The organism is Fibrobacter sp. UWR3 (assembly GCF_900143055.1).
Classification (GTDB): Bacteria; Fibrobacterota; Fibrobacteria; order Fibrobacterales; family Fibrobacteraceae; genus Fibrobacter.
This window is the reverse complement of record NZ_FRCW01000008.1, coordinates 1-191,804: the sequence shown is the minus strand read 5'-3', so window position 1 is coordinate 191,804 and position 191,804 is coordinate 1. Positions and strand designations below refer to the sequence as shown.

Genomic DNA, 191,804 nt, shown 5'->3' with positions numbered 1-191,804 from the left:
CCAAGTAGATAAAGGCTTGCGGACGATTTCAGGTACCCAAATGTCATATAATCAAAAAGTACCTGTTTTTCAGGTACCTTTTTGTCATATAGACCTGATTTTGAAAAGAAATGGTTCGTGCAAGCCGCTCTGACCACTACTAATTCTTTTTTTTATTTAAGAAAATGGTAATTAGAAATACACGCCGTAGTTGGGGCGCGATTTCAGGCTGCGGCCCTTTATGTCATATGTGCGAGTGCGATCCAACTTGAACGGAATCGGGGCGCATGCGCCGCGTGTCTGGCGGATTCTTCCAGATGGTTTCCGAAAGCGCCTGCCCCACCTGTAACGGTATGGGCGAAGTCATCGCGAATCCGTGTAGCCATTGCCGCGGCGAGGTCGTGTGCAGGAAACGGAAGAAATCTCCATCAAGATTCCAAGGTGCCGGTCCACAAGCTGGTGCTTGGCGGAACGCAGCGAATCCCGACGCTGGACGGTAGCGAAGTGCAGATCAAGATTGCGGCCGGCACTCAGGCCGGGAGCATCTTGCGCCTGCGCGAACAGGGCCTGTACCCGCTGAACAAGCGCGGCGACCGTGGAAGCCTCTACGTGAACATCGGCGTGGAAATCCCGAAGGACTTGAGCCGCGAAGAGAAGGAACTCTACCAGAAACTCGCGGAACTCAGGCACGACAAGGAAACCGCGCAGGAAGAAAGCTTCCTCGAGAAGATGAAGAATCTTTTCAAGTAGGAAGTAGACAGTAGGAAGTGACGGGGCGTCGCCCCGAAATCCCCAAAAAAGATTCTCCCGGACAGCAATGCCTGGGATTTTTTGCTTTTAAGTGACATTTTCTAGATTCTGGGGTGTTTAACAGGGGAAAGTTTTATAGAAGAACGTTTCTTTTGGATGGAGACACAATGAGAAAAGTGGTCATTTTGAACGCGAGTCCGCGCAAAGACGGAAACATCAGCCAGATGCTGAATATCATAGGTGATACCCTGTTTGAAAAAGGCACCGAAGTAACAATCATTGATGTCTGCAAGCTGGAATTTCGCCCGTGTATCGGCTGCATGAAATGTCGCAGCACTCACGATTGCGTGATGCCGGAAGACGATGCGAAACGGATTCTGCGCCTGGTGCAAGAATGCGACGCTCTTGTAGTCGGTTCGCCATGCTACTGGGGCAACATGACCGGGCAACTCAAAATGCTTTTCGACCGTTGGGTTTACGGCATGATGGACCACAGCGAACGCGATTACCCGATTCCACTGTTAAAAGGAAAGAAAGCTGTCATTGTGACGACATGCACTACCCAATGGCCATTTAACCTGATTTTCAAGCAGTCGGCGGGCACTGTCCGCGCCCTCAAGGAAATCCTTTGCTGGAGCGGATTCAAGATTGCAGGTGTGATTCAAAAAGGCGGAACCCACAAGAGTAAAGGCCTTACGCCCAAAGAAATTGCCAAATGCAAGAAGATTGCCTTGTCACTTGGTTCGCATTAAAATAATCGGAAAGCCTTCGCGATATTCCTTGATAATGTACGGGTGCGTCTTGGCGTATTCGAAAATTTTATCGCCGAGACCGTTTTTTACGAGATTGACGAGAGCCTGACTTGGAACTGCGCCGACGCTCGGGCAGGTGGGCGTGAGCGCGATGACGAGTTTTCCGTCTTTATTCATGATGCGCAGCGGCCAGATGCTACAGTCGAAGGGCTTGTCTTCGGGCTTCAGGATGCAGCCTTTGTGCGGGTCGAGGAAGGAGCAGGGAACTTCTTCTTCGGGGTCGGCGGTTTTGTATCCGCCAAGAACAATTTGACCGTCGCGAAACTCCCCCACCACGCCGTATTCGTTAGGCTTGCTGAGTTTTTCAACGACTTCGGGCGGGAACAGCGGCGTTTCCCAGAGGCTCTGCCTGCGGAAAGAGCAGCAGAACTTGCAGGCGGCGCAGGATTGTTTGGAGAGGATGGAGGATAGCATTTGTCTTTAAATGTTATGGATTCTATCGGGGTTTCACCCCTCCAGAATGACGATGTGGGACTTGTCTAATATAGTCTGCGGGTAGTACGAGAGTTTTGCCTTGCGGAGGCCTTCGATGTTGATGTCTTCTTCGCGGTTGATAAGGCGGGCACCTGCAGCCACGAGGCGCTCGGCAAATAGTTTGTTAATAATCGCATAACCGCCATTTTCGGCATATTCGTCGATAACCTTTTCAAAATGCGTGTCCCAGACGCCGGGCAAAATTTCTGAAGCCATCGTCATGCCAGCGGGAACTCCGCCAATATAGAGCACCGCCCCTTTCATGCCGAGAGCATCAAAGTGTTCAAGAGCCTCACGGATGGCGCAGTATTCCGAGAGTCTGGATTTCTCATCTTCGGAGCGTTCCGCCCAGGCAGCTTCGCGACATTCGCAGGTGCATTCGCAATCGGTATCGCTGGATTCGCCCAAGGTTTCGATATTGAGCCAACTCTTTTCGACCGTGAGCGCGTCTGCAAAATTCTCCGGCGTAAGCGGGCGGATTTCGTAGTCCGAGTAAGTCCTGTTAAATCGGGAAACGTGGTTGCGCTTTTTCTTGTACTGGTTTCCGGCCAAGGTGGCAAGGCTTTCGGCAGAATAGATGTAGTCGCTGTCGCCGCGGTTTTCTTCGAAATGGAGGGGCGGTTCTGCGCCGTTCGCCCCAGCCGTCTTAAAATATTCCCGCAAAATTTGTGCTCGCGGCTCATCCACCAGGCAGAATTCCAGCGGGCGGCCCGATTCGCGGGCATCATCGACAATAAGTGCGAGAGCTGCTTGCGGCTCCCCCGACCCGAGCGGAAAAGCATAGCCCCGGCGACTCCCCAGTCCGTTGTAGTAGCGGAACAGGAACCCGTCTTGCAACGCAATCTGCGTGCCGTACTTTTGTCGTAACAGGAAAATGTTCGCGAAGCTTGCGTCACTGCCGATATAGCCCGAATCGACCACGGCATTTGCCGCTGCCGCCCGGTCTGAAAGTTCTGGAGCCTTAAAGTTTATCATCTTCTAGAAAATACAATTTTTTACGGCTTAAGGTGTGGATTTAAGCTTCCTGCTGGAGTTGCGGAATAATTTCGGCAGACCAGTCCTCGAAATCGCCCGCCTCGATGTGGTCACGAGCCTGTTGCATCAGGTGAAGGTAGAAATGCAGGTTATGCAACGTCGATAGCGTCCAGCCGAGGGGTTCCTTGGTCTTGAACAGGTGGCGCACGTAGGCGCGGGTGTAGTTCCGGCAGCAATGGCAGCCGCATTCCAGATCGAGCGGGCGGTCGTCATCGGCGAACTTGGCGTTCTTGTAGCGGAGCACACCCCTGCTGGTGTACACAAGGCCGTCCTGCGCGTTCTTAGCAGGCAGAATGCAGTCGAACATGTCGACACCGCGCTTGATAAGTTCTAGCAGATTCCAGGGCGTGCCCACCCCCATCACGTAGCGGGCACGGTCGGTAGGAAGCAAATTCGTGCAGAAATCGGCGATTTCGTACATGGTTTCTACAGGTTCGCCTACGGAAAGGCCGCCCATCGCGTAGCCGTCGGGAGCGATTTCCTTGAGGGCATCGATGGATTTTTGTCGGAGTTCCTTGTGCATGCCGCCCTGCACAATTCCGAAGAAATACTGCGGGTAATCGTGGACAGGTGGGTTTTCGCGTAGCCAATCCATCGCGCGCTTTGTCCAGGCCAGCGTGTAGTCGAGCGATTGAGACGCCTCTTCGACGGTGCTCGGGTAAGGCGTGCATTCGTCAAAGGCCATGATGATATCGGCCCCGATTTCGCGCTGGGCCTTCATCACCGATTCCGGAGTGAACATCTGGCGCGAGCCGTCCAGATGGCTATGGAATTCCACGCCATCTTCGGTAATGTGGCGAAAATTCTTGAGGCTCCAGACCTGGAATCCGCCGCTGTCGGTGAGCATCGGGCCGTTCCAGCCCATGAACTTCTGCACGCCGCCCATCTTGGCCACGAGTTCCGTGCCCGGGCGCAGGTACAGGTGGTACGTGTTCGCGAGGATAATCTGCGCTTGCATTTCGCGCAGGTCCCGCGAAGAAAGCCCCTTCACGCTCGCAAGAGTGCCCACCGGCATAAAAATCGGTGTTTCCACGACGCCATGCGCCGTGTGGAGCCGACCACGGCGGGCCTTGCTGCGGTCGCTCTTTTTCAGAAGTTCAAAAGGGTTTTCGTTCAATGATATACCTTTTTTAAAGAATCTTGAAAATCATCGCGTTACATTCCGCTCGATTGCGGATTCAATAGCATTCTGAACAAAATTTTCAGGGGAAATTTCTTCGTCAGAATCTTCCATAATGCCGGCAAGTGCATCTGGATCAAACAACCAACGCATATTGGTATTTTCTGGTACTTTCTGAGTATCGGTCGAATCAGATGAACTGGATAAAGAAACGGTAGAATCTTGCGTGATCGTGTTTGTTGAATCCGTCGGGGGCGCAGGAATAACAGCATCGCTACCCTGAGGCTCCGCCGGAACGGACAATGCCGCAGAAAGCCCCAAAAGGGCGACGAGCCTCGCCTTGGTTCTGGGGTTAAACTCGCCCACACATTCGACTTTTCTGCGTTCGATTTTCATCGTATCAACCGTTACTTTATAAACTACAAATTTTTACATATTATGTAGCGATTTTTTAACACGATAAACAATCCTAAATATGGTTCTTTGGCGTCGGCCTCGTACCGGCGTTTTACTATAATTAAAGCATATAATTCACAAAGAGGTTTTTATGTCCCGCTTACGCGTATTGGTCCTGATGGGTGGTCCGTCCACCGAGCACGATGTTTCTGTAGTGAGTGGCACCGGTGTTGTCCGCGCCATGAACCCGGAACGCTACAATATCCACCCCGTTTTGATTGACAAGGACGGCACCTGGCACTGGTCCGCCCGCGAACTTTCCCCCTACCAGAAGGACAATTTCTCGGTCAACTACTTCCGTAGCCTCGAAGGCACGGCCGCCTGCACCAAGAAGTCCCCTGCCCTCTCCGAACTCCCGGCTGCCGACATCGCGTTTTTGGCACTGCACGGCAAGTGGGGCGAAGATGGTCACATCCAGGCCCTGCTCGAGAACTGGGGCATCCCGTACACGGGTTGCGGGCTCCTTGCCTCGGCACTTGCGATGGACAAGATCAAGTCCAAGGAAATCTACCGCGCGAACGGCATCCCGACCCCGCCGTACCGCGTCATCTGGAAGCACGACTTTACGGGCGATACGCTCGTGAGCGTCGCCGACGAACTCGGGTTCCCGCTTGTCATCAAGGATCCGCTGGGCGGCTCCTCCATCGGCATTGGCATTGCCAAGAATCTCGATGAAGCGGGCAAGATTGCGCAGGACTTGTTCAAGGATTCCAACCGCCTGCTTTGCGAGAAGTTTATTGCCGGCGGCGAAGCGAGCTGCGGCTACATTGAAGGCGAAAAGCCGCTCCCGCCCACCGAGATGCGCATGACGACCCGTGAATACTTCGACTTCGAGGCGAAGTACAACGGTGAATGTCAGGAAGTGACTCCCGCGGAATTCCCTGCCGAACTCACGGCCCGCATCCAGGAACTCGCCAAGAACGCTCACTTCGCGCTCGGCGGTGCAGGCTACAGCCGCACGGACGTGCGCATCGCGAAGGATGGCCAGATTTACGCCATCGAGACGAACACGCTCCCGGGCATGACTCCCACGTCGATTCTCCCGGCTCAGGCGGCCTGCAACGGCATTACCTACAGCCAGCTCATTGACATGATTATCGACAAGAGCCTCGCAATCAAGCGGTAGATCCTTCGACGGAGTTTACCCTGAGCTTGTCGAAGGGCCTCAGGATGACGATTCTAATAACCAATGACCATTGACCAATGACTATTGACTTATACGTAGATACTTCCCGGAAGGGCATCTCGATGGCGGTTGCGACCAGCGGCCAGCCTATGAATGCGCGAACTACGGATGCAAGCGCTCGCGTTTACGAGGAAATCGTGAACACGGAGGCCCGCGGGGAAATTCTCGGGGAATCGCTCGACACGCTGCTCACGCGCGTGGGCGCGACTCTCGATGACGTGAAGCGCGTGATGGTGACGCTCGGGCCCGGCTCTTTCAGCGGGCTCAGGACCGGAGTGGCATTCTGCCAGGGGCTTTGCTTCAGCGGGAAGCGCGAACTCTACGGGGTCACGACCCTGCAGGCGCTCGCATGTTTTGCGCACGATGCCGCGGACAATAAGCCTGCGTGTACCGATGCCGCGGGCAATAAGCCTGCTGGTACTGTCGCGGGCAAGGAATGCGCCGAGACTGCGGTCGTTATCCGCGCTCGCACCGGGTTCTGGTACATGAGGCTGAACGGCGAGGAATTCTTCATCGAGACGCCCGAGGTTATCGAACGCATCAAGAACGCGAAAGTTAAGGCGATTGTCGCGGACGCCCCCGCACAGGAAGACGAAGCGCTCAAGGCCGTCTTTGCAGAGATTGGCGCAAGTGTTTCGCCCGATACGGGCAAGCCTCTCGACATGTGGGCCCCGCTGTTCAGTACCGTAAAGCCGTCGCTCATTCAGGAAGCGAACTACATTCAGCCGTCCTATTTCGAAAAGTTGAAATCATAGCCCGCGGGCTTGCGGAAGGTTTGCCGATGCCCGTTCGCGAAATGAAAATAGATGACTTGCCGCAGGTCCTTCAAATCCAGAAGGCGCTTGCCTTCCAGGACTGGAACGAGCGGCAGTTTATTGCAGAAATCACGGCGAACTATGCCCTGTGCGTCGTTTACGAGGAAGCGCAGTTTAACGAAGATCCCCGTGATTCTATCGGGGCTTCGCCCCTCCAGAATGACAGCAAGGATATATTGGGTTATGCCGTCTTCCATCTGATGGGCCCGGACAGCGAACTTCTGAGTATCGCCGCAAACGCGTCGCACCAGCGCGCAGGAATCGGCACGGCGCTATTGAACGCGGGCCTTGCGCATCTCGATTTCGCAAAAGGCGATAAAATGTTCCTCGAGGTCCGCGAAGGCAATACAAAAGCCCGCCGCTTCTACGAGAAGCATGGTTTCGAGCCATACGCAGAGCGCAAGAAGTACTATGCCGACGGTGAAAACGCAATACTTTATCAGAAATCAAAATAAAGGATGTACTCGTGACTAAGATTCTGATGCAGGACAAGAATACGCGCAAAAGGAGCCGCAAGGTTCTGGGTGCGATTATAGTCGTGGTATTTTGCTTGTTGGCCGCCATCTATGTCGTTGTGGAAAAGAGCGGCAAGTGGCTCGTGGTCAATGACGAGTTCGAACACGCCACCTGGGCAGTGATTCTTGACGGGCAATCCGCGAACATGGAAAGGAATGACTACGTGGCAGACCTGAAGGCTCAAGGGAAAGTCGATTCCGTGCTTATCCTCGGGCGGCGCGTCTACCGCGACAAGAGCAACGTGGACTTTTACGCCGAAGACTTCATGCGCCTCGGCAAGTTCAACCCCGCCACAATTTTCCTTGTCCGGCACGACGACCCTTCCACGCTGAGCGAGGCGTGCACGATTATTCCCTGGCTCAAGAAACACAAGGCGGATACGGTCCTTCTGGTTACGGCGGCTCCGGCCACCCGCAGGGCGAAGCGCATTTTCGAGACGCTTTCGGGTGATAGTCCCGTGTACGTTACCGCAGATATTGGTTACAAGCAGCAGTATATCGCCGATGCCTGGATTTTCAACCGCGAGTCGCGCAAGAGCTGGCTGCGCGAATGGTTTGCCCTGGCCCATTCTTATCTGGACTTGGCCGGTGCATATCCCTTGTCGGAAAGCGATTCAACGTATTTCTCAAAAATTCGTTCCATCGCCGAAGAGGAGAAGGATGAACCCGTCATTGACCTCTTTAACCTGCAAAAGAGCGAGGAAAAACCTGAAAAGGAACTCCCCCGCGACACTGTTGCGGTACCTGCCCCTGCGGGCGATTCCGCCCAGGCTACTTCTAGTTCCCAGGCAAACACGAACAACTTAAAATAACTTTGTTAAATTGGTTATTATGAAAAAGGCACTCAAGATAACAGGCATCGTAATTGCGGCTCTACTCATTCTCGTGATTGCCGCGCTCAAGTTCGCTCCTGGAATTGTAAGGGGCTATATCGTCAACAACTCCGAGGACCTCATCGGGCGCAAGGTCGCTATCGAGAGCATCTCGCTCGATCCGTTCTCGTTTACGCTGAGCATCGACAGCCTTGCTGTGTTCGAGAAGGATGGCGAGACGCCGTTTGTCGCATTCGAGAAGTTCCGCGTGAATGTGGACCCGTTCGATATGCTTACGGGTACGGCCTCGGTGAGCGAAATCTACCTGAAGGGCCTGTACGCGCGAGTGCTCCAGCACGAGGACCGCTTCAATTTTACCGACATCATTGAGTTCCTTGCGAAGGGCGATTCTACGGCGCTCGATTCCGCTGCTGGCGTGGCTGCGGCCGATTCCGCTACTGCGAAGGCCGATACGGCAAGCGTGGATTCTGCGGGCATGGTGAATGCGGCCGAGATTGCGGAAGGCCTCCCCTTCAACATTTCCGTAAAGAACATCGTGTTCGAGAAGGGCAACATCATTTACCAGGATACGAAGGTCGGTTCCAAGATTCATCTGCAGGACTTTTCGCTCAATATCCCTGCGGTGTACCTGAGCAACAAGCAGACCGACGTGGGTTTAAGCCTCAAGTTTGCCGACGGTGGTGACCTGAATGTGAAGGTGGAAGCGAACGCGGCGACAAACGACTTTAAGCTTGACGTGAACCTCAAGGACTTCGCGCTCGCCTGCGGAAAGCCGTACCTGAACGACTTTATCAACTACAAGGACTTTACAGGCACGCTCTCTGTGGCCGTGAACATGGCGGGCAACCTGAACGACATTCTCTCTTCGGATATCAAGGGCACCGTATCGCTCGATAGCGTCGTGCTTACCGAAACGAGCGGGCGTACGCTCGGTGTGAACCACGTGGGCGTGGGTATTGGCAAGGCGAACATCAACGAGAACAACTACGTGGTGGATTCTGTGGTGGTAGACGGAGCCTTTGCGCACATTGACCTGTACAAGAACGGTAAGACGAATATCGACGTGTTGTTGAAGAAGGGTTCCGCCGATGAGCCGGATAGCGCGCAGCTTGCTGCCGACCAGCAACTGGTGCTTGGCGATGCACCCGATTCTACCGCCACCGAAGTGAAGGAAGAGCCTGCGCCTGCCGAAAAGTCCAAGCCGCTCAAGGCAAAGATCAACAAACTTCTTTTGCAGAACACGAAGGTGAGCGCGACCGACCATTCCATCACCAGGCCGTTTAACTACACGGTGAGCGGAATTACGGTGCTCGGCTCGAACATCAACTACGATACACCCTGTTCCATCAACGTGAAGGCGGCATTCCCCGACGGCGGAAGCCTGAACGTGAAATACAAGGGAGCGCTCAGCAATATCGGCACGATGGATGCCTATGTGAGCGTGAAGAACCTCGCCCTGAAGCACTTCAGCAACTACAGCCACCATTACACGGGATACCCGCTTAGCGCCGGCACGCTTGCCTTTGCGAGCGAGAACAAGATAAAGAATTTTGAACTCGACAGCAAGAACACCATCGACATATACAACATCGATGTCGCGGACAAGGACCCGAATTCGAACCCGGAATTTATGGTGCCCATGAAGGTGGGCCTGTACATCTTGAAGGACAAGGACGACAAGATTCAGTTCGATATTCCGGTACACGGCAACCTGAAGGACCCGCAGTTCTCCGTGGGCAAGATTATCTGGAAGACGGTGATGAACCTGCTTATCAAGGTGGCCCTCTCCCCGCTCAAGATTGTGGGTAACCTCGCCTCTACCGGCGCAGGAGCCATCGGGCTTGACCTCGGCAAGAACGACGAAATCATCATCGACGCGACGGCCAAGACATTCACGAGCGAGCAGTACGCGAAGGCGTCCAAGATGACGGAAGCGCTCTCGAAGGACAAGAACCTGAAGCTCGTGTTCACGCAACTCTACAACGTGCGCAAGACTACGGAAGCCTACCGCACCGTAAAGCTCAAGACGGAATACTACAAGAAGACGCACGGCAAGGAAAAACTGACCGAACTCGACGAGCGGGCCATTGCCGAAATGAGCGACAGCGACGAGGGCTTTGTTGCCTACGTGAAGGAAAACGGCGACAAGCTCGACGCGAAGGCGCTCCGCAAGGAACTTTCCACCCTCGCCGAGGGCAGGAACCAGGACTTGCTGAAGGTCCTCTCGCAGCAGAGCGGCGTGACCAAGAAGAACATCAAGGTGATTACTGCCCCGGCGAACCAGCTTTCGAGCCATCGCGGGAAGGCGATGTACAAGGTTTCCGTCGATGTGCAGTAATTTTACAAACCTCATTTTTTCTACATTTGCCACGCTATGAGTGAAGAATTGTGCGCGAACCTCTCCAGCAAGGTTCAAGAGATTGCAAAGGCCCCCAAGTACCGCGGGGCAATTTTCCAGATTGAAGCCGACGAGAAGGGGCTTGCCCTTGTTGACGCGAAGGAATCGAGCCTGAAGGTCTACCTGATGGTTGACCCCGAATGCGACAAGATTCTGGAAACGCGCTTCTTCACATACGGCGGCCCCATATTTACCGCCCTCGCCGATACATTCTGCAAGAAAATCCAGATGGTGACTATCGAGGAAGCGTGCGCGATTACCGCCGAGAGCCTGGAACAAGAACTCCGCGATAACCCCGACTCCCCCGCCATTCCGGCAAATGCGCCCGAGATTGGCCAGATGAACACGCTTATCAAGAAGGTCCTGGAAGCCTACCCCGAAAAGAAGGCGACCGCCATCTTGGTGCGCGAGAAGATGGAGCGTATCAAGTACCGCACGCAGACCGCCGAAGGCCGCGCCGAAGCCGACGCCGAATGGAATGCGCTCGCGAAGCACGAGAAAATCGAGAAGATCGAGGCCTGGCTCCACCAGTCCGTGCGCGGCATGCTGCAGGGCGACGGCGGAGACGTGGAAATACTCGACCTCACGGAAGACAACCGCCTCAAGATTCGTTACCAGGGGGCGTGTGCGGGCTGCGGTTCTGCAATGGGTGGCACGCTGTTCTACATCGAGGACGAACTCAAGAACAACGTGTACTACAACCTGATTGTGGAACCCGAGGACCCGCTCGACAACATCCAGCCGAACCCGAACCTCCCCGGCCTCGACGACAACAATCCTCCTGCAAGCCTTTTCTAGCCTAAATCGTGTAAAATAATATTATCCAAAGCGGTCAAAAACCGCGTTTTTTGCGTGTTTTACAAATATTACATGCATTTTTACCATATAAAGTTATTTTTAGGCCGGGATGGTGTAAACCAAAAAAACAGAGGATGTCAAATGAAAAAGATTCTTGCAATTCTCGGCATGGCTGCAGTATCTGCCATGGCCATCAGTGCAAGCCGTGTTGGCCCCGTCAGCACGTACGGTGAACTCAAGGCTAACGGCGGTAAGCTCTCCGGCACTTGCCCGCAATACCAGAATTCTGCCGTGCAGGTGAAGGGCATGAGCCTTTTCTGGAGCTCGGGTGCCGATAGTTCCACGGTGTTCTATTCTGAAAAGGCCGTCAACGCGATGGTGAAGCAGATGAACATCGAAGTCATCCGCTTTGCAATGGGCGTCACCAAGGAAAAATTCGAGGACCAGGGTCGCGGATACCTGAGCAGTGAACAGGGAGCCATCTTGCAAAAGGGCTACCTCAAGAACGTGGTAAACGCAGCCATCGACAACGACATCTACGTGATTATCGACTGGCACATCGAAAGTGCTAATGGCAATACCAGCGAAGCCGCCAAGTTTTTCGAATATGCCGCTAAGGAATATGGTTCCTACAACAACGTGATTTTCGAAGTGTGGAACGAACCTGTTGGTGCCGACATGGGTACAGTCGCTTCTCACGCGAACACCGTGATTGCCGCTATCCGTAAGTACTCCGATAACCTCGTGCTCGTGGGTAGCCCGGAATGGTCCAGCCATCCGGAACAGTGCGCTACGGCAGGCATTCAGGATAGCAAGAAAAACTTCGGTTGCACGCTCCACTTCTATGCAGCAACGCACCAGACGGATAACGGCGGCTACAATGACCGTGCCGCTCAGGCTATGTCTAATGGCGTTCCCGTGTTCGCTACGGAATGGGGTACGGTCAGCGCCGACGGTAACGGCTCTCCGAACCAGAGTGCGAGCCAGGCATGGATTAACTGGATGAACCAGAACAATGTTTCTTGGGCGAACTGGTCTGCTTCCGCCATCAAGGAACAGTCCGCTGCATTCCAGAACCTTGCAATCGACAACGGCCTTACCTTTACGAATTCCGGCAACATGGTCAAGGGCTGGATGAACGGTGCGAATGGTTACAAGGATTGCGGTCTCCAGAATGGTAACGGCAGCGAAAGCAGCGGTTTTTCGACCGGTGTTGCAAACGGAGCCAAGACCGATATCATTGACGACCTCGAAGACGGTGACCGCTTTGCCTACACGGGTGGATGGTGGTCCGCATTCGCCGATTCCGACGATGACACGGACGGACGCGGCAAGACGAGCATTACCAATGGCAAGTGGGAAAATGACTTCGGCAAGCAGGTCTACGATGTGTTGATGCCGTCTAGCGGCGGCAAGAATACCTCCAAGTACATGGTCGGCATCGAAGGAATCAAGCTTTCTCAGGGTCAGTACAAGTACGCCCCCTATGTTGCAATTGGCCTGAACCTCAAGCGCGATACGACAGAAATTGACCTTTCTGCCTGCAAGTCCATTAGCTACAAGTTTAAGGGTGCAAGCCACAACTTCCGCGTTGAAACTTCCCTTGTAAGGAACTGGAACTTCCACCACGTGAACAAGGACGGTTCTGCGGAATGGAAGGAAGTCGAACTCACTTGGGACCAGTTCACTCAGGAAAGCTGGGGCGATGACGCTCAGCACTTCAGCCTGGACAAGGGCATGAACAAGGTGCAGCGCTTCGCCTGGGAAGTCAAGGGCGCTCTCGATGTTCCTGATGAAGCGAACCAGCCGAAGTACAACTACCTCTATGTCGATGACGTGCGCTGCAACGGCGTGAGCGTCACGGCTATCTCCGACAATAACGGTGGTAATGACAATCCGACATCTTCCTCTTCTTCTGCAAAGTCCAGTTCCAGCAAGGGTGGTAAGTCTAGCTCCAGTGGCATTGCTCCTGCCAGCTCTTCTTCCATCTATGTTCCGCCGGTATCCTCTTCTGTCGTGGTTGCCGAACTCGTCATTATCGACGATGTTGAAGATGGTGACGAAGTTGCCGCAACGACTGGAACCTGGTATGCCTACACTGATAAGGAACCGGGCGGACAATCCTCCATTACTAACGTTTATGACCCGGCCCTCCCCGGCTACGTCGTTAACCTTTCCGCAACAGTTGACCCGACCAACGGAACTGCAGGCTTTGTAGGCCTTCAGGGCATCGTGTGGAACCAGGCCGATTACGAAGAAGCTCCGTTTGTGGCTCTCGGATTGAACCTGATGGCCGATACTTCGCTCGGTGCCAACCTTTCTGGCTGCAACGCCCTTTCTTACCGTTACAAGGGTGCTCAGCACGTGATTAAGGTGCAGGACGGCTCCGTGACGGACTACGCCTACCACCAGCTCAAGATGGATTCCTCGTCTGTTTGGACGGAAGCGATTGTTCCGTTCGAAAAGCTTGAACAGCCGAGCTGGACAAAGGATCCCAAGGACATGAACTTTGCCTCAGTGAAGAAGATTGCCTGGGAAGTTGTCGGTTACAAGAACTTCGACATGCAGCCGGCAATTCCCTTCCTCTACGTGGATGACCTGAAGTGCGTGAATGCGACTGTCGGCATCAAGTCCATCGCTCGCGCTTCTGCACAGGGCCTCAAGCTTGCCGCTCAGGGTTCTTCGCTCAATATCTCTATTGCGAAGTCCGGCGTCGTGAAGGTCCAGGTGTTCGACATGACCGGCCACGCCGTCAAGAGCGTCTCCGAGAACATGCAGGCTGGTGCCCACGCGGTTTCTCTCGAGAACCTGACGGCTGGCAGCTATATCGTCCGCGTGCAGGCTGGCAGCGCAGTCAAGTCCGCCCGCATTACGATCAAGTAATTCCGAACCAGAATCATTGAATTTTATTCAGTGATTCTAGTAACCACAAAAAAAAGCCTCTGGCCCCGCTGCCAGGGGTTTTCTTGTAAAAAATGGATTAAACGGGCGGTGTTTTTCTATATTTTTCTTTAGAAAAAGGATTTACTCAAAGGAAAATATATGTCCGAAGAACTCGTTTTGAAATTCGTTGACCCCGTGCCGATGCGCTACGGTGAAAACTCCCACCAGTCCGCAGTGTTCTACCGCGACCCGACCTGCACCGAAGCAAGCCTCGCCACCGCAAAGCAGCTCTGGGGTAAGGAACTTTCTTACAACAACATCGTGGATGCCGACGCCGCCCTGGAAATGGCCCGCGAATTCAGCGACGACAATGCGGTCGTTATCGTGAAGCACATGAACCCGTGCGGACTCGCTACCGGCAAGACGCTGCGCAACGCCATGGAAGCCGCCTGGGAAGGCGACCCGGTGTCGGCCTTCGGTTCCGTGATTGCCGTAACCAAGAAGGTGGACCTGAAAACCGCCGAATTCCTGAAGGGCAAGTTCGTTGAAATCCTTCTCGCCCCGGCATTCGACAAGGACGCTCTGGAATTTTTGAAGAACAAGTCCAAGGACATTCGTCTCCTTGAAGTTGGCAAGATCAAGAAGGCAACCCGCTGCAAGGTCTATAAGCACGTGATCGGTGGCATGCTGGTTCAGGACCGCGACGTGGACGTTTACGAAAAGTTCGAATGCGTCACCAAGAAGAAGTTCGCAAAGAACAAGGAAGCACTCGCCCGCTTTACCTGGATCGTGACCAAGCACACCAAGTCAAACGCCATCGTCATGGGTTATGAATACGCCCGCGGCTACTTCCAGGTCATCGGCCTTGGCCCCGGCCAGCCGAACCGCATCGACTCTAACCTCCGCCTCTGCCAGCCCCGCGTCCGTGACAACGTCGCCCGCATGAAGGCAGCCCAGAAGTTCTTCAACGAAAAGGGCAAGTGCATCGACAAGGCCGGTCTCAAGGCTCTGGAAAAGAAGGTGTTCAGCGAAGTCGTGATGGGCTCCGACGCCTTCTTCCCGTTCCCGGACAACGTGGAAGCCGCTGCCAAGGCTGGCGTCCAGTACATCGTGCAACCGGGTGGTTCCAAGAAGGACAACCTCTCCATCGAAGCTTGCGACAAGCTTGGCGTGGCCATGGTGTTCACCGGCATGAGGCACTTCCGCCACTAAGGGTTTGCGTATGCCTCCCGTGTCGCAGAAAGAAACGAACCAGAAGGAAAAGGACCTCTACTACGCGGTCCTCTCCTTCTTGAAGTCTGTCCGCAAGGCAGGCCGCACGACCGATGTCGAGTGGCGCGAATACAAGGAAAAGCTCCTGAAGATTGCGCCTACGCCCGACATGGGAAAGGCCGCCGATATGTGGACGATGGACAACCTCGACCAGTTCAGCCCCGACAACAAGCAGTTGCCGCCGCTCAACGACATGGACTACGTGGCGAACATTTCCCCGAAGTTCGCGTCGCAACTGATGGAAGCGATGTACTACGGGATGCTCAACCTGACGCAGGCGAACCTGATTTCGGACGAAATCCAGGATGCCGACCCGGAATGCGTGTCAACCGCCTCGCTCGAGGAACTGCTCGTGAAGCTCTGGATAGGCAACGCGAAAAGCTACCGGAAAGTGGTGGCTAACTAGACGAAAGAACGGACCTACGGTCCTACAGACGAAAGACGAAAGGATTTAGTAGGAAGAATGACCTATAAAGTTCGTGTCATAGGTGGTGGTCTTGCAGGTTGCGAGGCGGCTTTGCAGTTGGCGAGCCGTGGTTTCAAGGTAGACCTGTACGAGATGCGCCCGGTCAAGAACACTCCCGCCCACAAGGACGGCCACCTGGCGCAGTTAGTTTGTTCCAACAGCTTTAAGGCGCTGGGCGTCACGAGCGCACACGGGCTTTTAAAACAGGAACTCACGATGCTCGGGAGCTTTCTGCTGGATAGCGCCCGTGAGGCGGCCGTACCCGCAGGCGATTCCTTGACCGTGAACCGCGATATCTTCAGCGAATCTGTGGAAAAAAAGATTGCGGAAAGCCCGAATATCACGCTCCACCGCGAAGAAGTCACGAGCCTTGAAGGCGACAGCCCTACCCTCGTTGCGGCGGGGCCGCTGGCCAGCGACGCGCTCGCCGACGATATCTTCAAGCGCCTGGGGAGCGAGCGCCTCCATTTCTTCGACGCCATCGCCCCTGTGGTAGAGACCGACAGTATCGACTTTGACCACGCCTTCTACATGAACCGCTGGGAAAAGGGCGAAACGGCGGACTTTATCAACTGCCCGCTGGACAAGGAAACCTACGCCGAGTTTGTACGCAAGCTGTGCGAAGCCGAAGCCGTGGAGCCGCGCCCCTTCGAGAAGAACGAACTGTTCGAGGGCTGCCTGCCCGTCGAAGAAATGGCCCGCCGCGGTTACGAGACGCTCCGTCACGGCCCCATGCGCCCCATCGGGCTTGGCTTGGGCAATAACGGTCACCTGTGGTACGCGGTAATCCAGCTCCGCGCCGAAAACAAGCAGAAGACGCTCTTTAACATGGTGGGTTTCCAGACGCGCCTCAAGTGGGGCACGCAAAAGGAAATCTTCACGATGGTTCCCGCCCTCCGGAACGCCCGTTTTGCCCGCCTCGGCTGCATGCACCGCAACACGTTTATCGAATCGCCCAAGTTCCTGGACGCGACCTTGCGCTTGCGCCCAGACCTCCCCTGCGCCCAGGGAATCCCACCCACATGGTTTGCGGGCCAGATTACCGGCAGTGAAGGCTATACCGAGGCGGTCGCCACCGGCTGGTACGCCGCCTGGAACATGGCGCAGACAATCCTGCACGGGCATGCCGACCCGCTCCCGAACGAGAGCTGCATCGCATCGCTCATGAACCGCCTTGTGGAAGAAAACGAGGATTTCCAGCCCATGAACTTCAATTTCGGGCTCCTCCCCAACCACGAAGGCCTCAAGAAAAAGAACAAGAAAGAAATCCTCGCTGCACGAGCCGAGCAGGCCGTCCGCCAGTGGATTGCCGAACGCAAGTTTTAAAAAGCACAAAAAAGACCTCTCCGCTAGGAGAGGTCTTCGTGGATGATGCAGGGGTCGAACCTGCGACCCGCTGATTAAGAGTCAGCTGCTCTACCAACTGAGCTAATCATCCATTGTCGCTTGGACGGGGTCAATTATAGAATATAATTTGCCGACTGTCAAGAGGTTTTGCGCCGTTTTTTCAAAAAAAATGCTAAATTCCGGTATATGAGCCTCAATTCGAACCGTGTAGATGCTTATCTGGCGTTTTTGGGGGTGGAACGGAACCTTTCGCCGGCCACCATCCAGAGCTATCAGGAGGATTTGCGGCATTTTGTGGGCTGGCTCGACGAAATCGGGCTCGATTTGAAGGCCCTGACCCCCGAAAAGCTGGACGAATTCCTGACGCTCACCGCCGGGCAGGTGGAATACTCCCCCACGTCCATCGCGAGGCATTTTTCGAGCCTGCGCGGGTTCCTCAAGTACATGCAGAAGGAGGGCGAGTACGACTACAGCACCGAATCGATGCTCGAACGCCCGAAACTCGGGCACTACCTCCCCCAGTACCTCACCCGCGAGGAGGTCAACAGCGTGTTCGAGAGTGCGGCAAACGGCAAGAACCCGCTGAGGGATACGGCGCTTTTCGAACTCATGTACAGCGCGGGGCTACGCATCTCGGAGACCCTCGGAATAAAACTATCGCAGCTGGACCTGGAAAACGAATGGCTTACTCCCATCGGGAAAGGCAACAAGCAACGTCTGGTGCCCCTCGGGAGCAAGGCGAAAGAAAACCTGAAAGCCTGGATTGAGGATGGCCGCCCCCTCACCCACCCGACTACGGACAACGTTATATTGAATTCCCGCGGCAAGCCCATGACCCGTATGGGGGCTTGGAAAATCGTGCAACAGCACACGGCCCACCTGAGCAAGCAGGTTTCGCCGCACACCTTCCGGCACAGCTTTGCCACGCACTGCCTGGAGGCGGGCATGGACCTGCGCGTGCTGCAGGAACTGCTAGGCCACGCCGACATCAGTACGACGCAAATTTATACGCACATCGATAAGGAATTCATCAAGCAGGAACACCGTGCGCATCATCCGCGTGAAAATGGCTCCATTACCTCTGGATAAAAAAACTATAATTGACTTTGTATGGGAAAATAAAGGAGTCAATTATGAGGAAAGCCTTTTTCTCTTTTTTCCTTGTGGCCGTTGTCGGAGCCGCAATGTCATTTATAGCCTGCGGTGACGATGATTCATCCGGTCGCGAGGTTATAACGGAAGTCAACTCAATTTTCGAACTCGGAACATGTGGCGAGGATAACGAGGGCGATACAGTATACGCCAAGGAACAGGATGCGGAGTACTACTGCCACGAAGCGAAATGGTCGCCTGTTGCCACCCCCGTCTCATCCAGTTCCGCAAAATCCTCTAGCAGTGTTGCGAGTTCCTCGTCCATGACCAAGGCGGAACTTGATAAATTTACGGAACTGTGTAAGGCTTCCGGCGGTACCGCGAAAGATGGGGCCTGTGTCTGCAAGAGCGAACTCTGCGATATCGGTGCTGTCTGTAACACCATCACGGGCGTCTGCGGCAACCAGAGCAAACCCTCCGACATATCGTCGGATTCCAAGGCGAGTTCCTCCTCGACCGCAACTACATTCGCCGACTTGTGCAAGGCTTCTGGCGGTACGGCGAAAGACGGCGCCTGTGTCTGCGACGAAGTTTCCTGCGACGAAGGCGTTCTCTGCAATACGAAGACCAAGGAATGCGCGAACAAGGACGCCGTCGAAATTGAGTGCGACGACAGTTACAAGAATACCTGTTCTAACAGTCTTTTGGGCGTCGGGATTGTCAAGGAATGCGTGAAGGGCGTTGTCGTGAACCGCTCGTGCACAGCAGTCTCTTGTAACGAAGAGGCCACGGACTGCGGCGAATGCCTTGATGACGTACAGACTTGTACCGAGGACAAGAACTTCAAGGCGACCGTCACCCGCTGCGAAAAGGGCAAGAAGGTGACCGAGAGCTGTAACGGGAAATCCTGCGACCCGCGCGACAACAGTTGCGGCGAGTGCACGAACTACGAACACACCTGCACCAACGATGACGAAGGAAAGGGAACCGTCTACGAGTGTGTTGCAGGCGAAGCCAAGAAGGCCGTTTCCATATGCGGCAACAAGTCGTGCCGTACCGACAAGGCCATCTGCGGCGAATGCCTGAACGGCGAATTGAGGTGCGACAACGACATCAACAACAACGCCATCATGTACAGGTGCGTCGACGGGCAATGGGAAAGGCTCCATAACAAGTTCGACCCGCTCGACAAGGAGTATTACAAATGTCCCGTCGCTTGTAGAGAAGGCTACCCTATAGATAAGATGATAGACCAATGCGACATAGACCAATGTTCTAATTGCGATCCTTGCTGGGGTGAGAAAATGGAGGGAGCACCCTCCAATCCAAATCCCTGTTACGACGAAGAACGTTGCAAACAAATTCTTAAGGACGAAGACCCCGACTACCCGCCGTTCAGAAGTTTCGAGACGAAACAGAAATGGAAGGACCTGATTCCTAGTAAAAAAATGGCAGCGAAAGAAGTTCACGGCTACAACTGGACGAATCACAAACCAGTCTCCGCTCCTGAAGAACGCGTGGAAGATTTTGAATTCGACCTTACTAACGAGACGCGCCGCGTATCGTGCAACGCCCTGGGAACCTACTTCGGCTTATGCCACAACACCCTGCAGACCTGCATCAACAATGTTTACCATGGTGAGGGATTTATGGTGGTCTGCGCTAGCGGCGAACTTGTTGACGCTGATGGCAATAACGACGGTATTGCTTGCGAATGCGAAAAAACAGCTAGCAACGCCAACGGATGTTGCTACACCAGAAGCGCCTGCTTCAAGCAGACCAACTGGTCGAGAGACCGCTGCGCTAAGCCCTCGGGCAACGAAAACGACGATTAATTTCATCGACATTTCAGGCAGAAAGGAACCGCAAGGTTCCTTTTTACGTTTGACAAGATGCTCCGCTCCGTTAGGAACGGCACCGAAAAACAAGTGCGGATTGCACGATAAAATTATGGCACGTTTCTCACAAATGTTCCATCTTTCTTATAGATGGACAATCCGTCATGCCTTATCACATCACTTCCCAATACATCCTGACATGAATAACTCAAATTTTCTAAATCAAAGCGACATGTACCTAGAGAATACGTATCAATCTGCCAATTCTTTATGTTCCAACGAACTAAAGCGATTAACTCCGAGCAATGAATTCCATCTTTAGAATAACATTGATGTTTGCGGGAAACGCTCCCTGCAAAGAATTGTTCCGCGCTCCAACTTCCATACTGATAAGTAAAAGAAACCAAAGTATCTAGTCTTTCTTCTATAACTTTATGAACATATTCCACGACAGCAGAGTCCATGACGCAAGGTTCTGCAAATCCGTCCTTGTAACACATATCAAAGGCTATTAAGGAATCTCGCACACTTTCCTTCACATAGATTTCTTTTTCATACACCGAATCAAGCAATGCAGAAAGTTCATCTTTTGCACCAAAATCTTCGCCAATCAAGAAATCATATTTCCTTGGCCAATATTTAGCAGATGGCTTCATCTTTTTAGAGACAACAACATTTGCATACAAAAAATCGCACTTCACGCTATCTTTAGAAGCACAAATTGCATCATAGGATCCATCTTCATTCTGATAAAGATGAGAAAAGCCTGCAGCACCAGAGTTAAGCACCATATTTGCATATGAAATATGATTCACCCTTGTTTCCAAATCTTTTACAGAATCACGAGAATTAAAAATTTTAAGAATTCGAACAAGTAATGAGGTGTCTAAATCGCAGGGATACCACAGGTTCTCTCCTTCTACACTCGTCGAACACGCCTTGTACAGTAACGCTTTACGGGGTATAGTGTCAATAAAATCGGCTCTATTAGAGTGCGAATTAATCCAAGAAGAGCAATATTCCAAACTGTTGTGATACTGTTGTTCCGAGATTCCGGGACTCACTTCATTAGGGCACCATCCTGAAGGAGAGCACTTTGGCTTTGGGTGACACCCTGCCAAAACCGCCAAAATCAAAAGAATCAGAACTCTATAAAGCATACAACACCCGCAAAAAAGTGCCCTTCACCCATAATTTTACTAAATTTGAGCCGTTCAAATTATAAACCAAGGATTAACAATGAGCAAGAATTACAAGATTGCAGTGCTTCCGGGCGACGGTATCGGCCCTGAAGTCATGAAAGAAGCTGTCCGCGTGCTGGACGTGGTTTCCAAGAAGTTCGGTTTCGACGTGAACGCCGAATGGGCAAACGTCGGTGGTGCCGCCTACGACGAAAGCGGTTCTCCGCTTCCGGAAAGCACCCTCAAGCTGGGCGAAGCTTCTGACTGTATTCTTTTCGGTTCCGTGGGTGGCCCGAAGTGGGAACACCTCCCCCCGAACCTGCAGCCGGAACGCGGTGCACTTCTGCCGCTCCGTAAGCACTTCAAGCTTTTCTGCAACCTCCGCCCGGCCCGTGTGTACAAGGAACTCGCAGGCGCTTGCCCGCTCCGTGCCGACATCGTGGGCGACGGTTTCAACATCCTCACGGTCCGCGAACTGACGGGTGACGTTTACTTTGGCCAGCCGAAGGGCCGCGAAGGCGTTTCGGGCTCCAAGGAAGAAATCGGTTTCGACACCATGAAGTACAGCCGCTACGAAGTCGAACGCATTGCCCGCTTCGCCTTTGACGCCGCCATGCTCCGCAACAAGAAGGTTGCCAGCATCGACAAGGCCAACGTGCTCACCACCAGCGTGCTCTGGCGCGAAGTCGTGAACGAAGTCATCAAGGACTATCCGGAACTGACTCTCGAACACCTCTACGTGGACAACGCTGCCATGCAGCTCCTGAAGCGCCCGCGTGAATTCGACGTGCTGCTCTGCCCGAACCTCTTCGGCGACATCCTCACCGACGAATGCGCAATGCTCACCGGTTCCATGGGCCTCCTCCCGTCCGCTTCTATCGCCGAAGGGAGCTTCGGTCTGTACGAACCGGCCGGTGGTTCCGCTCCGGACATCGCTGGCAAGGGTATCGCAAACCCGCTGGCCCAGATCCTCTCCGTGGCATTGATGCTCCGCTACACCTTCAAGGAAGAAGAAGCGGCCAAGGCTATCGAAGCCGCTTGCGAAAAGGTCATCGCTCAGGGCTTCCGCACTGGCGACATCTACCAGGAAGGCTGCACCAAGGTCGGTACCACTGGTATGGGTGATGCGATTATCAAGGCGCTCGCTTAACCAGCATTGTCATTCCCGGCTACGGCCGGGAATCTTCTTTGCGTACAGAAATGGCCCCCGAAAGGGGGCTTTTCTTGTAAGATCCTCGCCTTGCTTCGGCAACGCTCAGCACAAGTCGCGAGGATGACGTTGAAGCGCGAACGGTCCGTGAACGGAAAAGGCTCGTATTAACGAGCCTTTGGAGTGAGAGCGAGCGCTTGCCGGAGTAATTTAATTCCTGAGCGAAGCGCGAACGGTCTCATTAGTTACAGCCGGTGCCGAGCGTGCCTTCGAGTACGGATTCACACTGAGCTGTCAGTCCAGCGGCTTCTTCGCTTCCGACAGGGAATTCAAGGCATTCACCCATGACACCCGGGATGTCGCAGGAGACCATGTCGCCCGCAGGAGTCGTGACACTGCTCGAAGAAACGGTTCCCTCGCTAGACGAAGAGGTTTCACCGCCTTCTGCGGAACTGGAACTTTCCGGTTCAACTTCAGCAGGAACCTTTTCCTTGCAGTAGTTCTGCTCGCTCTTGAAGACATCTTCCCTCGGCTTGGAGAGCGTGCCCGAAGAAGAAGCGTTGACATAGCCTTCCATGGTGCAGAAGTTGGTCGTACCGATATTCGAGAACTTCTTGGTCATGCATTCCACATAAGGCATCGGCTGGATTTCGTACTTGTGGCTCATGATTTCGCCTTCCGCAGAATCGTACGCCACGACATACTTCACGATGACGCTGTCAGTACCGCGCCAGTTCTCGTCGAGGTAGGAGTAAATCCATTCAGGGTCATCGACAGAGAAGTTGCAGTTGGACTTCGTTTCGAGCGGGAACACTTCGAAAGCAGTGCCGTTCACGGCAGCCTGGCAGGCCTTCAGCACGGATGCGTGCACGGCCTCGCGGGCGTTGCTTGCGAAGTAACCCTTCTCCGTACGGGTAGAAACGAGCACTGCAGTGCTTCCGCCTTCGCAGGTCTCTTCGCCGGCAAGCTTTCCGTCCATGGACTTGGGGTGCGTCGCGGTAGAGTCGTTCATGCTCATCAGGCGGCAGTAGATATTTGCCGTCTGGCCCGTAAAGCGTACGGAGTCACGAATGATAAGGTCTTCGCCCTGGATTTCAAACACGGTACGGATGCTCGCGCTGTTGTCGCCATCGTTCCCCTTGTAAGAAACAGCCCATGCATTGTCCGTTGCGGCAAACGTGCAGGGTTCCGCCTCTTCGACAGAAGAACTGGACTCTGCAGAACTAGAAGAGCCGCCTTTGTTGGAACTGGAAGAAGTTCCTTTATCTTCGCTGGAGTCCGGAGCGCCGGTACCTTCGCTGCTGGAAGAGAGCGTCGTATCCGGGTCGTCGTTCGATGCAGGCGAAAAACTGCTGGAATCGTCACCACAGGCGACAAGACCGATAGCGGTAGCAAGAGAAAGACCAAAACCAAATTTCGAGATATTCATATTTTCTCCTTTTAAAAGAAGGACGGGTAAAATGTAAAAAAAATCCGGAGAAACAGTGCCTCCGGAGGTAAAATTCCGTTGTATGTAAGGACAACGTATTAGTCGCGGTCGTCGAATGCCTGGGCTTCTTCGGGCTCCTCGACGGTCCATTCGCGAATGTGGTCCGCAAGTGCCTTCAGGCCGTCCTTCTCGAGTTCGTCGGAGATGCCTTTCAGGATTTCTGCATCCTGTGCGGGCAAGTCCTTCTCGTACATGTCGATGTACTGCTCGAGAATGCCGTAACGCTTCATTCTGGCCAGGAGCTGCATGAATTCCATGTCGATGTTCCCGCCGCTGCGGAAACTGGAATGTTCCCTGAGGAGCGTATCGGCCTGCTTCTCGTCGACCTGCTGGCAGAGGCGCGCGAGGTTGATGACCTTCGGGTAGCTTTCGTACAGTCGCGTCGCAATCTTGATGCAGTCGGACTTACGGCCTTCCTTGTCGGCAATTGCCGCCATGAGGTCGAGGTAGGCTTCCTCGTCTTCGGAACCGGGGTCGCGCACGTCGCCGAGCCACTGCTTGGCAAGCTCGATGTTGCCCGCGACAAAGCACTCGTTCGCGATATCGATAAGCGTCGCGTTGCTCTTGTCCGGGTCCTTCAGGAGGGCAGCCTTCGTATAGCGTTCGTAGTCGCCGAGAGCATCTGCCATGTCAGTCAGGGCGTCGAGAACGTCCTCGCGGTTCTGCATTTCCACTTCTGAGACCGTCGCGATAAGCTCGTCAACAAGAGCCTTAGCGCGTTCGTCGGGCAAAACCTCGTTGAGCGAGAGGAATAGGACCGAGCGGCCTTCCCCACCCACGTGACGGAGCGCCAGGTCGTGAATCAGGTCGGCAATGTAGTCCTTGTCATCGTACTGGCTTGCAAGTTCCACGAAGAAGGTTCCCGCGTCGTAGAAGAGGCTTTCCCAGTCGTCACGTTCCTCGTCGTCGGCCTTGAACGAGAGAAAGTCCGTACGGAGCGTCCACGCGAGCAGTTCTAGCTGCAGGCGAACACCCTTGAAATCCTCGATATCGTCAATAGTCTGCGCGATAAATTCATAGAGTTCGTCCGGGCGGTGCAACAGGCGGCTCTGCCCGCTAATAATCTGCGTGAGCGTCTCGCGAATGCGGTCTTCCTTACCGCGGAATGCGGCAGCCCCGCTATTCGATTTCCAAACTTTTTTCTTCTTAGCCATGATTACAAATGTAGAAACATTTACCGCATGCGGGCCTTCGCGAGCTTAGCACGCTTTTGTTTTCGGCGGAGCCTGCGGCGTTCGCGGCGTGCACTACGGCGCCGCTCATCCATCAACTTCACCTGCTGCAGAACATCCATGAAGCGTTCGACAGCGAAAGCCTTATTGAGCCTCTTGCGTGTCACGTAATCGAGCAGGCACACACACAGCAGAAGCGAACCCACAAAAAAGGCAAGAGCCACAGGCCATACAATCACTGAAAAATGGCTCGCAACAAACCCGAATGCTGGCGGCATCATGATGGAACCCAGATACGAACCCGCCATCTGTATGCTGATGGCACGCCCCGAAAGTTCTTCACCGAACCGCGCAGGAGTGGCATGGATAAGCGACGGGTAAACGGGAGCGCACCCGAAACCAAGCAGGCAGATGCAAACCGGCGTGACCCACGGCGGGAGCGGGAATACGAGGACAAGGCAGCCGACAACGACAATCGCGATACCCGCATGCACAAGGCGCATGTCGGTAAACCGGATGGCGAAAATACCGCTGAGGATGCGCCCTACCATTACGGAAGCGAACATGAGCGAAACGGCGAGCGCGCCCACCTCGGGTTCGAAACCGCGGGCTACCAGGTACGTACCGCACCAGAGGCTCGTCGATATCTCAAGCGAAGAATAGAAGAAGAACGTCAGGAACGAGAGTTTCATTCCTGGGACGCGCAAGGCGGCCCGCAATGAGATATCGGGAATACTGGATGTTTGTTGCAGGCGGGAATCGCCTCGCTCCCTCCGCTTCCAAAGCGGGAGCGAAACAAGCATCATGACCGCGATGACGCCGAGCAACAATGCCACCAGTTCGTAAGCGCCGCGCCAGCCGAACCCGAAGAAGGCAGAACCCGCAAGCAGCGCGGGGCCAAGGCACGCGCCGATTCCCCAGCTCGCATGCAGCCAGTTCGTGTGTTTCGATTCCAGATGGATTGCCGCAAAGTTGTTCATCGCGACGTCGATTGCCCCCGCACCGATTCCCATCGGGATTGCAAACAGGCACATCATCCAGAACGCAGGCGAAAAGCCGTACCCTGCGGATGCGACAGCCGTCAGCGCGATACTCACGAAGACGAGTTTGCCCGTACCGAACTGGCGCAGGAGTTTTGGCGTGAGGAGGCTAGAAACAATCGTACCCGCGCTCACGATAATTGAGAGGAGGCCCGCAGCCGAAAGCGGTGCATGCAGGTCGCGCTGCATCAGCGGCCAGGCCGCCCCTAAAACCGTATCCGGAAGCCCGAGGCCGATAAAGGCCACATATATGACAATCAGGAGAAACAAGCGCTACACCACGAAACCATTCTACTTCTTTTCCCGAATCCGCTTGTACAGGCTTTCGGCCTTCTCGGTATCGCCCGCGTTCGAGAACACGTGGCCCACGTTCTCGGCACCGATGCGGCCCTGTGAACTGCCCGCAAGCCAGGCCTTCATGTAGCATTCGAACGCTTCGTCGTAGCGCTTCTGGTTAAAGTAAATCTGCCCCAAATCCAAATTGAGGTCGCCCTTGCCCTTGTTGTGCCGCAGGCCTTCTTCCAGCGTGAAGATTGCCATCCACGGGGAATTGTTCTGCACGTACATCTGCGCGAGGTAGCGGCGGGCCGAAACGTTCTCGGGGTCCATCAGCAGGCCGTTCTCCATCTCGTTCAGGGACTGGCGCGTGGAATCCATGCTGCGGTAATAATACGCCATCGTGAAATGCACGTCGGCACCCGCGGTAGCCGTCATCTGGAGCGCATTCTGGAGCGTCTTGATGGCATACTCGTAGTCGCCCAGCTTCTCGTAGACTTCGGCAAGCCCGTACCAGGCATCCATGCGGTCGGGGTTCAGCTGCAGCGCCCGCTCGAAGTTCTTCTGCGCAAGCGTCCAGTCGCGGCCCTTCAGGTAACATTCGGCAAGCGCAAAGTGCACGTGGTCCGATTCCACCCCGAGTTCTATGGCGCGCCGGTATGCCGCAATCGCATCGCCTGGAGAATCTGCGAGGTAGTAGAGGTCACCGAGCAACATCCAGGCCTTCTCGAAATTCGGCAGGAGTTCTACGGTGCGCTTGTAGGCGACCATCGCGACCTGCTTGCGGTCGAGTTGCACCAGCGCGTTGCCCAAGTTGAACCATGCGAAAGGCTCGTAACGGCCCTCGTCAATCGCCGCGCGGTAGAGCGGCACCGCTTCCTTGTACTTCCCTTGGTCGTAAAGCTCGTTCGCCTTGAAGAAATAATCCTCCGCCGCGAAACTATAAGCAACAAAAATAAAGAAGAATAAAACCAGAGATAAACATCTCTTACCCGTCTGCGCGTCGGCCAAGGATGGGGAGGGTGCAGGGAGGGGCCCGTGCGGCCTTCGCAACTCTGAGCTGGGGCCCCGCCCGCGTGCAGTTCGCACCCGAGTTATAAGGCTCAGCAATTTGTAATTAAAACTATTTGACAAAGCGGAACTCCTTTGTGGCCTTCTGTGCCACGGGATATCCGCCTAGCTGTGCGGGGCTGAACTTCCACTGGCGAACTGCCTTCAGGGCCTCGTTCTCGAAGCCGTAACCCGGCGGGTCGAGGCTCATCACGTTCGCCTGCGCCACGTCGCCATACACGTCGATGACAACCATTACCTTCACGTAGCCCGAAATGCCGAGTTTTTTTGCGCGTTCGGGGAACTTCGGCTGAACTTCCTTAAGAACCTGGGCCTGTTCGTCCACCTCGCCCGCTTCGTACACGACGTTTTCCATCGAGCCCGTACCCACGGCGACTCCGTCGCCTGCTGCACCGCGCGCAAGCGAAAGGTCCATCTGGAAATTCTGGCTGCGGCTTACACCCATGTTCGAGGAAATCTTGAACGGGTTCGGGTTCACGATAGTGCGTATAACCTTCTGCTTCACCTCGGGCTTTTTCTCGCTCACGAGCACCTCGACTTCCGTCACGGTGTCGAGTTCCTTCTCCGTCTTTACGCCCCTGTCGAAGAACAGCGCGTTCAGCACCGGCACGGCAAGGAAGAACACCGCGCTCACCGCAAAGGAGAGCACGAATGCCACCGGGAACCGGAAATATTTAGCGAGAAAGTCGAGCACTATTCCTCTTTGTTCGCGGAAATGGAAACCTTGCGGACTTTAGCCAAATTGCATTCATCAAGAATGTCCACCACCACGCCGTTGGGGGCGTCGCGGTCGCTCACGATAATCACGGGGCGGTCGGGCGCTTCGGCCATCATCTGGCGCAATACTGTATTCAGGGTAGAGAGGTTCACCTGTGTCTCGTTGATGTGGATTGTCCCCTGGCGCGTCACGCCAATCAATATGCTTTCCTTCGCGAGTTCCTTCGCGGAGCTTGCCTTCGGCTTCGTCACGTCCACGCCGGTTTCGCGCGTGAAGGTCGACGTCACCACGAAGAAGATGAGCAAGATGAACACGATGTCGAGCATCGGGGAAATGTCTATCTTGCCGGAATCGCTAGAACGTTTACGTATGAAACTCATTTTTCCTCCCCTGCAATTTCATTTGAAGCGGGATTTTCAAACACAAAGGATTCGTACTTGAGCGCTTCGCTCCACGCCTGCTTTTCGACCTTCTCAACGCAACCCGAGAGGAAGTTGTAGGCAAGCATCAGTGGGAACGCCACGAGCAGGCCCGCCTGCGTGGTAAGCATGGCCTCGGAGATGCCGTCGGCCAGGAGTGTCGGGTTTCCGAACCCGAAAAGCTTGATGGTATCGAATGTATGCGCCATGCCCGAAACCGTACCGAGCAGGCCGAGCATCGGGGCCAGTGCCGCGCATGTAGAAATCGTCTTGAGCGAGCGCGAGAGGTTCACGGATATGCGGTGGCGCGTCTCTTCCATCGCGTTACGCACGGCAACGGGGCCTTCTGCACGGTGGTCGCGCACGTCGCATGCAAGCGCGTAAAAGTAGCCGTAGGGCCTGCGGGCAAGCTTCGCGAACGCGACATCCTCGCCCTTCTTTTTCAGGTTGTTCCAGAACCCGCCGAACACGCCGTTCACGCTGCCGCCCTTGAGCATGAAGTAATAGCCGTAGCGTTCGAGCATCAGGAACCAGCCGAACCACCCGATAACGAATATGGGCGCAAGCACCCATCCTCCGCGGAAGAGCACGGCCATGGCGGCTTCGATTACAGATATTTCGCTTACGGTTTCCACAGGGATTCCCGCTTACTTTTCCTTGATCCAGAGCGCATTCAGCACGGCGAGCCCGGCACTTTCCATACGGCTGCGAACGGCGTCGGCGCGGTTCACGAGGAAGGTGTGAATCAGTTGCAAGGGAATCGCCACAATCAGGCCCGCTTCCGTGGTCACGAGGGCGATGGAAATGCCCCCCGCCAAAAGCTTCGGGTCGGATGTACCGTGCATCGTAATCACGTCGAAGAGTTCAATCATGCCCATCACGGTACCCAGGAGCCCGAGCAGCGGGGCGGTCGCCGCAATCACGGAAATCCAAGTGAGTCCGGATTCCAGTTTCGGGACATCGGCGGAGAAGAGTTCCTCGAGCGCCTTCTCGGCACCTTCGCGGCCGGCGTAGTTCTTGGAAAGCACGGTACGCAGCACCTTCCCCACTTCGCCGTGCGTCTTTGCCGCAAGCGAACGTGCCGTATCGATGTCGCCCGCCTTGAGTGCCTTCAGCACGCGCCTGTTCGCGATACCGCCGAAGCCCCTCACCACGAGCCATACAAAGCGCCAGAGGGCGATGAGCAGGCCGATGGCAAACAGCGCAACAATCGGGTACATGATAATGCCGCCGTCCTTGAAGAACTGCCTGAGCTTGTCCTTCCAGGTGGTTTCCTGGTGGTTCGCGAGTTCAGACGAAAGTTCCGTACTCAGGAGCACGTCGACCGGCACCATCACGAACGCGGAATCGTTCACGTTCGCAAACACGGTCGCGATATTCTTCTTCGCTTCGGGAGCGAGGTTTTCTTGCCAACTGTAGGCGCGCTTCTTTTCGCCCGCAACGGGGAGCATCATTGCCGCCGCGTGCAGGCCGTGAATGTCGGCGACGTTCGCCATCTGCACGGCATACAGCCCGCCGAGGCGCATGCGGTCGCCCTGCGCGACGGCAGAGCCAAACACGAGTTCTGCCTTCTCAACGCTTGTCTCGCGGGTAAAGGCCATCTCGGCGCGGGCCGCGTCGAGCACGCCCTTCGCAATGCGGAGCGGGTCGTCCTTGTAGAGGCCCATCTCTTTCTTCACCTTGTTCTGCACTTCCACGCGTTCCGCCATCTTGAAAGGCACGCCCTGTTCCTGGAACTTCGCGAGCGTCTCAAGGCGTTCCGGACCGGCAGCCAAGGACAGGAATTCGGCACGAGCCTTTTCGGCCTGAAGCTTCACCTGGGCCAAGTCCTCGCGGGCCACGCGCACGTCCTCGAACAGGCGGGCACGTTCCGACATCAGGGCATCGACCTTCTCCTTGCTTTCCTGGTACTTGTCGTTGAACATCTCGCGTTCCTGGTTTGCCGTCTCGCGGTCCTTCCAGCGGGCGGCAACTGCCATGTCGCGCTTTTTGCGGGCTTCTTCCAGGTCGGCCTTCGCGCTGTTGAGTTCTGCGCGCTTTTTCACCGCGTCGATGTCGGAAGGCTGCTGGGCATTGGCTGCAGGAGCGAGAATTGCGAATGCTGCTACAACAAGAGGTATGAAGAAACGTGCACTGGATCCTTCGACTCCGCGCTTCGCGCTTCGCTCAGGATGACGATTGAGGCCAATTCCTAATTCCGAATTCCGAATTCCGAATTTCATCATTCACCCTCCTTCGGGAAGGCGACTGGTATGGTCACGAGCCTCGGAGCGGTCTTCCCTTCGGCGACCTTCATCACGTCCTTCAGTACGGTACGCATCGCGAGGTCGTCGGACACGTTCTTCCAGGCGTAACCGCCATCGGGAGTCCTCGAAAGCCAAAGCACGTCGTTGCCGTCGTTGCTCACGAATACGGAGGCAACGGCACCGTAACGCAGGTACGTTCCCGGTACGCTGCGGGCATCCACCTGCAAAAAGCCCTTGTAGACCTCGGTCGTGTAGCCCAGGCGGATGCGGTCGTAAAACACCTCAAGCGTGCGGTTCAATGCGTCGTCCGCCTCGATAACACCCTTGTGGAGCTGTTCGGCAATTTCCCTGACACTCTTTACCGTTTCCTCGTTCCTGTAGGGGAAGTCCGACTCGAAAACGGGTACCAGGGAATCGATAACCTTCGCGAAGGATTCGTTGTACTTCGCCTTGCGGCTTTCGTACCAGCGGATGGTACCCATCGTCTTCTGGCGTACCTCGGCAATGTGCCCGAGTTCCGCCTTCAGGGAATCGATTTCGGCCTTGAGCGTCTTGTTCTGGCTCGAGAGCGCCTGCACCTTCTTGCGCCCGACTTCGACAAATTCCGCATGGCGCTTCTTTTCGGCGTCGTGCATGTTCTTTTCGCGGGCGGTTTCTGCCTCGACCGCCTTTATCTGGCGGCGTACGCTTTCCACCGTTTCTTGGGCGCCAGCCATTACGGCGACAAGCCCGATACATACGAGTAGTTTCGAGAATCTAAAATTCATAAGCGAAAAATACAAAAATGTGCCCCTAAAAAACAAAGATCCCCGCATAATGGCGGGGATGAGAAAACGGATTAGGAACCGTGTCACAGATTACTTCTTGGAATCCTTGAAGTACTGAGCGGTGTTCTTTGCGCCGGCCTTCTTCAGGGCCTTGATCAGGCGGGTGTAGCCTTCGTTCGTGGCCCAGTCGAGCACGGAGTAGCCCTGGTCGCACTTGGCGTTCACGTCCACTTTCTTGTCGATGAGGAACATCATGGCGTCGTAGTTGCCGTTCTTCACGGTCCAGTGAATCGGGAGGTAGCCATCCGGGCCACGGTTCTCGAGCGGAGCGCCTGCATCGGCGAGCACCTGGAGCATGTCTACCTTGCCGGTCTTGGCGGCGATAAGCACTGCAGTGCCGAGGCTTGCCGGGTCTGCGCCTTCCTTCTTGAGCTGGTCAATGAGAAGCTTCACCACATCGGCGTTGCCCATCATCACGGCGTTGTCGAGCACGGCTTCACCGTTGCTGTTCTTGACGTTCGCCTTTGCGCCGTTGTTGAAGAGGTAGTTCAGCACCATCATGTTGCCCTTGTTTGCGGCAATGGCCACGGCGTTGTTACCGTTGTCGGCAATGGCGTCGATTTCGAAGGAGGCCTTCAGGAACACGGTCATCATGAGCGTATCGCTGTTGAATGCGTAATTGATGAAGTTGTTTGCATTGAAAGCGATGTGGTTGTTTTCGAGAGCCTTGCGGACGCCCTGGGGGTCGGCTTTGGCGAGGAAGGCCTGCACGGAGGCCGGATCCTTAAAGTTTACGTCGTCACCGCAGGCGACAAGGGAAAATGCAAGACCGAGACCGCAGAGTCCAAGAAGGGTTTTCTTCATTTTTTTACTCCAAAAAAGGTGTTTTTGTTCTTATACCTCTAAAATTACACTTTTTTTAGCCAATTTATTCACAAAAAAAAATTTTTTTCCAAATTTTTTTAAATTTCCACTCATGAGTAAATTTTTCTTTGCCTTAGCACTCGGCGCAGCCGCGATTTGCAACGCCGACACCGTCTTTATCGACAATTCCATGGCCGCCGACAACAAGAGCGACATCAACGAATACGAGGAACGCTTCGCTATCGGCCCCTACATCGAATTCACGAACATCAAGATGGACAACGTGAACTGGGACTACACGGTTTACGGCCGCAAGTACAATATCGAGGTCAACAACACGTTCACCTTCGGCGGTACGGGTATCCTCCCCTTCAACAACTACGTCGGCATCTATGCCATTCTCGCCTACCAGTTCCTGGGTGTTTCTTACAAGGACAGGAACCTCAAGGAAGCCTACGCGGTACAGGAAGCGATGGAAATCGAATATGACGGCTGGAACGTGCCCGTCGAGAAGGATGATATCGAGGGCCATCACAAGATTCACATCGCGCTCGCGCAGATTGGCGTGGATTTCGGCGTTCCGCTGTACAGCAGCTACAACTACCAGTTCATGTGCAAGCTCTACGGTTTCGTGGGCGGCATTACCGGCAAGACGTTCTTCCAGAACGATTCCAAGTACCTCGCTCCCGCTATTTGGGGCTACACCTACGGTGCGGGCCTGCGCGTCGCGTTCCATGCCTTCACGCTCGCCGGCGGCATCCGCAATACGCACGAATACTTCCACACCTACTACGAGCAGCCCATTTCGGACAAGAAGGAAAACGAGGAGTTCATGCTTGACTTCGACGCCTTCCTCCAGCCTTACGTAAGCGCGACAATAGATTTGTTCTAAATAATTTAAGGCGCCGTTTAGGCGCCCACGCAAATTTAAGGCTTTTTAATCTTGAGTTTATCGCCGGGCTTGATCTTTGTGTCCTTGAGCCCGTTCCACTTCATTATGTCTTCCTTGGTCGTCTTGTAGCTCTTGGCTATGTCGAACAAGGAATCGCCCTGCTTCACCGTGTAGGTGATGAATTTTTCGGCCTGTGCGCCGGAATTCTCCTTCGAGGCAGGTTTTGCAGCCCCCTTCGCGCCACGAACCACGAGCGTATCGCCCGGATGGATATTCGAGTTGGTTAGCCCGTTCCAAGCCATCAGGTCATCGACCGTGCAGGAGAACTTCTTCGAGATGTAGTAGAGGTTGTCGCCCGATTCCACCACGTAGGTATTGCCCTTCGTGGGAGCGACCTTCTCGGATGTCTTCTTCGCCTTTTCCGCCTTCTCGTTAGCCTTCTTGCTATCGGCCTTCGGTTCGGGCTTTGCGGGCTTCTTGGGCGGCGTGTAGGCCGGAATTACGAGTGAATCTCCGATGGTAAGCCTGCGGATAAACCCGCTGTTCGCTTCCATCAAAAGGCGCGTCGGTATGGAGAGCGCCTCGGCAATGTTCGCGTAGGTATCACCCGCCCCCACCACGTAGTGTTCCCCCTTCTTGAGGGTAATCTTCTTCACTTCGTCTGCGGGCTTGAGCTCGGGCTTAGACACGAAAATCGTATCGCCTGGCTTTACAACCGCGCTCGGTTCCATCTGGTTCCATATACGCAGGGATTCCTGCGAGACGCCGAACTGGCGGGCGATAGACGCGAGGTTGTCGCTCAGTTCCACCACGTAGGTGCGTACCTTCATGGGCTTTTTGCCCGATGACTTCTTCGGGCTCACCTTGATAGGAATCAGGAGAGTCTTGCCCTGGCGCACGCGGTCGTTCTTGAGGTTGTTCGCGAGCTTGAGTTCCGTGACGGTAATGCCGTACTGCTTGGCAATCGCCCCCAGGTTCTCGCCCTTCTTGACCCTGTGGTTGTGCCAGCTGGAGAACGAGTTCTTCTGCATGCGGTCATAGCCCTCGACAAACGTAGCGCGGGTGCCGAACGGCAGGCGCAGCAGGTAAGAATCCACGTTGGGCGGTGTACACCACATCACGAGTTCCATGTTGAGCGTGCGGAGCGTATCTTCGGGGACCTTCAGGAGTTTCGCCACTTCTTCGAGCGAGAAGGAGTCGAACACCGTCACGGTATCGAACTGCGGGCGGAACGTCTGCTTCACGTTGATATCGTACTGTTCCGGGTAATGACCGATGACCATCGCCGCGAGGATACGCGGAACGTAGTGCATCGTCTCCTTCGGGAGTTCCAAATCCCAGTAGGTCACGGCCTGCGTGGTATCGTGCGTGGAGTCTGCCTTCCATTCGCGGATTTCGCGACGGATACGGCCTTCACCGCAGTTGTAGGCAGCCATGGCCAAAAGCCAGTCCCCAAATTCATTGTACAGGTAAGAGAGATAGTTGAGCGCGGCCTCGGTAGCAAGTTCCGGGTTGCGGCGCATGTCCACCCAGTAGTCGACGCTCAGGCCGTAGCGCTTGCCCGTCTCGGGGATAAACTGCCACAGACCCGAAGCCTTCGCGCGGCTGTAGGCCTTCACCTTGAAGCCGGATTCCACGAGGGAAAGGAATATGAGGTCGCGGGGCATGTTGTGCTCGGCGAGCTTCGCGTAGACAAGCGAATCGTAGGCGGTCTTGCGGCTAAGCGACCCTTCGGTAAAGCTCTTTGCCTTCGAGGTGAGGTAGAATACCTCCTGCAGCACGCGCTCGTTGAACTTGATGGGGAGCGTAAACTCGTTCACGTCGAGGGAATCGAGCTGGTACTCGAGGCTCGTGAGGGAGGCACTGTCGGCAAGGACACTTTCGTCCTGGAATATGCCATCGAGCGGGCCTTCGTCGGCACGCGTCACCTCGTTGGGGTAAACTTCGTCGAGCGCACGCACCAATAGCACGGACATCTTGAGCCTGTAGAGGGAATCCTCCTTAGGGCTCACGTTCGCGTAGGTAGAATCGAAATGTTCAGTAACAAGATTGCGGAGAGAGCGGTTCAGGTAACGGCGAGCCTGGTTCCATTCCTGGTTGTCCATCGCCTGCAATGCGTACTGGTAGTTTTCCCACGAGGGGCGCATGGCAAGCGAATCGGAAACCTTGAACCGGAGCGACCATTCGGCAAAAGACAACGTATCGCTCACAGGCGCTTCTTGCACCTGCACGTCGGCCAAACCGCTATCGGCCTGGTTTGGAGCACAGGCTAACAGGACGGATGTAGCGAATACGGCTAAAAGATAGCCAACGGGCCTGCACCAGCGGATCACTGGTCGTAGTCCAGGTCTTCGGCGTAATCGGACCAGATCTGGTCGCGCTTGAAGGAAGGCTGGTCGAAGTCCACTTCCTCGTCGACTTCTTCCTCTTCCTCGATTTCTTCCTCTTCTTCTTCGTTGGAGAAGGGCATCGGGGCATCAAAACCATCACCTTTAGGGCGGCGACCACAATGATAGGCGAACTGTAACATAATACCTCTTGTTTCAGTTTAACACGCGCGCCATGCCATACAGGATAACCCCGCACATCACAAGGGCGGCAACCATCTGGAGAATGATTATCACGCGGTTCACGCGATAAGCCTTCTGTGCCTTCCTATGCCACGCGGGAAGATTCTGTTTTTGTCTGGACGCGAGACTCACGGAGGCAAATATATACATAAACTTGAAAAAGCAACAAGAAAAATCAAAAAAAAGTTAAATTTTTTGAGGATTATGAAGAAAATCCTGCTCTCACTGCTGTTTATAGCCCAAATCCTGTACGCCCAAATTGGCATCGGGCAGGATATGGAGGGCGTCCGCGTGCCTACCGCGAACACCTTGAGCCAGGGTTATTTCTTTATTTCAGGCAGTTACGAGGCTATAAGCGACGGGCATGCGCTCGCCATGAACGGCTACACAATCGACGACGGCTCCGACATTACCCCGCTCGACAAGAACACGCCCTCCTCGGGCGGCTCGCTTACGCTCGGGTTCGGTGCGACTGACAACCTGGAACTCTCGCTCATGCTCCCCCTCTACTACGAGGGCACCATCGACGGTACGGAACTTGACGGTTTCGGCGCAGGCGACCTGTATGCGGGAATCAAGTATTCTTACCCCATTCCGGGCGTTCCGGTCAATCTCGCGTTCGTAAGCGCCCTCACGCTCCCCACGGGCGCTAAATCCATCGGGTTTCGGCCCAGGCACCAGTGGTTCATATACGACAACCGCAATTCGTACGCCTACACGACAGGCAAGTGGGGCTTGTTCATAGAAGGAATCGTTTCGGTAAACATCTTCGACTACGTCTACTGGAACAGCTATGCGGGCTACTTCCACGTGCTGAATGCAAAGAACTACACCGTGGTCTGGGGTTCCGGGTTCGAGATATTCCCGAAGAAGATGGTTTCGGGCGTGCTCGAGATGACTGCAGAAACATCGCTGTTCCGCGACAATCCCGTCAAGGAACTCATGAACGACGTGTTCCGCGTGACGCCCGCGGTGAAGATTCATTTGCCCGATATGCTCAACCTGATGCTCGGCATGGACGTTGGTTTCGATTTCGTGCGCAAGGCGAACCTCGACAACAGCATAGAGGTAAACCGGCGGTACGAAGACAAGACGCTCAAGTACAACATTCGCGGTACGCCCGAGTTCGCGATGGTCCTCGCCGTCACCAAGACGCTTGACTTTAGCCGCAAGGATGCCGACAATGACGGTGTGATTGACCGCCATGACCTGTGCCCGAACACCGAACTGGGGGTCGCGGTCAACAGCAGGGGTTGCCCCGTGGATAACGACCAGGATGGCGTGCTCAACATATTCGACAACTGCCCCGAGACCCCGCGCGGCGTAACCGTAGACTATTTCGGATGCCCCGTAGATAATGATGGTGACGGCGTACCGGACTATCTGGACCAGTGCCAGGCGACGCCCAAGGGTACGGCTGTCGATAGCACAGGATGTATGCGCGATAGCGATGGCGACGGCGTGGACGACAACCATGACAAGTGCCCGAACTCGCTTTCGAGGGACAAGGTGGACGAGGACGGCTGCCCGCTTGACGATGACCACGATGGCGTATTGAACGACCGCGACGAGTGCCCGCATACCCCGCGCGGATACTCAGTCGACCTTCGTGGATGCCCGCTCGATTTTGACCATGACGGCGTTCCCAACGATATCGACATGTGCCCGAACAGCGTCGAGGGCGAAACTGTGGACGAGGACGGCTGCCCCGCCGACAACGACCGCGACGGCGTCGCTGACAGCAGGGACAAGTGCCTCGACACCCCTAGAGGATTCCCGGTAGACGAGAACGGATGCCCGCGCGACCACGACGAGGACGGCGTGCCCGACGCGCTCGACAAGTGCCCGAACTCGCCCGCACACGCTCCCGTGGATTCTGTCGGATGCCCGATTGACTCGGACAACGATGAGGTGTACGACTACATGGACAAATGCCCGGGAACGTTCCCGAACGTGATTGTCGGGCGTGACGGATGCCCGCTGAACTCAAAGAACAACCTGAACTCCATCGCCGCGCTCGTGAAGTTCAAGAACAATTCCGAAACACTGCTGAACTCGAGCTACACCGCACTGAACGATGTTATCTACCTGATGCGCAAGTTCGTGTTCGACCTCGAAATACAGTGCAGCACCCCCGCGGGAGAAGAGGTCTCGAACCTGCAGGCGCAGGCGATTGCCGATTACCTCATCGAGAAGGGAATCGACAAGAAGCGCATCCATGCGCAAGGGTTCGGCACGAAACTCCCGCAAGGCGAAGAATTCAAGAACTGGAACAGGAGCGGCGTGCGGCTCATCCCCATAATGTACGCCGAAGAAGAAAAGAAATGATAAACACGACCCTCTGCTATATTGAGCAAGACGGCAAGTACCTGCTGCTCCACCGCATCAAGAAGAAGAACGATATCAACAAGGACAAGTGGATTGGAATCGGCGGCAAGTTCGAGGAAAAGGAATCGCCCGAGGACTGCATCCGACGCGAGGTCATGGAAGAGACAGGCCTCACGCTTGTGCACCCGCGCTACCGCGGTATAGTGACATTCATCAGCGACGGCATGCAGGAAACGGAATTCATGCACCTGTTCACCGCAACCGAATTTGCGGGTACAATCAAGGAATGCGACGAGGGGACTCTCGAGTGGGTGCCCAAGGAAGACGTGATTCGCCTCCCCCACTGGGACGGCGACCTCATATTCCTCGCCCTGCTGGAACGGGGCGAGCCGTTCTTCTCGTTAAAATTGACGTATGCGGGATCGACACTTACCGAGGCCCTGTTGAACGAGAAACCCGTATTCGTCAAGGATTTTATTTAACCAGTTTATAATGTTTGCTTCAAGGGGCACTTCGCACGCTCACACAATCACTTCGTTCCAGTGTTCGCTTTGCAAAGTGCCCCTCTACGCAAAGACTACGATATTTGTTCCGGACGGAAATAGTTTATGTTAGTCCCTTCGGGATTCTACGAAAATCAATTCTGATATTAAACTGCGGGAAGGAGTTCCCACACGCTCACACAATCACTTCGTGCGAGTATTTGCTTTTGTATTTATAAGAAGCGAGCACTACCACTTCGCGAGGGCGTTCGCGATAATCAGGTCCTGCAGCTTCTCGATGGCGCGGGCCTGGCCGTGCCTTTCTTCGGATTCGTTCTTCTGGATATCGTACACGCCGTCGGCAGAGAGCGACTTGTTCTCGTAGATAATGCGTTCCTTCACGTTGTCGTAGAACTTCACGCTCACGCGGATAGTAACGCGGTAGGTTTCCACATCGCTGTTGCTGTTGTAGTTCTCGGGCTTGTTCGCGTAACTCAGGAGCGTAATCTCGAAATCGGCATTTGCGTCCTCGTTCACGAGACGTATACCGCCGGCGTTCTTCTTGAACATGTCGACGACTGCCGTGTGGAGGTCGTTTGCAAGCACCGGGTCGAGGGCCTTGTCTTCGACATCGTGAATCTGCACCGTCTTGATGTGGCTCGGGAGCGTACTTGCCGTAAAGCTATAGCAGCCCGAAAATGCAAGCGTAAGCAGGCACAGGCTAACACATGCAAGCAACCGGGTAAAGACCTTTCCGTTGAACAAGAACATATTGCAAATGTAGCATATTTTGCAGGCAAAAACATTTTTATATTAAAAAGAAAAGGCTTCACTGAAAATGGCATGTTATTCATACAAGGTCGCAGGGCACGTTTTCACTCTGGAATCCGGGCTCGAAATTGCCCCGCTGCTCGACAACTACGCGCCGTTCGCCTATGCAGGCGACGAATCCGCGCTGTTTTCCCTGAAAATCGAGAAGGGCGACTCCCCCGCATTTACCGAAGAGACCAGGCAGGACGAGGAAGGCCAGCAGATTATCTGCGGGCACACGCAGGGCAACGACGCCGTATTTGAATTCAGGCTGCAGAACAGGATTTGCGGGACGCTTGTTTGCGAAGGAGAATACCGGCGGGGAACGCTCTACCTCACCGAATTCGCCCAGAAATTTTCGATAAACAACTCGCTGATGGTTTTCTACGCTCTTGCGACGGCCCGCCACAAGACGGCTCTATTCCATTCGGCCGTAATAAAGCATGAAGGCTACGGGTACATGTTCCTCGGCAAGAGCGGCACGGGAAAGAGCACGCACGCGCGGCTCTGGCTCGAGAACATCGAGGGTACGGAACTCCTGAACGACGACAACCCGGTGGTGCGCGTCTTCGATAACGAAATCCGCGTGTTCGGTTCGCCCTGGAGCGGCAAGACGCCCTGCTATAAGAACGATTCTTGCGCCCTCGGGGGCATCGTGCTCTTGATCCAGGCTCCCTACAACAAGATTGAGCGGTTACGCGGGATAGAGGCTTATGCAGCCCTCGTGCCGAGCATCTCCGGCAAGCGCTGGGACAAGCAAATCGCCGACGGGCTTCACGAAACCGAAAATGCACTTGCGATGAGGGTGCCTACCTGGTACCTGGAATGCCTTCCCGACGCGGATGCGGCCAATACCAGCTACAACGCCATAAGGGTACAGGAAGCATGAACGTTTCGGACGACGAAATTCTCGCGGAAGCTATCCGGCTTGTAGCGGAAGGAATCCCGGTCACCTTCCCCGTGAACGGCAGGAGCATGCTCCCGTTTATCGTGGGTGGCCGTGAAAGCGTCGTCCTGGAAAAGGCGATTGCCCCGCAGGTCGGCGATATCGTGCTTGCGTTTGTCGAAGGCAACCGCTACGTCATACACCGCATATTGAAAATCGACGGCGAAAGCGTGATTCTCATGGGCGACGGAAACCTCTACGGGGTTGAACATTGCAAGGTTACGGATATCAAGGCGCAGGCCACTTATGCCGTGAACAGCAAGGGTAAACGCCGCTCGCTCGTTTCAAGGCAATCGAGGCGACGCGCATCGCTCTGGTGCAAGCTCAGGCCCGCGCGGAAATGGCTACTATTGTGCTATAGAGTTTTAGAAAAGGTAAAAGCATTATGAAACTGAAAAGCGGATTCGTGCTGCGCGACGTGTGCGGCGAACAGGTGATTATGGGCGAAGGTATCGGCGCTCTCGATTTCGGGCGGCTCCTGTGCCTCAACGAGACGGCAGTATTCCTTTGGAAAAAGGCAGACGCCGCGGGCGAATTCAGCGTCGATTCTCTTGTCGAGGCCCTTTGCGAAGAATACGACGTGAGCGCGGAACAGGCCAAGACGGATGTCGCCGCCATCGTCGAAGAATGGAAGAAGGTCGGCGTCGTAGAATGAAATACGCGGCCTGGCTATGGCGCAACACGCGCGGTACACGGCTAAACGCCCTGGTACGCATCGGGATCGGTTCGGTCCAGGTGGTGCTCGGGCTTTTGATGGTATGGCTCTCCAAGAAGTTTATCGACGAGACCATACGCACGGGAACATCGCGCGAAATCGCATGGATGATTGCATTCCTCGTGCTTACCGTCGTGGGGCGAATCCTGCTCCGCCAGGTCTACTACTACATGACGACGGTCACCGTCACGCGCAAGTCTAACGCGCTCCGGCTAGACCTCTTCGGCAGGTATTTCTCGAAGCACCTCTTTAGCGAGCACGACTTCCATTCCGGCGACATAACCTCGCGCCTCACGAAGGACATCGATTCCGTAGCGACGGTCATTGCCGACACGCTCCCGCAGATGGTCGTTACGGGCCTGCAGTTGCTAGGCGCGTTCCTGCTGATGCGGTTCTTCGATGCGCGACTCGCCTGGGCGCTCGTGATATTCACGCCGTTCGCGATTATCATCGGCAAGTTTATCGCCCACCGCCTCAAGAACATGACGCACGATATCCGCGAGAAGGAAAGCAATATCCAGATGCATGTGCAGGAAGGCGTGGAACACAATGCGGTACTGCGCTCTCTCGGGAGCGAACAGTGGATGACGGAGCGCCTCGGCACCATGCAGAGCGAACTCGAGAGTGGCGTGCAGCGCAGGACAAAGTTCTCGACCGTCACGCGGTTCATGCTCGGGTGCGCCTTCGGCATCGGCTACCTGATGGCATTCGTGTGGGGCGGTATCGGGCTCAGGAACGGCGTAATCACGTTCGGCGTCATGACATCGTTCCTGCAGCTGGTGGGGCAAATCCAGCAGCCGATTCTCACGCTACTCAACATGACCCCGCAGGTCGTGCACTCCACCGCAAGTATCGACAGGCTCGAGGAAATCCGTACAGGCGACGATGTTGCTGGCAACGCGCTTGCGGTAAGCGACGCGCCTGCGGCGAACGGCGAGGAATCAAACGGTGCTGTATCAAACGGTTCTCTGTTAAACGGCGCGGTATTAAACGGCGCGGTATTAAACGGCGCGGCCGGGGTGCGGTTCGAGGATGCCACGTTCAAGTACGCGAAGGGTGACCGCGAAATAGTATCGCACTTTACGCACGATTTTAAACCGGGTACAAAGACAGCCCTCCTGGGCGAAACCGGCGCCGGGAAGACGACCCTCTTCAGGCTCATGCTCGGGTTTATCGAACCTACCGGCGGGCACGTCTCGGTATATGCGGCGCAGTCTAACTCGGGCGACAAGCCTACAGCGGCCCCTGCAGGCAACAACGAGTTCCCCGCAGGCAAGGCGACGCGGGCGAATTTCGTATATGTCCCCCAAGGCAATACGCTCATGAGCGGTTCCATCCGGTACAACCTGCTCCTTGCAAAGCCTAGCGCAAGCGACGAGGAACTCAGGGCGGCTTTGCATACCGCCTGTGCAGACTTCGTGCTAGATTTCCCCTGCGGGCTCGATACCGAAATCGGCGAGCGGGGCGCGGGCCTCAGCGAGGGCCAGGCACAGCGTATCGCGATTGCCCGCGGGTTACTTCGCCCGGGCAGCATCCTCTTGCTCGACGAAATCAGCGCGTCGCTCGACGAAGAAACCGAACGCGAGCTGTACACGCGCCTCTTTGCCGCCTCCCCCGAAAAGACGATGATCTTCATCACTCACCGCACCGCCATCTGCGAGCTGTGCGACGAGATTGTACGGGTTTGATACAGCCGCGACTCTCGCCTTACGCAAAAGTTGCTAAATTTACCCCCGTAAAATTTTTATCATCCGAGGCATAAAATGCTTGACATCAAGAAAATCCGCGAAAATCCGGAATACTACATTGCTGAAACCGAAAAGAAGTACACCACAGTGAGCCTGAAGGACGTGCTCGCCATCGACAACGAACGCCGCCCGCTCCTCACCGAAGTGGAACGCCTCAAGAGCGAACGCAACGCCGAATCCAAGAAGATTGGCGACCTCAAGAAGAAGGGCGAGAACGCCGACGAGGCCGTGGCCGCCATGCGCGCACTCGGCGACAAGATTGACGAACTTGACAAGAAGCTCAAGGATTTGGACTACAAGCAGACCGAAATGCTCATGCACGTGCCGAACATCGCCCCGCGTTCCCCGGAAGGCAAGGACAGCTCGGACAACGTGGTCGAGAAGGACGGCCCGATTCCGTTTGACTACTACACCAAGAACGATGACTTTGCCCGCGTGGACCACAAGACCCTCGGCGAACGCCTCGGCATTTTCGACTTCGAACGCGGCGCAAAGATTTCCGGTAGCGGCTTCCCGGTCTACCGCGGTCTCGGTTCCCGCCTGGAACGCGCCCTCATCCAGTTCTTCCTCGACGAACACATGAAGAACGGCTTCGAAGAATTCACGCCTCCGTACCTCGTGACCCGCAACACCATGCGCGGCACGGGCCAGCTCCCGAAGTTCGAAGAAGACATGTACCGCTGCGACAAGGACGACGACCTGTTCCTCATCCCCACAGCAGAAGTGCCTCTGACCAACCTTTACGCCGGCGAAGTGATTCCGGAATCTGAACTCCCGAAGCGCATCTGCGCCTACTCCGCCTGCTTCCGCCGTGAAGCTGGCAGCTACGGCAAGGACACCCGCGGTCTGTTGCGCCTGCACCAGTTCAACAAGGTGGAAATGGTCTACTTTGCCCATCCGGAACACAGCTACGAGGACCACGAGGAACTCACCCGCTTCGGTGAAAAGCTCCTGGAAAAGCTCGGCCTCCCCTACCACCGTCTGGCCCTCTGCAAGGGTGACCTCGGTTTCGGTGCCGCCAAGTGCTACGACCTGGAAGTCTACGCCCCGGTGGAAAAGAAGTGGCTCGAAGTCAGCTCCTGCAGTAACTTCGAAGACTACCAGGCACGCCGCGCCAACATCAAGACGAAGATTAACGGCAAGAACACCTTCGTGCACACGCTGAACGGTTCCGGCCTCGCCACTCCGCGCGTGATGGTCGGCATCTGCGACAACTACCAGCAGAAGGACGGCTCGCTCTTGATTCCTGAAGTGCTGAGGCCGTATATGGGTGGTCTCGAGAAGATCGAGCCGAAGAAGTAATGAGACTTGGGAGGGCAAGCCTTCCCGCAATAAAATTTCCCCGCCTCTCATGAAGCGGGGTTCTTTTTTACTCTTAACTATTCTGCCGTGGAATCTTCCGGGGCTTTTTCTGCTTCCGGGTTCGGTTCTGTATGCGGCTTGTCGTCAGCAGCCTTGTTCTTGAGGCAGCGCACCGAGTAGGCGTACGTTTTCTTCTTGCTGTAGTCGCCCAGGAACTCGTCGTTATCGTAATAGAGGTTCCAGTACGGCGCGTGCGAAGGATTGTTGCTTTCTTCTGCAACCCAGAAGTCGGCGTCGTGCCCGAGTTCCCTGAACACGCCCTGCGCATTGCGGAAACCGGATGCCATCGCGCCAAAGCCGAAGCGGTCCGTGCCTGCAGGCCATTCCTCGCTGTACTTCCAGGAGAACGCCATCTTCAGTGCTGTTCCGCTCCTTTCATTGGGGAAGCGGTTGTTGTTCTTCATGTAAGAGACAAGCGTGTTGAAGTCGGCATCCTTAGGCATGTGGAAACCTTCCGGGCATGCTCCCCTGTGTTCCTTTTCTATCACGCCTGCTGCAGACGCCGTCGCGTAAGACTTGTCGAGCGCCATCGCGGAAGTCCAGGTGTAGAGCCTTCCGAACACCTTGCAGTTCTCGTGCTTGTCTTCGTAGCAGTAACTGCCGTGCGTGGCGTAGTTCAGGTTCTGGCCCATCCATATTTGGTTCCCGATGTGCACCAGCCTGTAGAGATGTCCATCACGCTTGTCGCAAAGCATTTCTTCGGGAGCGTTCTCGCAAAACACCGGCGCAGGCGGAGCAGACGACGAGGACGATTCGACAAGCGGGGAATTTTTCACCACGACCTTCTCGCTCGAAGAAGATTCGATGGACGAGGAAGTCGCGACCGTTTCCGAAGACTCCGGAACAACCAAACTATCCTGACTTGCAGCAGCGGTATCTGCCAGTGCAGGATGGAACGCAGATTCGTCGCGATATACGAGCGGAACCGGAGAAGGAATCTCCCGCTTAACAAGCTTTTTTTCTGTCTTGTTTTCGGTAGCAGCCGTTTGCGATTGCGCTACAGACTGCTTTGCAGGCTCGTTTTGCTCACAGGAAACCATACCCCCGGCAATGGCGAGGAGCGATCCTAACAAAACTATTCTTTTTATTTCCTGCACACGAAAAATATACCAATTTTCGTGACGTAGCGCACACTTAAAAAGTAAAAAAAAAGCGCAAATCGGGGTGCTTTTTTGACTAGGAATTGGAATATTCGGGTAAAGAATTCACGCTTTTAAAAGTCTTGCCCACGGGGTCTAGAACAAAATAACGTGTAGCGTCGCCCAGCGCAAGCATCACGTATTTCGGCGTAAGAATCTTCAGGTAGCGGTTCAACTGCACCTGCAGCTCGGGCCAGGTGTATTCGCCCGGAGCCTTGCATTCCACCATGAGCCACGGCCTGTCGATGGACGCACCCTCGCGGAAATTGCTGACCACGATATCGGCTCGCTCGTCGGATTTAGGGTCTACAAGCCCTAGCGGGAACTCGACAGTGATGGCGTGCTCGGGAACCTTGACCACATCGAGCAAGAAGCGTATAGTTGCCTGCCGCACGTGTTCTTCGGGAGTCGCGGGTACATCCTTCTTGCGTATCGGGTCATAGAGCGTTTCTTGCATGGCTATAAATATAAATAAGGGAGAGCGCAAGCGCTCTCCCAAAGTTCCTGTCTGTGAAGCAAGAATTACTTCTTTTCTTCAGCAGCGGCCGGAGCGGCAGCAGCGGCGGCAGCAGGAGCTGCGGCAGCGGCATCAGCGGCATCGTCCTTCTTCTTGGACTTGGACGTAATCGTGAAGATCACGGTGCGCGGGAGGCTGGCGAGTTCGCAGCCTTCCGGGAGCTTGAAGGACTTGGCGTAGAACGTAACGTTCGTCTCGAATTCGGAGATATCCATTTCGAGAACGGTCGGGATGCAACCCGGCTTGGCGGAGAGCATGAGGTAGCGGGATTCCTGAGAGAACACGCCACCCTGAGTCTTGACACCGACCGGAAGACCGGTGAGCTTCACCGGAACGCGGACCTTGATCTTGGAGTCGTCGCTGATCTTGATGAAGTCGATGTGGGTAATCGCCTGCGTGATGGCATCCTTCTGGTAGTTGTAGATGACTGCGGGATTGCCGGCCTTGCCGTCGATCTCGAGGTCGAGAAGGGTGTAACGCTTGCCCGGGGCGAGAACCTTGCGAACATCAATAGCGCTGACGCTGATATTCACAGACTCCTGACCCTTACCATAATAGACGGCCGGAATCTGGCCAGCCTTACGAAGGCGGGCGTTGTCGCGGCTCTTGCCTAGCACTCTCGAGGTTGCTGCGAGTTTTGTGAGTTCCATTTTTTACTCCAATTTGAGTTTGAATGTTAAAAAGTTCATTGGGGTAGCTGGATTCGAACCAACGAATAACGGAATCAAAATCCGTTGTCTTACCACTTGACGATACCCCAATGGTGGCGCAAATATAAAAAATTTCGCGAAATTTTTAAAGGGAATAGGCTTTTTTAGGGTATATAATTCTTTTTTAGGGGTAAGAACTGCTGCGGGAGGGGCCCCCGCGAGCCCACTACGTGTGCCAGAATTTGGTGAGGGCGATGTAGCGGGAGTATGCCTTGAGGGTTTCGGCGGCGGTTTCGGCGGTGGTCCTGTCGGCAAATATTCCGAAGACCGATGCGCCGGAGCCGCTCATGAGGGCGACCCTCGCCCCGAGGTCCAAGAACTTGTCCTTCATCGCACCCACCAGCGGGTGCTTCGGGAATACGGAAACCTCGAACGCATTGAAGAACGCACCTGAATCGAGCAGCGGCCCGCCGAAAGAACGTTCCGCATCGGAAGCCGTTTCCCATGCGAGCTTGTAGCCTTCCCAGCGGTCAGGCCCGGACTTGGGGACACCCGCATAGGCATCCTTGGTGGGGACGCTGTCGTGCGGGGTCGCGATAAGCAACACCTCGCCCGCAGGCAGGTCTAACGGGGAGATAAACGACAAACGTTCGCCGATGCCCTCGGCGAAAGCCGTGCCGCCTCTGACCAGGAAGGGAACGTCGGCCCCGAGCTTTGCCCCGATGCGTTCCAGTTCCGCAGGCGGCAAGCGCAACTCCCAGAGGCGGTTCAGCGCGCGGAGCGCCGCTGCTGCATCGGCGGAACCACCGCCAAGGCCTGCACCGAGCGGCATTATCTTGTCCAAAAAGATATCCGCACCCAGGTCGTTGTTGCCCACATGCGAACGCAGTGCGACCGCCGCCTTGTACACGAGGTCCGATTCCACGGGGTATTCCTGCGGGTTGCTGTACTCCAGGTGGATTTCTCCGTCGTCGCGGGCGCTGAATTCAAGCGTATCGCCGACATCTACCGTCTGGAAAACCGTTCCCAGGTCGTGATAGCCGTCCTCACGCTTGCGGATGACATCGAGAAAAAGATTGATTTTAGCGGGAGCAAATTCTTTCATAGTCATTGGTCAATAGTCATTAGTCAATAGTTGCTACCTAAACGCGCCGGAGCGTTCGAGTTGCATGAGTTCGTCCATGCCGATGAGCATCGCGCGGGGCTTGGAATTGCCTGTACTGCGGGCGCACAGGCCCATACCGTAAAGCTGGTCCACAATCTTGCCCGCACGGCTGTAACCCACGCTGAAGTGGCGCTGCACGGCAGAAGTAGAAAGACCGTTCCCGCATTCAATGGCCCACTTGGCCACTTCGAACAGGAGCTTGTCCTTCTTCTCGTTCATGGCGGCATTGCCTTCTTCGTCATCGCCTTCCCCGCCCGCTTCCTCGACCTCGAAGGTCTCGAGCTGCGGGTAACAGACGTTCTGGTTGCTACAGGCATCGGCAAGTTTTTCCGCTTCCTCGTCGCTCAGGAATGCACCGTGTACGCGCACCGGGTCGGGTGCATTCACCGCCTTGAACAGCATATCGCCGCGGCCAAGCAGTTTCTCGGCACCGGCGTGGTCCATCACGGTACGCGCATCCACCTGGGAGGCCACCTTGAAGCTGATACGCGTCGGCAGGTTCGCCTTGATGTTACCGGTAATCACCTTCACCGACGGGCGCTGGGTTGCAAGCACCAAGTGGATACCCACGGCGCGCGCCTTTGCGGCAAGGCGGCTCACGTTCTTCTCGATTTCCTTCCCGGCGACCATCATGAGGTCTGCCATTTCGTCGATAATCACGACGATAAACGCCATGCGGTGGCCGCGGTCCGTATCGGGCACGTCTTCGGGGAGCAGGCCCGCATCGAACTTCTCGTTAAAGCCGTTGAGGTTACGCACCTTCGCCTTCGCGAGCACTTCGGTACGGCGGTCCATCTCGTAGCAAAGCCATTGCAGCGCCTGGATAGCGACTTCGGGCTTGGTAATCACGGGAGCGAGCAGGTGCGGAATGTTCTCGTACATCTTGAGTTCCACCGCCTTCGGGTCCACGAGAATCATGCGGAGTTCATCGGGAGTCTTGCTCAAAAGCATGCTCGCCATGAGGGCGTTAATGCACACGGATTTACCGGAACCGGTCTGGCCCGCAATCATCAGGTGCGGGGCCTTCGCCAGGTCCATCGTAAACGGCTCGCCGGAGATATCCTTACCGAGGGCCATGATAATCTTGTCCGGCGTGGGCTTGAAGGCCTCGCTCTCGAAGATGTCGCGCCCGAAGATGGTTTGCATCTTGCGGTTCGGGATTTCAATGCCCACGGCTCCCTTTCCAGGAATCGGCGCGAGGATGCGGATAGAGACCGCCTTCAGGGCCATCGCGAGGTCATCTTGCAGCGCGCTGAACTGGCTTACCTTCACGCCCGGGCCCGGTTCCACCTCGAAGCGCGTAATCACGGGGCCGGTCTCGCAGCCGACCACCTTCCCCTTCACCTTGAAGTTCTCGAGCTTTTCCTCGAGCATGCGGCCAATCGCATTGAGTTCTTCCACGGTGTAGTCCGCAGGCTGCGGGTCGTGCGCGTCGAGAATCTCGTCCACCGTCGGAATGCGGTACGGGTCGTAATGCACCGTCGGGTCAGGCTGCGGAATCCCGTTCGCGGCACCGCCCACGGTCGTATTGCCCGAAGAAGATGTACCAATCTGGTTCGGGGCCACGTAGCTCGGGTCCTGCCCCATGGTCGGGTCGCGTTCCACATCGTCGCTCGTGACAATCTCGGGCATAAACGTGTCATCGTCCGCAGATTCGCCCTCCGTGCTTCCCGATGCCGTAGAATCAAAGCCACCCGCAGTCGCATCTTCATCCGGGGATTCACTACCCGGGAACCCGCCGATAGTTCCATTCGCCTGGGTCGTCCTGGCTCCCGCGACAAGCGTCGGTTCGGAGGCTGCGCCCGCGGCAACAGTAGCGTCTTCCGGAGCGGCAGCCGGGCGGCCTGCAGGCTCATCGCCGGGCTGTCCGCGCACGGCACCCTTCACCACGAGGTTGCCCTTGCGCTCGTTTTCCCACTTGATTTCTTCGCGGGCACGGCGGATTTCCGCAATCTTGTCCTTGATATCCTTGATTTCCAGTGCGCTCATGTTGCGGTAGTTATCGCGCAGTTGCTGTTCCAAGCGCAAGATTTCGGGATCCTCGCCCGACAGGTCCGGCGCGGCCGTTTCTGCCGGAGCCATGGTCCTTGCGGGTGCAGCCGGCATCGTAGCATTCATCATCGGTGCAATTGTCGTTTCGCCCGAACCGGCCTCGTCCCCGCGATCCATCAAGGGAGAATCCATCCAGTTCTTGCGTGCGCTAAAGGGCTTCAGTTCACCGCGGCGCTTGATCTTGTAGCCGTCGGGTTCACGGAAGAGCGTGTCGTCGTCTATCAGTGAAATTCCGCGGCGCAGAGGCTTCGAGGGTTCCACGTCGGTTTCTTCCGGCTCGTCGCCATCCTCGCTTTCTTCCTGCTTTTTGCGGAACAGGCCCACAAACCAGCGCGTCCCGCTTGCGATAAACGCAAAGTGGCGCGGACGAAGCCCGAACGAGAGCACAAGAATGAGCACGAGCACCGTAAGGAGCAGCAGGAGCGGCGCTACGAACGAGACCTTCCCGAACACGGGGATAGCGATGTTCTGGCAGAAGAACTGACCCACGATGCCACCGTTCATCATCATCACATCGCGGCCGACTTGAGCCAGGCCGTAGGTCTTGAGCGCCATGAGGCACGAAAGGTCGAGCGTAAGCAGGGTGCAGCCAATCGCGAAACTCAGTATATGCGGGCGCACGGAACGGATGGCGACGAAGAGTCCCCAAAGCACAAGGCCTGCAATAAAGGCTACAACCGGGAGCTTGCCGAAAACGAAACAGAAAAAGTCGGGAATCAGCTTGCCGAGATAAGGGCCAAGCCAGTTCCCGTCCGAGCCGCTATACACCGAACTGACGCACCCGAGCAAGAGGATTACGCCAAAAGCAACCAAGAACCAGCCCGCAAGCAGGGCGATAAACGGGGTTTCGGGTTCAACAGGGGACTTTCCCTTCGATTTAGTACTTGTTTTTTTAGAGGATTTCTTTTTTTGTGCAGCCAAAATGCGCTCCTGGGGCAATACCTTCGGAAATATACATTTTATTCTTTTGTTATACTTGATTACATGAATAAAAAAATATTGAAAAAGATTAAGAAGATTCTCGTCGGTACGGCGATTACAAGTATACTTGTCTTTCTCATACTCCTCCTCGGAAATTCGCAGGACCCCTACATCGACGTCACGAAGACGGCGGCGCAGGACATGGAGAACATTTTCTACGACCAGTTCTTCAAGATAAAGACCGGCAAGACATTCGAAAAGCTGGAAAAGGATGGCAAGGTCTCGATGAGCCACAGCTTCGAGCCCAACATCATGATTGTCGATATCGACGAGAACGCGCTTACGAAACTGGGCAACTACAACGAGTGGGACCGTTCCATCCATGCAAACGTCATCAAGAACCTGAGCGAGGGCGGAGCGTCGGCAATCGGCTTCGATATTCTGTTCAAGAGCGCGGACTTCGGGCAAAAAAAAGCCGAGCAGACGATTGGCATCTTGAACTCTCTCGATTCCACAAAGCCCTGGGACACGCTGTTTTCGGACATCCGTTCGCACTACAACTTCGACTCCCTCATGATCAAGGACATCAAGGAGAGCGGGAACGCCATCGTGTGCTTCATGATGGACGACTCGACCTCGTTCAGCCACAAGTCCGTATGGGAAAAGCTTGCCACCTATGAGCGCGCCGAGGAACTCGGGTTCAGTTCCACGTTCGACAACTCGCAGGTTGATTCCATCACCCACGTTGAACCCAAGACGCTCCTCGACAACATCTATCCCGAACTTGCCCGGGCCGGCGCCCGCATGGGTTCCGTGAACGCCTACCCCGACGATGACGGCGTGGTGCGTCACGTGTCGATGCTCTACCGCTTCCCGAACCCCTACGCCTATCCCGATGTCCCGAGCCGCGTGTACTCCACCATGTCGCTCATGACGGTGATGCACCTGTTCCACCTCGACCCAAAAGACGTTAAAATCAAGATGGGGCAATACATCGAGCTCGGCAAGCCCTTCGGCATCTACCGCGATTCCACGGGCATATTCCACACGACTTTCCCGCAGTTCAGTTACCCGATGTTCACCGAACTGCGCAAGTTCCTCAAGAACAAGGACGCCCAGCAGATTGCGACAGACGAAATCATCGATATATCCAAGAAACTTATCGCGAAAAAGAACAGCGACGGGAAAATCCAGATTTCGCTCTTTGACGGGCAGGCGCTCGACGAGGATGTTTCTGAACTGCTTTTGAATATTGCCGACAAGATTGACGGGGATTCCCTCCTCGCCATTCCGGAAGGCGAAACGCTCGAAGTGTTCGAAGGGGTTTCCATTACCCACGAGGAAGATGCAGAAATCAACAATCTGTTCCTCGTGACCGACGCAAAAAGCGAGGAGGAATTCAACATAGTCCCCTCCACGCTCAACACGCTGCGGTTCTTCAGGGATTCTCTCAAGGTTCTCCCCGAAAACGAACCCAAGCACCTTTCCATCGACATGGACGTGCGCTACGACAAGGCCGAAAAAAAATGGAAATCTAGCCTCGTCATCTTGACCGACAAGGTCATCCGCGATATTATGAACGCCCCGAACGAGAAGGTGGATAACCTGAAGTCCGGCGAAGAATTCCGCTTTGGCCCCGTAAAGCGCGTGCCTATCGACAACTACGGCCGCTACCTCGTGAACTACATCGGGCGTTTCAATACCGACAAGGAAAGCCGCCCGTTCCAGCACCTCTCCTACTACGACGTGACCATGAACCGTCACGACCAGGCGATGTTCCAGGGCAAGGTTTTCATCCTCGGTTCTGCCGCTCCTGCCCTGTTCGACTTTGTGCCGGGTCCTCACGAAGAAAACAACCCGGCGGTGCTCATACACGCGACTATCATCCAGAATATCCTGAACGACAACTATATTGTGAACCTCGCCGAAAAACACCAGCAGGTCATTGTAATCCTGCTCGCCATCCTCTGCATGTTGCTCGGCCTCTTCATCAAGAGCTACATATCGATTGCAATTTCGATGATTCTCATGGGCCTGTATGCATTCATCGCGTTCCGCTACTTCCAGGACGGCCTCTACATCGGCGTTTCCAAGCAACTGCTCGCCATGCTGCTCACGAACATCGCCGCATTGATTGTGCAGTTCTACTACGAAAACAAGGAAAAGCGATTCCTCGACAACGCGTTCAAGCAGTATATTTCGCCTGAACTGATCGACGAAATGGTGAACAACGAGATTATGCCGACCCTCGGTGGCGAAAAATCGAACATCACCGCATACTTTACCGATATCGCAAGCTTCTCCACGTTCTCCGAAAAGATTGGCGACCCGAGCCGACTCGTGGACCTGTTGAACGAATACCTGACGGCAATGACCGACACGCTACTGAGCAACAAGGGTACGCTAGACAAGTACGAAGGTGACGCCATCATTGCATTCTTCGGTGCACCGATGCCCCTCGAGAACCACGCCCAGAGCGCCTGTAGCGCCGCCTGCGACATGCAGAGCAAACTCATGAAGCTCCGTAAAAAGTGGGCCAGCGAAGGCGACAAGTGGCCGAAGGTGGTGCACGATATGCACATGCGCATCGGTATCAACTCGGGCGACATAGTGACGGGTAACATGGGTTCTACCATGCGCAAGAACTACACCATGATGGGCGACGCCGTGAACCTCGCCGCACGACTCGAGAGTGCGGCCAAGCAGTACGGCGCGTACATACAAATTAGTGAAGACACGCAGAAGCACCTGGAACCGGGCCTGTTTATTTACCGCTCGCTCGACACTATCCGCGTGGTGGGTAAGAGCCAGCCTGTCAAGACATTCGAACTGCTCTCCAAGACCGGCTGCGAGAACGAGGAAACTCTCCTCAAACTCGTGGAAATCTGGGAACAGGCACGTGCGGCATACCTCGCCATGGAATGGGACAAGGCCATCGAACTGTTTACGCAGTGCCTGGATTACGAGCCGCACCTGCCCGAACGCGACCCGGGAAGCAAGAGCTGCCCGAGCCTCGTGTATATCGAGCGCTGCAAGACGTACAGGGAAAACCCGCCTGTCAAGCCTGGCGAGGAATGGGACGGTGTGTTTACCGCGACAAGTAAATAGTTAGTTTGCTTCAAGGATTACTTCGCACGCTCACACAATCACTTCGTTCCAGTGTTCGCTTTGCGAAGCAATCCTCTACGCAAAAAAACAATAGATTGCTCTGGCAGAAAATAGTTTGTAGCAGTAAACTACAGAATTCGGGCGCTGACGAAGGCCGTGAGTCACAAGCACCTCGTATTAACGAGGTGTGGTGGCGACCTTTGGACACTTGGCAACTTGTTGCCTTAGTGTACATGGCCACCTTTAGGTGGGAGTGAGCGTTATACTGAGTATAAAAACCAAAGTGTAACGCGAACGGTCGCTTACCACTGTTAGTCCCTGCGGCCTTCGACGAGAAGCAGGTTAAAAATTAAACCGCTTCTAGCGTGTTTGTGCGTGGGCACCTAGCGGTGCTTATAAAAACGTCATACCGAAGTGCCGAAGGCACAAGGGTATCCATTTAGCGCAACAAAAACAAAGTATCCATATTATATGGATACTCTTGCCTTGCTACGCAATGCTTCGGTATGACACTGCGTGTCAGTTGAATTCAATGTTATCGATGAGTCGTGTCTTGCCGAAGAAGGCGGCGACGAGCACGACGACCTTGTCGGTCGGCTTGAGCACGCCCGAATACTTCTGCAAGTCATTCTGGTTCACGATTTCCACGAACTGCACCTGGCCGCGGCTCAGCACAATCGACTTCACCACGATATCGCGGAGTTTCGACACTCCCCTTTCGCCGGCAAGGTAGGCTTCCTTCGCCTCGTTCAGGCCGCGCGAAATGGCGAGTGCCTGCTTGCGTTCGTCAACAGAAAGGTACTCGTTACGGCTAGACATCGCAAGGCCTGTAGATTCACGCACGATAGGCACGCGGTGAATCTCGATATCGAAGTTCAGGTCCTTCACCATGCGCTCGATAAGGAAGAGCTGCTGGTAGTCCTTCTCGCCGAAATAGGCGTGATTCGCCTTGCTGATCAAGAAAAGCTTGGAAACGACGGTCAACACGCCGCGGAAATGCCCGGGCCTGTAGGCACCGCAGTAAAGGCATTCGAGCGACTCGTTGCGGACAAGCGTGAGCGGGTCACCGTTCGGGTACATCTCGGCTACACTCGGTGCAAAAACATAATCCGCCCCGAGCGAGGCAGCGAAATTCGCGTCGGCCTCGAGCCTCTTGGGGTACTTGTCCAAATCCTCATTCCTGCCGAACTGAATCGGGTTCAAAAACACGCTGACAACCGTAATGTCGCAATCTTTCACGGAAGCCTTGATAAGGGCACCGTGGCCATCGTGTAGCGCCCCCATGGTAGGGACAAGACCGACTTTCTTTCCCTCCTTCTGAAACGGCTTGAGTGTTTCGCGCAGAGATTCAATTGACTTGATGATTTGCATATAACCTTCTTAATTTCCTTCTGGGACAAAGTAAGTCGTCTGCTGTGGGCAGGCTGCGATAGCATCTAAAACAAGCTTCAGATGGTTCTCGTTGTGGACAAAGTCTATGTGGTCGGTGTTAATGATAAGCACCGGCGCGTACGGGTAATGCCAGAAATGCAGGTCGAACCTGCTCTGGAGATCTTTCAAGTAGTTGCCCTCGATGTTCCTTTCCATCGGGCGACCGCGCATCTTGATACGGTTTAACAGCGTGGGGATGCTCGCCTGCAGGTAAACCACCAGGTCGGGCCTCGGCACGTCGCGGTCGAGCGTCCTGGATATCTGCTCGTACATCGCGAACTCGCTGTCCGAAAGGTTCTGGGCCGCAAATATGGCGTCCTTGTCGTAGGTGTAGTCGCTCACGATAAGGTCGTGGAACAGGTCGCTCTGCATGGCGTAGTTCTGCAACTGCTTGTGGCGGTCGAGCAAGAAGAACAGCTGGGTCTGGAACGCGTAGGGCTCCGGATTCTCGTAGAACTTCTCGAGGAACGGGTTCTCGTCGAAGTTTTCCTCGATGCAGAGTCCGTTCCAGCGTTCGGCGATAATCCGCGCGAGGGAGGTCTTCCCTGCCCCGATGACGCCTTCTATGGCGAGAAAATGTACACCTTTTTCGGTCAGCATTAGGGTTCCTCCGCGGTTATGGTCCGGAACGGAATCTTCGATTCCTTTTCCAAAAGCTGCGCAAGCAAGTCCTTCACGGTAACGTTGCTCAACGGGTCCACCCAGTCGGGTGCGATGTCGTTCAACGGTACAAGCACAAACTGTCTATTGGGGATTTCTACATGCGGGATGGTCGGTCGGCCAGCCATGACCCTGTTCCCGAAATAGAGCAGGTCCAAATCGATTTCGCGTGAATTCCAGTGCCCGCGGGGTTTACGCCCGAGCACGAGTTCCGCACCCTTCAAGTAATGGAGCAGGCGCTTCGGTTCACCGTCGTACCAGAAACTCACCACCTGGTTAAAGTACGGGCCCTGGCCTTCTGGGCCTACAGGCGGAGTTTCGTATATAGGACTTTCGAGCCAGCCTCCCGAGGAAATACGGGACAGCATATCGCGCCCCTCGGCAAGTCTTGCATACCGGGGAGCGAGATTTGAACCCAAAGCAATAAATACGCGGTTTAATGAATCCACGACCCCAATATAGTTTTTTCAAGGTGTCAATTTACTGACATTCTGGAGCAAAAAATGTGTTTTTTATGGAATTTCTTGAAAACTTGACGATTTTACAAAAAAAATACCGCACAGAAGGCAATTTTTTTGACAGACTTTTCAATTTTTTATATTTTATACGTGATTCCTGAGGGAATCGAATATTCCCATAAATATTTCAGCAAAGGGATTTTTATCTCCCTTTTTTCTCGTTAAACAGTTTATCATTTCACAATTTCCCATAAAAACAACTAGACAAAGGAACGTAGAGTGCCTAGAACAAAGAAGGTTCAAGACGAACCGAAATTACTTTCCGATACCATCGACCTGGACAAATCTATCGACTATGAAAAACTTGGCGACCTCGCTGCACCCATTCCGGGCGTAGACGCGGCAGAAGGTGCCCCCAAGCGCCGTGGACGCCCCGCCAAGAAGGCCAAGGGAGACGATGCCCCGAACGTGGCTGCCGAAGCCCCCGCACAGGAAGCGGCTCCGGTAAAAAAAGAACGTACGGAAAAGAACGATAATCCGGTCCAGGCAGAAACAAAGGCTCAGGCCGAACCGTCTAGTGAAAACGCCCCGCAGAACAATGCGCCCGCAGCCCCGGCAGATGCCCCGCAGAACGGCGAAAACAAGCAGGCCCAGCAGCAGGGCGGCCAGAACAACCCGCAGAACAATGGCCAGAATAACGGTCAGAATAATGGCCAAAACAACGGACAGAACGGCGGGAAGTTCAACAATAACGGGAACTACAATAACAACGGCAAGTTCAACAACAATGGCAAGTTCAACAAGTTCAACAAGAACAAGAACCGCCACAACAGGAACCTCCCGCAAGACGACTTTATCGACGAGAGCATCCAGCTGCCCCCGCCGCCTCCCGAAGTAGTGGCGGCCGCAAAGGCTAAGTGGCGCGAACTCCGCGGGCTTCCGATGTTCGAACTGCAGCAGCGCGCCGAAGAACTCGGCATCGAAGACTGCAAGAAGATGCGCAAGCAGGCGCTCGTGTACAGCATCCTTTCTTCTACCGGTGGCGAGGAGACCCCCATCTACACGGAAGGCGTACTCGAGATTATTCCGGAAGGCGGCCACGGGTTCCTGCGTAACCCCGACCACAACTACCTCGCCGGCCCCGACGACATCTACATCAGCAGGAACATCATCCGCCGTTACGACCTCAAGATGGGCGACACCATCACGGGCCAGGTGCGCCAGCCGCGCGAAGGCGAGAAGTACTTTGCCCTGATGCGCATCGACACGGTGAACTTCGAACCGCCCGAGAAGACGAAGCGCCGCGTCGCATTCGAATACCTCACCCCCATCCACCCGATCGAAAAACTCAATCTGGAATGGAAGAAGGACGAATTCAGCACGCGCATCATGAACCTCTTTACCCCCATCGGCAAGGGCCAGCGCAGCATTATCCTCGCTCCCCCGCGCACCGGTAAGACGGTTTTGCTCCAGAACGTGACGCAGGCGCTCACCGTGAACCACCCCGAGGTGAAGCTCATGGTGCTCCTGATTGACGAACGTCCCGAAGAAGTGACCGAAATGAGGAAGCTCATCGACCGTCTCAAGATCGATGCGGCAAACGCCGGCAAGAACATCCAGGCCGAAGTGCTCGCCTCTACGTTCGACGAACCGCCCGAGCGCCACATCAAGGTGGCCGACATGGTCCTCGAGAAGGCAAAGCGCCTCGTGGAACACGGCAACGACGTGGTGATTTTGCTCGACTCCATCACGCGCTTCGCCCGCGCGAACAACGTCGTGATTCCGCATTCCGGCAAGATTCTCTCCGGCGGTGTGGACGCGAACGCCATGCAGCGCCCCAAGCGCTTCTTCGGTGCTGCCCGCAAGATCGAGAACGGCGGCTCCCTCACCATCATCGGTACGGCCCTCATCGAGACCGGCAGCCGCATGGACGAAGTGATTTTCGAAGAATTCAAGGGTACGGGCAACATGGAACTCGTGCTCGACCGCCGCATCGCCGAAAAGCGCATCTGGCCGGCCATCGATATCTTCAAGTCCGGAACCCGCAAGGAAGAACTGCTGCTTAGCGACGAGGAACTGCGCCGCGTCTGGGTGCTGCGCCGCTACCTGCAGGATATGACTACCGTCGAAATCATGGAATTCATGCGCGACAAGCTCAAGATGTTCGAGACGAACCGCGACTTCCTCACGTCCATGAATGGATGATAATTAATTGATAATTGATAATTGATGATTGATAATTTTTAAAGGATTATTGATATGAACCAGAAAATTTTCTTTGCGGGCACGGGCAACATGGGCGGCGCAATCCTGCGCGGGCTCCTGAATGCGAAAGTTGACCCCAAGTCCATCTTCTTCTTTGACCCGAGCGATGCTGCCGCGGCTGCGGTAAGCGCACTCGGCTGCGTCCGCGTGAAGAACTTCGCGGAAGGCGTCAAGAAGGCAGACATTACCTTCCTCTGCGTTAAGCCGCAGATTTTCAAGCTCGTCGCACCGGAATGGAAGAACGCCGTCAAGGCCATCAAGGGCGTCAAGACTTTCGTGAGCATCATGGCGGGTGTCGCCCGCAAGAACCTCACCGAAGTTCTCGGCGCAAAGAACCAGGTGCTCCGCGTGATGCCGAACCTGCCGCTCACTGTCGGCAAGGGCACCGTCGCGCTCGCGACGGACGGCGTCAACGAGGCGACCCTCAAGGCTGCCGAAGAAATCTTCGGGAACATCGGGGTCACCTGCCGCGTCGCCGAAAGCCTCATGGACGCCGTCACCGGACTTTCCGGTAGTGCCCCCGCCTACGTATTTGAGTTTATCGAAGGCCTTACCCGCGGTGGCGTAAAAGCCGGTTTAACCCGCGATGTGGCCCTCAAGCTCGCCCTCGGGACCATCGAAGGCAGCGTCGAACTCGTGAAGCAGTCGGGCAAGAGCCCGAGCGACCTCTGCGCGATGGTCTGCTCGCCCGCCGGCACGACAATTGCAGGCGTGGATGCCCTCGAAGAGGGTGCCTTCCGCTCTAGCCTCATCAAGGCCGTAGTCGCCGGTACCGAACGCAGTAAGGAACTGGGAAAATAATTAGTTGTTAGTCATTGGTCATTAGTTATTAGTTGGCGTAGCCGCGATTATGAAAAAGCCAATGACCATTGACCAATGACTAGTGACCTGATCCATTACCCATGTCCTCGATTGACCTTTTCTCGCAAGATACAGCAACGTCCTCGTTCATACAGGACGTTCTTTCTTCCGTAGACTACTCGGTAGAGACTCACTCCGAAACTTCCATTCCGGCGCGGCTCTCCCCTATCGTCATCTGGGACATGGATTCCTTCGGGGGCGAAAGTACCGCGGCGCTTACCCGCATACGCACGACTAGCCCCGATACCATGATTCTCGCCTACGCCGAAAACCCGGAAGAATACGGCGGCATTCCCGGCAACCTCTACGACATTTTTCTCTCGGTGGAATCGCTCCGGCTTCACCTGATGAGCAAGATTGCCCGCCTCAAGGAAATCCAGAAGGCACGTCAAATCTTCAACGAGCGCATGAGCCACCTCGTGGGCAAGAGCGAATCGATGCAGGCCCTCCGCAAGACGGTCGAACGCGCCATCCTGAGTTCGGGCCCGGTGCTCATCCAGGGCGAATCCGGCGTCGGCAAGGACCTGGTGGCAAAGGCCATCGCCTGCATGTACGACAAGTTCGTGGTGGTGAACTGCAGCGCCATTCCCGAGACGCTATTCGAGAGCGAGCTCTTCGGGCATACGCGGGGCGCGTTTACCGGAGCGCAGAACGAACGCATCGGGCTCTTTGAAGACGCGAACGGCGGTGCCATATTCCTGGACGAAATCGGCGACATGCCCCTGCACGCCCAGGTGAAACTGCTGCGCGTTATCCAGAACAAGGAAATTCGCCCGATTGGCGCAAACAAGACCCGCCATATCGACGTGCGCATAATCGCGGCAACGAACCGCGACCTGCGCGAAGAAATATTCGAGAAACGTTTCCGCGAAGACCTGTTCTATCGCCTGAACGTGATTCCCGTGCATATCTCCCCCCTGCGCGAACGCAAGGAAGACGTAGAAGATATCGCGAAGTATTTCATAAAGCAGTACGCCCCCGCAGGTGAGCCCTACACGCTCTCGCCCGATGCTATCGAAAAACTGCGGAACCACGACTGGCCCGGAAACATACGCGAGCTCGAAAACGTTATCCAACGCACGCTCTGCTTTACCAATCCGGGAATCATTACGGCAGACGACCTGCAAATCGAGGAAATGGCCTCGCACCCGCAATACCAAAGCCAGGGCATCGCCACTACGGGCATCAAGAGCTACGATGCGTTCCAGCAAATGCAGCAACAGCAAGAAATCGCCTTCCTGAAATCAAAGATTCACGAATGCGGCGGGTCGGTCAGCCTTGCGGCCGAAAAGCTCGGGATGTTGCGCACCACGCTCTACAACAGGCTTTCCCGCCTCGGCGTAAACATCAAGGAACTGCGCTAGTCCGCGCGGGCCCAGTCCAGAAGGCCGCTCTGTTCGGCAGAACCTGCTGCGGCGACCTTCACTTCCCCACCATCGATTACCATGATGCGGTCGGCATACCGGAGCGCATATTCCACCGAATGCGTCGAGACCACAATTCCCATCCCGCGCGAGGCGGCAAGGGAACGCAACGTACGGAACAGCGCGTGGCTGCGGGGAATATCCAAAAACGCATTCGGCTCGTCGAGCAGGAGCACGTTCACGCTCTGCGCAATCGCCTCGGCAAGGTACACGCGGGTGCGCTCGCCATCGCTCAGTTCGCAGACCGCACGGCCCGCAAAGCGCTTCACGTCGAGCGATTCCATGGATTGCTCGATAATCGATTCATCTTCGGCGGAACGCCCGTCGAACACGCCCGCATAGGGGGTACGCCCGAGGCTCACGAATTCCTGCACCGTCATGCGGTCGGGTGGTGCCATGTTCATGCGCATGAGCGTCACCTGCTTCGAGAGTTCCTGCAGGGTGTAGCCCTTCTCGCGGTCATGAACGTCGCGGCCCTGTATCGCGACACTGCCTGCAAGCGGCGCGAGCATCCCCGCAAATGTCTTGAGCAGCGTGCTCTTTCCGCAACCGTTCTCGCCCATCAGGGCAACGACCTCGCCCGCATCGAGCGCGAAGTCAAAAGCACGCGAAAACGGCTGGCCCGCCGCATACCCGAACTGTAGGGCCTTGGCCTCGAGAATCACGCTCATAGCGCACCTCCGCGGTTACTGCCTTTCAGGAGTACATACAAAATAACAGGAACGCCCACGATGCTCAGCACCGCATTGAGCGGGATAGATACCGGGAACAGGCCCGCGAGCAGCGCGAGGAACGCACCGCACAGCGAAACACCCGGCAAAAGAATGCGGTGGTTCGTGGTGCGGAAAACCATGAAGGCCAGGTGCGGGACGGCGATACCGATAAACGCCACGGGGCCGCAGTAGGCGGTAGTTGCACCCGCGAGGATGCTCGACCCGAGCAGCACCAATATGCGGGAACGGCGCACGGCAACGCCCAGCCCGCGTGCAAAGTCGTCGCCCATGCGGACCACATTCAGGTACCGCATCGAGACAAGCACGAGCGCAAGCCCCACCGCACTCGCGGCAATGAACCCGGGAACAGCCGGGAGCGTAAGGCGCGTAAACCCGCCAAGCCCCCACGACACGTAAGCCTGCAGGCTTTCCGCATCGGCGCCTGCCACGAGCACGTTCACAAGCGCGTTCACGAAGTAGCCGACCATGAGCCCCGCCACAAGGAGCACCGACGCATTCTTGAACCTCGAGGCGAGGACCAATACCACCTGCGTCACGAGTATTGCCCCGAGCGATGCCGCCCCGAGCACGCCGAACGCGCCGAACCCGAAACCGGCAAGGAGGGCAAGCGCCACCCCGAGACTCGCCCCGCTGCTGATGCCGAGCACGTAGGGGCCGCACAGCGGGTTACGGAAAACGGTCTGCAGGCAGAGGCCCGAAACGGAGAGCGACGCACCCGCAAGTACGGCTGCGAGCGCACGCGGGAACCGCAGTTCCCACAGGATTTTCGCATGGAAGGGTTCCGCCCTGTCGGGGCTAAGCAGCGCAACGGCAAGGTCGGAAAGGGAAACGTCGACCGGACCGGACACCAAGGTCCAAGCAAAAAGAACCAGAACGCCAATAAATAGCGTTCCGAAACAAATCAGGTTACGCCGCATGAGCGGTCCTTATTTCTTGGATTTGGCGCTAGCCTGGTCCTGCTTCTTGAGCTTTTCGGTTTCCTTCTGGTCGCGAATGTAGTTCTCGGGAGGAACATTCTCGAAGCCCTGGAGAGCATTGAGCCAGTTGTCGTTCAGGTCGCGGAACTCGAGCTTTTTCAGGTTGTGCTTGAGCGTATCGCCCGCAATCTTGAAGGTCACGTAGTCCCAGCGGATGACCTGACGGTCGCGGAAGACTTCGCGGGTCACCATGGAAGAATCGTTGTCGAAGCGGTAACGGGCCTTGTAAGCGTAGTCACCCGTCTTCTGGTAGCGGTCGGCGGACGCATAGGTGCGTGTGGCACCCGTAAGCGTATCGTTCATGTTGAACTGGAGTTCGGCATCGCGGAAGGCATGGCCGTGGGCAACGATAGGAGTACGCCACACGCCGTTGACCTGGTCCTTGACCTTCTTCTGGAAAAGCGTATCGACCTTCCAGTGGTCGAAGTTACTCTTGTCGTACTTGGCACGCTGGACATACTTGCCCGCCTGGATCATCTTGCGCACGCTGTCGGCCTTCGCCTTCGCAAGGCTATCGGTATTGGCCTTCGGGGCGCTGGACTGGTTAGCGGAGTTCAAGGAATCCAGCTTGTGCTGAATCATTTCGTCGAGGGTCGCCTGCGCCCCACGGGATGCGACGACGGAATCGACAGGTTGTTGAGCAAAAGACACCCCAGCAAAAGCAAGGGATACGAACGCTGCGAAAAAGCACTTATGTATAGACAAAATCATCGCTTTAAATTTAGTTAAAGGTTTGGAAAAATGACCACCAAAATCACAAAAAAACGGCATAAAAAAGCATACTACACAAAATAAGGCAACAATTTTATATTTGTGGCATGCTCGATTACACCCAAGTACCCAGCCCCTGCTTCGTCCTGGACGAAAAAAGACTCGTAAAAAACATGGAAATTCTGGACGATATCCAGAAAAAGACCGGAGTCCACATCATCTGCGCCCTCAAGGGGTACAGTTTCTGGCGGTCATTCCCCCTCATCGGGAAGTACCTTGCCGGAGCCACGGCTTCGAGCCTGAACGAGGCGCGCCTCGCCCGCGAGGAAATGAACAAGCAGGTGCACGTGTTTGCGCCGGTGTATTCCGACGACGAAATCGACGAGATTCTCTCGCTTGCCGACCACATCAGCTTCAACAGTTTTAGCCAGTGGGCGCGGTTCAAGGAAAAGACCCTCAGGGCGGGCGTCAGCGCGGGCATACGCGTAAACCCGGAATTTTCCACAGTCGAGACCGATATCTACAACCCGTGCGGCAAGCACTCGAGGCTCGGGGTAACCGAAGCCGAATTCAAGCCCGAACTGCTGGACGGGATCGAGGGGCTGCACTTCCATGCCCTGTGCGAGCAGGACGCCGACGCGCTCGAAGGCGTGCTCGCTGCTTTCGAGAAGCACTTCGGCAAGTACATCGACCGCATGAAGTGGGTGAACTTCGGCGGCGGCCACCACATTACCCGCAAGGATTACCACAGGGACGAACTCGTGCGCATCCTCAAGGGGTTCATGGAACGCCATCCGGGAGTCGAGGTTATCATGGAACCGGGGGAAGCGGTCGGCTGGCAGACCGGCGAACTGGTGACGACGGTCGAGGATATCGTGCACAACGAAGTCGACATCGCCATCCTGAACGTGTCCATCAGCGCGCACATGCCGGACTGCCTCGAGATGCCCTACAGGCCCGCCGTTACGGGCTCCGGGATGCCCGGCGAGAAGGCGTTTACATACAAGTTAACCGGATGTTCGTGCCTTGCGGGCGACCAGCTCGGGGATTTCTCCTTCGACAAGCCGCTCCAGGTGGGCGACAAACTCATCTTCGAAGACATGATCCACTACACCATGGTGAAGACTACGTTCTTCAACGGGGTAAGGCACCCGAGCATCGGCAAGTTCGATATGGATGGCAAGTTCCACCTGCTGCACAAGTTCACGTACGAACAGTTTAAAGACAAGCTGTAGTTGGTCATTAGTCATTAGTCATTAGTCATTAGTTATTGGTTATTAGTGTTGCGGGTTGCGAGATGTTTATTGCGGGGTGCGGGATGTTTATTGCGGGAAGGATGTAATGATTTTTAACAGCGAAGAAGAGACGTACAACTGGGCCGTGGAATTCGGGAAGTCGCTCAAGGCGGGTGACATGGTCGCGCTGTACGGGAACCTCGGCGCGGGCAAGACAGTGATGAGCCGCGGGATATGCAAGGGCCTCGGGTTCGAAGGCTCGGTCTGCTCCCCCACCTACACCATTCTGCACGAATACCCGAACGACCCGCCACTCTTCCACTTCGACCTTTACCGCCTGGAACCGGGTGCGGAACTGTACGAGGTCGGGTTCGACCACGACTACCTTTCCAGGGGCGTCACGCTAATCGAATGGCCGGAAAGGCTTGACGGGCAGACGTACGATGTCACGTATAAGATTAACATCGAGATTGTCTCGGAAAACGTCCGCGAAGTGACCGTCGAAAAATGGGAATCGTAGAAAACATAGTTATCGCCATCGTCGAGGCCATGGACTGCTTTGCCGTCGCCATTGCCACCGGGCTTTCCAAGTCGGGCATCCGCTATAGCCGAGCGCTGCTCCAGGCGGTTAGTTTCGGCGTATTCCAGGGCGTCATGACTCTCCTCGGGTACTTTCTCGGGAGCTTCGCCGAACGCTGGTTCAGTTCCGTAGGCACGCCCATCGCCTGCACCATCCTCTGCATTCTGGGAGGCCGCATGATATGGGGCGCAATCCGCGGGGACAGCGGCGAAGAAGAAGGCGAAAAGATTGCAGCGAAGAACCTCACCATAGCAAACATATTGCTCCTTTCGGTAGCGACAAGCATCGACGCCTTTGCCGTAGGGATTTCCTTCGCGTTCATAAATGCGAACATGGCGCTTGCCACCTCCGCAATCGCACTGGCAAGTTTTGCCATGGGCGTCATCGGGTACGAGATAGGCAGGCACGCCGCCAAGCGCTTCAAAACAAAAATCCCCGAGATTATCGCGGGGATTATTCTGATTGCAATCGGCGTGAAGATGCTGTTCTAGCTTACGCCTGCTCGTAGGTCCACTTCACGTGGTCCATCATAAAATCGTGCGCATCGAAGGCAAGGCCAAACTGGTCCTTAATCTTGCTCACGTCAAAGAGCATCGGGTCGTCGCCCCAGCCGAGGTCCTTCTCCACAATCTTCGACTTGCAGCCGGGCTTCAGGGAAATCATCATCTCTGCGATTTCCTTCCAGCTCATCCAGACCTCGCCCAGGCCGAGGAAGATTTCTTCGTTCTTGTCGCTCTCGAGGACCTTCATGTAGAGTTCTGCCTGCTGGCTCGCGTGTATGAACTGCGTGCCGTCGTTCTTGACAATCTCGATATCGCGGTCATCCTTCACGGCGCGGGCCATGTCGAAGAAGCGGCGGTCGGGCTGGGAACAGCCGTCGGGGAAAGCGGGGTTACCGAAGGTGTAGCCCGGGCGGATGATGTTCCTCTGCATGGTGACATGCGGGAAGTTCTTGCCGTAGCCCTGGCGGAAACCGAGCACGTAGGCCTCGCCCGCCGCCTTGGTGGCACCGTACAGGTCCATCGGAAGGTTGCTCGTAACTTCGCGCATCACCGGGCGCATGCGGCCCATCGCGGCGGTGCTGCTCGTCTGGATGAACTTCTTGCAACCGGCCTTTGCCGCCATTTCCAAAAGCATTACTGTCGCGCGCGTGTCGTTCATGAGCATGGTGCTCGGGGTTTCGCCCCAGCCAAGCGCAATGTGGATGCAGGCGTCACAGCCCTTGAGGCCTTCGCCCATCTTGTCGAAATCGGTAAGTGAGGCCTCGACAAAGCTCACGTTGGGTTTTGCCGCAAGCGAGGGCACCTTGTTCGGGTGGCGGGTCGCGATAACGACATCGTGCCCCCGTTCGAGAAGCGCCTTTACAACGTAGTGACCGATAAAACCTGTTCCGCCGGTAACGAAAACACGCATAGAAAACCTCACTATTTAAACCCGTACGTTCAACCCGCACGAACTCCCCTAAAAATAGTATGATTTTATAGAAAGGAACTATACAATAAGTGAAAAAGTCACGTAGTTGTGCGGGCAGTTTCGCCCGACTTCCCCCTGCGGACTGACTTACACGGAGTGCGGTGGACGCTCGGGCGCTTATCGCCCGGATGTAACGGCATAACCTTCGCCGTTGCCGAAAGCGTGTGGTCCAACCTGTTCTCCTCCAGCGAGGAGCACTGTCCTGTCAAAAGTCTGCTGTCAATTGCCATAAATCGTACCTGTGAAAAGCGAAAATGGATAAGAGGGGTGTCTATTCAAGATAATTTATTTTTTTGATTTGTCAACCATTCTTTTTTTAAGGTATATTTGGTGCGTTAAAAATTCAAAAAAAGGAATTAGTATGAGAAATTCGCTCAAGCTTGATGGTCCGGTCAAGACTTACCTCGACGAAAACGAACTCCCGAAGGCATGGTACAACGTCCGTGCCGACATGAAGAAGAAGCCCGCGCCGCTCCTGAACCCGAGTACCGGCAAGCCGGTGACCTTCGAAGACCTGCAGCCCGTGTTCTGCGACGAACTTATCAAACAGGAACTCGACAACGATACCGCCTACTTCGAAATTCCCGAAGATATTCTCACTTTCTACAAGATGTACCGCCCCTCCCCGCTCGTCCGCGCCTACTTCCTGGAACAGGCGCTCGGCACTCCGGCGCACATCTACTACAAGTTCGAAGGCAACAACACCAGCGGTAGCCACAAGCTTAACTCCGCCATCGCGCAGGCCTACTACGCCAAGAAGCAGGGCCTCAAGGGCGTGACCACCGAAACGGGTGCTGGCCAGTGGGGCACGGCACTTTCCATGTCCACCGCCTTCTTCGGACTGGACTGCCAGGTCTACATGGTGAAGGTCTCCTACGAGCAGAAGCCGTTCCGCCGCGAAGTGATGCGCACCTACGGTGCAAGCGTCACCCCGTCGCCTTCCATGACCACCGAAATCGGCAAGAAGATCAACGCCGAATTCCCGGGCACCACGGGTAGCCTCGGCTGCGCCATTTCCGAAGCTGTTGAAGCCGCCGTGAAGCAGCCGGGTTACCGCTACGTTCTCGGTTCCGTGCTGAACCAGGTGCTGCTGCACCAGTCCGTGATCGGTCTCGAAACCAAGGCTGCCCTCGACAAGCTGGGCGTGAAGGCCGACCTCATCATCGGTTGCGCCGGCGGTGGTTCCAACCTCGGTGGCCTTATCAGCCCGTTCGTCGGCGAAAAGCTCCGTGGCGAAGCCGACTACGACATTCTCGCCGTGGAACCGGCAAGCTGCCCGAGTTTCACCCGCGGCAAGTACGCCTACGACTTCTGCGATACCGGCAAGGTCTGCCCGCTCGCCAAGATGTACACGCTGGGCTCCAGCTTCATCCCGTCTGCCAACCACGCCGGTGGCCTGCGCTACCACGGCATGAGCACCATCCTCTCCGAGCTCTACGACCAGAAGGTGATTCGCGCAACGTCCGTCGAGCAGACGAAGGTGTTCGAAGCCGCCAAGCTCTTCGCCCAGACCGAAGGCATTCTCCCGGCTCCGGAATCCAGCCACGCCATCCGCGCGACAATCGACGAAGCGCTCAAGTGCAAGGAAAACGGCCAGGCGAAGAACATCGTGTTCGGCCTCACCGGCACGGGCTACTTCGACATGGTCGCCTACCAGAAGTTCAACGACGGCGAAATGAGCGACTACATCCCGACGGATGAAGACATCGCGAAGAGCCTCGCCCAGCTCCCGAAGGTTCAGGGTTAATCCCTAATTTGTCATCCCCGCCTCCGAGCGGGGATCTTTCAGAAATTTAAAAGGCCCCGGATAGAATCCGGGGCTTATCATATTGTCATCCTGAGAGCAAAGCACGAAGGATCCAGGAGCGTTTTTTATAAACCGTGAGCCGCCTTCATGTCGTCATTTTCTTTTTTTTTCTTTAACTGATTTTACTTTGGGGCTGTTATCATATTTTTTTAATTTCCGATGCAAAAAGAAAGACCCTATTTCCAAAATTGTCACCATGAAAAATAGGAGACTTAGAACAAATATTTCAAATGGCCTTAACGGAAAAAGTAAAAAAAGAAGAGTATAAAGAACAACAATAAGAAGAAATTGCACAGTCCGATTCGCTTTTTTTGTTGAAATGTTTTGTACGGTTGTTGATAAATGAATTTGTCCATTGTTGGATTGTTGAAAATATATAAAAACCAGCCGCTATATAACGGCTGGTTTTGCATTTTTTTAACAAACTCTTACAAGCAGTGAGCCCTTAATTCTTCATCACTCAGAGTGCTGAGGTATGCAGGCGGCACGTCGAGAACGGTCTTGCAACCGGTCACTCCGTTAGCCTTCATACGCAGAGCCGCGCGGGCGTAAGCCACGAGAACGCTGGTCGTGAATTCCGGGTTGGAATCGAGCTTGAGGCTGTATTCAATCACGTGGGTGTGTTCCAAGTTCATGCCGGTCTTGCCGGTACGAATCACGAAACCGCCGTGAGCGAGCCCGCTGTGGTTCTTGTTGAATTCTTCTTCGCTGATGAAGTTCACCGTGGTGTCGTATTCATCGAAGTAGTTCGGCATCGTCTTGATGGCGTTTTCGATGTAGGCCTTGTCGGCACCTTCTTCGGCCACCACGTAAACCAGGCGCGTGTGCTTCTGGCGGCTGGTGAGTTCCGGCATGGAACCGCTACGCACGGCTTCGAGAGCCGCTTCCACCGGGCAGGTGTACTGCTTCGCGTTCTTCACGCCCTTGATGCGGCGGACGGCGTCGCTGTGGCCCTGGCTAACGCCCTTGCCCCAGAACGTGTAGTCCTTGCCTTCCGGAAGGATGGACTGGGCGTACACGCGGTTCAGGCTGAACATGCCCGGGTCCCAACCCACAGAAATCATCGCGATGTTGCCGGCAGACTTGGCGGCAGCGTCGACGGCGGCGAAGTGCTGCGGAATCTTGGCGTGCGTGTCGAAGGAATCGATCACGTTGAACATGGCGGCATACTTCGGGGTGAGCACCGGCAGGTCGGTCGCGGAACCGCCACAGATGATGAGCAGGTCCACCTTGCCTTTCCAGGCTTCCATTTCAGAGACGTTCAGCACCGGAACGCCCGCCGTCTGGATCTTGACCGTAGCGGGGTCGCGACGGGTGAAAACAGCGACGAGTTCCATATCCGGAGCCTGCTTCACGGCGCATTCCACACCGCGGCCCAGGTTACCGTAACCGAGAATAGCAATCTTTGCCATAACAATATCCTTGTTAAAAATTTTTGCGTAGAAAATATAGGAAAAGTAGGACGAAGTCCGTTAGTGGTTAGTGGTTGGTGGTTAGGGATGAGAGAGAAATTCATATCAAATTGGTAGGGGGAAGGCTCCCCCTCGGCGGCACTGCGTTGCCACCAACCCCCTCGAGCGGGCGCTCGCCGCCCCGCAACGCCCCGGCTTTTAAAAGTGATGTATAATGGATGATTGATGATGAAGAAAGTCTTCGTTGTGGTTATTTTTCGACCATCACACAACGGACGGAATAGCCAAAGGCTTTCCGACTTCCCTTATCTTTATCAGTTTCACCTCCGGCAGAAGCTGTCACATACGCAGAATGCACCACCGTAGCCATATCATAATCATGCTCCTGTGGATACGCCCAATGGATTGCAGTTTTTACATCATCAAACACGCCCGCCGCCCTTCTCAAACCACCCCCCGTAAGGGAGAATCCACTCGCATTCGTTCCGCTAAAGCCCCATGACGAACATAATCCTTTGATACCGTCATCGTATTCATCCTTATAACCTCGGACAATCACATAATCATCGTACGTGAACAATCGCCAGCCTTCGGGACAAATTCCCCGATGATTTTCCTTGATAAGATCGGCACAACTTTCCGTGTTGCAGCGGCTAGGCAGTTGCATCATCTCTGCCCACTGGTAAAGGCCTCCAAACTCGTCACACTTAGTGGTATCGTTTTTGTAACAGTAACGTTCTATTTCGTTGTCATTGTTCTGATCATCGGCTCCTGGAACCATTTTGCCAATGTTCAGGTTTTCGGCCATGACAGTGACAGATTTCCCGCTGTAATCCGACGTGATTGTAATGTAATAGTAGCTACGGCCATTGCGCGTGTCAGTAAACTGCTTGTATGCATTTTCGCCGACCTTGTAAGCACCGGCCAACGTTTGCGAGTGGTCGAACGGCACATATTCGCTACTGCTGGATTGCGCAGAACTGCTGCTTGATTTTGCGGAGCTGCTAGACACCGACGAAGAAGACTTCGCCGAGCTGCTACTGGACTTTGCTGAACTGCTACTCGACTTCGGCGTGACACTCGACGAGGACTTCGCTGAACTACTGGACACACTTGTCTCGCTGCTGCTCGACTGCGGTGTGACGCTCGACGAGGATTTCGCAGAGCTGCTGCTGGCATCGTCGCAGTCTTCGCAAATGGACGAAGATGAATCCTCGTCACGCGGGGCAAAACTGCTGTCGTCATCGCCGCAAGCATTGCCAAGCAACGCCGCCACCACAACCATACTCCCCAGAACAAACTTCTTCAGCATAAAAAACCTCACCCCTAAATATAACCTATACCCCGCCCCAAAACAACCACCCCGTGACCAAACACTCCGCATAGGCCCAATTTTGTCATAATATGACATAGCAATTAAATTATATTTACTCGCAGACAATTGTCTATGAAGTTTTCATGTCATACGATAAGCAAAATCGCATGTTTGCTCTCAAAGAGTCGGACGAAGTCTTTTACGCTAGGATGAAAAAGGGCATAGACGACGTGCACAACGGTCGAATCACGCCCCTGGACGATGTTTGCGCCGAACTCTCCAAAGCCATCTCCGAAATCAAAAACGGAGCAAAAGCCGCAGATGCCGAAAAATTCATCAAAGGAATGATGAATTCATAGCAAAAATCCATCATAGGGGAGGCATCCCCCTTTACTTGCTAAAATCAAAGAATGCTGCAGGATCCGTTCCGAAGATTTCGCCGAGCTTTACCGCCATCTTGCGGGATACCGCCCTACGTCCGTTTTCCATGGCGCAGAGGTTCTGGACCTGAATTCCAAGTTTCTCGGCGAGAGTGACCTGCGACCAGTTGCGCAAATCGCGGTTCGCGACAATCATTTCGCCGGGGGTGGAATCCAGGTTCTTGAACCAGTCTGACTCCTCGAAGGGAATCGAATCCTCGTTTTTGCAGACCGCCACGTTTTCAGGTTTGTAGGTGTCCTTCAAAAACCTGACAAGCGGAGCAGGGATGTGCTTCGCGCGGATTTCAATACGGGGCTTTTTCACGACTGCCAACATAGTATACCTCAATATTTATCGACCCATTTTCGCATGTCCAGCAAGCAACCCAATTCAAGGCGATGTGACAATGATACCTGTTATCGCCTAGTTTTGAGTAATGCCAGAAAAGTGGTTGTATAGGTCCCGAAGCCTTTAGTGATTGCAGTAGAGCCTTCAGCTTGTTCTGCACCGCTCTAGGCATCGTTTTTGCCGAACGTTCCGCCTTTTTGGTTATGGTTACATTGTACATAGTTGAATATAATCAATTTTTGATTATCCGTCAATAGAGTTGAACATTAACAAACAAAAAAAGCCGGCTTTTGATATATAAAACTCCCAATATTCATTGGGGATATAATCAAAAAGCCGACTTTATTGTCGAACGTGGCTTGTAGGCGGAAATCCGCTACCAGTGCCTGTCAGGGAATAATATACAAAAATAGCAGAAAGAAAACAGAAATACGAGATTTAGACGCAATCCTTCTAGATTCCCGTGCTGCCGAAGCCGCCGCGGTCGGCGCCTTCAAGCGGGCCTTCCTCGAAGGTGAGCGTCGGTTGCTGCTCCATGATGCGGAACTGAGCGATGCGGCTCCCCTTCTCGATGGTCACGTCGCGGGTGGCGTACACGGGCATTTTCCACCAGTCGTTCGCGCCGCAGTAGCTGGAATCCACCACGCCCACGGAATTCGCCTGCAGAATACCGAAATTCTTGAACGTGGAACTGCGCGGGGCGATATGCGCCTCGAACCCCTCGGGCAACTTCATCGCGACCCCCAGGTGAACAAGCCTGAACTCCCCCGCCTTGAGCGTCACGGTCTCCGCCGCCGCAAGGTCAATCCAGTCGGACTTGCCACCCACATACGTGAGGCGCGTGATAGAATCGTCGAGATATTGAATTTTAATCGTCTGTGAGGCCATGGTGCAAATATACAATTTTTATCTTTGACTATATGAATTCGAGTACGAGGCCATCTCCGGAACTTCTCTTGCCCGTGGGTACGCGCGAGATGCTCGAGGCCGCCGTCGCAAACGGCGCCGATGCCGTTTATTTCGGGGTTCCGCACTGGAACGCGCGCGGGCGCACTGAGGACTTTTCGCTCGAAGACGTCGGCGAGATGATCCGGTATGCGAGGGTGCGCGGCGTGCGCACGTTCCTCGCGATGAACGTGCTGGTATTCGAACGCGAACTGCGGGAGTTGCCGGAATTCCTCGCGAAGGTGATTTCGCTGGAACCGGACGCATTCATTATCCAGGATATCGGGCTTGCGCGCCTGATACGCGCCATCGCGCCCACGCAGGAAATTCACGCAAGCACGCAGATGACGCTCGCTAGCGCCGAAAGCGTGAACCTGGCGGCAAAACTCGGGTTCAACCGCGCCGTGCTCGCCCGCGAACTCTCGCTCAAGGAAATCGCACGCATCAAGGAAGCGACCCCGCTCGAGCTCGAAGTGTTCATTCACGGCGCGCTATGCGTGAGCTATTCGGGGCAGTGCCTCACCAGCGAGAACTTTGGCGGCCGGAGCGCAAACCGAGGGCAATGCGCCCAGAGTTGCAGGCTCCCCTACCGCATATTCGTGGACGGCAAGGAATTCCGCGATACGGATGCGCAATACCTGTTCAGTCCGCACGACCTATGCGCACTCCCGCGACTCGATAAACTTGAAGAAATCGGCGTAAACTCGCTGAAGGTGGAAGGCCGCCTCAAGAGCCCGGAATACGTGGCGGCGGTCGCGCGTGCCTACCGCAAGGCGCTAGACCGCATTCCGCTCGAAGGCAAGGACATGGAACCGCTCGAAGTGCTGTTCAGCCGCGGGTTACGCACGGGCTGGCTTGACGGGGACAACCACCAGGAACTCGTGGACGGCACGTTCAGCAACCATCACGGGATGTTCCTCGGGACGGTCGTGCGCGTGGAACGCGGGTGTGTCGTGGTGGAACTGGATGAATGTTTGGAGATCCCCGCCTGCGCGGGGATGACAAAACAGGACAAGGGATGCGCCGATGGCCTTGTCGCAGGTATGATGCCGCGGCCGGGTGACGGGATCCTCTTCGAGGAACCGAGATTCGCGCAAAGCGCCGGTGCGAGACTCTACGCCTCGCAAGTCGTGCACGAGCACAAGGGCAAGCCATCTACGCGCGGGTGCGGCCCGCAACTCCTGAAGATGGAATTCGGGCGCGATTTCGACACGCGGCAGGTCGCCCGCGGGATGAAGGTGTACAGGAACGACTCCCCCGCGCTGGAAAAGGAACTGCGCAAGACGTTTACCGACCGCGAGCAGGCGAAGCGCATTCCCGTGAAGATGCTGCTGGAAGGTTGCATTGGCACGCCCCTGTCGCTTACCGTGCAGGACTATAGCGGGCATTCCGTGACGGCGCAGGGCGACACTCCCATCGAAGAAGCCCGGAACAGCAGTGCGGTCGCGGGCAAAAACGACGCGGGTAAATGCGATGCGGGTAACAAACTGCGCGACCTCGCACAGAAGGAACTTTCGGCTCTCGGCTCGACGGTTTACACGCTGGACAATCTCTCGGTCAGCGTCGCGCCAAACGCGTTTATCGCCGGAAAGATGCTCCGCACGCTCCGCCAGAAGGCGATAGAACTGCTCGACAACGCGCGCTGCGAATGGAAGGAACTGAACCCGAGTGCCAATGCGGGAAGAGCACTGCTCAACAGCGTGAAGTTTGGCACGAAAGTTGCGCCCACTGCCGCTCGACCGATCATTTCGGTGCTCGTCCGCAGCCCCGAACAAATCCCTGCGCTCGAAGGACTCGACATAGACAACGTTGTCATGGATTTCGACTGGGGCGTAAAATACGACGAACCGCTTGAACAAATCCGCGAACTCGGTTTCAGGGCAGGTATGGCCACGCTCCGCATCCACAAGCCGGGCGAAAGCCACTACCTCAAGAACATCCTGCGGCTCTGCCCCGACTTTGCGCTGGTCCGTAACCTCGGTGCACTTTCCATCCTCAAGGAAAGCGGCATTCCGCTCGCGGGCGACTACAGCCTGAACGCCGCAAACTGCCTGAGCTACGACTGGCTCCTGTCACAAGGATTGCAAACGCTCCACCCCTCGTGGGACCTGAACTCCACGCAGCTTTTCGACCTGCTGGGCGATATCGACGGGAGCCGCATGGAACTCACGCTCCACCAGTACATGCCCGCCTTCCATTCCGAATACTGCGCGTTTGCCCGCGCGCTCACTACCGGCAGGCGGTTCCCCGAATGCGGCAAGATTTGCACCCAGCACAAGGTCGAAATTCTTGACCACAAGGGGGAGCGACACTTTCTGCAGAGCGACGCGGAATGTCGCAACACGCTATTCGTTGGCAAGCCGCAATCGGCCCTGAAATTATTGCCGGATTTACGCGCCGCCGGAGTGAACCACTTCCGCCTCGAAATGCTCCAGGAAGACGCTGCAACAGTGCGCAAGAAGGCGCTCATCTACACGCAGGCCATCCGCGGGAAGATTTCCATCGAGGAAGCTATCCGCATGGCGGGCGTCGAGGAGAAATACGGCCTGAGCGAGGGCCAGCTCTTCAACGAAAGCGTGTGGCACGACCGCAAAAAAAATGACGCCGGCAAATAAGCCGACGCCATAATTAAGCCATAATTACGCGAACTAATCAGCGCAGTACATGCTGTACATCTCATCCTTGGTGAGATTCTTGAACGTATCGGCATCTTCCATAACTAAGAATTTACCATCGCAAGAACCGCTTGTGTCACTGGGATCAAGATCAAGCAACATCTGGCAAGACTCGGCATCGCCCAAATCAGTCTTGGTAACAGCGACAGCCTTGCCGGTGCCCCACTTAACAATCATCTCGCCACCACCTTCGCCCTTAGCGATGGACCAGGTGTCATCAGACTTTTCGAAGTTGCAGGTAATGTCAGATGCCTGACCACCTTCATCTCCATCCTCGTCATCGGAGCCTGTCGAACCTTCATCATCATCGACGTCAGAAGAACCGCCGTCGTCGCCAACAGAGCCTTCATCGTCGGTATCCGTACCGGTGTCGTCGTCATCGTCAAGCGATTCCGTTATGAATTTATCCGTGGATTCTTCACACTTAAATTTTACAGTGAGAATCACAGCGTCCTTTTCTACACCCTTAAGCGTGGTTGAATCTGTTCCTACGAGAATATGTTCCTCACAGGTATAAACCATGTCTGTTTCTGTTTCTATTTCTTTTCTTCTTTCACGTTCATATTCACAACCATCCTTTGAGCTCACATTTGTCCTGTACTGCACAACAACCCCGTCATCAGTCCAGATATATGTTTCTTGAACAGGATGCGTGTTAACGACCCACTTGTCATCGCTTTTCTTGATGTCGCATACGGATGTCTTGATGGATTCGATGCCCGAATCATACCCACCCGATGTTCCGTTACTATCATCGTCGCCACAGGCGGTCAGGCAAGCCATGGTGGTCAGGGCGAGGGCGCCGGTCCAAAGCAATTTCTTCATATTTACTCCTTGAATCTGGTGTTTAAGAAGAATATAAACAAAAAAGAAGAAGTATGCACAAGTTTTCACAACATACTTCACTTTTCGTGCAAAAATTTGTCTTTTATCACGTTGCAAACCGCTTTTTTCTATATTTAGCCTACTTTTTTACCCCCTCACACAAAGGAACATCATGAAAATCGCCGACAAGACCGTAGTCCAGATGCACTACACCCTCACCTCCGACGAAGGAGCCGTCATCGATTCCTCCGAAGGCCGCGAACCGCTCCAGTACATCCAGGGCGCACACATGATCGTCGTGGGGCTCGAAAACGCGATGGTCGGCCACGAAGTCGGCGACAAGTTCGATGTGAAGGTCATCCCCGCTGAAGGTTACGGCGAATATGACGAGCGCATGACGCAGGAAGTCCCGATGGACGCTTTCCAAGGTGTCGAGAAGGTCGAGGCCGGCATGATGTTCTACGCGCAGACGCCCATGGGCCCGATGCCCATCCGCGTGAAGTCCGTCGCGGGCGACAAGGCCATCATCGACGCGAACCACGAACTCGCGGGCAAAAACCTGAACTTCGCCATCGAGGTCGTGAGCGTGCGCGAGGCCACCGAAGAGGAACTCAACCCGCAAGGCCACCACTGCTGCTGCGGCGGCAAGGGCGATGGCGAATGCAAGTGTGGCGAGGAAGGCCATGAATGCGAATGCGGCGGCGAAGGCCACGGCCACCACGGACACAAGGAAAACTGCGACGGCAAGGGCGGCTGCGGCTGCCCCAACCACGACAAGCATCACGGCAACGGGTAAGCGTTAAGCTGCTGTTGTAAACCGCCGCGGGTATTAAATTGCCGCGGGCGCTATGTTGCCGCGGGCACTATGCTACCGCGGTTAGCTTGCGAGCCAGCCGCCGAAATGCAAAAAATTGCAAAATTGGGTACCAAACTGCATTAAATTGCACTGTTTGGTACCCAAAATTTTAGTTTGTCCACAATAATATTGGCAAAATTGCCGCCACGATGGGTACCAAACCACAGAAAAAAAGTATTTTGGTACCCAACCGAAGCATTTTTTAGCGTTTATTAGACACTAATCGCCCGAAATTCAGTTACTTTGTTCTAAAAAATGGGTGCCAAAATAGGCAAAACAACCCTGTTTGGTACCCAATTTGGGCAAAAATCCAGCATGAGCGCCGGCTAGAAGCAGAACCCCACGACAATACCGGCGGCTCCGATGATGGACAAGGCAATCCCGATGCCGAGTTTTGTGCCATTGCCGTTATCAACGGTTTTCTCCTCAAATGTCTCGTAATCATATTCGGTCGTGGTGTCTGTGCTCCCCATAGCGGCAAGCACTATACCCGTCGTGAGCAAAACGCTTCCGCCACCAATAAGCCCCCAACGGATCCATACCCTGTTCTGGGTGTTCTTAACCGCAGGGACTTCGTTGATGGGCTTGTTCGACCTGGGCATGTCATCGTCATCATCGTCAAACTGCACATCCTTAGCGGGAGTGACTGCGAGCTTATCCGCATCTTCCTCCGCATCTTCATTTGCATCGGGGTCAACGCTGCTGGCCTCGCCGATACCGCCGGAACCTGCATTCCTGTTGGATTTCACCTTGCCGAAGAATTCCGGAGCGTTCTCCTTGATAACCTTCAGTAGAGCCTCCACATTCTTGCCGTTCCCGTTGAAACTCGCCACGAGTTTGTTGCCCGCAGTCTCGTAGATTTCTGCCGAGAGGGCAAGTTTCGAGCCGAAGCTGCTCACGCGCGCCTGGCACACGAAATCGGCAGAAATGTTCCGGCCCGTCTCCGCAAGGCAACTACCCTCGCAGTCCTCGATGGCCTTCCCCGGCGGGAGCATCGCAGAGATGTTGTCACGCGTCATGATGGTGTAGCCGTCTTCTGCGGGGAGTTGCTTGACGGCTTCCTCGCGCAATACGTTCGTGAGGTACTGCCTGTCGGAGAGCGTCACCTTCTTCTTTACCGCAGGGGCTACGCCCGTCTCGAGCACGGCGACATGCGTCGCGAATGCACCCGAAGCGCATACGAGCAAAAGAAAGATCGTTGCCAGAAGTCGCATTTGTGGCTCCTTACTTTGTACGCATAACGCGAAGTTTATTCCGAGAAGACGAACGGGATTGTCACCGTGGTGTTGCCGGCACCGGCCTCGCCAAAGTTCCATTCACTGACTTTCTTCTTGATTTCCTCGTCAAACTTGGCGTTGTTTGTCGTAGATGACTTAATGGACATAGAAACGACCTTGCCATCCGGGCCAATCGTAAACTTCAGGACGACTCTGCCCTCGAAACTCGGGTCGTTTTCCCTGTACTTGTTGTAGATGCTTCTGAGCGCCGGAGTGCGATTCTTCACGACCTTCATGATGTCGGCAGCCGAGCGGGGGCCCTTGGCCTTGACTTCATTCTCCTGCGCAGTCGCGTGGCCGCCCACATTCGCGTCACCGATACCCCCGCTGCCGTTTTTCGCGGAACCGCCGAGCTTATCGCCGTCGCCCTTGACCCGACGTCCACCTTTTTTGCCGGAATCGCCAGCAGTGTCCGAGAAATCGAACGGGACAATCAGAGTCTTGTTGTTGCTCCCCGGGATCTCGCCAAAGTCCCATTTGCTGACGGCCTCCTTGATTTGCTGGTCAAATTCAAGTTCGCCTGTCGTCGTGCCCTCGATAGAAATGTCGATGATGTTCCCGCTTGCCGCGATGGTGAACTTCAGCATGACACGGCCCTCGAACTTCTTTTTCGTGTCTTTTTTGTACTGCTTGTAGATGTCGTCGAGTTCCTGGTAGTGCTGGTTTATGACCGCATCGAGATCCTTGCTGGAGCGGATGGCGTCGTCTTCGTCTTCTTCGAAGTTGCTCTCGAAACCTCCGAACAGGGGCGCCCAGTAATAGTTGTAAATCTGGTCGACATCCACATAGGGAACTTCGTTGTCGCCCTTCCAGGCCTTATACTTGGTGACCTTGATGGTGCACCTCTTCTTGTCGCCCGTCACGTCGATGTAATAACGGTGCGATATCGTGCCGACCATCCCGTACCCGGCGTAGAGCATGGCGAGGTGCCTTTCCGTCACGATTCGGCCCGCCATCGGGTCGGCCTTGGTAAGCTCGACTCCCCTGCCCACAAAGGTCCTGATGACTGCGTTGTAGCACACATGGTGAGGCTGGTTGTAAGTCCTGGTGAGGTACTGGTCGTAGAGCGCAGGATCGTTCAGTTGCATGGTCTTTGCGCAGCCCGAAAGAAGGGCGACAGAAGCGACGAGTAATGCAAGAAGGGGCTTTTTCATACTTTCTCCTTTTTGTTGTCGGGCCATGTGAGAGACAAGACGTATGGCGGGTCTCATAAGGCGGGCCTGATATCGGGTTTGGTATCAGGTCACGCTGGAGAATGTAAAAAAAAAGGCACATACAGTCGGCTGAGAGTTTTGAAAAACAGGACGATTTGGAGGCTCTCGGGTTGTCTGGAGCGCAGTTTGGAAGCGTTTGGGCGCGGTTTGGGGCTTAGGATGCGCGAGAAAGCGCGGGAAAACGCGGGAAAGGCGCTTTTAGAGGTGTAAATTGCATTTGTGGCGGTGAAATCGGGAATTTTTTGCTGTTTTCACCGCCACTTTGTTATGTTGTATGTAGTTTCATGGCAAAAAATGTAGGTCCGTGGCGGTGAAAAAGGAGATTTTCAGGCAATTTCACCGCCGGAATGAGGGAAACCGGCAAAAAATCGAGCGAATTTTTGAGCGTTCCGCGTCTTTTACTACACACAAAGTAATTTTTGGCGGTGAAATGAGAGATTTTTTACGGTTTTCACCGCCACTTTCGCGATTTCGGGGTGCGAATGTTGTTGAAACGAAGGTTGCGAGATGCGCGCGAAATGAGCCTTACCGCATGCAAATGCGGCGAGCAATTTGCCGCAAGACGCGCAGGCCGTAGGTAACGACGTTCAGGTTGGATTTTTCGCCGGCATAGCGCGTGGGTATCGGGAGTTCGGCCAGTCGCCACCCGCGGGCGTCGGCGATGGAGATTATTTCCAAATCGATGTCGAAGCTCGGGCTGAGTTTCGCGAGGTCAAGCGTCTTCAAAAATTCCGCATTGTAGACGATGAAACCGCTGTGGCGGTCTGTAAGTTTTTGCCGGAAAGCGATGTTTTCGAGCGCCGTAAGGAACGCGCCGCCGATGCGCTTGTGGAGGGGCATGTTGCCGGCACGGGCTGCCCCCGGGACGAGGCGGCGCGAGCCTTGCACCAGAGCGATTGCGGGAGAATTGCCTGCTGGCGCACCTACCTCGGGTTGGCCGCACGGGTCAAATTCGGGTGCGGTATTTTCGGGTGCGGCATTTTCGGGCGGGTTGCCCGCGGTTTCAAGATGCGCGAAGAATTCGCCAAGTTGTTCTGCAGGGTACTGCCCGTCGCCATGCAGGCAAGCGATGTATTTTGCACCGGATCGCAGCCCTTCGGATATTCCGCGCTTCACCACGGCTCCGTAACCCAAGTTCCTCTCGAAACGCATGTACTGCAGGTGGTCCGCGCATGCCAAACCTGGAGCGGCGCGGTTATCTCCCGTGCAGTCACTGTCCGTGCATGCCAAACTTGGAGCGGCGCGGCTATTACCAGCAACTCCATTGCCAACACAGTTGGTACCCGCGATTGCATTACCCGCGACTTCACTGTCCGCGGCACTTGCCTCCCCCGCGACACCCGCCGATTTAGCGACAAACGTTTCATAAACCCCGCGCGTATCGTCCTTCGAGCCGTCGTCAATCACGAGCACCTGCGCGCGTTCCATGACCGCGGGAGGAATGCGCCCCAGCACGCCGGCGAGAGTCGCGGCGACATTGTATGCAGGGACAAAGATGAAGTAGTCGGGAATCATTGTTAAACGGAATAATGCATCACGAACCAGGAGAGCGATTCTTCCAGAGCCGTGTCGAGCGGGATGCGCGCCCTGAACCCGAGCAGGCGCTCGGCCTTCGCAATCGAGGGCATGCGACGCATCGAATCGTCATAACCCGCGCCGTAGTATTCCTCGCCCGAAACGCTTTGCGGTTCCGGCAACGTAGAGACATCGACCCCGCGCACCTTCGCGAAAATCGCGCGCATTTTCTGCGCCAGTTCCGCAATCGAAACCTCGTTCTCAGCATTCCCCACATTGAACGCCTGCGAGAATACACCAGCGTCCGGCGCGGCACCTACCTTCAATTCGCTAGCACCAGGCGCAGAACCTACCTTCAATTCGCTAGCATTCGGCGCGGCACCTACCTTCGATACACCCACGGCATCTCGACCCGAGTGACCAGCGCCCGCCGCGGTTTTACAACCAGCATCCGGCGAATCACCGACACCAAAACTCAACGCGCATCCAAGTCCAGCATCGAACAGCGCAAACAAGAAATCAATCGCGTCGTGCACGCTCGTAAAGCAGCGCTTCGCCTTCCCGCCGTTCACGAGCTTCAGGGGTTCGCCCCGCAAAAGCGCCGTCGAAAAGTTCGCGAGTACCCGCGGGATTCCCTCGCCGTCCACGCCCGGCATAAAGTCCATGTACGGCCCGACAAAATTGAACGGGCGCACCACCGTCCAGCGCAGGCCGGGCAGACCCGCGATAAACCGTTCCGCCAGGAGCTTCGCCGTCGCATAGCTCCAGCGGCTCGCGGTAACGGGCCCGAACACGGCAGGCGTCGAATCTTCCACCAACTCGCCCGAATCGGCAGCAGTCTTCCCGTAAATCTCAGACGTGGAAAAATGCACGAGCCAGGCCCCGCTCTTCGCGCACGCCTCGGCCAAGGCCGCCGGATGGTCGTAGTTGCTCCGGATAACCTCGCACGCCTCCCCCATGTAGCGGCTCGGCGTACAGATGGCCGCGAGGTTCACCACCAGCGGAAACTGCGCGATGCGCTCCACGACAGCGGGGTCGGCCAAATCCGCACACAGGAACTCGCACCGCTCATGGTTCAAGCGGTGTTGCAGCCTGTAGAAATCGAGATCCACGCCAAAAACGCGCCAGCGGGTACGTTCCAGCACGGCGTCGAGCAAATGGCTACCGATAAAACCACCGCAGCCCACGATGGCCACGGTGAAACTACTGTCGTCGAAGCGGGGGGTCATTACTCCTTGACCTTGAAGGTCCCGGACTTGCCCGCCTTGGACTGCTTGGAATACGGGTAGACGTAGATGTAGGCGTCGTCTGCCGCAACAATGCCCTCGGCATCCAGCTTGATGCTGTACTCGTTGCAGGTCTTGCCATCGATTACAGCGTCGTCGATGCTTTCTTCGAGCAGGTTCACCTTCTTCGCGCCCTCGTCGAAGCGGAGCTCAACACCGAAGCCGCCAAAATCCATGTCGGAGCCGAACACGACCTTGATGGTCTCGCCCACCTTGAATTCCTCGCCGCCCTTCGGGGAAACGACCTTCACACCGTCGGTCACGGAGCAGTCCGCAGTATCGTTGTTGCTCGGACCGGTGGAGGATTCATCGTCACCGCAAGCGAAAAATGCGAGCGAACTTGCAAGAATCAAAGCATGAGTAAACTTCATAAATTCCTCGTTTGTTGTTTATGTGAACAATATACAAAAACGCCTAGCGGGCCACGACCTGCTTGCGGATTTTTTCGGACAAATCGCGCCCGCCCAGCTGCGCGATGCACTCGAACGCGAATTCCTCGGCGGTTCCGGCCCCGCGGCTCGTGACGATATTGCCGTCCACCACCACGCGGTCTTCCACAAACTTGCTGCAGACAAGTTCAACTTCGCAACCCGGGAAGCATGTCGCCGTGCGGTCCACAAGAAGCCCGGCCTTGCTCAGCACGAGCGGGGCCGCGCAGATGGCGAAAATCCACTTGTTCTTGTCGTTGAAGTCGCAAACGACGCGTTCCACGTCGGCAGATGCCTTGAGGCGCTGCACGCCCGGACCGCCACCCGGCAGGAGAACGGCATCGAACTTTGATGTGTCGGCACCCGAAAGTGCAAAATCTGCCGCAATCTTGAGCCCGTGGGCACCCGTCACGAACGAATCGCCCGAAACGCACGCAAGCGCTACCTCGAAACCCGCCCGCTGCAGGTAGTCGAACGGTGTGACGAATTCGGTTTCCTCGAAACCATCGGCCATAAGAAAAAGAATCTGCATATTGAACCTCTTTTTGAGGAAAATAATAAATTCAAAGACTATTCATCTTAGACCGACTTCGCTATTCGTTCCGCAATCGCCCCTATTTTTTCATACGATATCAAATGGCAGAGCATATCGGTAAACTTTCCATACTTCCGGTATAAAAGATTAAATGTAAAGTAGGCTGCTCTTATGCCCTTAGACTCCGGACGACGTCTCCATATATTTTTCAAGCTATATATTTCTTTATAAATCCAATGATACCCTTGATACAATTCCTGCCTAGTCATTCCTCTTGGTTGATAAACCACATGAGCCGTATTGTAAAGGGTCAAGTCATCGGTAAGGATTCTTCCTTCCGATTTCATCCTGTCATAGAGAGCCGTTCCCGGATAAGGCGTCAGAATATGGGATGTGACCGTTTCAATCTTATTTTTCACAATCCAATCTAGAGTCGACTTAAAGACTTCTGGCGTATCGCCATCCAGCCCAAAGACGAAACTAGCGTTAATCATGATACCCCTTTCATGAATAGCCCTTATCGCTTTCTCATATTCCTGCGTGTGGTTCTGAACTTTGTGAACCCCGCTTACAGAATCCGGATTGATACTTTCAAAACCGATAAACAGACTTTGACATCCTGATTTTTTCATCAAGTCAAGCAATTCATCATCGAATGCCGCATTGATGGACACGGCCGCCCTCCACTTTAATCGCAACGGCATAATTTCTTTCAGGAACTGTTTTGTCCATATTGGGTTCCCCGCAAAATTATCATCGATAAACATGATGTGTCTCGAATGAACCGCCCTAATATCCGCCAAGACATCCTGAATATTGCGATTTAGGTATTGATGCGCTTTAGCGCTGTTATAGCAAAAATCACACCTAAAAGGACAACCCCTGCTTGTGTGAACGACATGACAGTATAAGTATTCGCCTTTCTTGAAGAAATCGTATGCAGGAGAAACTACAAGGTTTCCATCTTGCAGTTTTGGGCAGCGATAGACAGGCTTCAGATTGTTGTCCAGAAAATCCTTTATAATCTCCGGCCAAGTGCCTTCTGCAGCGCCAATGCAAAGCACATCAAAAGCATTTGCCGGGATCGTATCAAAGGCGGTCGTCACATGAATTCCCCCAGCAACAACAATGGAGCCTTTTTCACGAAAATGTCGCGCTATCTCGATGGCCCTCGGCAAGGTGTCAACCGTAACCGATATTCCAACAATATCAGGCGCATCATCATAATGAATTTGCTGAATATTTTCATTTTCCAGTTGCACCCTGTGCTCTTTCCTGACCAGATTCACAATCGTGAGCAGGCCCAAAGGAGGTGCCATGTGCAACTTTATGTCCGTATCCATTGGACGACGATGCATCTTGGGTTGAATCAATTTGATAAATAGCTGTTTTTCCACTGGTACAATTATAACAACACATACCACTCTACTTCCCTCGGGCTATATTTTTTACTACATTTGTGCCTATGAATTTCAAGGACCGCATTATCCGCGCCACGGGCAAAAAGACGCCCTTCCGCCTGATTGTCGTCGACTTGACCGCGACGATGAACGAAATCGGCAAGCAGCATAACGCACAGGGGTTCGCCCTCAAGCTTTTGGCCGAAAACTCCATCGCAAGCATTTTCCTGAGCGCAAGCCTCAAGTACGCGGGCACGGTCTCGCTGACTACGCGCTTTGGCGGCGAAATCACGAAGGTTTCTTCCGACACGACGCCGATGGGGCTTGTGCGCGCAATGATCCCGCAGGCCGAACTCCAGGCCGTGGGCGGTAACGAACCCGCGCTCATCCCGCAGAGCGTGCAGGTCGTGAAACTGAACGAGCAGGGCAAGCGTGTCCACGAGAGCATCATCGAGGCGCCCGCCGTTTCGATGGGCCAGAACCTCGCCACCTACCTGCTGCAGTCCGAGCAGATCCGCTCCGCCGTGGGCATCGAGGCGGCATTCAACCGCGAAGACCCGAGCAAGCTCGACTACGCCGCGGGGTTCTATATCGAGGCTTTCCCCGACCTCGAGGACAAGGATATCAACCTCATCGAAGTCATCGTGCAGAACCTGCCGAAGTTCAAGGACATGAACACGCCCGAGGGTTTTGACCTGGACGAGCTGCTGGACCAGCTGCGCGGGCCGTACGAAATCGACATCGTGAAGGAAATCGACCCGAAGGCCTACTGCCCCTGCAGCCGCGAACGCATGGTGGCGACGCTTGCAACGCTCCCGCTCAAGGACCTGCAGGAACTCGAAGCCGAAGGCAAGGAGCTGGAAGTCATCTGCGACTTCTGCCGCACGCCGTACCAGATTACGGTCGCAGACTTGCGCGAGATTATAAACGAGAGACGAAAGACGAGAGACGAGAGAAAATAACTATTCGGCTACGTGTCATCCTGAGCAAGCGAAGCGCGTCGAAGGATTTTAATAAAAGCAAACTACTAGATTCTTCGACTTCGAACCTACGGTTCACCGCTCAGAATGACACAACAACTACTAACCACTGATTACTGATTATGTTTACGAAGCAATGTGTCGTTACCCTGGACCTTGAAGGTGTCCTCGCCCCCGAAATCTGGATTGCCGTCGCCGAGAAGACGGGTATCGCGGACCTGCGACTCACCACGCGCGACATCCCCGACTACGACGTGCTCATGAAGGGCCGCATCGCCATCCTCGACCGCGAGGGCATCAAGCTCTCGGACATCCAGAACGTCATCGCGAACCTCGGGCTTCTGGACGGCGCGCGCGACTTCATGGACAAACTCCGCGACGAGACGCAGGTGATTATCCTTTCGGACACGTTCCAGGAATTCGCCTACCCCATCATGAAGAACCTCGGATTCCCGACCATTTTCTGCCACAATCTCGTGGTGGAAAACGACCGCATCAGGGGCTACCACCTGCGCATGAGCGACCAGAAGACGAAGGTCGTGAAGCACCTGCAGGAGCTGAACTTCAAGGTGTTCGCTTCGGGCGACTCCTTCAACGACACGGGCATGCTCAAGCAGGCGGACAAGGGGTGCTTCTTCTGCGCGCCGGACTCCATCGTGGCGCAGTTCCCGCAGCTCGAAGCCACAAAGACTTACGCCGAGTTGCTCGAGAAGTTCCACCAGTTCCAAGAAATGTTATAAAACCGCTCGTTCGACGTTTCGGGTGTCGAGACCTCCGGTTCCTCACTCACTTTCGCAACCGCCCCTGTTTAAGAACAGGGGCTTTGTTGCTCACGGAAGCGCTTCCCCAAAGAGGATAACTCTACTAAGGTGCTAAAGCACCAAGTATCGTATAAAAGCGCTAAGTGGTCAAAGTGCTTTCGGGTCGCATTTTTGCATTTTGGCAGACCAAATGGCAGCAAAACACTCATTTAGTCTGCCATTTTACGCACAAAGTAACTAAAAGAAGCCCTTTTTTCTTGAAAATCGGTGAAATCCGGCGCATTCGACGCAAATTTTGCGAAGAAAACATCGAAACCGCCCGCTTCAACTACAAACAAAGTAATTTTCAGCAGACTAAATCCAACAAAACAATGCGTTTGGTCTGCCATTTCAAGCATTTTACTATTTGGGTAAGCGATCAAAAAAATGCGGGGCCCGCGTTCACGGGTCCCGCTCTGGAGTTAACCAGGAGTTAGGAAATTACTTGAGGGTCGGCGTATCCCAGTCAATCCACTCGGACTTGTTCCACTTAGCGATGCTGCTGAAGGATTCTACCTTGCCCTTTGTCGTTCCGCTCTCGTTCAAGAAGGCGTTGACATAGGCTTTCACCTCATCGTAATGGTCTTGCGGCAGGTCGCAGTGGTTATGACCACCCTTCTGAGCATAGGTGTAATTGTCTTCGATGCCGAGGGCCTTGAACACTTCAAGTGAAGCATTGCCGCAGTAGTTCGACGGGACCTCGCCAAGCCAGTCAAAGGACTGGTTGTCAAGCAGGAGGAGTGCACGCGGTGCCACCATGGCCGTCAGCATGTGCTGGTCGAACGGGAGGGTGGTTTCCTTGCCATCGTAATTCTTGAAGCTGCTTTTCATCCAACGGCCTTCAGTACCTGCACTGGCAAGGCCCTGCACGAACTGCGTGCCCTTCTGCTTGTTCACCTGGGCGATAGAACGCCAGAGAGACGCGCCACCGGAACCGGATTCCTGCGGAATCACGAGTGCAATGCGTTCATCAAACGCACCAGCAATCAGGGAACCCTTGCCATGGCGCGAACACCCGGTAACACCCAGATGGTGCACATCAATGCCCGCCTCGGGGGTCTTTTCAAGAGCGTCGATTACACGGCTAATACCCCATGCCCAAGCAATGGCGGTACCTGCATCGGAGCCATTATAGAGCTGGAAGAAGGAGCCACCGCCGTTTTCGGGAGCGACGTCATCCGGATTGAACGAAATCATGGCAACGCCAAGACCGTTCGTAGAGGCACCCAGGCTTCCGCAACCGCCAAAGCTCGCAAAGCCGATGATGCCGGGTTTCGGTTTATCCTTGGTTCCGCCTCCAGAAATGCTGACAGAGAAAGAGATGGATTTGCCCTTGTCGGTCACGGATACCTTGAGTTTGTTACCAGAGAAGGAGCCTTCGACCTTTTCGGGGTTACGCGGCTTTTGGCCGAACATAATCTTTTCGTACATCGCGCCGATTTCTTCGCGGCGGCACTTCCATTCATCCTTCGTGGAAATGCGCTTGCCGTCGAGGCCCATGAACGGGTCGGGCAGCTTCGCGTTGTTCACGCTCGTCGGGATGTTGCCAATCTGGCATTCGCTGCGGTGGTCTTCCACGAAGTCGTTTGCGGGTGTCGGCGGCACAACCACGACGCTCGAGCTGGAAACAGGCGGCAAATCGACGGAACTGCTGGAACTGTGATGGTGACGATGCGAGCTGCTGGACGGTTCCGGCAAAATAAGACTACTGCTGGATACGCAAGCCCACGGCGTTTGCGGGCCACACGCAACCTCTGCTTCGCTACTGCTCGATTCACCCAGTTCTAACTCTTCACCCGCTTCGTTTGGATCAGGGCGTTCAGCAGAATACACCGTCCAGGACGAAGAACTGCTCCCCCCCTGTGCAGCAAGGATGGAATCTTCCAGGGCCTTGTTTGCGGAGTCCGCGTTGAATTCCCCATATTGATCGATGAGGCACTGTTCGGTGACACATGCTGTGGTAGAATTGTTGTCTTCTCCACAAGCCCACAACCCGAAGGCAGCGACTGCCAACGGAAATATATATTTCCTTTTATTCATAACCAACCCCATGTTCAAGGCCGGGAATTCGACCTTTCCGGGTATTTCTAAAGTATAAAAAAGAGGAACTAAAAGTACCGATTTCGGTAGAAAAACGTTGTTTGCACTTACAACGTTGCCAAAATGTAAATAAATGCCCTTTACAAGCAAAAAAAAGACGTTATAAGGCCGAGCGCCATGACTCTAAAATTTTACGTTGTAATAAATTAGAACAAAAATGTTCATTTTTAACATATAGAACGCTGAGTGTGCTATATAGAACGCTTTTTTCTTTTTTTCAAAAAAAAACACTCTTTATTGTGCAATTATGCCAGCCAGACCAAACAAATAAAATATATATTGCAATCATAAAAGGAGGAAACATGTTCTACAAGCATTGGAAAAAGATTGCACTTACGTTGACCGCCCTGTTCTGGGCAGGTTGCGAAGACTCGGCCTCATCGGAAGTCGTTCTTTATGGCTGTCCCGACGATATTTGTGCGCCTGCACCCGAAAGCAGCAGCGACGCAAATGATGCACAGTCCAGTTCCAGTGAAACCACCAAGACAAGCTCCAGCAGTATCGAAGAATCAAGTTCCAGCAGCGAATTCGTCGCCGGCCTTCTTTATGGTGTAGAGCCTCCCGATTCCATTGACGTCAAATGTTTCCCGATGGATTCCAGTGTATCGTATTTCCCCAACGATTACAGTGCAGACAATGCCAAATTCTGGAAAGAGGAAGCGGCCAAGCACGATGCCGCAGACAAGATCGACTCCATCAAGCAGACCTTGACAGAAACGCCTACGTGCCTTGAAAACCTGCGTATGGAACTCGACCAATTCGTGGCGCTTTACGGCGCTCCGACCATCATTAGAAATGCGGTAGAAAAATGCATTGACGGCACCATCAGGCCTAGCGAAGAATACGCCAAGTTCCTGAAGATGCAGGAAGAGTGGGAAGCGAACAAGCCCGCCCTGGACGAAGAACTCCAGAAGGTCTACGAAGACAAGATGAAGGAAATCCAGGAACGGATTAACAAGTGCCTGGAGAAATAGACGAAAGAACGGCTCTATGAGCCTATAGACGAAAGATATGATAAAGAAACATTGGAAAAAATTTCTATTAAGCCTGTGCGCTCTTTTCTGGAGCGGCTGCAGCGACGATTCCTCTAGCGACAGCAAGGAGTTGATTGCCTGCGAATTGGAACAGATGTGCCCCGAATACGGCATTATGTACGATTGCGAAAACGAGGAAGATGCGATTGCCGGGAACTTCGAGAATTGCACCATGTCGTACCCGGCGTGCACGGACACGTACTATTGTGAAGACGACGTCACCTGTTTCCAATCGACCGACGACGAAACGAAAACATTCGACTGTCGCGATGAAAAGGATAACAAGACACTCTACACCGAAGACGAATTCAAGTCAAAATACTATGTTGAAAATGAACGTATCCATTAGACAATAATTATACCTATGTTTTACAAGCACTGGAAAAAAATTGCTCTTGCCCTGACCGGCTTTTTCTGGGCCAGCTGCGGAGACGACAGCTCTAGCGATGAAGTTTCTATGATTGCTCCCGATTATGGCGTTCAGGTAATGCCATCCGACTCTATAGGGGGTGCAGTTTGCCTTTATGGCGTAGAGGCCCCTGTCATTGTTGAAGTAAACAATCTTTGCTACAACGACACCGCCGTGAACGAGTCGGGCAAGGTATTCAAGATTATCGACTGCACCGACGGCAACAAGTACCTGAGGGACCCCTCTGCTGCGGGTGCGGAAGGCGTCGAGCTCCCCGAAGGAGTCCAGGTATTCGCCCCGAAGGCCGGCAGCGGAAAAGCCCCGAACTGCACAGAAAATGGTGACGTCTGCATCGAACGGAACCCGTATATTTCCGAAGAACTGGATTCACTGGCCGGCTGCCACCCCATCATTGATTGCCCGGAGAAACCCTAATCACACTCCACATTTCACACCCCACATTTTTATGCAACTCTCTCTTAAAAAGAAACTCGCTCTCGAAGCATACCGCCTTTACCGCCACAACGAAATCAAGGCGCATCCGCTCACGTACTTTTTCTGGGAATGCACGCTGCGCTGCAACTTGCACTGCCTGCACTGCGGTAGCGACTGCGTGAAGGACGCCATCCCCGACATGCCCCGCGAAGATTTTATGGGCGTGCTGGATAAACTCGCCCCGCATATTGACCCGAAGCATTTTATCGTGGTGATTACCGGCGGCGAACCCTTGATGCGCCAGGACCTCGAAGAATGCGGGCAAGAAATCAAGAAGCGCGGTTACCCCTGGGGAATGGTCAGCAACGGACTTGCGATGACTCCCGAACGCTACACCAAGCTGCTGAATGCAGGCCTCCGTTCGCTCACGATTAGCCTGGACGGCCTCAAGGAAAGCCACAACCATTTCCGCGGTGCCCCCACGAGTTTCGATAACGCACTCCGTGCCATCGACATGGCCGCCCACACGCAGGGCCTCACCTTCGACGTGATGACCTGCGTAAACCGCCAGAACTTGAAGGAACTCCCGAAGATTCTCGACATCCTCCTGAAAATCGGCGTGAAGCGTTGGCGCATCGCGACGGTGTTCCCGAAGGGCCGCGCGAAGGACAATCCGCTGTTCCAGCTCACGAACCAGGAATTCCGCCAGGTGTTCGACTTCATCCGCGAAGTCAAGAAACTGAACGTCATCAACGTGAATTACGGCTGCGAAGGGTTCCTCGGCAGCTACGAGAAGGATGCCCGCAACTACCCGTTCTTCTGCCGTGCCGGCGTGAATGTATCTTCCGTGCTTTGCGATGGGAGCATTTCGGCATGCCCGAGCCTCCGCGGCGACTATATCCAGGGCAACATCTACAAGGACGACCTCTGGGACGTGTGGCAGAACCGCTACCAGGTGATGCGCGACCGCAGCTGGGCAAAAATCGGCGACTGCAAGACCTGCAAGTACTGGCGCTACTGCGAAGGCTCGAGCCTCCACCTGCGCGACGAGAAAACGAAAGAGTTGGCCTACTGCCATGTAAAACGCTTGGAAGCCGCCGGGGCATAAACAAGGCCTAAAGCCTGCCGAACAGGGCCAAAATACGCTTTTTTCCTAAAAAAACAGCACTGTACGCCCAGTGTATGTAAAAAAAAAGATTATTGACCGCAATCAACGCCCGAAAGTGATTTTTTTTGCGTTTTTTCTAAAAAAAACGCCTTTTCCATCGAAAAGAAATAATAAATTATAGTTGATGGACAAGGCAATTTTCACACCGAATGAAGAGCACATCATCAAGGTGCTCCTCAAGAAAAACGAGAAGCTCGATGAAGGGATTCTCCGCAAGGCTATTGCCTTCATTGCCGATGCCCACGACGGTCAGTACCGCAAGAGCGGCATGCCCTACACCGAGCACCCCTTTGAGGTGGCCAAGATTCTCGCCGAACTCCAGCAGGACCAGGCGACCGTACTCGCGGGCCTATTGCACGACGTGGTAGAAGACACCCCGCACACGCTTGCCGAAATCGCGACCGAATTCGGGGAAGACACCGCATTCATGGTCGATGCCGTCACCAAGATTACCGCCGCGCAGGAACAGAACAAGGCGGCGCAGAAGGCGGAGACCTACCGCAAGCTTATCACCGCGATGGCAAAGGACCCGCGGGTCATCATGATTAAAATCGCAGACCGCATCCACAACATGCGGACGATGCGCTACATGAAGCCCGAGAAGCGCAGGGCCATTGCGCAAGAGACCTTGGACATATACGTGCCCCTCACCCACAGGTTCGGCCTTTACAAGCTCAAGACCGAACTCGAGGACCTGAGTTTCAAGTACGTAAACCCGGACGAATACCAGAAAATCGTCGACGCGCTTATCGAGAACAAGGAAAAGCGCGAAAAGTACGTGCAGTCCGTGATTGGCCCGCTCCAAATCAAGATGGCGCTCGAAGACTTCGACTGCACCATCCAGGGCCGCACCAAGAACATCTACAGCATCTACAACAAGATGATCAGTCGTGACTGCCAGTTCGAGGACATCTTCGACATATTCGCGATACGCATCATCGTAGAGACCATTCCCGAATGCTACCTCGCGCTTGGCTACGTCCACAACCTGTGGACCCCGATGCAAAGCCGCTTCAAGGACTACATCGCGACCCCCAAGCCGAACCTTTACCAGAGCATCCACACCACAGTCATCGGACCCGAGAACAAGATGGTGGAAGTCCAGATCCGCACGAAGGACATGGACCTGACCGCCGAGAAGGGATTCGCCGCGCACTGGGCCTACAAGATGGAAACCCAGCACGAAGGCGAGGAACTCGCGTGGCTCAACCACATGGTAAAGCTCCAATCGGAAATTTCCGACTCCAAAGAGTATCTTGACTTCTTGAAGGTGGACCTCAAGCCCGAAGGCATGACGGTATTCACCCCGAAGGGAGCCTCCATTGAACTGCCGGAAGGCTCCACGGTGCTCGACTTCGCGTTTGCCATCCACACGGAACTGGGCCTGCACTGCATCGGTGCCCGCATCAACGAGGAAGTCGTGAGCCTCGACCACGTGGTGACGCACGGGGCGACCATCCAGGTGCTCAAGAGCCCGAGCCAGGAACCGAGCCCCGAGTGGCTCGACATCGTAAAGACGGTGAAGGCCAAGCAGGAACTGCGCCGGTGGATGAAGACCAGCATTATACAGCAGTCGCGTAGCCTGGGCAAGGAAATCTGGACCCGCGAGCTCAGGCTTGCGAAAGTCGAGAAGGACAAGCGCCCCGGCGAGGAAGAAATCCGCAAGTATTTCGGCACCCTCTCGATGGACGACTTCTACGAGCGGATTGGCCAGGGCGAACTGCCCCTGCAGGACATCCACAGGTTCATTACCGGCGGGAATTCGCTCCCCAAGGAAATGGCGCTCCGGTTCTTCCCCACCTTCGGGAAAGACAAGAAGGGCGACGTGCGCGACGAGATGCCCCTGCAGATTGGCCAGGAAACAAGCCTCGTGATACACTTCGCAGACTGCTGCGCGCCCCTCCCGGGTGACGAGATTGTGGGCGTCCTCCGCCCGCAAATCGGTATCGAGGTCCACAACAAGAACTGCAGTTGCCTCAAGAACCTCCCGGTAGAACAGCAGATTGCAGTTGCATGGAGCGCCGACGTCAGCAAGCCGTTCATGACCCACCTCACCATCGATACCGACAACCGCAAGAACATCACGCTCGATATCCTCGAGCAGCTCAAGGGTTCCGATGTGTCGCTCGACCGCATGAGTGTCGCAAGCAAGCAGTCCACTGGCCGCATCCGCATGGAATTCAAGGCGTTCCGCAAGGAGCAGGTCGACGCCATCATCACGAAAATCAAACAGATTTCGGGCGTACGGGAGGTTTCGAAGGCATGATTACCCCGCTCCACCACAGCGACTACACGCTCAAGAACCGCGCGTTCAACTGCCGCATGCGCAACCGCTACTACGAGGAAGTCTACTACGCCTTCAGGGCGATTCTCCCCATGGACAAGAACGGCAACATCGACGGTTCTGCCATGGACCTCCCCTGGTTCAACAACCTCAAGCAAGAAATCAAGAGGCTCGACCGCCTTCTCATGACATGCCTCGAATATTCGCAGGCTGCGGTTTTCTACGGGAAAGCCGACATCGCCACGCTCTACTCCAAGGACAAGCGCTGGGGTATCCTCCAGGAAGAAATCTTCCTCGGGCACTTCTTGCAGGAACTGCTCTCGACAACGCGCTATATCATCGCGCGTATCGAGACCGACCAGATGCTACAGCGCTGGAGCGGCTCCATGCAAGATATGAAGGCGAAGCCCATGAATTCCGGCTTCGTGAGTTCCATCCAGGAAAAACTCCTCGCCATGAACAATGCGACCATCGAGGAATTCAAGGACCTCTTCAAGCACATCATCGACAGGTTCCAGATAGGCAATACGCTGTTCGGGACCGTACAGGAGCTCCAGAACTTCTACTAATGACTATTGACTAATGACTAATGACTATTGACTATTGACTATTGACTATTGACTATTGACCAATAACTAATAACTATGTCTGAATACATCATATTATCAATCTTTCTTTTCCTGGGCGCGTTCATCGCGGCAGCGGCTACCGTCACGGGCCTACTGCTCGGCTACCGCACCCGGAACACCAAGAACAAGATGGCCCCGTACGAATGCGGCATGGAGACCATCGGTAACGCACGTATCCAGTTCAAGGTGGGCTACTACCTCTTCGCGCTCCTGTTCCTCGTGTTCGACATCGAAGCGCTCTTCCTTTTCCCCGTCATGATGAACTTCAAGGAAATCATGGCTGGGCACACGGCACTCTCGCCTATCGTCGTTGTTATTGACCTCGTGATATTTATGGCTATCCTTGTATCTGGCCTCGCATACGCCTGGAAAAAAGGAATTCTCAAATGGGAATAATCAATTACGCACCCAAGATTCTAGACCCGATTCCCGGCGGCAAGTACGTCGTGAACGCTATAGACTATGTAGTGAACTGGGCCCGCGCCAACTCCATCTGGCCCCTCACCTACGGCACCAGCTGTTGCGCCATCGAAATGATGTCGAGTTCCATGGCCCGCTACGATATTGCACGCTTTGGCAGTGAAGTGTTCCGCTCGTCCCCAAGACAGGCGGACCTTTTCATTCTGGCGGGCACCATCACGCACCGCATGGCACCTGCCATTCAGATGCTCTGGGAACAGATTCCCGGACCCAAGTACGTGATTGCGATGGGCGCCTGTACCATCAGCGGCGGCCCGTTTATCTATGACAACTATTCCGTGGTGCGTGGCGCACAGAACCTGATTCCGGTCGACGTGTACGTGCCCGGTTGCCCGCCGCGCCCCGAAGCGCTGTTCCACGGGCTCTTGACATTGCGCGAAAAAATTTTGAAGGAAACCTGCCGCCACCCGTGGCATGTAGGCAGGCCGAAGGATGTTTCTACCATGGACCGCTACCGCGAGGCGGCAAAGACGTGGGCTGCCCTCGAAGAAATGAAGGACGAGGAAATGGCCGAAGCCCGCGCGAAGTTCAAGGAAGAACACCCGGACTACAAGAGCACTTTCAAGCCTGTCCGCGTGAAGAAGGAAGACTTCCCCGAAGTGCCCCGCGTGCCGTTCAAGCGGCTCGGGCTCACGCAGTCCGAACTGTTCGCGAAACTGCGCGAGAAGTTCCCCGCAGTGACAGTCCACACCCATAGCGAGGACCCCATCGAGGACGTGGTGGCGGCAATGCCCGCAGACCGCCCGCTCGAAGTGATGGTGAGGCCCGAGGACTACCTCCCGATTGTAGAATACGTGAAAGGCAATCCCGAATTCAAGATGGACTACCTCATCGACGTGACCGCCATCGACTACGACGACCATTTCGACATGGTGACGATGTTACGCAGCCTGGAACATGGCCACAAGCTGTTCCTCTGCGTACAGCTGAAGAAGGACATCAGCATTCCCGAAGAAAAACGCGCCACGTCGCTTTTGGCAAGCATCGGCACGATTAGCCACCTCTACCCCGCCGCGGAATTCAAGGAACGCGAAGTGTACGACATGTTCGGCATCAACTTCGAGGGCCACCCCGACCAGCGGCGCATATTCCTCGACAAGGACTTCGTCGGCTACCCGCTCCGCAAGGACTTTACTCACCCGCAAATGATCAGGAGGCCCGTATAATGCCTACACTGCCTCCAGGATTCCGCATCCAGCGCGAAACCAATACCGAAGAATTTTTCATCAACATGGGTCCGCAGCACCCGAGTACGCACGGCGCGCTCCGCCTTGCGCTGCGCATGGACGGCGAAACCATCGTTGAACTTGTACCGCATTTCGGCTACATCCACCGCGGCATGGAAAAGCAGGCGGAATCGATGAGCTACCTGCAGTACATTGCCCTGAGCGACCGCCAGGACTACCTCACGGCTATCCAGAACAACCTGGGGGTCGTGATTGCCCTTGAAAAGGGCATGAACGTGGGCGTCCCCGAGAAGGGCGAATACATCCGCGTGATGCTCCAGGAACTGGGCCGCATTGCATCTCACCTGGTGTTCTTCGGCTGCTTCGGCGGCGATTTGGGCGGGCAAACCTGCCTGCTGTTCGGGTTCAAGGAACGTGAGATGATCCACGACATTCTCGAAGAAGTCACCGGCTCGCGCCTTACAACAAACTTCTTCAGACCGGGTGGGAGCCGCTACGACGTGCCCGAAACGTTTATCCCGCGCGTGAAGGCGTTTCTCGACCATCTGGAAGATTCCATGAGGGACTACGAGAGGTTCCTTTCCAAGAACATCATCGTGCTCGAGAGAAGCGTCGGGATTGGCGTACTTTCCAAGGAAGACGCGATTGCCTACGGATGCTCGGGCCCGGTTCTGCGTGCGAGCGGCGTGAACTTCGACGTGCGTCGCGTGAACCCGTACAGCATCTACGACCAGTTCGATTTCGACATACCCGTGTTCCACAACGGCGACTGCTATGACCGTTACAAGATACGCATTGCCGAGATTCACGAATCCATGAAGATTCTGCGGCAGTGTGTAGAGAAGTTTCCGAAAGAAGGCCCCTGGCGCAGCAAGGAAAAGCCGGTGCGACTCCCCGAAGGCCGCTACTACAGTGAAATCGAGACGGCGAAGGGACTGTATGCCACTTACGTGGTGGCAGCAACGACCGGCGAGAAGCCCTACCGTATCCACACGCGCGGGCCAAGCTTCCCGCACATTGCAGCACTCAACAAGATGGTGCAGGGCCACAAGATTTCGGACCTCGTGACCATCATGGCCACCCTCGACCCCGTGATCCCGGAAATTGACAGGTAGCTTATGTTTGTTCCCTCAGTTACAAACCCCATCGGCGATTTTGTACGCGACATGGTCCCGCGGGTAGCGGAATTTTTGCCGGCGAGCCTCCAGAGCGAGACGCTCAACAGCATATCGGCATTCCTCATCAACGCGGTCATCTGCGTTATTGCGGTATGTGCCGTGAATATCGGGTCTGCCCCGATTCTCATCTACATGGAACGCAAGGTCTGCGCGCATATCCAGTGCAGGCTTGGCCCCATGCGCCTCGGCTGGCACGGAACCATCCAGACCGTCGCCGACGTTATCAAGATGCTCTTCAAGGAAGTGTACGCCCCGAGCGGCGCGGACAAGTTGATGTTCTACCTCGCCCCGCTCATCGTGCTTATCGCCCCCTTCATCGTGTGCGCGCTTATCCCGTTCGGGCGCAACCTCGTCGTTGCCGACGTATCGATGGGAATCCCGCTCATTATCGCGGTGAACGGCTTCGGCGTTTTGGGCATCTTGCTTGGCGGCTGGAGCAGCAACAACAAGTATTCCCTGCTCGGTGCACTCCGTAGCGGCGCACAGATGATCAGCTACGAAATCTCGTTCGCGATGATTCTCCTGTTCGTCGTGATGATTTCGGGTTCCACGAACCTGATGAGCATCACCCTCGGGCAAGAGGGAACCATTCTCGACTGGTGGATTTTCAAGATTCCCGTACTCGGGATTATCGCATTCATCCTGTTCTTTATTTCCTCTACCGCCGAAATGAACCGCGCGCCCTTCGACATCGCCGAAGCCGAGCAGGAACTTACGGGCGGCTACCATACGGAATACAACGGCACGCCGTTCGCCATGTTCTACCTGGCCGAATACATCGCGCTCGTCACGAACTCCGCACTTGCCACCACGTGCTTCCTCGGCGGATTCCTGCCGCCCTGCATCGGGGTCGCGTTCGTGGACAACTACCTCAACATGGTCCCGGGAGTCGTGTGGTTCTTCGCGAAGGTCTTCTTCATGATTTGGTGCTACATGATGGTCCGCTGGACGTTCGTGCGCCCGCGCGTGGACCAGCTGATGGATTTCGAATGGAAATTTTTGTTGCCCGTGAACCTCGTGCTGCTCGTTGCCGGTGCGGCGTGGATTGCGATTGGAGGGTAAGGCATGCAGCAAGAAAACATTACATTAGTACAGTATTTCAAGCGCTACCTGAAGCGCTGCATTACCGGGCCGTGGAGCCTGATGTGCGGCCTTTCCGTGTCGCTCAAGTATTTCTTTGACCCGCGGCGCATTGTCACGGAGCAGTACCCCGAGAACCGCAAGACCCTCAAGATGCACCCGCGCTACCGCGGACGCCTCGAGATGATCGAGGATGCGGAAGGCAATAACCACTGCACCGCTTGCGGCATGTGCGAACGCGCCTGCCCGAACGCATCTATCAACGTGCTTGCCACCAAGAACATTGCGGGCAAGAAGGTGCTCGGACGTTATGTGTACCACTTCGCAAGCTGCACCCAGTGCGGTCTCTGCGTAGAGGCGTGCCCGTTCGGTGCCATCCGCATGAACCAGGAATTCGAGGTGGCGACAACCGACCCGAACACGCTCGAAATGATATTGAACAAGAAGGAGGGACAAGGCTAATGTTCCCGAACCTGTCTATTCCGGGGCTCCAGATGCCCGACCTGCCGTTTGCATTCCCCATGGGAGGCATGGATCTCGCGTTCTATGCCGTAGCCATCGTGATGCTCGTTACCGCAGTCTTTACGGTCGCCGTGAAGAATATTCTGCAGAGCGCCGTGTTCCTGATTTTCAGCTTTGTCGCGACAGCCATCCTCTACCTGCTCTTGCATGCGGAATTCATCGCACTTGCGCAGGTGATGGTCTACGTGGGAGGTGTCGTCATCTTCGTGGTGTTCACGATTCTTTTGACAAGCCACCTGGGCGAAGACGCCTTCGCGACAAAGATTCCACGCGTGTTTGCCGCATTCGCGCTATCCATCTCGTTCGTGTTCGTGATGGTCAAGTGCATCTTGCCCACACCGGGAATCGCATCGGGCGCGGTGAACGCCCCCGCCGGATACTCCTCCCTCGAAAATTTCGCCCTGCGCCTGCTCGGCTATGACGTGAGCGGGTTCATCATCCCGTTCGAGGTGGTGAGCGTGCTCCTGCTGATGACGCTTATCTGCGCCATCACGGTCGCCCGCCGTAGCAAGGACGAGATGGAGACCGCCGAAAACGCTTCTAAACAAAAGGAGGTCAAGTAATGAACCTTCTTAACTGCCTGATTCTCGCTTTCCTGCTGTTCGGGATTGGCGTCTGGGGCCTGATGCGCCGACGTCACCTCATCGGCATGCTCATTTCCATCGAGCTCATGCTGAACGCAGCGAATATCAACTTCATCAGTTTTGCATACTTTACTGCACACGACGCTACCGCCGGTGCACTGTTCAGCATTTTCGTCATCGCCGTCACGGCCTGCGAAATGGCAATCGCACTTGCCATCATCGTCACCATGTACCGCCGTCACAAGAGCCTTGACGCCGACCAGTTGAGGGACCTCCATGATTAACGATATTACACTCGGATACCTCATTCTGGTTCTGCCGTTCCTCACCTTCGCGATAAACGGGCTTTTCCTCGGCAACAAGAACGCAAAGGCGGCGGCAGGCCTTGCCGTCACGTTCAACGGGCTTGCCTTTATCTCGGCGGCATTACTCGCGTTCCACTACTTCACCTCGGTTGTCGCCCCGCAGAAGGTCGTGCTTTTCGACCACTCCTTCATCCCGTTCGCAGGCGAGCTTGTCGCACGTATCGGCATGCTAATCGACCCGCTTTCGGTCATGATGCTCGTGGTAGTAACCTTCATCAGCTTCATGGTGAACATCTACAGCATCGGCTACATGCGCGAGGACCGCGCGATGGGGCGCTTCTTCGCACTCCTCTCGCTGTTCAGTTTCAGCATGCTCGGGCTCGTCGTCGCGACAAACCTCTTCCAGATGTTCATCTTCTGGGAACTGGTGGGCGTTTCCAGCTACCTGCTTATCGGTTTCTGGTACCACAAGCCCTCCGCGGTGAGTGCATCCAAGCAGGCGTTCATACTCACGCGCTTTGCCGACAGTTTCTTCCTGCTCGGTATCGTGCTCGTGAGCTACGTGGTCGGGAGTTTCGACTTCACGACCATCAATTCGCTTACGATGTTCCCGTTCCGTAACGAGACCATCGACATGGGTATCTGCGTCATGAGCAAGTCCAGCGCGCTCGTCCTCGGGTCTATCCTCATATTCACCGGCGGCTGGGGAAAATCCGCCATGTTCCCGATGCATATCTGGCTCCCGAACGCGATGGAAGGCCCCACTCCGGTCAGCTCCATCATCCACAGCGCAACGATGGTGGTCGCGGGCGTGTACCTGGTCGCCCGTCTCTTCCCGTTCTTCGCCGTGTGCGGCGATTCCCTCACGCTCATCATGTGGGTGGGTGCATTCACTATGGTGTTCGCCGCCGTCATCGCCTGCACGCAGAAAGATATCAAGCGAATCCTCGCCTACTCCACGCTTTCGCAGCTCGGGTACATGATGTTCGCGCTCGGTGCCTGCAAGATTGGCCAGGCAATTATCACTACGGGCTGGACCGCAAGCACGTTCCATATCTTCACGCACGCCTTCTTCAAGTGCAGCCTCTTCCTTATCGCGGGTAGCCTCATCCATCAGGTGCATACGAACGACCTCGACGCGATGGGCGGGCTCCGCAAGAAGATGCCCCTCACCTACGCCTGCGCGCTCATCTCGATTCTCGCGATTTCGGGTATCCCGCCGTTCTCCGGTTTCTTCTCGAAGGACGAAATCATACTCGCCGCGTTCCAGGGCCAGCACTATGTGGTATTCGCGCTCGCCCTCCTTACGAGCGGGCTTACCACGTTCTACATGTTCCGCCTGTTCTTCCTCGCCTTCCACGGGGAACCGCGCCATGAGGGCGTCAAGGCAGGCCACGTGCACGAGGATTTCTTCATGACCCTCCCGGTCGTGATTCTCGCCATCCCGGCACTCCTCTCGGGTATCCTCGGGAAGGGGCTTTTCGAGCACTTCTTTACCCCCGGCAAGCTACACGTACCGACAATGCTCAAGGTGGCTCATGCGGAATGGATTCCGTTTGTCGCCATCGGCGTTGCGGTTCTCGCCCTGCTTATCGCGTGGTTCCTGTATGCAAGCCCGAAGGCAAAGATCCAGCGCGCTCTGGACGACACGAACCACAGCGGTATTTACAAGATTATCTACCACAAGTTCTACTTCGACGAGATGTACTACACCGTCGTCCGCCAGTTTATTTTCGGCGGTGTCGCCCGCGTATCACGCGCATTCAACGACTACGTGATCGAGGGCCTGCTCGCGTTCAGCATCTGGTTCATCCACAAGCTGGGCGACCTTGTACGTACGGCACAGGCGGGCTACCTGCCCTTCTATCTCGGGACGCTTATCGTAGGCGTCCTCATCTGGCGATTCTTCGGACAACTTCCCCTGTAGGCGCAATATGGATATACTGCTTTTCAACCTCATCTGGGTCATCCCGCTCTTAACGGTACTCGTCTGCATCCCGATTTCCGCCTCGCACGCGAAGTTGCTCCGCGGTCTGCATACCGCATCGGCAAGCGCAGTCCTCCTCATGGTATGCTATCTCGCCTACCGCGTGTTCATGCTTTCGGGTACACCCGCAAGCGAAGCGGCCTCCCCGCTCGTGCTGCGGTTCCTTACCGACATTCCCTGGCTTACGATGTTCAACGCGCACTACATCGTGGGTGCGGACGGCCTCAATATTCTCCTGCTCGCGCTCACGGCGTTTATCGTGTGGGGCGGCGTTCTGGTAAGCTACAACATCAAGGGAAACCAGAAGGTATTCTTCGCGCTCATCCAGCTGCTCGCCACGAGCGTGTACGGCGTGTACATGAGTTTCGACCTGGTGCTGTTCTTCGTGTTCTACGAGATGGAAGCGCTGTGCATGTACCTGATGATTGCCTGCTACGGCAGCGGACGCAGGGACTACGGCGGCAAGAAACTTACCTTGACGCTCGCGTTCGGCTCCTCGATGATTCTTGCGACCCTGTTCGGGCTCTATTTTGAAAGCGGTGCAAACAGCTGGAACCTCATCGAAATCGCAAAGACGACCATCCCGATGGAATTCCAGATGTGGGCCTTCCCGCTCATGTTCATGGGATTTGCAGTTTCGAGTTCGCTGTTCCCGTTCCACTTCTGGAGCCCGGACGGCCACTCCGCAGCACCCACCGCGGTCTCGATGCTTGCGGCCGGCGTGATGATGAAGATGGGTGCCTACGGGTGCCTGCGCGTCGCCATGTTCCTGATGCCCGAGGCGGCAAAGGTCTGGCTCCCCTACGTGGTGGCGCTCCTGATATTCAACGTGGTTCTCGGCCCCTTCATTGCACTTAGGCACAAGGACCTCAAGTACATAACCGCCTACAGTTCCATCAGCCACCTCGGCCTCATATTCCTCGGGCTTGCGGCTATGACCCCGGTCGGCCTGCGCGGCGCAAGCCTGCAGATGATTTCGCACGGTTTCCTCACCGGGCTCTTCTTCGCGACCATCGGCATGATTTACGAACGCACGCATACCCGCGACATCACCGAGATGGGCGGCATCATGCGCAAGATGCCCTTCCTGGGCGTAGGGTTCGTGATTGCGGGCTTCGCGGGCCTCGGCCTTCCCGGATTCAGCGGGTTCATCGCCGAAAGCAACATCTTCATTGGCGCGTTCCAGCAGGAATCGACCCTCACGCGCATCGTGACCATACTTGCCATCCTGAGTATCACTACGACTGCCGTTTACATATTGCAGACGGCAAACCGCATGCTGCACGGGCCGCTCCCGCAAAAGTACGAGGACCTTACCGACGGCTGCTTCCGCGAGAAGCTCGTCATTGTCGTGCTTGTTGCGTGCCTCCTGTTCATAGGCGTTTGCCCCGGTCCGTTCGCCGACCTACTCGACCAGAGCATCGCACCGATATTTGCAAAGATTTCTGCGGCCACCCAGCCCGTCACCAGCGGGATTGGAGGTTAACACATGTTCGATTTCAATATTCCCGGCTTTATCGTACCCGACATTCTCTTGCTCATTTTCCCGTTCATCGTCATCGGGAGCAGGCTTTTCTGCAGTGCGCAATCCAAGGTGCCCTGGCGCATCGCGAACATCGGGTTCATCGCCATATTCGTGCTGTTGAACCTCATCCCGATTGCCACAGGCGAAGGCCGGTTCTTCATTACCAACTGGCGCGTCGATGACTTCGGCGTGCTCATGCGCGAAGTGCTCATGGTTTCGGCAATTCTCGGAATCTGGTTCGCGAAGGACTACTTCGAGCACGGTGCAGATGGCAAGCCGCAAATGCACCAGATTGCAGAATTCATCGGCGCAATCGCGTTCGCGACATTCGGCGGGTTTACGGTCGTTTCGGCCTGCGACATGCTCACGCTCTTCCTCGGGCTCGAAATCGCGACCATCCCGATGTACGCCCTCACCGCATGGAACAAGAAGGACCAATTGGGCTCCGAAGCGGCCACCAAGTATATCCTCATGGGTTCCGTCGCCACGGCGTTCGAACTCTTCGGTTTCAGTTACCTTTACGGCTTCGCGGGCTCGCTCCACTTCAGCGAAATCCAGGACGCTGTCGCTACGGGCACAAGCCCGCTCCTCTGGGTTGCGGTACTCTTCCTCTTCTGCGGAATCGGATTCAAGCTCACGCTGTTCCCGTTCTACACCTGGGCCCCGGACGTTTACGAAGGCGCTCCGACGCCCGTGACGGCAGTACTTTCCGTTACCTCCAAGGCGACCGCCATCGCATTCCTCGCCGTGCTCGTTTTCGGCCCGCTCCAGCCCGTCATCGACAAGATCAACCCGCTTATCGCGCTCCTTGCCGGCACCACGCTCTTCGTGGGTAACCTCGGCGCACTCAAGCAGAGCAGGCTCCGCAGGTTCATGGCCTACAGTTCCATCGCGCAGGCGGGCTATATCATGGTAGCGCTCCTCGGGCCAGAGGCGAACGCGAAGACGGCCATCATCTACTACCTGTTCGTGTATGCCGTATCGAACTACCTCGCGTTCTTTATCTTCGGCATCATCGGGCACCACCGCGAAGAAACGTTCGCGTCCCTCCGCGGGCTTTCCAAGCAAGACGTGAACCTCGCCATCGCGCTCGCCATCTCGATGTTCAGCCTTGCGGGCATCCCCCCGCTTGCCGGCTTCTTCGGCAAATTCCATCTGTTCTTCTGCGGTGCGGCCAACGGGCACTACATGCTTGTCGCCTTTGCCGTCCTGAACAACGTGCTCGCGCTGTTCTACTACATCCAGCTTATCAAGAGCGCCTGGGTGGACGAACCCGACGGACACCTGACCCCGCTACGACTCACCAAGAGGCAGCGCGGCGTCATTATACTCCTCTCCGTAATGGTGGTGATTCTCGGATTCCTGCCGTTCCTGAGCAACAACGTCTTCGCAGGATTCAACTTCTAGTCTAGGGATTTTCGCGGCTATATGACCGCGTCAATCTTTTCGTTCCAGTGGTCCGTAGTTTCACGGGCCACTTCGTTTCCGCAGTCATAGATACACAGGAAGCAAACTTCGTTCACGACCTCGTAATCGGAACCGCCGTTGAACACGTTCGCGTTGCCATACTCTTCGCGGTCTTTCCACACGTAGACTTTGCAGGAATTCTGCGCGGAAAGCGCCTTGCAGTAGGCAGCGAGTGCGTCTTCCGTGAGGTCTGCCGCGGTAAGGTCGGCGGCAACATTCGCGGCTCCCGCAGCAACGGACGATGCGAGGATTTCGGACTGCGAAATGATGCGAGTGCCGTCCTTGGACAGAATTCGCCCGGCGATGTTGAATTCGACTTCCATTGTTTATTTGGATTCCGCCGCGGCCTTTTCCGCCTTCTCGGCGGCATGCTCGAGGCGCGCAGGCTTGCCGGCAAGGTTACGCAACAGCCCGAAGAGAGCCGAAAGTTCGTTGCGCGTGGGGTGCAGGCGCTGCACGAGCGTATTGAGGAAGTTGTCGCGCCACGCCTGGTCATGGTACTGCCCCGTCAGGTAGCGGTCGAGGAACTTCTTGAATCCGTCAATCTGCTGGATCGTCGCGGGAGCCGTCTCGCACGCGCCCTTCGTGCCGCGCTTCGCACGGCCTTCCCCGTTCGCAAGCGCTCCGCTGCGGCAGAGTTCATACAGGCCAATGGAAACCGCCTGCCCCAGGTTCAGGCTCATGAGCCCCGGCACCGGGATTTCGCACTGGTACGTGCAGGCGTTTACCTCCTCGAGCGCAAGCCCGCAGGATTCGCGCCCGAACACAAGCGCAATCGTCCCGTCTTCGGGGAGCAATTCCGAAAGGTTCTGCACCATCGTGTGCTTGATGGAACTTGCGAAAATGCGGCGGCTGTACGCGACAGCGCAGGAGCAGTCGCCGATGGCGTCCTCGAACCTGTGGACCACATGGGCATTGTCCAGAATATCGTGGCTGTTTGCCGCCGTGTGGTAGGAATTTTCAATCACCTTGTCGCGCTTCGGGTAGACGATATACAGTTCCGGCAACGCATAGCAATGCATGGCGCGCGCGACAAAGCCCACGTTATGGGGATGTTCCGGTTCTACTAGGACAACTCTGAATTTACGCATAGTTATTAGTCAATAGTTATTGGTCAATAGTTTCTCTTGTATCAAGAATTTTTTTCTTCTTGTGTCAGATTCTGTTTCAAACGTGTTATCATTTTTCCAATTGAATGCATCATATCAAATAAATCTTTTTGTTCCCCAGCAATATAGCCTAATTTTATCGCTATAATAATTTGAGTTTCTAATTCAGCTAAAGACCCTTGTGCAATCGATAAAAAATGAGAGAACTGCTGGTGATATTTTCTAGCCTGTCCTTCAGCAATATTGCTTGGAATGGAAACCGCACTCCGTCTTATTTGTGAAACCAATCCATACATTTCTTCTTTCGGGAAAAGATTTGTCAAAGAATAAATTTCAATAGTAAGGTCAATAGCCTTTTGCCAAACAACCAGGTCCTTATAACTATTCATGCATTCTTTTCCAAAAAAACTAATGACTATTGACTACTGACTAATGACCACTAACCTTCCAGTTAAACCCTTTCCCGCGAATCTCGTTTTCAATCGTTTCGCCGGGCTGGATTTGTGCACCGGCATAAATCACGGAATGCCGGATGTGCACACCCGCGGGCAGTTCCACGCCGGGTACGACGACGGCTTCGTTTGGGTCTCGGCCCAGTTCCTCAAGGCGCGCCTCCACCGCGTGCATCAAGCCCTCGGGCGACCCCATGTCAATCCAGGTGGCATTCAGCTGGCTCATGTCCACGAAGGGCGCGCGGCCTGCGGCAATTTCCTGCTTCCAGAATTCGCGTATATCGAATTCGCCTTCCCGTATGCGCGAGAGGGCCGCGTCGCTGTACCACGACACGCCGGAGAACGTCGCGGGGGTGCCTTCCGTAGCGCCGAACCGCCCGGCAATGCCCGCCAGGCGACCATCAGCGCCCACCCGGAAGGTGTTCACCTGCGGGAAGTCCACCGCAAGGAGCGCTACCTGCGGGCCATCCGGCCGAGCCGCCTGCGCTTGCGCATTCCGCACGAAAGCCTTCAGGTCAAAACTGCAATAGGCGTCGCCGTTCATCACGAGCAGGCCGCCTCGGTAACCCGCAGCATAAATGCGGTGGAGCGGCCCCGCCGTCCCGAGAATTTCGGGTTGTTCCACCCACACTTTCTCGAATCCGAGAGTCTCGCCCGCCGCGACCACCTGCTCTGCCAGGTAATGCGCATTCGCATGCAGGCGCACATCACCAATCGCACGCGCCTTCCGAGCCTGCAAATCGAGAATCGAAGCATCCACCACGGGCACGAGCGGCTTGGGCACATCGTTCGTGAGCGGGCGAAGCCGCGTCCCGAGCCCTGCCGCCAGAATCAAGACATTCAGGGAACAGTTTTCCATTGCCTCAAATGTAGAAAAATAAAAAATGTATATTCAAAACTGTGAGAAGACTCAACCTAAATAAGGATTCCCTGTAATGTTCTGTCCGAACTGTGGTGAGCATTACAATTTCTCTGAGCCCCACTGCCCCTGGTGCGGAGCGTCAAAGCCTCAGCCAAAGCCTCATAAAGAAACTTCTAACGAAAAAGATGAGACAGTCGAGATCGACGAAAAAAAACTCCCGCTCAAGACACGACTGTATTCCAAGCGTTACGTTGCAGCGCTTATTTTATTCATAATCGGAATTACATGTCTTACCGTGATAACGAGAGACGCATTTATTGCCGAATATCCGGATATAATAAACTTTAATTCCACTTATTTTGTTGCATTCGTTTTTTTAATATGCATTCCCTTTTTAGGGGTCTTGGGATTTATGTACGACAGTGAGCAAAAGAATAATCCACGGGATGACTCTAAGAACGACCTTGTTTCTATGTTCAAAACGCAGTTGCAATTCTATTATCTGGCTCCATTCAAGTACGGCTACCGTTGTATAAAAGAACGAAACTACAAAGGCCTAGTCCTTTTTGCAATATTCATTTCAGTAATTGCATTTTTATTTGCCTGGTAGCTATAGAGCAAGGCGCCCTTAAATAGTACCAAAACCCACTTTTTACCCTTTTTAGTCCTATCAAACAGGTCACTTTCGGACAAAAAGCATTCTCCAAGAGAGTCAAACCGTCGCAAAGATAGGACTAAACCGCCACTTTCGACGCATTTAGTCCTATCTTTTCCGCGTTCAGCGCATTTGAAGCGCCCATAAATAGGACTAAAAGATCTATTTTGCATAGTTTAGTCCTATTTCCAGCCCGAATTGCACCCAAAATTGCACGCAAAATGTCCGGCGTTCATCGAAACGCACCGCCGTTCACCCGAAAATCGCCGCAAACGTGCCCGAAAAGCCTTCCCCTACCGGGCAATATTCACGCGATGCACCGCCGAACCTGCACGCACAAGATACGAACCAGCCCGCTCCACACGGAAATCGAACCCGCGCCGCCCCTGCAAATAGCCGGAATGCAACACCCTGCCCTGCATATCCATGATGGCGACAGAAGCGCCGTCCGTTCCCGATACGTGAACGTTGCGACCCGACACCTGCACATGGAATTTTGCACCCGCCACAGGCGTAAAGCCCGCAACCCGCGTAGACCCACCAGGCACCTTCACCTCGATATAATCAACGTCCACATGCCCCCAGTTCTTGATGATGGCGAAGGTATTGGCCCCCGCGTTGAGCGACACCTGCACCGGCATATCCTCAAAGGCAGCGGCGGCTCCACCCAAGTTCCCTTCAAGCGTTACCGGGAATTCCTGGGATTTTACCTTCATCCCGTTTACATGGATATCCTGAGTCTTGGCGTTCGAAGCGGTGTTGCTGAAACGGATTACAACCTCATACTGCCCAGCCGCAGGAACACTGATATTGAACGTGATGTTGCCCGTCGTTTCGGTGCGCATGTGCTTGCCTCCCGACGCCGCATCATTCGTCTTCTCTGTGCACCCGGTGCAAGTCGCGACCTCCGCCTCATAGCGCACGGCCTCATAGGATTCACTCCCCGCCGAAGAACTGGACGGGCTGACCGAGGAACTGGATGGATTGACCGACGCGCTGGACGGCGGCGTAAAGCTCGACGAATATACGATCTCGGACATCGGAATTCTGAAAAGTTCCTCGCAGTCGTTGCGAACTTCCCGTATTTCCTCTACCACGGTGTTTTTGCTATCTACGCAATCGTTCTTGTCGGTGCCGCTGTCGTCGCACCAGCCTTTCTGCGCGTATTTGTCGACGCTGACCACGTAGCCAACAGCTTTCTCGTATTTTTCAATATTACTCCCAGCCTTATTCCCGTTTGACGGCATCACCACTTCTTCCACAAAATAGTTGAAATGGGGATTGTAATAAGGCAGCCCCTGTTTTTTGGAATTATAGAAGTAGTTTCCGGTAACAGTCCAAGAAGCGCCCTTCATGTCGATGTTGGCGTCGTCGTAGGACACCTCGCCGTTGTAATCAAGACTGTCCCCAATGAACATATTGCCCTGGACAAATCCCCTGACCGTTCCTTCCTTCACGTCGATGTTCTCGGCAGTAGTCCCGCTGACGATGTTGCATGTGATTTTCGTATCGTTCACGCGCCAGTCATAGCCGCTATAGCGATGTTGTGAGGCGTCAGTCCCCCAAAAGCCAGCATCCCTGTCGGCCTGCTGGGAAGAGGCCCACCCCGTATTGTAGGTTCCGACATAGATGCCTTCACCGTACTTGGCAATTTCATAGCCAGAACCGTGGATAAAGTTGCGGTTCAGTGTCACCTGCTGGCTGGAATCGCGAACATGGACAATCTCGTTTCCCGTGTGGTACACCTCGCAGTCTTCCATCAGAGCCCCGACGGAATTGTCGAATACCACGCCCTTGCTGAAGGAATGAATTTTCAGGTTTTTTAGGATAACGTAATTTCCCGTTACGTGAATGCCGTAGTTGTGCTTGTAATCGGAACTGAAAATCTCCGGAGGATTCTTTGGATCCGAACCGGCAAGGACAACGGGATTGGCCTTCGTGCCATCGGCACCGAGCCAGATGAGGCCGCAGTCGCGACCAGTCTCGTTCACGAACTTGTCGTTCTTGCAGTTGGATGTGGGCAGTTCATACTTGCCCGGGGTAACCCAGATGGTATCGCCCGCCTTCGCGCCAAGCGTCGCCGAAGTGAGGTCGGCGACGGTAGAAACATTGACCTGGTTTGCAAATACCGCCGTAGAAGAAACAAGCGCAGAAGCGCAGATAATGCGCATTACCGTAACGAAAGATTTTTCCATAAACACCTCCATTCAGTTTCCTTCTTTTGAATATATATCCATGACCGCGCCTGTGCAAATATTTCGCAAAAATTTCTAAATTGTGTGACACTATGAGCATTTCTATCCCCCAGCTGCCCAAGGGCACGCGCGATTTTTACCCGGAAGCGCAACGCATCCAGAACTACATTTTTGATACCTGGCGCCAAGTCGCCGAAAGTTTTGCCTACGAAGAATATGAAGGCCCGATGTTTGAGCATCTGGAGCTATACACCGGCAAGTCCGGCGAAGAAATCGTAAGCCAGCTCTACAACTTCAAGGACAAGGGCGACCGCGAAATCGCACTCCGCCCCGAAATGACCCCGACGCTCGCCCGCCTCGTGATCCAGAAGGCCCGCGAACTCAAGAAACCCTTCAAGTGGTTCAGCATGCCGCGCCTTTTCCGCTACGAGAAGGCGCAGAAGGGCCGCCTGCGCGAGTTTTTCCAGCTGAACATGGACATCATCGGCACCGAAAGCATTTACGCCGAAGCCGACCTGATGGCCTCCATCGCAACGATGCTCCGCAAGTTCGGCCTCAAGGACGGCGAATTCGCGATTGGAGTCTCTAGCCGCAAACTTTTGGCCACCTACCTCGAGGAGATTGGCGCCCCGAACCCGGCGCTCGTTTACCCGGTGCTTGACCGCCGCCTGAAAATCGGGCCCGAGGCCTTTGCCAAGGCACTCGCCGAAGCGGGCCTCACCGAAACGCAGATTAAGCAGCTCGACGACTTCATGAGCTGCAAGAGCATCGAGGAAGTCCGCGCCGCCGTGAAGAGCGAAAACGCGACCGCCGCCCTCGCCGAAATCGAGGACCTGTTCGCTACGCTGACTGCAGCCGGTTACGGCGAATGCGTGAACCTCGACCTCTCTATCGTGCGCGGCCTCGCCTACTACACGGGCATCGTGTTCGAGGTGTTCGACAAGGGCAAGTCCATGCGCGCCATCGCTGGCGGTGGCCGTTACGACAGCCTCACCGAAAAGCTCGGCGGCGAACGCATCCCGGGCGTGGGATTCGGCATGGGCGACGTGGTCTTGGCCGACCTGCTCGCCGAGCACAACCTGCTTCCCAGCCCCAAGCAGAGCGTGGACTTCTACATCGCAAGCTTCACGAATGACATGAAGAAGGTCTTCGAGACCGCCCAGATGTTCCGCGACGCGAAGTACGGCAACTGCTCCGTAAGCCACCCGCTCGCCCCCATGAAGATGGGCAAGCAGCTCGACCAGGCGAACTACCAGGGCGCAAAGATCGTGGTGTACGTGGACGGTTCCAAGGCCGGCGCAGGCGAATTCGAATACAAGGACATGCGCGTGGGCGAAATGCTCGTGGGCACCCCCGACGCCATCGTTGAACGCAGCAAGAAAGTTATCGAATCCAAGAACGCATAAGGAGATTCCCGGTTGATCCTATCGCCGCTACGTGGCTCCAGGATGACAGGGGGAAAAATTCATGACGCCTTTCAAAACATTCCTCAGCATTTTAAGCCTGTTCGTCGTGCTAGGCCTCATGGCGTGGCTCTACCCGGCAAGCGGCATCACCATTGCAGACACCACCTTCAGGTTCCCGGCCCTCACGGACATCTTCGAAAAGCAGGACCCCAATGCCGTCGCCGAAGAAGACAACGCCGAGACCGACCCGCAGAAGGCTATCGAGGAAATGATGGCGGCCACGCAGGCGAAGGAACTCGCGGCATTCTCCGACTCGCTGAAATTCTACGAGGACTTCTTCAAGAACGGGCGCAACAGGTTCGACCTGCCGAACAACGACCCCACATGGTTTGACCGCCTGTTCCTGCACCTGGAACTCGCCAAGATCGATTCGAACATCGTGCATATCATGCACTACGGCGACTCGCAGCTCGAAGAAGACCGTATATCCTCCACCATCCGCGAAGACCTGCAGAAGGAATTCGGCGGTGGCGGTCCGGGCATGCTCCCCGCGGTGCTGAACATCCCGTCGCAGACAACAAGCGTGTGGAACAACGGCGACCTCACCCGCTTCATCATGTTCGGGACCGAAGAGGACCGCGCCGACCACAACCGCTACGGCCCGCTCGCGCAGGTCAGCAAGTTGCAGGGTAGCGCCGTCATCGGCTTCAAGAAGCGCGAAGACAAGGATGGCAAGTTCACGCACGTGGGCGGCTACGGCACCATCAAGGTTCTCGCCAGCAGGCGCGGCAACCTGAGGGTTCGCCTCGCCTACGAAGCCACCGTCATCGAAAACGAAGGCACCGACAAGGAAAAGTGCAAGAAGAAATTCGTGGACGCCCCCGCCCCCACGGACGAAAAGTTCAACAAGCTCCGCGTGTTCACGTGGAAACTTCCCGACACCACGTCTAACGCGAAGGTGTACCTCTCCGGCAACGCAGAAATCTACTCCGTCTCTGTCGACGGCCCCTACGGTGTCGCAGTCGATAACGTCGCCATGCGCGGCAGTTCGGGCACGGTATTCAGCCGCATGGACAAGGAACTCCTCGCCGAATCGTTCAAGGCGATGAACGCCCGCCTCATCATCATGGAATACGGCGGAAACCTCGTCCCGAGCATCAACAAGAGCAACATCGAATACAACAAGAACCTCATCGCGAAGCAAATCCAGACCATCCAGAATGCAAACCCCGATGCGGACATCCTGTTTATCGGCCCCGCCGACATGGCACGCCAGATAGACGGCAAGATGAAGAGTTACCCCGGCCTGTTGCCCACCATCGAGTTCCTCCGCGAAGTAGCACTCGAGAACGGTGCCGCCTACTGGGACATGTACCGCGTGATGGGCGGAGAAGGCTCCATGCGCAAGTGGGTCAAGCAGTCCCCGCCGCTCGCCGGTGCCGACTACATCCACTTCAGCCGCAGGGGTGCCGCCTACATGGGCGAACTCTTCGTCAACGCGCTGCGCATGCATTACGACTACTTCAAGTTCCGCGACAAGCACAAGATTGATGACGCGAAGTTGAAAGATATCCAAAAGCTCAAGGCGGAGGCCGCTCAATGAAAGGACTTTCGCGCATACTCGGCATCCTGACGTTCGCCATCTCGGCAACTGCGCTTTTCGCAACACCTCCGGTCTCTACGCCCGCAGGCTACATCGTCGACTTCACCAAATACGACTTCATCGATTCTACGCTCAACATCATACAGTTCCCGAGCGGCAAGGAATCGTTCGAGCCGTTCTTCCAGAAGATGGATTCGCTCGTGTTCGAGAACAAGGGCAAGGTCAACATCCTGCACATCGGCGGTTCACACATCCAAGCCGACGTCATATCGGGCCGTATCCGCGAGCACCTCGTGAAAGAATACCCGGGTGCCTCTGCAGGCCGCGGGTTCGTTTTCCCGTATTCTGCCGCCCGCACCAACACGCCCTCCAGCTACGGCTCGCAGTACAAGGGCATCTGGGACATGAGCAAGAACGTGCTCCGCGAAGTCAAGAAACCGCTCGGGCTCCTCGGGATTGCCGTCAGCACGTCTGACCCGCGCGCCGAATTCACGCTATTGCTCGACAAGTACAACTCCGCTCCGGTCTACGCCGAGACAAAGTTCCGCCTCTTCGGGTACAGCGACAGCAACAACGTCGTCCCCGTACTCGTAGTCGATTCGGTGGATATCAAGGGAGTACGCGATTCCGCCACGCAGAGCTACGTGTTCAAGAGCCCCCGCCCGATAGACACGCTCCATTTTGCCTTCCGATGGTCCGATACCGCCCTCCAGGCAAAGGTCGCGCAGTACCTCGTCGATTCGCTTGTACAAGATTCCATCTACCGCGCAAGCCTAGACACGCTTAACGCAGATTCTACCGCAGACAGCACCGCAAAAAAGAACGCGCTTCCCGAGAATCAGGAAGCCTCCGCGGATTCCATGTTCCAGGGCAACTGCGACATCTTGGATACGACCTGCCTCGAGAAGGAAGAACCCAAGAACGACCTGCTCGCCGCATGCCGCGTCTTCCTGGATTCCGCCAGGCAGGCCGACTCTACGGCCGCGCGTGACACCGCCGCCCGCGATTCCTCGCTCGCAGGCGACTCCACCCGCACTGCGGATTCTACCGTCATCGCAGACACATTGCAGAAGGCAATCTGCGATTCGCTCGTCGCGCTATCCGAAACACTCTCCTTCACGCGCCCGCGCTTCACCATGACAGGCGTCATCTCGGAATCCGACTACCCGGGCATCGTCTACACGAACGTGGGCATCAACGGAGCACGCATTGCGCACTACTTCGAGGAAACCTGCCCGCTGTTTGAGAAGGAACTCGCCTTCCTCAAGCCCGACCTCGTGATATTTGCGATAGGCATCAACGACGCGAACGTCGAGAAATTCGACGACAAGACCTTCCGCAACAACTACGACATCCTTATAGAGCGCATACGGCGCGTGAACCCGAATGCCGCGTTCATTTTCGAGACAAACAACGACATGTACCGCAAGGTGCGCAAGCGCCGCTACGTGCAGCACCCCGTAGGCGAACAGGCCCGCAAGGCGTTCTTCTTGCTTGCCGAAAAGCACAAGGCCGGCGTTTGGGACAAGTTCTCCCTGATGGGGGGCCTCGGTTCCATGGCCAAGTGGGAAAAGGCAAGCCTCGCGAAAAAGGACAAGATTCACTTCAATATGGCGGGCTACCACCTGCTCGGCGACATGTTCTACAAGGCGCTCATCGACGCCTACCAGGAACACATCGCGAACCTCCCTGCCCTTGAACCGACTCCGAAGAAGGAGGAGGAAAAAAAGACGAGTAAAAAATGATAAATGTCATCCTGAGCGAAGCCGTTAGGCGAAGTCGAAGGATCTAAAAGAAATATGCCTAATAGTTACTACACATACATAATGTCAAATCAGACAAACTCTACAATTTATGTAGGTGTAACAAATAATATTGAACGTCGTGCTTTAGAACATATGAGTGGTAGCGGAGCGTCGTTTACCGCTAGATATAAAATCAACAAACTTGTTTATTTTGAAAGATATACTGAAATTAATGATGCAATACAAAGAGAAAAACAACTAAAAGGTTGGAAAAGAGAAAAGAAAAACAACTTAATAAATCAAATGAATTCCCAATGGAATGATTTGATGAAAGATTAGATCCTTTCCTTCGACGCGCTTCGCTTGCTCAGGACAGGCTAAAAAACGCTCAGGATGACATATGCTTGACTACATAATACCTTACCTCACACGCACGTTTGCTTTCGACCCGAACAGCCCGCTACTCTTTACGCAGTTCTACTTCTGGGGATTCTTCGCAGTCGTCTTCGCCATCTTCTCGCTCGTCCACAGGAAACTCCTGCTCCGTAACGCCTTCCTGTTTGCGACCAGCCTCTTCTTCTACTACAAGACAAGCGGCAGCTACGTCTGCATCCTCATCTTCTGCGTCATCGCGAACTTCTTTATCGGCAAGTGGATTGAAAAAGCACAGGTCCAGTGGAAAAAGAAAATCCTGATGATCATCGTCGTCATCATAGACCTGCTCGTCCTCTGCTACTACAAGTATTCCTACTTCTTCCTCGACGCCCTCTACGACTTTACCGGCATCGAACTGCACGTATACAACTTCTTTGCCGCCGCAAGCAACAAGATGTTCGGCACGCACTCGCTTGTCGATACCATCATCTTGCCCGTGGGCATCTCGTTCTTCACGTTCCAGGCGATGAGCTACTGCATCGACATCTACCGCGGTAAAATCAAGCCCGTAACGAACATCCTCAACTTCGGTTTCTACCTCTCGTTCTTCCCGCAGCTCGTCGCGGGCCCCATCGTGCGCGCCGACAAGTTCGTCCCGCAACTCTACAAGAAGTACTTCCTCCCGCGCCGCACCTTCGGTATCGCCGTATTCTGGATTTTGAACGGCCTCGGCAAAAAGATTATCCTGAGCGACTACCTCGCGACAAACTTCGTGGACCGCGTGTTCGACCAGCCGCTGCTCTATACGGGCCTCGAGAACCTCATCGCGCTTTTCGCATACTCCCTGCAGGTCTACGCCGACTTCTCGGGCTATACCGACATCGCCATCGGCGTTGCACTCCTCATGGGCTTCCGCCTGCCGCAGAACTTCAACAGCCCCTACAAGGCGCTCTCCCCCACCGAATTCTGGCGCCGTTGGCACATCTCGCTTTCTAGCTGGTGGCGCGACTACCTGTACATCCCGCTTGGCGGCAACCGCAACGCGACTCTCGGCACGTTCTTCTGGATGGGCTTCCTGAGCCTTGTGGCCATCATGCTTTCGGGCAGCGTGTGGGTCGGAATCGCCCTCGGTGCGTTCTTCCTGTACATCGGCATCTACGCTTATTTCAAACCCGATTCCCGCAAGTTCATCACCACCAACATGAACGCCATGGCAACCCAGATCGTGGGAGGCTGGTGGCACGGTGCAAGCTGGAACTTCATCATCTGGGGCGGCCTCAACGGCTTTGGCCAGGTGTTCAACAAGATCTGGTGCAAGCGTAGCCTCACCTTCCGCGCAAGCGCCGCATTCATCCTGTTCGCCGCAAGCGCCATCATCTTCAAGAACTACCACATCGCCATCTTCGCGATTACCGCCGTCTATTTCGGCGTGCTGTTCTTCGGCATCTACTCCGTGCTTATCTTCCGCCTATTCAGCCAAAAGACGTACCACTGGCTCTATGTGGCATGGAACGTGACACTCACCTTCGTGTTCATCACCTTCACGCGACTCTTCTTCCGCGCAGGCTCGAACCTCGACCCCGCCGAAGCGAACGAAGTCGCCTGGAACACCGCGAAGAACATGGTGCAGCAGATGGGCACCGCCTGGAAGTGGGATACCCTCGGCACCATCGCCTGGGAACACATCAACATCATCCTCGTGTTTATCGCGGGCATGCTCATCCACTGGGTTCCCAAAAAGTGGAAGAGCCGCTACCGCATCGCGTTCGCATCGCAGCCCATCCCCCTGATGGTGCTTTCTACGGCATTCATCATCTTCATCATCTACCAGTTCATGAGCGCGGACAGTTGCCCGTTCATCTATTTCCAGTTCTAGTCTAAGCGAAAATTTTCGGGTGCGGCATGGATAGTGTCACTGCAAGCGAAAAACGGCTCAAGAGGCAGGTTATCGGAAAGCCGCACCGATTCTTGGCTATAGCCCCGCTCGGTTTCGAACAAACTCTCGCCCGCGAAATTGAACTCTGCCACCCGCAAGTCGTTGGCGATGGCAAGGTCGAATTCACCGCAAAGATTACCGACGCCTGGAAGGCAGTCGCATACACGCGAGTCGCGAACCGCATCCTGATGCACATCGCCGACTTCAAGGCAGAAAACTTCCGTGACCTCGAGAAAAAGGCCGCCGAAATCCCGTGGGAACTGTACCTCCCCGCGGGCCCTGTCACCCCGGACACCGTAAGCATCCACGTCACCTGCAAGCACTCGCGCCTGTACCACAGCGACGCCGTCGCAGAACGTTTGCAGAAAGTGATTGAAGGGGGAAGCGTCCCCCTCGCTCCTGCCGACGCGACATCCGCTACCCCCTCTGCGGGGACACCCCGCAACGCCCCGCAGAACCTGTTCGTAACGCTTATCGATGACCGTTGCACCCTCTGGCTCGACCTCGCCGGCGAAGAGCTGTACAAGCGCGGGCACGAGCGGTTCGTGAACGACGCCCCCCTCAAGGAGACAATTGCCGCCGGCATGATTCTCGAGGTTTCCGCACTCGTCGCCGCACCAATCACCCTCATTGATCCAATGGCAGGGAGCGGCACGTTCAGTCTCGAGGCCGCATACATGGCAAGCGGGCTCATCCCCGGCAAGTGCCGCGACTTCGCGCTCAAGCACCAGCCCGCATTCAAGCCCGCCACCTGGAGCCACATTATCAAACAAGAGTGTGTCATTCTGAGCGGAACGCCGAACGGCGTGGAGTCGAAGAATCTAATCGCGAACATCCTCACCAGCGATATATCGGAACGCGCCATAGGCATCATCCGCCACAACGTAGAGTGCAGTCCCCTCGCGCAGTCACTACCTGCAAAAAACTGCACAACCGGCGCGCCCACTACACCCGCAATAAACATCACTCCGCAACTTCGCGACTTCTTCACCTACACAGCAAAAGAAATCGCCGATGCATGCCGTGCCCCGAGCACTTCAAATGAAGCCAACATAAACGATTCTGAACCCGTCATCGTGCTGAACCCGCCCTACGGCAAGCGCCTCGACTTCGACGCTCCGAAACTCTACACCAAAATCGGCAAAAAAATCGCAGAACTCGCCCGCGACCTAGCACCGTCAGGCCTGCACCTCACCGTCGCAATCCTCGCCCCCAAGGACGATTCCCGACCCGGCAGCAAGTTCACATGTACCGCAAACCTCTTGCGCGAATGCCCGGCCCTAGACCCCGCCAAAAACGCCTCCGCAAAAATCATCGCGACAAGCCACGGCGGCCTCAGCCTGAATGCCCTTTTTGTCAAGATTTAGGCCATTTTCCGATACAAAAATTCCCGCAAATGTTACAAAAAGCGTTCACCACCTAATCAAGGAACACTTGGAGAACACTTTATCTTGATAAGCGTCACCCTAACCTTTTTTTTACATCCTAAATGAGCAACATAAATATATTTTTTGCGAGAATGTTTGGGCCAATAACGAGGTAAAAATGAAAATTCCTTTCTTTAAGCCATTACTTGTTGCAGGCGCACTGGTGATCGCCTGGAACTGCTCCGATGAAGCAGCAATTACTGTCCCCACCACTCCGCAGGGTGCCGAACAGTTTGCCGCTGTCACTACCCCTAGCTGGATTTTCAACGGCGACCAGACCTACATCATCACGCCGACCGAAGCAGGGTTCTTCGTTGCAGACAAGGCGGGCAACCCCGTCGGCACATACGATCCGGCATTGGGCATCGTTTACGATGGCGCACTCACACCCATTGCGACCATCCCGGACCTCTCGCAGCTCCCGGTACTTACCCCGGACCAGACGATTATCAACCCCGATGGCACGATTACGGACCTGGCAGGCAACCCCATCGTCCAGCCCGTTGACCCGGTCCCGGGTGGCGAAGTCGTCGAAGACCCGAATCCGGTCACCCCGGACCCGGTAATTACCAGTTCGGATACTCCGGTCATCCCGGAATCTTCCGCAACAACCAACCCCGAGGAGCCAAAGCCCACCTCGTCTGCCACTCCTGAACAGCCGAAGTCTTCCTCCTCTGCCAAGCAGGAGCAGCCGAAGTCTTCCGCGACACCCGCCAACACAAATTGTGACGGCCAGTGCCTCGATGCACCGTCGGGCACATGCGTCGCCTACTACCAGAGCCTTAAGGGCCCCCACCAGGAACAGTACGCCTACGACAAGACCTGCAACATCAACTGCTACTACGACCCGAACAACAAAAATTGCCAGGATATGGGAGCGGGAACGGCTCAACCTTCGAGCAGCACCACCCAGCCCAAGTCCTCGAGCAGCGCAAAGTCTAGTTCCTCTGCAAAATCCTCGAGCAGTGCAAAGTCTAGCTCCAGCGTTGCACCCAAGTCTTCCAGCAGCTCGCAGCAGCCGTTGACCGGCGGATGCCCGAACATCGTTGTCAAGAACGGCGGCAAAACCGGATCCGGCTGGGCCACCCGTTACTGGGACTGCTGCAAGCCCCACTGCTCTGTGCAAAACAATACCTCTTACCATTCCAAGCAGTGCACCAACAAGGGTACAACCGAAAGCACCGACTGGGGCGCAGGGAGCGTCTGCGCAGGCGGTTCGATGATGGCCTGCACAAGCCAGATTCCATTCACCATTGACGGCTGTTCCGACATGGGCTTCGCATTCGCCGCTGTACCGGCAAGTGACGGCGGTTCCTGCGGCAAGTGCTACCAGCTCACGTTTACCGGCGAAGGCCACTACAACTCTACAAATGCAAACACCAAGGCTATCAAGGGCAAAAAGCTCATCATCATGACAACGAATATCGGTGGCGACGTGTCGCAGGGCCAGTTCGATATCATGATCCCGGGTGGCGGCGTCGGCATATTCAACGGCTGTTCCAGCATGGGCTGGGGCGCACAGGGCCAGCAGTACGGGGGCCTCCTCTCCGACTGTGAAACCGAAAGTAACTACAATGCAGGCACCTATGTCAGTTGCCTTACCGAAAAGTGCAACAAGGCGTTCAGCAACGACAGCAAGGCCAAGCAAGGCTGCATGTTCCTTGTTGAATACCTGCATGCCGCAGGCAACCCTGAGCACAACTACGTTGAAGTGGAATGCCCGCAGGTGCTGAAAGACAGATACTAATCTAAAGTAAGCGAAATTAAAACTCCCCGGCTCAACCGGGGATTTCCTTTTTGTAAAGATACCCCGGCGCTTGCCGAGGTATTTTTTAGAACATATCTCGAATCGAGAACTTCCGCAGTTTGATACGGATAGGGAGCGTGCGGGCAAAGGTCCGCCAGTAGGCGACCTCCGACCAGAACACCTCTATAGGCGAGAACGGACAGAACTTGATGGCACGCCAACGCTTGCCAATCCAACGCATGGGTAGTTTCCGGTAATTCGCTTTGAAATAGAAGCCAAAGTTTCCTCCGGCAAGCACAATCTCGAGCATGTGCTGGCCAAGCCGCTCATCGGGGGCGCACAGCATACGCTCGCGCTCGAGCCCGTAAATATGCCCCAGCAACCACATCAGGGCACTGGACACGCGCAGCAGGCCGAACCTGCGGAGGTTCTTCGCGATTTCGAGACGGTCGCTGTCGCCCGCCTGCCGCAAAAGCACGTAGTAGTCGGTTATCTGCTTCAGGCCGATGCCGCCCGCCATAAAGTGCGTCTGGATATGCGCCAGCTGCATCGCAAGAGCAAACTTGAGCGACGGGACATAGAAACCCTCCGGTACAAATTCCGTTTTTAAAATCTCGCATTGCAAGAAACGCATTAGTCGTTTGTCTGCAAACGGGTTCCGGTTCCCCGACGAAGGCAAAAAATGCGCCTCCACCGTGACCGCAGCCGCATCGTGGGCCAGGTGCACATGATGCCTCGAGACGTTCTCGTTGAGTTTCCGCTTCGCCTCGGCGTACTTTTCCTCGTACGTCATCTTGCGGCCGGTAATCGCCTGCGGTTCGGGCTCCATCAGGCCGAGCCTGCGCAGCAAGCCGATAACAGAATCGCGCCCGCCATCAATCCAAATGTCGATGTCTCCGCATTGACGCATGAACCTGTCCGGGTACAGGCGCGCATTCGCCGCCCCCTTCAGGATGGCCGTCCGCCTCCCCTCGCCCGCAAACAGCTCCGTGAGCCGCCTAGCCTCGTCATTCACCAGGCGGTTGTGCCCGCGAATCGCCTCCGCCTCGCTCGCCCACTGGAAAGCGAGGTCCAGCGGCGGCCGCCGGTCCTTCGGCAACTTGCAGACCCCCGCATACGCGATGCCCACCACCGCAAGTTTGGATGCCAGAGAATACAAAAGAGACCACTCTTCAGCGGTCTCTACGTTGAAATTTGCACATTCCCCCTCGCCTGCACCGAATGCAAGCCGAATGAGGGTAAAAAGATTACGTTCAACTCCAGGTGACTTATTCAACACGGCGTACTAGCCACCATCACCATGAAAAATAGGTGGATCAGAAGAAGCACCGAGTAAACGGCCCCTAGCTTGGATATTTACAACATCCATTTTAGGAGCAACATACTCTTTCTTTTCTTTTTCCATATTAGTCATTGAAATTGATAGGGACCTCCGGAGATGGTTCAGGTTCTGGACTTCCCTCCAGAAGGTTTGCTTGGCGTTACAGCTTTACAACCTCGATTTCTGGAACAACGTATTCTTTTTTCTCTTTTTCCATCTATTACTCCCTACTTATTGAAATAAACGCCTCTTGGCTTAGACTTTTCATTGACAAGACGTCCCTTCAAATCAAACACACGGTCCATTCTCAGGATAGAAGGCGTCTTCATTATCTTACGGACAACAGTGGTTTGCTCTTCAGGCTCAACCTCATCGTCTTCATTCCAATTGATACCAAATTCAGCAATTTCTGTACTTGCCGGCCTAGAGTACAGCGACTTCGCCAGACGTCTGTTAGAGATTTCCTTATTTAACAAATATGCTCGCATCGGCACAAAATTACAACCTTCAGCAAATTTAACAAATTTTCCCTGAGATATATTCCCTTCAGCAGATCCCGAAATACCATAAATAGAGCCCACATTTTCCTGCGCAACGGTCTTGTAAGCATATGTACCCACGAACTCCCAATTTCCAAGTTCCACCACAGGTTCGGCAGTTTCACGAAGAACAACCGCTCCACTAAATGTGATAGATTGGGCCAAGGGAATGACGATATACGGCGTGTTGGCCTCTAGAGTACCAGTCTTTACGCGATTCGCTTCCACCGCCTTTTTACCATTCCCATCAATGGAAATTCCACCAAACGCATAGAACTTTGCATTTTCTACATTATCAACCGCGATGTCAAACGGGAGAGTCATCGTCACAGGCACATACGGCGTTAACGAACGATTCAAAACAACAGATGTAACAGGAATATCTTCGTCTATACTAAACGCATCGAGCCCCTTATAGTCGCCATTGATTTCAGCTACCTTATGAGTTTCCGAATAAGTATAGATGGTTACCGCACCATTGTGGACTACATCCGGCGCCCCTTCAACCCAATGCGGAAAGAGTACAAGATCTTTATATTTATCATAGGTTGCGCCAAAATTATAAGCTATAGTGCCGCCGGGAGTCAAGCTCCAACCGTCATGAATATATCCTTCGCGCTGGAAAGCAACTTCATCGCCCTTCAGGGTTACACTTTCACCCCAAGGTTTCTTGTCGGCCACAATCGTCGCCGACAATTCGTTACCCGAAAGGTATTCGACCGTATAAAAAATCTGTTCCCATTTTGCATATAAAGTCTTTTCGCCAGTGGTGCTATTCTTTGCAATCCCGGTAGCAGGGCTAGTAAAGCCTGCATCATAAAACCATCCTATAAATTTGTAACCAGGATATGTAGGTTCAGCAAAAGTAATGGGGTCGGATTCAACGGTGTAGAAAGTCGGATTGCTGACGTTATTCGTACCGCCATTCATCTCATAGGAAATCTTATACTCTACTGTATCCCACTCAGCATACAGAGTAAGATTACTTTTTAACTGAGCGTCAAAATTATACACACTACCTTCCGTACAATTTGCATTGGTACACCAGCCGATAATCTTGTATCCCGGATCAGCAACAACATCATTCTCTCCCGGTTTAGCAACCTTATCTCCGTCATTTACCTTCTTGACAAAACGGACATGTGTCTTTCCATGCAAGGTCGCATCAAATGCTACAGAAAATGTTTCCGCTCTGGTCCACACCGGGTACAAAGGAACATCAGCAACAACATCTATATCGGCCAGATGAAGTGTATCAGTTGGCGTGGGATCAGTATTAACAGCCAACCACTTAGTTGCATAAGCCCATCCCGTAAAGAAATACTTTATGGGATTTTCCGCATCATCCGGATTAGGAATCGAGTAAGACGCAGGAAGAGTAAAACCTTCTGCAGAAACATGCCCATGCTTGGGAACAGAAATAGTACGTGTTTCATGCGTTACCGAATTTATTTCAAAGGTAACCGTATAGAAATCATACCATACAGCATATAGGGTTTTATTTGCATCGGCTACGCCCAGTTCGGTCGGTTCAATAGCATCAGTCGTTGTTGCCCAGCCAGCAAATTTCTTACTCTTTGTCATATTAGTGTTAGGGTCCATATCAGTGCGCGTCGGTGCTGTGATTTCATCAGCAGTAATAGTAGCACCATTGGCTACAATCTTGAAAGTCTTTGCTCCAGAGGCAAATGAGCCGCCGTTGGCATTGAAAGAAACCTTGTAACCGTCGGAGCCATTCATGGAAATACTAGACTGACCTTCGGACCAAACATTACTCGTATTACCGGAACAGGTCTCTGTTTCGTTTTCAACAATCCATTTCCCCCCATTCAAAGCACACACCACTTCTTCAGAATTCAAGTTTGCTTCTTTGTGTGTCTCAACAGATTTTCCTTTACCTACACCCGGATAATTACCAGAATAATATAACGCTTTGTCTGTATTCACCTTAGAATTTTCATAATAACCAACAATTCCACCTACCATTCCTCCAGTACTGATAAGGGTATCACCTTCAAATACACAAGATGTTAAATTCACCGTACCTCCCTTCCTAAGAGCACCAACAACACCGCCAACATGAGTATCATTACCACTCGACGATATAGATACTTTACATACGCTATTCGAGATATTTGCATTATTCACATTTCCTACAAGACCTCCAACACGATTTTTGTCGCCACTTGTGGTAATACGACCTTCAACAATACAGTTTTCAATCGTCCCTGCATCCATCCATCCCACAAGAGTTCCTACAGAAATAGGACTTGACGTTCCTACAGTACCTTCATCCCCTGCGGAATTTGATGCGTAAATATCAGAAACATCCAGCGTAAGATTTCTAATAATCCCACCCGTGCTCAGAACAGCAACCAATCCGATATTCTGTGCATAGTTTTTCATTCCATTAACTTCAGGTTTTGCAATTTCAGAACCTTTGATAAATAGACCTCGAATGGTATGCCCCTGACCATCAAGAGTTCCTCTAAATTTCGGATCCCCTTTTCCCGCAGAAATCGGAATAAAAAGTTTCCCTTGCAAATCAATGTCTTTAGTTAACCGAACCTGAGAAGATTTGTAATTCGTTGAATCATGCGTTGTCTTGCATGCAATCCATGCCAATTCTTCAGGCTCACTTATATTATAGAAGCCTTCATCATCCTTAGTCATTTCTTGGGTATGGAAATCACCCCATTGCGTACCCGTTGCACAGTCAAGAGCAAACGCCTGCCCCACAAGCATCAGGCAGGTCATAAGAGTCAGAATTTTCAATTTAGTTACAAAGAGCATACTTTACCCCCGTTTTTGCTTAAATTTAACAAATTTCGCCATTTTTTGCAATTAGTTTGTAAACAATGCAAAATTTTGTTGACCAACTTCACAAAATCAGTAGGAAAAACGCATACAAATGCTTTCACATGCATATTTTCCCTGCCAAAAATGTGATTTTCGTCAAATTTCGGGGATTTTTGCCCGCCGAAGCGGGGTACGAGATTATACGACTACCGGACCACTACAACGAGAGAATAACCTTCTCAGGGAGATTGGTATTTCGCACAATGACATCAAGCGGCACACCATCGCGCAGCAACCCCTTCGCGATTTCCTTGGATTTTTCCAAAGCGGCCTCGTACTTCTCCATAGCCCGATCAACGTCGCTCATATCTACAGTCATAAGATACCTCGCACTAAAATTACACATTTTTACGGCATTTTGCAATACCCTGAACACGGGGTCCTGCGAAAACTCGCTGAAATCTGCCTCGCGGTTGAGAGTGTCGATTGCCCTGAGCCATTGCGCGAGGCGACTGTTGTCGCCTGCATAGGCATCGGCATGTTCGAGGAACTTCTTCACCTCGACAATCGTCATGGTCTGCAAGTCGAAATATAGCATGCCCTCCTGATTGCTGAGTTGCACGACATGCCGGTAGTTTTTCGACTTCGGGAAAGCCTCAAAGAACTGGAAACTCACGACATTCAGGTTTTCGAGCAACGGAGGGGCGCCGCGCTTCACCATGTTGCTAGTAATGCGGGATACGTAGAGCACAAGGCGTGCCGGGTAGAGCGTGTTGTTATTGTGCTGCACGTCGATGGAGATGCGGTCGCGGGGTTGTCCCACGCCGCGGTCGTTTACAAGCATAATGTCAGGCTCTACGCTGCTCTTGCCCGTTTCTCCCGGAACAAAGGGGTTGACGATTCTTGGGTGACTGATGCAGTCGCACCCGAAGAGGTCGAGACTCGCGTTCACAAGGTCAGTGGTAAGCGCGATGTTCTCCTCGCTTGCGAAAATCTTCTTGAACACCCCATCGTTGTAGATGTAAGCATTCTCGTGCTCATACGCCTTCATGATAGCGTCTACATCTTCGCCCCTTTCATTTGCTTCCTTGAGCAATTTGATAAACCTAGCAAACTGTTTACGGTCCATTTTATATTCCTTTTTCTGCGGGAACGCCCCCGCAACGGCGGATAGAGAAGGCCCTATCTATTCTATAAGACGCTTTCGCGGGGAAAATGAGCCAAATCGCCTGTTTTTTTTCTACATTTTTTGAAAAATTTCAAAAAGGACAATATTATGCCGAAACTTCGTTCGCTCAAGACTATGGAAGGCCGTGAAATGGCCGGTGCACGCGCCCTTTGGCACGCAACAGGAACCAAGGTGGAAGACTTTGGTAAGCCCGTTATTTGCGTGGTGAACAGCTACACCCAGTTTGTTCCGGGCCACGTTCACCTGAAGGACTTGGGCCAGGTGGTCGCCCGCGCGATCGAATCCGCCGGCGGTGTCGCGAAGGAAATGAACACCATCGCCGTGGACGACGGTATCGCCATGGGCCACGACGGCATGCTTTACAGCCTCCCGAGCCGTGACCTGATTGCGGACTCTACCGAATACATGGCAAACGCCCACCGCGCCGACGCCCTCGTCTGCATCTCCAACTGCGACAAGGTGACTCCGGGTATGCTCATGGCAGCCATGCGCCTCAACATTCCGGCAATCTTCGTTTCTGGCGGCCCGATGGAAGCTGGCCACGTGACCACGAAGGACGGCAAGGACCGCGCTCTTGACTTGATCGACGCCATGATCGATTCTGCCGACAACACCATCAGCGACGAAGAAGTGGCTGCCATCGAAGCGAACGCTTGCCCGACTTGCGGTTCCTGCTCCGGCATGTTCACCGCAAACTCCATGAACTCCCTTACCGAAGCCCTCGGCCTCAGCCTCCCGGGCAACGGCACCATCGTTGCAACGCACGCCGAACGTAAGAAGCTGTTCGAAGCAGCCGGTAAGCGCATCGTGGAACTCTGCCACCAGTATTACGATTTGAACGACGAAAGCATCCTCCCGCGCAGCATCGCCACGAAGGAAGCCTTCGAAAACGCCATGCGCCTCGACATCGCCATGGGCGGTTCTTCCAACACCGTGCTCCACTTGCTCGCTGTCGCTCAGGAAGCTGGCGTTGACTTCACCATGAAGGACATCGACCGTCTTTCCCGCAACACGCCGTGCATCTGCAAGGTCGCCCCGACCGTTCACAACATCCACGTGGAAAACGTGAACCGCGCTGGCGGCATCATGGGTATCCTCGGTGAACTCGACCGCATGGGCCTCATCCACAAGAATGCAAAGACTGTTCACGCCGCCACCATGGGCGAAGCTCTCGAAGTGAACGACCTCAAGCGCAACCCGAGCGCCGAAGCCAAGCAGCGCTACCTCGCTGGCCCGGGCCGCAAGTACAATATTGAAGCCTTCTCTCAGAACTTCATGTATCCGGATCACGACCTCGACCGCGCCAACGGCGCTATCCGCGATGGCGAACACGCTTATACCAAGGACGGCGGCCTCGCTGTTCTGTACGGAAACCTCGCAATCGACGGCTGCATCGTGAAGACCGCAGGCGTGGACGAATCCATCTGGAAGTTCACCGGCCCGGCTATCGTGTTCGAAAGCCAGGAAGAAGCCGTTGAAGGCATCCTCGGCAACAAGGTGAAGGCTGGCGACGTCGTCGTCATCCGCTACGAAGGCCCGAAGGGTGGCCCCGGCATGCAGGAAATGCTCTACCCGACCTCTTACCTCAAGAGCCGTCACCTCGGCAAGTCCTGCGCCCTCCTTACCGACGGTCGTTTCTCCGGCGGTACCAGCGGTCTTTCCATCGGCCACGCTTCTCCGGAAGCCGCCAACAAGGGTAACATCGGCCTCGTTCACACGGGCGACGTCATCGAAATCGACATTCCGAACCGCTCCATCAACGTGCAGCTCACCGACGACGAACTCGCCGAACGCCGCAAGGAAATGGAAGCCCGCGGCGCCAAGGCTTGGCAGCCGGAACACCGCGACCGCGTTGTCAGCAAGGCATTGCAGGCATACGCCGCCATGGCATCGTCTGCTGACAAGGGTGCCGTGCGCGACCTGTCTCTGATTGGAGTTAAGTAATTCAGGACTGGATCCTTCACGCTTCGCGTTCAGGATGACGTTTCACCAAGTCGTCATTCTGAATGGAGCGCAGCGTAATGAAGAATCCAGGACAAAATATTTAGGAACCGCAATGGATTCTCTCCTCAAGCCGTTTATGAATTCCCGCAAGGTGTATGTTCCGGGGAAAATGTACCCGGACATCCGCGTGGGAATGCGCGAAATTTTGACTGAAGACCCCGAAACGCCTGTCGTGACGGTATACGATACGAGTGGTCCTTACAGCGATGTAGATGCCAAGCTCGACGTAACGAAGGGGATTGAACGTTTTCGCGAACCCTGGATTATGGAACGTGGTGACGCCGAACAGCTCAACGACATGACGTCTGCTTATGGCCGCGCCCGCCGCGCAAACCATGAGCTGGACCACCTGCGCTTTAACGCCGAGCACCACCCGCTCCGCGCAAAGGCCGGACACCACCTGACGCAGCTTGACTACGCCCGCAAGGGAATCGTCACCAAGGAAATGGAATACGTGGCTATCCGCGAAAACCAGCGCCTTGACGAATTGCAGGCTCAGGGTAAAATCCAGGTGGCAGGCTCCCCCATTACGCCGGAATTCGTGCGCGACGAAATCGCCGCAGGCCGTGCGATTCTGCCGGGGAACATTAACCACCCGGAATGCGAACCGATGATTATCGGTAACCGTTTCCTCACGAAGATCAACAGCAACATCGGCAACTCGGCCATTACCTCTTCTATCGAAGAAGAAGTCGAAAAAATGGCTTGGTCTGTACGATGGGGCGCAGACACGGTCATGGACCTTTCCACCGGAAAGCACATCCACGAAACGCGCGAATGGATTATCCGCAACAGCCCCGTCCCTATCGGCACAGTGCCTATCTACCAGGCGCTCGAGAAGGTGAACGGCAAGGCCGAAGAACTCACGTGGGAACTGTACCGCGACACGCTTATTGAGCAGGCGGAACAGGGCGTGGACTACTTCACGATTCACGCAGGCCTGTTGCTGGAACACATTCCGCTCACGGCCAAGCGCACCACGGGTATCGTGAGCCGCGGCGGTTCCATCCTTGCCCTCTGGCAGATGCGCCACCACCAGCAGAACTTCTTGTACACGCACTTCCGCGAAATCTGCGAGATTCTCGCCGCCTACGACGTTGCCGTTTCTTTGGGCGATGGTCTGCGTCCGGGAAGCCTCGCCGATGCCAACGACGCGGCCCAGTTCGGAGAACTGGACACGCTTGGCGAACTCACGAAGATTGCCTGGGAATACGGCGTGCAGGTGATTATCGAAGGCCCGGGCCACGTGCCCATGCACAAGATTCAGGACAACATGGCCCGCCAGCTCGAAAAGTGCCACGGCGCCCCGTTCTACACGCTCGGCCCCCTCACCACCGACATTGCCCCCGGTTACGACCACATCACATCGGCCATCGGCGCGGCACAAATCGGCTGGTACGGCACCGCGATGCTCTGCTACGTGACGCCCAAGGAACACCTCGGGCTCCCCGACCGCGACGACGTGCGCGCAGGTGTGGTCACCTACAAGCTCGCCGCCCACGCGGCCGACCTTGCAAAGGGCCATTTCGCAGCGCAGTTCCGCGACGACGCCCTTTCGCGCGCCCGCTTCGACTTCCGCTGGAACGACCAGTTCGCGCTGTCGCTCGACCCCGAGAAGGCGATGGAATTCCACGACAAGACGCTCCCCGGCAGCCAGGCGAAGGCAAGCCACTTCTGCAGCATGTGTGGCCCGAACTTCTGCAGCATGCGCATTACGCGCGCCGTGCGGAATTTTGTCAAGACCGGCGAAGTTGGCGACGTATAGGGCCGCACATGCGCCGAGACGAGGCAACAGGTATAAACCTGTTGTCGAGGCGAAGGGCGAGCAAAGACTACCTAACCTAATGGAATCTTTTTGTCTTTGCACGCATTCTTTAAACAGCCCGCGAAAGCGGGCTTATTTTATACATAAAATTCAAAACAAAAGATCCCCGCCTTCTCCCCAAAGACGATAACTCTACTATGGCAACATGTTGCCAAGTATCGTATAGCGGGGATAACAAATTATCGCGCGAATAACAAATTAAATAATTTATTCGCTTGCGAATTCTTACACGATGGTAAGGATATCCGCGAAACCCGTCACGTCAAAGATTTCCTTGATTTCGGGGCACACGTTGCGGATAAACATCTTGCCCTGCTTGTTCATGACCTTCTGGGCAGAAAGCAGCACGCGCAGGCCTGCAGAAGAAATGTAAGAGAGCTTTGCGAAATCGAAATTCAATTCGGTAACGCCATCAAGTTTTCCGACGACCTCAGCCTCGAGCTGCGGGGCGGTCATGGTATCCAAGCGCCCTTCCAGGGCAAAGCTCAAAACGTTGTTTTCGAGTTTCTTTTCAATCTGCATATTAACCTCTTTTTTAAAACTTTCCTTGTGGCCTAGCCCAGTTTCTTCGTAATCTTGAGAATGTTCTTCTCGCCGTCGCGCTTGTATTCCATCTGGTCCATCGTCTTCTTGACCAGGAAAATGCCAAGCCCGCCAATCTCGCGGTCGTCGGCAGAGAGCGTAACATCCGGGTCGGCCTTCGCAAGCGGGTCGTACGCCACGCCGTTATCGATAAACGTCAGGCTAGCCGAAAGAACGTCTTCCACAACTTCCAGAACAAGCGTCATCTTCGACGAGCCGGAATAATGCACCACGTTGCTAAAAAGTTCATCGATTGCAACGTTAATCTGCATCTGGGCCTTCATCGAAGGTTCAAACGGTTCAAGTTCCTTCTCCACGAACGCCGTCAGGGCGTCGATGTTCTCAATCTTGGAATCAACAGTTATTTCTTTCTTCAAATTCTGCATAGCCAAATCCTAGCGAGAAAGAATTTAGAAAAACTTACCGGAAAGTCCATGCTAGCGCTTCGCCTTTTCCCTGTACAGCGCCTCGTCGGCACGTTCAAACAGGTCTTTCAGGGTTTCGCCCTTCCCGCGGCCAGTGGCATACCCGATGCTCAGGCACAGGCGGTACGGGAGAGTTTCGTCCCTGAGGGCGATTTCTTCATTGATAGCATCTTTCAGGGCCTCCGCGGCAGAGGCATCGGGCAGTTCCGCCACCAGGTTGAACTCGTCACCGCCAAAGCGCGAAATGAAGTGCCCGCGGGGGCCACAAACCTTCTTGAGCACGTCGGCAACCGTAATCAGCGCGCGGTCGCCTTCGTGATGCCCGAAGTTGTCGTTTATGTCCTTGAACTTGTCCACATCGAGCACGAACAGGTACAGCGAGCCCTTCGCCGAATTCTGCCCCATCTTGGAATCAAGAAACACGTTCAGCTGGTTCCTGTTGTTGAGCTTGGTGAGCGGGTCCGTCGAAATCATGCGGGATTGCAGTTCGAGGAATACCCAAAGCACGGCAACCACCATCGAGTAAACCGAGAAGGGATGCGTGCCCGTAAAATACTCGAGAACAAAGAAGAATGCGGGCAACACGCCACACGACGCCAGTGCCAGGTACAAAAGCTTGTCGGAGTAGTAGCGCCTAATGAACACGCGACGGCCCGCAATAAAGCCCGTGCCCAGCATGTAGAAGCAGCAAATCGCAATATAGACAAAGTAAATGCTACCGCGAATAGCGTGGTTGTCGGGGCTAATGCGGTAAATCCAGCCCTGCGATATGGAGCACACGATAAGCAAGACGCCCACCATCAAGGGAATCAGCAAATAGAGCAAGGTCCGCTTCTGGTGCCAAAAATGGAGCTGCAGGTTGTAGCCCACAAAGCGAAGCCACTGGAACGCGAGGAACAGGTTCAGCGAGAGGAACGCGATGCAGCAGACGTGGTTCACGGCTATGGCGGCCGGGGTAGCGTGTCCCTCGACCATCTCCGACACGAGGTCGAAGACGAAAAGCATCATAATCATTACGAACACGTGCGTGAGGATGGTCTGGTCGGCTAGCCTGTTCAGGCTCGTGCGGAGCGCCCTGAGCATCACGGCGAGGACCGCAATGCAGAACAGGCTTATTTCGGCATATTCAAGCAAGTACTCGCTCATACCCGATCCACCTTCTTGCGCTTCTTGATTTCATAAAGGGACTCGTCCGCCCTGCGGCCAAGGGATTCCTCGGTTTCGCCCTTCCGGAGCCTTGCGTACCCGATGCTCATCTTGAGTGCGTACGGAAGCCCGATGGACCTCTTTTCCAGTTTTTCCTCGATGGCGGCGCAGAGTTCATTCGCGGCATCGTCGTCCGGGAGGTTCGCGAATACCACGAACTCGTCGCCCCCGTAGCGCGAAATGAAGTGCCCGCGCGGGCCACACACGAGTTTCAGCACCATCGAAACAATCATGAGCGCATTATCGCCCTCCATATGGCCGTATGTATCGTTGATACCCTTGAACTTGTCGAGGTCCATCGCGAACTGGTAAAGCATCTTGCCCGGGATTTCTTGCTTGAACCGCGAACTCAGGTAGATGCTCGCCTGGTTGCGGTTGTTGAGGCGGGTCAGCGGGTCGAGCGAAATCATCTCGCGCTGGATTTCGAGGAAAACCACCACGAGGCCGAGGGTCGCACCCACGCAGAAAACCGAGAGTCCGGGGTACTCAATCTGGACAATTTCTGCAAAAAACGGCAAGAAGCCGAGCGCCGAGATGGCATAGAGCTTGTTCTTGTTCACCAGCTCGCGCTTGCGCTTGATGGCAAAGACCGCGACAAAGAAGGAATACAGCAGGTACGCGAAGATGAGGCTCACGTGCAAAATGAGGTATTCGCCACGCTGGTAGTGGTTCGTGGCATCCACGGTGAAGAACCACCCTGTCCAGATGGAGGCAATCGCCATGAAGGCAACCACAATCATGGGCAGCAAGAACAGCACCCTGTAGAATTTCCACAGCTTGAGCCTGTTCCCCGAAAGGAACAGCGAATAGCGGCTCCAGCAATAGCACACGACGCCACTTTGCGCAAAATAGGCGGCGTTTACAATCTTGTTTATCAGCGGGCCGTGGGAAAACGAAGTCCCGTCCAGCACTACCCAGAGAATGTCGAACGAAAAAAGGAGCAGCGAATTGAGGCAGAGGTTAAAAAACGTCTTCTGGTCGGACTCGTGCATCACGCCACGCTTAACCATGAACATGAGGATAATCATGATGACAGCGCAGAGTGTATTGACAGTTATATAGAGCGACATCGAGAAGCCTTTTGTATGAGATAAAATAATAAAAAAAACACCCTTTTAGCATTAAAAATGCGGCAATAATTCCCATTATGAGTGACCATACTCACAAATGGTTGCCGATGTAAACACGAAATACGCCTAAAAGCGTAAAAATGGCGAAATTTGAATATAGATTAAGAAAAGTGTATGAACGTTTTTACATTGTCTAGACAGTGTATGGAGGTATTATGAGATTCACAACGGCGGCATCCCTGGCTCTGGCGGCATCGCTGGCCACAACCGCATTCGCGCAAATCACCCCCACCCGCGTGGGCCCCGTGAGCCAGTACGGCCAGCTAATGACCGGCAAGAACTCGCAGGGCAAGGGGCAAATCTACGGCAGCTGCGAAGGCGTCAAGGATGGCGCCGAAGTGCAGGTGCGCGGCATGAGCCTCTACTGGAGCCTTATGCCCCAGGCCGTCGAATTCTGGAGCGAAGAAGGTGTTTCCACCATGGTTCGCGACATGAACATCCAGATTGTGCGCGCAGCCATGGCTACAAAGGCGACTGATGACTGGAACGGCGAATGGAACGGAATCAAGCTCAAGGGCTGGGAAGGCGACAAGACCAACCAGACGAACTTCGTGAAGACCGTGGTCGAGGCCGCCATCAAGAACGACATCTATGTGATTATCGACTGGCACTCCCACAGTGCACACCAGCAGACCAACTCCGCGAAGGAATTCTTCAAGGAAATGGCCGAAACCTACGGCCAGTACGACAACGTGATTTTCGAAGTCTTCAACGAACCCGAACAGATTTCCTGGAGCGACGTCAAGAACTACGCGAACCAGGTCATCCAGGTCATCCGCCAGTATTCCGACAACCTGATTCTCGTGGGCAACCCCTCCTGGGACCAGAACCCCTCCGATGCCATCGGTAACGAGGTGAACGACCCCAAGAAGAATACGGCCTACACCCTGCACTACTATGCAAATTCCCATAACTGGAGCGGCAACTACGACTGGGGTGGAGAAAGTGAAGGTTCCAAGGGCGAAAAGGCCATGAATGCGGGCCTCTCCGTATTCGTCTCGGAATGGGGCACCGCCAACTCAGATGGTAACGGAAATCCCGACCAGAGCCGCAACAAGAGCTGGCAGGACTACATGAACAAACACAAGCTCTCCTGGGCAAACTGGTCTGCGTCCTACATTAACGAAGGCACCGCAGCCTTCCAGGATGGCTCGAACAAGAACTCGCTGCAGTACACAACATCGGGCAACCTGGTGAAGGGCTACCTCGCCACGAACCCCACGAGCTACAAGGCCTGCAAGGCCGAAGAGGAAGTCGGGATCAAGGCCCCCGCAATCGCGGGCGGGTTCAGCGTGAGCCTCGAGGGCAAGACCCTGAATATCGCCGGCGGCAACGCGAATGTTGAAATCTACAGCCTGCTGGGCAACAAGTTCATGGCTGTCGAGAACGTGAGCGGCGCGCTCTCGCTCGCAAGCCTCCCCTCCGGTTCGTACGTCGTGCGCGTGAACGCGAAGGAAGGCAGCAAGACGATGCGCGTGCAGGTGCGATAAGCAAGAGTTACACCAAAAGAGAGAGAAGTCCCGGGGGCTGCGGCCCTCGGGATTTTTGTATGAGACTAGGGAGGGCGCGAAGCGGGCTTGTTGCGGGGCGCGAAGCGGGCTTGTTGCGGGGCGCGGGGTGCGGGGTGCGCGAAGCGGGCTTTTTGCGGGCTCTTCGAAGGCAATTTGCGAATGATTCGCATTTTTACAGACCAAATAGCCTTCCAAGCGGCATTTGGTCTGCTGATTTTTAGTTTATTCGTACTGTTTCAGGCATTTTTCAGGACTTTTGCCCCCGAAAGCATCCTCAAAAGTTCATTTTCGGGAGCAAACAGCATATTTTTTGCCAAAAAACGTTTAATTTGTATAAAATCTTACAGACCTAACAGCGACAAAAGCCCCATTTAGTCTGCTATTTCGCCCAAAAGCAGCATTTGCACCGCCCAAAACGCAACATTCGCACCGCCTGACGAACGAGCGGTATTAAAAAGAGAACCCCGCTCGATTGAGCGGGGCTTCTTGTAAAAGTTTCAAGCGGAGGCGCGGAAATCAGGTTGCCCGAAGGCGGTTACGTCCGCGCCACTAGCGCTTTACCGAAATCAATTACTTGGTGATGACGCGGGCCATTTCGCAAACCTTGTTGCTGTAGCCCCATTCGTTATCGTACCAGGCGCAAACCTTCACGAAGGTCGGGTCGAGCTGGATACCAGCCTTGACGTCGAAGATAGAAGTGCGAGCGTCGTTGCGGAAGTCGGTAGAAACGAGAGCTTCGTCGGTGTAACCGAGGATGCCCTTGAGTTCGCCTTCAGAAGCTTCCTTCATGGCCTTGCAGATTTCTTCGTAGGTAGCCGGCTTTTCGAGTTCGGCAGTGAGGTCAACGAAGGAAACGTCGGAGGTCGGAACGCGGAGGCTCATACCAGTGAGCTTACCGTTGAGCTGCGGGAGAACCTTGCCCACGGCCTTAGCAGCACCCGTAGAAGACGGGATGATGTTTTCGAGGATGCCACGGCCACCGCGCCAGTCCTTCTTGGACGGGCCGTCAACGGTCTTCTGCGTAGCAGTAGCAGCGTGGACGGTGGTCATGAGGCCGCGCTTGATGCCGAACTTGTCGTTGAGGACCTTGGACATCGGGGCGAGGCAGTTGGTGGTGCAGGAAGCGTTGGAGATGATGTCCTGGCCGGCGTAGGTCTGGTGGTTCACACCGTAAACGAACATCGGGGTAGCGTCCTTGGACGGAGCGGACATGATGACCTTCTTGGCACCGGCCTTGATGTGGGCGCGGGCGAGCTCGTCGGTCAGGAAGAAGCCAGTGGATTCCACGACAACGTCAACACCGAGGGCACCCCAAGTGATGTTGGAGGGATCCTTTTCGGCGAACACCTGAATCTTGTTGCCATCGACGATGAGGAAGTTGCCTTCGAAAGACACGTCGTGCTTGAAAGCGCCGTGCACGGAGTCGTACTTCAGCATGTAAGCGAGGTAGTCAACGTCGAGAAGGTCGTTGATACCGACAACCTGAATGTCCTTGGAGAAGTTTTCCACAGCAGCGCGGAACACCATACGGCCGATGCGGCCGAAACCATTGATACCGAGTTTGAGAGCCATTATTGGATCCTTTTGTTTATTGTTGAAATTGCTAGCCACCTTTAGGGTGGTGCTTTGCTGGCGTCAAAGATACAAAAAAAGGCGGTCTTTGTGTAGTTCTGGAGTAAAAAAAAGACAAAAGACCGATATTTAGTGATTAAGGGAGCACGGACTCCCCCGTTTGCCCCCTCCCCGACCGGCAGGTGCGGTTCGGGACTAGTTCCCGCTGAACCCGAGCGAATCCTCAAGCCACGTATCGGTGCGCTGTACCGAAAGCCGGCTCTGGTAAGCCTTTCTGCCCGCCCGATGCTGCGCCCAGCGCACCGAAAGGGCGGAAAAGGGTCCAAGGTGCCTGAACGCCACGGCAAGCGCGTTCGGCAGGTTACGGCGCAGCACATCGTCTTCGAACGAGGCGTAGTGGCTCACGCTCCCCGGGTCGCCCTGGCGCGCCGAACGGCCGAAAAGCTGGCGGTCAATGCGCGAAGAGGGGTTGCACTCCGTCGCAATCACATGGAGCCCGCCGATTTTCTTGACCTTGTCCGGAATCTTGATGTCGGTACCGCGGCCGGCCATGTTCGTCGCGACCGTAATGGCCCCGAACTTGCCCGCATCGGCCACGATGGCAGCCTCTTCCTCGCAGCGAACCGCATTGATAATTCGGCAATGCAGGCCCTTCGATTCGATGGCCGACGCAAGGTATTCGCTTTCGTCAATGTCCTTCGTGCCAATCAGGATGGGACGGCCCTTCTCGTGCATGCGGATGACCTCCTTCACGATGGCGCGGCGCTTGGCGTCCTTGCTCGCAAAAGTCTTCAGGTGCGATACCTTTCGCTTGCTCTTGCGGTGATTCGGGATGCACACCACGGCAGCACCATAGATTGTCCAGAATTCGGCGGAGGCCTCCTTGCCGGTACCCGTCATGCCCGAGAAATTCCTGTAGAGCCTAAAGAAGCGCTGGAAGCTCATTCGCGCCTCCGTCTCCTTGAGGCCGCTCATTTCGAGCCCTTCCTTGATTTCTATCATCTGGTGCAACCCGCCGTTCCACGAGCGCATGGGCATCTTGCGGCCTGTCGATTCGTCGACAATCACCACCTTGCCTTCCTCGACAACGTAATGGCGGCCACACTCGAACAGTTCGCGGGCCACAAGCGCCTGCCGCACCAAATCCTTCAAAAAACCGGCGCGGGCAAACGAAATCTCTTCGCCGATATCGTCCAGGCGGGATTCCATATCGACAACAAAGCGTATGGTGCGGTTCTTGTAGTCCACCTCGTAATCCGTACGGCGCTTCAGCTTTTCGGATACCTTGTATGCAAGGCGGCACGCCTCGTTGAACTCGTCGTTCTTCTTTTCGCGCGAAATAATCAGCGGGGTCACGGCCTCGTCAATCAGCACGTTGTCGGCCTCGTCGACTATGGCCGTATAAAGCCCGCGCTGCACCAGGTTCGCCTTCAGGCGTTCCATATTCACGGTCGTGGCGCTAACGAGCCGCTTGCCAAAATCCTGAAAATCCCCCATCGCAATCCGGTCGCGCAAAAAATCTGCCAACACTTCTTTCGCCGTAGAATAAGTCACGTCGGCCGAATACCCCTCGCGCCGCTCCGCGGGCTTCATCGTACCCGTCACCGCCCCGACGCTCACCCCGCAATACGAATACAGCGGCTTCATGATTTCGGCATCGCGTGCAGCCAGGTAGTCGTTCGCCGTAATCACGTGGCACGGGCGCTTGCTCCAGCCCCGCACAGCGGCACACATGGCAGCCGTAACCGTCTTGCCCTCGCCAGTCGACATTTCGGCGACATACCCGCGGTAAAGCGCAAGCGCTCCCGTCAACTGCTCGATATACGGCCGGTACCCGAGAGTCCTCGACACGGCCTCCTGCACCAGGGCAAACGATTTCAGGAGAGCGCTCTTCGCGAAGGGGCGCTTGAGTTCGGCCTGCATGTCCGCCATGCGCTTTTTCAGGGAGGCATCGTCGAGCTGCGTAAACGAACGGCTCCACAGGTCGATACTCCGGGCATCTTTCAAAAGCCCGCGCAGCACTCCCCTGCGGCCCTTGAACTTTCCGACCATCCGCGACATCAGGGCATCGAGGCCCGTCGGGATCTTTTTCACTTGCTTGCAAGATGTCAGTCGATAGTTGTCGGTAAGGTTCATATTACATCTTGTAGTACTTTTGCAGGGCCTGGCGCGCCTTGCGGATTCCCTGCAGGGCAAGCGGAGTATCCTTCAAATGGAAACGAATCTTGCCCGAACGGCCGTGCGCCCAGTCAATGCCCGACAGGGCCGCATCGTCCCTGTTGATTGTCGCACGCACCAGGTAGACGGGTTCCGCAGTACGTTCGCCATACCCATCCCCCGCGTCGCCCGAGGCACGCGTCTCGATTTCGCCACCGCCAAGCCACCCGAGCGCAGCGGAAGGCAAGCGGTCACGCGCCGCAGGAATAGCCGAAACGCTATCGACAGGGATTTCGGTAAAGGCGTCGCCACTGAGCCGCACCGAAACCTTGCGCGGCTTTTCCGTGAACAGGCGAGAGACCTCCTCCTGGCTCACCACCGCCAAAAAGTCGAATGCGGTCGTGTCGAGCACCATCCCCATCGAGTCGCCTCGCTGCATAAAGCGGCCCACGTACTCGTCCGGGTTCTTCACGTCCCAAATGCCGTCCATCGGGGCCACAAGCGTCAACTTGTCGCGGTAGCGCAGCAGGTCGCCCAGCTCCTGCCTCAGCACGCCCAGCCTCTTTTCGAGCGGCAGCATATTTTCGGGAGCGCGGTCCAGCGCCTGGTAGTAGGCCTGCACGGCCTCCCTCACCTGAGCGCGCTTTTCCTCAATCGAAAAATCGAGTTCGCGGTTTTCGAGGACCATCAGCGTATCGCCCTTCTTGACTTTCGCCTTTTCGCCGCGGAACACGTCGGCAACAAGGCCGCCCTCGCCCACCGTCGTGTTTTCGTACCGCGACGCCTCTATAACGCCGGGAGCCTTGAACGTGTCGGGAACGGGCAGGTAGAACAGCAGCGATATGGCACTGCCGAGCACCAGAACCGTCACGAAAACGGCTCGGTTACGCACCAGCGCAAGCCCCGGGCTTGCGAAGATGTACTTGAGGAACTTGCCCACCGGCATAATCACCATCGTCAGGCAAAGGAGGGCTCCCATGATAAACGAAAGTATCAGGTAGTGCTGCGAGATGGTGACGATGAACCCCGTAAACAGGAAAATCCTGTAGATCGACGAGGCGACTCCGTAAACCAAATAAATTACGCGTTCGAGCCAGGTCTCGGCAACCGCCTCGGCATCGCGCTTGAAGAACACGTAACGTTCCAGCAGGTACTTGAGGTGGCGTACCGAATTCTGCTGCAGGTTGGGCATGTCCAGCAAATCGGTCAGGATATAGTAACCGTCGAATCGCATGAGCGGGTTGATATTGAACAGCACGGTAGAAACCGAGGCCATTATAACAACGTTGTACGCAAGATTCTTGGCGAGTCCACCGCCAAGGTTCGCCCAGACAATCAGGGCGACCGAGGCGATAAAGAATTCCGTGAGCATGCCCGCGGCCCCCACCAGAGCGCGCCTCGACTTCTTGCGGAACGACCAGCTCACCGTCGCATCCACATACGGAAGAGGCACGAGCAGCATGAACATCACGCCCAGCGTGTGCACCTCGCCCCCGTAGCGCTTGACGACGCTCGCGTGGCCGAATTCGTGCAAGAGCTTCACGAACACGGTACACACGTAGACCCAGCCGATATTCGACGGCGAAAGGAATCCCGAACTCTGGTCCTTGAGGGCATCGAAGTTCTCGACACCGTATTTCGCGGCGACGATAACTGTCGCGAGCCACACGAGCGCGAAAGGCTTGCTCAGCAAGAAACGGATAAGCCAGCGCAGCTTATTGAGCAGGGCATCGGGGTCGAACAGTGGCACCTTCAAGAAGAAGATGTTCAAGAGCGAGGCCTTGACCTTCTTCTGCTTCTGCTTTCGGTTGCGCTCGAACAGCTTTGCGCCATCGTCCACGCCCGTGTACATGAGCATGTTCGCCTGGTACAGCTGCGCAAGCATCTCGATGACTTCGCCCTGGCCGGGCATCTCGCCTTCGCTACCCTTGAGCATGGCGCTCCACACCTCACCCACCGTCTTGTCGGGCGAAAGGCGCGACACGAAGTCGTATGCCCCGCGAGGCAATCGGTAATACTGGTTCGTAAACGGTTCGTAAAGTACGTACCAAAGTACACCGCGGTAGGTCTGCCTGTGGACGCGGACACTCGCCCTGAGGGAGATCTTGCTCCCCGCAAGGCGGTACCACGACTCATGGAATATCTTGCGCTGCTGATCGAGAACCATAGAACAGATTACCGATGAGCAACAGTTGCCATGAGCGAGATGGAGTCTCTAGAAGTGATTCTCAAGACAATCTTGTGTTCACCCACGACAGTTGCCACATCAGGAATGTCGAATTCTGCATAGTTCTGCAAATACACCGTCGGGTCAGTCTGCTGACCATCCCAGGTGACAGACAGCTTATGCCTCGTGTTGTCGGAGCAGTTCAACTGCAGGAATACGTTCGGATGGTAATACTGGTTGCCCTCGTCCCAATCCGTAATCACGATTTCCACAGTCTCGCCGGCAGCAATTTCAACCAAGGTCGAAGTTCCTTCCTGGTCAATCACCACCGTTCCGTCGTCTGGAGCCACAACCGGAGGCGTCGGCGTAGAGGCTTCTCCACTGCCCTCTTGCCCGTCGTCATCGACAATCACGGGTTTCGGCACCACAAGCTGCGCAGTGCTGTCGGAGCCCTGCGACGTGAGGTTCCTGCCTTCGCCAACATCGATGGTATCCTTGCGGTCGTTTTCGTTCGACACGAAAGTATCGATACCCTGGATGAGGTTCTGGTCGAGCCTGCTCTGGAACTGCCACACGTTCGCGTTGTCGTTGTCAAGGTAGTTCTGGTGCTGCGTCGTGTTGATGGTATGCTGGTCGAGCGCAATCTCGGTATTGGGAGTGAACACGCCCAGCGGGTTGTTGTGCTCGAGCACGAGGTTCGCACTACCGCCGAGGGCGATATCGTCGCCAGCGCCCATCGTGATGTCATCGGCACCTTCGCCACCCACGACAACGTCGCGGTCCTTGCCCGTGGTGATGGTGTCATTGGTCGAAATCGAAGTCACCGCATCGTGTTCGATGGCAACAGACTTGGCCTCGATAACGCGGTTCTTGTATTCCGAGACATTCGGGACATCAGCATCGAAAGGCACATCCAAGTCGAACACGAGCTTCGCGTCATCACCATAGGCGAGGTCCTTGTCGTGGTCGCCACCGATGGCGGCAGCATCCTTGCCTGCGCCCGCAACAACCTGAACCGCGTTGATTACGGGCAGGTTCTTCGGGTTCTGCCCGCTACTCGTGAATACGTTCCTTATGCGGATTTCGGCACGGTTCCCGGTGAAGTTGCGGAACACCACATAATTACCAACAATCTCCATGCGGACGGCGGAACCTTCGTGCAGGGCAGACATCGCATCTTCGTAGGAATCACAGGTAGCCTCCCTGTAGTCGCCATCGAAGTTGTAGCCGGTCCAGTCATTCAAGAACCGCTTCTCGCCATTGTTCAGCGAAACCTGGTAAATATAGTTGTAAGTATCGGTATCGCCATTGTCAGCGCCGAGATACACATAGATGTCACAGGCGTCGCCCGCGGCAAGCCCGCTCTGAGCACGGAACTGGTCGATACTGTCGAGCGTGAGCTTAATCTCGTCGTGCTGCTGCGACGCGAGATACCCGTTGAACAACTTGGAATTCGCGGTATCGCCGTCAAGTTCAGAACTATTCTCGTGCGTCATCGCGTAGTTGCCCGCATACATCTCGTTCCACCAGCCGCTGTTCTGCTGATACGAAGAGATTGTCACATTGATACCCTTGACGCTGTGCGAAGAGTAGTTATCGACATCATGCAGTTCGCCGTTCTTCACGTACATATTGCACCAGGCAGTGTCGGCAACCACACCAGCAGTCTCGCCATTTCCCACCTTCAACGAGGCGTCGGCATTCTCGAGCGTGAAGTTGACCGATGCGGCCTTAACGCCGTCGAGCATGGCCTCGGCAGCTTCCGTTGCACCCGCGTTGATCGTGTCCGCGCCGATGCCGCCCACCACGGTATCGTTACCGTCGCCGGTATTGATGGTGTCGTCGTAGGTCGCCGTATCGATATTCGTAACGGCAACAGATTCCGCGGTCGAGATGGTCGAAGCCGTAGATTCGTCGCTGTCGCGGTCGGTAAGCAGGATCTTCGCGTTGTCGCCGAAGACGACGTCGTTGTCATAGATGCCGTAGCGTTCGTCACCGAAGGTGGTGATATCGTCGCTGCCGGTCCCGCCCACTACGATATCGTCGCCGAGGCCAGTCTTGATGATATCATCGCCGCCGAAGTCGATGTCCGTGGTGGCGGCGACATCCTGCCTGTGGAGCGTGCCCCTGACCTGGATGCCAGCGATGCCCGCGAGGTTCTTGCCGTTCTGGGCATTGTTCGGATACGCTTCCTCGATAACCACGCGGAAGTTGTCGGCAATTGCACCGGCGGGCACATCGAACACCACGTAGTTCGCGGCTTCGGCAGTGTCGGCGCTCGTCGCAGTCGCCTGCACGAAGGAACCGTCAAAGTTGTGTCCCTCTGCATCGTTCACGTAATAGGCCGAATACGGCTCTTCGGAACCGCCCACGAACAGGCTCACCTTGCGCACACTGCTACCGTATGCGGAATGTGAATCCGGGATGTCGAGATAGACAACCACCTTATAGCTGGTGAAATACTGCGCGAGGCCGTCCACAGCCACTTCGAACTTGCTGCCACATTGAGCGTTCGGGGCCGTCGTCATCAGACCCGAATTCATGAGTTTAGCATTCTTGTCGCCCTGCATATTCCAGAGGCCGAGGTTGTAGGCCTGCAGGTTGATGCGGTTGTCCGTACTCGTGTTGCGATGGCTTTCGTATCCACCATAAGACACGCTCACGCCGCTTGCACGCGTGCGGGTCTCGTCGGCAGACTTCTCGCCCGTAACATCGAGATTGTCCATGTTCACGACTTCACGGTCGTCGTTGCCGTAAGTACCCGCGAGCGAACCCGAGATGTTGTTCCAGTTGCGGCTTTCAAATTCGGGAGCGCCGACGTAATCCGTCGCGTTGAGGCCCGTCTGCGATGCGCCCTGGAAGTTGAAACTGAGCGTAGCCTCTTCGTATACATCCGGGACATTCTGGCGGTCGCCCACCTGTTCGAACGCCTCGTTCGCATTGCCGCGGAATGTCGCATAGGCGTTATCGCCGAACACCACATCCTGGCCGTTGCCCGTCGTGATATCGTCGTTACCGAGACCGCCAAAGACAACGTTGTCACCATTGCCCGCAATGATCGTATCGGCACCGGCCGTTCCGAGATCTTCACCGACGTCGATATTCTCATTAGTGACAAAGAGCGCATTAAAGTCATTATCGACCTTAGCAAAGCCACCATCGCCAAGAATGATATCGTTTCCGTCGCCCGTGGTGATTTCGTCGGCGTCCATACCGCCCATCACAATATTCTTGCCGTCGTTGGTATGAATAACATCGTGGCCACCGTCCTGTTCAGACTTGGTTTTGACCGTCCTGTAGTCTTCATAGATGTCATAGCGGCCGCCGTCGCCAACGACAACGTTGTCATTACCGGCAATATCGATTATATCACCATCGGCACCGCTCATCACGACGTTCTTGTCGCCAAAAATATCGATATCGTCATGGCCACCGATACCATCGCTCGTGGTTGCAACATCACGAAGTCCGGAGTTGATGAATTCATTCACCGTTTCCGCTTTAGGATTCTTATTGTAATTGGCAATGCCGCCATCACCGAGAACAACATTTTCGCCACCGTGAATTTCGATTTCATCGCCAGCGAAGCCACCCATAGCGACATTGTGGCCGCCATAGACCGTTATGTGGTCTTCGCCACCAATGCCATCGCTCTGGGTCTTGATATAGGCAGAATCAGAAGCCTCGTTATTATACTCGCCGCCATCACCCAATACGATGTTATGGTCACTGACGTTTCCGTCCTCTTCACCGATAGTAATGATATCACCAGCAAAGCCACCCATTACGGCGTTCTTACCGCCATAGATGTTGATGGTATCGATACCGCCATTATCGTCATCGGTCGTCTCGACGGACTTAATATCCTCGAAGATCTTTTGATTATCATTCCACTCACGGGTAGCGATACCACCGTCACCGAGAACGATGTTGTCGGCACCATAAATATCGATTTCATCGTCTTCAGCACCGCCCATGACCGTATTCTGGCCGCCTTGAATATCGATGATGTCGTGACCGCCATGAATAACGACATTTCCTTCGTCATCGACATCACGAGAAGTCTGAACAGTCACCTCGCCGTTCTCTTCATCGACAACATAGGAGCCGCCATCACCAAGGACGACGTTTTCACGACCGTTATCCTGACTTTCGTCACCGATATTAATCTTGTCGCCATCGGCACCACCCATCACGGTGTTCTTGCCACCATGGATGTTTATGGTATCAACACCGCCATTATCGTCGTCGGTCGTCATTACAGACTTGATGGAATCGTAGACCTCATTATCCGCATTCCATTCGCGGATGGATTCGCCACCATCGCCGAGAACGATGTTGTCGGCTCCGAAGATGTCGATTGTATCGCCTTCGGCACCACCCATGACCGTATTCTGACCGCCATGGATTGCGATGGTATCTTCACCGCCATGGATAACGACGGTGTCATCAATCTCTTCTCGAGATGTTTTAACAGTCACCTCGCCAGTCGTCTTATTGACTACATACGAGCCACCATCGCCAAGGACGACGTTTTCATTACCATTCTGATTTTCATTATCATCTTCAGCGTTTTCATCGCCATCACTGGTTTTTCCGTCGCCAATAGTAATCGTATCCCCATCGGCACCACCCATCACAGCGTTCTTGCCGCCATGGATGTTTACGGTATCAACACCGCCATTATCGTCGTCAGTCGTCATTACAGACTTGATGGAATCGTAGACCTCATTATCCGCATTCCATTCGCGGATGGATTCGCCACCATCGCCGAGAACGATGTTGTCGGCTCCGAAGATGTCGATTGTATCGCCTTCGGCACCGCCCATGACCGTATTCTGACCGCCATAAATCTTGATGGTATCTTCACCGCCATGGATAACGACCGCGTCATCAATCTCTTCTCGAGATGTTTTAACAGTCACCTCGCCATTATCCTTGTCGACAACATAAGAGCCGCCATCGCCAAGGACGACGTTTTCATTGCCATTTTGATGATCTTCGTCCTTGCCTTCGTCGCCAATAGTAATATCGTCGTTTCCGGCACCACCCATAACGGTATTCAAACCGCCATAGATTTTAATCTCGTCACGCGCTCCATCGCTATCATCTTCCGTTTTCACAGACTTGATAGCGGCATTGACCATGAAATTATCGGTCGTAGCAACGCCCTGAGTGAATTCAGCGACACCACCATCGCCAAGGACAACATTGTCTATACCGTTTTCCTTGCCGGATTCGCCGATGGTGATTTTGTCACCACCATTTCCGCCCATGACAACGTTATGGCTGCCGGCAATATTAATGGTATCTGTTTCACCAACAGAATTATTTATCGTCTGAACCTTTTCCAGACTCGTCGTGATATTGTTTTCGCGCCAAGATTCAGCAGAACCTTCGTTATGGAAGTTCACCACACCATTGTCGCCAAGAACAACGTTCTTTTCACCGGTTACCGTGATTTTGTCGCTACCAGAACCGCCGATAACAACACTGTTCTGTCCGCTGGCGGTAATATCATCAGCATCACCTTCGCTAGGCATTACGGACGCAATAGATGAAGCACCACGGACAACACCATCAGTCTGCAGTTTTCCAGTCTCGGTCCGGATAATATCGCCAGCCTTATGCTCACCGACATCTTCCCCATAATAACCGAGTTCTGTAACGACCGTATCGCCATCCTTGTACTGGATGTTACCCTTGTCACCAAAAGCAATCACTCCAGAATCAACCTTAATTTCATCTGCTCCGGCACCGCCCAAAACAACCATGCCATCCTTGGTTATCTTGCTTCCCGTTGCGGTGATTTTGTCTTTTCCGCCCTGGGCATTGATTACCAGCTGACCATCATTTTCGCTATCATACCTATTGACGGTAATTTCGTCGTCGCTCACATCATTTCCGTCGCCGGTGTTCACGACCGTGAATGTCTGGAAGCCATCATCACGATGAAGAGTCTTGGAGACAACGACTTTATCGGCTCCCGTTCCAAGGTTGAATTCACCAAATTCAAACTCAGACATAGAAACACCAAAGTAAGTCAGAAGCGTTGTGGTAGACGGATTCCTCAATGTAAATCTGAGCGCATAATCTTGCTTCAGCATCGAAGATTCAATACCCTTGTAGAGGTCGTACAAGCCTTCATAATCACGAGTAGCGTAATAGAGGTCTCTTCCGTCTAACGACCTTAATTGAGATGTCGCAGCAGCATCAGAGTCATAGTTGTTCACCATGATTCGGTCGACCGAATTAAGATCATCTGTATCAGAGTCGGTCATTGGAGCTGGAGATTCTTCCTCCTCAGTTCCACTAGACTCATTATAAGAATTTATTACCTTGCCATCTTTATCGACAAAATGATTATACTTAAGCATAACCAGATTGTCGTAATCAACCTCTATAGATTCGCCCTTTCCGTATGCATATATGGCCCCCTTAACATCATCAAGTTTATTTCCACTACCCGACGATTTGGCATCTACGAGACCATACTCTTCGTTTACAGTATCACATTTGGCTACCAATCTAATTGTCGAACTCGTGGATCCATTTTCAAGCGTAACGATAACGGTATCACCTTCCTGATCTTCATACTTGAGGTACAAATCCTCTGCGGATTTATCCCCCCCAATCGAACGCAACGCATCTTCAACCGTTATCTTGATACGCATCTTTTTGTTATCGGCAATCGTTCCATTATACTCCACGGTAAATTCTGTATAGGTGAACACTTCTGGAGTAGCTTCCGAAGCGTTTTTCGTAGCCTCCACTAAGGTATGAGTATGTTCCTTAATCGTAAGGAAGTCACATTTATCTTCGTGTTGTTCAAGAACTTCATCGTTTTCGATGTTCGGCCCCATTTTGCTATCAACAGACAACACGCCATGCAATGTCACAAGCTGGCGAGTAGAACTATTGAAGAACACAAGCATGTTGCCAGCCAGTTCATAATACACGCTCGTATCGACATTCGCCCCTTTCCTTTTTTGCGGATTCTCGTAATCCGTTTTGCTAAGGATAATCTTCTCGTCCAATTTAACCCTATCCAAAGACTCGATATTATCGTATGCAATGCGAATCTTGGAACTATCGATTTGCGCCTTGTTTGAACGATAATTGACAACTAGCGTGCCTTCGCTCAGACCGACAACTTCCCACTTTTCAGTCTCAGTGTTAAAGTGCAATTCAGGTTCAGCATCCACATCTATATAGTAAGCGTGAATATTTTCTTTGGCAAAATCAGAACCGATGGACTCCAAAGAAATCTCACTTGTGGAGGCATCAATTTTGAACACCTCAGACCAGCTAAACAGATTCTTATTTTTCGTGCTAGGATCGGTGCTATCTTTCACTATGACACTGGCAGACTTGGCCGAATCCTCAAGATTAACCGGATCCGACCCATCTCCCTTGTACCAGGTACTCGAAATCGTAATCGACTTCAAAAGGTTGCCTTCGCAAAGTCCGTCAGAAATAGCCCGGACATACACTTTTACGGATTTACCACTTGTTTTGAATTGAATATCACATGAATCAGAATATTCAGTTCGACCTGTTTCGTCTTCGTAGCAAATCAGAATGCCAGCATCTCCACTCTGCAATTCCGAGGTGGTCAGTTTGGGGGCCCTCAATTTAACCGAGACAGTTCCCGATTTCAAATCTCCAGAGCAACCAACATAGAAGGCAAGCACACCATTCTCATCCCCTTCTGTCACATATTTAGCCTTCACCGGAAGAATAGAAGTATCCGAAGAAGAAACAAATACAGAGGGAACACTAGAAGTATTGATAATGGAATACTTCTCTTCGAAAGTCTTTCCAGCAGCACTGATATCGTACCGATCCTTTTCATCATCCGCTAGGCCTTCGTCGTCCATGATTTCGTATTTCAAGGAAGCGTTCTGGCCCTGGTTATTTGAACCGCGCAGGATTTCCGATTCGGTCAAGCCACCACCGACAACAACGGTATCGCTTCCATTGCCACCATTGAGAACGATAGTTTCCTTTTCGCTGCTACCGACAACATTGAATATGTCTTCACCACCAGCAGCATCGAAATCCTTCGTTTCCACACCGGCGACCTGAACAGCGCCAAAAGAACTCAACAGGCCATCTTTAGACACAACGACAAGATCGTTGCTTTCGGAGCCACGGACCAACAAGGAATCGATGCCCCTGCCACCATCCATTGATATGACCCCATTCTCGATCGCTAACCCATTTTTATCCGAGAACGCATACATGGAAAAGCCGTCATTTCCATTTCCGCCAGACACCTTCAATTCTTCGCCAGCATTATGCAGCAAAGCAAAGGTATCGTCACCAGCTGCGCCCTCAATATTCAATGTAGAGCCAGCAGAAACACCGTCGCTTAAGTACTTAACTCCATGGTCCGTATTTACGGCAACGGTGTTGAACAAGTCATCATTCTTTACGTTCGTCGTCGCATTCGCCTCACCCATGTCGGCATTATAAAGCTGCCCCACCCGAATAGTGTCATTACCCGCGCCAGCATCGACATTAGTCGATTTAGCCGTTCCGTCGATGGTAATAGAATCGTTACCACCATTTGCGTTCAGGTTGACTTCATTGATTCCCTTATTGAAGTTCACCCTTTCGATATTTTTGTTATTTCCCTCCGGCAACAGAGCGACAAACCCGAGCGATTTATCGTTATTCATTCGCATCAGCAGCTTATCGTCAAGTTCGGTTCCTTCAATGGTGAGGACGTTATTTTCATTTTCGTCGCCCGAATCGATTACATTGGTGTAATTCACATCGTGGCCACCCGAAAGGTTAACAATAACAGTATCGTTTCCCTCTTGGCCGTCAACAAAGTCCATGCCCAGGCCACTGGTAATCACATCGTCACCAGCACCTTCACTTGTCGACTTAGCGTCTTTGTATATCTTTTCGTTCAGGCCAAAGTTTTCGCCAAAGACAACGGGGTCTTTTTCGAACACCTCCTCATTGGTCGTATAAACCTTAGCGCCATCGTCACCATAAATCGTATCATTTCCGGCGCCACCATCTATAATATCGCTTCCGCTACCACCATAGATGACATCGTTGTCGATTCCGCCACTAATAATGTCGCCGCCACCGTCGCCGTCAATGACATCGTTTCCGATACCGCCCTTAATTGTGTCCTTTTTTCCTTCCTTGTCACCGGCATCGCCAAAGATAAGGTCATCACCTTCGTCTCCGTTGATTGTATCTTCACCATATTCAGGAATGTTTTCTGGTTCAGAAATTTCTTTCTCTATATCTAGGAAGTCAAAGCCATCGTCATCCAAATCAAGCCAACGTTTCAAAGAAAGTCCACCATCAAACTTGCCTTCATGAGCCTTCTTGAAATCGTCATTGAACACATCTAAATCGAAAGACTTACTGACATCAAATGAATCGGACCAGAATCCGTCACCGAAAATAATATCGGAGCCGCTTCCGCCGCCAATCGTATCATCACCTAGGCCACCGAAGATATAGTCGTCGCCACGTTCGCCCTTGATGGTATCGCTCCCTTCTTCACCGTCGATAAAATCGCTACCGGCACCACCCACAATATAGTCTACACCAGCACCACCAAATAGGTAATCATTACCGCCATCCAAGTCGGTATCCGTGCGGGCAGTCGAGACACTTTCCATGTCAATGGAACCATTATCGTTGACCACGAATTCGACATGTCCGGCATCGCCCAGAATAATATTATCGCCTTCCTTGCCGCGAATCTTATCAGATCCTACGCCACCAATAATAACCTGGCTACCCTTGTTGCCCAAGATGATATCGTCACCGGAAACACCTGCATTAAATTTGCCTTCCACGACAAATCTATCACCATCATCTAGCTTCGCTCCTTTATCCTTCTCTTTATCATCCTTGTCAAGCGGCGTATACACGCCATCGTCACCAAAGATGATATTCAGGCCTTCGGCCGCCTTGATTCTATCATTTCCGGCACCGCCCCAGATGACGACATAATAACCATCCGCAATCTTTAAACCCGACAGGTCGATTACGTCATCACCTTCGCCACCACGTATTTCAAGATTATATTCTACAGGAACATCACTAGACAGCGTTAATTTATCCACACCCTCTTTTGAATTAATAAAGAATGTTTTCCCGGATTCAATATCGAGGCTGCCAACTGAATTTTTGTCCAATGTCAAATCGAGGATTTCATCGCCATCTTCAAGCGAAATGTTTTTATCGTCGGTATAGAGCCTGCTGCTGGAATTGTCGCCAACATGGGCAATCACATCACCATTTTCATTTTTTGATACCAAAATCGGACTTGTATTCCGCGTCAGTTCAAAACTGAAAAGCGTAATATCGCCAGTAATGTTCCACTTCTTCTTCGTCAACCACAAATCAACGTATGCATAAAGTTTTGCCGTAATCTTTCCGCTGATTTCGAACAGGCCCTGAAGGCCATCGGCCTTGACAATTTGAGACATTTCGTTCAAGCGGATTTTGCCATCCTTGTTCGGGTCAAAAAGGTCGAACGCGACATTGATACCGACACCGCCACCGACACCGGCCTTGACACCGGCATTGATTTCTGCCGCAGCCGTAAGGCCACCATAAAACGAGAGTTCGTTGATGTCGTTTCCGTCCTTGTCGCGGTCACCCACATAGAACCCGTTCACCAGGCTACCGTAATCCTTGCGGTCGCTTTCAATCCACTGATGGATGCCGAGCGTATCGTAGCCGAACGACAGGTCGATGGAAGCGCTGAACGTGACCCCCAGGCGCGCACCGAGCGGTCCCCAGATGCTCACGAAAGTATCCCAGTCAAAGTTGAACGAGAGTTTGGGCATGTCATAATACACCAAATCGATGTCCTGGCCCATCAGCATCTTGAAGATGTCCGTCGGATGGTTCCAGATAAAGTCCCACCCACCTTCGCCGACATTCAGGCCCTGCCCGCCAAGGGCATTCGACGCCTGAGCGGTGATTTCGGAGGACTTCTCCAATTTTTTCGCATAAGTAGACAATGAGGAATCAAGAGACTTACTTGACGAAGACCCCTCAAGGAAACTTTTTGCTTTAAATTCGTCACCATCTCCACCAACCAGCATGAAATCGCCAAGGTCAATATTCAGGCCATTCTTCTTCATGGCAGAAATCTGCTTGGTCATCGAAATCAGGCTATTGATGGCCTTGATCATGGAATCGTCGAAGTTGCCGCCGCCATATTTTTTGGCAAGTTCGAGCGGCGTAATGGAAATTCCGACATCCTTGAGCACCGGGAACGGAGTCGTCAAGAAGTCGATAAGCGGTTCCATGGGTTCCACGACCTTCTGGATTTTCGATACGATAGGGCCAAGCACGCCATCGATAAACGAACCCAGGTCAAGCGAAAGGTTGCTAAAGCCAAGCGTCGTCAATCCATCGCCCGAACTACCGTTCGTCTTTGACCACACGAACTCGAACGCACCGGAAATATTGGGGAACTTTGCAGGCGTATTGGGGTGTTCCACATCGCGCCCAAACCCAACCAGCATGCTGGCAAAGACATCTACAGACGCCGCATAGGAGAACTCAAGCTTAGAAAGCGCACTGGAGAACGCGACCTTTCCAATCCCCCTATCAAGCGTTTTTTCGTCAGAACCACTCAAACTTAAATCGTTCGAGACCTTCAGCCGTTCAAGTTCCGAGCCCTTCAATTCCAACTTTCCCAATACTTTTCCTTCGTCAAAATCAGCAAGGTTCAAGCCGAAGCCAAGCCCAACGGCAGCATGGTTGTCACCGCCTTGGGTTTGCAGTGAAAGGCCGAGCCCGGCAAGCGCGCCATTGATATCGGCATTCAATTCCGCCGATGCGGTCACATTGATTTCGTTACCTTCATTGAATATGAAGTAGAAACCGTCCGTCTCGGATATACCAAAACCAAAGTCGAGGCTCCAATCCAACTTGAGGTCAAGGCCGCCATCGGCTTTAAGCCCAAGCCCCGGAAACCCGAAATCGAGCCCGAGCGATGTGCCCCAATCGTAAGAGCCCCCCAACTGGAAGAACCATTCGGCAGAGTTATTTGTCGAACGATACCAGGTCCCCGCTCCGCCAACACGCTTCCATTCGCTAATTTCGGACTCCGAATCACCTTCCGGCAACAATAACGAATCGAGCAATGCTGCATTTTCCCGGAAATAGGCGTCGAACAAGTCGTTCATCTTTTCGGCGACCATTTCTACCGTAAGACCGCTCGATTCATAGACAAAATTAGAGAACGGCTCAAGGACCTTGTCCTTCAAGACGCTGAGGAAATCAACACCGGCTCCCAAAGTGGGGCCCACCACAGGAACCGACGTTATAGTTTTCCCGAGATTGGTATTGATGCCAGCTTCAAGTGTTTCGAAAAGCGTATTGAGCGCCGTGATGCCAAGTTTGATTTTATCGAACCAGCTCACATTGCCGTTTGCCAAATCAATAATTCCTTGCCTTACAGAACTGAGATCGGCGACAAAGGGGGTTTCTCCCGATTTTGGTTCTTTATCAAGAATCAACTGGAACGAAGGTATTTCCTTTTTATCCAGAACATAAAGACCGGCATAATCCGCTTCATTTTCAGAATTATTAAACAAGGCATTCAAGGCCAAATCAACATCAGCCCTACATTCACTGACATTTCCTTTATCAAAATGGACCCCCGTCCCGTTCCACTTGCCTAGTATAATATCACCCATAGATACATCAAGCACCGTTATGGGTAATTTACCATAAACGGCAATAGGGAACCTAAACTCCGGCTCAAGCGTACTGGCGTCAAAATTCTTCAGCGAAATATCCGAGTTCTTGCCCAAAGAGCCCTTCAGGCACGCCTTGCCATAAACAAACGCGTTATCTCCGTTCTCCCCAACCTTAATCAGATTCTTCAGCAAGCCTTCATTTTCACCTTCAGCCCCACAGATTCCGAGATCGAACCGAATTCCGTCACCGACAATTTCGACTTCGGCGCCAAATTCTAACCCCTTAGCATCTTCACTTGTACAATCAATCAGCAAATCAAATTCGCCATTTGTCAGCAACTTAGCCGAAAGCGTGAACCAAAACTTGCCATCAACATTCAGGTTGGTATTGCCATTAATGCCCATCGCTGAGCTTCCAAAATCAAAGCGATGCCTAACAGAGAACGCCTTCACAATATTAAAATCGAAAAGAAGATTCCCATTTTCATACCGCAATTTGATCAGGTCTCCATCTTCGTTACTAAAATTGCTATCAACAAGGTGCTTGTTCATGTAGTTGACAAACTGCTGAACAGAAGTCACCTTTTGTTGTCGCATTTCGGCAATCACCTTCTGCAAATCTTTGGTGACATCGACCAAGTCACTAACCGATTTGTTAATAACAGGAATTTTGACATCCGTTTTTTCCGTAATCGAAGCAAGTCGCGTAACAAGGCCGTCCAAAACGGCAAGCAATTGTTCCACAGAGAAGTTCTTGAACTGGTCAACAATTTCTTTATAACCATCAGTTACCACAAACTCCGGACTTACGCGAAGACTTTTGTTCTCGGATATTACAGCAATTTCTCCCGTAGCAAGTTTAGTTGCAGAACCAAATACATCGGCATAGGCATTCAATTCAAACATTTTAGGGGTTTCATCTTCCGCCCCACCCGCATCACCTTCTGTTTCGCCAGTCGGTTCGTCGATTTCACCAGCAATAACCTCGGTTTCACCGGCTGTCACATTAATTTTTGATGTATCCTTGATTTTAAAACCAAAGAAATTATCATCCTCAGGATCGTCTGTTTTTTCCAGCTCAAAATTAGCGTTCAATCCAATTTTACCCGATGCAAAAACATCCATCCCGACAAAACCAAGCGACGCGCTGGCACTGGCTACATATGTAGCATTTTTCCAGAAATCCGACGACTTGGGGGTTTCATCGCTCAGTTCCTCACCTTCATAAGATGTTCTTGAAACTGCAATATATCCATTTTGCACATCGGTAATTCTATAATGTTTATCCCCAACTTCAAGGAAGCCGCCGACATTGTAATTCCTTACATTAGTGTCAGTAAATTCAAGTTTAAGTTCATTCTTTGTTTCGTTATCTACAAAAGAAATATTATTCTTTAGCTCTTCGATCTGGGTCCCCAACGACAGATTCATATTCGCATAGACAGAAACTCCCTTCAACGAGAATGCCTTGGAAAAATCCATGCCCGACAAGGCAGAGCCGAAAATCCGGTATTTACCGTCGGCCCCCTTCACCGCCACGGCATCCGAAAAACCGAGTTGCTTTAAAATAATGCTGGTTCCGATGTTTTCAATGCTGAACGGATTATCACCGACTAATTCAAGATGGTCTAGATACTTATCATCAGCACCTTCTTCGTTATAGCAAATAGACAAATCACAATCTTTCAACTTTTCATTAATTTTACCAATTACACTACCAATGGTCGTATTATCGTCAATAGTTCCCACATCACTTTCGAAATCGATTTCAATAGGAGTGTCAGAACTCTTTACGACAAAGTCTGTCAGCTTCTCTTCCGACCGTCCTAATGCATCGCAAGTAATCTTGACATCGTTATTACTCGTAAACACGATATTCTTGCCGACAACCGACACGGAGATATCATTTCCCTCGAGGGAAACATTTTCCTTGATAGCATCTTCTATCGCATTCGCGACACTCGACACCGTCGCGCAATCACCGACATTAACGGATACGCTAGTAGAACCGACACTGACCGTTATCTCGCGGTTAATCACCTTGACCGTATTGGTAAAGGGGACAACTTCAATGGCCAATTTATATTTATGATTACTTCCTTCTTTAGCAACAATATGTAGCAAGCCTTTATTATCTTGCAAAACATCATCATCTAGCACTTTTTGAAGACGACTAATAACATCCTCTTCCGGTTTGCTTTCATATTCTGCATTCCAAGCATTAAGATCATCTTCTTCTAGATAGCCTTCAAAAATTTTCAAGGTGTTAGCCAATACATTTTCCGCTTCATTAATCGGAGCAATCATAACCTGGAAAAACTGATCGCGGTCATCCGTAACCTTGGTATATGTGGCCTTGAAATAATCGCTTAAATCCGAGCCATCCACGTCCTTCAATTCACCTTCCAGCTCTTGAACACGCTTTTCCGCCAAATCCTCTAACGTATAGGCTTCGACCTTCGTTTCAACTTGTTTTGATTCACCTCCCTTACTAAACGTCAAGAGAACTTTCTGCGAAACACCCGCATTGTAGCCTTCCAGTCCATTTCCGCGCAATTCCTCGGAAATACGCATATACGTTGTTGCGCCACCTTCATTCGTTAACTTAAAGCCCTGTTCGTCTTTTTTAGATGCATCGTAGTTTTGCAGGCGTCTCGCATCACAACCGAACTTTATGGACGTTACAGATTTTCCATCCTCATCCATAATCACGTCGACCACGTACAGGCCGAACTTATTCATTATGGAATTTCCGGCAGCAATGGAGACTTCTGAACCTGTTAAGGATATAAAATTCAACGGGTTATCGTCGTTGCTAAAATTCAACGGCTTATCGTTGTTGCTCTGAAGCGAGAAGCATTCATTGACAAACGCAATTTTATCTTCAGCATTATCAAAGCCGTCCATTACAGACAGGTTTATTGTCAAAGCGGCTTTGTCTTCACTAGAATCTTCTCTACCGACAAGATACAGCACAACCTTATTATCAGAAACTTTGGCTTCGAAACAGGTCTGTAGATTTGCGCTAGAAAGTTTCAGTTCAGCAAACGCCTTTGCGTCGGCGGACGACGCAAATTCAAATTTTTGTTCACTGGTCAAACAAATGCGATTGGTACTTGTCAGCTCAGCTTTTAAATCATTTTCTTTAGACGAGGAAAGCTGTCCATCAGTCAACGGTCCGGCTTTAACATTCACAGTCGCCAATTCCGAACCTTCACCCTGCTTGACAACCTCGATATTCAATTCCGATTCAATGTTGACTTTTGAATCATCAAGCGCAAATACGGTATATTTTTTATTCTCATCCGGCAACGCAGTCAAAACACCCTTTGCTTTCTCTTCTGGCTGTATTGCAGGAGACGCAAAGTTGACATCGACAGTAAATTTAATGCCTGCTCCACCTGTGACAGAAAGTAGCCGCTAGTCAAGACGCTCGCCACATCGAAACTGGAAAGAGACTTGGCGAAATTCAGTTCGAATTCTTTACCGAGATTGAAGGACAGATTAAATACCAGCCTATTGCCAATAAACTCCGCTCCATCCGGCAAGCCATCAAAGGAACCATCCTCCTTTAATGCCACCTCTATCGGTTCCTCTCCATCAACCTTATAAACATAACTCATGGAGCAAACAGTCGGAGCATCCTCCGCTCCTTGAAAGAACAATTCCGCCCATGCATCATTAAACTTTGTCACAAAGTCGTCGACACCTTCAAAATTGGCAACATAACGACCTTCGTCGCATTTCAACAAACCGTATTCATCCGTCCCTTCACTAAATCCATATACGAGTTGTTCGACTTTATCACAGATATCGACAACTTTATCAATCGAGCCATCCAAAAAGTCGAGTTTCGTCTTGCTTTCGACAAGATTGCGCAAAGCCGTCTGCAATGTATTCAAATACATGTGCACTTGCTGCACCATGTTTTCGCCGGAGAAAGACATGAATTGTTTCAATTCATCGGGAATCTCCCATTCTCCAGTCCCCTGCTTGTATCCAAACTCTAAATTTTCAAATTGCTTTATTGCCACACCGCCAACTTTGAGTTCGGTGCCTGTCAAGTCAAAAGAAACCTCAGGAACCTTTACCGGAGAGTCACCGACTTCAAGTTTAACCTCGAGCGAAGCTTCTGCAAAAGACACTCCAACTAGGCCTAAAGAGAATTCTACCCCTTCGTCCAAAGATCCCGTCACACTCAATGTCGCCTTTTTAAGCGAGAGGCTTTCGAACGAAGGCTTGTTGTCTTCTGTGATTTCGAAACCAAGTTCAAGGGTAATTTCAAGGCTTGCATCAAGCTTCAAACAAATATCTTTGCCCAAGAAGTCAAAAGTGAAGTCGTTCCCAGCCAAATCAATATTCGGCACCAATGTTACTTCAAGTTTTCCACCCAAACCAGACAAATCAAGCCCTTCATCGGAACCGGCACCCGACAACAGATCATTGCCGTTCACAACCAATCCACTCAGGACATCCCCTATACCCGAAATAACTGTAATCTTTCCCCGCAACTCCTCAAGTTTCAGTTCTCCCTCATTAACCGCAGAACGAATACTCTGAAGTATGGGGTTCCATTTTTCATCCAAACTTTTGACAATTTGCGACACATTCGGAATTTTTTCCTCTACAAGCGGAAGGTTTGAAATATTCTTCAGTGCGGAGAGAGCCGATTCCAAAGAAAAATCTACACCTATATTGAACCCTTCAACAAGGCCGGTTATGGCATCAGGAATATTCCATCCACCGTTACTATAGAAAAATTCACCGGGATCTACAATATTATGAGTTTCAGACAAGATTTCAACATCCGCCGAACCATAAGCAAGTTTAATCTCAGGCGAAACGCTTTCATCTTCAAGACTCGCCGAGACGTTAAAGTTGCAACCACTCAACGTCGCAGAAGCTGCACCGACATTCAGAGATATTTCATCGCACTCAGCATCCAGTCCAACACTGCTCACATCTATCTTTTTGATGAACGCCTTGTTTTCTTTGTTTTCAATTTCCAGCGAGCAATCAAGAGTAAGTCCAAACTCCGTTTGGTCCAACTTGAAAAGCTTCAAATCAAGAGTTTGGTTACCAAGACTCAATTTGAAGGCGACATGCAAATCAGTCCCATTCAAGGCTATCGGCGATTCTGCAATTTCATTAAGTTCAAGAAGATCAATTATATCTTCATCTCCCGTTCCATAGACCAATTCTACAGAAGCAAAGAACGACTTAATATCATTAATTTTATCATTTAAAAAATGGTTGTTTTTTAAGGCTTCGACATTCAAAGTCAGGGAATCGCCTTCACCGAACGTAAGGGCATCCCCCAGCACAAAGGCAATCAATTTCCGGGAATCGTTCACTTTGTCCAGTGCGTCATTCAAACTAAGGCGAGCATCCGCAACTTGAATTTCTTTATTAACAAAATCATTGACAAACGGAATAGCACCTATCGCCTCTAGCACACTTTTCATCGAAAAATCTTGGATAGAGCTAAACGAACCCCAATTGAAGCTTCCACCAATAATGCCGAACTTTATATCTCCTTGCGAGAAGTAGAAATCTAGCGCATAATCAGGAACATCAACTTCATAAGTACAATTTCCCTCATCGTCAATCGTTAAAGTAATCTCAACATTAAATTTCGCGGAGATGTCGATCTCTTTCAGTTTTGTAAATCCTAAATCAAGTTCATAAATTTGTCCGAAATTTGGAACAAAACTCAACAAAATTGTATGTTTGTCAGGGGGCAATTCGACTGGTTTATCCGCAGAATCATTATCTAAAAGATTAGCAACCTCCCCACCAGCAACAGAAATTTCCAGCGAAGAAAGAATTTGTTTCTGTTTGTCAAGAATTTGTTTCTGATTTTCGTTCAGCTTCAAGCTACTCAAGTCCAACGTAAGCAATTGCTTATCAACGTCAAAAGCACTATTAGCGTTATTTATAAGAACAAACGTGTCCAAAAAGCTTTCATTTATCACCTCAGCGACATTAGAAAGCTTAACAGTGGAGTCTCCCCCCAGCGGAATGTCAAGATTGAAGGATTCCGGCAATTCTACCAACAGCCCATCCAACAGTGTATTTAAGCTGTTAACGATAGAGAAACTGTCATTCCACTCAAACGACGGAACTTCAAATTTCCACTCACCCTTATCACAACACACTTTCAGCGCAGAATCACTTATTGTAATAGGCCAATCATTTAATTCGCCTTTAATGCTACTTAAGTCAAGAGACCAGACCTGTGAACCGTCTTCACTTGCGTTGCATACAATACTAGAATTGAGATTATCTACTTCAAACGATTCGAACGAAATTTTGAAGTTCTCCAAATCAATCCCAGAATTTTCATCGAAGGAAACCTTCATTTGGGAATCTATTTTGATACCCAAATCAAGATTACCTTCTTTAATATCTACCTTGAACTTTCCAAATTCAAGTTCATGTTCATGTGTAATATCGGACTTTGTGAGATGCACAGAGGCTTCATCCAGAGTAACTTCACAGATGTTTGCCTGCAGTTCATCTCCCGGCTTAGCCACATGCACCTTGACATTCATCGAAAAAGCAATGTCCATTGCGACATCATCAAGTTCGAGCACTCCGAAATCGAGCCTATCACTCAAGGTCTCGCTATTAACCTTGAATTCCAAGGCAAACACATTATCCGCATTTTCCTTCAGTTGTATTGTCAAATCGTCATCATTGTCGGCAAGCAAATTAAACGAATTTTCACCATACTTCAGGTCAAGTTCACGAAGCGCCGATTTTACAGTCTCGTCTTTATCAAATTGTGCAAGCAATGCAGAGAGCTTTTCGCAACTGATTGTGACAACATCACTGCCCTGCTCCATTGCCCCCTGGATAGCCATAACAATTTTATTCCAGCAAGAAGATAAACTCGTTATTTTTTCCGTAATATCACTATTGATAAACGGAATTTTCACGGAAGAAAGAAGGCTTACGGCATTCTCTAGCGAGAACGACTCTCTAAGGTCAAATTCCGGCAGTTTTGGTGTAACAACACCATCCACCTTGGAGAATGTCACCTCACTTTCTTCAAAAACAAACGGCAGGTCACCGACAATTCCCTTATCCAAATACAGGCTCCACTTTTGCTCATCCGTGCCGGGATTAGCGCATGTAATAGAGCCGCTAGCGGAACTATACAGAGTATTGCCATTGACAACCAGGTCGACACTTTCATAATCGAAAGCGACATTCTGTTGCAGGTCATTATCGCTATCAATCTTTACGTCATAGTTGAATTTTACGCCATTCAGTTGCACCGGGCCCCAGTTGGAATCGGTCAAGGATGCACCCATTTTCAGAGAAAAATCATCCAAGGATACTTCCGCAAAAGAAATAGAAGAATCATCCTTGACATTCACCTTCACATTAAATGCAAGGGCGATATCGGCAGAGAGGCCCTCGAGTGATGTGAGCCCGATATCAAGAGATTCCAACGAGAGACTTTTCGGAGCAATCACGAAGGAAAGCACAGCTTCATCCTTCAGATTCATCAAATGCAGGGCTTCTGTCGGTTCGCCGATAAGCGAATAGAACTCGTTGCCATTCCCAACAGCCTTCACCATCAATTTATCCAGGAGTTCAGTCCATTCCCCATACGAGTCACCAAGGATAATCTGGAGATTTTCCCTTAGTGAGCTCAAATTCAACTGGACTCTATCCTTGTAGAACTGCACGGGTTCGACAGTGCTGGTCAATGCAATGGAGACCTTGGTCCACAGGTCATTGACTTTTTCGACCAACTGCGGCAAAGTGTATTTCTGTGAGCCTACACCAAAGGTCGATTCACCAATAAAGGGGAGATTTCCGATGGAGCCGTTGTTGAACACTCCTTTCCAGACCTCAGACCCTTCCTTCATCTGGATATCCGGGATACTCGCCTCAAGTGTCCCATCAACAGTTGCGAGAGTCAACAGTTCTCCATCCTTGAATTCGAACGGCAGTTCACCGGAATTGGCAAGTCCGAATTCCAGATTGACACTCTGGCTGACATCTGAACCGGAAGCGTAGCTAATGCTCAGGTCGGGGCCATCTTCGCCCTCCTTGTCGACCTCCTCAAGCACAACGTTCATGAATTTTGCCTTCATGCCAAGGTTGTCCACGGAGATCTTCAGTTCTTCAACGGATACGGCAAAATCACCGACGTCGGAAGTTTCGTCCAGGATTATACCGTTTCCACCCTTGTCCAGATCGATAACGGCCTTGAACTTGGCCGACGTATTGAGGGCTGTTCCCTCGCTTGTAAGTTCAAGTTTCCCTTCGGCCAAGTCGAAGCCCATGTCGGTGATGTTCTTGGCGTATTCAATGTCGTAATTGACGACAAGTTTGGAACCTTCGACTGCGAAAGTCAGGCCGGTGCCTTCTGCATTTTCGGCAACATAATTCTGGACAAAATCAGCAAGCTTGATTTTCCCTTCTTCGAGCGTCACTTCGTCTACGTAGTATTTCTTTTCAAGATCCTTGAGGGCGTTTCCAAGAGTAGTGTTTACCTTGTCTGCAAAAACGGACTTGAGTTGTTCCGCGGAATCGCCGACAAATTCAATGGCAGCATTGGCCTTATCCGCCAGGTGAAACTGGGTAAAATCAATCTTGTCAAACTGTCCAAGAGAAGCGACAGCCTTGTCACCAATGTCTTCCGAGAGGCTCCCGATTTGCTCCACATACGAGTCAAACTGCTGTATGTCGAGGTTCGATTCGAGCGCCGGGTCCAGCGGTTCGGCATCCATCATCAGTCGCGGCTCGAGGGCCTCGACTTTGAAGTTGTTGCGAGCATTTTTCTTCTTGTTGATCTTTTTAGACATGTCAACCCCAGCGAGCTGTTCAAGACAGCCCGATTTTTTTGTTAAAATTCTTTGTTTAGATTAATCCATTTTTACACAGCGAACAGAGAAGCCGTTCAACTTAGAAGCTTTAGTTACAATAAGATCGCTTAATTGAGCACCTGCTGCTGCTGCTGCTGCTTTTGCATCTGGATTTTCTGCATTTTCCTCAGGATAAAACCAATATGTCCCCTCATTAATACTAGAAAGTCTGCGATCCCATACGTACCCGGCGCCGACGAGGGAATAGCCGGTGGAATTGAACCCGTTAAATCCATACGAGGATCGAACCCCCGCAATTCCATGCGTATTGCCGTCGGCATGAAGCACAATGTAAAAATCTTCCTGGGTCAAGAGCCGCCAGCCATCCGGACAGATTCCTTGATGATTTTCCTGAATAAGGTCAGCACAACTTTCAGTATTGCAACGGCTCGGCAACTGCATCATCTCGGCCCACTGGTAGAGCCCCCCGTAGCGGTCACAATTTGTGGTATCCCTATCGTAGCAGTAACGCTCGATTAACGTATCGTCAGCCTGATCCTTTACATATGTAATCATTTTGCCGATATTGAGGTTCTCGGCCATTACGGTCACGGAGTCTGCCTCTCCCTTAGAGTTCTTGCCCCTTATCGTAATGTAGTAGTAACTGCGGCCATTGCGTTCATCCGTAAACTTTTTATACTCATCCCTCATTTCCCCCAAAGTCACAGTATGATCAAACGGCACATATTCACTACTGCTAGACGCAACATCCTTACTGGAAGACGAAACAACAGAACTACTAGATTTTACACTCGATGACGACGATTTTACGGAACTACTACTAGAGGCTATACTCGAAGAAGACGACCTTTTAGAACTACTACTCTGTATTTTGCTTGATGACGAGACTACAGACGAACTAGAATCTATTTTCTTACTACTTGACGAACTCCCGACCGAAATCGATGAGGATGATTTAACAGAACTAGAACTTTTAGAATCAACCGAAATAGGATTATCTTTTACAGAACTGCTATATTTCACATCACTGCTAGATGATTTTTCACTGACCGAAGACGAAGAATCGTCGGAATCCGACGATTCTACAGACGAACTAGAAGCATCCGTTTCATCCGAACTTGCCGAAGAGGTATCATCGCACGCCGAAAAAGCAAGCATTGCGAGAGCAAAAACACTCATCGAACCAATCTTTTTCACCATTTTCACTTTCGTTCTCCTGTTTTGAAGCACCGAAGAAAATATAATAAAAATTTCGTACAAAAGAATTATTTCCAGGAATTTGTCCGCAACGCGCACTGTAAAAATATATTTTCCAAGCGGATGCAGAAAAAACGGCTGCCGCCGGTAGCCGCCTAAACTCGTTATCCTAGAGAGACTTAGGCCTTCTTGGCCGTTGCCTTGGCTACGCCGATGTCTACCGGGCCGAACTTGGCCTCGTAGGCCTTGAGCGTCGCGGCGAGCATGATGGCGAGCCTCTTTGCGGTGTACGGGGTCATCACCACGCGTTCGGCGATATCCACGTTCACCTTGCCCTGCCCCATGCTCCATGCCTGGTTCAGGCCAAGGAGCATCATGATTTCTTCGCGGCCGCCCACCACGTTGGTGGCGTTCACGTAAAGGCTCTTCATGTTGGAATCGTTCCACACGACTTCGGGCTGTTCATTCTGGGCTTTCTTGTTTTCGGGCATATAAAATCTCCAATATGGTTTTTGTTATTTTGTTGTAATTTTAGTAAATTATTTTGTTCGTTATTAAATAACAGACAAAATATTTATTACAAAAAGTATACAACACTTACTATCTCTATCCCCGACAAACATTTAGCAACCCTTGTAAAATTATCTTTTACAAGATACACCCACGCAAGTTGTTCTCAAATACAAAAACAACATAACGCTATTTTGTCCGTTATTGACAAGTTTGTCAGAGTATTCTATCTTTCCGTCCCGTTTTGGGATGTTCAGATTTTTAAATAGTCTCGAACAAAGGAAACAGGATGAACAAACTAGTCACCCTTCTTTTTGCGCTTTTCCTGGCCGCATGCTCGGTCACGGATTCCGAAAGCGACGACTATTCCAAGTGGGAATTTTCAGGCTACGTGCTCGACGCCAGCAACGGCAAGGGGCTAGAGGGAGCCACCATTAGCTACCAGGTTGCCGACGGCAAAACGCTGATGGCCACCACCGACGAGGACGGGGCCTTCTTCATCGACAGGCTCCCCTACGGCTCGATAAGCTTTTCGTTCAGCTACACAAAGGTAAAAGGCAAGGACACGCTCCATTACGCCCCCAAGGTGCGCACGGTGGGTTCCACCAACGAATCCTCATCGATGCACGGGATAGTGGCGAGCGTGAGCAACATAATTCGCCTCAGCCCCCTGAACGCGGGAATCACGGGCGAATACTACATACATGACCCGCAGACGGGCGCCGCCCTCCCCGTCCAAAAGGCAAAGGTCTGGATAACCCACGCCGACACTTCCTACATCAACCTCGACGAGGATTCCTTCAGCACTAAGACGGATTCCCTGGGCAAGTTCGAGTTCGAGGGGCTCCCCGCCGATTCGGGGCTACTGCTGAACATCGCCCCCTACACCCACAACGGCCTGCGCTTCACCCTGCCCGCCACGGTGCTCCCGAGGCTCGCCGCCGAATCGAGCAAGGACATCGGCCGTGCCTACCTGCCGCAAGACACTTCCATCACTGTCCCGTTCCGCATCAAGGCGAGCAACGTCATGGATACCGACCAGAAGGGCTACAAGAACGTATCGCCCCTCGCGGTCCCCTACTACGTTTTCAACGAGGCGATTACCGAAAACAACCTGGGTGTGAGCATGACCGGCGACTCGGCCTTCATCCTGACGCCGCAGGTCAAGGGTGACACGCTGTTCCTCAAGCACGACAGGCCTCTCCCCGCAAGCACCGAGTTCTCGACGACGATAGTCGCCTACACCAAGAAGAAGAACGAGCGCATCGAAATCACGCTCGACGGGGCCTCCGCGTTCACCACCGACCGCGGGCTCTACGCGGTCACGAGCAACGCCTGGCCGCAAAACGAGAAATACAGGTCCAGTTTCTCCATCGACGACACGCTGTGGGTCAAGTTCTCCGAAAAACTGAGCAAGAACGTGGAACGCGTGCAGTGGCACTTTATCGCGAAGGCATCGAGAACCATCTCGTGCAACGGGAGTTTCGCCACGGCGGACGCCTGGATAAGCAAGGATACGCTTTTCGTGCAGATGCGCGAGAAGATTCTCGACGCGAGGACACCGGGCGATTCCGTGGGCATGGACGTCACCGTCTACGCGGAGAACGGGCTTTACCTCGAACACCTGCTCATCATGACCGAACTCGAAGTCCCGCCGTCTTCTTCCAGCGTGGCTGATTCCACGGCAAGCTCCAGCAGCGGGGTGCCCGAGTCGTCAAGTTCAGCCGCAACAGCGTCCAGTTCGAGCAGCTCGTCGACCTAAATGAAACCGCTGTTTTTGACAACCGCCCTATTCGCCATCGGTTCGGCCCTCGCGGCCGGTTTCGACGGCGTGACCGAACCCATCGACCAGGCAAAAATCGGATTCACCGTCCCCGGCAAGATTGACCGCATCTGGGTCAAGGAAGGCGCATTCGTGCACAAGGGCGACACGCTCGTGAACCTGGTCAAGACGGAGGAGGAACTCCGCGCCCGCATCACAAAGATAAGCGCCGAAGACACCTCGAGCGTCGTTTCGGCACGGGTCAAGATGGAGACCTACGAAAAAGACTGGACGGTAACCAAGAAGCTCTACGAAACTTCGAATTCCGTGAGCGCCGAACAGCTCTGGGAACGCGAGATGAACTACCGCGTGGCGAAGGCCGAATGGGAAGCCGCCAAGGTGAGCAAGTCCAAGGATTCGCTGGAACACCGCATGGCCCGCGCGCAACTGCAAAAGCAGTATCTCATCGCCCCGTTCGACGGCGAAATCGTCTCCATATCCAAGAACCGGAGCGAAAGCGTGGAGGCGCTAGAACCCATCGTCGAAATCGCCGACGTCCGCACCTGCCGCATGACCGCCTACATCATCGCGAACAAGGCGAGCAGGCTCAAGGTGGGCCAGACGGTGAAGCTCCTGCTCGACGGCTCGTCGCAGGCCCGCAACAAGAAGGGAACCGTCGAATACATCTCGCCCGTGGTCGACAAGGCGAGCCTGCTCCGTACGGTCAAGGTCATCTTCGACAATTCCAACCGCTCCGTAGAACCCGGCGTCACCGGCAAGATTATCCTGCAATAATGCCCATGCACGCCGCATACCTGCCCCCGTTCGCCCTCGCGCTTGCCCTCGTGGCGGCACAATCGCCCGCGGCGGAGGCCGATTCGGCAGGCACGGCGACTCCAGGGGATTCGCTGGTGCTCGAACTCGACGAGGCGCTCAAGGTGCTGGTCGAAAATAACGCCGACGTGCAGGAGGCGAAATACAACTGGATTGCCCAGGCCGAAATGACAAAGGGCACGTACGGCGAATTCGAGCCGCACCTCGTGGGGCGCATCAACAAGGAACGCGCCGACAAGCCTAGCGCGCTGTTTACCGAGACGCGCGACGAATACAAGATTGGCGTGCAGGGCAAGCTCCCCACCGCCACCGAATACAACATCGGGTTCAACCAGGCGACATACACCCACAGCGAATACACCTCCGAGCTCTATTTCGGCGGCGAACTGCGCCAGCACCTGCTCAAGGACGGTCTGCTCTACTTCGCGCCCACGAGCAACCTGCGGCTGGCCCGCCTGCAACAGGAAATCGCCTACCAGAAATACCGCAGCGCGCTCGGCGAAATCCTCGACAAGTTCTACGAAGCCTACTGGAACTACTACTACGCCGAACAGACGCTCCAGTTCGCCACGAAATCCGCCCAGGTCGCAAAGCAAATCGCCGAAGACGCAAGCAAGCGGCAGCAGCTGGGCATGCTTTCGGCGCTCGACCAGCAGAAGGCCGTCGCCGAATATTCCGACCGCGAAAGCGCGAGGCTCTCGGCAATCGACCAGCTGAGAAGGGCGAGGCTCGAACTTTTGCTCACGCTCTCATCGAGCAAGTACGTGCAGGACTCCCGCCCCCTCGCCATAAGGCCCCCGAACGACAACGATACCGCTGCAGGCCCCATTACGCCCGCAGCGGGCGATTCGAGCGCGGATTCGTGCCGCATGCACCCCGCCTACCTGCAGCAGCTTGCGGAACTTGACCTGCGCGAAGAGGGCCTAAAGCAGCACCGCACCAGGGCGCTCCCCACGCTCGACCTTGTCGGGAACTTCGGCATCCGCAGCCGCGACAGCGACGCAAGGCGCGCCGTGCGCGACTTCAAGCATGCCGAAAACAGGCAGACCGTACTTTCGGGCGGAATCGAAATCGACATACCCCTGTTCGCGAACATGGGCGAACGCCACCAGGCCGCCGCCGAAAAGATAAACGTGCGTGCCGCCCGCGTGAGGCTCGCGCTCATCCAGGACAAGCTTGCCGAAGAGCTCCGCAACCTGCAGAAAAGGGCGACCGAAATCCGCGAACAGACGAGGCTCAGCCAGATCGCGGTCACCTACCACGAAACCGAACTGCAAGAAGAATTCAAGAAGATGGAACTCGGCAAGAGCAACTACCACGTGATTTTCGACATGGAAGAGGACCTGCGCAAAGCCGAGCAGCGCCACCTCGAGAACATCCGCGACATGCACCTTGTCGACGTCAAGCTCCTGCTCGCCAAAGGCGCGCTCCTCCGCGAAAACGGACTCGAGACATGGAACCAGGGTACCCCCACCCTACGCAAGGAACTGCTGAATGAATAAGACGACGCCACAGATCGACCCGGCCAAGATACTCAAGGCAATGCAGGGCGCGCTGAACAGTTCCAACGCGAAGATTTCCCAGATGACCCAGGTGTTCGACGTGGCACAGACCGTACTCGCCTGCGACAAGTTCAAGACGGCAAGCCTCGCGCTCGCGAGCGGGCTCTGCGACAAGTACGGCGCCGAACGCGTGAGCCTCGGCTGGGTCAAGCACGATTACGTTGTACTGAAGGCGCTCAGCCATACCGACCATTTCGAAAAGAAGATGCAGGTGGTGAGCGACCTCGAAGGCATCATGGAAGAGGCCTACGAGCAGGATGCCGCGGTAGTCTACCCCGCTCCCGAAAACAACGTTCTCTCGATACGCGAACACGAGCTCTACAGCGCGGCCTACCACACAAAATACATCCTGACGGTCCCCATCCGGAACGGCGAAGACATCGTGGGCGTAATCTGCTGCGAACGCAATTCCAGACCGTTCAGCGACCTCGACAGCGAACAGGTGTACCTGACGTCCACACTCTGCAGCGCACGCCTCCTTGAACTCTACACCAAAAGCAGCTGGTTCGGCCTGCGCATGGCAAGGGCTATACGCAAGGGGCTTTCCAAGGTTTTCGGGATCGAGCACACCTGGGCAAAGCTGCTCGGGCTCATCGCCATCGCGTTCATCCTTTTCGCGACGCTCTTCCCGCTTCCGTACAAAATAAGCGCACCGGCAATCCTCAAGACCGACAAGATTATCTACACCACGGCCCCGTTCGACGGCTACATCGACACCGTATTCGTAAAGCCGGGCGACGTGGTATACAGGGGTTCGCCCCTGCTGCGCCTCAACCAGACGGAGCTTCGGCTCGAAGAGGCCGACCTCATGGCCCAGGAACAGGACAGCCGCCGCGAAATCCAGAAGGCGCAGGCCGCACACGAGCTCGCGGAGATGCGCATACACCAGGCGCGCCTCGCCCAGACCCAGGCAAAGCTCAAGACCGTGCGCTACAAGCTCTCGATGGCGACAGTGGTCGTGAACGTCGACAGCGCCATCATCATCGAAGGCGACCTGCAAAAAAGGCTCGGCGCCCCCGTGAAGCAGGGTTCCGAACTGTTCCAGATGTCATCCATCGAGAACATCTACGTCGAAATAAACGTCCCCGAACAGGAACTCCGCAACGTGACCATCGGGAACCAGGGCCTGCTCGCCGTCAAGAGCCGTCCCGACTACGTCTACCGTTTCGAGACCAAGCGCGTAAGCCCCACCGCCGAAGTCAAGGAGCAGGAAAACACGTTCGCCGTGCGCGGCGAGTTCGTGTACGGCACTCCCGCATGGTTCCGCCCCGGCATGACGGGCATCGCGAAGATTTTCGCCGAAAAGCACACGCTCTGGTGGATCCTTTCGCACCAGGCCATTGACTACCTGCGCATAAAGCTCTGGTGGTAAAAAATTTACGGGGAAAGGCTATTTTCTGGAAAAAAAATTTGCGGGGAAAGACTATTTTGGGCTACGTTTACGAGAATCTTGTGGCTCAGATGCTAACGGCCAAGGGCGATAAGCTTTTTTACCACACCTGGGCACAAGACGAAAAACACAATTACGAACAGGTGCAGCATATCCCGACCTGTTTTACCTTGTTCATTTAGCAAACACTTTAATTTATTTTTACACACCAATTGCCATATTCCACTTGGGACTAAGCAAAGCAGGGCGGGCGCATTTCGTTTTTGTATCTTTGCTCTCATGATGATTCCAACGTCTAAAAGATTTACCCGTGTGGCCGCTTTTCGCGGCCGCCCCGCACAGCAGAGTGCGGGCCTGTTTGCGCTGTTCCTTTTCGCATCCCTGGTTTCTTGCGCCGGAAACGGCGACCCGTTGACCAACCCGGAACCGAAGGCCGACGAGAGCGGCGCCCCCGCTACCGCGGCGCAGAGCTATTACGACTACGATAATTCGAGCGCAGCTTCGGCGGGCTCGGGCGCGAAAGCAAGCGCGGTCCGCAACCCGGACGGCACCATCGGCAACGCGGGCTTCAGCTTCAAGTTCCCGGGCGGCGACTGGACGGTCATCGGCGGCGAGGACGGAGCCCCCTACGAGTTCTACAACGCGAATTCGGGCAGGCGCGCGGTGCTACGCGAGGTAGCGCTCGACGAAGGCGAGCCCATGAACCTCATGGACCGCGCCCGCATGGAAATGCAGAGCCTGGAATCTAGCGGCAAGAAGGCGACCTTGAGCGAGCTCAATCCCGAAGAAGCGTTCGGGACGACCGGCGCGTTCTTCGACATCGCGGGCAAGCGCTACGAGACCCCGTACGAGGCAGTGGGCATGGTCACGGGCAACGGACGCAGCGTCTATACCCTCACGCTTACCGCAACCGACAACGTGCCCGCAAAGGACATGCTCAAGGAGGAATGGAAGGAATTCTTCAAGGGATTCACCCTCAACGAAATCGCCGAGGAACAGGGCCCGGAACTCTCTCCGGAACGCATCCAGAGCCACACTTCCGCAGCGCTCGGCTACACCTGGAGCACGAAGGACACGCTTTGGCACTTCTGGAACGGCATCGCGAAGCAGAACAACGACCCCGACCTGGTGCTCACCGACAATTCCGAGGAAGTCTCGCTATTTGTATATGGCGCCATCCTCCCGCCCGACGTGATTAACCAGCAGGATATGTTCAAGGTGCTCCTCACCCGCCTGGGCGTGGACCCGAACAACCGCACGCTCGATGCACGCCGTACGAAAGTCGGCGACCGCTACGCCCAGGAATTCACGCTCACCCACATGGTCGGGAATTTCGATTTCGCCTACAAGGGACGGTTCTTCTACGAGAACGGACGCGGAATCTTGATTGCGGCCTGGACGCAGGGCGCGACGCAGAAGAAATACGCGAAGGCAATAGACAACGCCATCGAAGGGCTCTCCGTGGGGGCCAAGCCCGCGCAGGCGACCGACGCCGAAAGCACCAGGAAGCAGAACAAGTTCAATGCCGCCGTGATGAACCAGGTGGGTATCCTCCGCCTTGTGGAAGACCAGCCGCTCGTGGCGCTCAGCTACTTCGAGCGCGCGAACAAGATGGACCCCGAGGAACCGCTCTACCTCGTGAACTGCGGGTTTATCTACCAGATGAAGGAACTCTACGGCCCGGGCATCGCCTACTTTACAAGCCAGATGCCGCTCGTACGCAAGAACGGCAAGCTCCTCTCGATTCTCGGAGAAATGTACGAGGTCCTGTTCGACTACAGCCACGCCCGCGAATGTGCGGAAGCGGCGCTCCAATTCACGCCGAACAATCCAGAATACGTCATCAACCTCTCCGACGCGCTCTGGGGACTCGGACAGCGCCACCAGTCGCTCGTTGTGGTGCAGCGCCTCTACGACACGCAGCCGAGCAGCCGCCTGGGCGTTTACCTCGCGAAGACCTACATGGGCCTGGACCAGTACGCCGAAGCCGTCGAAATATTATATGGGGTACGAGGCCGGTTCGGGATGAGCAAGGATTTGGGCGAAACCCTCATGGACGCCCTCATGTTCCTGGGCCGCTACGAGGAAGCACGCGCCATCAGCGAAGAGACCCTTCAAAAAGAAAAAAACGATTACAAGCTCTGGACCATGCACGGGAAGATTCTCTTCTACAGCCACAATTACCGCGACGCCGAAAAGGCGCTCACCAAGGCGCTCTCGCTCAAGCCCGACAACGAAGACGCGAAGAGCTTCCTCAGCGCCACCAAGGCGTTCCTCGGGAAGGCCGACAACCGCACGCTGCAGAAGCCCATCACGCCGGTGGAAGAACGTACCGCGAACATCAAGAGCCTGCTGAGCGCAAAAGCCAAGCAGGAAGCCGTCGAGGGCGACTTCCCCGCCGTGGTGCACTACCGCAAGGAATGCCTGAAGGCCGAAAAGAACCAGCCGTGGAGCAGGAGCGAGGAGATGCTCATGGAAATCCTCGACGTGCGCGGCGCGGCCATCTACCGCGAGTTCACCTTCGATTTTCTGCCGGGTTACGACCGCATATTCCTCAACGCGCTCGAAGTGTACGACAGCAACTGGAACTTGAAGCAGAAGGCTAGCCTGAACGGTGCCTACATCACCTACGCGACCGAAATCGGCGGCAAGAACGAAAGCCAGATGGCGCACTTCCCGCTCTCGGAACTCGCGCCGGGCGACTTCATTTATCTGCAGTTCAGCCGCACCGCCATCGAGGCGAAGGGCATGATACCCTACACCGACTTCGTGAGCAGCAAGGACGTTCCCGTGGGCCAGTCCATATTCCGCGTGTACGCCGACACGAACGCGTTCACCACCGAGGAATACGGACCGCTCGAGCGCGAAAACATCAAGGGCGGGCGCGAATGGAAAATCGAGAGCCCGGTCGTTACGCGCAAGGAACTCTACATGCCCGTGTACCGCGATTTTGGCGCAGGCCTGATGCTCACCGGCAAGCAACAGTGGAAGGAGGTCGGCGAAGACTACCAGAACCTCATCAAGCACCAGTTCAAGCAGGCTGTGAGCGTGCGCGAGAAGGCATTCGAGGTGAAGGGCAACAAGATTGGGAACGAGGCCGTGAAGGCAATCGCGAACTTCGTGCGCCACGATATCCGCTACCGCGATATCCGCTTCGGCGGCCACAGCCTTATCCCGCAAACCGCCGAAGTGACGCTCAAGGAGCGTCGTGGCGACTGTAAGGACATGGCTCTATTGCTTAAAGAAATGCTCGCGACCATCGGCGTCAAGAGCTACCTCACCGCAATCCACCTCACGGAAGAGGGCTTCTCGCAGCTGCCGACCATCCAGCAGTTCAACCACATGATTCTCTACGTGCCCAAGCAGGACCGCATAAGCGAAATGTGGATTGACGCGACCGACAAGACGGGCAACGACCGCCCCGTGCCGCTCGACATGGAAGGCAAGGTGGCCCTCATTATCGACGGCGAGAACAGCCGCGTGACGCAGACGCCAATTCTCGAAGACAACCAGGAACACAAGATTGCGATTGACCACAGGCTCTTTATCGGGAACGACGGCACCTGCGAGTTCCGCGATTCCGTGACGCTGGAAGGCAAGTTCGCCAGCGCCATCCGCAACAAGTTCTACGGACGCGAAGTCAAGGAGCAGGAAAAGCTCATGGAAGACTTCATGGCGCAGGGCGTGCCCGACGTGAACATTTCGAAGGTCGAAATCAAGAACCTCGACGAGTTCAACAAGCCTCTCGTTCTCGTGACCACCTACGGGTCCAAGGCATACTTCGGGCAGGGCGGCGAAATGAAGGGGCGGTTCCCCAACGTGTGGGAGCGCAGCCTGTTCAAGATGCCCAAGGTCGCAAAGCGCTACCACCCCATCCGCATGCCGCACGAGACGCAGTTCCACTACAGCCTCACCGTGAAGGCTGCCGACGGCAAGAGCGTGAACGTTGTCGGCCCGAAGGCACTCGCCCGCGACGCAGACTATGTAAGCTTCGAGAAGGGCGTGAGCGCAGGGGCCCAAGCCTCCATCAACTGGACGACGTTCGCGCTGTACGCCGACCCGAGCGAATACAACAAGATTCGCGAGGAATGGGACTACCTGCTGAGCGAAACGAGCCCGATGGTGATTGTGAAATAGATGGCGAGATGCCCGCGGGTTCCGCTCTGGTTGAAATATGCCCGCAGGCTTCGCTCCAAAACGAAATGCCCGCGGGATAACGTTATCCCGGGTAATAGACGGTCAGCACGTCGGGGCCGAGCATTGCCGACTCGCGGGCAATTGCACCCGAGGGAAACCCAGGAAAGGAAAGCGGGGCGAGCACGTTTTTGCGGGCCCCGTCTTGCGGGGTAAAGCCATCAAGAACTTCCTCGACATGCGGGTCTGTGGAATGCCACAGGTCCAGTCGGTTCCAGAGGGGGCGACTTTCGTGCGCATCGCCATCAGAGACGTCGCCGGCAGAATTCTCAAAAAGAAGATGCGCAAGCGTCGCGCCGGGTTCGACCATCAGGCGGTGCATCCCGCGGCGGGAAAGTTCCGCAAGCATCTCGCACCATCCCGAACCAAAATCGCCGGAAGCCAGCACAAAAACCTCAATCCCGTCACGAGCAGCAAGGGCCTGTTGCGGGACATACGAAAACACGAGCGTCTCTCCCGCCTGGAAAACCTTCAAGGTATCCGCTTCTTCGCAGGTAAAAACGCGGTGCCCCGCCCAGAGGACCTTCACAGGATTGTTCCCGCGGGCATACCTCACGTCAAGCGAGGGATTGTCCGCAAGGAGCGTCCCGGCACCCACAAGAATTGCATCGCTCATCGCGCGCAGTTCATGGTTCCAGCAGTTCGCACCCTGACCCGTTATGCAAAGCGGGGCATGCGAGCCATCGGGCCGTGCGATCCCCATGAATCCCGATTCCGACACGGCGCACTTTACTTCGACAAACGTCTTCTTGTTGCGCACAAAGTAATCATACGCCTCGAAGTAGCGCTCGATTTCTGCAAATACGCTGCGCCCCTCGATTTCTGCTTCTGAAGGCGCGCGCATCCCAGCACCCGAAATAGGCACGGGATTGCCGGCAGCACGCCCGGAAGCATCGTACCCGAACACGCGGCAGCCGCTCCCGCAATCACCTTCATCCGTATCTTCAAAGCAGGCGGCAATGCAGGCTTCAACACCCTCGAAAACGCGGACTCCCGCCTCCTCGAGAACCTTGCGGCTGTTGCCGCGCACTACCGGATTCGGGTCGGCGTGCGCGAAATAAACTTCCTTGATTCCTGCATCGATGATAGCCTTGGTGCAGGGGGGCGTGCGGCCATAGTGGCAACAGGGCTCGAGCGTCACGTATATGGCCGCGCCGCGGGCGAGTTCGCCCGCGTCACGCAGCGCCATCACTTCGGCATGGGCGCTCCCGGGGCGCTGCGTACGCCCCTTCCCCACCACAATCCCGTCTTTAACGACAACAGCCCCCACAGCAGGATTAGGACGGCTAACCCCGATGGAGAAAAACGATTCTTCAAGTGCGAGCTGTAAGTAATTCACTAGTTCTTCGGGAAGGCCATGAAACCGCCGACCACGTTGAACACGCGCTCGTACCCGTTCTGGATAAGGATGTTCGAAACAGCCATGCTGCGCTTGCCGCTACGGCAGAAGATAAGCAGGTCCTTGTCCTTCGGGAATTCAGCGAGGCGCTGTTCGGCTTCCTGGAGCGGAATATTGATGGAACCCGGGGCAGTACCCTCGGCAACCTCGCCCGGAGTGCGCACGTCAATCAGCACGCCACCGGCCTTCTGCATCTCGAGAGCCTTCGCCCAGTCGATGTTGGTAATCTGCGCCTTCGGGGCTTCCGGAGCCGGAGCAGATTCTGCAGGCTTGGGCGCCGCGACCGCAGCCGCAGGCTGTGCGGCGGGGGCTCCCTTCGCAGTTGCAGACTTCTCGGCGTTCGCTTCATTGCAGGCACAAAGCATAAACGCAGAACAAATCACAAGACCGAATAACTTTTTCATAATATCTCCTTTTGATTAAACGTTTTCTTCGTCTTCTACAAAGTCGCTCTTGTCAAGCACTATGTACACGCCCAAAACGGAATGGAGCACATTGTCCTTCGACTTGAGCGGAACGGCGTTGAACATGAGCAGGCTGTTTTCCTTCAAGAACCCGCCCTTCCAGGCAACGCTCCTTCCGGTATCGAACACTTCCGAAAAGATTTTCGACACGTGCGGCAGGATTCTGCTCGTAAGAACCGCATCCAAGTTCTTCCCGTAAATGTCCTTCGGGTTCACAATCTGGAAGTCGGTCGCAAAAGCCTGGTTGCAACCCTGGATGGTAAAGTTCCTGTCAGCCCACAGCACGCGCACATCGGGGAACGAGAGCACCGCCGAAAGCATGGCTTCCTTGTCGTCATCGTCCGAAACAGGGTTGTCGAGTACCATATCCATGCGGCGTGCCGAGCCCTGCAGCACAAGGCGGTTGTCCTCGTCGTTTACGAGCCTGCAGCGGAAGCAGTACCACACCATAGCCCTGTCGGCACCATACAGACGCAGCTTGATTGTCTCGAACGGATCGCCCCTGGAACCGTAGGTATGGAAATCCTTGACGCGCGCATTCACCACGGCATCGAGAAGGTTGTAGTCGGATTCCGGCATCATCTTGCGGATATCCACATAGCCCGTAGATTGCGGGATAACGCGATGTTCCTCGTCCATAAGCGGGGTAAGGAGCCTGAACCTTCGGTCATCGACCTCAAAATTCCAGAGGAAGTCGCCGGTATTCTGCAACAGGTTATCGAGCCGCACCTGAATGCGCTCGCGTTCCTTCCTGTTCTCGTTTTCGCGGGTAAAGTTCTTGATAAAGCAGATGTAGCGGTATTCCTGCACGGATACATAATCGAGCACCGTCTTCATTTCGTACCACTGCACACGGCTCTGGTCGGAATTCGCATTTGTCGGGTCTATTTCCACGGAAAATACAAACGACATGTTCTGGTGTTTTTCCACCTCGTCAAAGTACAGCTTCATTCGGGACCAGTCCTTCGAGCGAAGCAGGTCCTGGAAAATATTGCCCGAAGAGAGCCTCGCAAACAGCGGGTCTGACGTGTACATCGGAAGCCCGTACAGGAACTCGAGCCTGCGCGACAGTACGACAATAAACTCGTTGACACTGCCCTGGAACTTGTCGTAAAGCCTCTGCTTGTGAATGCCCTCGCGCAGCAGGAACACGAAAATACAGCACGCCACCAAAAGGATGACGCACGTAAAGGCAAGCACAATGACCCAGTTTATTCCGAGTCCGGCAACGGAAATCGCAGAATCCATACCTACAAGATAAACAAAATATCGCGCCGGGAACATCTATTCCTGTAATTAAGTTCCCTTTTTTAGCGATTTGGACACCCAGAGCCCTTCCCACGGGCCAAGAGCGCCGCCCGTACCGTATTTTGCCCCGATTCCATACCCGGAGAAGGCGAACGAAATCCCGAACGCAAGCGAAAAGCCCGGAAAACTGTACGAGGTTTCGATACTCCCCCACGCAAAGCGAAGGCTTGTGCCGACGAAAACAGCCTGCATGTCCGTCGCGACATAGGCACGGAAGGATTGCGAGGCGTCCCAGAACACGCCCACACGCGGGTACTCCCGCCATTCGTCAGTAAAGCCCTGCCACCAGGAAGCAAGCGTGAAGCCCCTCGCCTGCGCGGAGATTCCGAACTTGAGCCTGTAGCGGAGCCAGGCGGCATCGCCCGGAACCCACTGCGTTATACCGCCGAACCCGAGACCCGCCACAAGGAACCAGCGGGAAAACGACGCCTCGATGGACGCACCCGACTCTCGGAACAGGGAATCGAGCGCGTAGTAGCTGTAAAGGAACGCGACACGGTAATGCGGGTTGCCCCACTCCCCCGCGGCAGAGAGCACCCATTCCTCGGGAGAATCCGAACGCATGTAGCCCGAAATGCCGAAAGCGGGAGCTGCCCTGCGCGCCGGAGTGGAGTTCCAGCCCGAAAGCCCCTCGGGAGCGCAACCGAAGTCGCCGACAAAGGCGACAGGAGCATCGAAGCAGAAGGCCTGCGAGATGAAACCCGAAAGAAAGCCAACAAGGAAGATGATGGTGGCAAGGCGACGCAGTTCAAGACAGGAGTTTTGACAGCACGGGAGCAAGCCGCGCGCGATTAAACGGCCCTGAACTAAACGGCCCGCGATTTTAGACAAACTAAGGACGCAGTACAATTCCCACCACCTTTTCATAATCGCCCTGCCTCGCCGCCACGTAGTTCACGCCGCGGCTCCCCAGGCTCTGCACGGGTACGTCCATCCACTGCGGGGAACTCGCCTGCGCGACGGCGTTCCACACCTCCCTGCTAGCCGAATCAAGCAGGCGCACCTTCACCTCGCCCTCCCCCTCGACCCGAACCCGCAGGGGCACGCCGCGCGCACGCACCACCCGGCTGGAAAGCGTCAGCGTGAACGGGGCCTCGGTCTTTTTGCCCGCCTTGCGCACAAACCCGGGCGAATCGTCGGTAGCACCCGAAAGCGGGCTGAAACCTGCGGGGCAGACCGCAGTCCCCTTGCCCCAGCTAACCGAGTCTATAACCTGCCCTCCGTAACACAGGGCGAGCGACCCGCCGGTGTTGTTCAGGTACCCGAGCGCCACCTGCGCAATCCGCACGTCGGGAAACCCGACCTGCCTCCTCAACTCGAGCGAATCGCGTGTCACGAGAAGCGCCTGCAGGGGGTGTAGGGAATCCCCGCTACCGCCCAGCACGCCGCCCCTGCCGCAGAAACCCACCTGCGACAGCGGCACCGCCGAGCGCGACGCGTTGAACACCTCCACCCACTCGGGAACGGGCTCCTGCGGGCAGTGGTGCACCTCCGATATCACGAGCGGGGCCTTGCCCGGTACCACGAGAAGCGTATCGATTTTGTCATTCAGCGGGTACTCGTCTTCCGGGAGCGAGACCTGCAGCAGCACGCTCCCTCGGGCGGTAAACACGAATCCGAACCGGCCCGAAACGGCGAGCGTATCGAGCCGTCCGGATTGCGCTACACCCGCCATCAGGTCGAGCCAGCCCGCATGAACCTGCGCACTGTCGCAACCATCGAGAACGCCCTCCACCCGGAATTCAAACACGCCCGCGGAAACCTCCCCGGGCACGACCCGCAGTGCGCCAATCCCGCAGTCTGCGATTCCCTGCTCGTAACCTGCATTCGCGAAACCCGGCGTGGCGGCGGTAAACTCCCAGTCGTCGGTACCACCGCGCCGCTGGTACGCCTTCCCCGCCTTCGAGGCCGGCACCAGCACGGAATCCGTGCACGTGCCCGCCTCGAGTTTCCACAGACTTTCCCGCGAATTCGGGAGCGATTCCTTGAATACCGCGCAGGCGACATTCTCACGCACGGGGCAAAATGCGCTGTCGTGTACCAGCACCAGGCGGTTCCCCTCCGGGTACGGCACCCGGACAGCCGCCTTCCCGTCCATGAGCAGCGTTAACGTGTCCGCCCGGAACGTAGCATCCAGGCGCACCTCGACAAACTCCCCGTCCTGGTCAGGTACGTCCGTCGGGTCCGGAAACACCTCCACAAGCATTGGGCATGCGGGAATGGTTACCGCAAGCCAGGGCAATAATTTCATGTAGTCCCCCGAAGGGGTTTATCCCGCCCGCCGTCCCGAAGGAACGCCACCTAACTGGAGCAAGCCAGGATATCAGTCGACCGAGTAGTCGCCTGGAAGAATATAGGCAACGGGGTTTACAGGACGGTCGCCGACCCAGACCTCGTAGTGGAGGTGCGAGCCGGTAGACATGCCGGTAGAACCCATATAGCCGATGATCTCGTAGCGGTGGACCAGCTGTCCAGGCTTGACGAGGAGCATCTGCATGTGACCATAACGGGTACGAATCCCGTTTCCGTGGCTTATCGCCACAAAGTTACCGAACGACGGATTGTACATGGCGTTTTCCACCACGCCGTCCGCCGTCGCAAAAATCGGGGTCCAGCGCTCGTTCGCAATATCCACACCCTGGTGCATGCGGCCGACTTCGCCGGTTACCGGGTGGACGCGCGGGCCGAACCCAGAACCGAGCCTGCCTCGCGTGGGAGCGATAGAAGGTATATAACGCCAGCGGGACTGCTGCTGCCCCACGTATTCGGAGAGCGAGGAGAACGCAGCGTTGTTCATATCGAGCTTGTTCTGGATGCGCGCTGCATTCTCGCGAAGGAGCGCCATGCGTTCAAATACCGGGGAGGTTCCGCGCACCAGGAGCGACTCGGGGCCGATAAAGCCACCGGTTCCCAGTTCACGGGCCTGAGCATCGGGCGGGGTAAGCGCGAACTTGGAATGCACGCGCTGTTCGTCCTTGAAAAATACGCCGGAAGTCCCGTCCAGGTAGTCGAGCGTACCCTCGATCTGCACCATCTGGCGGTCAAGGTACTGGCGCGACTTGATGACATGCTTCAGCACGGCATCGTGCACGAAGGTAGCGGAAAACTGGACTACGAGAAGGAGGAGGCCAACGACGACGAAGGCGCGGACCGCCCAGTGCCCGCGGAAAAGGAATTCCGGCAAGTTGAGGGTCACCGACTTCGATGAATTCTGGTAATGGATGTTGGCCTTTACGAATTTCACGGGCAAGAAGATAGAAAAACACCCCTAAAAAGAAAAGTAAAAACCTCTATTATATTGTAAAATCCGCATTTTTGCTTAAATTTCGCAAAAAACGGCACCAAAATAAGAAAAAAGTAAGAGGCCGCCACGCGGGCGGCACTGTTCACTAGACCGGGTTGTCGATATCCACGAACTTGGCGGGTATCTTGAGGTCGTTCTCGATTTTCCGGGCAAGGGCGCGCACGCCAAAAATCTCGGTGCGGTGGTGCCCCGCAGAAACCAGGTTGAACCCGAGTTCTTCCACGGCGATGGGCACGGCCTCCTTGATTTCGCCGGTAATAAACGTGTCGCAACCGAGGGACTTGGCCTCCTCGATGCCGCTTGCGCCGGAACCGCTGCAGATGGCAACCTTCCGGACCATCTCGCTGCCGTACAGGAGGCTGTGCTGAACCCCGTGCTCGAAAACTCCGCAGGCAAGGTCCACAAAGCCCTCGCGCGAAACAGGCTCGGCAAACTCCCCCACGACGCCAACGGTGCGTTCGCCCTCACGCATAAACCCATCAATCTTTTCCAGGCCGAGCGCACGGGCAATCTGCACGTTGTTGCCGATTTCCATGTGGCCGTCGAGCGGCAGGTGGTAGCCGTAAAGCGAGATGCCGTTTTGCATCAGGCGGCGCATACGCTCGCCGAACTTGCCCACGAGCACGCGGTTCTCACCCTGCCAAAAGCCATTCGGGTGGTGGACGATAATGCAATCCGCATGTTCCTCGATTGCCGCATCGATAAGCCTGTCACGGAAAGATACTCCCGTCACGACGCGGGTCACCTTGTCGGACGCCTCCACGCAGAGGCCATCCACACAGTAGTCCTTGAACGCGTGCGGTTCAAGAAGGTCGTTCAGCCAGCCGGAAAAATCAGAAATTCGCATGAGACCTCGCTATTCGTCCTTATGAGCATCCACGACACACCGGACGGAGGCCTGAGCCGCGGGAGAAAATTTCTGGCCCAAGTCAATACAGCAGCCATCACCTAAATGATACATACCGACAGCACCATCTGTCAACGTGGAACTCCAGAAATAGGCACCCGCACCCTTATCCTTGTAGACGCCCTCCTCGTTCATGTAGCCCGCGGGCTTCGCGGTAAACCGGAAAAAGTCATCGCGCGCGGAGCTGGAATTGGACCAGAGGGAATCCCTGGACCTGAGCCACGAAGCGACATAGCTGGAACCTTCCCGGAGATTTTCGAGATACTGCCGCATCGAGTTCCATTCATCGGAGGACGGCAGGTGCGTCCCAGGCGGGCAGACCGACTGAGCCGCCTCCCAGTCGTAGAGTTTCCCGTAAATTTTGCAATTCTCTGTACTGTCTCCGTAGCAAGAACTCTCGCCAACCTCGGGTTCAATATCGACATTGCGGGCAAGCCAGAATTGCGGCCCTACTGCAGTCACCCTGTATTCGGATGAATCACGTGGATCGACCAGTTTTGCTGCATTCTCATCAAAATCGCTATAAGCGGAAGAATCCAGGGAATAGACCCTCCCCGGTTCCACATCGCGCACGCAACGCAGGGAGTAACCGTTGTACTTGTCTTCGTAAAGGAGATTGACAACATCGTACTCGTAGAAGCGTACCGCATTTGCATACTCGAAATGTCTTTCGCTGGATGTCCAGAAATAGGTTTCGGACCCCTTGTCGAAATAATCCCACTTTATGTAGCCGTTAGGGTCGTCAGTATCGTCAAAGACCCTGCGCTGGATCCAGACTCCCGCAGGCATCACGGAGAATCCGTACAGGTTTGTCCCTTTGTCCCAGGAACGGATATCCTTGAAACTATTGCTAACCCCTTCGTAATCCATATATTCGCTATAGTTCGTCTTTACCTGGGTTGCATAAAGGCCGAGCAGGCGCTGCCACTCCTCACGCGAGGGAACGTGCCAGTGTTCCGGACAGATTCCCCGGAACGTCGTATGGACAAAGCAGAGAGTCCCCATGCCGCACTGGTAGCAACGGCGGTTCGACGCACAGTTGAAGCACTCCGGGTCATCGCTGTCGCAGGTGACCCCGGTGGTATCCATGACGGAGCCCCAGGTGTAAAGACGGCCGTACTTCTTGCAGTTCTTCGGGTCGTCATCGTAACAGAAACTCCCTCCCTTCGGCGGGATATAGCGGAGGTTCTCTGCCATCCATTCCTGGTCACCTATAACGACGGTTGCATAGAATTCCCCGTCGCGGTTATCGACAAACGATCCAAATTCAACCCCTTCCGGCACACTCCCCGGAAGGTTATCGCGTACAACGGAATTGTCGTCACCACAGGCTGTAACAATCAACCCCGATGAAACCAATGCGGTAAGCGCAAAAATTCGAAAAAACATGAGTTACCCCAGACCTATTCAAAAAGGTAACAAAATAGACTCCACAACAACGTCAAAAAAGGCCCTTTTGCACAAAAGGCCGATAAACCGCCCAAAAACATTCTAGAGATGACGACAAATTGAACCTACCCCGCCTGTCCGGAGTTGTCAAACCTTATGCGTTTTTGTACATTTATGCATAAAAATGAACACGTTTTTTCAGCGCTTGGGAATGCTCAAAAATGCGACATTCTTTTCGGTGCTGGAAGCACAAAGGAGCCATAATGGCACATTATCTTTTTACCTCTGAATCTGTGTCCAAGGGCCACCCCGACAAGGTCGCCGACCAGATTTCCGACTCCATCCTCGACGCCTGCCTCGCACAGGACCCGAAGAGCCGCGTGGCCTGCGAAACGCTCGTGAACACGGGCCTCGTCGTGATTTCCGGCGAAATCACCACCAAGGCGAACGTCGATTTCCAGGAAGTCGCCCGCAACACCATCAAGAATATCGGCTACGTGAACCCCGACCTGCAGTTCGACTACAAGGGCTGCGCCGTGCTCGTCGCGATGGACAAGCAGTCCCCCGACATTGCCCAGGGCGTGGATGCCAAGGCCGCCGACGGCAAGAAGGATGACAAGCAGGGCGCCGGTGACCAGGGCATGATGTTCGGTTACGCCGTGAACGAGACGCCGGAACTGATGCCGCTCCCGATCAGCCTAGCCCACAAGCTCATGGAAAAGATCCAGGAACTCCGCGAATCCGGCGCCATCAAGTGGCTCCGTCCGGATGCCAAGTCCCAGGTGACGGTGGAATACGACGAAAACGACAAGCCCGTGCGCGTGGACACTGTCGTGATTTCTACCCAGCACGACGAATTCGTGAAGGGCAAGGAACTCAAGCACGCCGTGATCGAAAAGGAAATCATCGAGAAGCTCATCAAGAAGGTCATCCCGGCCAAGCTCCTCGACAAGAATACCCGCTACCTCGTGAACCCGACCGGCAAGTTCGTCGTGGGCGGCCCGCACGGCGACTGCGGCCTCACCGGACGCAAGATTATCGTGGACACCTACGGCGGCATGGGCCGCCATGGCGGTGGCGCATTCAGCGGCAAGGACCCCTCCAAGGTGGACCGCAGCGCAGCATACGCTGCCCGCTACGTAGCCAAGAACATCGTGGCTGCAGGCCTCGCCTACCGTTGCGAAGTCCAGCTCGCCTACGCCATCGGTTACAGCAAGCCCGTGTCCGTGCTCGTGAACACCTTCGGTACCGGCAAGATTGACGACCGCAAGATTGAAGAAATCGTCGCGAAGAACTTCGACCTTTCCCCGGCCGGCATCGAGAAGATGCTCGACCTGAGGAAGCCCGGCTACGTGGCGACCGCCGCGCTCGGCCACTTCGGCCGCACGGGTGCTCGCTTCACGTGGGAAAAGACGGACAAGGCCGCAGCGTTGAAAAAAGCTGCAAAAATATAACGACCGCTCGTTCGTCGTCTCGGGTGCGAAACCTCCGGTTCCTCACTCGCTCCCACCTAAAGGTGGCCATGTACACTAAGCGCTAAAGCGCAAGTGTCCAAAGGTCGCAACCGCCCCTAGTTAATACTAGGGGCTTTGTTGCTCACAGAAGCGACCGCTCGTTTTAAACCGCGCGCGTTAAACTTCGCAAGCCCTGCGCAAGATATGAAAATGGCCCCGAGATTTCGGGGCTGTTTCTTTTGCATACTGAAACTATTCGCATCTACATTCGAGTCTATTTCACTGCGGTAAAGTAGTTCCTGCTTACGCCCGGTGCGGTAACGCGTACCAGGTACACGCCCGCGGGGAGACCTGCGGTCAGTTCACGCGTGTCGCGGAGCATCGCCTGCGAGACATTTTCCACCTTGCGGATAAACCTGCCGTCAGTCGCATAGACACTCACGCTGTATGCACCCTGCTGGAGCGACAAGCCCGAAAGCAGCGGAATCGCATCCGGCTTCGAGGTATCGCCCGAGCTCGTGTCGCCGACAGCCGTATCCTTCTTCGTGGTATCCGGCGCGGCAATCTCCTTCACGAGCGTCACGTCGAACTGGTCGATATTCGGGCCATCCTTTTCGGCAAGCGTCGCAAACTTCACGCTGTTCTCGCCCGCCGTAAGCTTGAGCGAGACTTCCTGCGTTTTCCAAGTGCTCCAGGCGCCCGTCTTCTCGAACACGCTCGTCGCCGTGTCTATTGCAGAAGAAATCACCAGGCTGCGGTCCTCGCTAGAACCGTTAGCGAAATCGATTTCGAACTTGTATTCGCCCGCCACGTCGACCTTCACGGGCACGACCACGCTTCCGCCCTTGTCAAAGTTCACGTAGGCATCGCCATGGTAGCCTGCATTCGAAGTTTCGATAAAGCTGTTGGTCGCCGTGCCCTTGTCCGCCTGGTACTGCCTGTCGGGAGTCGGGGGTGGCGGCTCCACATAGTTCGCGTCGCATTCCGTGGGGCTCTTGAGTGTCGCGCCCGCATTCGCCTTCACGGCGGCTTCCACCTCGCTTGCCGGCAGCATGAAGCCCGTATAGTCGTAGGGCGGCGTAAACGACTTTCCCGTGCCCTTCGTGTTGCCCGAGCAGTTCGTAAAGATGTTGTCGATTACCTCGTTCACGCCGGTGCCATTCGCGTTCCCGGTGTAAATCGGGTTAGCCTCGTTGATGAACACGTTACGCTCGGTACGCACCGTGCACATGTGGCCCGCCGAAACGCCCAGCACGTCTGTACCGCCCGTGACGCTTGCATCGCCAGTGAGGAGGTTGTTCACCACATGCACGTTGCCGTAACGGCAGCGCGGCTTGCGCTGGTTCGCCGCTTTCCACCAGTTGAACATGTAGGTCACGTTCAGCTTGCCTTCGCTCACGGGCTCGTTGTCGGAACTGCCGATGAGGTTCGAGAGGTTGTGCGTGCTCTTTTTCTTGTAGCCGAAGATGCACCACGTAAACGTTACGTTGTCTGCACCCTTCACCACGTCGGCGTTGCCGTCCTGGCCGTCCCAGAATTCGCAGTGGTCAATCCAGATGTTCTTGGAGCCGTCGTTTTCGATGGTGAGGTTGTCCCACGCCTGGTCGGCATTGCTGCCCGGGCCCTGGATGACGATGTTACGGACAATGATGTTCGATGCCTTGCTGATGTGGATGGGAGCCTTCAGGAGCGTACCCGGCCTGAGGCCGATAATCGTCTTGTTGGAGCCGGTGATGTTCAGGCGGTCGCCGGTCGTGCCGCTCCAGCCGCTGCCGAGGGTACCGTCAATGTAGATGACCCGCGGCGAGGAATCCTTCGCATACTTTTGCAGGTCGGCGAATGTTGTTACCGTAATGGGGGTCGCGTTACCGCCTCCCGTCACCTCGAAGGGGGTCGACGTACGGCCCGAACGGGTCGCCCAGCCAATGGGCTTGCACTGGTCCACCGCGGCAGACGCGCATACCGCGAGCCCGCACAAGACGGCAATAACTTTGGAAGGAACTTCAAACATCCCGCATACTCCTTGTACAACCAACTTTTTTATAAATCTATTCTTTTTTCACGCAAAAAGGGCGACTTCAGCAAAAATTGCTTTTACAAGTTGTCCATAGACAACGGCAAAAACGGCGCAAGATGCCGCAAAACTAGCGCTGTACTACCGTCAGGCCCTTGTCGCGCAGGAGCTTGAGCACGTTATCGCCCTTCCCCGCCATGTGAGCGGCCCCCACTACGACAAACACTTTACGGTCCTGCGCAAGGAAGGCCGCAACGGAATCCGCCATCGTCCTGTTGCGGGCAATGTAGACGAGATCCTCGATTTGCGCTTCCAGCAGGGAATCCGTAGCGCTACCTTCAGGTTCCATGTACATGGCTTCCCGGAAAAGCGAATCATCGCCCTTTACCCAGGCACCCATCATCAGCGTGATGGAGGAATCCATCACCTGCAGTTGGCTTAACGTGCTCTTGAGGTAGTAAATGCCGAGCGAATCCGGGAGGCCCTCACCCACAAGCACGGCAATCTGGTCTGCAGCCGACTCGAGAGAAACAACCTTCTTCTTGGATTCCTGCGCACTACGCAAGAAGTAGAAATCTATCCCGAGATTCGGGTCGAAACCGAGCCGCATTATGGCAATGGAACTGAGCGTCATTGCCGCAGACCAAGGTTTGAAGCCATCGAGGACTTCCGGGGCAAGATACCACGAAGCGCAGACGCTATCGAGTTGCTTCTTGACATCCTTGGGCAAGACCTGCGCCAAGGACTGCCCCGCGGGCAGTTTGCCCCGCAGTTCCGACTGACGGGCAATTTCCATAAACACAGCAGTATCGGTCATATCGAGTTCCACCGCAAGCTCATCGGAGCGGTCGAAAGCATTCGTAATCGCCGAATCCAGCGGGTAGAACGTGGAGTCTGCAAAATGGACGCTCCCCAGCAGGTAAACGCTGGAATTGGAATCCGAAACCTGCCAGAGCATGTGCCTTGCGCGCTGGTATCTCGTCAAAAGTTCTTCTTCGGAAACTGCATCCTCAAAAACGGCATTTTCATTCGTTCCTTCTGCAGAAGCATCCTTTTTAGAAACCGCCTTCTCAGATGAAGCACAGCCCGCAAGCAAAGCCAGCAAGGGCAAGCAAACCAGCGTAATCCTAGACAAAATAGCCCCCCCTTTAAAGAACATACAAGGCAAGGAACACCGTAAACGCCGCAAAGAAGAGCACCACGGGAACCAGGAACCAGAAGCAGTAAAAACCTATCTTCAAGTCATAGAACCACATTTTCCACCACCCACGGCGAGTCTTGCTTATTTCGGCGCGACACTCGGGGCAGATGTTGCCCACCTTGTTGCGCACGCGAATAGCCATGTTGCTCTGCAAGGGGGACATTCCCACCTTGTCGTTGAATTCCTTATTGCATTTAGAACAAATTGCCTGCATGCCTGTGAATATAGTAATTAGTTGGCAGAGGGCAGATGGCAGGTTATTTCCGCTTGGCGGCGATAAGCACGGTGGACCCGAGAATCAGGAGAATGCCCGCGATGAGCCTGCCCGTAAGGACTTCCCCAAAGACAAGCACGCCTATCGTTACCGCAGTCACGGGTTCAAGCGCCCCGAGAATCGCCGTAGGCGTAGACCCGATAATCTTGACCGCTTTCACCATGAATATGAGCGAAAGCACCGTCGGCACGAGCCCGAGCATGAATCCCCACCCCCACGAACTTGCCTGCGTAAACACCGGCGGGAGGCCCGAACCGAGCGTTACCGAATAAAGCAATAAAAACACAAGGCAGAAACAGATGGCGTAGAACGTCATTTTCACGGAGCCCATCTGCAGTTTGATGCGGTTCGCCATCACCATGTATATCGCGTAAGAAATCGAAGAGGCGAAAGCAAGCATAAGACCCACTGTACTGAGCGGCACGCCATCACCACCGCGATAGAGGAGAGCCACGCCAGCCATAGAGACCGCAATCGAAACGATGGTCCAGGTCTTGATTTTCTCCTTGAAGAACACTGCCATGAGCACTGAGACTTCTAGCGGATAAAGGAACAATAGCGTTGAAGCAAGCCCCGCGTCCATGTACTTGAACGAAGCATAATATGTAAGCGAACTCACCGCAAAGAGGAATCCGAACGCGACAAGCGCTCCGAATTCGCGGAATGAAATTTTAAAGTGCGAGCCCTTCGCAAGAATCACCACAAAAAGGAGAAGTGCTGCCGTGAAGAAACGGTAAAAGAGAACCGTCTCCGGCGAGTAATTTTGAGCGTACAAATGCAATGCGCCCAGCGGGTTCGTGCCATAGCAAATGGCAGAAAGGGCGGCGAAGGCAAAGCCTTTCATTACAAAGTTGTTTTTTTTCATACAAAATACTAGAAAGAACCCTATTGTAAACAAAATTTTCTAATTTTGCCGTCAAAATTAAAAAAAAAGGAGATGTTCGGTGAATATCAAGCACCTATCTACTGCAGCTTTATGTGCTGCTTTTGCTATTTGTACAACATCCTGTAGCAACGAAGACCCAGCATCCAACGACATCTATAGTATTGTCAGCAAGCTGGATCCGGATAATTGCAACGACAAAACCGAAGGAAACTTGAACTTCGTGAAGTCCGAAGCCACGATGTACGCGTGTTCTGAAGGCGAATGGGTCGCCATGAACGACCACGAAGCAATTCAGTACCGTTGCACATCAAAGGAACTGGATGACAAGTCTGGCTTTGCGATTATATGCGATGGGGATACCATCGGCACAATCAAGAACGGGATAAACGGCACCGACGGCAAGGACGGAAGCAACGGCACCAACGGTCATGATGGCGAAAGCGTCGATACTGAGGCAATCAACAAGTCCATTCAAGAAGCAATAAGCGAAGCTTCCGCAAAGAGCCAGAAGGATGTGGATGCGGCAATCCAGAACTTGAGCAGCGCCTCTAGCAAACTCGACGAAGATATCGACAGCAAGTTCAACGATGCTTACAGCAGCTTGAGTGCTGAACTTGAAGACAAAAAATGCGAAATCGTCAATACGGAACGCAACGACGAAACGGCTATCATCACCGTGACAATCCGTTGCGGCGAAGCCGAAACCACGATGGAAATCCCGTTCACGCCCGTGAACGAGAATCTCGGCAAGGTGTACAAGAAGCATGTTGTCGTGCGTTTCCCGGTGCAGGCCAATAAGGAAACAAAAACCAATGACATCTACGAAGAAATCTGGAAGAACCTCAAGGGTGGCGACAATGCAGAACTTACCGTGACGGACCTTGACGAAAAGTTCGCCCCGAGCGGCAAGGTGTTTATGCAGGACCTGTTCGCCGCTGTCAATAAATCCTTTGTGACAATCGAAGAAACTAACGAAAAGGCGGTGGAATACAAGGTTGCACGCCTCGAAGGGGATCTCGACATCACGAACCTTACGACCCCGGTTGTGAAGCTCCGCGTCAAGCTGAACTTGAGTAACAACGCTTTCGGCGCCTTTGGCGGATTTGGCTCGAACGCAACGGATGTCATTTACAACGCCTATGCAGACTTGTCCGATGCGTCCGATATGGTTGTCATCGACTTCTTGACCGACTACAAGGCTGCCCGCGTAAAGAAGTTGGTTGACGATGGTAACGGTTTTGGTGTTGCAAACGAGCAGGCAAACAAGGACCTTGCCCACGCCCTTTATTTGGAAAACAGCGAAGAATATCCGTCTTTCGAACATTATGCCCCCGATCAGATTGGCCTGGCCGAAAACTTCAACAGCATCGTGTGGGTAATGGCCCTCATTGACCAAAAGGACAAGACTCCGGGCTTTAACCCGGTCTATAACGCTTTCCGCAATGTCTTTGCCGAAAACGGCAACTTTAACACCGCCGTCAATACGACTTACGCAGGCAAGGAACACAGCATGTTCTTTGTAGACTACCTCGCTTTGCTTATTGACGCAAACTTCTTCAAGTGGAACCAAATGCAGCATGGCGACTCTACTGCAGAAACGAATGTCTGGAGTGGTACGGATGCCGTCTATTACAAGATTTTGCAGAATGGATTTGTGGAAGCCTATAAGCTTAAAGTCGAAGACGCAAAGGATTTCAATGATCCGTCTGGCTATAGCAGCAAGGTATATAAGTCTGATGTCAAAGGGGGATATTTCCATTACTTTGAATATATCGAAAACGAACAAGTTTGGTATCCTGTAACACTTTGGGCTGTAGGTGTTGCAACGGTGGAAAAAGATTGCGATGAAAACGCAGTTAATTCGACCTTCTTCTATAGCTTTGAAGGTCTTGATGAAAATGCCGTTTGTGTATGCAACGATAAAAACTGTGGCTGGCAATATACGGACAATGTATGCTTGGGCCGTAGTGAAGGCGATAAGGGATCGGCGTTCTTTGACGGGGAAATTAAAGAGTATGAGTGCGTCAAAGAGGAATGTAATCTGTCCGCTTCTTCTTGCGATAATCTTGGACTAGTGCCTAGTGCTCCGAGCTCTTCGGGTTCTTCCGGTGAATATTCTGAACAGGACGGCATAACCCCGGAAGAACAGGCCAACAATCCGGAATCCAAGCTTTACCTCGGTGAATGCAGCGCTACTGTAAACGAAGGCAAAGAAAAGCTGCTCGACACCAAGAATGCGGAACTTGCCACGGCAACGAGCAAAACAACCTTTGTATGCGATGGCTCCAAATGGAGAAAGAAAGATGATTATGACGAGGAATATGGAATATGTACAAAAACCGTGATGGAAAAGGGCGAAGTCAAGGCAGTTTCTGGTTCCGAATTTTATAAGTGCGATTACCTTGATAACGAGAACAAATACAAATGGATCGCTACTGATTGGCGTGACTCGTATTTAGATAAAGCTTGCCATTATGGCAATGTCAATGAAAAAGTGGTTACTGAATCCGGTTATGAATATGTTTGTGAAGAAAATTCTGAATATACAGACAACTGGGGCAACCATATCCATGAATGGCGTGAACTTACCTTTGAGGATATCTATGGCAAGTGCGATGAAGATAAGATGAAGAATCAAACCGAAGTAGCTGTTTACGAAGGGAAAAAATACAAGTGTAACTACATTTCTGGAGGCTATTCCGGCGGATACTCTTGGGTTAAAGCAAGTGTTTTGGATGAAGACGCTACGCTTGGAATTTGCACGAGAAATCGAAAAAAAGATGCCGCTATAGTCGGTGACGCATACTATGAATGTCTTAATAATGGTAACGCAGAAGGAATCCCCGCAAGTTCTTCCTCCACAGATTGGCTAGAAATTGAAGAAAATGAGTACCTTAACGTCAAGTTTGGTTATTGCGATACCGATAGAGGTGATACTAAAAACATTGCAGACATTAAGAGCGAAACCCTCAAGGATGGTGAAAGCCACAGTTTCAAGTGCTCTATAGCTAAAGAAGTCGTAAATGACTATGGTAAGTGGGTTGACGCCTCCACAGACATTGCTCTCAACCAGATTTGCAACAGAGGGCCTATATGACATTTGGGTACCTAAATTTCTCGTAACCCTTTGATTTATAAGGCGTTGTAGCAAATTTTTCTTTTATGGGAAAAATTTGCTTTT

General features: G+C 54.1%; 148 protein-coding genes, 2 tRNA genes and 1 pseudogene. 72 read left to right on the top strand and 79 right to left on the bottom strand.

Annotated elements, in window-relative coordinates; all coding sequences use genetic code 11:
• The first annotated feature begins 266 nt into the window (after nucleotides 1-266).
• The 3 genes from BUA44_RS16000 to BUA44_RS11605 all read left to right on the top strand — a co-directional run bounded on the left by BUA44_RS16000 (nucleotide 267) and on the right by BUA44_RS11605 (nucleotide 1,481).
• Nucleotides 267-479 carry a zinc finger domain-containing protein gene (locus BUA44_RS16000; protein ID WP_369806416.1) on the top strand — a complete coding sequence of 71 codons (213 nt, stop codon included), beginning with the start codon at nucleotides 267-269 and terminating at the stop codon, nucleotides 477-479.
• Nucleotides 421-729 (top strand): DnaJ C-terminal domain-containing protein, encoded by a 309-nt coding sequence (locus BUA44_RS15090; RefSeq protein ID WP_072812181.1) that lies wholly within the window; start codon nucleotides 421-423, stop codon nucleotides 727-729. Before BUA44_RS16000 ends, BUA44_RS15090 begins: the two co-directional genes overlap by 59 nt.
• A gap of 167 nt (nucleotides 730-896) precedes the next feature.
• Nucleotides 897-1,481, top strand: coding sequence for a flavodoxin family protein (locus BUA44_RS11605; protein WP_072812179.1), 585 nt, complete (start codon nucleotides 897-899; stop codon nucleotides 1,479-1,481).
• On the opposite strand, the gene BUA44_RS11600 is transcribed toward BUA44_RS11605, so the two are convergent.
• The 4 genes from BUA44_RS11600 to BUA44_RS11585 are packed head-to-tail and all read right to left on the bottom strand — an operon-like array spanning nucleotide 1,464 to nucleotide 4,566.
• Entirely contained in the window at nucleotides 1,464-1,955 is a 492-nt protein-coding gene (locus BUA44_RS11600) for a hypothetical protein (protein WP_072812177.1), read from the bottom strand. The two genes, BUA44_RS11605 and BUA44_RS11600, sit on opposite strands and share 18 nt — an antisense overlap.
• Nucleotides 1,956-1,988: 33 nt before the next feature.
• Nucleotides 1,989-2,990, bottom strand: coding sequence for a DUF2156 domain-containing protein (locus BUA44_RS11595; RefSeq protein WP_072812175.1), 1,002 nt, complete (start codon nucleotides 2,988-2,990; stop codon nucleotides 1,989-1,991).
• Nucleotides 2,991-3,030: 40 nt separating this feature from the next.
• On the bottom strand, nucleotides 3,031-4,173 hold the full coding sequence (gene tgt, locus BUA44_RS11590; RefSeq protein WP_072812173.1) for a tRNA guanosine(34) transglycosylase Tgt: 1,143 nt from the start codon (nucleotides 4,171-4,173) through the stop codon (nucleotides 3,031-3,033).
• A gap of 24 nt (nucleotides 4,174-4,197) precedes the next feature.
• The gene (locus tag BUA44_RS11585) at nucleotides 4,198-4,566 is read right to left on the bottom strand and encodes a hypothetical protein (protein WP_072812171.1); all 369 of its coding nucleotides are present in this window, start codon (nucleotides 4,564-4,566) and stop codon (nucleotides 4,198-4,200) included.
• A 151-nt stretch (nucleotides 4,567-4,717) separates the two neighbouring features.
• Between BUA44_RS11585 and BUA44_RS11580 the strand changes: the two genes are divergently transcribed.
• From BUA44_RS11580 to trmFO, 10 genes are all read left to right on the top strand, one after another.
• Complete coding sequence (locus BUA44_RS11580; protein WP_072812169.1) at nucleotides 4,718-5,752, top strand: D-alanine--D-alanine ligase family protein; 1,035 nt, start codon at nucleotides 4,718-4,720, stop codon at nucleotides 5,750-5,752.
• 77 nt (nucleotides 5,753-5,829) lie between these two features.
• A complete protein-coding gene (tsaB, locus tag BUA44_RS11575; protein WP_072812167.1) occupies nucleotides 5,830-6,567 on the top strand; it encodes a tRNA (adenosine(37)-N6)-threonylcarbamoyltransferase complex dimerization subunit type 1 TsaB in 738 nt (245 codons plus the stop codon).
• Between the two features lie 26 nt (nucleotides 6,568-6,593).
• Entirely contained in the window at nucleotides 6,594-7,082 is a 489-nt protein-coding gene (locus tag BUA44_RS11570; protein ID WP_072812165.1) for a GNAT family N-acetyltransferase, read from the top strand.
• An 11-nt stretch (nucleotides 7,083-7,093) separates the two neighbouring features.
• Complete coding sequence (locus BUA44_RS11565; RefSeq protein WP_143151972.1) at nucleotides 7,094-7,954, top strand: YdcF family protein; 861 nt, start codon at nucleotides 7,094-7,096, stop codon at nucleotides 7,952-7,954.
• A gap of 19 nt (nucleotides 7,955-7,973) precedes the next feature.
• A complete protein-coding gene (locus BUA44_RS11560) occupies nucleotides 7,974-10,313 on the top strand; it encodes a DUF748 domain-containing protein (protein WP_072812161.1) in 2,340 nt (779 codons plus the stop codon).
• A 36-nt stretch (nucleotides 10,314-10,349) separates the two neighbouring features.
• A complete protein-coding gene (locus BUA44_RS11555) occupies nucleotides 10,350-11,171 on the top strand; it encodes a NifU family protein (protein WP_072812159.1) in 822 nt (273 codons plus the stop codon).
• 141 nt (nucleotides 11,172-11,312) lie between these two features.
• Nucleotides 11,313-14,054 carry a cellulase family glycosylhydrolase gene (locus tag BUA44_RS11550; RefSeq protein ID WP_072812156.1) on the top strand — a complete coding sequence of 914 codons (2,742 nt, stop codon included), beginning with the start codon at nucleotides 11,313-11,315 and terminating at the stop codon, nucleotides 14,052-14,054.
• A 159-nt stretch (nucleotides 14,055-14,213) separates the two neighbouring features.
• A complete protein-coding gene (locus BUA44_RS11545; protein ID WP_072812154.1) occupies nucleotides 14,214-15,266 on the top strand; it encodes an IMP cyclohydrolase in 1,053 nt (350 codons plus the stop codon).
• Between the two features lie 10 nt (nucleotides 15,267-15,276).
• Nucleotides 15,277-15,732 (top strand): hypothetical protein, encoded by a 456-nt coding sequence (locus tag BUA44_RS11540; protein ID WP_072812152.1) that lies wholly within the window; start codon nucleotides 15,277-15,279, stop codon nucleotides 15,730-15,732.
• A gap of 57 nt (nucleotides 15,733-15,789) precedes the next feature.
• Nucleotides 15,790-17,118, top strand: coding sequence for a methylenetetrahydrofolate--tRNA-(uracil(54)-C(5))-methyltransferase (FADH(2)-oxidizing) TrmFO (trmFO, locus tag BUA44_RS11535; RefSeq protein WP_072812150.1), 1,329 nt, complete (start codon nucleotides 15,790-15,792; stop codon nucleotides 17,116-17,118).
• A gap of 39 nt (nucleotides 17,119-17,157) precedes the next feature.
• On the opposite strand, the gene BUA44_RS11530 is transcribed toward trmFO, so the two are convergent.
• A tRNA-Lys gene (locus BUA44_RS11530) sits at nucleotides 17,158-17,230 on the bottom strand.
• A gap of 95 nt (nucleotides 17,231-17,325) precedes the next feature.
• Here BUA44_RS11530 and BUA44_RS11525 point away from each other — a divergent pair.
• Together BUA44_RS11525 and BUA44_RS11520 are read left to right on the top strand one after the other, a co-directional pair.
• Nucleotides 17,326-18,228: a tyrosine recombinase gene (locus tag BUA44_RS11525; protein ID WP_072812148.1), complete on the top strand. Its 903-nt coding sequence runs from the start codon at nucleotides 17,326-17,328 to the stop codon at nucleotides 18,226-18,228.
• 95 nt (nucleotides 18,229-18,323) lie between these two features.
• On the top strand, nucleotides 18,324-20,066 hold the full coding sequence (locus BUA44_RS11520) for a hypothetical protein (RefSeq protein WP_143151971.1): 1,743 nt from the start codon (nucleotides 18,324-18,326) through the stop codon (nucleotides 20,064-20,066).
• Between the two features lie 113 nt (nucleotides 20,067-20,179).
• Here BUA44_RS11520 and BUA44_RS11515 read toward each other — a convergent pair whose 3' ends face one another.
• Complete coding sequence (locus tag BUA44_RS11515; protein WP_143151970.1) at nucleotides 20,180-20,860, bottom strand: hypothetical protein; 681 nt, start codon at nucleotides 20,858-20,860, stop codon at nucleotides 20,180-20,182.
• Between the two features lie 448 nt (nucleotides 20,861-21,308).
• Here BUA44_RS11515 and leuB point away from each other — a divergent pair, with 448 nt between their 5' ends.
• Complete coding sequence (gene leuB / locus BUA44_RS11510) at nucleotides 21,309-22,400, top strand: 3-isopropylmalate dehydrogenase (protein WP_072812142.1); 1,092 nt, start codon at nucleotides 21,309-21,311, stop codon at nucleotides 22,398-22,400.
• A 241-nt stretch (nucleotides 22,401-22,641) separates the two neighbouring features.
• Here the strand turns inward: leuB and BUA44_RS11505 are convergent, their stop codons facing one another.
• The 10 genes from BUA44_RS11505 to BUA44_RS11460 all read right to left on the bottom strand — a co-directional run bounded on the left by BUA44_RS11505 (nucleotide 22,642) and on the right by BUA44_RS11460 (nucleotide 32,462).
• Nucleotides 22,642-23,829, bottom strand: coding sequence for a hypothetical protein (locus BUA44_RS11505; protein ID WP_072812140.1), 1,188 nt, complete (start codon nucleotides 23,827-23,829; stop codon nucleotides 22,642-22,644).
• 98 nt (nucleotides 23,830-23,927) lie between these two features.
• Nucleotides 23,928-25,043, bottom strand: a complete 1,116-nt coding sequence (locus tag BUA44_RS11500) for a hypothetical protein (protein ID WP_072812138.1) — start codon at nucleotides 25,041-25,043, stop codon at nucleotides 23,928-23,930.
• Between the two features lie 20 nt (nucleotides 25,044-25,063).
• A complete protein-coding gene (locus BUA44_RS11495) occupies nucleotides 25,064-26,371 on the bottom strand; it encodes an MFS transporter (protein WP_072812136.1) in 1,308 nt (435 codons plus the stop codon).
• A 21-nt stretch (nucleotides 26,372-26,392) separates the two neighbouring features.
• Complete coding sequence (locus tag BUA44_RS11490; RefSeq protein ID WP_072812134.1) at nucleotides 26,393-27,388, bottom strand: tetratricopeptide repeat protein; 996 nt, start codon at nucleotides 27,386-27,388, stop codon at nucleotides 26,393-26,395.
• A gap of 112 nt (nucleotides 27,389-27,500) precedes the next feature.
• On the bottom strand, nucleotides 27,501-28,142 hold the full coding sequence (locus BUA44_RS11485) for an energy transducer TonB (protein ID WP_072812132.1): 642 nt from the start codon (nucleotides 28,140-28,142) through the stop codon (nucleotides 27,501-27,503).
• Nucleotides 28,142-28,546, bottom strand: a complete 405-nt coding sequence (locus tag BUA44_RS11480; protein WP_072812130.1) for an ExbD/TolR family protein — start codon at nucleotides 28,544-28,546, stop codon at nucleotides 28,142-28,144. The genes BUA44_RS11485 and BUA44_RS11480 overlap by 1 nt, the downstream gene beginning before the upstream one ends.
• Entirely contained in the window at nucleotides 28,543-29,220 is a 678-nt protein-coding gene (locus BUA44_RS11475) for a MotA/TolQ/ExbB proton channel family protein (protein ID WP_255370545.1), read from the bottom strand. Before BUA44_RS11475 ends, BUA44_RS11480 begins: the two co-directional genes overlap by 4 nt.
• A gap of 12 nt (nucleotides 29,221-29,232) precedes the next feature.
• Nucleotides 29,233-30,810 carry a MotA/TolQ/ExbB proton channel family protein gene (locus BUA44_RS11470; protein WP_255370544.1) on the bottom strand — a complete coding sequence of 526 codons (1,578 nt, stop codon included), beginning with the start codon at nucleotides 30,808-30,810 and terminating at the stop codon, nucleotides 29,233-29,235.
• Nucleotides 30,807-31,598, bottom strand: coding sequence for a DUF3450 family protein (locus BUA44_RS11465; RefSeq protein ID WP_072812201.1), 792 nt, complete (start codon nucleotides 31,596-31,598; stop codon nucleotides 30,807-30,809). The genes BUA44_RS11470 and BUA44_RS11465 overlap by 4 nt, the downstream gene beginning before the upstream one ends.
• A 90-nt stretch (nucleotides 31,599-31,688) precedes the next feature.
• On the bottom strand, nucleotides 31,689-32,462 hold the full coding sequence (locus BUA44_RS11460) for an ankyrin repeat domain-containing protein (protein ID WP_072812128.1): 774 nt from the start codon (nucleotides 32,460-32,462) through the stop codon (nucleotides 31,689-31,691).
• 112 nt (nucleotides 32,463-32,574) lie between these two features.
• On the opposite strand from BUA44_RS11460, the gene BUA44_RS11455 reads away from it, so the two are divergent.
• Nucleotides 32,575-33,354 carry a hypothetical protein gene (locus BUA44_RS11455; protein ID WP_072812126.1) on the top strand — a complete coding sequence of 260 codons (780 nt, stop codon included), beginning with the start codon at nucleotides 32,575-32,577 and terminating at the stop codon, nucleotides 33,352-33,354.
• 35 nt (nucleotides 33,355-33,389) lie between these two features.
• Here the strand turns inward: BUA44_RS11455 and BUA44_RS11450 are convergent, their stop codons facing one another.
• From BUA44_RS11450 to BUA44_RS15730, 3 genes are all read right to left on the bottom strand, one after another.
• On the bottom strand, nucleotides 33,390-35,564 hold the full coding sequence (locus BUA44_RS11450; protein WP_255370543.1) for a LysM peptidoglycan-binding domain-containing protein: 2,175 nt from the start codon (nucleotides 35,562-35,564) through the stop codon (nucleotides 33,390-33,392).
• A gap of 119 nt (nucleotides 35,565-35,683) precedes the next feature.
• A complete protein-coding gene (locus BUA44_RS15400; RefSeq protein ID WP_139258684.1) occupies nucleotides 35,684-35,884 on the bottom strand; it encodes a hypothetical protein in 201 nt (66 codons plus the stop codon).
• A gap of 13 nt (nucleotides 35,885-35,897) precedes the next feature.
• Nucleotides 35,898-36,056 carry a hypothetical protein gene (locus BUA44_RS15730; RefSeq protein ID WP_175547222.1) on the bottom strand — a complete coding sequence of 53 codons (159 nt, stop codon included), beginning with the start codon at nucleotides 36,054-36,056 and terminating at the stop codon, nucleotides 35,898-35,900.
• 72 nt (nucleotides 36,057-36,128) lie between these two features.
• On the opposite strand from BUA44_RS15730, the gene BUA44_RS16090 reads away from it, so the two are divergent.
• Together BUA44_RS16090 and BUA44_RS11440 are read left to right on the top strand one after the other, a co-directional pair.
• Nucleotides 36,129-38,252: a thrombospondin type 3 repeat-containing protein gene (locus BUA44_RS16090; RefSeq protein ID WP_072812123.1), complete on the top strand. Its 2,124-nt coding sequence runs from the start codon at nucleotides 36,129-36,131 to the stop codon at nucleotides 38,250-38,252.
• On the top strand, nucleotides 38,249-38,734 hold the full coding sequence (locus tag BUA44_RS11440; RefSeq protein WP_072812122.1) for an NUDIX hydrolase: 486 nt from the start codon (nucleotides 38,249-38,251) through the stop codon (nucleotides 38,732-38,734). The genes BUA44_RS16090 and BUA44_RS11440 overlap by 4 nt, the downstream gene beginning before the upstream one ends.
• 249 nt (nucleotides 38,735-38,983) lie before the next feature.
• Here the strand turns inward: BUA44_RS11440 and BUA44_RS11435 are convergent, their stop codons facing one another.
• The gene (locus tag BUA44_RS11435) at nucleotides 38,984-39,505 is read right to left on the bottom strand and encodes an LptE family protein (protein WP_072812120.1); all 522 of its coding nucleotides are present in this window, start codon (nucleotides 39,503-39,505) and stop codon (nucleotides 38,984-38,986) included.
• Between the two features lie 67 nt (nucleotides 39,506-39,572).
• Between BUA44_RS11435 and BUA44_RS11430 the strand changes: the two genes are divergently transcribed.
• From BUA44_RS11430 to serS, 5 genes are all read left to right on the top strand, one after another.
• A complete protein-coding gene (locus tag BUA44_RS11430) occupies nucleotides 39,573-40,433 on the top strand; it encodes a hypothetical protein (RefSeq protein WP_218587603.1) in 861 nt (286 codons plus the stop codon).
• Nucleotides 40,430-40,879 (top strand): S24/S26 family peptidase, encoded by a 450-nt coding sequence (locus BUA44_RS11425; protein WP_072812115.1) that lies wholly within the window; start codon nucleotides 40,430-40,432, stop codon nucleotides 40,877-40,879. The genes BUA44_RS11430 and BUA44_RS11425 overlap by 4 nt, the downstream gene beginning before the upstream one ends.
• Nucleotides 40,876-41,145 carry a PqqD family protein gene (locus BUA44_RS11420; protein WP_072812113.1) on the top strand — a complete coding sequence of 90 codons (270 nt, stop codon included), beginning with the start codon at nucleotides 40,876-40,878 and terminating at the stop codon, nucleotides 41,143-41,145. Before BUA44_RS11425 ends, BUA44_RS11420 begins: the two co-directional genes overlap by 4 nt.
• A complete protein-coding gene (locus BUA44_RS11415; protein ID WP_072812111.1) occupies nucleotides 41,142-42,893 on the top strand; it encodes an ABC transporter ATP-binding protein in 1,752 nt (583 codons plus the stop codon). Before BUA44_RS11420 ends, BUA44_RS11415 begins: the two co-directional genes overlap by 4 nt.
• A 75-nt stretch (nucleotides 42,894-42,968) precedes the next feature.
• On the top strand, nucleotides 42,969-44,255 hold the full coding sequence (gene serS / locus BUA44_RS11410) for a serine--tRNA ligase (RefSeq protein ID WP_072812109.1): 1,287 nt from the start codon (nucleotides 42,969-42,971) through the stop codon (nucleotides 44,253-44,255).
• Nucleotides 44,256-44,332: 77 nt separating this feature from the next.
• Here the strand turns inward: serS and BUA44_RS11405 are convergent, their stop codons facing one another.
• The 6 genes from BUA44_RS11405 to BUA44_RS11380 all read right to left on the bottom strand — a co-directional run bounded on the left by BUA44_RS11405 (nucleotide 44,333) and on the right by BUA44_RS11380 (nucleotide 50,759).
• A complete protein-coding gene (locus tag BUA44_RS11405) occupies nucleotides 44,333-45,355 on the bottom strand; it encodes a fibrobacter succinogenes major paralogous domain-containing protein (RefSeq protein ID WP_143151969.1) in 1,023 nt (340 codons plus the stop codon).
• A gap of 136 nt (nucleotides 45,356-45,491) precedes the next feature.
• Nucleotides 45,492-45,911 carry a type I restriction enzyme HsdR N-terminal domain-containing protein gene (locus BUA44_RS11400; RefSeq protein ID WP_072812104.1) on the bottom strand — a complete coding sequence of 140 codons (420 nt, stop codon included), beginning with the start codon at nucleotides 45,909-45,911 and terminating at the stop codon, nucleotides 45,492-45,494.
• 65 nt (nucleotides 45,912-45,976) lie between these two features.
• Nucleotides 45,977-46,621 carry a 50S ribosomal protein L25 gene (locus BUA44_RS11395; protein ID WP_072812102.1) on the bottom strand — a complete coding sequence of 215 codons (645 nt, stop codon included), beginning with the start codon at nucleotides 46,619-46,621 and terminating at the stop codon, nucleotides 45,977-45,979.
• A 38-nt stretch (nucleotides 46,622-46,659) separates the two neighbouring features.
• Nucleotides 46,660-46,731 (bottom strand) — tRNA-Gln (locus BUA44_RS11390).
• A 116-nt stretch (nucleotides 46,732-46,847) separates the two neighbouring features.
• Nucleotides 46,848-47,726, bottom strand: coding sequence for a 4-(cytidine 5'-diphospho)-2-C-methyl-D-erythritol kinase (gene ispE / locus BUA44_RS11385; protein ID WP_072812099.1), 879 nt, complete (start codon nucleotides 47,724-47,726; stop codon nucleotides 46,848-46,850).
• Between the two features lie 33 nt (nucleotides 47,727-47,759).
• Nucleotides 47,760-50,759 carry an FtsK/SpoIIIE family DNA translocase gene (locus BUA44_RS11380; RefSeq protein WP_072812197.1) on the bottom strand — a complete coding sequence of 1,000 codons (3,000 nt, stop codon included), beginning with the start codon at nucleotides 50,757-50,759 and terminating at the stop codon, nucleotides 47,760-47,762.
• A 63-nt stretch (nucleotides 50,760-50,822) separates the two neighbouring features.
• On the opposite strand from BUA44_RS11380, the gene BUA44_RS11375 reads away from it, so the two are divergent.
• On the top strand, nucleotides 50,823-53,867 hold the full coding sequence (locus BUA44_RS11375; RefSeq protein WP_072812097.1) for a CHASE2 domain-containing protein: 3,045 nt from the start codon (nucleotides 50,823-50,825) through the stop codon (nucleotides 53,865-53,867).
• 519 nt (nucleotides 53,868-54,386) lie between these two features.
• Here BUA44_RS11375 and panC read toward each other — a convergent pair.
• Genes panC through folK form a run of 3 tightly spaced genes read right to left on the bottom strand, consistent with a single transcriptional unit; the run spans nucleotide 54,387 to nucleotide 56,407 of the window.
• Nucleotides 54,387-55,238: a pantoate--beta-alanine ligase gene (gene panC, locus BUA44_RS11370; RefSeq protein ID WP_072812095.1), complete on the bottom strand. Its 852-nt coding sequence runs from the start codon at nucleotides 55,236-55,238 to the stop codon at nucleotides 54,387-54,389.
• Nucleotides 55,239-55,247: 9 nt separating this feature from the next.
• A complete protein-coding gene (locus BUA44_RS11365) occupies nucleotides 55,248-55,898 on the bottom strand; it encodes a deoxynucleoside kinase (RefSeq protein WP_072812093.1) in 651 nt (216 codons plus the stop codon).
• The gene (folK, locus tag BUA44_RS11360) at nucleotides 55,898-56,407 is read right to left on the bottom strand and encodes a 2-amino-4-hydroxy-6-hydroxymethyldihydropteridine diphosphokinase (RefSeq protein ID WP_072812092.1); all 510 of its coding nucleotides are present in this window, start codon (nucleotides 56,405-56,407) and stop codon (nucleotides 55,898-55,900) included. Before folK ends, BUA44_RS11365 begins: the two co-directional genes overlap by 1 nt.
• Before the next feature lie 288 nt (nucleotides 56,408-56,695).
• Between folK and rho the strand changes: the two genes are divergently transcribed.
• From rho to BUA44_RS11345, 3 genes are all read left to right on the top strand, one after another.
• Nucleotides 56,696-58,621: a transcription termination factor Rho gene (gene rho / locus BUA44_RS11355; RefSeq protein WP_369806415.1), complete on the top strand. Its 1,926-nt coding sequence runs from the start codon at nucleotides 56,696-56,698 to the stop codon at nucleotides 58,619-58,621.
• A 54-nt stretch (nucleotides 58,622-58,675) separates the two neighbouring features.
• Nucleotides 58,676-59,482, top strand: coding sequence for a pyrroline-5-carboxylate reductase (proC, locus tag BUA44_RS11350; RefSeq protein ID WP_072812090.1), 807 nt, complete (start codon nucleotides 58,676-58,678; stop codon nucleotides 59,480-59,482).
• Nucleotides 59,483-59,583: 101 nt separating this feature from the next.
• Nucleotides 59,584-60,906: a sigma-54 interaction domain-containing protein gene (locus BUA44_RS11345; RefSeq protein ID WP_072812088.1), complete on the top strand. Its 1,323-nt coding sequence runs from the start codon at nucleotides 59,584-59,586 to the stop codon at nucleotides 60,904-60,906.
• On the opposite strand, the gene BUA44_RS11340 is transcribed toward BUA44_RS11345, so the two are convergent.
• Genes BUA44_RS11340 through BUA44_RS11330 form a run of 3 tightly spaced genes read right to left on the bottom strand, consistent with a single transcriptional unit; the run spans nucleotide 60,903 to nucleotide 63,388 of the window.
• On the bottom strand, nucleotides 60,903-61,637 hold the full coding sequence (locus tag BUA44_RS11340) for an ABC transporter ATP-binding protein (RefSeq protein ID WP_072812086.1): 735 nt from the start codon (nucleotides 61,635-61,637) through the stop codon (nucleotides 60,903-60,905). The two genes, BUA44_RS11345 and BUA44_RS11340, sit on opposite strands and share 4 nt — an antisense overlap.
• Nucleotides 61,634-62,617 carry a FecCD family ABC transporter permease gene (locus tag BUA44_RS11335; protein ID WP_072812084.1) on the bottom strand — a complete coding sequence of 328 codons (984 nt, stop codon included), beginning with the start codon at nucleotides 62,615-62,617 and terminating at the stop codon, nucleotides 61,634-61,636. The genes BUA44_RS11340 and BUA44_RS11335 overlap by 4 nt, the downstream gene beginning before the upstream one ends.
• Nucleotides 62,618-62,626: 9 nt before the next feature.
• Nucleotides 62,627-63,388 (bottom strand): hypothetical protein, encoded by a 762-nt coding sequence (locus tag BUA44_RS11330; RefSeq protein ID WP_143151968.1) that lies wholly within the window; start codon nucleotides 63,386-63,388, stop codon nucleotides 62,627-62,629.
• A 107-nt stretch (nucleotides 63,389-63,495) separates the two neighbouring features.
• On the opposite strand from BUA44_RS11330, the gene nspC reads away from it, so the two are divergent.
• The 3 genes from nspC to BUA44_RS11315 all read left to right on the top strand — a co-directional run bounded on the left by nspC (nucleotide 63,496) and on the right by BUA44_RS11315 (nucleotide 65,694).
• Nucleotides 63,496-64,623: a carboxynorspermidine decarboxylase gene (gene nspC / locus BUA44_RS11325; RefSeq protein ID WP_072812080.1), complete on the top strand. Its 1,128-nt coding sequence runs from the start codon at nucleotides 63,496-63,498 to the stop codon at nucleotides 64,621-64,623.
• A 106-nt stretch (nucleotides 64,624-64,729) separates the two neighbouring features.
• Nucleotides 64,730-65,143 (top strand): tRNA (adenosine(37)-N6)-threonylcarbamoyltransferase complex ATPase subunit type 1 TsaE, encoded by a 414-nt coding sequence (gene tsaE / locus BUA44_RS11320; RefSeq protein WP_072812078.1) that lies wholly within the window; start codon nucleotides 64,730-64,732, stop codon nucleotides 65,141-65,143.
• The gene (locus tag BUA44_RS11315; RefSeq protein WP_072812076.1) at nucleotides 65,131-65,694 is read left to right on the top strand and encodes a manganese efflux pump MntP; all 564 of its coding nucleotides are present in this window, start codon (nucleotides 65,131-65,133) and stop codon (nucleotides 65,692-65,694) included. Before tsaE ends, BUA44_RS11315 begins: the two co-directional genes overlap by 13 nt.
• A gap of 1 nt (nucleotide 65,695) precedes the next feature.
• Here the strand turns inward: BUA44_RS11315 and BUA44_RS11310 are convergent, their stop codons facing one another.
• Complete coding sequence (locus BUA44_RS11310) at nucleotides 65,696-66,616, bottom strand: NAD-dependent epimerase/dehydratase family protein (protein ID WP_072812074.1); 921 nt, start codon at nucleotides 66,614-66,616, stop codon at nucleotides 65,696-65,698.
• Nucleotides 66,617-66,714: 98 nt separating this feature from the next.
• The gene (locus tag BUA44_RS11305) at nucleotides 66,715-66,906 is read right to left on the bottom strand and encodes a hypothetical protein (RefSeq protein WP_072812072.1); all 192 of its coding nucleotides are present in this window, start codon (nucleotides 66,904-66,906) and stop codon (nucleotides 66,715-66,717) included.
• Nucleotides 66,907-67,037: 131 nt separating this feature from the next.
• Between BUA44_RS11305 and BUA44_RS11300 the strand changes: the two genes are divergently transcribed.
• Nucleotides 67,038-68,423, top strand: coding sequence for a TrpB-like pyridoxal phosphate-dependent enzyme (locus tag BUA44_RS11300; RefSeq protein ID WP_072812070.1), 1,386 nt, complete (start codon nucleotides 67,038-67,040; stop codon nucleotides 68,421-68,423).
• Nucleotides 68,424-68,911: 488 nt separating this feature from the next.
• Here BUA44_RS11300 and BUA44_RS11295 read toward each other — a convergent pair whose 3' ends face one another.
• Together BUA44_RS11295 and BUA44_RS15725 are read right to left on the bottom strand one after the other, a co-directional pair.
• On the bottom strand, nucleotides 68,912-69,895 hold the full coding sequence (locus BUA44_RS11295) for a diaminopimelate dehydrogenase (RefSeq protein WP_072812067.1): 984 nt from the start codon (nucleotides 69,893-69,895) through the stop codon (nucleotides 68,912-68,914).
• Between the two features lie 250 nt (nucleotides 69,896-70,145).
• Nucleotides 70,146-71,207 (bottom strand): FISUMP domain-containing protein, encoded by a 1,062-nt coding sequence (locus tag BUA44_RS15725; protein WP_178348793.1) that lies wholly within the window; start codon nucleotides 71,205-71,207, stop codon nucleotides 70,146-70,148.
• A gap of 146 nt (nucleotides 71,208-71,353) precedes the next feature.
• Between BUA44_RS15725 and BUA44_RS11285 the strand changes: the two genes are divergently transcribed.
• Entirely contained in the window at nucleotides 71,354-71,569 is a 216-nt protein-coding gene (locus BUA44_RS11285) for a hypothetical protein (RefSeq protein ID WP_143151967.1), read from the top strand.
• Nucleotides 71,570-71,600: 31 nt separating this feature from the next.
• On the opposite strand, the gene BUA44_RS11280 is transcribed toward BUA44_RS11285, so the two are convergent.
• Both BUA44_RS11280 and BUA44_RS11270 read right to left on the bottom strand, forming a co-directional pair.
• On the bottom strand, nucleotides 71,601-71,954 hold the full coding sequence (locus tag BUA44_RS11280) for a helix-turn-helix domain-containing protein (RefSeq protein ID WP_178348792.1): 354 nt from the start codon (nucleotides 71,952-71,954) through the stop codon (nucleotides 71,601-71,603).
• Nucleotides 71,955-72,431: 477 nt separating this feature from the next.
• Nucleotides 72,432-72,866, bottom strand: coding sequence for a dUTP diphosphatase (locus BUA44_RS11270; protein WP_072812057.1), 435 nt, complete (start codon nucleotides 72,864-72,866; stop codon nucleotides 72,432-72,434).
• 32 nt (nucleotides 72,867-72,898) lie between these two features.
• Between BUA44_RS11270 and BUA44_RS11265 the strand changes: the two genes are divergently transcribed.
• Nucleotides 72,899-75,538 (top strand): U32 family peptidase, encoded by a 2,640-nt coding sequence (locus BUA44_RS11265; protein ID WP_072812055.1) that lies wholly within the window; start codon nucleotides 72,899-72,901, stop codon nucleotides 75,536-75,538.
• Between the two features lie 33 nt (nucleotides 75,539-75,571).
• Here BUA44_RS11265 and BUA44_RS11260 read toward each other — a convergent pair whose 3' ends face one another.
• Nucleotides 75,572-76,423: a hypothetical protein gene (locus BUA44_RS11260; protein WP_143151966.1), complete on the bottom strand. Its 852-nt coding sequence runs from the start codon at nucleotides 76,421-76,423 to the stop codon at nucleotides 75,572-75,574.
• Between the two features lie 172 nt (nucleotides 76,424-76,595).
• On the opposite strand from BUA44_RS11260, the gene BUA44_RS11255 reads away from it, so the two are divergent.
• Nucleotides 76,596-77,219 carry an FKBP-type peptidyl-prolyl cis-trans isomerase gene (locus BUA44_RS11255; protein WP_072812051.1) on the top strand — a complete coding sequence of 208 codons (624 nt, stop codon included), beginning with the start codon at nucleotides 76,596-76,598 and terminating at the stop codon, nucleotides 77,217-77,219.
• A gap of 386 nt (nucleotides 77,220-77,605) precedes the next feature.
• On the opposite strand, the gene BUA44_RS11250 is transcribed toward BUA44_RS11255, so the two are convergent.
• The 7 genes from BUA44_RS11250 to BUA44_RS11220 form a co-directional block, all read right to left on the bottom strand.
• Nucleotides 77,606-78,493: a hypothetical protein gene (locus tag BUA44_RS11250; RefSeq protein WP_072812049.1), complete on the bottom strand. Its 888-nt coding sequence runs from the start codon at nucleotides 78,491-78,493 to the stop codon at nucleotides 77,606-77,608.
• 35 nt (nucleotides 78,494-78,528) lie between these two features.
• Nucleotides 78,529-79,710 (bottom strand): TonB family protein, encoded by a 1,182-nt coding sequence (locus tag BUA44_RS11245; protein ID WP_072812047.1) that lies wholly within the window; start codon nucleotides 79,708-79,710, stop codon nucleotides 78,529-78,531.
• Nucleotides 79,711-80,295: 585 nt separating this feature from the next.
• On the bottom strand, nucleotides 80,296-81,285 hold the full coding sequence (locus BUA44_RS15720; RefSeq protein WP_072812045.1) for a glycosyltransferase family 2 protein: 990 nt from the start codon (nucleotides 81,283-81,285) through the stop codon (nucleotides 80,296-80,298).
• 2 nt (nucleotides 81,286-81,287) lie between these two features.
• Complete coding sequence (locus tag BUA44_RS15990) at nucleotides 81,288-82,514, bottom strand: NAD-dependent epimerase/dehydratase family protein (RefSeq protein ID WP_083579599.1); 1,227 nt, start codon at nucleotides 82,512-82,514, stop codon at nucleotides 81,288-81,290.
• The gene (locus tag BUA44_RS11230; RefSeq protein WP_097035422.1) at nucleotides 82,514-82,942 is read right to left on the bottom strand and encodes a hypothetical protein; all 429 of its coding nucleotides are present in this window, start codon (nucleotides 82,940-82,942) and stop codon (nucleotides 82,514-82,516) included. Before BUA44_RS11230 ends, BUA44_RS15990 begins: the two co-directional genes overlap by 1 nt.
• Before the next feature lie 43 nt (nucleotides 82,943-82,985).
• Nucleotides 82,986-83,531: a DJ-1 family glyoxalase III gene (locus tag BUA44_RS11225; protein WP_072812041.1), complete on the bottom strand. Its 546-nt coding sequence runs from the start codon at nucleotides 83,529-83,531 to the stop codon at nucleotides 82,986-82,988.
• A 47-nt stretch (nucleotides 83,532-83,578) separates the two neighbouring features.
• Nucleotides 83,579-84,892: a B12-binding domain-containing radical SAM protein gene (locus BUA44_RS11220; RefSeq protein WP_072812193.1), complete on the bottom strand. Its 1,314-nt coding sequence runs from the start codon at nucleotides 84,890-84,892 to the stop codon at nucleotides 83,579-83,581.
• A 107-nt stretch (nucleotides 84,893-84,999) separates the two neighbouring features.
• Between BUA44_RS11220 and BUA44_RS11215 the strand changes: the two genes are divergently transcribed.
• Nucleotides 85,000-85,896 carry an Hsp33 family molecular chaperone HslO gene (locus BUA44_RS11215; RefSeq protein WP_072812039.1) on the top strand — a complete coding sequence of 299 codons (897 nt, stop codon included), beginning with the start codon at nucleotides 85,000-85,002 and terminating at the stop codon, nucleotides 85,894-85,896.
• 140 nt (nucleotides 85,897-86,036) lie between these two features.
• Nucleotides 86,037-86,654, top strand: coding sequence for a bifunctional phosphoserine phosphatase/homoserine phosphotransferase ThrH (gene thrH / locus BUA44_RS11210; RefSeq protein ID WP_072812037.1), 618 nt, complete (start codon nucleotides 86,037-86,039; stop codon nucleotides 86,652-86,654).
• 230 nt (nucleotides 86,655-86,884) lie between these two features.
• Here thrH and BUA44_RS11205 read toward each other — a convergent pair whose 3' ends face one another.
• A complete protein-coding gene (locus tag BUA44_RS11205) occupies nucleotides 86,885-87,064 on the bottom strand; it encodes a hypothetical protein (RefSeq protein WP_072812035.1) in 180 nt (59 codons plus the stop codon).
• Between the two features lie 91 nt (nucleotides 87,065-87,155).
• Nucleotides 87,156-88,727, bottom strand: coding sequence for a glucuronyl esterase domain-containing protein (locus tag BUA44_RS11200; protein ID WP_255370542.1), 1,572 nt, complete (start codon nucleotides 88,725-88,727; stop codon nucleotides 87,156-87,158).
• Nucleotides 88,728-89,116: 389 nt separating this feature from the next.
• On the opposite strand from BUA44_RS11200, the gene BUA44_RS11195 reads away from it, so the two are divergent.
• The 17 genes and pseudogenes from BUA44_RS11195 (at nucleotide 89,117) to BUA44_RS11120 (ending at nucleotide 105,028) form a co-directional block, all read left to right on the top strand.
• A complete protein-coding gene (locus BUA44_RS11195; protein WP_072812033.1) occupies nucleotides 89,117-89,788 on the top strand; it encodes an MPN domain-containing protein in 672 nt (223 codons plus the stop codon).
• A gap of 37 nt (nucleotides 89,789-89,825) precedes the next feature.
• Nucleotides 89,826-90,197 (top strand): hypothetical protein, encoded by a 372-nt coding sequence (locus BUA44_RS11190; protein WP_072812031.1) that lies wholly within the window; start codon nucleotides 89,826-89,828, stop codon nucleotides 90,195-90,197.
• 15 nt (nucleotides 90,198-90,212) lie between these two features.
• Entirely contained in the window at nucleotides 90,213-90,692 is a 480-nt protein-coding gene (locus tag BUA44_RS11185; RefSeq protein WP_072812029.1) for a hypothetical protein, read from the top strand.
• A gap of 31 nt (nucleotides 90,693-90,723) precedes the next feature.
• Nucleotides 90,724-91,800, top strand: coding sequence for a TIGR04133 family radical SAM/SPASM protein (locus tag BUA44_RS11180; protein ID WP_072812027.1), 1,077 nt, complete (start codon nucleotides 90,724-90,726; stop codon nucleotides 91,798-91,800).
• Between the two features lie 184 nt (nucleotides 91,801-91,984).
• Nucleotides 91,985-94,126, top strand: a complete 2,142-nt coding sequence (locus BUA44_RS11175) for a RelA/SpoT family protein (RefSeq protein WP_072812025.1) — start codon at nucleotides 91,985-91,987, stop codon at nucleotides 94,124-94,126.
• A complete protein-coding gene (locus BUA44_RS11170) occupies nucleotides 94,123-94,713 on the top strand; it encodes a hypothetical protein (protein WP_072812023.1) in 591 nt (196 codons plus the stop codon). The genes BUA44_RS11175 and BUA44_RS11170 overlap by 4 nt, the downstream gene beginning before the upstream one ends.
• Nucleotides 94,714-94,788: 75 nt before the next feature.
• Nucleotides 94,789-95,169 (top strand): NADH-quinone oxidoreductase subunit A, encoded by a 381-nt coding sequence (locus BUA44_RS11165; RefSeq protein ID WP_072812021.1) that lies wholly within the window; start codon nucleotides 94,789-94,791, stop codon nucleotides 95,167-95,169.
• Nucleotides 95,160-95,678 (top strand): annotated as a pseudogene (locus tag BUA44_RS16150) (NADH-quinone oxidoreductase subunit B); the annotation flags it as partial. The gene BUA44_RS11165 and the pseudogene BUA44_RS16150, both read left to right, overlap by 10 nt.
• Before the next feature lie 18 nt (nucleotides 95,679-95,696).
• The gene (locus BUA44_RS16145; RefSeq protein ID WP_369806418.1) at nucleotides 95,697-96,419 is read left to right on the top strand and encodes an NADH-quinone oxidoreductase subunit C; all 723 of its coding nucleotides are present in this window, start codon (nucleotides 95,697-95,699) and stop codon (nucleotides 96,417-96,419) included.
• A complete protein-coding gene (locus tag BUA44_RS11155) occupies nucleotides 96,419-97,555 on the top strand; it encodes an NADH-quinone oxidoreductase subunit D (RefSeq protein WP_072812016.1) in 1,137 nt (378 codons plus the stop codon). Before BUA44_RS16145 ends, BUA44_RS11155 begins: the two co-directional genes overlap by 1 nt.
• 3 nt (nucleotides 97,556-97,558) lie before the next feature.
• Complete coding sequence (locus tag BUA44_RS11150) at nucleotides 97,559-98,680, top strand: complex I subunit 1/NuoH family protein (protein ID WP_072812014.1); 1,122 nt, start codon at nucleotides 97,559-97,561, stop codon at nucleotides 98,678-98,680.
• Nucleotides 98,681-98,683: 3 nt separating this feature from the next.
• Complete coding sequence (locus BUA44_RS11145; RefSeq protein ID WP_072812012.1) at nucleotides 98,684-99,160, top strand: 4Fe-4S binding protein; 477 nt, start codon at nucleotides 98,684-98,686, stop codon at nucleotides 99,158-99,160.
• A complete protein-coding gene (locus BUA44_RS11140; protein ID WP_255370541.1) occupies nucleotides 99,160-99,783 on the top strand; it encodes an NADH-quinone oxidoreductase subunit J family protein in 624 nt (207 codons plus the stop codon). The genes BUA44_RS11145 and BUA44_RS11140 overlap by 1 nt, the downstream gene beginning before the upstream one ends.
• Nucleotides 99,783-100,088: an NADH-quinone oxidoreductase subunit NuoK gene (gene nuoK / locus BUA44_RS11135; RefSeq protein ID WP_072812009.1), complete on the top strand. Its 306-nt coding sequence runs from the start codon at nucleotides 99,783-99,785 to the stop codon at nucleotides 100,086-100,088. The genes BUA44_RS11140 and nuoK overlap by 1 nt, the downstream gene beginning before the upstream one ends.
• Nucleotides 100,081-102,036, top strand: a complete 1,956-nt coding sequence (nuoL, locus tag BUA44_RS11130) for an NADH-quinone oxidoreductase subunit L (protein ID WP_072812007.1) — start codon at nucleotides 100,081-100,083, stop codon at nucleotides 102,034-102,036. Before nuoK ends, nuoL begins: the two co-directional genes overlap by 8 nt.
• Nucleotides 102,037-102,043: 7 nt before the next feature.
• The gene (locus BUA44_RS11125) at nucleotides 102,044-103,582 is read left to right on the top strand and encodes a complex I subunit 4 family protein (RefSeq protein WP_072812005.1); all 1,539 of its coding nucleotides are present in this window, start codon (nucleotides 102,044-102,046) and stop codon (nucleotides 103,580-103,582) included.
• A 3-nt stretch (nucleotides 103,583-103,585) separates the two neighbouring features.
• The gene (locus tag BUA44_RS11120; protein WP_072812003.1) at nucleotides 103,586-105,028 is read left to right on the top strand and encodes an NADH-quinone oxidoreductase subunit N; all 1,443 of its coding nucleotides are present in this window, start codon (nucleotides 103,586-103,588) and stop codon (nucleotides 105,026-105,028) included.
• A gap of 17 nt (nucleotides 105,029-105,045) precedes the next feature.
• Here the strand turns inward: BUA44_RS11120 and BUA44_RS11115 are convergent, their stop codons facing one another.
• From BUA44_RS11115 to BUA44_RS11100, 4 genes are read right to left on the bottom strand one after another with little or no spacing between them, the layout of a single operon-like run.
• Nucleotides 105,046-105,411 (bottom strand): hypothetical protein, encoded by a 366-nt coding sequence (locus tag BUA44_RS11115; protein WP_072812001.1) that lies wholly within the window; start codon nucleotides 105,409-105,411, stop codon nucleotides 105,046-105,048.
• Nucleotides 105,412-105,414: 3 nt separating this feature from the next.
• Nucleotides 105,415-106,179 (bottom strand): RNA methyltransferase, encoded by a 765-nt coding sequence (locus BUA44_RS11110; RefSeq protein WP_072811999.1) that lies wholly within the window; start codon nucleotides 106,177-106,179, stop codon nucleotides 105,415-105,417.
• Nucleotides 106,180-106,220: 41 nt separating this feature from the next.
• Nucleotides 106,221-106,586: a four helix bundle protein gene (locus tag BUA44_RS11105; protein ID WP_072811997.1), complete on the bottom strand. Its 366-nt coding sequence runs from the start codon at nucleotides 106,584-106,586 to the stop codon at nucleotides 106,221-106,223.
• Between the two features lie 40 nt (nucleotides 106,587-106,626).
• Nucleotides 106,627-107,508, bottom strand: a complete 882-nt coding sequence (locus tag BUA44_RS11100) for a sugar phosphate nucleotidyltransferase (protein WP_255370540.1) — start codon at nucleotides 107,506-107,508, stop codon at nucleotides 106,627-106,629.
• Between the two features lie 76 nt (nucleotides 107,509-107,584).
• Between BUA44_RS11100 and BUA44_RS11095 the strand changes: the two genes are divergently transcribed.
• Entirely contained in the window at nucleotides 107,585-108,121 is a 537-nt protein-coding gene (locus BUA44_RS11095; RefSeq protein ID WP_072811995.1) for a hypothetical protein, read from the top strand.
• Nucleotides 108,122-108,459: 338 nt separating this feature from the next.
• Here the strand turns inward: BUA44_RS11095 and BUA44_RS11090 are convergent, their stop codons facing one another.
• Entirely contained in the window at nucleotides 108,460-110,361 is a 1,902-nt protein-coding gene (locus BUA44_RS11090; protein WP_178348791.1) for a CBM35 domain-containing protein, read from the bottom strand.
• Nucleotides 110,362-110,453: 92 nt separating this feature from the next.
• On the opposite strand from BUA44_RS11090, the gene hisS reads away from it, so the two are divergent.
• The 7 genes from hisS to BUA44_RS11055 all read left to right on the top strand — a co-directional run bounded on the left by hisS (nucleotide 110,454) and on the right by BUA44_RS11055 (nucleotide 120,600).
• A complete protein-coding gene (hisS, locus tag BUA44_RS11085) occupies nucleotides 110,454-111,767 on the top strand; it encodes a histidine--tRNA ligase (protein ID WP_072811991.1) in 1,314 nt (437 codons plus the stop codon).
• Between the two features lie 61 nt (nucleotides 111,768-111,828).
• Nucleotides 111,829-113,370: an SGNH/GDSL hydrolase family protein gene (locus BUA44_RS11080; protein WP_072811988.1), complete on the top strand. Its 1,542-nt coding sequence runs from the start codon at nucleotides 111,829-111,831 to the stop codon at nucleotides 113,368-113,370.
• Nucleotides 113,367-115,115 carry a GDSL-type esterase/lipase family protein gene (locus BUA44_RS15985; RefSeq protein ID WP_255370539.1) on the top strand — a complete coding sequence of 583 codons (1,749 nt, stop codon included), beginning with the start codon at nucleotides 113,367-113,369 and terminating at the stop codon, nucleotides 115,113-115,115. The genes BUA44_RS11080 and BUA44_RS15985 overlap by 4 nt, the downstream gene beginning before the upstream one ends.
• Before the next feature lie 54 nt (nucleotides 115,116-115,169).
• Nucleotides 115,170-115,454 (top strand): GIY-YIG nuclease family protein, encoded by a 285-nt coding sequence (locus BUA44_RS11070; protein ID WP_072811986.1) that lies wholly within the window; start codon nucleotides 115,170-115,172, stop codon nucleotides 115,452-115,454.
• A gap of 61 nt (nucleotides 115,455-115,515) precedes the next feature.
• Entirely contained in the window at nucleotides 115,516-117,366 is a 1,851-nt protein-coding gene (locus BUA44_RS11065; RefSeq protein ID WP_072811984.1) for an MBOAT family O-acyltransferase, read from the top strand.
• A 26-nt stretch (nucleotides 117,367-117,392) separates the two neighbouring features.
• A complete protein-coding gene (locus tag BUA44_RS11060; RefSeq protein WP_072811982.1) occupies nucleotides 117,393-118,793 on the top strand; it encodes a THUMP domain-containing class I SAM-dependent RNA methyltransferase in 1,401 nt (466 codons plus the stop codon).
• A gap of 178 nt (nucleotides 118,794-118,971) precedes the next feature.
• On the top strand, nucleotides 118,972-120,600 hold the full coding sequence (locus BUA44_RS11055) for a hypothetical protein (protein ID WP_072811979.1): 1,629 nt from the start codon (nucleotides 118,972-118,974) through the stop codon (nucleotides 120,598-120,600).
• Nucleotides 120,601-120,685: 85 nt separating this feature from the next.
• Here the strand turns inward: BUA44_RS11055 and BUA44_RS11050 are convergent, their stop codons facing one another.
• From BUA44_RS11050 to BUA44_RS11040, 3 genes are all read right to left on the bottom strand, one after another.
• Nucleotides 120,686-121,879: a nucleotidyltransferase domain-containing protein gene (locus tag BUA44_RS11050; protein ID WP_072811977.1), complete on the bottom strand. Its 1,194-nt coding sequence runs from the start codon at nucleotides 121,877-121,879 to the stop codon at nucleotides 120,686-120,688.
• 269 nt (nucleotides 121,880-122,148) lie between these two features.
• A complete protein-coding gene (locus BUA44_RS11045) occupies nucleotides 122,149-125,253 on the bottom strand; it encodes an InlB B-repeat-containing protein (RefSeq protein ID WP_072811974.1) in 3,105 nt (1,034 codons plus the stop codon).
• Between the two features lie 223 nt (nucleotides 125,254-125,476).
• Nucleotides 125,477-126,388, bottom strand: coding sequence for a PD-(D/E)XK nuclease family transposase (locus tag BUA44_RS11040; RefSeq protein WP_072811972.1), 912 nt, complete (start codon nucleotides 126,386-126,388; stop codon nucleotides 125,477-125,479).
• A gap of 147 nt (nucleotides 126,389-126,535) precedes the next feature.
• On the opposite strand from BUA44_RS11040, the gene ilvD reads away from it, so the two are divergent.
• Nucleotides 126,536-128,392 carry a dihydroxy-acid dehydratase gene (gene ilvD / locus BUA44_RS11035; protein ID WP_072811969.1) on the top strand — a complete coding sequence of 619 codons (1,857 nt, stop codon included), beginning with the start codon at nucleotides 126,536-126,538 and terminating at the stop codon, nucleotides 128,390-128,392.
• A gap of 58 nt (nucleotides 128,393-128,450) precedes the next feature.
• The gene (thiC, locus tag BUA44_RS11030) at nucleotides 128,451-130,217 is read left to right on the top strand and encodes a phosphomethylpyrimidine synthase ThiC (protein ID WP_369806417.1); all 1,767 of its coding nucleotides are present in this window, start codon (nucleotides 128,451-128,453) and stop codon (nucleotides 130,215-130,217) included.
• A gap of 285 nt (nucleotides 130,218-130,502) precedes the next feature.
• Here thiC and BUA44_RS11025 read toward each other — a convergent pair whose 3' ends face one another.
• Genes BUA44_RS11025 through BUA44_RS11010 form a run of 4 tightly spaced genes read right to left on the bottom strand, consistent with a single transcriptional unit; the run spans nucleotide 130,503 to nucleotide 133,560 of the window.
• Nucleotides 130,503-130,799, bottom strand: a complete 297-nt coding sequence (locus tag BUA44_RS11025; RefSeq protein ID WP_072811964.1) for an STAS domain-containing protein — start codon at nucleotides 130,797-130,799, stop codon at nucleotides 130,503-130,505.
• Between the two features lie 32 nt (nucleotides 130,800-130,831).
• On the bottom strand, nucleotides 130,832-131,245 hold the full coding sequence (locus BUA44_RS11020; protein ID WP_072811961.1) for an ATP-binding protein: 414 nt from the start codon (nucleotides 131,243-131,245) through the stop codon (nucleotides 130,832-130,834).
• A gap of 51 nt (nucleotides 131,246-131,296) precedes the next feature.
• Nucleotides 131,297-132,430 (bottom strand): GGDEF domain-containing protein, encoded by a 1,134-nt coding sequence (locus BUA44_RS11015; RefSeq protein ID WP_072811957.1) that lies wholly within the window; start codon nucleotides 132,428-132,430, stop codon nucleotides 131,297-131,299.
• Nucleotides 132,427-133,560: a GGDEF domain-containing protein gene (locus tag BUA44_RS11010; protein ID WP_072811955.1), complete on the bottom strand. Its 1,134-nt coding sequence runs from the start codon at nucleotides 133,558-133,560 to the stop codon at nucleotides 132,427-132,429. Before BUA44_RS11010 ends, BUA44_RS11015 begins: the two co-directional genes overlap by 4 nt.
• A gap of 215 nt (nucleotides 133,561-133,775) precedes the next feature.
• On the opposite strand from BUA44_RS11010, the gene BUA44_RS11005 reads away from it, so the two are divergent.
• Nucleotides 133,776-135,110 carry a cellulase family glycosylhydrolase gene (locus BUA44_RS11005; RefSeq protein WP_072811953.1) on the top strand — a complete coding sequence of 445 codons (1,335 nt, stop codon included), beginning with the start codon at nucleotides 133,776-133,778 and terminating at the stop codon, nucleotides 135,108-135,110.
• A 591-nt stretch (nucleotides 135,111-135,701) separates the two neighbouring features.
• On the opposite strand, the gene gap is transcribed toward BUA44_RS11005, so the two are convergent.
• The 7 genes from gap to BUA44_RS10960 all read right to left on the bottom strand — a co-directional run bounded on the left by gap (nucleotide 135,702) and on the right by BUA44_RS10960 (nucleotide 164,262).
• Nucleotides 135,702-136,703 carry a type I glyceraldehyde-3-phosphate dehydrogenase gene (gene gap / locus BUA44_RS10995; protein ID WP_072811949.1) on the bottom strand — a complete coding sequence of 334 codons (1,002 nt, stop codon included), beginning with the start codon at nucleotides 136,701-136,703 and terminating at the stop codon, nucleotides 135,702-135,704.
• A gap of 195 nt (nucleotides 136,704-136,898) precedes the next feature.
• Complete coding sequence (locus BUA44_RS10990) at nucleotides 136,899-138,797, bottom strand: preprotein translocase subunit SecA (RefSeq protein ID WP_178348789.1); 1,899 nt, start codon at nucleotides 138,795-138,797, stop codon at nucleotides 136,899-136,901.
• A 43-nt stretch (nucleotides 138,798-138,840) separates the two neighbouring features.
• Nucleotides 138,841-141,027 (bottom strand): hypothetical protein, encoded by a 2,187-nt coding sequence (locus tag BUA44_RS10985; protein WP_072811945.1) that lies wholly within the window; start codon nucleotides 141,025-141,027, stop codon nucleotides 138,841-138,843.
• Between the two features lie 8 nt (nucleotides 141,028-141,035).
• On the bottom strand, nucleotides 141,036-155,807 hold the full coding sequence (locus BUA44_RS10980; RefSeq protein WP_143151965.1) for a calcium-binding protein: 14,772 nt from the start codon (nucleotides 155,805-155,807) through the stop codon (nucleotides 141,036-141,038).
• 1,238 nt (nucleotides 155,808-157,045) lie between these two features.
• Nucleotides 157,046-162,553, bottom strand: a complete 5,508-nt coding sequence (locus BUA44_RS10975) for an LEPR-XLL domain-containing protein (protein ID WP_072811941.1) — start codon at nucleotides 162,551-162,553, stop codon at nucleotides 157,046-157,048.
• Nucleotides 162,554-162,613: 60 nt separating this feature from the next.
• On the bottom strand, nucleotides 162,614-163,870 hold the full coding sequence (locus tag BUA44_RS15080) for an FISUMP domain-containing protein (protein WP_083579598.1): 1,257 nt from the start codon (nucleotides 163,868-163,870) through the stop codon (nucleotides 162,614-162,616).
• 80 nt (nucleotides 163,871-163,950) lie between these two features.
• Nucleotides 163,951-164,262, bottom strand: a complete 312-nt coding sequence (locus BUA44_RS10960; protein ID WP_072811935.1) for a DUF3467 domain-containing protein — start codon at nucleotides 164,260-164,262, stop codon at nucleotides 163,951-163,953.
• 308 nt (nucleotides 164,263-164,570) lie between these two features.
• On the opposite strand from BUA44_RS10960, the gene BUA44_RS10955 reads away from it, so the two are divergent.
• The 5 genes from BUA44_RS10955 (at nucleotide 164,571) to BUA44_RS10935 (ending at nucleotide 173,966) form a co-directional block, all read left to right on the top strand.
• Nucleotides 164,571-166,043 carry a carboxypeptidase regulatory-like domain-containing protein gene (locus BUA44_RS10955; RefSeq protein WP_072811933.1) on the top strand — a complete coding sequence of 491 codons (1,473 nt, stop codon included), beginning with the start codon at nucleotides 164,571-164,573 and terminating at the stop codon, nucleotides 166,041-166,043.
• Nucleotides 166,044-166,838 (top strand): efflux RND transporter periplasmic adaptor subunit, encoded by a 795-nt coding sequence (locus tag BUA44_RS10950; RefSeq protein WP_072811931.1) that lies wholly within the window; start codon nucleotides 166,044-166,046, stop codon nucleotides 166,836-166,838.
• A complete protein-coding gene (locus BUA44_RS10945; RefSeq protein ID WP_072811929.1) occupies nucleotides 166,838-168,379 on the top strand; it encodes a TolC family protein in 1,542 nt (513 codons plus the stop codon). The genes BUA44_RS10950 and BUA44_RS10945 overlap by 1 nt, the downstream gene beginning before the upstream one ends.
• The gene (locus tag BUA44_RS10940) at nucleotides 168,372-169,811 is read left to right on the top strand and encodes a GAF domain-containing protein (protein WP_072811927.1); all 1,440 of its coding nucleotides are present in this window, start codon (nucleotides 168,372-168,374) and stop codon (nucleotides 169,809-169,811) included. Before BUA44_RS10945 ends, BUA44_RS10940 begins: the two co-directional genes overlap by 8 nt.
• Nucleotides 169,812-170,108: 297 nt before the next feature.
• Nucleotides 170,109-173,966 carry a transglutaminase domain-containing protein gene (locus BUA44_RS10935; RefSeq protein ID WP_255370538.1) on the top strand — a complete coding sequence of 1,286 codons (3,858 nt, stop codon included), beginning with the start codon at nucleotides 170,109-170,111 and terminating at the stop codon, nucleotides 173,964-173,966.
• Nucleotides 173,967-174,048: 82 nt separating this feature from the next.
• Here BUA44_RS10935 and BUA44_RS10930 read toward each other — a convergent pair whose 3' ends face one another.
• The 8 genes from BUA44_RS10930 to BUA44_RS10895 form a co-directional block, all read right to left on the bottom strand.
• Nucleotides 174,049-175,362, bottom strand: coding sequence for a bifunctional diaminohydroxyphosphoribosylaminopyrimidine deaminase/5-amino-6-(5-phosphoribosylamino)uracil reductase (locus tag BUA44_RS10930; protein WP_072811923.1), 1,314 nt, complete (start codon nucleotides 175,360-175,362; stop codon nucleotides 174,049-174,051).
• Nucleotides 175,362-175,826 (bottom strand): rhodanese-like domain-containing protein, encoded by a 465-nt coding sequence (locus BUA44_RS10925; RefSeq protein WP_072811921.1) that lies wholly within the window; start codon nucleotides 175,824-175,826, stop codon nucleotides 175,362-175,364. Before BUA44_RS10925 ends, BUA44_RS10930 begins: the two co-directional genes overlap by 1 nt.
• 15 nt (nucleotides 175,827-175,841) lie before the next feature.
• Nucleotides 175,842-177,134: a hypothetical protein gene (locus BUA44_RS10920; protein ID WP_143151964.1), complete on the bottom strand. Its 1,293-nt coding sequence runs from the start codon at nucleotides 177,132-177,134 to the stop codon at nucleotides 175,842-175,844.
• A 48-nt stretch (nucleotides 177,135-177,182) separates the two neighbouring features.
• The gene (locus tag BUA44_RS10915; RefSeq protein WP_143151963.1) at nucleotides 177,183-178,043 is read right to left on the bottom strand and encodes a hypothetical protein; all 861 of its coding nucleotides are present in this window, start codon (nucleotides 178,041-178,043) and stop codon (nucleotides 177,183-177,185) included.
• Nucleotides 178,027-179,445, bottom strand: coding sequence for a lamin tail domain-containing protein (locus tag BUA44_RS10910; protein ID WP_143151962.1), 1,419 nt, complete (start codon nucleotides 179,443-179,445; stop codon nucleotides 178,027-178,029). The genes BUA44_RS10915 and BUA44_RS10910 overlap by 17 nt, the downstream gene beginning before the upstream one ends.
• Nucleotides 179,446-179,517: 72 nt before the next feature.
• Nucleotides 179,518-180,438 carry a M23 family metallopeptidase gene (locus BUA44_RS10905; protein WP_072812183.1) on the bottom strand — a complete coding sequence of 307 codons (921 nt, stop codon included), beginning with the start codon at nucleotides 180,436-180,438 and terminating at the stop codon, nucleotides 179,518-179,520.
• A gap of 145 nt (nucleotides 180,439-180,583) precedes the next feature.
• A complete protein-coding gene (locus tag BUA44_RS10900) occupies nucleotides 180,584-181,345 on the bottom strand; it encodes a Nif3-like dinuclear metal center hexameric protein (RefSeq protein ID WP_072811911.1) in 762 nt (253 codons plus the stop codon).
• Nucleotides 181,346-181,354: 9 nt separating this feature from the next.
• The gene (locus BUA44_RS10895; RefSeq protein WP_083579597.1) at nucleotides 181,355-182,794 is read right to left on the bottom strand and encodes an FISUMP domain-containing protein; all 1,440 of its coding nucleotides are present in this window, start codon (nucleotides 182,792-182,794) and stop codon (nucleotides 181,355-181,357) included.
• A 263-nt stretch (nucleotides 182,795-183,057) separates the two neighbouring features.
• Between BUA44_RS10895 and metK the strand changes: the two genes are divergently transcribed.
• Nucleotides 183,058-184,248, top strand: a complete 1,191-nt coding sequence (gene metK / locus BUA44_RS10890; RefSeq protein WP_072811907.1) for a methionine adenosyltransferase — start codon at nucleotides 183,058-183,060, stop codon at nucleotides 184,246-184,248.
• Between the two features lie 274 nt (nucleotides 184,249-184,522).
• Here metK and BUA44_RS10885 read toward each other — a convergent pair whose 3' ends face one another.
• The 4 genes from BUA44_RS10885 to BUA44_RS10870 form a co-directional block, all read right to left on the bottom strand.
• Nucleotides 184,523-186,259 carry a pectate lyase family protein gene (locus tag BUA44_RS10885; RefSeq protein ID WP_072811905.1) on the bottom strand — a complete coding sequence of 579 codons (1,737 nt, stop codon included), beginning with the start codon at nucleotides 186,257-186,259 and terminating at the stop codon, nucleotides 184,523-184,525.
• 133 nt (nucleotides 186,260-186,392) lie between these two features.
• Entirely contained in the window at nucleotides 186,393-187,397 is a 1,005-nt protein-coding gene (locus BUA44_RS10880) for a TraB/GumN family protein (protein WP_178348788.1), read from the bottom strand.
• A gap of 13 nt (nucleotides 187,398-187,410) precedes the next feature.
• Entirely contained in the window at nucleotides 187,411-187,677 is a 267-nt protein-coding gene (locus BUA44_RS10875) for a hypothetical protein (RefSeq protein ID WP_072811900.1), read from the bottom strand.
• Between the two features lie 43 nt (nucleotides 187,678-187,720).
• Nucleotides 187,721-188,602: an EamA family transporter gene (locus tag BUA44_RS10870; protein WP_072811898.1), complete on the bottom strand. Its 882-nt coding sequence runs from the start codon at nucleotides 188,600-188,602 to the stop codon at nucleotides 187,721-187,723.
• 79 nt (nucleotides 188,603-188,681) lie between these two features.
• Here BUA44_RS10870 and BUA44_RS10865 point away from each other — a divergent pair, with 79 nt between their 5' ends.
• The gene (locus BUA44_RS10865) at nucleotides 188,682-191,720 is read left to right on the top strand and encodes a hypothetical protein (protein WP_255370537.1); all 3,039 of its coding nucleotides are present in this window, start codon (nucleotides 188,682-188,684) and stop codon (nucleotides 191,718-191,720) included.
• The last annotated feature ends 84 nt before the right edge of the window (nucleotides 191,721-191,804 follow it).

Coding starts and splice junctions, on each gene's coding strand:
- BUA44_RS11145 (WP_072812012.1), top strand. CDS start 98,684: ATGCAGCAAGAAAACATTACATTAGTACAGTATTTCAAGCGCTACCTG.
- BUA44_RS11455 (WP_072812126.1), top strand. CDS start 32,575: ATGAGTAAATTTTTCTTTGCCTTAGCACTCGGCGCAGCCGCGATTTGC.
- BUA44_RS11100 (WP_255370540.1), bottom strand. CDS start 107,508: ATGGAAAACTGTTCCCTGAATGTCTTGATTCTGGCGGCAGGGCTCGGG.
- thrH (WP_072812037.1), top strand. CDS start 86,037: ATGTTTACGAAGCAATGTGTCGTTACCCTGGACCTTGAAGGTGTCCTC.
- BUA44_RS11070 (WP_072811986.1), top strand. CDS start 115,170: ATGCCTAATAGTTACTACACATACATAATGTCAAATCAGACAAACTCT.
- BUA44_RS10875 (WP_072811900.1), bottom strand. CDS start 187,677: ATGCAGGCAATTTGTTCTAAATGCAATAAGGAATTCAACGACAAGGTG.
- BUA44_RS11045 (WP_072811974.1), bottom strand. CDS start 125,253: ATGCTCTTTGTAACTAAATTGAAAATTCTGACTCTTATGACCTGCCTG.
- BUA44_RS11020 (WP_072811961.1), bottom strand. CDS start 131,245: ATGCAGAATTTGAAGAAAGAAATAACTGTTGATTCCAAGATTGAGAAC.
- BUA44_RS11170 (WP_072812023.1), top strand. CDS start 94,123: ATGATTACCCCGCTCCACCACAGCGACTACACGCTCAAGAACCGCGCG.
- BUA44_RS11460 (WP_072812128.1), bottom strand. CDS start 32,462: ATGAAGAAAACCCTTCTTGGACTCTGCGGTCTCGGTCTTGCATTTTCC.
- BUA44_RS11165 (WP_072812021.1), top strand. CDS start 94,789: ATGTCTGAATACATCATATTATCAATCTTTCTTTTCCTGGGCGCGTTC.
- nuoL (WP_072812007.1), top strand. CDS start 100,081: ATGATTAACGATATTACACTCGGATACCTCATTCTGGTTCTGCCGTTC.
- BUA44_RS10870 (WP_072811898.1), bottom strand. CDS start 188,602: ATGAAAAAAAACAACTTTGTAATGAAAGGCTTTGCCTTCGCCGCCCTT.
- BUA44_RS11175 (WP_072812025.1), top strand. CDS start 91,985: ATGGACAAGGCAATTTTCACACCGAATGAAGAGCACATCATCAAGGTG.
- BUA44_RS11060 (WP_072811982.1), top strand. CDS start 117,393: ATGGATAGTGTCACTGCAAGCGAAAAACGGCTCAAGAGGCAGGTTATC.
- tsaB (WP_072812167.1), top strand. CDS start 5,830: ATGACTATTGACTTATACGTAGATACTTCCCGGAAGGGCATCTCGATG.
- BUA44_RS15990 (WP_083579599.1), bottom strand. CDS start 82,514: ATGACCCCCCGCTTCGACGACAGTAGTTTCACCGTGGCCATCGTGGGC.
- BUA44_RS11430 (WP_218587603.1), top strand. CDS start 39,573: ATGGCATGTTATTCATACAAGGTCGCAGGGCACGTTTTCACTCTGGAA.
- BUA44_RS15985 (WP_255370539.1), top strand. CDS start 113,367: ATGAAAGGACTTTCGCGCATACTCGGCATCCTGACGTTCGCCATCTCG.
- BUA44_RS10910 (WP_143151962.1), bottom strand. CDS start 179,445: ATGAAATTATTGCCCTGGCTTGCGGTAACCATTCCCGCATGCCCAATG.
- gap (WP_072811949.1), bottom strand. CDS start 136,703: ATGGCTCTCAAACTCGGTATCAATGGTTTCGGCCGCATCGGCCGTATG.
- BUA44_RS16145 (WP_369806418.1), top strand. CDS start 95,697: ATGGACCGCTACCGCGAGGCGGCAAAGACGTGGGCTGCCCTCGAAGAA.
- BUA44_RS11595 (WP_072812175.1), bottom strand. CDS start 2,990: ATGATAAACTTTAAGGCTCCAGAACTTTCAGACCGGGCGGCAGCGGCA.
- ilvD (WP_072811969.1), top strand. CDS start 126,536: ATGCCGAAACTTCGTTCGCTCAAGACTATGGAAGGCCGTGAAATGGCC.
- BUA44_RS11310 (WP_072812074.1), bottom strand. CDS start 66,616: ATGCGTGTTTTCGTTACCGGCGGAACAGGTTTTATCGGTCACTACGTT.
- BUA44_RS11425 (WP_072812115.1), top strand. CDS start 40,430: ATGAACGTTTCGGACGACGAAATTCTCGCGGAAGCTATCCGGCTTGTA.
- BUA44_RS11105 (WP_072811997.1), bottom strand. CDS start 106,586: ATGAATAGTTATAAGGACCTGGTTGTTTGGCAAAAGGCTATTGACCTT.
- panC (WP_072812095.1), bottom strand. CDS start 55,238: ATGCAAATCATCAAGTCAATTGAATCTCTGCGCGAAACACTCAAGCCG.
- BUA44_RS11195 (WP_072812033.1), top strand. CDS start 89,117: ATGTTCTACAAGCATTGGAAAAAGATTGCACTTACGTTGACCGCCCTG.
- BUA44_RS11270 (WP_072812057.1), bottom strand. CDS start 72,866: ATGGCCTCACAGACGATTAAAATTCAATATCTCGACGATTCTATCACG.
- BUA44_RS11115 (WP_072812001.1), bottom strand. CDS start 105,411: ATGGAAGTCGAATTCAACATCGCCGGGCGAATTCTGTCCAAGGACGGC.
- BUA44_RS10935 (WP_255370538.1), top strand. CDS start 170,109: ATGATGATTCCAACGTCTAAAAGATTTACCCGTGTGGCCGCTTTTCGC.
- BUA44_RS11340 (WP_072812086.1), bottom strand. CDS start 61,637: ATGAGCGTGATTCTCGAGGCCAAGGCCCTACAGTTCGGGTATGCGGCG.
- BUA44_RS10985 (WP_072811945.1), bottom strand. CDS start 141,027: ATGGTTCTCGATCAGCAGCGCAAGATATTCCATGAGTCGTGGTACCGC.
- BUA44_RS10920 (WP_143151964.1), bottom strand. CDS start 177,134: ATGGATTCTGCGATTTCCGTTGCCGGACTCGGAATAAACTGGGTCATT.
- BUA44_RS11110 (WP_072811999.1), bottom strand. CDS start 106,179: ATGCGTAAATTCAGAGTTGTCCTAGTAGAACCGGAACATCCCCATAAC.
- BUA44_RS11155 (WP_072812016.1), top strand. CDS start 96,419: ATGCCTACACTGCCTCCAGGATTCCGCATCCAGCGCGAAACCAATACC.
- BUA44_RS11585 (WP_072812171.1), bottom strand. CDS start 4,566: ATGAAAATCGAACGCAGAAAAGTCGAATGTGTGGGCGAGTTTAACCCC.
- BUA44_RS11550 (WP_072812156.1), top strand. CDS start 11,313: ATGAAAAAGATTCTTGCAATTCTCGGCATGGCTGCAGTATCTGCCATG.
- BUA44_RS11520 (WP_143151971.1), top strand. CDS start 18,324: ATGTCATTTATAGCCTGCGGTGACGATGATTCATCCGGTCGCGAGGTT.
- BUA44_RS11345 (WP_072812088.1), top strand. CDS start 59,584: ATGTCCTCGATTGACCTTTTCTCGCAAGATACAGCAACGTCCTCGTTC.
- metK (WP_072811907.1), top strand. CDS start 183,058: ATGGCACATTATCTTTTTACCTCTGAATCTGTGTCCAAGGGCCACCCC.
- BUA44_RS11405 (WP_143151969.1), bottom strand. CDS start 45,355: ATGGTTTCCTGTGAGCAAAACGAGCCTGCAAAGCAGTCTGTAGCGCAA.
- BUA44_RS10960 (WP_072811935.1), bottom strand. CDS start 164,262: ATGCCCGAAAACAAGAAAGCCCAGAATGAACAGCCCGAAGTCGTGTGG.
- BUA44_RS11580 (WP_072812169.1), top strand. CDS start 4,718: ATGTCCCGCTTACGCGTATTGGTCCTGATGGGTGGTCCGTCCACCGAG.
- BUA44_RS10950 (WP_072811931.1), top strand. CDS start 166,044: ATGAAACCGCTGTTTTTGACAACCGCCCTATTCGCCATCGGTTCGGCC.
- BUA44_RS11010 (WP_072811955.1), bottom strand. CDS start 133,560: ATGTCGCTCTATATAACTGTCAATACACTCTGCGCTGTCATCATGATT.
- BUA44_RS11205 (WP_072812035.1), bottom strand. CDS start 87,064: ATGGCAGACCAAACGCATTGTTTTGTTGGATTTAGTCTGCTGAAAATT.
- BUA44_RS10945 (WP_072811929.1), top strand. CDS start 166,838: ATGCCCATGCACGCCGCATACCTGCCCCCGTTCGCCCTCGCGCTTGCC.
- BUA44_RS11435 (WP_072812120.1), bottom strand. CDS start 39,505: ATGTTCTTGTTCAACGGAAAGGTCTTTACCCGGTTGCTTGCATGTGTT.
- BUA44_RS11470 (WP_255370544.1), bottom strand. CDS start 30,810: ATGATGAAATTCGGAATTCGGAATTCGGAATTAGGAATTGGCCTCAAT.
- BUA44_RS11095 (WP_072811995.1), top strand. CDS start 107,585: ATGTTCTGTCCGAACTGTGGTGAGCATTACAATTTCTCTGAGCCCCAC.
- BUA44_RS11120 (WP_072812003.1), top strand. CDS start 103,586: ATGTTCGATTTCAATATTCCCGGCTTTATCGTACCCGACATTCTCTTG.
- BUA44_RS11065 (WP_072811984.1), top strand. CDS start 115,516: ATGCTTGACTACATAATACCTTACCTCACACGCACGTTTGCTTTCGAC.
- BUA44_RS11515 (WP_143151970.1), bottom strand. CDS start 20,860: ATGGTGCTTAACTCTGGTGCTGCAGGCTTTTCTCATCTTTATCAGAAT.
- BUA44_RS11140 (WP_255370541.1), top strand. CDS start 99,160: ATGTTCCCGAACCTGTCTATTCCGGGGCTCCAGATGCCCGACCTGCCG.
- BUA44_RS11600 (WP_072812177.1), bottom strand. CDS start 1,955: ATGCTATCCTCCATCCTCTCCAAACAATCCTGCGCCGCCTGCAAGTTC.
- BUA44_RS11525 (WP_072812148.1), top strand. CDS start 17,326: ATGAGCCTCAATTCGAACCGTGTAGATGCTTATCTGGCGTTTTTGGGG.
- BUA44_RS10895 (WP_083579597.1), bottom strand. CDS start 182,794: ATGTTTTTTCGAATTTTTGCGCTTACCGCATTGGTTTCATCGGGGTTG.
- BUA44_RS11440 (WP_072812122.1), top strand. CDS start 38,249: ATGATAAACACGACCCTCTGCTATATTGAGCAAGACGGCAAGTACCTG.
- BUA44_RS11150 (WP_072812014.1), top strand. CDS start 97,559: ATGTTTGTTCCCTCAGTTACAAACCCCATCGGCGATTTTGTACGCGAC.
- BUA44_RS11265 (WP_072812055.1), top strand. CDS start 72,899: ATGAATTCGAGTACGAGGCCATCTCCGGAACTTCTCTTGCCCGTGGGT.
- BUA44_RS16000 (WP_369806416.1), top strand. CDS start 267: ATGCGCCGCGTGTCTGGCGGATTCTTCCAGATGGTTTCCGAAAGCGCC.
- BUA44_RS11015 (WP_072811957.1), bottom strand. CDS start 132,430: ATGAGCGAGTACTTGCTTGAATATGCCGAAATAAGCCTGTTCTGCATT.
- hisS (WP_072811991.1), top strand. CDS start 110,454: ATGAGCATTTCTATCCCCCAGCTGCCCAAGGGCACGCGCGATTTTTAC.
- BUA44_RS11560 (WP_072812161.1), top strand. CDS start 7,974: ATGAAAAAGGCACTCAAGATAACAGGCATCGTAATTGCGGCTCTACTC.
- BUA44_RS11465 (WP_072812201.1), bottom strand. CDS start 31,598: ATGAATTTTAGATTCTCGAAACTACTCGTATGTATCGGGCTTGTCGCC.
- BUA44_RS11415 (WP_072812111.1), top strand. CDS start 41,142: ATGAAATACGCGGCCTGGCTATGGCGCAACACGCGCGGTACACGGCTA.
- BUA44_RS16090 (WP_072812123.1), top strand. CDS start 36,129: ATGAAGAAAATCCTGCTCTCACTGCTGTTTATAGCCCAAATCCTGTAC.
- BUA44_RS11330 (WP_143151968.1), bottom strand. CDS start 63,388: ATGATTTTGTCTATACATAAGTGCTTTTTCGCAGCGTTCGTATCCCTT.
- BUA44_RS11400 (WP_072812104.1), bottom strand. CDS start 45,911: ATGCAAGAAACGCTCTATGACCCGATACGCAAGAAGGATGTACCCGCG.
- BUA44_RS11480 (WP_072812130.1), bottom strand. CDS start 28,546: ATGAGTTTCATACGTAAACGTTCTAGCGATTCCGGCAAGATAGACATT.
- BUA44_RS11005 (WP_072811953.1), top strand. CDS start 133,776: ATGAGATTCACAACGGCGGCATCCCTGGCTCTGGCGGCATCGCTGGCC.
- BUA44_RS11500 (WP_072812138.1), bottom strand. CDS start 25,043: ATGGCTAAGAAGAAAAAAGTTTGGAAATCGAATAGCGGGGCTGCCGCA.
- BUA44_RS11185 (WP_072812029.1), top strand. CDS start 90,213: ATGTTTTACAAGCACTGGAAAAAAATTGCTCTTGCCCTGACCGGCTTT.
- BUA44_RS10925 (WP_072811921.1), bottom strand. CDS start 175,826: ATGAAAAAGTTATTCGGTCTTGTGATTTGTTCTGCGTTTATGCTTTGT.
- tsaE (WP_072812078.1), top strand. CDS start 64,730: ATGATTTTTAACAGCGAAGAAGAGACGTACAACTGGGCCGTGGAATTC.
- BUA44_RS11025 (WP_072811964.1), bottom strand. CDS start 130,799: ATGCAGATTGAAAAGAAACTCGAAAACAACGTTTTGAGCTTTGCCCTG.
- BUA44_RS10900 (WP_072811911.1), bottom strand. CDS start 181,345: ATGCGAATTTCTGATTTTTCCGGCTGGCTGAACGACCTTCTTGAACCG.
- BUA44_RS11545 (WP_072812154.1), top strand. CDS start 14,214: ATGTCCGAAGAACTCGTTTTGAAATTCGTTGACCCCGTGCCGATGCGC.
- BUA44_RS11245 (WP_072812047.1), bottom strand. CDS start 79,710: ATGAAAAAGCCCCTTCTTGCATTACTCGTCGCTTCTGTCGCCCTTCTT.
- BUA44_RS11180 (WP_072812027.1), top strand. CDS start 90,724: ATGCAACTCTCTCTTAAAAAGAAACTCGCTCTCGAAGCATACCGCCTT.
- BUA44_RS11305 (WP_072812072.1), bottom strand. CDS start 66,906: ATGGCAATTGACAGCAGACTTTTGACAGGACAGTGCTCCTCGCTGGAG.
- BUA44_RS11375 (WP_072812097.1), top strand. CDS start 50,823: ATGAATAAAAAAATATTGAAAAAGATTAAGAAGATTCTCGTCGGTACG.
- BUA44_RS11190 (WP_072812031.1), top strand. CDS start 89,826: ATGATAAAGAAACATTGGAAAAAATTTCTATTAAGCCTGTGCGCTCTT.
- BUA44_RS11055 (WP_072811979.1), top strand. CDS start 118,972: ATGAAAATTCCTTTCTTTAAGCCATTACTTGTTGCAGGCGCACTGGTG.
- BUA44_RS11420 (WP_072812113.1), top strand. CDS start 40,876: ATGAAACTGAAAAGCGGATTCGTGCTGCGCGACGTGTGCGGCGAACAG.
- BUA44_RS11255 (WP_072812051.1), top strand. CDS start 76,596: ATGAAAATCGCCGACAAGACCGTAGTCCAGATGCACTACACCCTCACC.
- BUA44_RS11300 (WP_072812070.1), top strand. CDS start 67,038: ATGAGAAATTCGCTCAAGCTTGATGGTCCGGTCAAGACTTACCTCGAC.
- BUA44_RS11260 (WP_143151966.1), bottom strand. CDS start 76,423: ATGAAGAAATTGCTTTGGACCGGCGCCCTCGCCCTGACCACCATGGCT.
- BUA44_RS15725 (WP_178348793.1), bottom strand. CDS start 71,207: ATGCTGAAGAAGTTTGTTCTGGGGAGTATGGTTGTGGTGGCGGCGTTG.
- BUA44_RS11570 (WP_072812165.1), top strand. CDS start 6,594: ATGCCCGTTCGCGAAATGAAAATAGATGACTTGCCGCAGGTCCTTCAA.
- BUA44_RS11090 (WP_178348791.1), bottom strand. CDS start 110,361: ATGGAAAAATCTTTCGTTACGGTAATGCGCATTATCTGCGCTTCTGCG.
- BUA44_RS11225 (WP_072812041.1), bottom strand. CDS start 83,531: ATGCAGATTCTTTTTCTTATGGCCGATGGTTTCGAGGAAACCGAATTC.
- trmFO (WP_072812150.1), top strand. CDS start 15,790: ATGACCTATAAAGTTCGTGTCATAGGTGGTGGTCTTGCAGGTTGCGAG.
- BUA44_RS11555 (WP_072812159.1), top strand. CDS start 10,350: ATGAGTGAAGAATTGTGCGCGAACCTCTCCAGCAAGGTTCAAGAGATT.
- nuoK (WP_072812009.1), top strand. CDS start 99,783: ATGAACCTTCTTAACTGCCTGATTCTCGCTTTCCTGCTGTTCGGGATT.
- BUA44_RS11605 (WP_072812179.1), top strand. CDS start 897: ATGAGAAAAGTGGTCATTTTGAACGCGAGTCCGCGCAAAGACGGAAAC.
- BUA44_RS11250 (WP_072812049.1), bottom strand. CDS start 78,493: ATGCGACTTCTGGCAACGATCTTTCTTTTGCTCGTATGCGCTTCGGGT.
- BUA44_RS11335 (WP_072812084.1), bottom strand. CDS start 62,617: ATGCGGCGTAACCTGATTTGTTTCGGAACGCTATTTATTGGCGTTCTG.
- leuB (WP_072812142.1), top strand. CDS start 21,309: ATGAGCAAGAATTACAAGATTGCAGTGCTTCCGGGCGACGGTATCGGC.
- BUA44_RS11295 (WP_072812067.1), bottom strand. CDS start 69,895: ATGGCAAAGATTGCTATTCTCGGTTACGGTAACCTGGGCCGCGGTGTG.
- BUA44_RS11315 (WP_072812076.1), top strand. CDS start 65,131: ATGGGAATCGTAGAAAACATAGTTATCGCCATCGTCGAGGCCATGGAC.
- ispE (WP_072812099.1), bottom strand. CDS start 47,726: ATGAAAGAATTTGCTCCCGCTAAAATCAATCTTTTTCTCGATGTCATC.
- BUA44_RS15400 (WP_139258684.1), bottom strand. CDS start 35,884: ATGTTACAGTTCGCCTATCATTGTGGTCGCCGCCCTAAAGGTGATGGT.
- nspC (WP_072812080.1), top strand. CDS start 63,496: ATGCTCGATTACACCCAAGTACCCAGCCCCTGCTTCGTCCTGGACGAA.
- BUA44_RS10955 (WP_072811933.1), top strand. CDS start 164,571: ATGAACAAACTAGTCACCCTTCTTTTTGCGCTTTTCCTGGCCGCATGC.
- BUA44_RS10885 (WP_072811905.1), bottom strand. CDS start 186,259: ATGTTTGAAGTTCCTTCCAAAGTTATTGCCGTCTTGTGCGGGCTCGCG.
- serS (WP_072812109.1), top strand. CDS start 42,969: ATGCTTGACATCAAGAAAATCCGCGAAAATCCGGAATACTACATTGCT.
- BUA44_RS11505 (WP_072812140.1), bottom strand. CDS start 23,829: ATGAATATCTCGAAATTTGGTTTTGGTCTTTCTCTTGCTACCGCTATC.
- BUA44_RS11215 (WP_072812039.1), top strand. CDS start 85,000: ATGAATTTCAAGGACCGCATTATCCGCGCCACGGGCAAAAAGACGCCC.
- BUA44_RS10940 (WP_072811927.1), top strand. CDS start 168,372: ATGAATAAGACGACGCCACAGATCGACCCGGCCAAGATACTCAAGGCA.
- BUA44_RS11080 (WP_072811988.1), top strand. CDS start 111,829: ATGACGCCTTTCAAAACATTCCTCAGCATTTTAAGCCTGTTCGTCGTG.
- BUA44_RS11230 (WP_097035422.1), bottom strand. CDS start 82,942: ATGAAGTTTACTCATGCTTTGATTCTTGCAAGTTCGCTCGCATTTTTC.
- BUA44_RS10975 (WP_072811941.1), bottom strand. CDS start 162,553: ATGTCTAAAAAGATCAACAAGAAGAAAAATGCTCGCAACAACTTCAAA.
- BUA44_RS15720 (WP_072812045.1), bottom strand. CDS start 81,285: ATGATTCCCGACTACTTCATCTTTGTCCCTGCATACAATGTCGCCGCG.
- BUA44_RS11365 (WP_072812093.1), bottom strand. CDS start 55,898: ATGCTGACCGAAAAAGGTGTACATTTTCTCGCCATAGAAGGCGTCATC.
- BUA44_RS11220 (WP_072812193.1), bottom strand. CDS start 84,892: ATGCATCGTCGTCCAATGGATACGGACATAAAGTTGCACATGGCACCT.
- BUA44_RS11395 (WP_072812102.1), bottom strand. CDS start 46,621: ATGGAACTCACAAAACTCGCAGCAACCTCGAGAGTGCTAGGCAAGAGC.
- BUA44_RS11040 (WP_072811972.1), bottom strand. CDS start 126,388: ATGGACCGTAAACAGTTTGCTAGGTTTATCAAATTGCTCAAGGAAGCA.
- proC (WP_072812090.1), top strand. CDS start 58,676: ATGAACCAGAAAATTTTCTTTGCGGGCACGGGCAACATGGGCGGCGCA.
- BUA44_RS11285 (WP_143151967.1), top strand. CDS start 71,354: ATGTCATACGATAAGCAAAATCGCATGTTTGCTCTCAAAGAGTCGGAC.
- BUA44_RS11540 (WP_072812152.1), top strand. CDS start 15,277: ATGCCTCCCGTGTCGCAGAAAGAAACGAACCAGAAGGAAAAGGACCTC.
- BUA44_RS11125 (WP_072812005.1), top strand. CDS start 102,044: ATGGATATACTGCTTTTCAACCTCATCTGGGTCATCCCGCTCTTAACG.